The sequence below is a fragment of the Streptomyces sp. ICC4 genome (assembly GCF_003287915.1).
Classification (GTDB): Bacteria; Actinomycetota; Actinomycetes; order Streptomycetales; family Streptomycetaceae; genus Streptomyces; species Streptomyces tritrimontium.
Genome location: NZ_CP030286.1, coordinates 1,992,337 through 2,216,045, shown reverse-complemented (window position 1 = coordinate 2,216,045; position 223,709 = coordinate 1,992,337). Strand labels below are relative to the sequence as shown.

Below are 223,709 nucleotides of genomic sequence, written 5' to 3'. Positions count from 1 at the left end.
GAGGAAGAGGTAGGCCGCCAGCAGCACGAGGTGCACGCCGCCCTGGAGCAGCGTGGCGCGGCCGGGCACGATGGTGAGCGCGCTGACGACGACGGTCAGCGCGAGCAGCACCATGTGGACCGGGGCGAGGCCGAGCATCAGCGGCCCCGAGAGCCAGACCGAGGCGAGCGCGATGGCCGGGATGGTCAGGCCGATGCTGGCGATGGCGGAGCCGTAGGCCAGGTTGAGGCTGGTCTGCACGCGGTCGCGGCGGGCGGCGCGGACGGCGGCCAGGGTCTCGGGCGCCAGGACCAGCAGGGCGATGATCACACCGACGACGGCGTAGGGCAGGCCGAGGTCCGCGACACCCCGTTCGATGGTCGGGGAGACCGCCTTCGCGTTGCCGACGACCGCGACGAGCGCGACGAACAGCAGGCCGACGCTGATCAGGGCGGCGCGGGCGGTGGGCGGTTCGGCGTGCTCGTCATCCTCGCCGGCCGCCGCCGCGGCCGCGGCCTGCGCCGCCTCCTTGCGGATCCGCTTCGTGTCCACGGGCAGGAAGTAGTCGCGGTGGCGGACGGTCTGGACGGCGATGAAGAGGCCGTAGAGGGCGAGGGAGGCGCAGGCCGCGAAGGCCAGCTGGGCGGTGGAGAACTCGGGGCCGGGCTTGCTGGTGGTGAAGGTGGGCAGGACGAGGCTGAGTACGGCGAGCGTCGCGACGGTGGCGAGGGCCGCGCCCGAACCCTCGGCGTTGAAGACGGCGACGCTGTTGCGCAGGGCCCCGACGAGCAGGGACAGGCCCACGATGCCGTTGCACGTGATCATGACGGCGGCGAAGACGGTGTCGCGGGCGAGGGAGGAGGTCTTGTCCCCGCCGTCGGCCAGCAGGGTGACGATGAGGGCCACTTCGATGACGGTGACGGCGACGGCGAGGACGAGGGAGCCGAAGGGTTCGCCGACCCGGTGCGCGACGACCTCGGCGTGGTGGACCGCCGCCAGCACGGCGCCGGCCAGGCAGAGCGCCACCAGGGCCACGGCGAGCGAGGGCAGATCGCGTCCCCAGCTGAAGGCGAGCGCGACGAGCGCCACCACGGGGACCACGACGGTCCAGTCGGTCAGGGGGGATCTGTGCGTTGCCGTACTCATATCAGCCAACTTGCCAGAACTGTTCCCCTTGTGCGTCACGACGACCGCTCACACGCCTCTGACGTGGCACTTCTCACGAAGCTCCGGGCGTGGCGGGACCGGCCGCCGGCGGGACCGGCCCCGGGGGGTCGGCCCCGGGAGGCCGGCCCGGCGCGAAGGCCGGCCCCGGCGCTCACATCGCGCGCTCGTGCCCCTCCCAGTACGGCTCGCGCAGCCGGCGCTTGTACAGCTTGCCGTTGGGGTCGCGCGGCATCGTCTCGATGAAGTCCACGGTCTTGGGCCGCTTGTACCCGGCCAGTTGGCGCTCGCAGTGGTTCAGGATCTCCGCCGCCAGCGCGTCGCTCGCCGCGAAGCCCTCGGCGGGCTCGATGACCGCCTTGACCTCCTCGCCCCAGGTGGGGTGCGGGATGCCGAAGGCGGCGGCGTCGGCGACCGCCGGATGGGTGAGGAGGGCCGATTCGATCTCGGCCGGGTAGATGTTCACCCCGCCCGAGATGATCATGTCGATCTTGCGGTCGCGGAGGAAGAGGTAGCCCTCCTCGTCCATCAGGCCGAGGTCGCCGACGGTGAAGAAGTCGCCGATGCGGTTCTTCTTCGTCTTCCCCTCGTCCTTGTGGTAGCTGAAGCCGCCGGTGTTCATCTTGATGTAGACGGTGCCGAGTTCGCCGGCGGGCAGCCGCTCGCCGTCGTCGTCGAAGATGGCCAGTTCACTGATCGGCCAGGCCTTGCCCACGGTTCCCGGCCTCTTCAGCCAGTCCTCGGCCGTCGCGAAGGCCCCGCCGCCCTCGCTCGCCGCGTAGTACTCCTCCACGCACCCGCCCCACCAGTCGATCATCGCCCGCTTGACGTGGTCCGGGCAGGGCGCGGCGCCGTGGATGGCATGCCGCATCGAGGAGACGTCGTACGAGTCCTTCGTGTCCTGCGGGAGCGCGAGGAGCCGGTGGAACTGCGTCGGGACCATGTGGGTGTGCGTGCACGCGTGCTCGTCGATCAGGCGGAGCATCTCCTCGGCGGTCCACTTGTCCATCAGGACCAGCGGGTGCCCGATGTGCAGGGCGGCGGCCGCGAACTGCAGGACGGCCGTGTGGTAGAGCGGCGAGCAGACGAGGTGGACGTTGTCGTCGAAGGCGCGGATCCCGAAGATGCCGAGGAAGCCCCCGAGGTACGTCTCCTCCGGGAGCTTGCCCGGCAGCGGGCGGCGGATGCCGCGCGGCCGGCCGGTGGTGCCGGAGGTGTAGTTCATGACCCAGCCGAGCGTGCGGTCCCCGGGGGCGGTGACCGGCTGCCCGTCGAGCAGCTCGCCGTACGAACGGAAGCCCGCGACGGCTCCGACCGCGTAGCGGTGGCTCGCGGGCAGGCCCGCCTCGTCGGCCGCGGCGGTGGCGGCGTCGGCGAACCGCTCGTGGGCGATGAGGACCTTGGCTCCGGAGTCGGAGACGATCCAGGCGATCTCGGGGCCGACGAGGTGGTGGTTGACCGGGACGAGGTAGAACCCGGCCTGGGACGCGGCGAGGTAGGCGGTGAGGAACTCGACGCTGTTGGGGAGGACGACCGCGAAGACGTCCCCCTTCTCCAGGCCCGCGGCGCGCAGTCCGTGGACGAGCCGGTTGACGTCGGCGTGCAGCCGGTCCGCGGTCCACTCCTCGCCCTCGGGGGTGACCAGGACGGTGCGGTCGGGGTCGGCGGCGGCCTGCGCCCAGAAGCCGTTGGGCGGCTGCGCGGTGGCCGCCGTGGCCGCGGCGGGCGCGGTCGGCGCGGGCTGCTTGTTCGGTGAGTCGGTCATGTCGCTGCTCACGCCTCTCAGGCTCGGCCGGCGATGCGGGTGATGCGGTCGATGGCGCGCTCGAATCCGCTGGTGAGGTCGTCGAAGACGGCCTGGACGCTGCGCTCGCTGTTCATCCGGCCGACGATCTGGCCGACGGGCGTGCCGAGCAGCGGCTGGATCTCGTACTTCTGGATGCGGGACACGGCCTCGGCGACGAGCAGGCCCTGCAGCGGCATCGGGAGCGCGCCGGGGCCCTCCGGGTCGTCCCAGGCGTCGGTCCACTCGGTGCGCAGCTGGCGGGCGGGCTTGCCGGTGAGGGCGCGGGAGCGGACGGTGTCGCCGGAGCCGGCGGCGAGGAGCTTCTCCGTCAGGGCGCGCGAGTGCATGTCGGCCTCGGTGGTGGTCAACCAGAGGGAGCCGAGCCAGGCGCCCTGGGCGCCGAGGGCGAGGCCGGCGGCGATCTGCTCCCCGCTGCCGATGCCGCCGGCGGCGAGGACCGGAATCGGGCCGACTGCCTCCACCACCTCGGGTACCAGCACCATGGTGGCGATGTCGCCGGTGTGGCCGCCGGCCTCGTAGCCCTGGGCGACGACGATGTCGATGCCGGCCTCGGCGTGGCGGCGGGCGTGCTTGGCGCTGCCGGCGAGGGCGGCGACGAGGACGCCGTGCGCGTGGGCGCGCGCGATGACGTCGGCGGGCGGGGAACCGAGGGCGTTCGCGAGGAGTTTGATGGGGTAGTCGAAGGCGACGTCGAGCTGGTTGCGGGCGACCTGCTCCATCCAGCCGGTGATGCGCCACCCGGAGGCCTCGCCCTCGGCGAGCTCGGGCACGTGGTGCTTGGCGAGGGTGTCGCGGACGTACTCGCGGTGCGCGGCCGGGATCATCGCCTCGATGTCGGCCTCGCTGACGCCGTCGACGGCCTTCTTGGCGGGCATGACGACGTCGAGGCCGTAGGGCTTGCCGTCGGTGTGCTCCTGCATCCAGTCGAGGTCGCGCTTGAGGTCGTCGGGGGCGGTGTAGCGCACCGCCCCGAGGACCCCGAACCCGCCCGCGCGGGTGATCGCAGCGGCGACCGCCGGGAAGGGCGTGAAGCCGAAGATGGCGTGCTCGACTCCCAGTTTCTTGCTCAGCTCCGTCTCCATGGGCGGCAGGATGCCGCAGCCGGGCCGCCGAGGGAAGAGATTTTCTGATGCAGCGTCAGATTCTTTGCGGGCCGGTCGTGGCGGGAGGTGCGCGGCGGACGGGCAGATACTTCGGGAGGGCGCGACGGTGGACGGGAGGACCGGTCATGGAGGAACGCAAGGCCGCCGGCAACGACGGTGACACGGAAGGCCCCGGCGACGGGCACGGCATGCCGAACCCAAGCCGCACGAGCGGCCGGAACCACGAACGCGACGGGCCGGCCGGCGCGGGCGTGCACGATGGGGCCGGCGGGAACGACGGTGACACCGAGGGCTCCGGCGACGGGCCCGCTGGGGCGGCCTGGCCTGTCGGGCCCGACGGGGCGGGTGGGCCCAGTCGCGCCGACGAGCCCGGCGGGGACGTCGAAGGCGATGGCCTGCACGGCAGCGGCCACGGCGCCGGAACCCACGAGCGGAACGCCGAAGTCGTCGGCGGCAGCGACGGGGACACCGGCGTCCACCGCCGGGACGGCAGCTGCGACCCCCACCGCCGAAAGGCCGGCGACCCGGGGCCGGGTAGCGGGACCGCCAACACCACCGGCCCGGAGGCCAGGAACACCGGCCACCCAGGGCCGGACGGCGACACCGGCGACCACCACCGCCAGGAGGCCGGTGGCATCGCCCGCCACCGCGAGGCCGACAGCCCGGGGCCGGGTGGCGGGACCGCCAACACCCCCGGCCCAGAGGCCAGGAGCACCGGCGACCAGCGCGGCCCGGTCCCCGGGAGGGGCGACGGGGGCAGTGACGGGCGGGGGCTCAGTCGGCGGCGGCTCGGCGCGCGGCTGCTCGCGCTGGGCGGCGTGCTCGCGCTCCAGGCCGCGCTGCCCTGGCCGGCGGGCGCCGCCGGGGGGCCCGCCGAGCGGCGCGCGCTCCAGGGACTGCGGCTGCGCTACGGCTCCGCCCGCCAGGCCGGGCTGTTGGAGAGGCACCTCGAAGGGGTCGCGGACGAGGCGCGGCGGTTCCTCGGCCCCTCCCCCGAACGCCCGTACTACGCCGGGGCCGTGGTCCTCGCCGGCCGGGGCCGCACCGTGGCCCTGCACCGGGCGATGGGCGAAGCCGTCCGGTACGCCGACTACGACGGCCGCACCGACCGGGTGCGGGAGTTCCCGGCAGCCGAGCGCATCGCGATGACGGAGGACACGGTCTTCGACCTGGCCTCGCTGTCGAAGCTGTTCACCTCGCTGCTCGCCGTGCAGCAGATGGAGCGCGGGCGACTGGAGCTGGAGGCGCCGGTGAACCGGTACCTGCCCGAGTTCACCGGCGGGGGCAAAGAGGCGATCACCGTCCGCCAGCTCCTCACGCACACCTCGGGGCTGCGGTCCTGGGCCCCCTTCTACCAGGAGCCCACCCGGGCGGGCCAGTTGCGACTGCTGTGGTCGGTGAGGCCGCAAGAGACCCCCGGGACGGTCTACCGCTACTCGGACCTCAACCTCATCGCCCTCCAACTGCTCCTGGAACGGATCACCGGTCACACTCTGGATCTCCTGCTCCAAGACGAGATCACCGCTCCACTCGGGATGCACCGCACTCGTTACAATCCACCGCTCTCCTGGCGCCGTGTCACGGCCGCCACCGAAGTGCAGCGACCGCCCTGGTCCGGGCTGGACCGCGGGCTCGTCTGGGGCGAGGTCCACGACGAGAACGCGCACGCGCTGGGCGGCGTCGCCGGCCACGCCGGCGTCTTCGGCACCGCCTGGGACCTGGCCATCCTCGCCCGCACCCTGCTCGACGGCGGGGTCTACGCCGGCAGGCGCATCCTGCGCCCCGCCTCCGTGGAACTGCTCTTCACCGACTACAACACCGCCTTCCCCGGCGACGACCACGGCCTCGGCTTCGAGCTCTACCAGCCCTGGTACATGGGTGCCATGGCCACCCCGCACTCCGCCGGCCACACCGGCTTCACCGGAACCTCCCTGGTCCTGGACCCCTCCACCGATTCCTTCCTCATCCTGCTGGGCAACTCCGTCCACCCCGTGCGGACCTGGCGCGCGGGCAGCGCCCCCCGCGTCGCCACCGGCAACCGCTTCGCCCGCGCCGTCCCGGTCCGCACGAAGCACGGCGGCCCGGCCTGGTTCTCCGGCATGGAGACCGGGGGCTCCGGCACCCTCACCCTGCCGCCGCTCACCCCGTCCACCGGCTCCGCCCGGCTGCGCTGCGCGCTGTGGTGGGACACCGTGCCCGGCGAGGGAGCCCTGCACGTGGAGGCCTCCGCCGACGGGCTGACCTGGGAGCCGCTGCCCTTCAGCACCGTACGCACCACCGGCGGAGCCGCCGAGCAGTGGCCGCGCGGCTCCGTAACGGGCTGGTCGGGCCGCATCTGGCACCGTCTCGAAGCCCCGCTCCCCGCGTGGGCGGGCCGCGAGGTCCGGCTCCGCTTCCGCCACACCGCGCAGGGCCGCTACGTGGGCCGCGGCGTCTACGTCGACGTCCTGCGCGTGGCGGAGCCCGCCCGCCTCCTCTTCGCCGAGGACCGCCCCGCGGACGCCTCCCGCATCGAGGCGACCGGCTGGTCCCGCTCGGCGGACTAGCGGACCAGCGGGCTAGCGGACCAGGGGGGGTTCTTTCGGCCCGAACGGCTGCCATCGGGTATCGCATCCGTGCCCCGGAGCGTTGTCATTCGTTGGTGTGGGTTGTTGACCGTTGAACACGAAGTCATTGACGACCTCGACGACACGACGAAGGCGGGCAGAGCGCCATGAGCGACATCGACTGGGACCACCCGATCGACCCCAAGCCGGGCTGGACCCTGGACCACGTCAAGCTGTACGTCGGCTCCGGCGGCACCGAGGGGCAGTACTGGAACAACACCCAGACCCTGCTGCTGACCACCGTCGGCCGCAAATCCGGCAAGCCGGTGCGCACGCCGCTCATCTACGGCGAGGACGACGGCCGCTACCTCATCGTCGCGTCCAAGGGCGGCGACCCCGCCGACCCGCTCTGGTACCGGAACCTCAGCGAGCACCCCGAGGTCCGGGTCCAGGTGGGCCCCAAGGTCGTCCAGGGCGTCGCGCGGACCGCGAACTCCGAGGAGCGTGCCGCCTTCTGGCCGCTGATGGTCAAGCACTGGCCTTCGTACGACGAGTACCAGACCAAGACCACCCGGGAGATCCCGATCGTGGTGATCGACCCCGTCGCCTGAACCGGCCCGCCGCCTGAACCGGGCCCGCCGCCGGGCCCGTCCGGCCCCGGGCCCGCCCGACGTGACCGCGCGGCCTCAGTGCCCGAGCACCGCCATCGCCGCGTTGTGGCCGGGGACCCCGCTGACTCCGCCGCCCCGGACCGCCCCCGCACCGCACAGCAGGACGCCCGGGCGGCCCGTCTCCACTCCCCACCGGCCGCCCGCGCCGTCCGGCTCCGCGTAGGGCCAGGACAGGTCCCGGTGGAAGATGTGGCCGCCCGGCAGCCGCAGTTCGCGCTCGAGGTCGAGCGGGGTCTTCGCCTCGATGCACGGGCGGCCGTCGGCATCGAAGGCGAGGCAGTCGGTGAGCGGTTCGGCCAGGTGCGCGTCGAGCTGGGCGAGGGTGGCGGTGAGCAGCACCTCCCTCGCCCCCCGGTTGTCGTGTCCGAACAGCCGCGCCGGGGTGTGCAGTCCGAAGAGGGTCAGGGTCTGGTAGCCCTGCGCCGCGAGCTCGGGTCCCAGGATCGACGGGTCCGTCAGCGAGTGGCAGTAGATCTCCGAGGGCGGTACGGAGGGCAGTTCGCCGGCCCGGGCCTCCGCGTGCGCCCGGGCGAGCTGCTCGTACCCCTCCGCGATGTGGAAGGTCCCGCCGAATGCCTCGCGCGGGTCCACGGAGGTGTCGCGCAGCCGGGGCAGCCTCCGCAGCAGCATGTTGACCTTGAGCTGGGCCCCCTCGGGGGCCGGCCCCTCGGGCTCCTCGCCGAGCAGCTCGGCCAGCGCCCTGGGCGAGGCGTTGACGATGACCACGCGCGCGGCCACGCTTCCCTCTCCCGTCGCCGTCCGGAAGGTCACCTCGGCCGGCGCGGTCGTCCCGTCCGTGTCGATGCGCAGCACCTCGTGCCCGGTGGCGATCTCCGCCCCGGCCGCCAGCGCGGCCCCCGCGAGGGCGTCGGTGAGCGCGCCCATGCCGCCGACCGGCACGTCCCAGTCACCGGTGCCGCCGCCGATCACGTGGTAGAGGAAGCAGCGGTTCTGGGCGAGCGACGGGTCGTGGGCGTCGGCGAACGTGCCGATCAGGGCGTCCGTGAGGACGACCCCGCGCACCAGGTCGTCGGCGAACTCCCGTTCCACCGACTGCCCGACGGGCTCCTCGAACAGCATCCGCCAGGCCGCCTCGTCGTCGAGCCGGGCCCGCAGCTCCGTACGCGTGGGCAGCGGTTCGGTCAGCGTCGGGAAGAGCCGTTCGGCGGCCCGCCCTGTCGTCCCGTAGAAGGCGCGCCAGCTCTCGTACTCCCGGTCCGAGCCGGTCAGCCGTGCGAAGGACTCCCGGGTGCGGGCCTCTCCGCCGCCGACCAGCAGGCCGCCGGGCCGGCCGCCCCGCTCGACGGGGGTGTACGAGGAAACCGCCCGCTTGCGGACTTCGAAGCTCAGCCCCAGCTCGCGCACGATCTTCGCCGGGAGCAGCGAGACGAGGTAGGAGTACCGGGACAGTCTGGCGTCGACCCCGGCGAACGGCCGGGTGGACACGGCCGCGCCGCCGGTGTGCCCGAGCCGCTCCAGGACCAGCACCGAGCGGCCGGCCCGCGCCAGGTAGGCGGCGGCGACCAGCCCGTTGTGGCCGCCTCCCACGATCACCGCGTCGTACACGTCCGAACCGAAGCCCCGCGAGGTCGTCATGGCTCTTGGTAACACACCTGCCCGAGCCGCTCCAGACAGTGCGCCTCGTCGGCGTGGGCGGCGACGGTGTCGGGGTGGTCGTCGCCCAGCGACCGTTCGCGGATGCCCGACAGTTCCCGGTACAGCGGCAGCGCCTCGTCCCAGCGGCCCAGCCGGCCGAGCCCGACGGCGAGTTCCCGGCGGCTGACCAGGGTGTCGGGGTGTTCGGCGCCGAGCGCCCGGGCCCGCGCCTCGCCCACCTGCCGGGCCTCGGCCACCGCTTCCTCCCACCGTTCGAGGCGCCCGAGGTTGACCCCGAGGACGTGGCGGGCGCGCAGCGTCTCCGGGTCGGCGGCCCCGTAGGCGCGGGTGCGGTCGCGGACCAGGTCCCGGAACAGCTCCAGGGCCTCGGCGCAGCGGCCGGTCCGGCCGAGCGCGATGCCGGCCTCGTACCGCGCGGCCAGGGTGTCGGGGTGGTCGCGGCCCAGGACCCGCTCCCGGACGGCGGCGATGTGCCGGAAACCGTCCAGGGCCTCCTCCCAGCGCTCCAGGCGGCCGAGCGCGTACGCCGCCTCGTACCGGGTCAGCAGCGTGTCCGCGTGCTCCGCGCCCAGGGCGGCCGCCCGGTCGGCGGCGACCTCGGCGGCGACGGCGTGGGCCTCGGCGAAGCGGCCGAGGGCGCCCAGCGCGCAGGCCAGGTTGTGCCGGCAGCGCAGGGTGTCGGGATGGTCGGCGCCCATCGTCCGCTCGCGGCCGGCGAGCACCGCGCGGTAGCCCTCGTAGGCCTCCTGGTGGCGGCCGAGCAGGCCCGTCTCGTACGCCGCCTCCTGGCGCGCGGCGAGGGTGTCTGCGTGGTCCGGGCCGAGCACCCGGGCCCGGCCCTCGGCGACGGCCGTGTACCCGGCGAGGGCTTCCTCGGTACGGCCGGCCCGGCTGAGGGCGAAGGCCCGGGCGTGGCCGGCGGCGAGCGCGTCACGGCCGGTGGGGTCCGCGCCGGGGGCGCGCTGGACCCCGTACGCGGCGGTGAGCCGCGGGTCCTCGGCCGGGCGCGGGCGTACGACGGACAGCCCGCCCGGGCGGGCTGCGGGCGCCTGCGACTGCCCCTGCGACTGGCCCTGCCCCTGCCCCTGCGCCTGCGCCGGGGTCCCGGCGGGCCGCCCGGCGGGGCCGTCCGCGCGGGCGGCTGCGCCGGGCACGGGCGGCTCGGCGCCCGGGCGGGTGGCCGTCCAGGATCCGGTCAGGACGGCCCATGCCCCGCTCGCGGGCCGGGCTTCGAGGCCGGCCTTGCGCCCGGCGGTCATCCCGTCGGCCCATTCGGGCAGCGGCGGGTGCGCGCCCGGCGCCGTGCCGGGGCCGAGCCGGGCCTCGACGAGCCGCCGGTGCAGGTGGCGGGCGTCGCCCGGGCGGTCCTCGGGGCGCTTGGCGAGCAGGTCGAGCACGAGCCGCTCGAAGTAGTCGGGCAGCTCGGGGCGGTGCTCGCGCAGCGGCACGGGCTCGGTGTCGCGGTGGCCGACCAGGACGGACCAGGAGTCGCCGAGGTCGAAGGGCGGGGCGCCGGTGGCGATCTCGTACAGGACGCAGCCGAGCGAGTAGAGGTCGCTGCGGTGGTCGACCTCACCGCCCGCGATCTGCTCGGGCGACATGTAGTGCGGGGTTCCCATGGCCACGCCGCCGCCGGTGAGCTTCGCGGTGAAGCCGATGTCGGCGGCGATCCGGGCGATGCCGAAGTCGCAGATCTTCACCGTGCCGTCGGTGAGCCGCATGATGTTCGCGGGCTTCAGGTCCCGGTGCACGACGCCCTGGTCGTGGGTGTAGCCGAGGGCGGCGGCCATCTGCTCGGCGATGTCGACGACCACGTCCACGGGGAGCGGGCGCGCTTCGTTGTCGTCCAGGAGCTGGCTGAGATTGCGGCCTTCGAGGAGTTCCATGACGAGGTAGAGGGGGCCGCCGGCGGCGCTGTCGTCGCCGAAGTCGTGGACGACGGTGACGCCCCGGTGCTGGAGGGACGCGGCGACGCGCGCCTCGCGGCGGAAGCGCTCGCGCAGCACCTGGGTGAAGTGGGCGTCCTGCTCGGGCCCTATGGGCTTGAGGCATTTGACGGCGACGTGCCGGCCCAGCGACTCGTCGCGGGCCCGCCACACCTCGCCCATGCCGCCTCGGCCGATCAGGTCGAGCGACCGGTACCTGCCTTGGATCAGTCTGGACTCCGCCATGTCTTGAAGTCGCCCCCGTGTGTCGTGCTACGCCCTCCCCGGCCGGTCCAGTATGGCCGCTGATGTACGCAGTGTGTACGGCGCGGGGCGGCTCCCGGGGCCCATGCGGCGCATCGCTTTCAAGATGTGACCTGGGGGCAGCTGCCAGCGCAGACCTGCGGGAATGCTGCGCAGCAGGCTACCGGTGAGACGCAGGCGGCGGGTGACGCTGCGCGGGGCCGGTGCGGGGCGGCCGTACAGCTGGTGCGCGTATCCGGGGAGGGATCCGTAGGCGAGGGCGGCGAGCGGGCGCCACACCAGATTCCGGCCAGGGACGAGGAGGGGATGGACGGGCGGCGCGCACAGGAAGGCGTCCACTGCGTGCGCGTCGGGGCCGGCGGCGAGCTCGGGGCGGATCCGCTCGAAGTAGGCGGCCAGCTGGACGGTGTCGGCGGGTACACCGGAGGCGTCGAGCCCGACGAGGCGGGCGTTCACGAGGTTCTCGGCGACGTAGCGGTCGGCCTGGCCGGGGCTGAGCGGGACCCCTGAGCGCCGCAGGACGTGCAGGAAGCTGTCGATCTGGGCGCAGTGGATCCACAGGAGCAGCTCGGGGTCGTCGACGGGGAAGCGCTCGCCGGTGGCGGGGTCGGTGGCGGACAGCGTGCTGTGGATCTTCCGGACGCGGGCGCCGGCCCGCTCGGCGGCCTCGGTGGTGCCGTAGGTGACGGTGCCGACGAAGTCGGCGGTGCGCAGCAGCCGGCCCCAGGCGTCGCCCGGGCCCTTCGCGCCGCTGAACGCGGAGCTGTTCTCCATCACCCCGCGGACGGCGCGCGGGTGCAGGGCCTGGAGGTAGAGCGCGCGGACTCCGGCGATCCACATCACCGGGTCGCCGTGGCACTGCCAGGTGACGGATCGCGGGCCGTAGAGCCCGGGATCGGGTCCGCCGCTCTCACCCATGGCCGTCGCTCCCCCGCTCGCCGCGTGTTCCCGTGTTCCTGTCCTTCCAGCATTCCACCCGGCGGGCGCCCGTACGCGCCACTAGGATGTCCGGTCGGCGGACCGCACCCGCCTCCCCCGGAGCGAGGAGGCACGGTCATGAGCACAGAACACGCGGCACACACGGCACACGTGGGACGCGCGGGGCAGCTCGACGGGCAGGTCGCGGTGATCACGGGCGGGTCGGCGGGCATCGGCCTGGCGACGGCCCACCGCTTCGTGCAGGAGGGCGCCCGGGTCTTCATCACCGGCAGGCGGCCGGCGGAACTCGCCTCGGCGGCCCGGGAGCTGGGCGGGAGCGCCGTCGCCGTGCCCGGTGACGCGTCCCGCGTCGAGGACCTGGACCGGCTGTACGCGGCCGTCGCCGCCGGGGGCCGTCCGATCGACGTCCTGGTGGCCAACGCGGGCGGCGGACCGGCGGGCGGCTTCGCCGAGTTCACCGAGGAGCAGTTCGACGCGACCTCGGACCTGAACTTCCGGGGCACCTACTTCACCGTCCAGCGGGCCCTGCCGCTGCTGCGGGACGGCGCCTCGGTGGTCCTGCTGGGATCGGCGGCCGGGTCCTCGGCGTCCACCCGGTTCGGCGTGTACGCCGCCACGAAGGCGGCCGTACGGTCCCTCGCGCGCAGCCTGGCCCTGGAGCTCGCGGGGCGCGGGATCCGGGTCAACACCCTCAGTCCGGGCCCGGTCGACACCCCGGCGCTGGCCCAGGCGCCGGCCGGGGTACGCGAACGGGCGACCGCCGGGGTCCCGCTCGGCCGGGCCGGACACCCCGAGGAGGTGGCCGCGGCGGCCCTGTTCCTCGCTTCGCGGGAGAGCAGCTTCATCACCGGCATCGAACTCTTCGTGGACGGCGGCGCCGGCCAGATCTGAGCCCCGGGGGCGCAGCGGTCGGACGGGCCTGCCTGCCTGCCCGAGGAGCGGACGTCCACCGCGCGGCTGCCCGGGCTTCAGCCGGCGGCCGGCGTGAACTCCACGAGCAGGGAGGAGGGTCCGCGGGTGAAGACGCCCTGCTCGGCCGGGTCGTACCCGTCGGCGGGCCGGATGCCGGGCATCGCGTCGAGGAGCTGGTTGGTGGCGATCTCCACCTCGGCCTTGGCCAGGAGCGCGCCGACGCAGAAGTGCCGTCCGAGCGCGAACGCCAGGTGGTCGGCGGCCGCGGAGAAGGCGGTGGTCGCCGTCAGGTCGTCGCGGAAGATGTCGAACCGCTCCGGGTCCTTGTACCGCCCGGGGTCGCGGTTGGCCGCTCCGATCAGGCAGGTGACGGTCGCCCCGGCGGGGATGGTGCCACCGCTCACGGACACGTCGACGGCGGCCTGCCGCATGATCATGTGGACCGGCGGGGTGTAGCGCAGGGTCTCCGCGAAGGCCCGGTCGATGAGTCCGCGGTCCCGCTGCACGGCCGCGAGCTGTTCGGGGTGGGCCAGGAGGTTCGAGAAGAGCCCGGCGATGGCCTTGTCGGTGGTCTCGGCGCCCGCCGTGAGGAGCAGGCTGCAGAACGCCTTGATGTCCTCGTCGCTCATGCTCACCCCGTCGACCTCGGCGGCGCAGAGCGCGGACAGCAGGTCGTCCCCGAGGTGCTCGCGCCGGTTCCTGATGACCGGCAGCATGTACGCGGCGAACTCGGCCTGGGCGCGCGCGCCGGCCGCCGCCTGCTCCGGGTCTCCGGACAGGTTGGCGATGAACGCCACGAAGGCCCGGTACCAGTGGCCGAGGGCCTCCTGCCCGGACCGGTCCAGTCCGAACATGTCGGCGATGACCGAGATGGGGAAGTGGGAGGCGAAGCCGCTCACCAGGTCGACCGAGCCGGTGTCGCGGAACCCGTCGATCAGCTCGCGGGCGTTGCGCTCGATGACGGGGACGACCTTGTCGCGGAGCTCGTTGCCGCGGAAGGCCGGGGCCACCAGGGCGCGCCGCGTGGCGTGTTCGCGCCCGCTCATCTGGAGCAGGGTCTTGCCGTGCACGGGCTCGGCCTGCCACGCGTAGTTGTCCGTGGTGAAGAGCGAGTCCTTGTCCTTGAACGCCCGCGCGACGTCCTCGTAGCGCGAGATGAGGTAACTGCGCGTGGGCTCGTGCCAGCTGAGCGGCGCGCTCTCGCGCAGGGCCCGGTACGTCGGGTAGGGGTTCTCGGCGAACTCCCGCGACAGGATGTCCGGGACGTCGGGCGCGGCGGTCATGGAGTTCCCCCATCAGCTTGGCCTGCCGGCTGTCCTGAGGTGCCTCGGGCGATCGTCACCACGATGCCCGGTCGTGCCGCGTCGTGCTGTGTGGTGCGCCACAACGCCGTCTGCGAGCACTTTCAAGGAAACCGCAAGCCGTCCGCCGCCGCCAGGGCTTCGACACCGGCGCACGGGCACACGGGGGCGCGTACGCCGGCGGGACTGCCCGCGCGCCCCCGTGTGCCCGTAGGCCCGTACGCCCGTACGCCCGTACGGGCTCCGCTCAGCGGCGGACGCGCGGCATGCCGAGGCCGATCCAGGAGATGATCTCGCGCTGGATCTCGTTGTTGCCGCCGCCGAAGGTGAAGATGACCGCGCTGCGGTAGCCGCGCTCCAGCTCCCCGTGCAGGACCGCGCCCGCCGAGCCGTCCTTGAGGGAGCCGGCCGCGCCGACCACCTCCATCAGCCAGGCGTACGCGTCCCTGCGCGCCTCGGAGCCGTAGACCTTGACGGCGGAGGCGTCCTGCGGGGTGAGGGTGCCGTCCTGGACGGCGTTGACCATCTGCCAGTTGAGCAGCTTCATCGCGTCGAGGCGGGCGTGGGTGCGGGCGAGGCGGCCGCGGACCCAGTTGAGGTCGATGACGCGACGACCGTCGGCGATCTTGGTCTCGGCGGCCCAGCGCTGGACGTCGTGCAGGGCTCGGATGGCCATGGTGCCGTGGGCGGCCAGGGTGACCCGCTCGTGGTTGAGCTGGTTGGTGATCAGCCGCCAGCCCTTGTTCTCCTGGCCGACGCGGCGGCTCGCGGGGACGCGGATGTCCTCGTAGTAGCTGGCGGTGGTGTCGTGCGAGGCGAGGGTGTTGATGAGGGTGCAGGAGTAGCCGGGGTCGGCGGTCGGCACGAGGAGCATGGTGATGCCCTTGTGCGCGGGGGCTTCGGGGTCGGTGCGGACGGCGAGCCAGACCCAGTCGGCGGTGTCGCCGTTGGTGGTCCAGATCTTCTGGCCGTTGACCACGTAGGTGCCGGTCTCCTCGTCGCCCTCGCGCACGGCCTTGCACTTGAGGGCGGCGAGGTCGGTGCCCGCGTCCGGCTCGCTGTAGCCGATGGCGAAGTCGATCTCACCGGCGAGGATCTTGGGGAGGAAGTAGGCCTTCTGCTCGTCGGTGCCGAACTGCATGATCGTCGGCCCGACGGTGTTGAGCGCCATCAGCGGCAGCGGCACCACGGCCTGCGCGGCCTCGTCGAAGAAGATGAACTGGTCCATGGGCGACATCCCGCGCCCGCCGTACTCCTTCGGCCAGCCGACCCCGAGCCAGCCGTCGGACCCGAGCCGGCGGATGGTCTCCCGGTAGAAGCGCTTCTGCTCGGCCGGGTCCTCGTACCGGGCGTAGACGTCCTCGGGGATCAGCTCGGCGAAGTACGCGCGCAGCTCGGTGCGCAACTGCTGCTGCTCAGGCGTGTATTCGAGGTGCACGGCCCCTCCGGGTCTCTCGTGGCTCAAGGTCGCGCGGCCGTCCACCGCCGCCGCGGGGGCAGACTAGAACCTGTTCCAGCAATCCGGAAGGGTCAGCGGGGCACCACCGCGTTTCCCGCGAGCCCCGGGCGGATCAGGACCTTGACGTGCTCCTCGGGGCGGCGCAGGGAGGCGAAGGCCGCGTCCGGCCCGGCGAAGCGCCGGGTCTCCTCCAGGGCGAACCACTCGGTGGCGGCCGTGACCGTCTCCCCGCGCAGCAGCCGGACGATCGCGTCGAGGGAGTCGGCCGTCATCTCCCGGGAGCGCAGCGGGTCGACGCCCATCATGAAGGCGTCGGACGGCAGCTGTCCGGGGCCGACGCCGAGCAAGGCGCGGCCCCGGGACTGCTGGTCGAGCCGGCAGATCCGGTCGGCGAGGATCAGCGGCTGGTGGTACGGGAGGGAGTTGACGCCGGTCCCGAGCCTGATCCGGGAGGTCCGCTCGGCGGCGGCCGCGAGGAACAGCTCGGGCGAGGCGACGATCTCGTACCCGGCGAAATGGTGCTCCCCCACCCAGACCTCGTCGGCGCCTGCTCCGGCGTCCGACGAAACACCGCTCCCGCCGCGGCTTCAACAGCCGCGCCGCCGTCCTCCCACCGAGTGGGACGGCTCCTGCGGACCGCGGCTCAGGTGTAGAGGAAGACGTAGTCGAAGTACACGAGGTCGCGGATGCCGTCGAAGCAGAACGAGCCCGACGGGATCACGTCCAGGCCTTCCTGCAGGGCGCCCTTGTCGTACGTCCCGCTCTGCCGCCAGGCCGCGGCGGAGGGAACGTACGGCTTGAGCTCCACGGGCAGGGTCGTCAGCGCCGTGGCCTCAAACTGGTGTGCGGGATCGCGCAGGATGCGGTTCGCGGTGCCCGGCTTGAGGTGGGCCATCCCGACGAGGCGGATGCGGGAGTCCGGGCTCGGTATCATGCGGTCGCCGTCGGTCTCGTCGATGTCGTAGCCCAGCCAGTGTGCGTCGGACACGTCGCCCAGCGCGGTCCAGAAGCGGCGGTTGAGCGGCTCCAGGTCGGTGCGCACCTTCTGGCGGGCCTCCTCCTCGGGCCACCGCGCGTAGCCGATCCCGCCTCCGATGAGGAGCAGCGGGACCCCCGCTCCCAGAAGGAACCGCCGTCTGCTGTGGCCCCGCTGCGTGTCCATCAAGCCCCCCGGTACCCGTTCCGTCAGTTCAGGGCGCTGATCATAGCGGCGGCCGTCACCGTCATCGCCTCCCTTGCGGCGGCCAAATACGGGCGGGGGTCCGCCGGGGTCAGGTGGGTGCGGATGGCCTCGGTCATCGCCACGTTGAGGGCGGTGCCGATGTTGACCTTCCGGATGCCGCCGGCGACGGCCGCGGCGAGCTCCGCGTCCGGCAGGCCGGAGGATCCGTGCAGGACCAGGGGCACGTCGACGGTCTTGGCGAGCCGGGCGAGCAGCGCGTGGTCCAGGGCCGCGGTCCGGCTGGTCATCGCGTGGCTGCTGCCGATCGCGACGGCCAGCGCGTCCACGCCGGAGTCGGCGACGAACCGGCGCGCCTCGTCGGGGTCGGTACGGGCGCCCGGCGCGTGCGGGTCCAGCGGCGCGGCCCCGTTCTTCCCGCCGACCTCGCCGAGCTCGGCTTCGATCCAGAGCCCGTTGACGTGCGCCCAGTCGGCGGCGGAGCGGGTGGATTCCAGGTTCTCGGCGTAGGACAGGTGCGCCGCGTCGTACATGACCGAGCTGAACCCCGCGTCCACGGCCTGGCGCAGCAGTTCGGAGCTCTTGACGTGGTCGAGGTGGAGGCCGACGGGAACCCCGGCGGCCTCGGCGACGGCGACGGCCGCGCGGGCGATCGGCAGCAGCTGCCCGCCCCGGAACTTGACGGCGTTCTCGCTGAGCTGGAGGACGACGGGCAGGCCGGCCGACTCGGCGCCCGCGACGACCGCTTCGGCGTGCTCCAGCGTGATGATGTTGAAGGCGGCGACGGCGCGGCCCTGTGCGGCGGCCTCCAGGACGAGCGTGCCGGCGGAGACGAGGCTCATCGGACCGCCTCCTCGCCCGTGGTGAGGATGACCGAGCGGGTCAGGTTGCGCGGTGCGTCCGGGTCCAGCCCCTGGTGGGCGGCGACGGCGACGGCCAGGCAGTGCACGCGGACCAGCTCGGCGAGCGGGTCGAGGTGTCCGGCCACCCACTGGGCCCCGGTGCCCCGGACCTGTTCGGCCAGGCCCTCGGGGGCGTCGCCGAGCGACCAGGTGGCGGTGCCGGGCGCGGAGACGCTGATGGGCCCGTGCCGGTACTCCATGGCCGGGTAGGACTCGGCCCAGGCCAGGGCGGCCTCGCGCATCTTCAGCGCGGCCTCGTTGGCGAGTCCGACGCTCCAGCCCCGCCCGAGGAAGGTGAACTGCCCCCGGGTCTCGAGCTCCGCGGGGAGGGGGTCGGCGAGCGCGGTGCGCCCGTCGGCGACGACGGAGGGGCTGTGCAGGCCGACGTGGGCGCGCAGCAGGGTGAGGGCGGTGGTGGCGAACCGGGTCTGGACGACGGACCGCTCGTCGGCGAAGTCCAGTACGACGAGCTCGTCGGCGAGGGTGATGACGGGGGTGTCCGGGTCCCCGATGACGGCGGTGGTGGGGACGCCCGCGTCCCGCAGTCCGGCCAGCAGGTCGAGCACCTCGGTGGTGGTCCCGGACCTGGTCAGCGCGATCACCCGGTCGTAGCGCCGGTGGCGGGGGAACTCGGACGCGGGGAAGGCGTCGGTCTCGCCCGCCCCGGCCTCTTCCCGCAGTACGGCGGCGGCCTGGGCCATGTAGTACGAGGTCCCGCAGCCGACGATCGCGGTGCGCTCACCCGGGCGCGGCAGCACCGCCCGGCGCTCGGGTGCCAGTGCGGCGGCCCGCTCCCAGCACGCGGGCTGCGTGCCCAACTCGTACGCGACATGGCTCATGGCGGCTCCCTGGCGTGGTGCGTGGACCTGAATGCGTGTTCTTGCAAGATAGTGCGGACTTTCACGCAACTTCAAGCATTTCAAGGATGATCTCCTGCGTTAATGTCGACGCATAGGCCAAGAGAGACCATCGACGCCGAACAGTGAAGCGAAGACCGAAGCCGAGACCGAAGGGGTGGCCGATGACCCGCAAGGAACGCTGGCAGACACTGCTGGACCTGCTGGTGGAGCGGGGCGAGCTCGAGGTGGAGCCCGCCGCCGAGGCCCTCGGGGTGTCCGCCGCCACCATCCGCCGCGACCTCGACCAGCTCGCCGAACAGCAGCTGCTGGTGCGCACGCGCGGCGGAGCCGTCCTGCAAGGGGTCTCGTACGAACTCCCCCTGCGCTACCGCACCTCGCGCCGGGCCGCCGAGAAGGGCAGGATCAGCGCGGCGGTCGCGGCGCTGATCGTCCCCGGCGAGGTGATCGGCCTGACCGGCGGCACGACGACCACCGAGGTGGCCCGCACCCTGGCCGGCCGGCCCGACCTCGCCACCGGGTCCCCCGCCCTCACCGTCGTCACCAACGCCCTGAACATCGCGAGCGAGCTGGTCATCAGACCCCAGTTCAAGATCGTGCTGACGGGCGGCGTGGCCCGCCCCCAGTCCTACGAGCTCACCGGCCCGCTGGCCATGGAGGTGCTCGGGCAGCTCACCGTGGACACCGCCGTCGTGGGCGTGGACGCCTTCGACCCGGCCGACGGCGCCGCCACCCGCCACGAGGACGAGGCGGCCATGAACCGGCTGCTGTGCGAGCGCGCCCGGCGCGTGGTGATCGCGGCCGACTCCAGCAAGCTGGGCGTCCGCGCCTTCGCCCGGATCGTCGCGACCGACGCCGTGGACGTCCTGGTGACGGACACCGGCCTGGCACCGTCGGTCGCCGTGGCGTTCGAGGCGGCGGGCGTGGAGGTCATCCGCGTCTGAGCCCCACCCGACCCGCGCACCGCACGCCCGCACGGCCGGTCCCGACCACTGGTGGGCGAACAACGGCACGGACCCCGCGACCCGGCAAACCTTCCCGGCCACAGCCCTAGACTCCACCGGATGGCCGACGATCTTCTGCGACTCACCGTGCTGGGCAGCGCCACGCCCTACCCCGCCGCCGACAACCCCTGCTCCGGCTACCTCGTCGAAGGCGGTGGCGCCCGCGTCTGGGCGGACGCCGGGAGCGGAACCCTGGGGGCTCTGCAACAGCACGTCGGGCTGGGCGAGTTGGACGCGATATGGATCTCCCACCTGCACGCCGACCACACGGCCGACCTGCTCACCGCCTCCTACGGACTGCTCTACGCGGACGTGCGGCGGGCTTCGCCGCTCCCCCTCTACGGGCCGCCCGGCCTCGCCGACCGGCTGGCCGGGTTCCTCACCAACGGGCCTGACCGCAGCCCGGTCGAGGCCGCCTTCGCGGTCCACGAGCTGTCCGACGGCCACCACGTGGAGATCGGCGGACTGGGCCTCACCAGCCGGGCCGTGTCCCACGGCATGCCGGCCTTCGCCCTGCGCGCCGAGTCCGGGGGCGCGTCGCTGGTGTACTCCGGCGATACGGCGCCCTGCCCGGCCCTGACCCGACTCGCCGAGGACTGCTCCCTCCTGCTCTGCGAGGCCGACAGCGCGGCGCACCCGGCCGGGGTCGAGCCCGTGCACCACACCCCCGAGGAGGCCGGCGACACCGCGCGCGCCGCCCGCGCCCGGCGGCTCGTCGTCACCCATGTCGGCCGGGACCTGGAACCGGCCGAGGCCGTGGCCCGCGCCGCCGCCCGCTACGGCGGACGCGTCGACCACGCCGCACCCGGCGGCGTCTTCTCGATCGGATAGGACCCGGTCGCGGCGCCGGTCAGTGGGCGGGGAGCCGGCCCGCCTCACGGGCCAGGGCCGCGAGGACCGGGGCGATCAGCGGATGCGTCTCGGCGCCGCGACGGGTGGCGGCGAAGACGCGGCGGGTCGCCGCCGGGCCGGCCACCGGGCGGACCTGAACCTCCTTGAGGTCCATCCCGCGTAGTGCCGAGCGCGGCACCAGGGCGACGCCCGCGCCCGCGCCGACCAGTGCGACCACGGCCCGGAAGTCGTCGGAGGAGTGCACCAACCGGGGCTGGAAGCCCGCCAGTTCGCAGGCCAGCTGCATGACGTCGTGGCAGGGGTTGCCGGGGTACTGGCCCACCCATTCCGCGTCCGAGAGATCGGCGAGCGGCACCTCAGGCAGGTCGGCGAGCGGGTGGCCGGCGGGGAGGACCGCGTCGAAGGGCTCCGCGTAGAGCGGGAGCACGGACAGCCGGCCGTCGCCGGCGCCCGGGGCGCCCCGGTACTCGACGGCCAGCGCGAGGTCCGCCTCACCATCGAGCAGCAGCAGCAGGCTCTGGTCGCCCTCCGCGTCGCGTACGCGCAGCCGGATGCCGGGATGGTCCAGGGCGAGCCGCGAGATGGCCGGGGCCAGGACTTCGGCGATGCCGGTGGCGAAGGCCGCGACGGTGACCTCGCCCGCCGAGCCGCCCGCGTAGGCGGCGAGTTCGGCCTCGGCGCGCTCTAGCTGGGCCAGCACCTCGTGGGCGTGCCCGAGGAGGATCTCACCGGCCGCGGTGAGCCGTACGCCCCGGCCGCTGCGGGTCAGCAGCGCGTGGCCCGTCTCCTGCTCCAGCGCCGCGAGCTGCTGGGAGACGGCGGAGGGGGTCAGGTACAGGGCTGCGGCCGCGGCGGTCACCGTACGGTGGTCCGCCACGGCCCGCAGGATGCGCAGCCGGCGGGGGTCGATCACCCGACCATTCTCGCAGGCCGCGGGGGTATGCCGGGCCGACCGATCGTGCGGGCGGCCACGTCCGCCGCGCAGCCGAAAGCCCACCGGAACCCGGGCCCCGGCCCGGGCCGCAGACCGGGCCCGGCCGGGGTCAGGCCTCGGCGCCCGTCAGGGACGTCAGCGCCGAGCGGGCGTCGATGAACGCCGCCACCGCGCGCTCCACGTCGGCCGTGGAGTGGGCGGCCGAGAGCTGGACGCGGATCCGCGCCGCGCCCATCGGGACCACCGGGTAGGAGAAGCCGATCACGTAGACCCCGCGCTCCAGCAGGAGCTCCGCCATCTTGGCGGCCTCCGCCGCGTCGCCGATCATCACCGGGGCGATGGCGTGGTCGCCGGGCAGGACCTCGAAGCCGGCCTCGGTCATCTTCGTGCGGAACAGCGCGGTGTTCGCGGCGAGCTGCTCGCGCAGGTCGCCCGCCGACTCCAGCAGGTCGAGGACCTTCAGCGAGGCGGCCGCGATGACCGGGGCGAGGGAGTTGGAGAACAGGTACGGGCGCGAGCGCTGGCGCAGCAGCTCGACGATCTCGGTGCGCGCGGCGACGTAGCCGCCGGAGGCGCCGCCCAGCGCCTTGCCGAGGGTGCCGGTGATGATGTCGACCCGGTCCATGACCCCGTGCAGTTCGGGGGTGCCGCGCCCGCCGGGGCCGACGAAGCCGACGGCGTGCGAGTCGTCGACCATGACCATGGCGTCGTAGCGGTCCGCGAGGTCGCAGATCTCGGCCAGCGGGGCGACGTACCCGTCCATGGAGAACACGCCGTCGGTGACGATGAGCCGGCGGCGGGCGTCCTGCGACTCCTTGAGCCGGGTCTCGAGCTCGGCCAGGTCGCGGTTGGCGTAGCGCAGCCGGCGGGCCTTGGAGAGGCGGATTCCGTCGATGATCGAGGCGTGGTTGAGGGCGTCGGAGATGACCGCGTCCTCGGGGCCCAGCAGCGTCTCGAAGACTCCGCCGTTGGCGTCGAAGCAGGAGGAGTAGAGGATCGTGTCCTCCTGGCCGAGGAAGGCGGAGAGCCGCGCCTCCAGCTCCTTGTGCACCTCCTGCGTACCGCAGATGAAGCGGACGGAGGCCATGCCGTAGCCCCAGCGGTCCAGCGCCTCCTTGGCCGCGGTGACGACCTCGGGGTGGTCGGCGAGGCCGAGGTAGTTGTTGGCACAGAAGTTGAGGACCTCACCCGCCGCGCAGCCCGAGGTCACGGCGACGGCGGCGTTCTGCGGGGTGCCGATGACGCGCTCGGACTTGTGCAGGCCCGCGGCGCGGATCTCGTCGAGGGTGGTGCGGATGTCGGCGCGAACGGTCTCGAACATGCGGTGCTCTCTTTCTCCTGGTGCGGCGTGCGGAGGAGGGGGGCCGGGCCCCGCGGTCTCGTGGGCTCGGAGATGTGTATAGGAGCCAGGGTAGGGGGGGGCCGGACGGGGGAGGGGGGTGACCGGGTAGCGTGGGCCGACGGTTCCGTAGTTCGGACAGGTCGGAGAGGGAGTCCCGGTGACGGAGAGCGGACAGGGCGGCAGCCCCCAGGCAGGCGCGCCGTGGGGCCCGCCGATGCCGGCGCAGCCGCCGACGCAGCCGCCCGCGCAGCAAGACGCGCAGCCGGAGCACCCGCAGGGCCCGCCGTCCTACGGGTACCCGGCGCCCGGCGGCCCCGCCTACGGCTACCCGCAGGGCCACGTCCTCGGCCCCGGCTACGAGGGCCCCGGCGAGCCCCACGGCTACGGCTACCCGCCGCTCCCCGAGGCGGTCACCCAGTACATCCCGCCGGTTCCCGCGGCTCCCGTGCCCGGTGAGCCCGGCGCCCGCCACCGCGCCCCGGGCGCGCAGGACCACCAGAACGAGCACGGGCACCAGCAGGGCCACCAGGAGGACGCGACGCAGTACATCGCGCCGGTCCCCGCCGCCCCCTCTTACGGCGGGGCCACCGGCCAGTACGGGACCCCGGGCGGGCCCGCGCACGAGGAGGACGCGACGCAGTACATCGCGCCGGTCCCCGCCGCCCCCTCCTACGGCGGGGCCACCGGCCAGTACGGGACCCCGGGCGGGCCCGCGCACGAAGAGGCCGCGACGCAGTACATCGCGCCGGTCCCGGCCGCCGCCCCGCAGGGGGAGCCCGCCGGCCGGTACGGCACCCCGGGCGTCCCCTCGCACGAGGAGGCGGCGACCCAGTACATCGCGCCGGTTCCCGCGGCCCCCGCGGACCCGGCCGCCGGGTTCGACGGGCTGTTCCGCGGTGACACCCAGCACTTGCCGCCCGTGCAGGAGCCGGTGCTCCGGCAGCCGCCGCCGCGCCCCTACCCCCAGCAGCAGCGCGCGCAGCAGCCGCACCCGCAGCCGCATCAGCAGCCGCATCAGCAGCACCCGCACGCGCAACCGCCCCACCCCCAGCAGCAGTTCCAGCAGTACCCGCAGGCGCAGCAGCAACATCCGCAGCAGCAGTTCCAGCAGCAAGGGCCGGCGCCCCGCAGGGTCTCGCCCGCGATCATCGCCGCCGTCGTCGTCGGCCTGGCCGTCGTCGGCCTCGGTGTCGGCGCGGTGCTCAGCGACGACAAGGCGCAGAACACCGACCCCGGCGCCGTGGTGTCCGCGCCCTCCGGCAGCGGCTCAGCGGCCCCCGGCGGCGAGGCGCCGCTGGATCCGGCGCAGCCGCAGGCGGTCCAGCTGGACAAGCTCCTCGCGGACAGCAACGACAGCCGGGCCTCGGTGATCAAGGCCGTCGACGACATCAAGGGCTGCCGCAACCTCGACCAGGCCGCCACCGACCTGCGCGACGCGGCCCGCCAGCGCGAGGAGCTGGTGACCCGGCTCCAGGAGCTCAAGGTGGACCAGCTCCCGGACCACGCGAAGCTGACCGCGTCCCTGACCAAGGCCTGGAAGTCCTCCGCCGAAGCCGACAACAGCTACGCGGCGTGGGCCGACGACATGAAGGCCGACGGCGAGAAGTGCAAGGACGGCAAGGCCAAGTCGACGGACAACGCCTCGGACGGCAACAAGTCGAGCGGTGACGCCACCAAGGCGAAGGAGTCGGCGGCGGGCATGTGGAACTCCATCGCCGGCAAGTACAACCTCACCAAGCGGGACAAGAGCCAGCTCTGACCCTCACCCGCCCGGCAGCGTGCGGCGCAGCACCAGGGTGACGAAGCCGAGCGTGCCCCGGTAGCCGTGCAGCCAGGCGTCGCGGTGCTCGGCCGCCGCCTTCAGGGCCGCGCCGCTGTCGGGGTGCCCGGGGTGGTCCAGGGCCCAGCGGGAGAGCGTTCCGGTCCAGGACCACTCGTAGTCGTCCCATTCCCGCAGGGTGCTGACGTGTCCGTGCACGGGGGTCCAGCCCTCGGCCGTGACGCGGTCGACGGTCGTGGCGAGGTCGTCGTAGTCGGTGGCGGCGAAGCCGTGGTCGAGGGTCTTCAGGCCGGGTTCGCGCTCCCAGAAGCAGTCGCCGACGAGTACGGAGCCCCCCGGGGCCAGGTGCCCGCGGGCGGCCTCCAAGGTGGGCAGCAGGCCGCCGAACGCGTGGGCGGCGCCGATGCTGAGGACGGCGTCGTAGCGGTGCGGGGACGTGAACCGCGCGGCGTCCCGGGCATGGAAGGCGATCTGGTCGCCGAGCCCGGCGTCGGTGACGGTCCGCCGGGCGGCGGCGATGGTCTCGGCGTCGTCGTCGACGCCGTCGGCGCGCAGGCCCGGGCGGGCGGCGTGGGCGCGCACCATCCAGGTTCCGCCGCCGCATCCGAGGTCGAGGAGGCGCGGGGCGCCCCCGGGAAGGGCGCGCTCGAGGAGCGCGCGTACCGAGTCGTCGCCCAGCGGGGCGGCGATGGGGCGCTCGGCGTGGGCTGTTGCGCTGATCTGTCGACGGTCCATGACGGCATCCTGCCCGCTGCCCGCGCCGTGGTCGCACCAGTTTTCAGGCGGCAGGCGGCAGACGGCCGGCGGCAGGCGGCCGGCGGCCGCGGCAGGCGGCCGCGGCAGGCCGCCTGCCGGTACGGGCGGTCCCGCGCGGGATCAGCTCGTGCGCGGGGCCTGTTCCAGGGTCTTGGTCATGTCCGTGGTGTGCTCGCCCGGTTGGGCCACGAGGCGGCCCTGCTGGACGATCTGGAAGGTGACCCGGCCGTTCACGATGCGGGGGAGGCCGGCGACGGCGCGCATGTCCTGGTAGCGCCAGCTGAGGTCGGGGGTCAGGCCGCCCGTCGCGACCGGATCGGACTGGTTGAGCTTGCGCGCCAGTGTGCGCCCCGTGACCTCCTCGCCGCCCTTGAAGCGCTTCAGGGCCTCGCCGAGCACCGTGTACGCGATCCAGGTGGTCTGCGCGCCGCTGTCGTCGGGGTCCACGGTGTCGTCGCCGAAGGCGTGGTCGGCGATGACCCGGCGCATCGGCTCCCAGACCGGGTCGGAGGAGACCGGGTACCAGCTGGTGACGTAGGCGCCCTCGAAGGGGCTCTCCTTGCCGCCGGTGCGGTCCACCAGGGCCTGGCTGACCGAGCCGAGCACCGAGGAGATCTGCGGTTTGCGGTTCTGGGTTTCGGAGGCACGGCGGAAGGCGTCGAAGAAGGTCTCGGTGCGCGAGCCGAGCACGGCGGCCACGCAGCCCTTGTCCTTGGCGTCCTTGGCCGCCCCGTCCTTCGCCGCCCCCTCCTTCGAGGTGGTGCCGTTCTTCGCCGTGGTGGTGTCGGTCAGCGCCTCGCGGGCCTGCGCGGAGAAGTCCGTGGAGTCCTCGGCGGCCCGGATGTCGCTGGCCTCGGCCGTCTGGTTGGCCTTGAGGCCGGCGTTGAGCTGGACGGGCAGGGAGTCCGCCGCGAGGGTGTCGGGGCGGACGAGCGCGACCTTCTCGCAGGCCCGGCCCAGCTGGTGGCCGGCCCCGGCGAGGAGGACGGGCTGGCCGCCGTTGACGGGGTAGGACAGCGGGGACTGGAACTCCTCCGAGGAGACCCCGTACCCGCCGATGAACGGGATGCCCTCGGCCTCCAGCGGGGCCATGAAGGCGCGCCCGTGCTGGCTGTACGAGCCGACGACGGCGACGGCCTTCTCGGCGATCGCCTTGCGGGCGCAGTCCGCGGCGCCACCGGCCGTGTTGCGCTCGTTGCAGGTCAGGACGCGGATCTTGCGGCCGTTGATGCCGCCCTTGGAGTTGACCCAGCGCTCGTAGGCCTTGGCCATGCCCGGCATGCCGGGCATGTTGGTCGCCTTGGAGTCCTGCGGTGCGAAGGTCATGACCGTGAGGGTGCCGTCGGTGTCCCCGGAGCCCCCCGAGCCCCCGGGGAGCACCCCGCACCCGGCGAGGAGACACGCGCCCGTCACCGTGGCCGCGGCCTTGGCCTTGGCCAGGAGGGTGCGGGAAACAACTGCTGCGCGTTGCCGGGTGGTCATGTTCATGCACCATTCCGCGTCCGGGTAACCGAAGAGTGAGGTGTACACAACATCCGGTGACGCCCAGGTGAATTGCGGGTGGCGGGCGTGCGGGGGTGCGCAAGGGCGCTTCAAGATCGCGCAAGACGGGAACGTACGATCGAAAGCGTGACATTCGCCCAAGGTTCGAAGAACTCTTCCCGCCGCGGCGGCCGCTCCTCCACCATGGGCGGCATGCCCCTCAACGACATGCCGTGGTGGCGCTGGCGCAGCAACGTGCGCTCGGCGCTGCACATGCTCTCCGATCCCGTCTTCCAGGAAGACACCTGGCTGGCCGGCGCCGAAGGCTACGGGGACGTGACCGACGCCGTGTACCGGCTCGTCGAGGACACCTGGCTCGACAGCTGGTCCGCGGAGAAGTACGTCGGCACGATCTTCCGCGACTCGCAGGAGGCGGCCCTGGTCGACCTCGCCGTGCTGCGGGTGCTCAGGATCATGCACCAGATCGGCCCCGACGCCCCCGTCTCCGGATACCTGGAGCACCATGCCTGGCCGGAGGCCGTACGGGCCGCGCGCGAGGCCCACGTACGCCTGGCGACGGCGGACGCGGACGACCCGGACGCGCGCCCGCGATCACTGGATGTCTTGAGGATCCTTACCCGCGCGGCCTGAGTCCGATGTGGAAGGCTGTCGGGTCATGAGCGACGACCCGCAGCCACAGGCTTCCCAGCAGTACGTACTGACCCTCTCCTGCCCGGACAAGCAGGGCATCGTGCACGCAGTGTCCAGCTACCTGTTCATGACCGGGTGCAACATCGAGGACAGTCAGCAGTTCGGCGACCGCGACACCGGCCTCTTCTTCATGCGGGTCCACTTCGCGGCCGACGAGCCGGTGACGGTGGACAAGCTGCGGGCCAGCTTCGCCGCGATCGGCGACTCCTTCCGGATGGACTGGCAGATCCACCGCTCCGACGAGCGCATGCGGATCGTGCTGATGGTCTCGAAGTTCGGGCACTGCCTGAACGACCTGCTGTTCCGCTTCCGCATCGGCGCGCTGCACGTCGACATCGCGGCCGTGGTCTCCAACCACACCGACTTCGAGGAACTGGTCGGCTCGTACGGCGTCCCGTTCGTGCACATCCCGGTGACGAGGGACACGAAGGCGGCGGCCGAGGCCGAGCTGCTGGAGCTGGTCCGTGCCGAGGACGTCGAGCTCGTCGTCCTCGCCCGCTACATGCAGGTGCTGTCGGACAACCTGTGCAAGGAGCTGAGCGGGCGGATCATCAACATCCACCACTCGTTCCTGCCGAGCTTCAAGGGCGCCAAGCCCTACCACCAGGCGCACGCGCGGGGCGTGAAGCTGATCGGCGCGACCGCCCACTACGTGACGGCGGACCTCGACGAGGGCCCGATCATCGAGCAGGAGGTCGAGCGGGTCGGCCACGAGGTCACCCCGGACCAGCTCGTCGCGATCGGCCGCGACGTCGAATGCCAGGCGCTGGCGCGCGCGGTGAAGTGGCACAGCGAGCACCGCGTGCTCCTGAACGGCACCCGCACGGTCGTCTTCGCGTAGCGGTCCCGGCAGAGCCGCAGTCGGCCCCGCGCACGTCAGCCCCGCCGCGCCGCCGGCGGGGCCGGACCGGCCTGGCCCGGACCGGCCTGGCCCGGACCGGGTGGCTACAGCCGGCTCAGGGAGGCGGCCGCGAAGAGGACGTCGCGGATGGCCTCGCGGTCGCCGTTCTGGCCGATCGCCGCGTCCTCCGGGAAGATGTGCCCCGCCGCCAGCTGGCAGAACTCGAAGCCGTCCAGGGCGATCCGGGCCACCGTGTGCTCCGGCGACGGTTTCGCCGCCGGGGAGTCCAGCGCGATGTCCCAGCCGCCACCGCCCGCGCCCTCGATCTCCAGGTGCAGGGTCCGGCCCGGTGCCCCGGCCGCGACCAGCCCGCGCGGCGGAGCCGCCAGCCCGGCCCGCCGGCGCCCGGCCAGCGCCTCGGGCAGCAGGCGGGCCGCCAGGTCGATCATGCGGTGCAGGTGGGGAGCGGACGGCGGCTCGTACGGATAGTCCACCGCCTCCGCGATGTCCACGGCGTGGACCCAGCACTCGAAGGCCCGCTCCAGGAAGGCGTCGCCGAGGGGCAGCGCGAAGGCCCCGTAGTCGACGGCCAGTTCGGCCACGCCGCGGCCCGCGAAGGACACCGTCCGCACCAGCGTGTGGCCCTGTTCGCGCCACGGCTCGCGGACCCGCCGCGTCGTCGGGTACGGGGAGTCCTCCCAGAACTGCTCCGTACGGCCCGCCGGGGTCGCCGACCGCACGTCGGGGCCGAGCGGGTCGTCGAGGCCCAGCGCCGCCGCGACCAGCCCGTCCACCGACAGCAGGTGTCCGATGACCCCGGCCACCGTGGTCCGGCGCGACTGCCGCTGCTCGTCCTCGAACCACTTCAGCCGGACCGGGGTGTGCCACTCCGAGTCACCGAAGTCCCGCAGCAGCGCGTCGAGCCGCGCCGTCTCGGTGTCGTACGGGTTCGCCCACACCGGTACGGGGATGCGCGCCGGGCGCTTGCCGAGGCAGTCCTCCAGCACGCGCGAGCGCAGCAGCGGCTTGAGGTCGAGGCTCTCCTCCGGGTGCAGCAGCCCCACGGCGTCGCGCAGCCGCAGCGCCTCCTCGGCGCAGGGCGCGCACGTGGTGAGGTGGTCTTCGACGGCCAGCGTCTCGTCCGCGGAGCAGGCCGCCAGGGCCCACGCGCCGAGCAGGGACTTCAGGACGGCATGGGTGGGCGGCGGCGCGGGCGCGGGCGGGGCCGGTGTTTCCGGGGGCCCGGGCTGGTCGCCGGAGCGCGGGTACCCCGTGAACTCGAGGCCGTCGGCCGCTTCGCGCGGGCCCGGTATGCGGGCCGGACCGCCGCCGCGCGGCCGTTCGTACTCTTCGCCGTCTTCGGCGGCGCCGTCGGAGGGGATGGTCATCGCGGTGTTCCGTATCCCGAGGTGCCGTGTCCGGGCGGAACGGTGTCGTCCCGCGGGACGGCGTTGGCCGTCGAGAGCAACTGGAGGCCCAGGCGCAGCCTGCGCCTCGCCTCGTCCTCGCTGATCTGCAGGTCGGCCGCGGCCTGGCGGTAGTCGCGTCGTTTGAAGTAGGCGAGTTCGAGCGCGGCCCGCAGCGGCGCCGGCATCGAGGTGACGATGAAGTCGGCGCGGGCGGCCGCGTTGGCGCTGCGCACCTTCTGCTCCAGCTCCTCGCGGGAGCCGCGCCCCAGTTCGGCCTGGCGCAGCCGGGCGACGGCCTGGCCCTGGGTGATGCGGGCGACCCAGGAGCGCATGGAGCCCTGCTTCGGGTCGTAGGCGTCCGGGTTCTCCCAGATGTAGCCGAACACCTCGCGCGTGATCCGGTCGGCGGCCTTCTCGTCGCCCAGGACCCGGTGGGCCAGGCTGTGCACGAGCGAGGCGAAGCGGTCGTAGAGCTCGCCGAGGGCGGCGGCCTCACCGCGCGCCAGGCGTTGCTGCATGCGTCGGTCCCAGCGCGGTGGTACGTCCTTCGCCATCGTGCCCCCAGCCCGATTTCCGGATGCGCAGCCGTGTGTCGACGACTCGAATGTAGTGGGCACCCAGCGATGTGCGCCCGTTTTGGGAGAAGCTCGCCCCGGAAGTGCGCCCTGCGTGATAGAGGCGTAGCGCGCTGTGAACGGCGAGGCGCGGCTTGGTACATGGGCACAGGCGTACGCGCCCCGTCGCGCTCCTCGTGCGCTGGTTCGATGCGGCCACCTGCTTGACCGCTTCGCTTAACGCGCAGGCCACGTAGGCCGTACGCTCCTGCCTGTCTTGAACTGCACCCCACCGCACATGTGAAGGCGGAACGCCGAATATGGACAGCGCAGAGTACGAGCGCAAGATCGCCTCCCGATTCGCCACCTTCGACCAGGACGGGAACGGCTATATCGACCGGGAGGACTTCAGCGCGGCGGCCAAGGCGGTACTGGCCGAATTCGCCGTGGCGGCCCGCTCCGACAGGGGCCAGGACGTGTTCGCCGGCGCGGAGGCCTTCTGGCAGGGCATGGCCGGGATCGCGGACGTGGACGGGGACCAGCGGGTGTCCCGCGAGGAGTTCATCACGGGCGCCGCGAAGCGGCTGCGCGACAACCCGCGGCGGTTCGCGGAGATCGCCCGTCCGTTCCTGCGCGCGGTGATCGCGGTGGCGGGCGACGACGGCGGCGGCTCGACCACGGCGGCGACGGCGCGCGTGCTGCGCGTCCTCGGCACCCCGCAGGAGCTGGCCGGCCAGGTGGCCGCGGCCCTGGACGCGGACGGCGACGGCCGCATCTCGGAGGACGAGATCCTGGCGGGCTTCGCGGGCTACTGCGGCGTGGCGGCCCCGGACGCGTAGGCCTGGAGCGTGCGGGACCCGGAGCGCGCGGAACCCGCAGCGCGCGGGAGCCGGAAACGACGACGCGGTGCGGGGCCCGGGTGCCGGCCGAGGGCCGGTCCTGAGGGCCGCGCACCGCGCGGGACGTCTGCGTGCCGCCCCGAGGGGCGGCGGGTGTTCGAGCGGGCCGGCCCACCGGCCCGCCGGCCCGGTGGTCTACCTGGCCGCCGTGCCCGCGGCCGCGAGGTCCGGCTCGGCGGCCGGGCGGCTCTGCGGTTCCCCGCCGGCCTGCGGGCCCCGCGGGCCCCGCGGGGTGCGCCGGGGGAAGCGGGCGTCCTTCAGCTTCAGGGCGGGGCGCTCCACCAGGTGCCACGAGAGCACCGCCAGGGCCAGGGTGCCGCCCAGGGCGAGCGCGAGGTACGCGGGGAACCCCCAGCGGGCGCCGCCGAGCGCGGAGAGGGCCTGCTCGACGACGAAGCCGTAGATGTAGATGCCGTACGAGTAGTCGTTCTTGCGGCCCACCGCCCGGAAGGGCTTGGGCAGCCGGATCGCGAGCCACACCAGCAGGTAGGCGAAGGCCGGGATGCCGACGGCGAAGAAGAACCCGTAGCGCAGCGTGGCGAGCGTGACCAGGGCGGAGAGGACGGCCAGCGGGGTGCTGACCGGGATCCGGTCCTTGTAGACCTCGATGAGCGAGCCGATGGCGAAGGCGTACCCGAGGAAGAAGGCCCACTTGACGATGAAGCCGCCGACGATCGGCGAGACGATCCGCTCGGCGTGGATCTGGAGGCTGAACGCGTCCATGAAGTGGTTGTCGAGCGAGTTCGTCAGCACGTAGCCGCCGAGGAGCACGGCGATCACCAGGATGGCGCGCCGCGCCTGCGTCAGCCCCCCGGCCCGCGCCCCGGCGAGGACGAGCAGTCCGACGCCCAGGTAGCACAGGACCTCGTACTGCAGGGACCACAGCGCACCGTTGATGCCGGGGTCGAAGGCCATCCACTTGCCCTGGGCCGTCTCCATGATCCCGGAGATGCCCGGCTGGTGGGTGCGGACCCACCAGTTCGCCTGGAGGAACTCGAAGGGGCCGTCCGGCCGGTGCCAGAAGTTCTCCAGCGTGTGGTGCTGGCGCCAGAACAGGAACGGGGCCACCACCAGGGCGGTGACGCACAGGCACACCCACAGGCCCGGCAGCAGCCGCAGGGCCCGGTTCCACAGGAAGCGTCCGATGGGGAGCCGGTTGCCGCTGCGCGTGATGAGCAGGCCGGACAGGATGAAGAAGCCGAACACCGATATCTTCCCCAGGTCCGTCTGACCGTGGGTGAAGGTGTGCCCGTACTCCCTGATCCCGAAGCCGAGTATGCGCGCGTGCGCGACGACGACGGCGGTCGCCAGCAGCAGGCGGAGCAGGCCGAGGCTGTTGTCGCGGCCGGAGAACAGCTCGGCGACGGTGCCGTGGGACCAGCGGGTGCTGACCGGCGAGGTGTTGCGGACTCCCATGATGCCTCTCGTGGACGGTTCCCGGAGGGGGAGCCTTCTGATGCTGTGTTTTCGCTGTCGATGCTGTGCGCACACTGTGCGACGGACAACTGTGACACGAGGGGCGCGGGCCCGCCGAAGAGGCCCCGACAAATGAGACGTGTGCCACTGTCCGGGGCTGGATCATGGGAATGAGGCGGACCCGCCGCTTCCGGTACGGGGCCGCCTCCGCGGGACCTTCGGCGCCGGTACGGGCCGGCGCGCCGCCGGCCGGTACGGGCCGGCGGGGCTACGCGAAGCGCTCCCGGAGCTTGTACTTCAGGACTTTGCGCAGGGCGTCGTTGCGGGGCAGCGCGTCCACGATCTCCAGCTGTTCGGGAAGCTTGTGGGTCGAGAGTCCCTCGGCGCGCAAGTACGCCGTCACCTCGGGCAGGGTCAGGGGTCCCGTGCCCGGAGGCTGTTCGACGACGGCGCAGACGCGTTCGCCGCGCTCGGGGTCCGGGAGGCCGATGACCGCCACGTCGGCGACCGCCGGGAGCCGGTGGAGCAGGTCCTCTATCTCCTTGGCGGAGATGTTCTCGCCCTTGCGGATGATGACGTCCTTGCTGCGGCCCGTCAGGACCAGGTATCCGTCCGCGGTGAGGTGGCCGAGGTCGCCCGTGACCAGGTAGCCGTCCGGGTCGAAAGCCCCGTCGGCCCCGTCGGCCCCGGCGGACCGGGCCCGGCCGAGGTAGCCCTGGCAGACGGCCTCGCCGCGCAGCCGGACCTCCCCGTCGGTGCCGGCGGGGAGCGGGGTGCCGTCGGGGGCGGTGACGCGGATCGACATGCCGGCCGGGGGGCGGCCCTCGGTGGTGGCCAGGTGCTCCGCCGTGTCGTCCGGGGCGCCCATCGTGATCATCGGGACCTCGGTCATGCCGTAGCCGTGGGTGAGCTGGCAGCCCAGCTCGCGGACGACCGCGTGGTAGATCTCCGGGGGCTTGGGGGCCCCGCCGCCGGCCAGCAGCCGCAGGGACGGGATGAGCTTGGTGCCCGGGTCCTTGCGCTGTTCGGTGAGGAACATCGAGTAGAAGGCCGTGGAGCCGCCGGCGACGGTGACCCCGTGGCGGCGGTAGCCGTCCAGGGCGTCGGGCATCGCGAACTTCTCGAAGAGGACGGCCGGGAACCCGTAGAGGAGCAGCATCACCGTGTAGTCGGGCCCGGCGATGTGGGCGAAGGGGAAGGCCATCGAGCCGACGTCGTCCGGCGAGAGGTGCAGGGCGTGGGCCAGGCAGGAGCCGCCCGCGATGAGGGAGCGGTCCGTGTGCAGGACGCCCTTGGGGTCCGAGGTGGTGCCCGAGGTCCAGTAGATCCACCGGACCGAGGTGCCCTCCCGCGGGGGCGGGGGGAGTGTCGCCGGGTCCCCGGTGGGGAGGGAGGCGTAGGCCTCGAAGACCCCGCGCGCGCCGAGGCGCTCCGCCATGGCGGTGTGGTCGAAGCCGCGCCAGACGCCGGGGACGGCGAAGAACTCCGCCTTGGACTCGCGCAGGGCGAAGCCGACCTCGCGGTCCCGGTAGAAGGGGATGACGGGCGTCTGGACGGCGCCGATCCGGGCGAGGGCGATCGAGAGCAGGACGGTCTCGATGCGGGTGGGCAGCTGCCAGGCGACCACCGTGCCGGGGCGCACGCCCATGCCGTACAGGCCGGCCGCGACCTCTTCGGAGCGCTCGCGCAGCTCCCCGAAGGTCAGCCGGCGGTCGGTGGCACGGTCGGCGGAGCCGCCTTCGGCGGCCTCGATGAGGACGGGTGCGTCCGGGGTCATGGCGGCCCGGCGGGCGATCAGGTCCCACAGGGTCCGGGACCGGCTGAGTTCGACTGCGGTGCTGTCCGTCATCCCGGACCGACCTCCCCTGGCCGACGACACCTGACGGATAGTCAGATCAAGCGCAGAGCGTAGAGCGCGGACGCTTGTCGGTCCAGGGGTGGGGGGCTAGCTTGGTTCCAGATTTCTGACGCACCATCAGATTTGGCGTGTCGGATCAGGTCCAACGGATTCAGCGAGGGGACACCATGGAACTGCCTCGGATCATCAGCGTGGACGACCACGTCATCGAGCCCGCCCACCTCTTCGACGTGTGGCTGCCGGCCAAGTACCGCGACCGCGGCCCCAAGGCCCTCACCGCCGGCATCGGCGAGCTCGCCTACACCGGCGGCAAGTACGTCATCACCATGGACCCCGACGGCCCGCCGACCGACTGGTGGATCTACGAGGACCTGAAGTTCCCGTACAAGCGCAACATCGCCGCCGTCGGCTTCGACCGCGACGACATGACCCTGGAGGGCATCACCCGCGAGGAGATGCGGCGCGGCTGCTGGGACCCCAAGGCCCGCCTGCTCGACATGGACCTCAACCACGTCGAGGCCTCCCTGTGCTTCCCGACCTTCCCGCGCTTCTGCGGGCAGACCTTCGCCGAGGCGCACGACAAGGAGGTCGCCCTGGCCTGCGTGCGCGCCTACAACGACTGGATGGTCGAGGAGTGGTGCGGCGACAGCGGCGGCCGCCTCATCCCGCTGTGCATCATCCCGCTCTGGGACATCGACCTGGCCGTCGTGGAGATCCGCCGCAACGCCGCCCGCGGGGTCCGCGCCGTGACCTTCTCCGAGATCCCCACCCACCTGGGCCTGCCGTCCATCCACTCCGGCTACTGGGACCCCTTCTTCGCCGTCTGCCAGGAGACCGGCACCGTCGTCAACATGCACATCGGCTCCAGCTCCCAGATGCCCGCCGCCTCCCCCGACGCACCGCCCGCCGTCCAGGCCGCCCTCAGCTTCAACAACGCCATGGCCTCGATGATGGACTTCCTCTTCAGCGGCGTCCTGGTCAAGTTCCCCACGCTGAAACTGGCCTACAGCGAGGGCCAGATGGGCTGGATCCCGTACGCCCTGGAGCGCGCCGACGACGTCTGGCAGGAGCACCGCGCCTGGGGCGGCGTCAAGGACCTGATCCCCGAGCCGCCCTCCACCTACTACTACCGGCAGATGTTCTGCTGCTTCTTCCGCGACAAGCACGGCATCGCCTCGCTCGACGTCGTCGGACGCGACAACGCCACCTTCGAGACCGACTACCCGCACGTCGACTCGACCTTCCCGCACACCAAGGAGGTCGCCCTCGACCACGTCAAGGGACTGGACGAGGAGACCGTCTACAAGCTGATGCGCGGCAACGCCATCCGCATGCTCGGCCTCGATTTCGACAAGGACCGGCGGACGGGCAGGTAGGCGCGGTGGACCTCACCCACACCGAGGAGGAGCAGGAATTCAGGGCCCGGCTGCGCGCCTGGCTCGCCGAGGTGCTCCCCCAGCTGCCGCCCCGGCCCTCGCCCGACGACTGGCCCGGCCGGCGCACCTACGACGCGGGCTGGCAGCGCCTGCTGTACGACGCGGGGTACGCCGGCCTGCACTGGCCGGTCGACGCGGGCGGCCGCGGGGCCACCCCCACCCAGCACCTGATCTTCCTGGAGGAGACGGAGCGCGCGGGAGCCCCGTACGTCGGCGCGAACTTCGTCGGGCTGTTGCACGCGGGCCCGACCGTCGCCGCCGAGGGCACCGCCGAGCAGCGGGCGCGCTGGCTGCCGCCCGTACTGCGCGGCGACGAGATGTGGTGCCAGGGCTTCAGCGAGCCGGACGCCGGCTCCGACCTGGCCTCGCTGCGCACCCGCGCCGTCCGCGACGGCGACGAGTACGTGATCACCGGGTCGAAGATCTGGACCTCGCACGCGGAGGTCGCGGACTGGTGCGAGCTGCTGGTGCGCACACGGCCCGTCAGCGAGGACGTCCCCAAGCACCGGGGGATCTCCTGGCTCGCCATGCCCATGGACGCGCCGGGGGTGACCGTGCGGCCGCTGCGCACGCTCGCCGGGTCCACCGAGTTCGCCGAGATGTTCCTCGACGAGGTGCGGGTCCCGGTCGCCAACCGGGTCGGCGCGGAGAACGACGGCTGGCGGGTCACGATGGTGACCCTGTCCTTCGAGCGCGGCACCGCCTTCGTGGGCGAGGTCGTCGCCTGCCGGCGCACCCTGGGCGAACTGGCGCGCACCGCCAAGGCGAACGGCCGCTGGGACGACCCGGTCCTGCGCCGCCGGCTGGGTCGGCTGTACGGGGAGTTCGGCGCCCTGTGGCGGCTCACGCAGTGGAACGTCAGCGAGTCCGAGCGCTCCGGAGGGGTCCCCGGCATCGGCGGCAGCGTCTTCAAGCTGGCGTACTCGCACGCGCGCCAGGAGCTGTACGACACCGCCGCCGAGGTGCTGGGGGCCGAGTCCCTGTCCCTGGAGGAGGAATGGACCCTGGACCGCCTCTCCTCGCTCTCGTACACCATCGCGGCGGGCACCTCGCAGATCCAGCAGAACATCGTCGCCGAGCGGATCCTCGGCCTTCCGAAGGGCAGGTGAGCGTTCCGTGGACTTCCAGCCGACGCAGGACCAGCGGGACCTGCGGGCAGGCGTACGGGACCTCCTGGAGGGGCGGTACGGGCGCGAGGAACTGCGCGCCTCGGTGGACCGGGCGGCGCGGACCGGCCGGTCCGTGGACCGGTCGCTGTGGCGGGAGCTCGGCGCGGCCGGGTTCTTCGCGCTGCGCCTCCCGGAGAAGGAGGGCGGGGTCGGACTCGGTCTGCCGGAGGCGGTCCTCGTCTTCGAGGAGGCCGGGCGGGCGCTCCTGCCGGGACCGCTGGTCGCCACCCACCTGGCCGCCGGGGCCGTCGCCGGGGCCGCGGAGGGCGAGGCGGTGGTGACGGCCCTCGACCTGGACGGGGCGCTGGTGGCCCACCTCGGCGAGTCGGACGCGGTGCTCGGGCTCCCCGGCCTCCCGGCCGGGGAGCCGGTCCGCTCGGCGGATCCGCTGACACCGCTGGCACGGGTCAGCCTGCCGCGGGACCCACGGGCGGACGCCGCCCGCGCCGGCTTCCGCGACGAGGGGGCCCTGCTGACGGCGGCCCTCCAACTCGGCAGCGCGCTGCGCACGGTGGAGCTGGCGGTCCGGTACGCGGGCGAGCGCGAGCAGTTCGGGCAGCCGATCGGGGGGTTCCAGGCGGTCAAGCACCTGTGCGCGCAGATGCTGGTGCGGGCCGAGGTGGCCCGTACGGCGGTCTACGCGGCCGCGGTGACGGGCGACGCGGGCGAGGCGGCCGCGGCCAAGCTGCTGGCCGACGCGGCGGCCGTGCGCAACGCGCGGGACTGCCTGCAGGTGCACGGCGGGATGGGCTTCACCTGGGAGGCGGACGTACACCTGCACCTGAAGCGGGCGTGGGTGCGGGCGGAGCAGTGGCGCACGGCGGCGCAGGCGGAGGAGGTGCTGGCGGCGGAGCTGCTCGCGGAGGCACTGCTCGCGGAGGCGACGCCGGGGTAGCCCGGTGGGGAAGCCGGGCGGGGAAGCCCGGCGGGGAAGCCGGCGCGTAAGGGCTCGTCCGTGCGCTCGCTCGCTGTGACGGATGGGCACGGGAGGGACGGCGCGGGACGCGTGTCCGATTACGGAGAGTTGATATCGGTTTGTGTCCTTCGCCCGACCCTTTGCGGCCCGGAGACGGGGGACCGCTCCGGTACGCTCCCGGGAATGCAGGCGGTTGAGCGGCGCGGGCGCCGCACAGTATGCACCACGCTTACTCCTTCACGCTGGAATATGCCCGAAGCGCTTGTTGTGGTGACTGTATGTCAACCATGCTGCTCCCCAAGGGGGTCACGCTCGGTGACCCCGTCCTGTCGCGAGGCGAAGTGTCCGCCGGTTCGGATGGTGTGAGCGGTGCAGGTGCTTCAGGTGCAGCTGGAGGTAGGTCCGGACCCCGCCGAGGTCGGCCGGGCCCGGCGGTGGGCCCGCTCGCGGCTGGCCTGGTCCGGCATAGAGGATGACGAGCCGCTCGCCGAGACGCTGATCCTGCTGATCTCCGAGCTGGTCACCAACGCCGTGGTGCACACCGGCTGTCCGGCCGTACTGCGCATGCTGTTCGGGGAGCCCGGGGTCCGCGTCGAGGTCGCCGACGCGAGCGGCCGGGCGCCGGCCCGGCGCCAGGCCGCCGGGGACGACACGGGCGGCCGCGGCCTGGAGCTGGTGGACGGGCTGGCGGACCGCTGGGGCTGGCAGCCCGAGGGCGCCGGGAAGCGGATCTGGTGCGAGGTCGACCGCGCGGAGAAGGCGGCGGCGGACCTGGCGTCCCAGGGGCCGCGGGACCGGACCCCGGCCGAGGCCCCGGACCGGGCTCCGGCGCACACCCCGGCGGGGCTCCCGACCCGCCCCCCGATGCACGCCGCGAACCACGACCCGATCCACAACTCGATCCGGGAACCGCACGTGTACCTCTAACGAGGTGTTGACGGTTCGTCAATGAGTGATCACCCTTGTCCTGAGCGATTCGTCGCGAGGGGACGCCAAGGGTCCTGCCTTGACGAGTGCGGGTCGTGGGGTGGCGGCTGCCGTGCCGCGCTCGGGGCGTGCATGCGCGCACGCCGCCACCCGCAGAACTTCTCCTTCTGACGCGCCTCTCGCACGGCTCTGCCCTGGCGGGCCTCCCCGGCTTCGCGTCGCTGCGTCGGACTCCGTCCGCCGATGCCTGTAGCCGCCGCCTCAGGGCCGCTCAGCCCGCTAACCTGCCGAGCACGTCCTTTGCCCGGAAGCCAGTTCCAGGGGGTACACCATGGCCGCAACTTCCGTCCGGCCCGAGTGGGCGTCCCTTCCCCCCGAGGCACGTGCCTATGTGGAATTCCGGTTGGGCTCCACCGTAGGCGGGTCCATTTCGTGCACCGGCGGGTTCACCCCAGGCGTGGCGTCCCGGCTGCTCCTGGACGACGGACGGCGTGTGTTCCTCAAAGGGATGCACGGTGAACACCCGTTCGCCCCGCAGTACGCGGACGAGATCGCCGTGACCTCGGTCCTCCCGGACGGTGTGGGACCGCGTGTTCTTTGGTGGGCCACGCCGGCCGACAGTGCGGGATGGTGGTGGTTGTGCCTTGAGGACATCCCCGGAAGAGTGCCGGTGCTGTCCCCGGATTCGGCGGACACGGGGATGGCGCTGGCCGCCGTCGAGCAGGCTGGGAAGCTCCTCACTCCTTCGCCGCTGGACGCCGCACGCCCCATCACAGAGCTGGTCGGCCGGTGGCTCACCGGTTGGTCAACCCTGGCCTCGGAAACCCCGGATGATCTGGACCCGTGGGCGGCCGAGCACCTCAATGCCCTTGCCGGGATCGAGGAGAACTGGCAGCAGGCCGCAACGGGGAGCACGCTCCTGCATTGGGATCTGCGACCGGACAACATGCTGCGGCGTGAAGGCGGGTCGGTCGTCATCGTCGACTGGTCCTATCCGAACCAGGGTGCGGCCTGGCTCGACCCGGCGGTTCTGGTGCCTTACCTGATCATGGACGGCCACTCGCCCACTGAGGCCGAGGCCGCGGTGATCCATCTTCCGCAGCCTGACGATCCCGATGTGCTCACCGCGTTCGCCGCCGGGATCGGCGGGTACTGGGAGAAGTCCTCGCGTCGGCCGAATCCGCCAGGTGTTCCGTTCCTTCGTGCCCACCAAGTCCGGGCCGCCGAGGCGGCACGCACGTGGTTGCGGCACCGGACCGGGTGGGCGTGACCGGTTCAGCCGTAGGGACCCTTCCCGTGCCGGCCGAGGAGCCGGGCGAGCCGGGCGGGGGCCCCTTCAAGGAGGCCGGCTGGAAGCCGGTAGTCGGGGAAGGGGTAGAAGCGCTGGCTGATGAACCGTCGACCGTATGCCGTGGTCAGCAGGTACCGGGTGCGGTCGGACCGGTTCGGTGCCCCGCGGTGCCAGGTCTGGCTGTTGACCAGGTAGGCGTCGCCGGCGCGAGCGAACAGTGACGTAGGCGTTCCTGGAAGGCTGGGGCTGTAGGGCGGGCGCTGGCCGGACAGGTGACTCCCGGCGATCACCTGTGTCGGTCCGTGCAGGTCGGTCTCGATGTCGGTGAGCGCGACCATGACGTTCAGGGTGAAACAGGGGATGCTGGCGCCGGCTGCACCGGTCGGGATGTCATCGAGGAAAGGGAAGAATAGGACGTCGTCGACGTGCCAGTTGATGATTCCCTTGCCGGGCGGGATGCGCAGTGCGTTCTGGGCGATCATGTGGCAGTCCGGGCCGAGGATCATTTCGACCAGGTCGGCGACGGGTTCCAGCTCGATCACGTCGCGGAACGCCCGGTTGAACTCGAACACGCGCATCAGGCTCACGTCGCCGCGTACGAGGTCGAGCTCGGGTGGGGCGGCATGCACCCGTGGATCCTGGTAGCGCTGCTCTGTCATGATCCGCAGGTGGTCGGCGGCATTCGCGGTGATGAAGGACGGCAGGACAGCGAATCCGTCCCTGTGGAACATGGCAGCGATGTCCTTGAGGTCGTGCGACCCGTTCACGGCTACGGGTTGTTGACCGCAGGGATGTCGGCGTAGTCCTCCTCCAGGACCACCGGGGCCATGTGCTCGGCGCCCACCCAGACACGCCGGCCGAAGTCCTCGTACTGCTCGGTGTTGAGGATGAACGAGTGCCAGACCATGTCGACGGGGCCGGAGGGCGCGTCGTGGTCCTTCGGGTAGAGCATCGTCAGCGCGACGTACTGGCGGAACTCCTCGATCAGCGGGATGGCGTACTTCGTGAAGAAGTAATCGCGGAACTCGATGGCTTTCTCGTCCGCGACGCCTTCGAATTCACCCCTGGAGCGGTTGAACACGAGCCACTGCTTTATGACCTCAGCCGCCCAGTGACGACAGTGATTGTCCCACTGGCCGAACCACAGCAGCAGCGGGAGAACCTGCTCGTTGTCGAATAGGCGGCCGTCACGGAGGAGCCTGCGCGGGCTCATGCCCAGCAACAGGAACCCCATGTCGTACTCCTCCAGCATGCGCAGTCGCTTCCGGAGGTCATCGTCCATTCCCGGGCAAGCCGCGAGGCATTTGTTGAGGAGGGCCCCCGGTTCGGCCACGAGCTTGATCTTGTCCACGTGCCACCTGCTTTCCTCAGAGATCGGGCGGCGTGAGACACCCGGTCTCAGCTCGACTTGTGACGTGAGGTTCTTGCTACGCGGCGGACCCGACCGGCGGCGTGACGCTGTAGCAGTCGGAGCAGGTCTCCTCGCCGGAGGGCCAGTGCTTGTCGCTGCGGGCCCCGAAAACGTCGGCCATGCGCTGCTTGGTCTGGTGGTAGATCGGCGCGTAGCCCTCGGCGGTGATTTCGTTGGAAGGGACGTGACCTCGCATGCTTCGACTCCTGTCGGGTCGTCTTTCGTGGCAGCTGCTGAGTCCCTGGCGATCCCCCCGGGTTGTGACGAGCCTTGAGGAGGGGGCGAGGCGCGAACTCTGCCAAACCGGCTTCAAAATGGGCAGAGCTGTGTTACTGCCTGCGTGATCCGGCGGACCACTTCACTTTTGGTGACGTACAGCGACGTTGGCGTTACATCGTCGGCCGTCGCAATGGTGTGACGTCCCAAAGTTGTACCGACATATGCCGAACGCCCCTCACCGGGGAGATGAGGGGCGCCTGAGGGTCTGTGGGGTATCAGATCAGGTGGTCGAACTCGCCTGCCTTGACTCCGAGGATGAACGCGCGCAATTTCTCCACCGTCGTGGTGACGATCACGTCCGGGGCGTCGCTCTCCCGCATCTTGATCGCGCCTGCGACAGGCGCCAGCTCGACGCAGCTTTGATTGTCGTCCGGCCCCGAGAATGAGGACTTCTGCCACTTGATTCCGTCGGTCATGCGCCTTGACTCACACTTCCTGAGCGATGCGGTGAATGTGTTCTCTCGACTCATCCGTTCCGAGTGAGATCGAATCGATGGACTCGAGCAATCCTCGGTACTTGGCGAGCTGAGCCTCTGCGTCCAGGAAGCCGCTGTCGAAAGCGCTGTCGATCTGGACGGTGTCGAGTGCCGGGATGGCGCCCCCTGCGTAGAGCACGGAATGCACCGAGCCCGTGATCTGCCGGTCGAAGGGGATGATGCGGACGGTGACCGAGGGCCAGTGCGACACCTCGGTCAGGAACTTGAGCTGCTCCCGCATGGTTTCCGCGTCGCAGTACCTCATTCGAAGCGCTGCCTCGTGGATGAAGGCCTCGAAAGGGGTAGGACGGGGGCGGTCGAAGATGATCCGGCGCCTCGTGCGGTGCTCGACGCGCGTGTTCAGCTCCGCTGCCGGGAGATCGGACATGCCGCTACGGATCAGACTCCGGGCGTAGGAGTCGGTTTGGAGCTGGCCGGGAACGTAAAGCATCTGGATCACGCGGATGTACGTGGCGTGGAATTCGAGCTCGGCCACGTCGAGGAATCCTGGCGAGAGAACGCCCCGGTACTCGTCCCACCAGCCCTTGCCGCGCTCCTCCGCCATGCTCGCGAGCGCGTTGACGAGGTGCTTGTCCGTTGCTGAGTAATGGGCGGCGAGGCGGCGGACTCGTTCGTCGCTGACTCCGTAACGGCCCGATTCGATGTGGCTGATCTGGGCGCGCTCGCCACCCAAGTATGCGGCTGCGGTGGCGCCGTTCATGCCGGCCCTCTCGCGCAGCTTGCGCAGCTCCGCACCCAAGCGCCTCTGACGGGCGGTCGGATAGCTCCTCGGCGGCATGACCCCTCCCTCTCTTCCGGGTACGAGTGTGCCGCCCGGCCTGGCCCGGGTCCACTCGTTCGGATGTTCCGACCGTCCCACTGTTGCGCCGTCCCAATGTTGCGCCCTACGTTTCGACCGGCCTGAAGTGCAGCCGCCTGAACCGTCGTTGATCGTGACGATGGCGGCCAGGGACACGGGCTTGGGTCTGTGCCGCATCGTCTGCGTTGGGAGATCATCGCGATGAATACGAGTGCCTTAGCCTCCGAGGGGCGAACGCCCGAGTCGGGGCTCACCTACCGGATGCTCGCGCCGAGCCGGGCGGACACGCCCAGGATTGTCCGCGACTGGGTGGTTTCGATCCTGTGTAGCGCCGGGCGTCCGCAGCTTGCGGAGCGGGCGCGGCTGTGCGCGTCGGAGGTCGTGACCAATGCGCATCGGCATACGGATACGCAGGAGATTGTCGTCGAGGTGGCGTTGCTCGGTGAGCGAGTAACGGTCTACGTATACGACAACGAGCCCGAGCGTCGGCCGCCTGGCGGCAACGCTGGAACGATGGACACATGCGGGCGTGGGCTCATGCTCGTTGGGGCCTATGCCGATGACCGGGCGGTGACGGCGCAGGGGGAGTGCTCGAAGGCTGTGTGGTTCAGCTTCGTCGGCTGACTGTCCTCCGGGAACGGCACGTGGACCTCGATCGATGCGTTGACGGTTCGACAAGCAGTGATCACCCTTGTCGTGAGCGATTTGGCGCCGGACGCCAAGGATCGCGGGTTCTGCGGGCGCCTGCGTGTGCGCACGGCCCACCGGGGGTGGCGGGTTCACGGGGTGACGGGGTGGGGATGACGGGCTTGTCGACAGACGCGCTGGATGCGCTGGACGCGGTGGCGTGGGGACGGTTCGAGTCGCCGTCCGAGGAGTACCCGGTCAGCAAGGTTCCCCGCGCGCTGCGGCGGCTCGCGCGGGCGGACGCGAGCGCGAGTGCGAGGGACGCCGACCGGTTCGTGCTGGACAACTGCCTCGCCCTGTGGAGCGGCGAGGTGACTCCCGCGGCGACCGCCGCGCTGCCGTTCGTGATGGCGCTCGCCGGGGATCCGGGCGTGGGGGAGCGGGTCGCTCTCCTGGAGATGCTGGTGATCCTGGTCGGGACGGCGGCGCGGGCCGAGCCGGCCCGGGTCGCCGGGGAGTGGCCCGAGGCGTGGCTGCGCCACCGGGGAGCGGTCCGGGCGCTGCTCGCGGACACGGACCCCGAGGTGCGGCGGGAGGCCCTTCCCCTGGCGGACGGGATCGAGCTCCTGCTGGAGCGGTGGACGGCCGAGACGGACCCGGCGGTACGCCTCCCGGTGCTGCTCGCGCTGGGCGAGGCGGCGGCGGCCGAGGCCTTGGCGACCGCGGCGGCGGCCGGGGCGGCTGCGCCCGGCGGCGGCGCCGGGGACACCACCGGGGCGGCCGGGCACGGCACCGGGTCCGCGGAGGGCGTCACCGGGGCCGCGGGAGCCGGGCTCCGGGCCGTGGAGCGGGTGCGGGCGGTGCTGGCCGGCGTACTGCGGGACGGCAGCCCGGTCATGAAGGTCGCGGCCGTGTGGTCCTGGGCGCACCTGGACCCGGATGTGCCGCTCCACCACTCGGAGCTGCTGCTGGAGATCCTCTCCGACCCCGCCACGGGGCCGGAGTTCGAGGCGGCCTGGCGGGTGCCGGGCGTCGAGTTCGCCCACTCCCGCGAGGACATCGTCCGCCAAGTGGCAGACCTGTTCGGCCACGCCCCCGGAGCGGCCGCTTCGTTCGCGGCCCGGCTGGCGGCCGGCGCGGGCCGCAGCGGGGACGCCGCGCTGTGCCGGGCCGCGCTGCACGCGGCGTGGCGGCTGCTGGTGCTCCGGCCGTCGGTGGCGCCCGTGCTGCTGCCCGTGGCGGGCGGGCTGTTGGGGGATCCGGACGACGCGGTGCGGCTCAAGGCGGCGCACCTCCTCGCGGTGCTCGGTCCGCCGGCGGCCCCGTACGCCGACCGGCTCGCCGCACTCGTGGACGACCGGGGCGAGGACACCGTCGACTACATCGAGGGGACCGTCGGCGTCTACGCCCGCTGGGCGCTGGCCCGGATCGGCGACCCGCGCGCGCTCCCGGGGCTCGTCGCGCGGCTCCACGAGCCCTATCGGGAGGAGTACGGCCGCGGCTGGTTCGGGGGCGATCCCCGGCTCCCGGACATCGACGAGGTACTGACGCCGCTGCGGGCGTACGCGGACGTCCTGCTGCCCTCCCTCCGGGAGTCGATGCGCTACGAGGCCGGGCGCGGCAGCGGCGCGGTGGCGGGCATGCTCCTGCGGGTCCTGGAGGCGTGGGGGCCGGACGCGCTGCCGGCGCTGCCGGAGGTCGTGGCGCTGCTGGAGGGCGAGGGCCACTCCGCCACGGCCGCCGACGTGATCGCGGCGATGGGGCCGTCCGCCGCGTCCGCCGCGGACGCCTTGCGCGCGGCGGCGGTCCACGCCAACCCGATGAAGCGCCGGAACGTGGCAATGGCCCTGTGGCGCACGGGGGGCGACAGCGCGCCGGCGCTGCGGCTGATCGGCGACGAGGTACTGGCCGGCGCGGCCCCGTACTTCGGGCCGGTCCACCTGCTGGCCGGCTTCGGCCCCGCGGCCGCGCCGTACGCCGACCGGGTCCGATGCGCCCTGGAGAACGGCCCGGACTGGTGCCGGATCCAGGCCGCGGTCACCCTGTGGGCGATCACGGGCGAGCCCGAGCCGAGCGCGTCGGTCCTGGAGGAGTACGTCCTGCCGATGGCCGACGGCGGCGACGGCTACGGCTCCCTCGTCCACGCGCTGCGCGGACTGGCCCGCATCGGCACGCTCAGCCCGCCGGCGCGCGCCGCGTTGCGGCAGGTGGAGGGGGCCGACCGGCGCCTGTCGACGTACGGGGACCAGCGGGCGTTCCTCGAGGACGAGGCGCTCCGCGCCCTCATCGGGGAGGTGCTCGCCCTCCCCGATGAGGGGTGAGCTCCTGCGCGAGAGCGGCGCGCAGGAGCCGGTGGAAACGGTATCGGTGCAGGTGGGAGGGTGTGACGCCCGGTCAGAGGAGGGCGTCGGGGGCGGCGTCGGAGGTGGTGTCAGAGGATGGCGACCGGGGCCACCGGGGTGCCCACCGCGCCGACGAAGGGCTCCGGCATGGCGGAGAGCAGGAAGGCGTAGCGGTTTTCCTCTGCACAGGCTGTGGACAACTTTTCGAGGTTCCAGTTCTGGCCCTGGTGCATGCCCATGTCGACCAGGTCCAGCGCGTGCACCGGCAGCCACAGGTTGTCGATCTCCGGCGGGAAGATCTCGAAGGTCAGGGTGTCGTTGGCGACGGCCGCTACGTCCCGGGCGTGGAACCACTCGGGGGTGCGGACGGACAGGCCGGGTGACGGGTAGCCGTAGCCGTGCTTGTCGCCCGCCAGGTAGACCTGGACCTGTCCGGTGCGCACGAGCACGATGTCGCCCGCGCGGACGGTGACGCCCCCGAACTCCTCCGCCTCCTGCAGGTCCCCCGGGGTCACCGCGTGGCCGCCGGGGAGCCGGTCCAGGCCCTTGGCGCGGGCCACGTCCAGCAGGACGCCGCGCGAGACGATGTGCCCGGCCTTGTCGATGCCGCTGAACTCGGCGCGGCCGTGCGCCGTGATGGTGCCGGCCGGGCGGCCGTTGTAGATCTTCCCCGAGTGCGAGACGTGGGTGAGCGCGTCCCAGTGGGTTCCGGCCTGGAGGCCGAAGGTCACCGCGTCGTCGCTGCAGGCCACCGTGCCGGGGCCGAAGATCTCCTGGTTGATCTGCACCATCGTGTGCAGCGGGTTGATCCGGCCGGGGATCATGCCGGCCTGTACGCCGTCCTCCTTCAGCGGCAGGGCGAGCGGGATGCGGCGTCCGGTGCGGATCTCCGCGGCGGCGGCCCGCACGACCTCGTCGGTGATGAGGTTCAGGGTGCCGATCTCGTCATCGGCGCCCCAGCGGCCCCAGTTGTTGACGCGCTTGGCGATGTCGTGGAACTCGGCGGGCAGGCCCATGGATCTCATCAGCTCCTCGTGGCGGAAACGAACTGGGGCTTGTGCTGGCACATCTGACTGCCCATAGAATCTAACGGTCCGTCAGAAATCGCGGGAAGGGGCCGGGCATGGGGAACTTCTTGGCAGGCAAAGTCGTCGCCGTCACGGGCGCCGGCCGGGGCATCGGACGGGCCGTGGCACTCGCCGCGGCCGCCGAGGGCGCCAAGGTCGTCGTCAACGACTACGGCGTGGGGATGGAGGGCAACGAGCCCACCAGCGAGATCGCCGAATCGGTCGTGAAGGAGATCATCGCGGCGGGCGGCGAAGCCGTCGCCGTCGCCGACGACATCTCGACCATGGCGGGAGGTCAGCGCATCATCGACACCGCGCTCGCCCAGTACGGGCGCATCGACGGAGTCGTCTGCGTCGCCGGCATCCTGCGCGAGCGGATGCTGTTCAACATGTCCGAGGAGGAGTGGGACCCGGTGATCGCCACCCACCTCAAGGGCACCTTCACCGTCTTCCGCGCCGCCTCCGCCGTCATGCGCCGGCAGGGCACGGGCACGCTCATCGGCTTCACCAGCGGCAACCACCAGGGCTCGGTGGCCCAGGCCAACTACAGCGCGGCCAAGGGCGGGATCATCTCCCTCGTCCGCTCCGCCGCCCTGGGCCTGGCCAAGTACGGCGTGACCTCCAACGCGATCGCGCCCGTGGCGCGCACCCGGATGTCGGCCAACGTGCCGATGGAGCTCAAGGAGATCGGCGAGCCCGAGGACGTGGCGGCGCTGGTCACCTACCTGCTCTCCGACTGGGCCGTCGCCGTCGGCGGCGAGAAGATCACCGGGCAGGTCTACACGATCGCCGGCCCGAAGATCGCCGTCTGGGCCCAGCCCCGCGAACTGCGCGCAGGCTACGCCGAGGGCTCCTGGACCCCCGAGAAGATCGCCGACTTCCTGCCCGGCACGGTCGGCACCGACCCGATGCCGATGCTCGCGCAGCTCGAAGCCATGGCCAAGGCGGCCGCCGCCAAGGACCGCCCCAACGCGTAGGCCCGGTCCGGGCGATCCGCCCGGCACGGCGCGCGGGCATGCAGGCATGCAGGCGTGCAGGCGTGCAGGCGCGCGGGACCGGCCCGACGGCCGGACCCGGACACAGGACAGCACCCAAGGGGGGCACCGACATGGACTTCGGCTTCGGCGAGGAGGACGAGGAGCTGCGCGGCCGCGCCCGGGCGTGGCTCGCCGAGCACCTCACGGGACCGTACGCGCAGGCCATCGGCCTCGGCGGTCCCGGCAGCGAGCACGAGGGCGTCGAGCTCCGCCGCGCCTGGGAGCGCGAGCTGGGGCGCGGCGGCTGGATCGGCCAGGGCTGGCAGGCGGCCGACGGCGGGGCCGGCCCGGACCGTGCGGCCGGCCCGGACCGTGGGCCCGGGCCGGCCGGCGGCGCGTACGGCAACCGGCGGCTCTCCCTGACCGGACAGGTGGTGTGGGCCGAGGAGTACGCGGCCGCACGCGCCCCCGCCCGGGTCGGCCACATCGGCGAGAACCTCCTCGCGCCGACGCTCATCGCCTACGGCTCCCCGGAGCAGCGGGCCCGCTTCCTCCCCGCGATCGCGCTGGGCGAGGAGCTGTGGTGCCAGGGCTACTCCGAACCGGACGCCGGCTCCGACCTCGCGGGAATCCGTACGGCCGCAGTACGGGAACCCGGCCGGGGCGCGTCCGGGCGCCACCGCGTCACCGGGCAGAAGATCTGGACCTCGCTGGCCCAGGACGCCGACTGGTGCTTCGTCCTGGCCCGCACGGAGCCCGGCTCCAAGCGGCACCGGGGGCTGTCCTTCCTCCTCGTACGGATGGACCAGCCGGGCAAGGTCGACGTCCGGCCGATCCGGCAGATGTCGGGGACCTCCGAGTTCAACGAGGTGTTCTTCGACGGCGCGGTCGCCGAAGAGGTCGTCGGCGGCGAGGGCAACGGCTGGTCCGTGGCCATGGGACTGCTCGCCCTGGAACGGGGAGTGTCCACCCTCGTCCAGCAGATCGGCTTCGCGGCGGAGCTGGAGCGCGTGGTCGGGGCGTACGTGGCCGCCGGCGCGGGCGACCCCGTCCTGCGCGAACGCCTCGTACGCCAGTGGGCCGAACTGCGCACCATGCGGTGGAACGCGCTGCGGACGCTGGGCTCCGCGGACGGGGACCCGGGCGCGCCGAGCGTGGCCAAGCTGCTGTGGGGCGGCTGGCACCGGCGCCTGGGCGAACTGGCCGTCGCCGTCCGGGGCGCGGTGGCCAGCGCCGGGCCGGCGGACTGGGTGCGGGAGGTCCCGTACGAACTCGGACTCGACGAGGAGCAGCGGCTGTTCCTGTTCACCCGCGCCGACACCATCTACGGCGGCTCGGACGAGATCCAGCGCAACATCATCGCCGAGCGCGTGCTCGGCCTGCCTAAGGAGTCCAGGTGAGAGGCGTCGTATTCGACGGCAAGCAGGCCCAGGTGGTCGACGATCTGGAGATCCGAGACCCGGGGCCGGGGGAGGTGCTGGTCGCGATAGCGGCGGCCGGACTGTGCCACAGCGACCTCTCGGTGATCGACGGGACGATCCCGTTCCCGCCGCCGGTGGTCCTCGGCCACGAGGGCGCGGGCGTGGTGGAGGCGGTCGGTTCCGGGGTGACGCACGTCGTGCCCGGAGACCACGTCGCGCTGTCCACGCTCGCCAACTGCGGGGCGTGCGCCGACTGCGACCGGGGCCGGCCGACCATGTGCCGCAAGGCGATCGGGATGCCGGGGCAGCCGTTCTCGCGGGCCGGGCAGCCGCTCTACCAGTTCGCCTCCAACTCCGCCTTCGCGGAGCGGACCATCGTCAAGGCCGTCCAGGCGGTGAAGATCCCCGAGGACATTCCGCTGACCTCGGCCGCGCTGATCGGCTGCGGGGTCCTGACGGGTGTGGGCGCCGTACTGAACCGGGCGAAGGTGGACCGGGGCGAGACGGTCGTGGTCATCGGCACGGGCGGCATCGGGCTCAACGTCCTGCAGGGCGCGCGGATCGCGGGCGCCACGACCATCGTCGCGGTGGACGCGAACCCGGCGAAGGAGGCGGTGGCCCTGCAGTTCGGCGCCACGCACTTCATCGACGCCTCGGCGGTCCCGGACTCCTCGGCGGCCGTCCGCGACATCCTGCCGTCCGGCGCGGACCACGCCTTCGAATGCGTGGGCAACGTCAGGCTGATCCGCCAGGCGATCGACCTCCTCGACCGGCACGGGCAGGCCGTCCTGCTCGGCGTGCCCGGCTTCAAGGAGGAGGCGTCCTTCCAGGTCTCGTCCATGTACCTGGACAAGACGATCATGGGCTGCCGGTACGGCTCCTCGCGCCCGCAGCGCGACATCGCGCTCTACGCCGAGCTCTACCGGCAGGGCAAGCTGCTGCTGGACGAGCTGGTGACCGAGCTCTACCCGATCGAGGACTTCGCCAAGGCCGCGGACGACGCCCACCACGGGCGGGTGGCGCGCGGCGTGCTCACGTTCTGAACCGGGCCGTACGCCCCGCAACCGTGGCCGGCCCCCGCGCACCTGGCGCGGGGGCCGGCCACGGGTCCGTGTCAGCGGTTCCTGACGATCCAGCCGAGGGCCGCCACCGGAGCCGGGCACGCCAGGGAGTCGGGCACGCCAGGGAGTCGGGCACGCCAAGGAGTCGGGCACGCCGGGGAGCCGGGCATGCCAAGGAGCCGGGCACCCGGCTGAGGCCGGCGGGTCGCCGTCCACGGTCTGTCCGGCGGGCCCGGCCGCGCCCGGTACGAGGCCGCGACCCGGCAGCGGGGGGTCAGTCGGCGAAGCGGCCGAAGCGGCCCTTGTGGAAGAGGAGCGGGTCCCCTTCGCCGGCCGCGCCCATGGCCTCGACCTTGCCGACGACGATGAGGTGGTCCCCGCCGGTGTGCACGGCGTGGATCCGGCAGTCGATCCAGGCGGGCACCGCGTTCAGCTGGGGCGACCCGGTGGCGGGGGTGGGTGTGTGGTCCACCCCGGCGAACTTGTCCGCGCCGCTGACCGCGAACGCCCGGCACAGCGCGCCCTGGTCGGCGCCGAGGATGTTGACGCAGAACACCCCGGCGCGCGCGATGCGGGGCCAGGTGGTCGACGTACGGGCCACCATGAAGGTGACCAGCGGCGGGTCGAGGGAGAGCGAGGCGAAGGACTGGCAGGCGAAGCCGGCCGGGCCCTCCCCGTCCGTGCCGGGGGGCGCGGTGATGATCGTGACCCCGCTGGCGAAGTTTCCCAGTACGGCCCGGAATTCGGCGGGGCTGACGGGCGCGCGCTCGTCCTCGCCGACGGCCCGCAGATCGGGGCGCGGCAGGGGGTACCCCCGGACGGAGTGTGGGGGAGCGTCGACGGGCTCGGCCCCGGGCTCCGCCGCGGCGGAGGTGGGGGAGCCGACTGACCTGAGGTATCGGACGACGGTGGCCGCCATCCCTGCGTGTCCCATCACAGGACCGATTGAACCTGACGGTGCGTCAGATGGGAAGGGCGGTGTAGGGTTCACATCAATTGAACGTGTTCAATATGCGTCCAGGGGGGCGTTCGTCATGTGGAACCACGTGGTCACGGCGCAGCAGCCGCAGAAGCCGGCCTGGAGCGGCATCGCGCCCGGCGCGGAGACCGTGGGAGGAGCGCAGCTCTACTGCGCGGTGCTGTACTGGCAGCTCACCGGCATGTCCGAGGAGCCCTACGGCCGGGGCTTCGGACACGGCATCGCCGTCCTCTTCTGGCTGGCCGTCATGGTCGTGGGCAGCCCCCTCGTCGTGGTCCTGCTGGGAAACCTGCACAGCATCCTGTTCACCACACCGGTGATGGAGCTCTCGAACGCCGCGGGCGTCCGCAGCAAGTACCCCGCACCCTGGTGGGCCCTGCCGGTCCTGGGCGCGCTCGCGGCCGTGTACGCGGCACCGGTCGCCCTCCTCAACGATTCCTCGTACGCCGCCACCTGGCTCTGGCTCGCGGCCTACGGGCTGCTGCCCGTGGGGGTGGCGGTGTTCGCGCGGATGCGGCAGGTGCCGAGGGCCAAGGTGCGCAAGTGGGCGGTGCTGCCGGCCGTGGCCGGAGCGATCGCCGCCTTCTACCTCGGAGCCGTCGCCCCGGCCTACCAGCCGCCGGTCCTGGAGCGCGCCGACTACATCGGCGAATGGGCGGGCGACGGCATCCGCCTCGAACTGGGCGCACAGGGCGAGGTGGTCGCGAAGAGGCTGCCGGTGAGTACCTGGACGCCGGGCGAGGGCACGGAGGTGGTGACCGTCTGCTCGGGGAACGGGACCTGGACGCCCCAAGAGGAGGATCGCCTCCAGCGGGCGGGTGTGGTCCTGGAGATGCCCGACTGCACGGCCCGGGGCACGGAGCTGAGGTGGGACGTGGCGGGGACGGCGCGCGAGCCGGAGCTGTTCGTCCTGATCGGAGACCCGGACGCGGGCGACCTGCGCGTACTGCACAAGAAGTAGGCGGGGCGGGTGGCGGCGGCGCCACGGGGGGCAGGAGTCCCCTTACGCCGTACGGGTGAACCCGGGGAACCGCCGGGCCCCGTGGCCCGCAGGTCCCGTACCGGCTGGGCATCGTGTCGGGGACCGCGTAGGGACTGCGCCACGGACCACAGGAGGACCTCATGCTCGGCACCGATTTCCGCAAGGGATCGCCCAACTGGCTCGACCTCGGAAGCCCCGACACCGACGCCGCCATCTCCTTCTACACCGGAGTCTTCGGCTGGGACTTCGTCTCCCTCGGACCCGAGGCGGGCGGCTACGGCTTCTTCCAGGTCGACGGCAAGACCGTCGCCGCGCTCGGGCCGCTCACCGAGAAGGGCGCCAAGTCCGCCTGGATGCTGCACTTCCACACCCCCGACATCCAGGCCACCGTGGACGGGGTCAGGGCCGGCGGCGGAGTGGTGCGCACGGAGCCCATGGACGTCATGGGGGAGGGCTGGCTGGCCCAGGTCACCGACCCGCAGGGCGCGGAGTTCGCGCTGTGGCAGCCCGGGAAGACCGCGGGGCTGGGGCTGGCCTCTGCCGAGAACACCCTGGTCTGGGCGGAGCTGCACGTGCCGGACCCGGTCGCGGACATCGCCTTCTACGCCGGTCTGTTCGGCTGGCGCTCCGCCGACATGGAGGCGCCCGGCATGACGTACCGGGTGCTGAGCATCGCCGACGGGGACCAGGAGGACGGCTCCTTCGGCGGAGTCGCCCCCTCCGAGGGCGACGGGCCCAAGGGCTGGGTGCCGTACTTCAACGTCGCGGACGTCGACGCCACCGCCGCCGCGACCACGGCGGGCGGCGGCTCGGTGCTGATGCCGGCGGCGGACGTGCCGGACGTCGGCCGGATCGCCTTCCTCGCGGACCCGGCGGGAGCGATGTTCGCGCTCCTGAAGCCGGACCCCCGGATGTGACCCGCGCGGGCCGGGCGCACCCGGCCCGGCCCGGCCCGGCCCGGCCCGGTCCGTGCCGTGCTGTGCTGTCTTAGCGGCCGAGGTACTTGGGCGTACGGCGCTCCACGAAGCTCGCCACTCCCTCGTTGGCGTCGGCGGTGGTCATGTTCAGCTCCTGGGCGGTGGCCTCGGCGGCGAGGGCGGTCGCCCGGTCGCTGTCCAGGGAGGCGTTGACCAGCTGCTTCGTCATCGCGAGGGCGCGGGTGGGGCCCTGCGCGAGGCGCTCGGCCCACGCCCGGGCGGTCTCCTCCAGCTCCTCGGCCGCGACCACCTTGTTGACCAGGCCCAGGCGCTCGGCCTCGACGGCCGGGACGGCGTCGCCGAAGAACATCAGCTCCTTCGCCTTCTGCGGGCCGACCAGGCGGGGCAGCAGGTACGCGCCGGCGCCGTCCGGGACCAGCCCGCGCCGTACGAACACCTCGATGAAACGGGCCGGTTCGGCGGCGATGACCAGATCGCAGGCGAGCGCGAGGTGCGCGCCGATCCCGGCGGCGGTGCCGTTGACGGCGGCGATGACCGGCTTCTCGCAGTCGAGCACGGCGGTGATCAGGCGCTGCGCGCCGAGCCGGATCATGCGGGCGACGTCGCCGGCGACCCTCTCGCCGGTGGCGGGCGCGCCGCGCAGGTCGGCGCCCGCGCAGAAGCCCTTGCCGGTGGCGGTGATCACGACGGCCCGCACGGCGGGGTCGGCGGAGGCCTCGGCGAGCAGGGCGATGACGCGCTCGCGCTGGTCCCAGGTGACGGCGTTCATCGCCTCGGGCCGGTTGAGGGTGATCCACGAGACGCCGTTGTCGATGCGGTGGAGGACTTCGTCCTCGGCGGCTGCTGCTGCCATGCCTGAACTCCCGTTCGGGGGTGAGTGGTGGTGGTGGGTGCGGATCCAGCCCCGCCGGCGATTGAGGCGGTCTGTTCAGCCGCGGGGGCGGGGCGGCTCGGGGTGGTGCAGCCGGACAGGCTACGGGCGGCCCTGGAGTTTGGCCGAGCTCGTGCGGGTCGGGGGGAGTGCGCCGTAGAGGAGGCGGCCCGGGCATTCCGTGGCGAAGCCGTCGCGGTGGCCCGAGATGACGTTCAGGCGGACGTTGCTGCCCTTCGCGTAGAGGTTGCCGCCGCCCGAGCGGAGCGTGGTCTTCGCGCGGGGGTCCGCCCCGAAGAGGCCCAGCTTCCAGGCCGTGAGGCGGGCCACCGCGTCGACCGCCGGCTTCGGCGGGGCCGTCGAGGAGAAGGTGCCGATCACCGCCACTCCCATGCTGTCCGTGTTGAAGCCCATGGTGTGCGCGCCGAGCACCGGCTTGGCGACACCGCCCGCCCGGCCCTCGTACACCGTGCCGCACTTGTCGACGGCGAAGTTGTAGCCGATGTCCCGCCAGCCGCTGCTGACCACGTGGTAGCGGTACAGGCTGCGCAGCACCGCCGGGGCGTCCTTGCAGGCGTAGTTGTTGCCGGAGGCGGTGTGGTGGACGAAGGCCGCCTTGACCGTGTTCGTGTAGACGAACGCCTTCTCGCGCAGGCTCTCGTCGGCGCCCCAGCCCTTGCGGGTGACGATCCGCGGGCGCGGGCCGATGTACGGGCTGGCGGCGGCGAGGGTGTCGTCGGCGAGGATCGCGTCGGCGGTGGAGTCGGCCTTGTCGAGCGGGGCGATCTCGTTGGCTCCCAGGGGTGCCATCGGGACGTTGGCGGAGGAGGACTCCGTCATCTCCATCGTCATGCCGGGCAGCAGGGCCGCCTCGCCCTTGTCGTCGGCCGGCTCGGACGTGCCGTTCTTGCCGTCCGCCGCGGCCTGGCCGGAGTCGCCGGGGTCGACGAGTTCGATCCGCAGGCCCTTGGGGAGTCGGCCGCCGCCCGTGCGGCCGCCCTTGTCGCCCTGGTCCGCCTGGTCGGCCTGGACGCGGACCTCGACGCCGTCGGACTCGCCGACCCACAGCGGGGCGGTGCTGCCGCGGACGCGGCCGGAGCCGCGTTCGCTCGTGCCGGGGTCGGCGGCGTGTTCGCCGTTGTGGGTTTCGACGTCCTGCCAGTCGGACCAGGTCGCCGTGGACGCGGAGCGGGTGCGGACCTGGACCCGGCCCTGGAGCTGGGCGCCGGCGTCGTCCCAGACGACGCCGACGAGCGAGAACGTCTCGACCTCGCGCGCGGCCAGGCCCCGGGCCTCGGGAAGCCGGGGCGAGGCACTCATGCCGGGGACGCCCGGGGAGCGGTCCGCCGCGGGTCCCACGGGGACCAGCGGCAGCGACTGGGTGGACCCGGCGGGGGTCACGGGGGCGGCCTCCGCCGTGAGCACGGACGGAGTGGCCAGGGCCGTAGTGGGGAGCGCGAGCGGCAGGGCCAGTGCGGCAGCCGTCGCGACGCCGATCGAGGAAGCAAGGAATGCACGCATGGAAAGGATGCTGGGGAATCCCGGAACCCGGCGCCATCCGAGAACTGACGTGCCGTCCGGTCCGGGGCCGATACCCCTCCCCCGTACGGGGGACCGCGCTGCCGCCGTACGGACGAGGGGCCCGCGTAGGCTCGGGTCCGTGAACGCCACTGACCGCACCCCTGCCGACCTGCTGCGATCCGCGCTCGCCGGCGATCCCGGCCGCCCGCTCGTCACCTTCTACGACGACGCCACGGGCGAGCGCGTCGAATTGTCCGTCGCCACCTTCGCCAATTGGGTGGCCAAGACCGCCAATCTGCTCCAGGGCGACCTGGGCGCCGAGCCCGGCGACCGGCTCGCGCTGCTGCTCCCCGCGCACTGGCAGAGCGCCGTGTGGCTGCTGGCCTGCGCCTCGGTCGGAGTCGTCGCCGAGGTGGGCGGGGACCCGGCCGGCGCCGACCTGGTGGTGAGCGGGCCCGACACCCTGGAGGAGGCCGCGGCGTGCTCCGGCGAGCGGGTCGCGCTCGCGCTGCGGCCGCTGGGCGGGCGCTTCCCGCAGCCGCCGGCCGGGTTCGCGGACTACGCCGTGGAGGTCCCGGGGCAGGGCGACCGGTTCGCGCCCTTCCAGCCCGTGGACGCGGACGGCCCGGGCCTGGCGGTCGGCGGCGAGGAGCTGTCGTACGCCGGGGTCGTGGAGCGGGCCCGCGAGGACGCGGTGAAGCGCGGTCTCGGCGAGGGCTCCCGCACGCTGTCCCGGCTCGGCTACGACGGCTGGGAGGGGCTCTCGGCCGGGCTGTACGCGGCCCTGGCGACCGGCGGCTCCGTGGTGCTGTGCCGCAATGCGGAGGGCCTCTCGGAGCAGGCGCTGGCGCAGCGGATCGAGAGCGAGCGCGTCACCCACACCGCCTGACTCCGCCGTCACCCACACCGCCCCATGCCGGATATAGGCTATTTGTCACCCACATGGCCCTATACAGAGTCGTGCCCCCGGGCCGTCGGGGGCACCCGGGGGCAGGATCGGCAGAGGCCGTACTCACCCGTACGGCCGCCGGTACGGGTGAGGGGACGGAACACGAGTGAGGGACAGCGCGGGCATACCGGGCGGCACCGAAGCGGCCGGAGGCACCCAGAAGCCTCCGAAGGGCCGTCGGCGCCGCCTGCTGCGCTGGATCGGCCTCGGGCTGGTCCTGCTGGTCCTCGCGGGAGCGGGGGCCGGCTGGTGGGTCTACTCCAAGCTCGAGGGGAACATCAGCGAGGACACCTCGGCCGCCGCCGAGCTGCGGCGCTACGACAAGGAGCGCCCGGTCCACCTGGCGGGCGGGGCGCAGAACATCCTGCTGATCGGCTCGGACTCCCGCTCCGGCGCGGGCAACGCCCGCTACGGGCAGGACGAGGGCACGCAGCGCTCGGACACCACGATCCTGCTGCACCTGCCGGCGGACCTCAAGAGTGCGACGGCGGTGTCGATACCCCGGGACCTGATGGCGGAGATACCCGCCTGCCTGCAGCAGGACGGCAGCCGCACCAGGGAGCAGTTCGCCCAGTTCAACTGGGCGTTCGCATGGGGCGGGGCCGCCTGCACGATCCGTACGGTCGAGGCGCTGACCGGGATCCGGGTGGACCACCACATGGTGGTGGACTTCAGCGGCTTCACGAAGATGGTGGACGCCATCGGCGGGGTGGAGGTCTGCCTCAGGCGGCCGGTGGACGACGCGGAGGCCAAGCTGAAGCTGCCGGCCGGCCGGCAGACGCTCCAGGGCGAGCAGGCGCTGGGCTTCGTACGGGCCCGCCACAGCCTGGGCAACGGCAGCGACACCGAGCGGATGGAGCGCCAGCAGGCCTTCCTCGGGTCGCTCGTGAAGAAGGTGCAGAGCAACGGGGTGCTGCTCAATCCGGGGCGGCTGTATCCGCTGCTGGACGCGGCGACCTCCTCGGTGACCACGGACCCGGGGCTGGCCTCCCTGCGGGGGCTGTACGAGCTCGCGCGGAGCGTGCGCGACATCCCGACCGACCAGGTCAAATTCCTCACGGTGCCGCGCCGGCCGTACGCCGCCAACCGGAACCGGGACGAGCTGCGGCAGCCGGACGCGGACCAGCTGTTCCGGCGGCTGCGGGCGGACGAGCCGCTGACGATAGCGCCGCCCGCACCGACGCCCGAGCCCACCCCGCAGAGCGAGCAGGCGGCGCCGGGCGCCGCCGACGACGGAGCGGACGGCGCGCGGCCCCGGGGAACCGCGGACGGCCCCACACCCGTCCCCACCTTTACGGGCACCACGGCGGGCGTGGCCGACTGCCGGTAAAGCAATCCCAAAAGCCGGTGACCGACCCGAGCTTGTTGAGGCGATTGCCCCGTTGTAAGGGCGTGGAATTCATCACCAGCATGGTTTGCGACGAAGCTGTCCGGATAAGGTGAGCGATCCGGCGCCCGGCCAGCACAGAGGCCGCGCGCCAGCAGCCGGATCGTTGACCGTGCGCCCGGGGGAGGCGCGTCGCGAAGCACCGACGGAGGATTCGAGCAAACCGTGGATGCGCAAAGCCGTGGACGGGCCGAGGAAATCGACCCCGCAGACCAGTGGGTGCTCAACCCCCGCACCGGCAACTACGAACTGCGACTGGATCATTCCGTTGCGCAAGCACCGGCGCAGCGTGCCGCGCCCCGTGCCGTGCCGCGCAGGGCTCCGGCCGCTCCGGGATCTCCCGCCGCTCCGGCCCCGGCCGTTCCCGGCCCGCGCCGCGGCGAGGGGCCTCCCGGCGGCCGCCGGGGCGGGCGCTCGCGCAAGGGCGGCGGCGGACGCCGCAAGAAGATCCTGGTCGTGACCGGTGGAACCCTGGCGTTCCTGCTGGTCGGCGGCTCGGTGGCGGCGTACCTCTACTACGACCACCTGAACGGCAACCTCACGGTCACCGATGTCGGCGACGCCGGTACGAGCGGCGGCTTCAAGAAGGACCAGGCGATCAACATCCTGGTCATCGGCACCGACAAGCGCAGCGGCGCCGGCAACGAGGGGTACGGGGACGCGGGCAGCGTCGGCCACGCCGACACCACGATCCTCTTCCACGTCTCGAAGGACCGCTCCAACGCCACGGCGCTGTCCATCCCGCGCGACCTGATCACCAACGTGCCGGCCTGCCCGACCAAGCAGCCGGACGGTTCGACGAAGAACATCGCCGGCGAGCGCGGGGCCCGCTTCAACACCAGCCTCGGACAGGCGGGCCGCGACCCGGGCTGCACGATGCGCACGGTCAAGGAGCTCACCGGGGTCCAGGTCGACCACTTCATGATGGCCGACTTCAACGCGGTGAAGAACCTGAGCACGGCGGTCGGCGGCGTGCCGGTCTGCGTGGAGAAGGCCGTCGACGACAAGGACTCCAAGCTCAAGCTGTCGGCGGGCCAGCACCGGCTGGAGGGCGAGCAGGCGCTGGCCTTCGTCCGGACCCGGCACGCCTTCGGGCAGCGCAGCGACCTCGACCGCATCAAGACCCAGCAGCAGTTCCTGAGTTCGATGATGCGCGAGATGAAGTCGAAGCAGACGCTGACCAGTCCGCAGAAGTTCTTCTCCCTCGCCGAGGCGGCCACCAAGTCGCTGGGCGTGGACTCCGGCATAGGGTCGATCGACAAACTCACCGAGCTCGCGGGCGAGTTGAAGGACATCGACCTCAAGAACATCACCTTCACCACGCTTCCGGTGCTCGACAATCCGGCGGAGCCGGCCAACGAGAAGGCCACCGTGGTGGTCAACCAGACGCAGGCCGAGCCACTGCTGCAGATGATCCGGGGGGACGTCTCCCTCACGGAGGTCGAGCAGAAGGAGCAGGCCGCGAAGGACGCGGCCGACGCCGATGCGAAGGCCAAGCTGGACGCGCTGACGCAGGGCAACCGCGCGGCGGCCAAGGACGTCCGGGTGGACGTCTACAACGGCGGCGGCCCGGCGGGTTCGGCGTCCGGCACCCTGAACTGGCTGCAGAACACCAAGGGCGTGGGGAAGTCCAGCAACCTGGGCAACGCGCCCGCCAAGGTGGAGACCACGCAGCTGGAGTACGCGCCCAACCAGGCCGACCAGGCGCGGGCGCTGATGGACATGATGGGGCTGCCGGCGACGGCGCTGAAGATGGGGACGGCCGACGCCGCGCCGAAGACGCCGATGAAGCTGACGCTCGGCGCGGACTTCAAGGGGGCGGGGGTGTCGCTGACGGCCCCGCAGAAGACGCCCGAGGGCGTGCAGCGGGTCGAGGCGGACAAGGAAGTCTGCGCCAAGTGACGCGCGGGGCCGCCGACCAGGCGCCCACGGTCGCGCGATGGCGTCACGGATCGCGCCCGACCGGCACCATGGGGGACACGAAGTGATCTTGAGGGGGGTACGTGTGAGGCACAGCAGCGTGCAAGGGGAGGGAACGCCGGTCCGGTCCGGCGAGGCGATACCCGGCGACCGCCAGGGCGCGGGAGCCGTCGTGCCCCCGCAGCGGTCGGGCGGCCGCCGGCGCCGCCGCGGCGGTACGAGGCGGCCGGTACGGAGCAGGCGGCGGCGCGTACTGCGCTGGGCCGCCCTCATAGTGGCGCTGCTCATACTCGGGACGGCGGCGGCCGGCTACCTCTACTACCGCCACCTCAACGCCAACATCCGCAGCGGCCAGCGCCTGAGCGGCGACACCGGGGTGGCCAAGACCGAGGCCGACTCCGCCGGCCGACGGCCCATCAACATCCTGATGCTCGGCTCCGACGTCCGCGACGAGGCGAACGCCAAACTCGGCGGGGGCTGGGACAACATAGGCGACCCCGCGCGGGCCGACGTGCAGATGCTGATCCACATATCCGCCGACCGGAAGAACGCCTCGGTCACCTCCGTGCCGCGCGACACCATCGTGGACATCCCGGAGTGCACCGATCCCGAGACGGGCAAGAAGTACAAAGCCACCAAGACGATGATCAACGAGAGCCTCGCGAACGGGGGGCCCGGCTGCACCCTGGCCACCTGGGAGAAGCTGACCAACGTCTACATCGACCACTGGATGATGATCGACTTCGCCGGTGTCGTGAGCATGGCCGACGCGATCGGCGGCGTCGACGTCTGCGTCAACCAGAACGTCTTCGACCAGTCGAAGCCAGGGTCGGGGACGGGCGGTTCCGGCCTCAAGCTGAAGGCGGGCACCACCCGGGTCCAGGGCGAGCAGGCGCTCCAGTGGCTGCGCACCCGGCACGCCTTCGGCAGCGACATGGGCCGGGCCAAGGCGCAGCACATGTACATGAACTCGATGATGCGCGGGCTCAAGGGCCAGAACGCCTTCACCGACATCCCCCGCCTCACGGGCCTGGCGGAGGCGGCGACGAAGGCGCTGAAGGTGTCGGAGGAGATCGGGTCGGTCAAGAAGCTCCTCGACCTCGGCCTCGCGCTCAAGGACGTACCGATCAACCGCATCACGATGGCCACGATCCCAGTGCTGGAAGCCCCCGGGGACAAGGACCGGCTGGTCGTGAACCCCAAGGACTCCGAGAAGATGTGGACGATGCTCCGCAAGGACGTCGCCATGGACTCCAACGGCGATCCGGCCGCCCCGGCCGAGAGCGGCCAGCCCGCCACGGGCGGTTCCCCCTCGGCGCCGGTCCCCGAGCCCTCCAAGGCCCCGGCCGCCGACCCGGCGAAGATCGCCGTACAGGTGGTCAACGGCACGGGCGCCGGGACGGCTCCGGTGCCCAAGCGGGCCACGGCCATCACGGGCCAGCTGGTCTCCAAGGGGTTCGCGCTGGCCAAGGCGGACAGCACGCTCACCCCGGAGAAGAGCACGGTCGTCCGCTACGCCACGGACGCCCAGGCGGCCGACGCGCAGAGCGTGGCGGCGGCCCTCGGGATTCCGGCCGGCTCGGTGCAGAAGGCCGCCGGCGCCGCCAAGATCACCCTCGTGGTCGGCGCGGACTGGCGCGAGGGCAACGCCTACCCGCAGCAGGCGGCGCCCGAAGCGGGCGCGGTCCCGGAGTCGGCCGACGTCCTCAACGGCACGGACACCGGCTGCATGGACATCTACTCGGTCTACCGCTGGTGATCTGAGACCGACGGCGCGGTGCACGTCATGCGAAAGGGGTGACCCGGTCCGCCCGGACCGGGTCACCCCTTTCGCGTACGCGGGGCCGCGCGCCCGGAGCTCAGAGCTCGGCGGGGTCCCGGCGGGCCGACGGACGCCGGCTCGCGATCACCTTGGCGGCGAGCGAGCGCGGACTGGTCAGGAAGCCGAAGCCCCAGCACACGTGCATGGTGGCCAGGGCGACGGGGATCCGCAGCCGGGCCTTCAGCGACAGGCCCTTGCCCGCCGGGACGGATCCTGCGGTGATCGCCACGAGGTAGCCGGCCGGCAGGACGAAGGCCCACGGGGTGACGGCCGCGCCGACGACCACGCCGGCGGCGATCGCGCAGACGGCCGTCGGCGCCGCGAGGTAGCGCAGGTTGATGGAGCCCGAGTGGTAGCGGGCCACCACGTGGCGCCAGCGCCCGTAGTCCTTGTACTGCTTGGCGAGCGCCCGTACGGAGGGCCTCGGGCGGTACTGGACCTTCAGCTCGGGCGAGAACCAGATGAGCCCGCCGGCCTCGCGGATGCGGAAGTTCAGCTCCCAGTCCTGGGCGCGGATGAACTCCACGTTGTAGCCGCCGGCCTTCTCCAGCGCCTCGCGGCGGAACACCCCGAGGTACACGGTGTCGGCGGGGCCGGCCTTGCCGCCGGTGTGGAAGGCGGCGTTGCCGACGCCGATCCGCGAGGTCATCGCGGCCGCGACGGCGTCCTCCCAGGGGTTCTCGCCCTCGGCGTGCATGATGCCGCCGACGTTCTGGGCCCCGGTCTCCTCCAGGAGGCGGACCGCGGTGGCGATGTAGTTCGGGGAGAGCATGCCGTGGCCGTCCACGCGCACCACGATCGGGTGGCGGGAGGCTTCGATGGCCGCGTTGAGGGCGGCGGGCGTGCGGCCGGTGGGATTGGGCACGGTGTGGACCCGGGCGCGGTCGGAGGCTGTCTCGCGGACCAGCTCGGCGGCGATCTCGTCGGTACGGTCCGTGGACGGCCCGAGCGCGATCACCACCTCCATCTCACCCCCGTACTCCTGTCCGAGGATGTGGCGGACCGAGTCGCGCAGATGGCGCTCCTCGTTGAGTACCGGCATGATCACCGAGACTGCGGGCTGCTGGGCGGGCATGTGGTCCTTCAAGGTCGGGTATCGGTGTCACGTTACCGCGTACGGGGGAAACGGGTGCGCGGCGGATGAGCGGTACGGACAGAGGCTGATCGTATGGACCTACTGTTCTGACGAATCAGCCGAATGTGCAATGTCCCCCGACCCGCAGTCCCGCTGCCCCCGCGGAGGTGTCCCCCGTGCCCCAGCCGCACCGTCCGACCGGGGCCGACCGGGGGACGGGTGCGGGCCGACGACCCGGCCCGCAGCGCCCCAGGGGGCCCCGCACCCGCTGTCAGAGGGGTGGGCTAGTTTCCTGCCATGGATCTGCCCTACCGCACCAGGCCCTCCGTCGGGGACATCATCGCGGCCGTGCCCGGTCTCGCACCGTACGCGCGGCCGGCCGTGGTGCTGGCCCCCGAACGGGGGGAGCCGACGGTCCACCAGAGTTCCGTGGGCGGACCGTTGCTCTGGCCGGCCGACGAGCCCTGGCCACACTGCGGCCTCCCCGACGAGAAGTCCGGCTCCGGGACGCCGGCGACCGCCATGGTGGCGGTGGTGCAGGTGCACCAGCGGGACGCACCGGGCGACTGGTGGCCCGAGGGCAAGGACGTGTTCCAGCTCCTGTGGTGCCCCAACGTGCACTGGGATCCGCCGGCTCCGCACGCCGACGTCAGCCCGGTCGCCGAGATCCGCTGGCGGAACAGCACCGATGTCACGAGCACGCTGGGGTCGCCGCCGCCGCCCGTACGGCAGGAGGACCCGGACTACGGCTTCACCCCGGTCGGGTGCACGCTCGCCCCGGTCGCCCTAGTTGACTTCCCTTACCCGATGGCGTTGCCGGACGGTGAACTCCCCACCTCCGTACGGGAGTACGTGAAGTCGATCGGGGGTGAGGGCGATGTCATCACCCGGGTGGCCGGGATCAAGTTCGGCGGGTGGCCCACCTGGCACCTCACCGACCCCTACGACGTCCCGTGTCACACCTGCGGGGCCCCGTGCGGGCTCCTGTTCACCGTGGCCAGTGACGCGACCACCGGGATCACGGTGGGAAGGTGGGGCGACTTCCGCGTCTTCGCCTGTCCGGCCGGCGAGGCGCACGGCTACGTTTTCGACCAGCACTGATCCACCCGACCGGCTCCTGGAACCGGCTGGAAGCGGAGAGTCATCGCGTGATCGCGATGAGTGAGAATTCGGGTGTGCCGGGACTCCTGGTGGGCACAACACAGGCATGATCTCGGACACGCTCGAACGGCTGCGGAACCTGGTCCGACCGCGCCGCGCCCCCGTCTTCACCGCCGACTTCGCCTCTTCCGCCCAGTGGGTCGCCGGCCGCTCGTGGGCGTATCCCGACGGCGGCCCGGTCAACCCGGGCGACAACAAGCTGGACCACCTCGTCGCCGACCCCGCCTACAGCCGCGGAGGGGTCTTCCGCGCGACGCCGCGGCCCGACGGCCACTGGGACAGCGGGCTGCTCACCACCGAGGGCAGCGACGGGGACTTCACGGTGCGCACCGGCGACGTGCTGGAGGCGCGGGTGAAGCTGCCGGTGCGGCGGGGCGCGTGGCCCGCCATCTGGACCTGGCGCGACGGCGGCCAGGAGATCGACGTCTTCGAGTACCACCCCGACAACCCGGACCTGCTGGAACTCTCCAACCACGTTCGGGAGGCGCACCGCTACCACCGCGACCCCGCGATCCGGCCCGGAGCGTGGATCGACCTGAAGGTCGAGTTCGGGAGGGGTTCGGTCGTCTGGTGGGTCAACGGCGACCGGGTCTTCAGTGACGGCCGGGGCGTGGGCCGCGGCTGGTCCGCCTACCTCATCGTCAACCTCTCGGTCTCCGCGGGCAGGTACCACCCGGCGCCCGAGCCTGGGGTCGAGGAACTGTCCTACGAGGTCTCGCAGTTGCGGGTCTACCGCACGCGCTGAGGCCCGCCCCGCGGCGGTAGCGCGGTCCGGAGCCCGCGACGCCGGGGGCCCGAGACGCACCCGCCGGAAGCCGAGCCGAGCCGAGCCGAGTCGAGTCGAGTCCGCAGGTCACTCGGGATGTGCCACTGCGTCCCTCTGTAGTTGTACGGCCGCCAGCAGGCTCAGCTTCGGCTTCCCCCGGCGGAGCGCCTTCACCGCGGCGACGGAGTCGACGGCACCCGTGAAACCGGCGGCGGCCAGCCGGGAGCGGACCCAGCGGGCGCGCAACTGGGTCTCGGTGGCGGCGGCGGTGGACTCGACGAGTGCCGCGGCGCGTTCCAGGCCCGGCCGCTCCTCGGGGGAGGCCTCGGCCAGGGCCTGGCGCAGGGCGTCCGCGACGACGTCCGCATCCCGGACGAGCAGTACGACATCGTGCGCGGTGTTCCGTCCCGGAAATCGGGTCATGAATCCAGTCATGCCGATCATCGTGGCGGGCGTGTCCGGCGTACGGCAAGGGACTTGAGGAGGCGCAGAGGTTCGGTCGGCAGGCCGTACTGAGTCCGGGGGCCCGCCCTGACGCCTTGCCAGGCGATGGATAACGCTGTTACTTTTTTAGTACGTTGTTTTGACAGGGTGGCAATGGGGGGGGTGGGAATGGACGTCACGATTCTGGACGGCGACCGGGAGACGGTCGTCGCCGCACAGGCTGGCCCGGCGGGCCGGATCCTGCTCACGCCGGAGGCGGCCGAGCGTGCTCTCGGCTGGGTCCGCAAACCGCACGGCTGGTGCCGTGACGAGCTGTGCGTGCCGGCGTCCGCCGCGGCCGGGGCCGAACACGGGGGCCTGCTCGACCCGGTGGCGTTCGCCGAGATCCTCGACCGCCCGGTCGCGACCGGCACCGGGGTCGTGGCCATCGGCATCTCGGCGCAGGAGCGCTCACGGGCGCTCACCGGGACCGCCGCCCCGGACTTCGCCCTGCCCGACGCGGACGGAGTCCGGCATGCGCTGAGCGATCTGCGCGGCCGCAAGGTCGCGCTGGTCTTCTGGGGCTCGTGGTGCGGCTGCCGCTACGACCTCCCCGCATGGGAGCGCCGCCACGCCGCTCTGGCCGGACACGGTTTCAGCGTCCTCAGTGTCGCCGTGGACCGCCGGACGGCCGACGCGGCCCCGTGGATCGCCGAAGCCGCCGTCACCCACCCCGCGCTCATCGACACCGACGGCTCCGTGGCCGACCTCTACGACGTGCTGAACGTCCCCACGGTCCTGTGGATCGACGAGGAGGGCCGTATCGTCCGCCCCCACGACACGCAGTTCGCGACCGACCTGTTCCGCGAACTGTCGGGCCTGGACTCCGCGGCGGCGCTGGCCGCACTCGACCGCTGGGTCCTCACCGGCGACAGCGGACTGTCCGAAGAGGCCGTGGCCCTGCACACCCGCCGGGCCACGGCCGACCGGCAGGCGGCCCGCACGGAAGCGGCTCTCGGCCTCTGGCTGCACCGCAACGGCCGCCAGGCGGAAGCCGGGCCGCACTTCGCGCGAGCCGAGCGGCTCGCACCGGAGGACCTGACCATCTGGCGCGGCACGATGCCACTGCGCGGCCTGGACCCGATGGGCGACGGGTACTTCGCCAAGCGCACCGCGCTCACCGAGGCCGGAATCCCGATCTACCGCCCCCTCGGCGACTGGCAGCCGGCATGAGCGGCGACCTCTTCACCCGTACCCAGGCGCTGGGCCAGGAAGCACTGCGAGCCGCCCTCCTGGACCTCGCGGCCCAACTCCTCGCCGCGGAAGGCTCGGCCGGGCTCACCATGCGCCGCATCGCCACCGCGGCCGGCTGCTCGACCACGGTCCTCTACCGCCACTTCGGAGCGAAGGACGGCATCGCCGAAGCCCTGTACCGGGAGGGCTTCGAACGCCTCCGCCACCGCCTGGAGGGCGTCCCGCCCCACGACGATCCGCCCGCACACCTGGCGGCCCTGGGCCGCGCCTACCGCGACAACGCCCTGGCCGAACGCAATCTCTACCAGGTCATGTTCGCCGGACTGATCCCGGGCTTCACCCCCACCGCCCAGGCCCGCTCGACCGCCGCGGCGAGCCTCGACGTCCTGCGCGAAGCCGTACGCACCTGCGCGGCGGCCGGGGCCTTCCGCCCGGACGTCGACGTCGACGAGGTGACGGACACCATCTGGGCGGCCGCCCACGGCTCGATCAGCCTGGAGCTGGCCGGCCACTTCGCCGCCGATACCGCGGAGCACCGCTATCGGACCCTCACGGGGGCCGCGGTAGCCGCGTTCCTGCGTCGATGAGGCGCGTGGCCACGTACACGTAGCCGTGCGGGCCCCGGAACCCGTCGGGGGAGACCCGGCTCCGTGTGGCCTGATCTCGACTGCGGTGAGTGAACGGGCGGCTACTTCTTGGTAACTTGCGTGAGTTGATCAAGGTCGGTGCCATGGCCGACCGTGCTTGCGGCCAGAGCCGCCCTCAGTCAAGGAACCACATTGGCCCGCACCTCCCGTACGAAGGCCGTCGTCCGCGCATCGGCCCTCGCGCTCGGCTTCTCCCTCCTCGGAGCCACCACCACCGCGTTCGCTGCGGACGCACCCACACCGCACCTGGACTCGATCGAGCAGACCCTGCGCCAGGTCTCGCCGGGCCTGGAGGGCTCGGTCTGGGAGCGCACCTCCGGCAACCGGCTCGGCTCGTCCGTGCCCGGTGGCGCCGACTGGCTGCTCCAGACACCCGGTTGCTGGGGCGACGCGGCGTGCGCCGACCGGCCCGGATCGCGCCGCCTCCTGGAGAAGATGCGCCAGGACATCGCGGGCGCCCGGCAGACGGTGGACATATCCACGCTGGCGCCCTTCCCCAACGGCGGCTACCAGGAGGCGATCGTCGCGGGCCTCAGGGAGTCCGCCCAGAAGGGCAACCGGCTGAAGGTGCGCATCTTGGTGGGCGCCGCACCCCTCTACCACTCCACGGTGATCCCGTCGTCCTACCGGGACGAGCTGATCGCGAAGCTGGGCCCGGCCGCCGCGGGCAACATCACCCTCAACGTGGCTTCGATGACCACCTCGAAGACCGCCTTCTCCTGGAACCACTCCAAGCTGGTCGTGGTGGACGGCGGTTCGGTGATCACCGGCGGCATCAACAGCTGGAAGGACGACTACCTGGAGACCTCCCACCCGGTGAGCGACGTCGATCTCGCGCTGTCCGGACCCGCGGCGGGCTCCGCGGGCCGCTACCTTGACTCCCTGTGGGACTGGACCTGCCGCAACAAGAGCAGCTGGAGCTCGGTCTGGTTCGCCGCCTCGCCCGGCGCGGACTGCATGCCCTCCCTGCCCCGGCCCGCCTCCCCGGAAGGCGGGGGGAACATCCCCGCGCTCGCCGTCGGCGGCCTCGGCGTGGGCATCCGGCAGAACGACCCCGCCTCGGCCTTCCGCCCGGTCCTGCCCACGGCCGGCGACACCAAGTGCGGGATCGGGATACACGACAACACCAACGCCGACCGGGACTACGACACCGTCAACCCGGAGGAGAGCGCCCTGCGCGCCCTGGTCTCCAGCGCGAACTCGCACATCGAGATCTCCCAGCAGGACGTGCACGCCACCTGCCCGCCGCTGCCCCGCTACGACGTGCGCCTCTACGACGCCCTGGCCGCGAAGCTCGTCTCGGGTGTGAAGGTCCGCATCGTCGTGAGCGACCCGGCGAACCGCGGCACGATCGGCAGCGGAGGCTACTCGCAGATCAAGTCGCTGTCCGAGGTGAGCGACGCCCTGCGCGGCCGGGTGACGGCCCTGACCGGCGACGGCGGCCGGGCGCGGACGGCCCTGTGCGAGAACCTCCAACTGGCCACGTTCCGCGCCTCCGACCAGCCGACCTGGGCGGACGGCAAGCCGTACGCCCAGCACCACAAGCTGGTCTCGGTCGACGGATCGGCCTTCTACATCGGCTCCAAGAACCTGTACCCGTCCTGGCTGCAGGACTTCGGGTACGTCGTCGAGAGCCCGGCCGCGGCCGCACAGCTGAAGAGCGACCTGCTGGACCCGCAGTGGCGGTACTCCCAGGCCACCGCGACGTACGACTACGCCCGCGGCCTCTGCCGGGGCTGACGATCGACGCCTGCTGACGCCGCGCCCTCCGGCGAGCGGCGGTCCGGCTCCCGCCCGCATGCGGCGGGAGCCGGACGCACGTCCCTGCCCGCGCGCGGCGGTGGGTGATCAAATTTCATGCCACCGTCATACCCGTCCCTTGTCACCGTCCGGTCCGCTCGCCGATGATCTGCGCCATGCCGGCAGATCCCCGTGCCGACCGTGCACCGAGCGGCTCCTCACGGAGTTCGTGGGGTCGGTGTTCCGCGTCTGATCTCCGCCGGCCGAGCGCCGCCGGCCGGCGGAGGTGCCCCTACGGGAGCGGGGTGCCGCCCCTGCCCACGTAGACGGAGTCGCCGAGGGTGCGCTCGGCCCACTGGAGCACTCCGTCCTGAAGGACGGTGTCCGTGCGGCCGGTCTGGCGGACGCCGTGGGTCACCATGGTGGTGGAGCCGCCGCCGTCGAGGTTCATGGCGTCGACGGCGCCCCAGTGCGCGAGGATGTCGCGCACCTCCCACATGAAGGCGCCGTCCGCGGTCTTGTCCGCGGCCGCTTCAGTGGCGGGGGGAGCCGCGTCGCGCGGTCCGGTGATCGTGATGAGCAGGGTGCGTCCCTGCTCGTCGACGCCGATGGACGTACGCGAGTCCCGGCAGAAGTCGGTGTCGAGGCGGGGCCGGTTCGCCACCTTGCCCACGGAGTTGTTGTCCTTGTCGTACAGCCGCTTGCAGGTCTTGAGGTCTTCGTTGGTCCTGGGCACCCCGTCGCTGATGAGCCCGTGGGTGCTGCTGACGATGTCGGTGGACTCGTCCATGGCGATGGGCCGTGGTGCTTCCACGGTCGGTGATTGCGTCGACTTGAGCGGCGGAGCCCCGACGTCGATGACCTTCTGGACCACCCGCAGGTAGCGTCCCGCCGTGGCGTTCGCCTTGAGCCAGGTCTCCGAGCCCGTGCCGATGGCCTGCAGCGCGTAGCCGCCGGCCGCCACGTTCTCTCCGCCCCGGGCAGCCTTGGGGGCTGCGATCCGGCCCGTCTGGTCGATGACGATCTCGGTTCCCTCGGCGTCGTCCCCGGTCACGGCGGGGTCCGTGTCGAGGTTCTTCGGCGGCGTGGCCACGCCGTAGTTCCCGTTGAACACGATGAGCTCGTCAGGGTCCTGGAAGACGGTCGTCGCCGTCGTGGTCCCGAGGTACGTGACGGCCTTCTGGTGGTTGACGTCGTCCAGGTCCCGGGCGCAGCCCATGGCGCGTCCGGGCGTCCGGTTCACGTCGTCGAGGACGTGTGTCGCCAGCACCGGCCCGTTCGCCTCGGCCATGACCTCGACGGTCAGCTCGGATTTCAGGCGGGAGATGTAGGGGAATCCGTACTGGAGGACGGTCGCCTGCATCCCTTCCGTGACACTGCCGTACTTCCCGTTCGCGTCCACGGGGCCGAAGGCGCTGACACAGCTGGACCCGTTGATGACGCCGTCACGGGCGGAGAGCCCGTTGAACATCATCGACGCCACACCGTCGCCGCGCCTGTCGTAGGACGCGAAGCTGGCGTTGGTGCCGGCCAGCGGCGGGGTGGCCGTGGCCAGCTGGTCCCGGACGGTTTCGGCGACCCCGGCCTTCTTGCCGAAGGAGGTCTCCAGGCGCACCGCACCCGCGACGGGGTCCATTCGTACGATGTTCAGCTCGCGCGGGGCCGTCCGGCCGGCCAGCAGTGCCGGATCCTCGGTGTACCTGAAGTGGTTGGCCCCCGGGGCGAGCCTGGAGCTGTCCTCGTGGTAGATCCACCGGGTCATCGGGTTCGGGGCCGGTTCGGCGCCGAAGGCCTGGGGAGAGGTGAGCAGGAGCATGGCGCCGACGCTAGCGGCCGTCGCGATCAGCTTGCGCGGGGTGTGGTTCACGGCTTGCAGTCCTCGTTCGAGTCGCTGTTCGCGTCGAGCTTGTGGGAGCTGATGGAGTCGGCGAACGGAGCTGTCAGGTTGGTGGTGTCACCGCGGAGCACGGTGTACGCCGTGTACGTGGCGTTGGGCGCGGTGGTCGTCCACTGGCCGCTCTGCGCGGCGTCGGGGTAGAAGCACGCGATCGACTGGGTGCGGTTGCGGACGGACTCGACCTGGTTGTCCCAGGCGGCCGAGTAGGCGTTGTCGTCGCGCTTCAGCGCGGTCATCTCGCCGCGGCCGTTCTTCTCCTTGAACAGGCACAGGGAGTCTTCCGGGCAGCGCTCGTGGCCGGTGGAGCACAGGGCCATGCTCGGGGCGAACTTGTGCGAGCTGACGCCGGCGCCCTGCGCCTTCAGCTCGGCGCTGAGGGTGGGAACCTTGGCCCCCGGTGCCACGGCCTGCACGCTGCCGCCCCACTTGGTCTCCGTGTAGAGGCAGGCCCAGTACCCGGTCTTGTTCCACGCCGACTTCGTCTCGTTGTCGAATTCGGAGTAGGTCTGGGGGGTGATGTGGCTCTCGTAGTTGCGGGGCTTGCGGGTGTCGCCCGCGGCGGTCGTTCCGCCTTCGGCGGTATAGAGGCAGAGCCGGTTGTCGAGGCAGTCGTCGAAGGCCGCGGCGCTGGCCGGGAGGGCGAAGAGCACTGAGCCGAACAGCGCCAGCACCCCGGCGAGCAGGGAGCCGCGCAAGATGTTGATCTTCATAGAGGTGAACCTGAATCCGTCCAAGTGAAAGCGAGTGGGTGTCCCCACGGCACGTCTGGGGCGCGCGTGGGCAACGGCGGCGTCGGCCGCGGTCCGTCTCAGGTGGTGACGGTGACGGTGCCGGTGAGGATGCGGTGGTCGGAGCAGGCGCTGACGCCCGTGCACTCGGTGGAGATGGCGAGGGAGTCGGCGCTGTAGGGGCCGGCCAGGTCGCTCTCGCGGACGAAGATCAGATCGATCTTCGCTTCGGTGCCGCACGGGGGCGGGGTGGTGGCGGACGTCTCCGTGGTCCGCTCGCCGTAGCCGGCGCAGTGCGCGGCGTCGTTGTCGTCGAGTTCACGGAACGCGCCGGTGTTGTTCGGGTTGTTGACGGTGTTCGCGCTGGGTGCGTAGAAGGAGTTCAGGCGCCCGTAGTTGGGCTGCGCGTTGAAGTCTCCGGCGATCAGGACGGTGTCACCGGCCGTGTGGTAGCCGTCCAGCTTGCCGCGCACGTAGTCCAGCTGGCTCGCGGAGAAGTCGGTCTTCGTGGTGATGTGGGTGGTGCAGAACCGGGTCCGGGAGCCATCGGTGAGCGGGGCGCAGAGCAGGTTGCGGTCTTCCGTGGTTCCGTCGGAAGGCAGCGTCAGCCGGTCGGCGGAGCCGAGGGGCTTCTTGCTGAAGACGGCGTTCCCGAAGGCGTTGCCCTGGCAGACGGCGGGGTTTCCGGCGGCGCGGCTGGGGGCGAAGCGCGCGAAGTTCTGCGGGTCCTCGGGCCACCCGTCGGCGCGCAGCTGCTTGACGATCTCGTCGTACTGGTTCTGGCAGAGCTCGTTGAAGCCCGCGAAGTCGGCCTTGCGGTACTCGATGGACGCGGTGGCCTCGGTGACGAGCTTGTCGGTGGTCGACCCGTCGTGAATGCTGTCGCCCGCGACGTTCCACTGCCACACGTTGTAGGTCTTCGCGCTCGGCGTGTCGGCATGGGCCGCGGCGGCCGGCAGGAGGGCCGAGCAGAGCGCTCCGGTCAGGGCGAGTGTCGTGCGCAGACGCATGGTGATGGTTCCTCAGATCCGGGTGGCTGGCGGGCACTCGGAAGTCTGCCCCCGTGACCTGCGCGCCCGGATGCTCCGAAGGCAGGTGTAGGGGTGGCTGCGGCTCCCTTCAGGGGGGAGGCCCGTCCCACTACGGGTCACCAGGCCGAGCGCATCGCTCATGCCCCGGGAGGAAGCCGGTGGAGGGCGGCCGCCGCCAAGGACGGCCGGCCCCCGCGGTCGGTCAGGCACGTCCGTCACCTCGAGCTGCGTGCCCGGTGTGAGGATGTACTCCTCCTCCCTGGTGAAGGCGGAGAAGTTGCTGATCCCGACGGCCCGGGCGGGCGTCACCTCGAAGAGGGTCCGCTTGACGCGGCTGCCCAGGAAGGACCGGGCCACCTTCGGCTCGGAGGCCTGCGCGACACCCCGAACGTAACCGCCGCCACTGACAACGGCGCCCCCGTGAAACGCTGATGACCAGCGGTCATACCGGTGCCCGGGGTGCGTGGCGTGGGCGCGAACTGGAGTGGATCTCAGTGGCGCCCGGAGGGGAAGTCGGGAAAGCTGGGCACATGGTTTCAGTAGTGCAGAACGTGGCGATCGACTGTGCGGATGCCTACGGGCTGGCCCGGTTCTGGAGCGGTGTGACGGGCCGTCCGATGGATCCGGATGCCAGACCGGGGGACCGGGAGACCCAGGTGCTGCTGGCGGAGGGGCCGGCGCTCTACTTCAACGAGGTGCCCGAGACCAAGACGGTCAAGAACCGGATCCATCTGTGTCTGCGCCCCGAGACCTCGCGCGATCAGGAGGTGGACCGGCTGCTGGGACTCGGTGCCGCATTCGTCGGTGATCACAGGAATCCCGACGGTTCAGGCTGGGCGGTCCTGGCCGATCCCGAGGGCAACGAGTTCTGCGTTCTGCGCAGTGGGTCCGACCGGGCCGCCACGAACTCCTGACGGTGGCGGTGGTGGTGACGCTGACGGTACGGCCGGTGCGATCACCTTCCGGCCAGGGCCGCTGACACGACTTCGGCGGTTCGGGCGATCAGGAGGTTGTCGGCCGGGGCGTCGCGGTGGGACCTGGTCGTCAGGACGGCGATGACGAGCGGCGGGCGGCCGGGGGGCCACGCGACGGCCACGTCGTTGTTGGTGCCGTACGCACCTCCCCCGGTCTTGTCGGCGACCGCCCAGGCCGGCGGCAGACCGGCCCGCAGCCGCTCGCCGCCCGTGGTGTTGCCCAGCAGCCAGTCGGTGAGCCGCCGTCGGTCCGCCGGCGCGAGCGTGGTGCCGAGGGTGAGGCGCTCGTAGGTCCGCCCGATGGCGTGCGGGGTGGTGGTGTCGGTGATCCGCCAGGGTTCGGCGGTGTTCAGCTCCGGCTCCCACCGGTCCAGACGCGTCGTGGCGTCCCCGATCGACCGGGCGAAGCGGGTGACGGCGGTCGGGCCGCCCAGCTCGCGCAGGAGGAGGTTGGCGGCGGCGTTGTCGCTGAAGCGGATCGCGGCGTCGCTCAGCTCCCCGACCGTCATGCCGTCGGCGAGGTTCTCCGGCTTGCCGGTGATCGGGGTGTGGCCGGCGCCGGTGACCTCCTGCCCGGTGTAGCGGATGCGCTTGGCCAGGAACTCCCCGTCCCGGTCGAGGTCGCGCAGTACGGCGGCCACGGCCAGGGTCTTGAAGACCGAGCAGAGGGGGAACCGCTCCCGGGCCCGGTACCCCACGGTGCGGCCGGTGGCGGTGTCATGGGCGTGGACGCCCAGCCGGGCGGAGTGCGCCCGTTCCAGTTCCGCCAGCCGCTGCGCGACGGCGGTCGAGGTCGCGGCGGAGGCGGAGGCGCTCCCGCCCGCCGACAGGGAGGCTGTCAGTGCCGCTCCGGCCCCCCACGCGAGCAGGGTGCGTCGGGACGGGGTCTGTCCTGTGGTGTCCACGGTCGTCCTCTTCCCCTCCGTACCAAGATCTCAACCGTTCCACGCCCGCCCCGCCCCGCCCCGCCTTGCCGGGACCTAGGCCAAGGCGAAACAAGATGGCCGACGGTTCGGGCCCGTGGCAGAGTCGTCCCATGTCAAACGGCACTTCGTATCCTGTTCTCCGCACCCCTGACCTCGCGGCAGCTTTGAAAGCCGCCCGCCAGGCGGTCGCCATCGGCGTCTCCGCGCAGTCGAAGGTCACGGTGGAAGCCTGCGTGCCCAGCCTGGCAGAGGTCTTGCGCCTGCGCGACGCGCTGCCGGAGTCCGTGTTCATGTGCTGGAACATCGACGCGCCCGGTGAGCCGTTGCCCGGCGTGCCGGATCTGACGTACCCGGTCGGAGCCCGTGACCTGCCCGACGGCCTGGCGGGAGCGGAAGCGTACTTGCCGCTCACGGTCTCGATGGAGGACCGACCGCTGGGAACCGTCGAGGACGGCTTCTCCGAAGTGATCGGCCCGCACCCGGCGGAGATCTCCTGGCGGCACCTCGAGTGGCCGGAGGCGCCGGGTCGGGACGTGTACTGGGAGGGCACGCACGCCGCGGTGGCGCTCGTGCTCAACTGCGACTCCCGCGACCTGGAGGTGGCGGCCGGTACCCATACCGTCTTCGTCGTCGTCCGCCGCAACGACCACGGGGAGCGCCAAGCGCGTTGGATCGCCGAGCAGATCGGGCAGCAGGTCATCGGCCCTCGCGATGACGGCTGACCCCGTACGAGGCGTTCGACGCCCCCGGTGTCCGCCGGCCCGCCGGTCCGCCCGTCCGCCGGACCCCGTCCTCCTGCTCCTCGTACCGGTGAGACCGGCGCGAGGTGCAGGAGCGGGGAGGTCGCACTACGCGACGGCGGTTCCCTCGAGCTCGACCAGCTGGCCGGGGATCGCCAGGCGCGTCACTCCGAGCATCGTCGAGGCCGGCGCCACCCCGGCGGCCCCCAGCCGCGCCGCCAGCACGCCGTAGTGCCGGAACAGCAGGTCGACGTCCGTCGTGTAGACGTTGAGCCGGACGAGGTCCGCCAGGGACATGCCGGCCTCGCCGAGCACGGCTTCCAGGTTGTCGATGCTCAGCGCCAACTGCGCCGCCATGTCACCGTCGTGCTGGGGCTTTCCGTCGCCGCTCATCGCGGTCTGCCCCGAGATGTACAGGGTCCGGGTGTGCCCGGAGACGACCTCGCCCTGGTTGAACCCCAGGTCCTGCGACCACGTCACCGGGTTGATCGCCGTTCGTTCCACTGCCACTTCAGCTCCATTCGATTCGCGGGAAGTACCTGCCGCGCCCGCCCGCCGGCTCGGTAGCCGTCGGCTTCGACGTCGTGTCACCGAGCCTCGCAACAAATCACGACATCCTTCGTCATGTATTTCGATAGAGTTCTCATATGCGCGCCGACCGGTTGGTCTCACTGGTCCTCCTGCTGCGCCGGCGCGGCCGGATGACAGCGGACACGCTGGCCCGGGAGCTGGAGGTGTCCACCCGCACCGTGCTGCGCGACATCGAGGCGCTGTCCGCGGCCGGCGTCCCGGTCTACGCCGAGCGCGGCAGGCACGGCGGTTTCGCACTGCTTCCCGGCTTCCAGACCGAGCTCACCGGGCTGAACCACGACGAGGCCCTCGCCCTGCTGACCGCCGGCTCGGGGCGCGGAGAGCTGGTGTTCGGCCTCAGCTCGGCGCTCGCTTCGGCCATGCGCAAGGTGGTCGACGCCCTGCCCGAAAGCCACCGGGCCACCGCGAACGACGGGGCCCAGCGGCTCCTCGTCGACCCGGAGACCGACCTGCTCTCGCGCCGGCTGGTCATGGAGCGGGTACCCGACACCACGATGATCGAGGTCAGGCGCGCGGTGCTCGCCGGACACAAGCTGCGCATCCACTACGCGGCCACGGGCCAGGAGCCGCAGTGGCGCACGGTGGACCCGATCGGCCTGGTCACCGTACGCGAGCGGGGCTACCTGCTGGCTTCGAGAGCCGGCGCGGACCGCACGTACCGGCTGTCACGGATGTTGGCCGCCGAGGAACTCCCCGAACCGGCACAGCGGCCGAACCAGGTCGATCTGGACCGGATCTGGCGGGAGCGCTCCGCACGGTTCCTCTCCGACGGCGACCACCTCACCGTGCGGCTGCGGGTGAACCCGGCGCGGCGGGAGGAACTGCTGGACACCGCGCTGGCCGTCCGGGCGGAAGAACCAGACGCGGACGGCTGGTTGCGGCTGGAGGTGACCCTCCAGGATTCCCGGCACGCCGTATGGGCGCTGTGGCAGCTCGGCACGGACGCGGAAGCCCTGGCCCCGGAGTCGTTGCGCGCCTCCCTGCGCGAGCGGGCCGCCGCGATGGCCGCCCGCTACGGCGAACCGTCCTGAAAGAGCCGGGGCTTGGCGGTCGGGGGTGCCGGCGGCGGAGCCGTGCCGGCGTCGGATGATCCAGGATTCGCCGTACCCCCGCCCGCCGGGCGGCCTACCGTACGGAGAGCGAGGTATGCCGCCGACACCGAGGAGGACTCCCATGCCATCGTCCTGCGATCCGCAGTACGCTCCGGCCGGCGATGTGGGCGCGGCGCTCATGGTGATCGACTCCCGCCTCAAAGCGATCTACGACGAGAAGGCCGAGACCAGCTCCGAACAGCGCCTGCTCACCGACCGGTTCATCGCATCGTTGGGACCCGACGAAGCCCATGACCTGCTCGACGGTGCGTGCACGCTCATCTACATGTTCATGACGTGGCTGCGCAAAGCGTACGAGGAACACGACAAGGACGTCATCGAGTACGTGGTCCCCAACCTGGTGGCCACCATGCGCACGATGACCCGGAGCGTGCGCCCCGAGGCCATCCCCACCATGGCCGGCATGGTCATCGCGGCAGGCACCGGCCTGAGCCCCAGCCTCTGGCGCAAGCAGTACGGGGACTGGACCGAGGAGGAGATGAACCCCCTGGAAGCCACCGCGCTCCTCCTCGCGGAGCACATCAACCGGCTCACGGACGACCGAGACCACGCCACACGCCTGATCGTCAACGCCCTTGGCAGTGCGGACGGGGACTGACCGTCGACCGGCTGCACGAGGAAGGACGCCGTCAGGCCGCCCCGAACGACCAGAAGACGCCCACCTCAGGCGGGGCGCGCGGGGCGCTGGGCCATGATGACCAGACCCGGCCCGGTGTGCTCGTCCGCGGGGAGCCGGAGTTCGGCGACCGGGCGCAGGCCGGCCTGCTCGATCAGGTCCACGAGCTGTTCCGGCCGCCACTTGTGTGTCGTCCAACGGACGGGCACGCCTCCGTATGCCTCGGTGCGCTTCGCGTCCTCGTCGCCGACGTGCGTTGCGGTGATGAAGTGCCCGCCCGGTTTCAGGGCGCGCGCGAACAGGGCGAGAACCTGGGGGAGGACGTCCCGGGGGAGGTTGAACAGCGACCACCACCCGAGCACACCGCCGAGGGAGGCCTCACCCAGGTCGAGGTCGGTGGCGGAAGCGACGCTGAAGCGGCATTGCGGATGGAGCCGGCGCGCGTTCTCGATCATGCGGGGAGAGAGGTCGACGCCGGACACGTCGAGTCCGCGTTCAGCGAGGTAGGCGGTCACCGTGCCGGGTCCGCAGCCGACGTCGAGGACGGGCCCGAGCCCGCCCACGGTGTCGGCGAAGACATCGATCGACGCCTTGAGCCACGGATGGGTACGGATGTCGCCGATTCCCGTCGTCACCACCATGTGGGCGTAGTTGTCGGCCACCCGGTCATAGGATTCGCGGACCACGTCGAGGTCGGCCGGGCGGTCGATACGGTGTCGGGGCATCGGCCAACCATACGGCGAACGGATCTCACGGCGTCGGCGCGGGGGTTGGGAACGCATGACCCCGAGGGTTCACCGGGGCGGGAGCGGAAGGCTGCGGGTGGACTGGTCGACAGGGCTGCTCGGGTTCGCGGCGGGGCTGCTGATCGCGGTGGTGACGGCGCCGGTCGGCGTGTCGGGAGCGGTGTTCCTGCTGCCGATCCAGCTCAGCGTCCTGGCCGTGCCGAATCCGGCCGTGACCCCGACGAACCTCCTCTACAACGTGGTCGCCGGTCCCGGCGCCCTGCTCCGCTACCACCGCGACGGCCGCTTGCGCGGCCGGCTGACCCGGCTCCTGCTCGCCGGGACGCTCCCCGGGGTCGTCCTCGGCGCGGTCATCCGCGTCTTCGCAGTGCCGGGCCCCACCGTCTTCCGGGCCTTGGTCGCGATCCTGCTGTTGCCGCTGGGCCTGTGGCTCATCGCCCGCACGCTCCGGGCGACCGCCGACACCGCTCACACCGCCGGATCCGGCGGCACCGGCGGGCAGGGCCTGCGGCCCCGGTCGACCGTCGTCCTGTCGGTGGCGGTCGGCACGGTCGGCGGGATCTACGGCATCGGCGGCGGCTCGATCCTCGGCCCGGTCCTCGTCGGCCGCGGGATGCCCGTGGCGCAGGTCGCACCGGCCGCGCTCGCCTCCACCTTCTGCACCTCCCTGGCCGGCGCCGCCACTTACGGCCTGCTGTCGTTGACCGCCACCGGCTCCATCGCCCCCGACTGGCCCCTCGGTCTCGCCTGCGGCCTCGGCGGGCTGATCGGCGGCTACCTCGGCGCCCGCCTGCAGCCCCGGCTGCCCGAGCGCTTCCTGCGCTTCCTCCTCGGCGCCTTGGCGGCCGGCGTCGGCACCTTCTACGCCGTCGACATCCTGGCCTGACCAGGCAGGACAAGCCCCCCGGCGAGCCGTCAGCCCGTCGGGGTCGGCTCCGCCCCTCCGCCTGCGCCCATTCGGGCGAAAACTCGCCGAGAAGCTGCTCCGCGTACCCGTGGGCGCGCGATGGTCTCTCCGACAGGACGGGCTCAAAGAAGGAACGGAACATTGCACTTGAGGCGTACCGGAACGATCCTGGGCGCAGTCGCGCTGACCATGCTGACACTTCCGGCCGACGCGCACGCCGCGGCCATCGCCTGCGGAGGGGGTACGTCGACCGGCCGTGTGGCCGTCAACGGCTGCATCAGTGCCCAGAGGGGATCCGCCGGCAGGTTCCCGACACGGGAGATCACGGCGTACATCAAGGCGCGCAACACGGGGACGAGGGGACTGAACGTCTCGTACGAGGCGTTCTTCCGCGTCGTCGACGGCGGGCACTGGGAGAAGGTGGGCAGCGGTCGCACCTACGTCCCGGCCGGCGCGGCCCTCGACCCCCTCGCCGTGGGAAGCACGACCAGGGTGTGCGGCCCCGTGAAGGTCGAGATCCGGGTCCACGCCAAGGCCGACGGCGCCGCGTGGAGCGGGTGGTCTCCAGCGGTCACGAAGCAGTGCCAGACCTGACCTTGGCCTGACCTTGGCCATGACCACGACCTGACCATGACCATGACCATGACCATGACCATGACCATGACCTGATCTCCTGAACGTTCTGAGCGGCGGGCCGGGGCAAGCCGATGGGCGCCCCGGCCCGACGGTCTGGAGCGAGAGTGCCTTGATGCGGCCAGGGGGAGTTCAGCTTTCGCACACCTTCCGTTCTGATGCCATGTGAAATATCACATGGCATCAGCACGGACCAAGAACCCTTGGACGGCGCTCCATTACACGGAGGACGAACCCCGATGAACCGCTTAGCTCTGCTCGCGGCCGGTGCCGCAGGTCTGGCCCTCTTCTCGATCACCCCCGCGAACGCCGCCCCCGTCCTGCCGGCCGACACGGGCGGGACCGTCACCACCTCCTGCGGAAGCTCGGGCCTCCAGGCGGGCCTGGCCACGCGGGTGTGCGCCGAGGTCACAGGCGCCACCGTCGAGTTCTACGGGACGGTCGGGCTGGCCGGCCCGCCCTCCCCGGGCAGCCCGGCGCCCGCCGCGAAGGAACTGCTCACCACCTTGTCCACGGAGGTCGTCGGGTCCGCTCCGCCCCAAACACAGGTCAAGCGGATCATCTTCACCTCCGCGAACCTTCAGGTGCGCGGTCCGGTCACCACCGTCCCGTGCGGCTCGACCGTCCGCGGCACCTTCGGCGTGACCTCGTTCCCCCGTCCGGCCCAGCCGGTGGTCCACGAGGTCACCATCACCTGCTGAGCCCCCCGCGTGCGCAGGCCGATCCTGATCCGGTGCGGCGCCTGACTACCGCTGTCGGGCCATGAACAGCGCGAGCACCCCGCAGAGCATGATCAGGATCGGCAGCACCCAGGCGGTGGTCAGCACGAACGCCGCCACCCCGAGCGCGAGAGTGAGTACGGCCAGCACCATGCTCTGCACGTCGATGCCCGTGGTCGTCCCGTCGGTCATGTCGTACTCTCCCTCAGCCGCTGGTGGGTTCGGCGCCGCAGAGCGCGCGGATCGAGCCGGTGGCGCGATCAATATCGGCCCGGTCGAGCCACTTCAGGCCCGAGCCGTCCAGGAGGTCGTCGCCGATCCGGTCGGCGTCGGCCCGGACCGCGTCCTGATCCGTGCCGCGGTAGTCCTCGGCGGCGTCCTTCAGATCGCCGATCTCGTCCTCGATCGAACCGCTCGCCGACCGCAACGCGCCGAGCTTGCCGCACACTTCGGCCTTGTCCGTCGGCCAGTCCACGAAGGCGGCGATGACGAAGAACACCACCGCGAGCACGAAGAGGAACCGGACGGTGGTCCGGTCCTCCCGGAGGGCCTCCCGGGGATCTCCCCAAGGCCGGGGCGACGAAGAGTCCTGTGGGTCCGTCACGGAACGCCTCCCCTCAGCCCTGGGCCTTGAAGCGCTGGCATACGCTGAGGAACAGGTTCGCGTTGGCGATGTTCTGCAGCGGCACGCTGTCCACGGTCATCTTGCGGAGCTTCTTGTTGAACATCAGGGTGCCGTCGTACGCGGAGATGTCGACGATCTCCGACCAGGCGGCCGCGTGCTTCCGGCCCGCCACCCCCCGCCGGTCGACCTTGTACGGCCCGAAGTCCACCGTCTCACCACGCTCGATCCGCCCGAGCACGCCGGGCAGTTGCACCCGCACCACACACTCCTCGATGTACTCCCCCCACGACCTCGGCCAGACGAACATCGTGCCCTCGACCACCGAGGTGATCCCGAGAGCCTGCTTGTCCTCCTTGAGGAAGACCCGGGTCCCGGGGCCGATGTTCAGCGCGACGCCGCCCGTGTCGAGCAGGGTGTACCGGGCGTCCCCCCGGGTGCTGAAGTACCGCAGGACCCGCAGCGTCCCCCAGTCGTACGCGGCCTCGAAGAGGTCGTCCCCCCGGGATATCCGCGCGGTCCGCACGACCACCCCGCCGTCGTACAGATAGAGCCGCGACTCGTTGTGCTTCTTGGCCACCCAGCTCGGCTTGCGCCGAAACGTCCGGCGCCACTCCCCGAGCCCGCGCTGGGCGGCGAGCGCCGCGGCTTCCGGCGTGGGGTGCTCGTACGTGTCCTTCTCTTCCATGTGGACCTCTGCTCAGGTGAGTTGACAAGGAATCAAGTTAGCCATGTTGCCATGGCGGCGGGGCGGCGACATCGTCGGGCACGCACTGTGTTCCTGGGGGGCGGGCCCTTCGACCGGAGGAACTTCGCCACCGTCGCGACGCTGAACCGCGACGGCGGGCCGCAGACATCGGTGGTCTGGATCGCCAGGGAGGGGGACACGGTGCTGTTCTCCACGACGGCCGGGCGCCAGAAGGCGCGGAATCTCGCACGGGATCCACGGGTCAGCCTCACGGTCTTCGACACCGCGAACCCGTACCGGTCCGTCGACATCCGCGGCACGGTCGAGCTGCTCGACGACCCTGAGAGGTCGCTGCCGCGCACGCTCTCGCAGAAGTACCTGGGCGAGGACCCGCCGGCCGAGCCGGAGGAGGTGCTCCGGCTGATCGTCCGGGTGACCCCGCGGAAGGTCACGGGCTTCTCCGTCTGAGCATCGCGGACGCCCGGGTGTCCGCCGCACCGAGCGCGGCGGACACCCGGGCGCAACCGGGCGCACCCGGGACGGGTTCGGCACGGCGACTGATCGCTCCAACTGGAGCGCCGGGCCTACCGCCGTCGGCCTGTCGTGGGCCCGGCCAGTCGGCGATCGTCCGCTCGCCGGGGCCCGCCCATGTGCCGCCGAGCGAGGTGCGAGCAGTGATCGGGCCGCTGGGCCTGGACCGCCCAGGCCAGGGCCGATCCGGTCCCCAGCACAGTGACCTCACGGACCCGGGCGACGGGCAGCCCGCGCACCGTGATCTGCTCGTAGGGGCGCATGGTGAGGTGCAGGTGAGGCGGCTGCCGCCGTCCGGCAGCCGTCGCACGGTCGAGGGACCGTGGAACTGCCACAGCTTCAGCCCGGCCCGCGTCCCGTGGACGCTCTCGCCGTGCCGCTCCATCCAGCTCGCCAGCGCGTCGAGCCGCTCCACCGCCTGCGGCGGGAACTCGCCCTCGCCCGTCGGCCCCACGTTGAGCAGCAGGTTGCCGCCCATCGAAGCCGCCTCGACCAGGGTGTGCAGGATGGCCCGGGGGGACTTCCAGGTGTCGTCCGACGGAACGTGTCCCCAGGTCTGGTTCATGGTCATGCAGGATTCCCACAGGCCGGCGGGCGCGACGACCGGCAGCTGCTGCTCGGGGGTGGTGAAGTCACCGTGCCCCTTGCACCGGTCGTTGACCAGGGCGTGCGGCTGCCGCTCGCGGATCAGCTCGCGCAGTTCCCCGTAGCGCCACTCGTCCTCGGTGTGCTCGAACTCCCCGTCCAGCCAGACGATGTCGAGATCGCCGTACGAGGTGAGCAGCTCGTCGAGCTGTCCCTGTCGGAGTGGGACCAGGTCATCGCCGACTTCAAAGCCAAGGGCGGAGCCAAGGCGGCCGAATCGCTCGCCAAGGAATACGAGGCCGCCCGGTAGCCCTCCACGGAAGCCCGCCGGGCCCGGTGTACGTAGCCTTCGGGGTGGCGGGAGTGGTCGGGGCGGCGGAGGGAACGGGTCGTGGCTGAGGGGCAGGGCTGGGAGCGGCGCAACGAGGCGGCGTACGGGATGGCCGCGTGGCGGCGTGCCGTGATGACCTGCGGTGCGCTGGTGGTGTGGCACACCGGCTACGACAACCGGTCCGTGCCCGGCCCGTCGGGACCGCGGCCGGGCCGCCCGGACGCGCCCGACGGCGCGCAGTTCACGTCGCGGTGGATGCCCGTCGTCGCGTTGCTGGCGCTCGCGGTGTGCCGTGCCGCCCGCGAGGCGGACGTCCTGGTGGACGACGTCGAGCTGCCCGAGCTGTTCGGCTGGGTCGACGGCGTCCACACCGGCCGGCTCCACCAAGGAGCCCTGGACACCGGCGAGGCGCGGGCGCGGACCGAGGAGGGCTGGCTCCGGCTGGTCGGGGATGCGAAGCGTCAGCGCCGGGCCCGCCAGGTCCTCGAGGATCACGTCGTGGCGCACGGCGAGAACGACCGGGACCGGGACCTGGACCTGGACCTGGAGGGGACCGGGGGTGCGAGCCCGCCGCCCCCGCTGCTGCTGCTCGGTGACCGTGCGCGCGCGGTGAGGGCGGCCGGGATCCCGGACCTGGAGCCGGAATGGAAGGGCGGTGTGGATCACGCCCGTGCGCAGATCGGCAGGCTCGAGCTCGCCCTGGAAGGAGGGGCCTGGACGCCTGCGCGCGAGCACCGCCGGTACGCGGAGCTCGTGCACCGCACGCTGGTCGCCGCCCCGGACTTCCCGAGGCTGCCCCGGGGGGTGCCGGGTCCGGCCTGGGTGCAGCGGGTGCTGCGGATGCCCCACATCACCTCCACCGTCCTCACCCTCGGAGAGGTCCCCGAGTTCGCGCCGTTCGGCCCGCGGGGATCGGCCGGTGACCCGCTGGGCGGCGCCGTCGGCTCCGTCGCGCACGACGCGGCGGGATCACTGGCCCATGCGGCAGCCGACCTCGAACGACTGTGGGCGGCCCGCCCCGCGGACCAGCCGATGGCCCTGTGGGAGCGGGCGCACCTGCCCGAACCGGTCCGCACCCAGGTCCTGGAAGTCGAGAGGGTGACCGACGAGCTGGCCGTGGTCCTCTTCGGCATCGCCCACCCCGGCGCCGGGCGGTGACAGCGGCCGGCGCCGGACACGCGCGCTCACGCTCCACCGCCGGGCGGCCACGCTCGCTCGTCGGCGCCTTTCAGAACACGCAGCTCTCGGAGACCGGCGTACCGGCGCGCCGCGCGTCCATCCAGGCGACCGCATCGTCCAGCGGGCCGTCGCTGAGGGTGTGCCCCTGGTCGGGGTAGTGCTTGAAGTCCAGGTTCACGCCCTTGTCGCACAGCTGCCGGGCGAGCCCCTGGTTGAGACTGCTCAGTACGTCGTTGCCCCCCTGCGGGAGCAGCACCGGGACCTTGGTGGTGACTTCGCCGGCGGCGCTGGCCTTGAGGGCGGCGTTGAGCGGTCCCAGATCGGCGCCGGGCCGCAGGATGTTCTCGGCGGGCGGGATCACGGTGTCCCCGGAGATGCAGGTTTCCGTCCACATGTGGTCCGCGGCGGCCAGCGCGTCGGGGGTGAGGAGTTCGGCGGGCTTGACCGCAGGGTCGGCCGCCGAGGCCCCGTTGACGAGCAGCAGCAGCATCCCGGCGTAGGGAGTGGCGATCGAACTCTGCTGGGCGAACAGGTCGGGCATCCACTCGAACCCGACCGCCGGCGCGTTGGCGACCACGCCCTTGAGGTCGACGTCGGGAGCGTACTCGGCGGCGTGGTGCGCGCTCCACAGCGCCGCGTGCCCGCCCTGCGATCCGCCGTAGACGAGGCTCGTCGCGCCCGTACCCGGGTCGATCCCGCGAGCGGCGCGAAGGATGTCGAGAGTGGCGTACGCGGCGGACTTGCCGTTGAGGTACGGGTGCCTGACCCCGGTCACCCCCACTCCGATGTAGTCGGGCTGCGCGACGACGAATCCGCGCGCGAGGAGTTTCGCGACCGGGCTGGAGTCCTCCAGCCCGGCGAAGGCGGGCATGCGGGACGGGCCGCACAGCGAGCCGATGCCCATCGTGCCGTGGTCCACCGCGGCGACAGGCCGTCCCCCGGCGGGCGCGGGGCCGTCCGGTACGGTCACCAGCCCGCTCGCGGCCACCGGCTTGCCGTTGGTCCCGGTGCTCAGGTACATGACCAGAAAGGTGTGCGACGCCAGCGTCAGCGTCGACTCCGGTGGAGCGAAGGGGCGTTGGCGGATCACCGTGCCGGGCTTGCCCGGGGGCAGCGGATTCGGAGGGTCGTAGAACGCGTCGCCCTCGGGTACGGGCGTGGTCGCGGCCGGCCCGTCGGGGATCCGGTCGTCGCCGGCCCGGGTGCAGCCTGACAGGGCCAGCGCGGCGACGGTCGCACAGGCGAGGGCCCAGCGCGAAGCCCGGACCCACGCCGCCGGCTTCCTGCCGCGTCCGCTCCGGGGGTCCGGCCGTGTGCTCTGTCCGTGCGTCAAGGACGATCTCCTTCGCTTGCGCGGCTGCCGTTCGGCGCCGCGAGAGGGAGGCCCCGACCGGGCGGGCGCCCCGCGGAGGGTGCGAGGGCCGACGAAGAGCAGCCGCGCCACGGCTTCTTCGGCGACCCCCCGCACCCCGGTCGGTGTTCCGTCGGCGTGGATCAGTAGGCGACGGATCCCGTGGAGTGGCGGTCGAAGGCCAGGTAGAACTTGGTTCCGTCCTTCACGTCGGTCGCGGCAAGCCCCCAGGACCCGCCGTTGATCCAGCGCCAGCCGTTGCAGTACCAGCCGCCGCTGGAGGGGACGAAGCAGGTGCGCACGTAAGTACCCGAGCCGGGTTTGACGTTGATGTCGCTGCAGTTCGACGTCGAGACCGCGAGGGCGTCTCCGTGCGGCCAGTAATTGCCCTCGTCGCTCGCGTAGCTCCGGCCGGAGCCGTAACAGGACTGGGCGGCCGCCTGGGCCGTGCCGGCGGATCCGACGAACAGGCTGGCCAAGGTGAGGATCAGGGTTCCCAGGGCGGCGGCGGTCTTGTGTCTGCGCATCGTCTTCTCCATCGGTCAGCGAGTGGATGGGGGTGTCTGGCGTGTGCACGTCATGCTTGCGGTCCCGGGGTTGACCGGCAAGACGTCGATGCGACCGACTGGCCACGGCGCCGCGGAGGTCCCCGCATCCTCTGTGCGCCGTAGAGGAGTTCGTCGTGAAGGACCTCTGGACGGCCAGACGACCAGACGACCAGACGAGCAGGCGGCGTCAGCGGCAGGTCAGCTCGAGCGTTCGACGCGCGTGAGCCACTCGAGGAGGAGGGCGCGCAGGAGTTCCGGTCGCTCGTGGGGAAGCGCGTGTCCCGTGTCGTCGACCACGGCGAGCGAGGCGTGTGGGTAGTGGTCGACGAGGTCGGCGGCGGCGGCGTACCCGACCGTCGAATCCAGCCGGCCCGCCACGATCACGGTCGGACCCGCGTACGCCGCCGCGTGAACGGGGGCGAGCGTCCACCGTTCGCCGATCCGCTCAAGCGCCGCCTGGTCGACGAGCGCCGCGGCCGGGGCGACGTAACGCTCGTACCGGTCGAGCATCTCCGGGGTCTGGATCACGAAGTAGCTCCGGAAGACGTCGTCGCCGATCTCACCCGATCCGGCGACCGCGCGGTGCTCCGGTACGTCGCGCAGTCCGGGCAGCAGCGGACAGACGAGCGCGAGACCGGCGACCTCCGCCGGGCGCCTCGCGGCCATCGCCTGCGCGAAGTACGCGCCCGCCGAGTGCCCGATGAGGAGGTACGGGGCGCCGTCCGCGGCCTCGTCCGCGAAGGCGAGCAGCGTGTCGAGGACGTCGTCGGCGCTGCGCAGCGTTTCGGGAGCGACGGTCTGGCCCATTCCGGGGAGGTCGGGATAGATCCGCCGCAGACCCGCGACGCCGTCGAGAACCACTTCGAAGCAGGCTTCGGTCTCGCGGTGGTCGACTCCGGCGCCGTGGAGCACCAGCACGGGTCGCCCGGTCCCGTGCTCCACGTAGTGGAGCGCCACCTGGCCCACATGGATCTCCATGCCCGCATGCTAAGCGCGCGGGCGCTGGGACGGCGCGAAACCCACCGGCGGGCGTCAGGCCTCGTCCGCCACTCCGTCGTTGTCGTCGGGGCCCCGCGGCTCGCCCCAGCCCCGGATGACCTCGGCCAGTACCCAGTAGAGGAAGACCGCGAGAGGGCTCCACGCCAGGACGGTGATGATGATGCTCATGGGTGGGGAGTTCCCGGTCGGGTGCCCCGGAACACTCTGCTCCGGGGTTGGCCGGCGTCGCCCTGGCGGGCCGCCCGGGGGAACAGCTCGAAGTCGCCGGAGGCGGGGTCTGGGTCTGGGCAGTACTGCAGTACAACCGTGCGAAGGGTGGAAGGCGAACTGCCTTGCCGCGGGGGGTGAGGAAACGATCGGCCCCGCCGGGCGGAGCCCTACCGTGGGCGGGATGAAGCGCATGTCCGCGGCCTTGTCGGCGGCCGCCGCCCTGCTCCTGCTCGCCCCGCCCCCGGCGGCAGCCGTCGCCGCCGCGCCGTGCGTCAAGGGCGAGTCAACGACCTGGAGTTCGTGGACTACGACGACCCGAAGGACATCGCCGCCGCCAAGTGGAACCACCGGGGAGGTCCCGGCCAGACCGATTACATCCGGTTCAACACGGCGGCGATGAAGAACGCCGGCCGGACCAAGCGCCGGCAGATCGCGGCGCACGAGCTGGGCCACGCCCTGGGGCTGTGCCACAAGTCCGACGCGGGCGGGCCGGGCTATGTGCGGTCCCTGATGTGGCCCGCCGCCCACGAATACTTCGACCTCCCCCAGGACGTCGACAAGGCCAACTACTCGAAGCTGTGGGGCTGATCATGAGCGTGAAGACGTGGGCGATTGCCGGGACGGCGGCCACCGTGCTCCTCGGGGGCGGCGGTTGGTACGCCTGGGAGAGCGCCGGGGATGCGCGTACCGAGAGCAGCGAGAGCAGCGAGAGCACCGAGAGCCTGTGCGGGACGCCGTCCGGCGGCACGGACACCGAGGTGGCGACCGGTGCGCAGGGCATCGCCGTGGTGGAGGCCACCGGCGAGGCCGTGCACGACCCCGAGGCCGTCGGCGCCGAGAATCCTCAGCTCGTCACGACGCCGGTACGGGTCGTGGAGGTGATGAAGGGGAAGTTCGCCCCGGTCATCGGGGTGTCGCAGCGGGTGGAGCCGGGCGGGGCGCCCGGCTCGTTCACGGTGGACACCTCGAACCGCGAGGTGGTGATGGAGCCGGGGCAGCGGTACGTGGTCGCGATCGGCCCCGGCGACCTGGAAGCGCGGCCGGGGACGACGGCGTTCTCCACCTTGATCCAGCCCGCACGCCGGGGCGCGGCCCAGGAGGCCGACTACTGGCGGGGCGTGATCGCGAAGGCGCCGCCGAAGCCGGTGTGCGAGGACATCGTCACCCAGTAGGCCCCGTTGTTCGCTCCCCCTACACTTCACGAGCTGCGAAAACGCGACAGGGGGAGCAGAGACATGGGTGGACATGGATAGCGGTGCGAGGAGTGCGGCGGACAGCGGTCCTCCCCTCATCTCCGCGGTGCGGGCCGGAGACACCGCCCTGGTGAAGAGCCTGCTTCGGCGGTACGTCGACCCCGACATGCTGGACGCGGCGTTCTGCCTGGCCGTCCGAACGCACTCGGGAGCCATCGCCCAACGGCTGCTCGACCACGGCGCCGACCCCGGGCAGTGCGGACCGGACGAGCTGCCACCACTGCGCGAAGCGGTGGATTCGGGCTCGCCCGCGCTCGTCGAGGTGCTCCTGGACGAGCGGGTGCGGGGCAGGTACGGCGAGTCCGAGCTGCTGGAGATGCGGGATCTCGCGCGCCGCCGGCACGAGACGGGGGTCGAAGCCGAACTGCGGCGCCTCACGGGCTCCCGGGACGCCCTTGTCCGTACCCGGGTTCAGGACGACGACTACCACAGCGTCGACGCGTACTCCCTCGGGGGAATGACCGTTCGCGACGGGCACGCGGCGATCCTCACGCGCCTGGAGGAACTGCTCGGCATCCGCACTTCCTTCGAGGAGCTGATGGCACGCGCGTTGGGCCACGCCCAGGACCACTCAGATTGGGGCGATGTCACCATCCTGCTGGCCAACCGTCGCGACCAGGAGACCTGGACGGCTGCCGCGGCGCTGCGCACCCATCCGGAGCCGTCCCACCGGTTGTTCGGCGCCGAGGTGCTTCGGCTGACCCACCTCTTCGACAACAGCGACGAGGACGCGTTCGCCGGTCCCGCCCTGGACTTCTTCACCGACTGGTCGACCGGGGAAGAGGACCTCGCCGTGCTCATCGAGGTGCTGGTCGCGCTCGGCGAGCTCACCGATCCGCGCGCTCTTGCGGCCCTCGTGCCCTACGCCGGCCACCGCGACCCCGGGGTACGGTGCGCGGTGGCGCGCAGGGTCGGCACATGGCCCGAGGCGCCGGCCTTCCCCGATGATGTCCGTGAGGCACTGCTGGTGCTGATGACGGACGTGGACACGGTCGTACGCCGGGCCGCCTGTCTCACGGTTGCCGAGGGAGGGGACCGCGGTCCCGTCTTCACCGATGCCATGGCCGCCCTGCTGGACGACGCGGACCGCCGAGTCCAGGTCACCGCCGTGTACGGGCTCGCGCTGCACCACGACGAGCGCTGCGTGGAAGCGGCGCGCCGCCTTCCCCCGGCGCCGCCCGGCACCCCGCACGAGGACGAACTCGATGCGGTGTGGCGCTACGAGTGGCGCCGCGACGGCCGCTGACGGGGCTCATTGCCGTGGACCGGGTACCTCGGCCGCGCCGCCGGCCCGGACGGCGTCGACGACGCGTTCGTGGAAGGCGGCAAGGGTTTCCGGCGGGAGCGGGGCCGGGCTGCCCGTGAGGGTGTACCACTCGTCCGCGCCCGTGTACTGGATGCGGACCCGGGCGGTGCCGTCCGGGCCGGCCTCGCTCGTCAGGGTGACGTCGCCGGTGATGACGCCGACCTCGTCGGTCATGGCCCCGCCGGGCCCCGCCTTCACGTGGGAGGTCAGCGGAACCGATCCGCCCGGAACGGCGCCGTGTTCGGGAACCGGGATGTCGTCCTGCTGGGGGCTGGTCATGAGGGTCACGTCTCCAGCTTCTCGGTGAGTTCGGTCTTCTCCGCCTGGGTCAGGGCCGGGGTGCCTGCAGGCCCTGGAAGAGCAGGTCGATCAGTCGGCGGGGGTCGTAGCGCGGGTCGCTGTCGCGCCCGACGCAGAGATTGCCGATGCCGCGCATCAGCTCGTAGGCCTGCACGCCGGGCCTGATCTCGCCGGAGCCGGTCGCGGCGTCGAGCAGTTGGGTGCCGACGGGCAGCAGGCGGTCGAGGAAGTACGTGTGCAGGGTGGCGAAGCGGTCGCTGTCGGACTGCAGGGCGTCGGCGAGCCCGTGTTTGGTGACCAGGAAGTCGACGAAGAGGTCGATCCACTGGCGCAGCGCGGCGAGCGGGGTCCCGGCAGTGGCCAGCAGGTGGGGGCCGGCCTCGGCGCACGCCTCGATCTGGTGCCGGTACACGGCGGTGACGAGGTCCGCCCGCGTGGGGAAGTGGCGGTAGATCGTGGCCATCCCGACGCCCGCGCGGGCCGAGATCTGGCGGATCGGCGCGTCGACGCCGGAACCGAGGAACACCTCGGCGGCCGCGGTGAGGATGACCTGCTGGTTGCGCTGTGCGTCGGTCCGCTTGCTCCGGGCCGACACCTGCCCGGTGGGGCTCTCGGTGGGCATCTCGGGCATCTCGCGTTCCTTCCGACACCGTTGACAAAGCGGAGCAGCGCTCCACATAGTAAATGGAGCGACGCTCCGTTTCAGGCTACCCGAATGGGGCACTCCTGGCCTGCCTGCCTGCCTGCCTGCCTGCTGCCCGGCGCCCGTCGCGCGCCGCGGGGCACAGAAAGGAACCACCCCTCATGAACACACCCACCGAGACCACCCTTGCCGACACGTTCGGCCCGCCCGTCCCGGTCGTGTCCTACGGCCCGCTGGTGCTGTCCGTACCCGGCCGTCCCGCGGACCTCCAGGTGCGGGTCTCCGCACCCGCCACCGGAACCGGCCTTCCCGTCATCCTCCTCTCCCACGGCCACGGCGGCTCGAACCACCTCTCCTCGCTGAACGGCTACGCGCCGATCGCCGGCTTGTGGGCGGGGGCCGGGTTCGTCGTCATCCAGCCGACCCACCTCAGCTCCCGGACCCTGGCCGGCCGCCTTGCCGATGCCCCTGGAGCCCCCTTCTTCTGGCGCTCGCGCGGCGAGGACATGACGCACATCCTCGACCGGCTGGACGTGATCGAGAACGCGGTGCCGCAGCTCGCGGGGCGCGTCGACCGCAGCAAGGTCGGCGTCGCCGGACACTCCTTCGGAGGTTTCACCGCGAGCCTCCTGCTGGGCGCCCAGGTCACCGAACCGGACAGCGGGGAGGTCGTGAGCCTTCTGGAACCGCGGATCAAGGCCGGTGTCGTGCTCGCCGCACCGGGCCGGGGCGAAGTCATCCACGCGTCCATGGGCGAGCGGCTGCCCTTCTTCCGGACCCTCGACTTCTCCACGATGGCCACACCCGCGCTGGTCGTCACCGGCGACAAGGACGACTCCCGGCACTTCACGGACATGGGGCCGGACTGGCACGCCGACCCCTATGCCCTCGCCCCCGGCCCCAAGACCCTGCTCACCCTGTTCGACGCGGAGCACGGACTCGGCGGCATCGCCGGATACGACGCCGCCGAGACCACGGACGAGAACCCCGGGCGGGTCTCCGCCCTCGCGCGTCTCACCTCGGCCTACCTCCGCACCGAGCTCGGCCTCGACGCCAACGCCTGGCGAACGGCCTGTGACGCGCTGACCGCCGACCCCGACCCGGTCGGACGGATCGAATCCAAGTAGCCGGGCGCGTCCCCGTACGACCGACCCGGTCAAGGCGGTCATGCCTAGTACTCCAGCTGTAGATCGTGATCTTGCTGGTGGGGCCTGCAAGGGAACGGGCGCGGCCGCCGTTGATCATCGTCGGTGTGGACTGACGACGAGACGGTGGCCACTCCACAGCGTAGATCCTGCACGTTCACTGTCGGCCGGCATGCCGGAAGTTGATGCGTTCACGGATGACGGGGAAGCCAGCCTTGGCGAAGTTCGCGGCCATGGGGAAGTTGGCCTGGTCCGTCGCTCCGCTGACGAACTCCGCGCCTTGCTCGACGAGGAGGTGGGTGCACTCCGCGAGGAGGTCGTAGGCGTAGCCGCGACCGCGCTGTTCCGGGACGACTCCGATGAAGCCGATCGTCGGGCCGGAGGGGTTGTGGGCCGGGATGTGGATGCCGGCCAGGTCGCCCTCCGGCGTGTGTGCGATCTGCCACCATTCCCGTGGGGAGGGGCACCAGTGGAAGAAGTCGAGTTCCTCCTGGGCGGCCTGGTCGAGGCCGCCCTCCTCGATGGCCCTGAGCGCGTGGGCGTCCAGGGTGGCGGAGTGGATGCGGCGCAACGCGTCGAAGAACACGGTGTCGTCGGGTTCGGCGCTGAAGCGCAGGCGTCCGGGCCGCTCGGGCAGACCTCGCTCGGGGGTCCAGCGGTACAGGAAGCGTTCCACCAGGAGTTCGTACCCTGCGGCTCGTGCGGCGGCGAAGCGCGCCTCGGCTCCGGCGCGCAGGTAGGTCTTTTCCCGCCAGCCGCCGGGCAGGTTGATCTCGAGTTCGACCTGCCAGGGAGCGGAGCGCAGGAGTTCGGCCCCGGCCTCCTCCTCGCCCTCGGCCACGTCGAACCAGTTGATGTTGACGGGCTCCGAGTCGTCGGGGCCGCCCCACCACGCACCGCGTGCGACGACCTCGCCGTCGCGCAGGGCGACGCGCTTCCAGTCGGGGCGGAACCGGGTACGCCGGTGGCCTTCACCGGCGCCGAGCGGGTCGGGGTGTGCGTCGAAAAGATGTGCGTCGCTCGCGGAGAGCGCGCGGATGACCGTATCGGTCATGGATTCCTCCGGGATACAGGCTGCTTGGAGCGCTCCCGGTCAGAACTGACGAACTACGCCGGGATAGCGGAAGAGGGAGCGCTGGAAAGGTGTGAACTGCACGGCACTCGCCTCCTTCCATCCATCTCAGGGCGTGAAGCCACACGGTACGTGATCTTCCGCGGGTCCGTCCACGGATTTCCGCGCCCCTTGAAGGAGGGGTTCGCGGGACGATGCAGAGCGCTCTCAAAGGCCCGCGGGGCCGTAAGCGGACTGTAGTGCTCCAGCTGTGTGGATTGTGATCTTGCTGGTGGGGCCGTTACGGGAACAGATGCGGCAGCCGTTGATCATCGTGGGTGTGTGGACTGACGGCGAGACGGTGGCCACTGGTCGCAGCATAAATCCCGCACGTTGGCGGGAGGCGTTTGAGGTGGCCATGGGGCGCATAGCGGGCCGGTTCGCCCGCTGTGAACCTCGCCTACGGGCCGGGCGGCTGGTGCTGGGCCTGCTGTCGGACCTGCCGCGCAAGAACTGCTGGACGATCGCGGAGTGGGCCGGCGAGGCAACCCGGCACGGCATGCAGCACCTGCTGTGCCGGGCGTCCTGGAACGCCGATGCCGTCCGCGACGACGTCTGCGAATACGTCGTCGAGCACCTCCACGACGATGCAGCGGTGCTGGTCGTCGACGAGACCGGCGACGTGAAGAAGGGCACCCACACCGCCGGGGTCCAACGCCAGTACACAGGCACCGCGGGACGGATCGAGAACTCCCAGGTCGCCGTCTACCTCGTCTACGCCGGCGCCCGGGGACACGCGGCGGTGGACCGGGAGCTGTACGTCCCGCGCTCCTGGACGGGCGACCCGGACCGCTGCCGGGCGCCAGGGCTCGGCGAGGAAACCGTCTTCGCGACCAAGCCGGAGCTGGCCCGCACGATGATCGAACGGTTCATGGATGCCGGACACCGCGTGGACCGGGTCACCGGTGACGAGGTCCATGGCGGCAACCCGAAACTGCGATCCGCCCTGGAGGAACGCCGCATGGGCTATGTCCTCGCGGTGGCCTGCTCGGCCGAAGTGACCACCGGTGCGGGCACGTTCCGCGCCGATGCCCTGGCCCGGAAGGTGCCGAAGCGGGCCTGGCAGAAGCTCTCGGCCGGACGCGGCGCGAAGGGACAGCGGTTCTACGACCTTGCGATGCTCGCCCACGCCTTCCTCGCGGTGGTCCGTGCGAACGAACACGCCCGACAGTCCATCTCTGACGACCTGGTCCCGCTGTCCTGCAACGAGGTCCAGCGCTTGTCCATCACCCTCGCCATCCGGCCTCTCCGCGATGCGGCCCACCGGGTCGGTTGGTCCGACTGGCGACGCCGCCATCAAAAGCGATCACGCACCAGCCATTACCAGCGACAAGCCGCATCCCAGACATGAAGATCACGATCTACAGCTGGAGTACTAGGGGGAGCCGACGGGTAGGGCCAGGCGCGATGCAAGGCGGAAGCGCATCTCTCCGGCGGCCCGACGTACTTCCTCGGAGCGGGTTTCGTCCTCGAGCGCGACGAGGAGCATCATGACCGCCCGGGCTTCGTCGCCGGTGAGCAGCTTGAGGCGGGTCTCGGTGACGGCGTCCACCAGCACGCCGAGGAAGTCTTCGTCGTCGGTATCCATGCCCGGGACAACGCCGACCCGCCACCTGCGGTCACTCCGGCCGATGGCGACGCCCCCGCGCGCGGCGTGTCCGTGATCACACAGTGGTGGTGGGAACGATCCGCTTTCGTTGATCGTTCAAGGTGTGTGGGTGCGGGACACCCTTTGACTCCCCGGCCGGCCTCCCCCGGCCGCCGGGGCCCGCTCCGACCGGCCCCACCCCCCCGGGCCGGTCGGGGCTCTTCTGCCCCGGGCGTCGAGGATTCGACGGCGCTGCCCATGGTGGTCGCCGGGGCCGCTTGGCTATCCGGCCTGGATCGCGTCTGCCGCGATCTCGAACACGATCACCAGGCCGTCGTGCTGGTTTCCCTGTTCGCCGACGGGCGTGAAGCCGAAGCCGGCGAGGGTGGCCAGGGAGGCGCTGTTGTCGGACTTGACCCTGGCCCGCACGGTCTTGACCCCGGGTTCGGCGGCGGCTCTGGCGAGCAGCGCGTTCAGCATGGCGCGTGCGTAGCCCTGGCGTCGGTGTGCGGGCACGACGGTGAAGCCGACCTCGATCATGCCGGCCTCGTCCGGCGGTCCGTGGAAGCCGGCGTCGCCGATGACGACGCCGTCCGGTACGGAGACCGCGGCCCGCGTGGTCCAGGGCGCGGCGGAGGGGTCTTCGGCGAGCTGGTTGGCGCGGTAGTCGAAGATCCAGCGGGCTCGGTCGCTGACGAAGTGTTCGTCAAGGGCGATCCCGGCTTCGGCGCTGCCGCCGGCGAGGTCGCCGTCGGCCAGAGCCCGTAGTGCCTTCGCGTTGAGCTCGACGAAGCGGACGCTTTTACAGGTGGCGAGAGGTGTGTTGTCCATCGCGGAGATGATCACCCGGCGCCCCAGGGCTGTCCACTGCTTTACGTCCTCGCCCGCCAGGCGGATTGACCGCGCCCCCGCGGGGCCGGGGCGCGGCGGGGGGCGCTATCCGGCTGCCGTGTCGGTGCCGCGCTCTCCGCAGTGCGGGCATCGCTCACGGCCGTCCCACGCGGACCAGCCGAAGTCGGCGGGACGGAGGGCGCGGCCCTCCAGCTCGTCGTGGACGGCTTGCCGGTAGGCCCACACGGCGTCCAGGTAGGGGTGGTAGATGTCGTGGAACGCGGGAGCCGAGATGCCGGCGCCCGCGGCGACCGCCTTCCGCGGGGCGCGGAGGCGTTCGAACATGGTCTGACCTGGCTCTCGAGCCAATCAGCCCTGTTTGGCAGGGCTTTCGTCCCCAACGGGAGTTCGCTCCAAGCCGGCGGCGCCGGTCGCGGACCCGGTCCACCACGGAAGCCGACGGCGCCGCCGCGTGAGACCGCGGCGCGGAGCGGGCCCGGCCGCGGCCGAAGCGTCCTCGCCCGCGGCTATGCGGTGAGCTTCGCCAGTTCCGCGTTGGCGCGCTCGGTGACCAGCGCGAGTACGCGGCCGGCGGTGGCGAGGTCCTCGGTGGGGATCGAGCCCCAGACGCGGGCGGTTACGGGTGCGGTGTCCGCGCCGATGGCGGCGAACAGCGCGCGCCCCGCGTCCGTGGGGAGCAGGTGCGGGCCGTCGGTGACGAGCAGTTCCCCGGCGAGCAGTTCGTCGAGGGTGGAGCGGATGTCGGCGGGTCCGGTCTTGAGGGAGCCCTGGACCTGGGCGATGAGTTCGTCCGGAGTCTGCGGAATGTCGGTGGTGACGGCGGCCCGCAGGGCGATCTGCTGCTGGAAGGTGACGCCGTGCCGGGCCAGAACGTGTTCGAGCACGCCGCGGGCGGCGTAGTGGGCCAGGCCCAGGGCGCGGGCGTCGGTGGGTGCGGCGGCAGGCGTGGCGGCGGCGTCGGTGCTGGTGCTGGTGTTGCTCATGGTGTTGTCCCCTCGATGTGGTCGTCGTCCGGTGCGGATGGAGCGAGCGGTGGGGCGAGCAGGGTCCGCAGTTCGTTGGTGAACGCCCGTGTCCGCGGGGTGTCGGGGCCGCCGAGCGGCTCCAGCAACTGCTGGTGCAGGTCCTGGACGATCGCGATGGCCTGCCGTGTGACGACCAGCCCGCGGTCGGTGAGCGCCAGTTGTACGGCGCGCGGGTCGCGGGGATCGCGGGTCCGCTCGATCAGGTCGGCCGACTCCAGAGCACGCGCCAGCTTCGACACGTACAGCGCTTCCAGGCCCGTGTGGTCGGCGAGCCGGCGCTGACTGGGCCGCTCGCCCGCCTGCTGCATCCCGTACAGCGACGCGACCAGCGAGTACTTCGCGTGGGTGAGGTCCAGCGGGGCCACTGCGCGATCGACTGCGACGCGCCACTTGTTGGCGAGCCGCCAGACCAGGAAGCCGGGCGTCGGACCGGGTGAACTCATGCTCATGCCAGATACAGTACATAGCTATTATGTCCATGGCTAGTATGTCTCGGACCGATCCGGACCCGGTCGAAATTCCGTGGTGCCAGGGGGTGTGGTTGTGACCCAAATGTGGTGTAGACCATACGCCCAGTAGTCATGTGACGAGAGGTGGATCAAGACGTGCAGCGCGCTTTCCTGAGCCTGACGGCGGCCGGTGCCGCCATGTGCCTGGTCTCCCTCACCCTGACCGCCTGCGGAAGCGGAACCGCCTCGGGCGGTGTCACCCTGCGGGTCGTGGCGGCCGAGTACGGCGACAACCCGTTGAATTCCAGCAAGCCGTACTGGGACAGCCTCGCCTTCGAGTTCGAGAGGGCCAACCCCGGGGTCGAGGTCGACGTGGAAGTGGTGTCCTGGTCGGAGGTGGACGCCAAGGTCGCGGCGATGGTGAAGGACGGCAACGCGCCCGACATCGCGCAGATCGGCGCCTACGCCGACTATGGGGAGGCCGGCAAGCTCTACCCCGCCGACGAACTGCTCTCCATCAGGACCGAAGCCGACTTCCTCGCCCCGCTGGCCGACGCCGGAAAGATCAGGGGGAAGCAGTACGGCATGCCGTTCGTCGCGAGCACCCGGCTGCTCTTCTACAACCAGGCGTTGCTCGCCGACGCCGGCGTCATCCCGCGGGACCCCTCCGCGCAGTGGCAGCCCCGGACCTGGGCCGATCTGGTGACCGCGGCGAAGAAGCTGAAGGCGGCGGGGGTGGCCACCCCCTTCGCGCTGCCCCTGGGGCCCGAGGAGGCGCAGGCCGAGTCGATGATGTGGATGCTGTCCGGTGGCGGCGGCTACACCAACGACTCGGACGCGTACGCGATCGACTCGGCGGAGAACGTGAAGACCTTCGAGTTCCTGAGGGACAAGCTGGTCGGACAGGGACTCACCGGGCCCGTCGAACCGGGCAGGCTCGATCGCCAGGGAGCCTTCGACGCCTTCACCCGGGGAGAGGTCGGCATCCTCAACGGACACCCGACACTGATCAAGCAGGCGCAGGAGAAGGGGATCAGGATCGGCACGGTCGCGCTGCCCACGCAGGACGGTTCCGAGCCCACGGCCATGGGCGTCGCGGATTGGGCGATGGCCTTCAAGAACGGCCACGCCAAGGAGGCCGGCGACTTCCTGGACCATCTGTACGAGGCGAAGAACGTGTCCGCGTTCACGAGCAAGTACGGCCTGTTGCCGGTCACCACCAGTGGCTACCAGGCCATGGTGAGATCCCCCGACCCCACGGCGACATCGCTCCGGGTCTTCCTCGAAGCGCTCCCCGCCTCCAGGCTCTACCCCGTCGGAAAGAAGTCCTGGGCCGGGGTGAGCCAGGACATGAAACAGAACATAGGCAAGGCCGTTGAGCCCGGAGGCCGACCCGCCACCGTCCTGTCGGACGTGGCCACCGCCGCACGCGACGCGGAGAAATAGCCGACGGGACATCGGCGGGAGGCGGGCAAATGCGGGTGCCCCTCCGGCGGCCTTCAGCGATGATCAGAGGATGAACCAGGAACCCGAACTCATCGCTGCTGTGACCTTGTTGTCGAAGGAGCACGGGCCCGTCCCGTTCCCGCAGGGGCTCGCGGGTGCGGACCGGGCGGGTTTCGACCTTGTCATGGTCGACGCGGACATCTCCGGGTGCGTGGACACCTGGTTGCGCAATGCGGGCACGTTGGACGACTGGCGTTTCCGCATGATGCATTGGCACATGGCCCAACTCGGCGAGATCCTCCCCGTACTGGGTGAGGGGGACAGCCCGTCCTATTGGCAGCGGCTGTTCCGCATGGGGGAACTCGTGGCAGCCACGGATGCCACACCACGGGACGGCGTGGCAGCCACGGACCCCAGGCCGGGCGAACCCCCGCTCACCTGAACCCCGGCCCGGCCCCCTGAGCGCTGGTGAGCCGCGTACCGTCGCCGGCAGGGCGATGACGGGTGCCTCGTCTTCGAGGCCTCGCTCGCCTGTCCGCCGCACGCGCGGACGCAGAGCCAGGGAAGGTCGTCAAGAATCGGCTGCACCTCGACGTGCGGGTTGGCACCGGGCTCGTGGGGGAAGAGCGCCTGGCCGCGCTCGAGGCCGAATGCGCACGACTGATCCCACTCGGCGCCGCACGCGTGCGACTGCTGCTCGCCGATGACGACAACGGGTCCTGCCTCGTGATGCAGGACGTCGAGGGCAACGAGTTCTGTCTCGACTGAGAGGCCGCTGAGAGGCCGCGAGTGGCGGTCCTTGCCATCCGGATCGGATGGCAAGGACCGCCGTCACGCTCAGGCCCGGGCGGACCTGCCTACTTGGACTGCGTGGAGACGCTCACGCCGCTGAAGTCCTGCGCGGCCGCGAGGCTGAAGTAGACCCAGCCGGACGGCGGGTTGTCGATCGTCAGGGTCTCGCCGTTGCCGGCGTTGGCGGACTTCGCCTGGTGGCTGCCGGTGGTGGCCCAGGTGCTGCCGCCGTAGTACAGGTCGGCGTTGCCGGTGCCGCCGCTGCTGGTGATGGTCAGCTGCTTGACGCCGGCCGGCAGGAACACGAAGTGGTAGCTGTAGTTGCCGGCGGCGGCCGCGAGGTTGTCCCGGCGGCAGTTCTTGTCGAACTGACGGGGGTCGCTGAGGGTGCACACCGGGGTGGACGGGGCCTCCGGCAGGGGGCCGCAGTCGTTGGTCGCGCACGTGGTCGTCAGCCAGGTGGCGAAGCCGGCGTCGTAGCTGGTCCCGATGGTCTGCTTGAGGAAGGCGCGGGCCCCGTTCCAGTCGCCGGTGCGGTACTTGCCGAGGACGGTCTCGACGTCGGCGGGGTGGGCCTGGAGCATGTAGCGGACCGCGAGGAAGCCCCACCGGTAGACCCGGTTCGAGTTGACCTCGGGGTCCGCGTCCTGGCCGTAGACGGTGTCGAACAGGTCGCTGAGCTTGTAGGTCTTCTTGCCCGCCTCGGCGATCGCGTCGGCGTTGCGCTCGCCCCGGTAGCCGAACGAGACGTTCTCGGCGATGCCCTCGACCCACCAGATGGTCGGCGTGGTCAGGCTGGCCTCGAAGTCGCCGGCCATGTTGTAGCGGCCGTCGAGGTAGTGGGTGTACTCGTGGTTGAGGTTCCAGATCTGGAAGGCCGGGCGCAGCCAGTGGGCCTCGTGGGCGATGAAGCGGGCCTGGTTGCCGGCGGCGGCCGGGTTGCCCTCCTCGTACATGCCGCCGTTGTCGACGTCGATGTTGTAGATGGCCCAGGCGTACAGCGAGTACTGGGTGTAGTCGTCGAAGACGACGACCTCGAGGTTGGTGTTCACGTCACCGGGGATCGCCCCCTTGTCGCCGATGACCCGGTGGAAGTACGCGTCCTGGTTGACCAGGCTGGTGCAGGTGCCCGCCAGCTGCCCGGGGGACATGTCCTGGGCACGGATCTTCAGGTCCGGGGTGCAGGTGTGCTGGATCGGCAGGATCGCCGGGAGCACGCGGTCGCCCAGGTCGCAGATGGAGTAGGCCGCGCAGTTGTTCTTGTCGTACTGGCGCGTGTACCAGCCCAGGTTCATGGTGATCGGCGCGGTGGGGCCGACGTTCGGGTAGCGGTTGATCAGGTCCTTCAGCAGCGGCCGGACCCGGTCCTTGAGCTCGGGGACGTCGAGCGCGAAGCCGAGGTAGCGGCCGACGTTGCTGACCACGTCCAAGCGGTTCAGCTGCGCGCTGTTGCGGGTGATGAAGCCGGCCCAGGTGTTGAGGACGGAGGGGTCGGCCTTGAGGGCGGCCCGCCAGCCGCGGTCGTCGTTCTTGGCCTTGAAGCCGTTCTCGACGACCCACTCGACGTGCTCCATGGCGAGGTTCATCTGGCCGGGCCAGGTGCCGTCGTAGCTGCCGAGCATCCACTTGACGACGCCGGCGTACCGGCCGGCCGCGTGGGTGCTGTCGATGAGCGTGACGACCTCGTTGAAGATCTCGCCGTTGGCGTCGGTGATGTCCTTGCTCCGCGGGGAGGCGAAGAAGGCGTCCAGCGCGCCGAGCGCCGCGCCGTCCAGCGCCGTGCCGTAGTCGCCGACGACGTCCGCGTTGTTGTCCTGTACGTAGTAGCCGGCGCGCAGGAACAGCACCAGCTGCCCGATCGCCGTGCTGTTGTTGCCCGAGTAGGTGGCGGAGGCGTCGCGCAGGGCGTTGGCGACGGTCACCATCTGGGCTTCGCGGAAGGCCTTGCGCGCGTTCTCACCGGTGAGGTTGAACAGCGGGTACGTACAGGTGATCCGGGGGAGGGCCTTGAGCTGCTGGACCAGCGCGCTGCCCGTGGCGTTGATCACGCCGGAGAGGTCGCCGCACTCGTCCCCGGCGGCTGCCGAGGACTGCTTGCCGGACTTGACGTTCGGGGCGGGCTTGACGGTCGGGGCGGGCGAAGGTGCGGGTGCCGGTGCGGATTCCTCGGCACTGTCCTGCGAGGAGATCCGCAAGCGGGAGCCGTTGCTCATCGCATCGGGCGACTTGGGGACCGGGATCGAGCGGGGAGCTGAGCCCGCGGCTCGACTCGCGTGCGCACCGGCCGGGGCGGTGGCGCCGACGGAGACGGCCTGGCTCGGCGGCGCGAACAGGCCGAGCAGGATGAAGACGGCAGCGCCGAGCGCGGGAAGTCTGCGCGCGTTGGTCTTCGATATCCGGAAGGGATGCATCTGCGGGGGCCTCCGGGGCCGCTGTGGCCGCGTGCTGGGGACACGGGCAATTGATGTGTGACATGTAAAATTTCACATGTCGCATCACGCCGGAAGGTTTTGGCCAGATTCACCGGCCACCGAAACTGAAACGTTGTCAACTTCGACCGCTGACCGGAGCTTGCGTTGAAGTGCGCTCCAGCACATAGCGTCGTGCGCACGACCTGCCTGAAGGGGGAGAACGTGCGGTACACACTGTTCGGCAAGACCGGTCTGCGCGTGAGCGAGCTGAGCCTCGGCACGATGACCATCGGCGACGACTTGGGCTGGGGGGCCGACCGGGAGACCAGCGCCCGAATCGTCGACGCCTACGCGGACGCGGGCGGCAACTTCATCGACACGGCGAACATCTACACCGACGGCAGTTCGGAGCGGATCCTCGGCGAACTGCTCCAAGGGCGGCGCGACGAGTTCGTCCTCGCCACCAAATACACCTGCGGGACCCGTGCCGGCGACGTCAACGCCGCGGGCAACCACCGCAAGAACCTCGTGCGATCGGTGGAGGCCAGCCTGGAGCGGCTGCGGACCGATCACCTCGACATCCTCTGGGTGCACGCCCGCGACAACTTCACTCCGGTCGAGGAGGTCGTGCGCGCGCTGGACGACCTCGTGCGCACCGGAAAGGTCCTGTACATAGGCGTTTCGGACTGGCCGGCCTGGGAGATCGCGCAGGCGGGCACCCTCGCCGAGCTGCGGGGCTGGACCGCGTTCGCCGGTTCACAGCTGCGCTACAACCTGCTGGAGCGGACCCCGGAACGCGAACTCCTGCCCCAGGCCAGAGCATTCGACCTCGCCGTGCTGGCCTGGGCCCCGCTGGCCGCCGGAAAGCTCACCGGCAAGTACCGCCGGGGCGAGGGCGGGCGGCTGGATGCCTGGGGCGTCAAGGTGTCCCCGCAGGAGGAGGAGGTCATCAACGTCGTCCTGGAGGTAGCCGAGCAGGGCGGCTGGACCCCGGCCCAGGTGGCACTGGCCTGGCTCCTCGGCCGCCCCGGCAACATCGTTCCGATCATCGCGGCCACCAAGGAGAGCCAGCTCGCGGACAATCTCGGCTGCCTCGACGTCCGCCTCGACGCCGAGGCCGTCGCCCGCCTCGACGAGGTGAGCGCCGTGCCGCTCGGGTTCCCGCACGACTTCCTGCGGGAGCCGTCCGTCGTCAAGACCGTCTACGGCGACCGCTGGCACGAGATCGAGGACCGGCGCACCACCTACCGCCGCACGGCAACCGAGGTGCGCTGACGCGGTGACGCAGATCCTGGTCTACGTCGTCCTGGCCGCCTTCGTCGCCTGGGGGCGCTTCGGCCCCGAGTCGTTCGTCTGACCGGGTGCCGCGCCGGGCGGCTCCGGGTGGCTCATGTGCCCGTGGACGCGCGGTCCAGCAAGCGGGCCAGGTCGCCCCGCGACCGAACGCCCAGGAGGGCGAAGACGTTCCGCAGATGGTGGTCGACGGTACGCGGGCTGAGCGAGAGCCTGCTCGCCACCTCCCGGTTCGTCGCACCTTGCGCCACGCAGCGGGCGATGCGCTGCTGTTGCGGAGTCAGCAGGACCAGCGGCCCGGTGTCGCCGCCCGCCGGCACCGCCTCGCCGGCGGCCCGCAGTTCCCCCGCGGTCCGCTCGGCCCAGACGCGGGCGCCGCAGCGTTCGAATGCGACCAGGGCGTCGCGCAAGGGCCCCCGTGCCTCCCGGGTCCTGCGCTGCCTGCGCAGCCACTGCCCGTACAACAACCGGGTACGGGCCCCTTCGAAGCCGCCGCCCGAGCCGGCGTGATGGGCGAGTGCCTCCTGGTACCGGGCGGCCGCCTCCTCGGCGGGAGCCAGCAACGCCCGGCAGCGGGCCAGCTGCGCCGGAGCCTGTGGGTCGGCGGTCGTCGCGGTCCACACCGCGAACTCCTCGACCGCCACTGCCACCGCCACCGCCGTGGCCGCGTCCGCGGGCCGGGCCCCGCGACCCGCGAGTGCCGCGGCCTCCACGAAACAGGGCACCAGCAGCATCCGGGCCGCGAAGTGACCGCGCAGGGGTCCGGGACCGACCAACGGCAAGAGCCGTGCGGCGGCATCGGCGGATCTCCCCTCGGCCAGGTCCGCGCGCGCGAGCGCCCACGTGGCGAGGGTGGCGGCCTGGGCGAGGCCGTGCGGACCGGCGACCGATGCAGCGGCCTCGGCATGGCCGGCACACGCGGCCGCCCCGCCTTCCACGGAGGCGGCGAGGGCCAACACGGCGTGCAGATGGGCCGCCTTGTTGCGCTGGCCGAGTCGGTCGGCGGTAGCCAGCCCCTCCTCGGCATGGGTACGGGCGCGTGCGTGCCGGCCCGCCCGCAGTTCCGCGTACGCGAGGTGCTCCAGCGCCTGCGGCAGCAGCGACAGCGGTCCGTGGACGCGGACGGCGGCCAGCGCCCTGGCTCCGGTCCGGCACGCCGCGTCGATCTCGCCGAGCACGAGCGCGGCTCCTGCCGTACGCAGCAGCGTGTCCGGGTCGCAGACGGCCTCGGAGCCGGGGCCGCCGCGCAACAGGTCCCGGCCCTCCCTCCGCAGCCCCTCGGCGAACACCGCGCACAGGCCCGCCCGGTACCGTTCCAGGGCCGGGTCGGGCTGCGGCGCCGGTATCCGGCGCAGCACATCGAGGCAGGCGGCCGCGTCCCCCATGGCCCAGGCGGCCTCCGTCGCGCCGAGCAGCGCCCGCACGGCCCGCTCCGCGTCGTACGGGGCGAGCAGCGCCGATGCGGTGAGCAGCGCCTCCCGGGCATCGGCCACCGGCCCGTCGCGCAGGGCGAGTAGCCCGCGTACGTAGTGGGCGCGGCCGGGCGCCGGTACGGCACGCACCTGGGCCAGGAGTTCGCGGGCCCGCCCCGGGTCCCCGCCGAGCATGGCCTGCTCGGCCGCAGCGGCCAGCCGGGCGCCGCGCAGGTCCTCGTCGGGGGAGAGCAGCGCGGAGCGTGCCAGCGCCACGGCCCGCTCCGCGTACGGCCGGGGAGCGACGGCGGCCCGTACCAGCGCCCGCGCGAGCGCCGGATCGTGGCCGTCCGCCGCGCAGGCCTGCTGGACGAGACGCGGCAGAGCCCGGTGGGGGCCGTCGAGCAGCGCGGCCAGCAGAAGGTGTACGGCGCGGCGGCGGGCGACCGGCACGCGGCGCAGCAGCGCGGTGCGCAGCAGGGGATGGGTGAAGTGGACCCGTACGCCGTCGTCGTGCACCGCGCCCGCCCGCTCGGCAGGTTCCAGCCGGCCGGGGTCGAGCCCTGCCGCCTGCCAGGCCCGGGTCAACAGCACCGAATCCGCGCCCGTGTCATGGGGTTCGTGCTCCTGCGCGGCGGCGGCGAACAGCAGGAGCAGGCGGGTGTCCGCAGGCAGCGAGTCGAGGAGGGCGGCGTACGCGTCCAGTACGCGCTCGGTCCCCGGCCGGGGCCTCAATAAACAGGGTAGACCGGCGGAAGCGTCCGATGTGTATAAGAGCCAGGGGTCAGGCCGAGACGAGGACCTTCTCCTCGGCAGGGGTCTCCGCCGGGGCCGGCTCGTCCAGCGGGGAGGAGGAGGCGGTCGCGTAGGCGACCTTGTCCAGGATTCCCTCGCGGGCCGCGACGATCACCGGGACCAGAGCCTGCCCGGCCACGTTCGTGGCCGTCCTCATCATGTCCAGGATCGGGTCGATCGCCATCAGCAGGCCCACGCCCTCCAGCGGGAGGCCCAGCGTGGAGAGGGTCAGGGTCAGCATGACCGTGGCGCCCGTCAGACCGGCCGTGGCGGCCGAGCCGACGACGGAGACGAAGGCGATGAGCAGGTAGTCGGTGATGCCGAGCTGCACGTCGAAGATCTGCGCGATGAAGATCGCGGCGAGCGCCGGGTAGATCGCGGCGCAGCCGTCCATCTTCGTCGTCGCGCCGAACGGGACGGCGAAGGAGGCGTACTCCTTCGGGACGCCGAGGCGCTCGGTGACCTTCTGGGTGAGCGGCATGGTGCCGACCGACGAGCGGGAGACGAAGGCCAGCTGGATGGCCGGCCAGGCGCCCTTGAAGAACTGGAGCGGGTTGACCTTGGCGACGGTCCAGAGCAGCAGCGGGTAGACGCCGAACATCACGAGCGCGGAGCCGACGTACACGTCGATGGTGAAGGTCGCGTACTTGCCGAGCAGGTCCCAGCCGTACGTGGCGATCGCGGTGCCGATGAGGCCGACGGTGCCGAGCGGGGCGAGGCGGATGACCCACCACAGGGCCTTCTGGAGCAGCTCCAGCACGGACTCGGCGAGGTTCAGCACCGGCTGCGCCTTGCTGCCGAGCTGGAGGGCGGCGATGCCGGCGACGGCGGCGAGGAAGACGATCTGCAGGACGTTCAGCTCGGTGAACGGCGTGATGATGTCCTTCGGCACGATGCCGGTCAGGAAGTCCAGCCAGGACCCGTGGCGCTTCGGCAGCTTGCCGTCCTGCGGGGTGAGGCCGGTGCCGGAGCCCGGGTTGGTCAGCAGGCCGATGCCGAGGCCGATGCCCACCGCGATCAGCGACGTGATCATGAACCAGAGCAGCGTGCGCGAGGCGAGCCGCGCGGCGTTGTTCACCTTCCGCAGGTTGGTGATCGACACCAGGATGGCGAAGAAGACGAGCGGGGCGACGGCCAGCTTCAGCAGCTGGACGAAGATGTCGCCGATCTGCTCGAGGGTGGTGCCGAGCCAGCTGATCTCCTGGCTGCGGGAGAGCCAGCCGAGGAGCACACCGAGCACGAGGCCGGTGACTATCTGGGCCCAGAAGGGGAACTTGAACGAGGGCTTCGCCTTGGCGGGGGCCTGGGCGGCAGGGCTCTGCGGTGACGCGGACACGGACACTCTCCGGGTGGTTCTGCGGTTCTGCGGTGGGGTGGTGGTGCGGTGCGGCAGCACCCGGAAAAGAAGAGCCGGGCGGGCGGGACCGCTGCTGTGCCAGGGCTGGTCGCGGGACTCAGCGACAACAGCAACAGGCCGCGGACGCGCGGCGGCAGAGGTCGACGTGCAAGCGCGCCACGAGCGGAACGCTCGTGGTCATCCGGGGCGCGGCTGCGGTCAACATGTTGAACACGCTAACACTTCTCCTTTGGGAATCCCAAAGGAGAACTTTGGGTCGAGGCGGCGGCCCCGGAAACGCCGAAAGCCCCGGCACCACGGGCGGTTGACCCGGTGCTGGGGCGATTCGATGCGTTTCGGCGCGCTTGGGGATGTGATGCACCCCACGCGGGGCGGCCGCGCCGCTACTGGCCGGCGCGCGCGGCGTCGTCGACGCCGTCCTCCTGGTTGCGGTTCGCGGCGAGCTTCTGCTTCGCACCCGCGACGCGTCCGGAGATGGTCGCGGACATCTCGTCGCGCTGCTTGCGCAGCAGGACGAAGGAGAGCGGGGCGGAGAGCACGAGGGCGAGCAGCACGACCCAGGCGAAGTTGGCGTCGCCGAGGCCCGAGGGCACCCAGCGCAGCCGGACCAGGACGGCGACGAGGACGAGGCACCCGACGAAGATCCCCAGTCGCATCGCGGTGTATCGGATCGTCGCGCTCGGCTTGAGGGACACGGTGACCCCTGCTCTCTTCTCGTCCGTTCGCCGCTCGTACGTCGGCTCGTGCCCGTCCAGTGAAGCACGTCCGCCCCGGGCTCCGGCCCCTCGGGGTCGCGCCCCCGGCAGCCGCGCAGGTCAGTGCAGCGGCAGGAGGAGGGTGATGTCGTCGCGGTCGTCGCCGGGGGCCACCCGGATGGCGTCGGGGACCCGGCCGACCTCCTTGTAGCCGCAGGCCGCGTAGAAGTGCTCCAGTCCGTGGCCGCCGCGGCAGCCCAGGCGCAGGGCGTCGATGCCGGGGAGGGAGCGGGCGGCGGCCTCGACCGCGGCCATCAGCTCCCGGCCGCGGCCCGCGCCTTGGTGCCGGGGGTGGACCATCACCGTGTATACCCACAGCCAATGCCGCTGGAGGTGGTGGGCGTTGTGGGAGAGGAAGGCCGTGGCGGCGACCCGGCCCTCCCCGTCGTGGCCGACGAGCAGGCGCATCTCGCCGGTCGCCACCTTCGCGAGCTGCCCCGCCAGCGCGGGACGGATGTCGCCGGCGGTGACGGGCGGCACGAAGCCCACCGCCCCGCCGGCGTTGGTGACGTCCGTCCACAGCTCCAGGATCCCGTCGCTGAGGGCGGGGTCGACGGCGGCGGCGCTCGGTTCGAAGGTGTAAGTAATGGGCACTCTTGAAGATTAACCATTACGCACGGGGTGCGCAAAAGAGGCCCGCCCGGACCCGGGTACGGCGCCGCCCCGGCCCCCGCCACGAGGGCGGGAACCGGGGCGGCGCTGCGGAGCGGAGCCGGGGGCGGGCCGGGGTCAGACCCGCATCGCCTGCGGGGTCTCGCGCAGGCCCGCGTCCGGGCCGGGGTACTCGCGGATGATCTCGTAGCGCGTGTTGCGCTCGACCGGGCGGAAGCCCGCGTCGCGGATCAGCTCCAGCAGGTCCTCGCGGCCCAGCTTGTTCGGGGTGCCGTAGTTGTCCGCATCGTGCGTGATCTTGTACTCGACGACCGAGCCGTCCATGTCGTCCGCGCCGTGCTGCAGCGCCAGCTGGGCGGTCTGCACGCCGTGCATGACCCAGAAGACCTTCACGTGCGGCACGTTGTCGAAGAGGAGCCGGGAGACCGCGAAGGTCTTCAGCGCCTCGGCGCCCGTCGCCATCGTCGTGCGCGCCTGGAGCTTGTTGCGGACCTTGCCGTCCTTCATGTCCACGAAGTCGTGCTGGTAGCGCAGCGGGATGAAGACCTGGAAGCCGCCGGTCTCGTCCTGCAGCTCGCGCAGCCGGAGCACGTGGTCCACGCGGTGGCGCGGCTCCTCGATGTGCCCGTAGAGCATGGTCGACGGGGTCTTGAGGCCCTTCGAGTGCGCGAGGCGGTGGATGCGCGACCAGTCTTCCCAGTGGGTGCGGTGGTCCACGATGTGCTGGCGGACCTCCCAGTCGAAGATCTCCGCGCCGCCGCCGGTGAGGGACTCCAGGCCGGCTTCGATCAGCTCGTCCAGGATGTCGGAGGCCGACATGCCGGAGATCGTCTCGAAGTGGTGGATCTCGGTGGCGGTGAACGCCTTCAGCGAGACGTTCGGCAGCGCCTTCTTCAGCTCGGAGAGCGAGCGCGGGTAGTACCGCCACGGCAGGCTGGGGTGCAGGCCGTTGACGATGTGCAGCTCGGTGAGGTTCTCGTTCTCCATGGCCTTGGCCAGGCGCACGGCCTCCTCGATGCGCATCGTGTACGCGTCCTTCTCCCCCGGCTTGCGCTGGAAGGAGCAGTAGGCGCACGACGCGGTGCACACGTTCGTCATGTTGAGGTGACGGTTGACGTTGAAGTGGACGACGTCGCCGTTCTTGCGCGTGCGCACCTCGTGGGCGAGGCCGCCGAGCCAGGCCAGGTCATCCGACCCGTAGAGGGCGATGCCGTCCTCACGGGTCAGCCGCTCGCCGGAGCGAACCTTGTCCTCCAGCTCACGCTTGAGCCCAGCGTCCATGCCCGGTCCTCTCCTCTGTCCTCATGTGTGCGCGCGTCCCGCGGGCACCCGCGTCCCCTTGGTGCAGGCGCCCCGCGACCGTCCCAACCGTACTCTCAGGCTTCCTCGGGCAGACCCCCGACCCGGTTCTCCCACTTGGTGGAGAGCACGATCGTGGTGCGCGTGCGCGAGCAGCCCTTGGTGCCCGAGAGCCTGCGGATGATCTTCTCCAGCCCGTCCACGTCGTTGGCGCGCACCTTCAGCATGAAGGAATCGTCGCCGGCGATGAACCAGCAGTCCTCGATCTCCGAGAGGTCGCGCAGCCGGCGGGCCACGTCCTCGTGGTCCGCGGCGTCGGAGAGGGAGATGCCGATCAGCGCCGTGACGCCGAGGCCGAGCGAGGCCGCGTCGACGGTCGCGCGGTAGCCGGTGATGACTCCGGCCGTCTCCAGCCGGTTGATCCGGTCGGTGACGCTGGGGCCGGAGAGGCCCACGAGCCGGCCCAGCTCCGCGTACGAGGCACGTCCGTTCTCACGAAGTGCCTGGATGAGCTGCCTGTCCACCGCGTCCATATACCTGGAGCCTTCCATTATTCGGCGATCCCTCAAGTTTACGTATAGAATCAAAGGCACACAGGGTCGACACCCTGTGAATCTTTCAACAGATCAACGATGATCTGACAATCTTCAGGAGTGGTTCACCGTGTACACGATCGAGATGGCCTACGCGCACATGCGACAGCTCCAGGAGCTGGCCAACCGATCCCGCACCGACCAGCCCGCCGCCGCACACCGCGTCGACAAGACCCGCAAGCCGGGGCGCGCCAAGAAGCGCTAGCCACCGCTCGCCTCCCGGGGACGGGAGCCTCCGAGCTCCCCCTCCCACCGGCGGTACAGCCCGTGCGGCACCCCTGCCGCGTCGAGCACCCGCCCCGCGACGAAATCCACCAGATCCTGGATGTGCGTCGCACCCGCGTAGAACGCCGGAGAGGCGGGCAGCACCACTGCGCCCGCCTCGTCCAGCGCCACCAGCTGCTTCAGCGTCTGCCCGCTCAGCGGGGTCTCCCGTACCGCGACCACCAGCCGGCGCCGTTCCTTGAGCGTCACGCTCGCCACCCGCTGGAGCAGGTCCTTCGACAGCCCGAGCGCCACGCCGGCCACACAGGCGGTGGAGGCGGGCACGATCAGCATCCCCTTGACCGGGTACGAGCCGCTGCTCGGCCCGGCCGCCAGGTCGCCGGCGCCCCAGTGGCGGACCCCGCCCAGCTCCGGCCGCGCATACGCGGCGGGCTTGCCGTCGGCCCCCCGCTGCAGCCACTCCGCCAGGTCGTCGCGCCAGTGCGCGTCGCGGAAGGCGATCCCCGTCTCGTCCAGCAGCGTCAGCCTCGATGCCCGGCTCACCACCAGGTCCACGCTCTCGCCCGCCGCCAGCAGCCCGCGGATCACCGCCGCCGCGTACGGCGTCCCGGACGCCCCGGAAACCCCGACCACCCACGGGGTGCGCTTGCCCTCAGTCATACCTCCGAGACTATCCGGCCACCGCTCATGGGCACTGGCTAAGGTGTCCGCACGTTCAAGGGGTGGACACGGCAGAGCGGGGCGGAGACGGCATGAGCGGGATCGGGAGCGCCGGCGGGCACGGGGCGAGCGGCGGCGGGATGCGCGGGAGCGGGGTGAGCGCGGGCCGGTGGAGCCGGACGGGCCGGGCCGCCGCGGCGGCGAAGCTGATGCTGGGCTGGGTGGCCCTGCTGTGGCTGATCGAGGTGTACGACCACGCCACGGGCCACTCGCTCGACGCGTACGGGATCACCGCGCGGGAGGCCGAGGGCCTGACCGCGATACCCCTGGCGCCGTTCCTGCACTTCGGCTTCGACCACGTGGCGTCCAACACCGTCCCGCTGCTGGTGCTCGGCTTCGTGACCGCGCTGAGCGGGATCGGCCGCTTCCTGGCCGTCTGCGCGGCCATCACCGTCGCCGACGGGTTCGCGGTCTGGCTGATGTCCCCGTCGCACAGCATCACGGTGGGCGCCTCGGGCCTGATCTTCGGCCTCTTCGGCTACCTGCTGGTCCGCGGCTTCGTGGAGCGCAACCCGCTGGGCATCGCGGTCGCCGCGGTCATCGCGGCGGTCTGGGGCACGACCTTCCTGGCCGGAGCCCTCCCGACGGACTCCATGGTCAGCTGGCAGGCCCACCTCTTCGGCCTCCTGGCGGGCGCGGCCACGGCCCTGCTGGCCCGGCCCCGGCCCGAGGTGGCGGCGGTCTAGTGCTGTGCTGCGACCGGGTTACAGCGACAGGCCCCGGACCACCAGGTCGAGCAGGGCGCAGACGAACAGGGCCATGCCGATGAAGCCGTTCACCGTGAAGAAGGCGCGGTTCAGGCGGGACAGGTCGTGCGGCGTGACGATGCTGTGCTCGTAGAGGAAGGCCGCCACGACGACCAGCAGGCCGAACCAGAACAGCGGGCCGGCGTCCGTCGCGACGGCGTACCAGGCCAGCAGGGCCGTGGTCACGACGTGCGCGCCGCGGGCGCCCCACAGGGCGGCCGGGATGCCGAAGCGGGCCGGGACGGACTTGACGCCCTCGGCGCGGTCGGCGGCCACGTCCTGGCAGGCGAAGATCAGGTCGAAGCCGCCGATCCACACGCCCACCGCGAGCCCGAGGATCACCGCGTCCCACGACCACTCGCCGGTGACCGCGAGCCAGGCCCCGATCGGCCCGATGGCCTGGGCGAGGCCGAGGATGGCGTGCGGGAAGTTCGTGAACCGCTTCCCGTACGGGTAGAGCACCATCGGGACGACGGCGACCGGCGCCAGCATCAGACAGAGCGGGTTCAGCAGCGCCGCGGACGCGAGGAAGACGACGAGCGCGAGCCCGGCCCCGGTCCACGCGGACCGCACGGACACGGCGCCGGTGACCAGCTCCCGCCCGGCGGTGCGCGGGTTGCGGGCGTCGATCTCCCGGTCGATGATCCGGTTCGCGGCCATGGCGAAGGTCCGCAGCCCCACCATGCAGACGGTGACGAGCAGCAGCTCGCCCCAGTGCATCCGCCCGTCGAGCGTGAACATGGCGGTGAGCGCGGCGGTGTAGGCGAAGGGCAGCGCGAAGACCGAGTGCTCGATCATCACGAGCCGCAGGAAGGCCTTGACCTTGCCGGCGGCCTGAGGCGCGGGACCGGAGCCGAGTACGTCCTCAGCGGCGGATGTCATACGAGGTCCCTCCGGAAAGCTTCGAGGTCGGCCCGCAGCCCGTCGAACGGGACCGGCCCGATCTCCATGTCGAGGTGATTGGTCGTGTCGTGCCCGAGCGGGGTGAGCCGGGCCACGAACGCGAGGTCGCCGTCGCCCGCGGGTATCGCGGCCAGCCGCAGCGGGTTCGCGCGGCTCTCGCTGACCTCGTCCCAGAAGGCCTCGGGTTCGGCGGCGCGAAGGCGGGCCAGCAGGCGCTCCGCGAAGGCGGTGACCTCCTCGGCCTCCACGTACGCCTCGAAGTCTGCGGTGAGCTCACCGCCCCAGTCGGCCGTGACGCGCCAGCCGTCGCCCGCCCGCTCGGGAGCCGTCAGCGCGACCCAGACCTCGTCACTGCCGATCCGGAGTCTCGGGGTCACGCAAGGCTCCGGCGGAAGTCTTCGAGGTCGGCGAGGAGCTCCGCCGCGGGGAGTGCGCCGAGGTCCAGGGTCTGGGGGGCGGCGCCGTCCTCGTGGCCCTCCGGCGGGGTGACCAGGGCGGAGAGCAGCCAGGCGTCGCCGGACGGGCGGGCGTCCAGGCGCAGGAAGTTGCCGGCCTCGGCGGTGAAGGGCTCGGCCGCCGCCAGGGCCTGCTGGAGCTGCTGCGCGAAGTCGTCCGCCTCGATGTCCCGCGCGCCGGGCAGCTCGAAGCCGCCGCCCTCGCCGTCCTCGTCGAGCATCAGCGCCCAGACGTTGCCGGGGCCCGCGAACTCCTCGGGGGAGACGCCCGCCTCCTCGGCGGCCAGCCGGACGCCGGGGTCCGCGGGGTCGAGCTCCGGGCGCACCAGGGCCACGTAGACCGTGTCGGTGCCGATGAAGAGGGCGGGCCCGCCCATCTCGATCTCGCTCACAGTCCGTATTCCTTCCAGCGCTGGTCCACCAGGGCGGCCGTGGCCGGGTCGGACTCGACCATGTCGGGCCAGCCGCCGTCCCGGGTGTAGCCCTCCGTCGGCAGCTTCTTCGTCGCGTCGATGCCCGCCTTGCCGCCCCAGAACTGCTGGTACGAGGCGTGGTCCAGGTGGTCGACCGGGCCCTCCACGACGGTGAGGTCGCGGGAGTAGTCGGTGTTGCCGAGCGCCCGCCACGAGACCTCGTGGAGGTCGTGGACGTCGCAGTCCTTGTCCACCACGATGATCAGCTTGGTCAGCGACATCATGTGCGCGCCCCAGATGGCGTGCATGACCTTCTGCGCGTGCTTCGGGTACTTCTTGTCGATCGAGACGATCGCGCAGTTGTGGAAGCCGCCCGACTCGGGGAGGTGGTAGTCCACGATGTCCGGGACGATGATCTTGAGGAGCGGCAGGAAGAAACGCTCCGTCGCACGCCCCAGCGGCCCGTCCTCCGTGGGCGGCCGGCCGACCACGATCGACTGGATCAGCGGACGCTTGCGCATCGTCACGCAGTCGATCGTCAGCGCGGGGAACGGCTCCTGCGGGGTGTAGAAGCCGGTGTGGTCGCCGAAGGGCCCCTCCGGCAGCGTCTCCCCCGGCTCCAGCCAGCCCTCGATGACGACCTCGGCGTGGGCCGGGACCTGGAGCGGGACCGTCTTGCAGTCCACCATCTCGATCCGCTTGCCCGCCACGAACCCGGCGAAGAGGTACTCGTCGATGTCGCCCGGCAGCGGCGCGGTCGACGCGTACGTCACGGCCGGCGGGCAGCCGAAGGCGATCGCGACCGGCAGCCGCTCGCCCCGCGCCGCGGCGACGGCGTAGTGGTTGCGGCTGTCCTTGTGGATCTGCCAGTGCATGCCGATGGTGCGCTTGTCGTGGCGCTGGAGGCGGTACAGGCCGAGGTTGCGCACGCCCGTCTCGGGGTGCTTGGTGTGCGTCAGGCCGAGGTTGAAGAAGGACCCGCCGTCCTTGGGCCAGGTGAAGAGGGCCGGCAGCTGGTCGAGGTCCACGTCGTCGCCGGTGAGGACGACCTCCTGGACGGGCGCGGAGTCGCCCTTCACTTTCTTCGGCGGCACGTGCACCATCGAGCCGAGCTTGCCGAAGGCCTCGCGGACGCCGATGAAGCCCTGCGGCAGCTCCGGCTTCAGCAGGCCGCCGATCTTCTCGCTGATCTCGGCGTACGACTTGAGCCCGAGGGCCTTGAGCAGCCGCCGGTCGGTCCCGAAGACGTTCATGGCCAGCGGCATCGCCGAGCCCTTGACGTTCTCGAAGAGCAGCGCGGGTCCGCCCGCCTTGTTCACTCTGTCGACGATCTCCCCGACCTCTAGGTACGGGTCGACTTCGGCCTTGATGCGCTTGAGGTCGCCCTCTCGCTCCAGAGCCCGGAGCAGCGAGCGGAGATCGTCGTAAGCCATAGGGTTCAGTATCGGTCACCGGCTACGCTGGGCGTATCACCGGGGCCGTCGAATCGAGCCCCGCCATTGCTTCCAGGGGGCTGTTCCGCATGATCCGGGCGCTGATGTTCATCCTGCCGCTGGCGCTGACGATCTACGCGTTCATCGACTGCCTCAACACCCCCGAGGACGAGGCCAAGCACCTGCCCAAGGTCGTCTGGGTCATCATCATCCTGCTCTTCTGGATCGTCGGCCCGATCGTCTGGTTCGCCGCGGGCAAGGTGCGCCGCGCCCCGGCCGGCGGCCGTACGCCCTCCGAGTGGCACCGCAACCACCGCCACGAGTGGGTCGCCCCCGACGACAACCCGGAGTTCCTCACGTCCCTCCGCGAGGAGAACAAGAAGGACGAGGGCGTCCTCAAGGGCTGGGAGGCGGACCTGCGCCGCCGCGAGGAAGAACTGAAGCGGCGCGAGCAGGACACGGACAAGGACAAGGGCACCAGCTGAGTCCTACGCGGCCCCGCCCGGCGGCGCCGGGCGGCGCACCGCCGCCCGCTGCACCGCCTGCGCGAAGGCCCGTACGGGGGCGGTGAGGTCGGCCGCGCGCCAGACGAGGCCGAAGGCGGCGGGCTCCGCGTCCGCCACGGGGACGTAGGCGACGCCGGGGCGGGCGTGGTAGGTCGCGGTGTGGGCCGAGGTCAGCAGGGCGCCCTCGTCGGCCGCGACCAGCATCAGCGCCTCCTGCAGGTTCGTCACCTCCGGGCCGCGCCGGATCGGCCGCCCGCCCGGGGTGCGCGCCGGAGCGTGGTGTTCGCGCAGGTACGCGGGCAGGTCCCCGGCGACGGACAGCAGCGCGACCCCTGCCAGCTCCTCCCGCGTCACGGAGTCCCGCGCGGCCAGCGGATGCCCGGCGGCCACGGCCAGCACCCGCTCCTCGGTGAACAGCGCCGGCCCCTCCCCCAGATCTGCCTCGCGCACCGGGAACTCGGCGAGCGCGAGGTCGAAGCCGCCGCCGCGCAGCTGCCCGTACGGGTCGGAGAGCGGCACCTCGCACACCTCGACGGCGATGCCCGGGTGCGTGGTGCGCAGGGCCCGCGCGGCGCGCAGGACGAGCTCTCCCGCGGGCGGGGTGGTGAAGCCGACGTGCAGCACCCCGTCAGCGGCGCGGGCGGTCGCCGCGGCCCGGTCCAGGGCGGCGGCGATGCCGCGGTGGTGGGGTTCCAGATCGGCGTGCAGCTGCGCGCCGAGGGCGGTGAGGGCGACGCTGCGGCTGGTGCGCAGGAACAGCCGGGCGCCGACGCGCCGTTCGAGGCGCTGCACGAGCTGGCTGACGCGGGCCCTGGAGAGCAGCATGCGCTCGGCGGTGCGGCCGAAGTGCAGTTCCTCGGCCAGGATCAGGAAGCAGTCCAGCTCGTCGCGATCGGTAAGCATGGCTGAACGAACGTTGAGTTCTTCGGCGTTGTTCCCCGGCGGGCGGCGGGCGAGGGTGGTTGAGCCGGCAACTTCCTGCTCCTTCCCTCCTCCGTCCTGCGAGGTCCGTCCATGCGTACCGACCGAGATTCCGCCCGAGGTTCGGCCCGAGACTCCGCCCGGGATTCCGCCCCGAACTCCATCCGGGGGCGCCGGCTCGGCGTCCTGCTCGTCCTGTGCGGCGCGATCTTCCTCGAAGGCATCGACGTCGCGATGCTGAACGTCGCCCTGCCCTCGATCCGCGCCGACCTCGGCCTGGAGACGGGCACGCTCCAGTGGGTGATGAGCGCCTACGTGCTCGGCTACGGCGGCTTCATGCTGCTCGGCGGCCGCGCGGCCGACCTCTTCGGGCGCCGCCGGATGTTCGTCGGCTGGCTGACGGTCTTCCTGCTCTTCTCCGGGCTCGGCGGGCTCGCCACCGAGGGCTGGCAGCTGATCGCCGCGCGCTTCGTGACCGGGGTCGCCGCCGCGTTCATGACCCCGGCGGGCCTGTCGATCATCACCACCGGCTTCGACGAGGGGCCGCAGCGGGAACGGGCGCTGCTCGTGTACTCGGGCACGGCGGCCGGCGGGTTCTCCGTCGGGCTGGTCGCGGGCGGGCTGCTCACGTCCTTCGGGTGGCGGTGGGTGTTCTTCGCTCCCGTCGTGCTGGCCGCGCTGGTCCTGGCGGGCGCGCTGGCCTTCGTACCGAAGCCCGAGCACTCCAAGCGGCCCGCGCGGGCGGACCGGGGCCGGATCGACGTGTGGGGCGGGGTGCTCGTCACCGCGGGCGTCGTCCTGCTCGTCCTCGGCATCGAGGAGGCTTCGGTGCCCGCGGCGGTCGCGGGGCTGGCGCTGCTCGGGGCGTTCGTCCTCGTCGAGCGGCGCGCTGCCGAGCCGCTGGTCCGGCTCGGGATCCTGCGCTCCCCGGGTCTGCTGCGGGCCAACGCGGTGGCGCTGCTGTTCTCGGCCGCGTTCTTCGGCTTCCAGTTCCTGGTGGTGCTCTACCTCCAGGAACTGCGGGGCTGGTCCACCCTGCAGACCAGTTTCGCGATGCTGGTGATCGGCGTCGACGCGGTGCTGTCGCCGACCGTGGTCCCCCGGCTCGTCGGGCGGTACGGGAACGGCCGGCTGATCTTCGGCGGCTTGCTGCTGGCGGCGCTGGCGTACGGGCTGTTCCTGCCGCTGGGCGCGGACTGGACGTACCTGGCGATGCTGCCGGGCCTGGTCCTGCTGGGGCTGGCGTTCGCGCTGGTCTACGGGCCGCTGACGATCGTCGCGACCGAGGGGGTCGAGGAGTCGGAGCAGGGGCTGGCGGGCGGGCTGCTGTACACGGCGTTCCAGTTCGGCGCGGCGCTCGGGCTGGCCGGCGTGACGGGGGTGGCGGCGGGCGCCGCCGACCCCCTGGACGGCTACCGGGCGGCGCTGCTCGTCCCCTTCGCGGCGGTGCTGGTGGCGGCGGCGGTCTCCCTGCCGGGGCTCCGGCGGGGCTCACACCGCCCACGGCAGGGGGCGGGTGCCCTCGGTGCCGGGGACGGAGACGAGGCCGTCGGCGCGCATGACGACGTGGACCTCGGTGTCCGCGAGGGCGTGGACGTGGCGCAGGACGTCCGGGGGTAGGACGGCGGCCTGGCCCGCGGCGACCTTCTCGGTCCGGCCGCCACAGGTGATCTCCAGTGCGCCGGCGGTGACCGTCCACACCTGTTCGCGGCTGAGGGAGTGCTCGGGGCCGGTGATCCCGGCGGGGATGGCGGCGTGCCAGGTACTCAGCTCGCTGCTTCCCCGGCTGGGGGAGGCGAAGCCGGTCATGGTGGCGTTCGGGGTGGTGATGACGTGCTCGGGGGCCGTGGTGATCACGTGCATGGCGGGTCCTTCGCTTCCTCGGGTCCGGCGGGTCCAGCCGGTAAGTCAAGCTGCTTTACTCATTCGAGTAAAGCAGCTTGACCTACCTGTGTCACCATGTTTCCGTGACCGACCAACAAAGCGACGAGGGCGGCGACGGCGGCACCGAGCTGGTCTTCCTCCTCGGCCTCGGCTTCCAGCTGCTGCTCGGCGAGTTCACCCGCCGCCTCGGGGAGGCCGGCCACGCCGACGGCCTGCGCCCGCTGCACGGCATGGTCTTCCAGGCCCTGGGAGGCCGGGGTGCCACCGCGACCGAGCTCGCCGAGCGGCTCGGGGTGACCAAGCAGGCCGCCGGGCAGATCGTCGACGACCTGGAGCGGCGCGGATACGTCCGGCGCGAGCCGCACCCCGGGGGCGGCCGCCGCAAGCTGGTCGTGCTGACCGACGCGGCCAACGCCCACCTCCACGCAGCCGGTCGGGTCCTGCACGAGCTGGAGGCCGAGCTCGGCCGCGACAGCGTCGACCTCGCCGCCCTGCGCGCCGAGCTGGGCCGACTGGTCGGCGCCCTGAACGGCGACGGACCGCTGCCGGCGCTGCGCCCCGTCTGGTGACGCCCCGCCACGGCCCGCACCACCGGCACGGCCGGAGTGGCCGGAGTGGCCGATGGGGCTGCCGTGACCGATGAGGCCTGCGCGGCTGTTACGACCGACGCCACAATTCGTCGGCACCTGGCGCTGCGTCGAGGGCACCGAGGTCGTCTTCCGCGCCGACGGGACCGCCTCCGTCACCCTGCTGGACGGCCAGGAGCGCGACTACGACAGCGGCTGGCGCGTCTCCGGCCCCGCCACCTGGACGCTGCCGGCGGCCCAGCCCGCCGGCTGGAACGAGCGGCGGGGCCTGGAGCTGTACTTCTACGGGGACCCGGGGGCGCGCAGCCCGTACGTGCTGGAGCGCGACCCCTGACCGCCGGGGGTCGAGAGGGCCCGAGGACCCGCCGGCCGGGCCCCGGGAACGCCGAAGGGGCCGGGCCGCCTTCCGGCCGGCCCGGCCCCTTCGCCCCGCCCCGCGGTGTGCGGTGTGCGGTGTGCGGTCAGACTCCCGCGTAGGAGTGCTTGCCGCTCAGCAGGATGTTGACGCCGTAGTAGTTCCAGATCCAGCAGGCGAAGGCGAAGAGCGCGAGGTACGCGGCCTTGCGGCCCTTCCAGCCGGCGGTGGCGCGGGCGTGCAGGTAGCAGGCGTAGGCGACCCAGGTCACGAAGGACCAGACCTCCTTGGGGTCCCAGCCCCAGTAGCGGCCCCACGCGTCGCCGGCCCAGATCGCGCCCGCGATGATCGTGAAGGTCCACAGCGGGAAGACGGCCGCGTTGATGCGGTAGGAGAACTTGTCGAGCGAGGCCGCCGACGGGAAGCGCTCCCAGACCGAGGTGGCGAACCTGCCCGGCTTGTCGCCGCGCGCGAGCTTCGCCTCGTAGGAGTCGCGGAAGAGGTACATGACCGCGCCGGCCGCGCCGATGTAGAAGACCGCGCCGCAGAAGATCGCGGTGGAGACGTGGATCCACAGCCAGTACGAGTGCAGGGCCGGGACCAGCTGGTCGCTGTCGGTGTAGAGCACGGTGGTGGCGATGCCCAGGTCCAGCAGGACCGTGGTGACCAGGAACAGGCCGAGCCAGCGGACGTTCTTCTTCAGCGCGAGGAGCGCCAGGTACGCACCGACGGCCACCGTGGAGAAGGTGATCGAGAACTCGTACATGTTGCCCCAGGGGGCCCGCTGCACCGACATGGCGCGGGCCACGACCCCGCCCGCCGCGAGGAGGAAGCCCAGGGCGGTCAGCGAGACCGCGATCCGCCCGTACAGGTCGCCCTGGACGGTGCCGCCGGCGGCGCCGGGGCCGTCCGGGACGTCGCGGGTGCCGGCGGCGCTGCGCGTGACGACCTTCGGCTTGTCGAGGACGGCGGTGCCCCCGGTTTCACCGGCTCCACCGGAGCTTCGCGCCCCCTTCTGCCGCACCTGCACGGCGGGGGCGTCGGCCGACGCCCCGGACGAGGTGAGCGCGGCGGCCGTACGGGCCACCTTGCTGCGGCTGCCGAAGATCCACTCGGTGATGTGGGCGAAGAAGGCGAGCGTGTAGACCGCCATCGACGCGTAGATCAGGTTGTTGCTGAGGTGAGCCAGACTCTCGTTGGCTGCGGCCGCGAGCTGCATCAGGCGCGCTCCCCTTCGACTTCGTCTTGGGCAGGTGGGGTGGGGGCCGGCGCCGCCGTGGGCGCCTGCTGGTGGAGCGCGCCGGCCAGCGCCGACAGCTCCTCGGGCAGCTTGGCGGACTCGCTGCGGCCGAGGCCCGCCATCTCGACGACGGTGACGCCGTCCTTCCCGGCGACCGCCCGGATCCAGATCCGGCGGCGCTGGATGAACAGGGAGCCGGCGAGGCCCGCGATGGCCGCGATCGCGCCCGCGAGCGCGAGGCCGCTGCCCGGCTGGTGGGTGACCGAGAAGGTCGCCCAGCGTTCGATGCCCTCGAACTTCACGGTGCCCTGGCCGCCGGGCAGCTCCATGCTCTCGCCGGGGAGCATCCGCTTCGCGAACGGCGTGCCGTCCTCGGTCTTGAACTGCTCCATCTTCCTGGTGTCCAGCTGGTACACGTTCTGCGGCAGGCCCGAGTCGACTCCGAGGCTGCCGTGCCACGCGTTGAGCGCGAGCGCCGGGAAGTCCAGCTCCGGGAACTGCGAGAACATCGTGCCCTGGCCGGCTCCCGCGAAGGTGGGCACGAAGACCGCGGTGAAGCCGAGCTGCGTGGCCTTCCCGTCCTTGTCCTTGTAGCCGTCGGTGACCTTGACCGCGCCGGCGGAGGTGAGGTTGCCGTCCTGCGGCAGCATCGGCACCGCGTCCTTGTAGATCACCTTGCCGGTGGAGTCGGTCACCGAGATGACCGGCGCGTAGCCGTGGCCGAGCAGGTAGACCTTGGAGCCGTCCACCTCCATCGGCTTGTTGACCTGGATCTCGCGCTTCTCCGGCTTGCCGTGCGCGCCGTCGGTGAAGGTGACGTACGCCTTGAAGTCGCGCGGGGTGCCCTTCTGCGGGCCGGTGCGCTCGTACGTGGCGTCGAACTTGTCCAGCGTGAAGGAGAAGGGGGGCAGGTCGTCGGGGTCGAAGAAGCCGCCCGACTTGAAGTCGTCGTACTGGGTGAGCGTGTTCGAGAAGCCCTTGCCGCGCAGGACGAGCTTGCCGCCCTCGGACTTGAAGTTCTGGCCCCAGGCGAAGGCGATCAGCATCACGATCAGCGCGACGTGGAAGCTCAGGTTGCCGGCCTCGCGCAGGTAGCCCTTCTCCGCGGAGACCGAGCCCTCGCCCGCCTCCGTGCGGAAGCGGCGGCGCCCGAGCAGGTCACGGCCGCGGGAGAGCACCTCGTCCGGGGACCTGTCGGTGCGCCACGTCGTGTACGCGGGCATCCGGTCCAGCCGCCTGGGGGCGGCCGGCGGGCGGCCGGTGAGCTGGCCGACGAACTGCCAGGTGCGGGGCAGGATGCAGCCGATCAGCGAGATGAACAGCAGCAGGTAGATCGCGGAGAACCACACCGAGCTGTAGACGTCGAAGAGCTGGAGCCTCTCCGCGAGGGTCACCCAGGAGGCGTGCTCCTTCTTCCAGGCGGCGACCTTCATCAGGTCGACCTGGTTCTGCGGGACCAGCGAGCCCGGGATGGACGCCAGGGACAGCAAGAAGAGCAGGAGCAGCGCCACCCGCATGGAGGTGAGCTGCCGCCAGAACCAGCGGGCCCAGCCGAGCACGCCGATGCCCACGGGGCCGCCGGGGGCGTCCTCCAGGGGGGCGGTGGACAGCTGTGCGCCGGCGGCCGCCTCGGCGGTGGCTTCGGCACTGGCCGTCGCCTCGGCCTCGGTTGTGGCCCCGGCCGCGGAATCGTTCGGCGCCTCGGAGGGCGCCTTGTCGGTCGTACTCATGTCCGTGTAGTCCTCAGATCCCCACCGTGAAGCCTTGGGTCCAGCTCTGCATGTCGCTGACGATGCTGCTCCACAATCCTGTGACGAGCAGCAGACCGGTCACGATCAGCATGCCGCCGCCGATGCGCATCACCCACGCGTAGTGCTCCTTCACCCAGCCGAACGCGCCGAGCGCCTTGCGGAAGGCGAGGGCCGTGGCGATGAAGGGCAGCCCCAGTCCCACACAGAAGACCACGGTCAGCAGCGCGCCGCGGCCCGCGGTCGCCTGGTCGATGGACAGGGTGCCGACGGCGGCGAGGGTCGGGCCCATGCAGGGGGTCCAGCCGAGGCCGAAGAGCACGCCGAGCACGGGCGCGCCGACGAGGCCGACCGCGGGCTTCTTGTGGAAGCGGAACTCGCGCATCGTCAGGCCGGGGATCGCCCCCATGAAGAACAGGCCGAGCAGGATCACCAGGCCGCCCAGCACCCGGGAGATGACTTCCTTGTGCGCGTCGAGGGTCTGCCCGAAGTAGCCGAACAGCGCGCCCGTCGAGACGAACACGGCGGTGAAGCCGAGGACGAACAGGCTCGCGCCGGCGAGCATCCGGCCGCGCCGGGCCTCGGCGAGGTCGGCTCCGCCGACGCCGGTCACGTAGGAGAGGTAGCCGGGGACGAGCGGCAGCACGCAGGGGGAGAAGAAGGAGACCAGCCCGGCGAACAGCGAGATCGGCAGGGCCAGCAGCAGGGCGCCGTTGAGGACGGTCGTGTTCACGCCGGTCGACTCGGCGGCCAGGACGGCCTCGGAGAGTGCGGTGACCACGAGGTCACTGCTCCGCGAGGACGGGGTCGATCATCGAGCGCAGCTTCTCGGCGTTGACCGCCGCCAGCGTGCGGGCGGCGATCTTGCCGTCCTTGTCGAGGATGATCGTGGACGGGATGGCCTTCGGGTTGAGCGAGCCCTCGGGGAAGCGGAGCATCAGCTTGCCGATCGGGTCGAAGAGGCTCGGGTAGGTGATCCCGTAGGTCTCTTCGAAGGCGGCGGCGTTCTCCTTGGTGTTGTCCCGGGTGTTGATGCCGACGAAGGCGACGGGCTGCCCGGCGGCCTCCAGTTCCTTGGAGACCTGCGCGAAGTACGGGGCCTCCCCCCGGCACGGCGGGCACCAGGAGCCCCAGACGTTGAGGACGACGACCTTGCCCTTGAGCTCGGTGGTGTCCAGCGTCTTGCCGTCGACGGTCTCGCCGTCGAGCTTGGGTGCCTCGATGCGGTCGGCCTTGGCCGCGGTGGAGATGCCGTTGGAGCCCGTCACGTAGTTGCCGCCGGCGGAGCCGGCGGACTTGGCCCCGCCCGCATCGCACGCCGCGAGGGTCAGGGTGCCCGCGAGGGCCGCCGCGGTCAGCAGGATGGCGCGGCCACCGGTCGAGCGGCGGCTTCTTCGACTGACACGCGCGCGGCTAAGGCTCATGTGAAAAGTTTCGCATGAGCGATTTGCGGATCTTGCGCGCCCCCCGAGGCCGTGCTGAGCCGCTGGTCAGGCGGCGACCCGCGGCCGAACCCCGGCCCGTCAGCCGGCCGCGAGATGCGTGGCCCAGCCACCGGTCGGCGATTCGCCCGGTCCCAGGGTGCGCAGTCTGGCCAGGACCTTGGGGTCCTGCACGTCGAGCCAGTCGGCGAACTGCCGGAAGGACACCAGCCTTACGTCCCTTTTGTCTGCCATGCCCTTGAGGGCCTCCTCGACGGCGTCCATGTAGATGCCGCCGTTCCACTCCTCGAAGTGGTTGCCGATGAACAGGGGTGCGCGGTTGGTCTCGTAGGCCCGCTTGAAGCCGCCGAGGTAGGCGGCGGTGGCCTGGGTGCGCCAGGCCGGGTAGTGGGACGGGACGCCCTTCGTCGTGTTCTTGGACTGGTTCGCGAGGATGTTGTAGTCCATCGACAACACCTCGAAGGAGTGCCCGGGGAAGGGCAGGGACTGCAGCGGCAGGTCCCACAGGCCCCCGCGCTTGACCGGCCACTGCTGGAGTCCGCCCGGCGAGCTGGAGTCGTAGCGCCAGCCCATCCGCTGGGCCGTCGTCAGCAGGTTGTCCTGGCCGAGCAGACAGGGAGTGCGGGCCCCGACCAGCTCCTTGCGGTAGTCGAAGGGCAGCGGTTCGAGGTCGGTGAAGCCGGTGTTGCTCCGCCAGTTGGTGACGAAGGACACGGCCTGGTCGATCTCGCTCTGCCAGTCCTCGGGGGTCCACCTGCCGACCGAGCCCGGGCCGCCGCAGAAGTGCCCGTTGAAGTGGGTCCCTATCTCGTGGCCGTCGAGCCACGCCTCGCGCACGTACGTGAGGGTGTTGCGGACGTTCTCGTCCTTGAGGTAGCCGATGTCGGAGGCGCCGACGGGGTTGTTCGGCGGCCGGTAGAGGTGCTTCTTGGACTCGGGCAGGAGGTAGATCCCCGAGAGGAAGAAGGTCATCGCCGCGCCGTGGTCCTTGGCGAGCTTGAGGAAGCGGGGGAAGAGGCCGTTGCCGATCTCGCCCGCGCCGTCCCAGCTGAACACCACGAACTGGGGCGGGGTCTCGCCCGGCTGGAGGGGTACGGGGGCGGCCGGCTGGTGGGGCTGCGGGCCGGTGTCGGCGGTGGAACCGTCCCCGATGGGCTTGACGGCCGGGCCCGCCGGTCCGCTGGGCCCGGGACCGCCCGGCGGGTCGGCCTGGCCGGCGGCGCCCGTACCGGACGGACCGCCGATGCCGCAGCCGGCGAGGCCGGCCGCCGCCGCGGCGCCAAGTCCGAGTCCGAGCACTCCCCTTCGACTGAAGACGCTCATGTCGCTCATGTCGCTCATGAAATGTCATACAAACGGACAATTCGGCGAAGCCGGAGGGCGACACGGCCGAGCGGAGCAACTTATATGAAATTAGGCAGAGTATTGACCAAACGGACACGGACACGGGCCCGGGGCCGCGGCCCCCAGGGGCCGAGCCCGGGCCCGCCCCCTGGGGCCGGGCCCGGCAACCCGTACCGCCCGGACGGGGCCTACGCGCCGAACGCCTTCGACTTCCCCTTCACCGGCTTCGCCCCCGCGAGGAGGTGCGCCGGGACCAGGTCCCGGGCCGGCTCGCTGTAGCCCACCGACACCAGCTTGTCGCCCTGGTAGGTGAACGAGGTCAGCGAGGCCAGCGTGCACTGGCGGCGGCGCGGGTCGTGCCACAGCCGCCGCTTCTCCGCGAAGCTCCGTACGATCCAGATCGGCAGCTGGTGGCTGACCGCCACGGCCTCGTGGCCGCGGGCCGCGTCGCGCGCCGTCTCGATCGCGCTCATCATCCGCACGACCTGCTCGACGTACGGCTCGCCCCAGGACGGCTTGAACGGGTTCGTCAGGTGCTTCCAGTTCTCCGGCCTGCGCAGCGCGCCGTCGCCGACGCCGAAGGTCTTGCCCTCGAAGACGTTGCCCGCCTCGATGAGGCGGCCGTCGGTCGCCAGGTCCAGCCCGTGCGCCTTCGCGATCGGCGCCGCCGTCTCCTGGGCGCGCTCCAGCGGGGAGGCCACGACGTGCGTCACGTCCCGGCTCTCCAGGTGCTCGGCCACCCGGTCCGCCATCTGGCGGCCGAGCTCGGAGAGGTGGTAGCCGCCGCGGCGGCCGTAGAGGACGCCCTCCGGGTTGTGCACCTCGCCGTGGCGCACCACGTGGACGACGGTGATCTCGGAACCGCTCCCGGTCCCGTCGGTGCTCGCGCCGCTCATGCGGTGGCCTCCGCGGCGGCTCGGGCGGCGGCCGGCAGCGCGGCCGCGATGCGCTCGATCGCCTTCTCGTCGTGGGCGGTGGACACGAACCACGACTCGAACGCCGACGGGGGCAGGTACACGCCCTGCGACAGCATCGAGTGGAAGAAGCCGTTGAAGCGGAAGGACTCCTGCTTCTTGGCGTCGTCGTAGTTGCGGACCTCGTCCTCGGTGAAGAAGACGGAGAACATGTTGGAGGCCGTCTGCAGCCGGTGCGCGACGCCCTCCTTGGAGAGCGCGCCCGTCACCAGCGACTGGATCTCCTTGGACACCGCGTCGACCTTGACGTACGCCGCGTCGTCCAGCAGCCGCAGCTGCGCGAGGCCGGCCGCCGTCGCGATCGGGTTCCCGGAGAGCGTGCCCGCCTGGTAGACCGGGCCGACCGGAGCCAGGTGGCCCATCACGTCGGCCCGGCCGCCGAACGCGGCCGCCGGGAAACCGCCGCCCATGACCTTGCCGAAGGTCATCAGGTCGGGCTCGACCCCGTCCACGCCGAACCAGCCGGCGCGGGAGGTGCGGAATCCCGTCATGACCTCGTCGGAGATGTACAGCGCGCCGTTCGCGCGGCACAGGTCGGCGAGCCCCTGGTTGAAGCCCTCGCCCGGGGTCACGACGCCCATGTTGCCGGGCGCCGCCTCGGTGATCACACAGGCGATCTCGCCGGGGTGCGCGGCGAAGGCCGCGCGGACCGACTCCAGATCGTTGTAGGGGAGCACGATCGTGTCCCCGGCCTGCGCGCCCGTCACACCCGGGGTGTCCGGCAGCGCGAAGGTCGCCAGGCCCGAGCCGGCGGCGGCCAGCAGCGCGTCCACGTGCCCGTGGTAGCAGCCGGCGAACTTCACGATCTTGGCGCGGCCGGTGAACCCGCGGGCGAGGCGGATCGCGGACATGGTCGCCTCGGTGCCCGAGGACACCAGGCGGACCTGCTCCACGGGCGCGATCCGCGCCACGATCTCCTCGGCGAGCGCGACTTCCCCCTCACCGGGGGTGCCGAACGACGTGCCGCGGACGACGGCGGCCTGGATGGCCTCCACCACGGCCGGGTGGGCATGGCCGAGAATCATCGGCCCCCACGAGCAGACCAGGTCGACGTACTCGCGCCCGTCGGCATCGGTCAGGTACGGACCAGTACCGGACACCATGAACCTGGGCGTTCCGCCCACGGCGCGGAAGGCGCGCACAGGGGAGTTCACGCCGCCAGGCGTCACGAGGGACGCGCGGTCAAAGAGAGTCTGCGAGACTTTGGCTTCATACGGGTACGGGTAGCTCACACCAGCCATGGTCTCAGAGGCCGCGACTGACTTGCGGACGGGCGTTTCACCGCGCCGCCCCGGGGGAGGTCACTGCCATGATGATCAGGCTGCGTGGCGGGGGCCGCGGGGCCGGGGCAGGCAAGACCAGTCGGGTGGATATATGCAACGCGGTGGTGGACCGGGCGAGGGCACGGACGACCTCGATCCGCAGCGCGCCCGCGAACGTCGCCGCGGCAAGCACCGCCGCCGCGCCACGGACGCGGCCGAGCACGTTCCGGGCCCGGCCCAGGACCCCGACAGCCTGCCCAGAGGGCGCGGAATGGGCGTGACGTACAAGTACTTCGGCGCGCCCGACGGGGCCACGGCCGCGCGCGTCCCGGTGACGATGCGGCCGGAGCAGCTGGGCGGCGACGAGCTCGGCATGGGCGGCATGTTCAGCAAGATCAAGCCGGAAACGGTCGCCGCGATGGTCCTGACCGGCATCGAGGGCATACCCCTGCACAAGGTGCCCCCGCTGGAACTGGTCGTCCTCCACCCCGACTACGCCGTCGTCAAGCTCCCGATGACGGTCGTCGACCCGCTGCGCGACATCGGCGAGGAGTCGGTGGGCGCCGCCGCCTTCATCTGGTCCACGGTCCCCGACCGCGGCGGCCCGCGCGACGCGTTCAACGTCTACCAGCTGCTCCACGAGTGGCAGGACTTCTCCCACCGCCTCCACGAGGCGGGCCACCAGCCGTACTGCCTGGTCTGGCCGTAGCCGCTCGGCGCGGCCCGGCAGCCGCCGGACTCCGCTCGGCCCCGCAGCCACCGGAATCCCCTCGGCCCGGCAGCCGCCCGCCCCGGCAGCGGCCCGGCCCGGCCCGGTGTCAGGCCACCCTCAGGACGATGCGGCCGCGAAGGCCGCCGTCCGCGAGGCGGGCGTGCGCCTTGGGGGCCTCCGCCAGGGGAAAGGTTTCCGCCACCCGCAGCGTCAGCTCCCCCGCGTCGACCAGCGACACCAGGCGGGCCAGGTGCGCGCCGTCCGCCGCGACCTCCTGTTCCACCACCCGGACGCCCCGCTCCGCCGCCGGCGCCGCGCCGGGGATCAGGCCGACGTAGGCACCGCCGTCGCGGACGAAGGCCAGGGCCGGCCCGCCGAGGACCGCCGTGTCCACGACGCCGTCCACCGCGGCGGCCGGAGCCGAGCCGCGGGGGACGAAGGCGGCCGCGCCCAGCGAGCGTACGAGCTCCTCGTCCTCGGGACCCGCCAGGGCCGTCACCACGTAGCCGGCCCGCACGGCCAGCTGCACCGCGAGCCCGCCGACCACCCCCGCCGCGCCCGTGACCAGGACCGAAGCCCCCGGGGCCAGCTCCAGCAGGTCCACCGCCCGGGCCGCAGCCAGCCCGCTCAGGGGCAGCGCGGCGGCGGCCTCCGACGAGACCGAGGCCGGGGCCGCCGCCACCGCCGAGGCGTCCAGGACCACGTACTCCGCGTGCGTGCCCAGCGGCTTGACCGGCCCGTAGTGCAGGCCCACCACCCGGTCGGCCACCGCCCAGCCGTCCACGCCCGCGCCGAGCGCGTCCAGCTCGCCCGCCACGTCCCACCCGAAGCCGAGCCGCTGGCCCGCGCCGCCGAAGACCCCGGCCCGCACCGCGCCGTCGACCGGGTTCAGACCGGCCGCCCGGACCCGTACCCGGACCTGTCCCGCACCCGGCTGCGGGACCGGGACCCGGACGACCTCGATCCGCTCGGGTCCGCCGAAGGCATCCGCCACCACGGCCCGCATCGTCGCCGCTGTCGCCGTCTTCTGGTTCTCGCTCATGATCGTCACTCCCGTTGTGGCTGGTTCCGGCTTCCCGGTGCTCACTAACGTAGGGAGAGCTACTGTCGATCGGTAAGTACGCACTCCGGAGTGCGTACCCGACCCGGAAGTGGGGTACCCATGGCCACCCGTACCGCCGCGGACCGCCGCGAGGAAGCGCGGTCCGCCTACGAGGACTTCCTCAAGGACTGCCCCACCAGCCAGCTCATGGCCCGCATCAGCGACAAATGGGTCGGCCTCATCGTCAGCGCCCTCGACCGGGCCGAGGACCGGACCCTGCGCTACAGCGACCTCGGCCGCGAGATCCCCGGCGTCAGCCAGAAGATGCTCACCCAGACCCTGCGCTCCCTGGAGCGCGACGGCCTCGTCACCCGCACCGTCACCCCCACCGTCCCGGCCCGCGTCGACTACCGGCTCACCGCACTCGGCGCCAACCTCAGCTGCCTGCTCGGCTCCGTGAGGCAATGGGCCGAGAACCACTTCGCCGAGGTCAACGCCCACCGCGAGCTCCACGACAAGTCGACGGCGGCGGCCCCGTAAATCCCCGCCGGCTCCCGGGCGGCAGTGGCATGCTGACCCCGTGAACGGACCCGGCATTCAGCTCACCCTCGCCCCCGAACTGCACGTCTTCGCCTCGCCCGCCCGGCGCGGCGCACGCGTACCGACGACGACCGACGGCGTCTCCAGCCTCGGCCACGTCGTCGAATCGGCCGGCATCCCGCTCACCGAGGTCGGCCGGATCCTCGTGGACGGCACCGAGACGCCCGTCTCCCACGTGCCGCTGGCCGGGGAATCGGTCGAGGTCTTCGGCGTCGACCGCCCCCAGCAGGTCCCCGGCGTCCCCGACACCGCCCCGCTGCGCTTCCTCCTCGACGTCCACCTCGGCACCCTCGCCCGCCGCCTGCGCCTGCTCGGCGTGGACGCCGCGTACGAGAGCGAGGACATCGGCGACCCGGCCCTCGCCACCCGCTCCGCCGCCGAGCGGCGCGTCCTGCTCTCCCGCGACCGCGGACTGCTGCGCCGCCGCGAGCTCTTCGCCGGCGCGTACGTCTACAGCGACAACCCCGAGGAGCAGGTCCGCGACATCCTGGGCCGCTTCGCCCCCGCCCTCACACCGTGGACCCGCTGCACCGCGTGCAACGGCGACCTCCGCGCGGCCGACAAGGACAGCGTCGGCGACCGCCTGGAGAACGGCACGCAGCGCTCGTACGACGTCTTCGCCCAGTGCGCCGGCTGCGAGCGCGTCTACTGGCGCGGCGCCCACCACGCCCGCCTGGAGAAGATCGTCGACGAGGCCCTCGCCGAGTTCGGCCCCGCCGCGCAGGAGCAGCGGTCTCAGAAGGCGTAGCTGTCGCCCGTGTCCAGGGCCAGCACCGCGTGCTCGTTGTTGGCGTGGTTCCGGTCGGTCGCCCCGCCGTTCCACAGGGTGTCGACCCGCAGCACCACCTCCGCCACCGGCTCCTTCAGCTCCAGCACCAGCCCGATGTGCCGGCCCCGCCCGTGCAGCGGCAGCTCCCCGGTCTCGCAGACCACCTCGCGCACTCCGGCCCGCGCGCAGCCCCCGGCCAGCTCCTGGCGGTCCGCGAGGTCGGCGGACAGCCGCAGCCGTACGGTGGCGTTCGCCAGCGCGGCCGGGCCCTCGTTCTCCGGGACCAGCAGGATCCGCAGCCGGCCCCGCGCCAGGGCGAGTCGCCCGTGGTACGCCACGTCGGCCTCCGGGCCGCTCCGGGCGGAGGCCGCGTGGGCACTCCCGGCGCCGCCGATGCCCGCGACACCGCCCACGCCCATGCCCCCGACGCTTCCCGTCCCGCCGAGCAGCACCAGCAGCCCGGCCACCACCACACTCCGTACGGCACCTCGGCGCACCGCCACCACCTCCTCGCGCGGACGCTAGCCACCCCGTCCGCCCGCCGGTCGGACCATCACACGAATGAGGGCGATTCCTCCCCCCATCTGCGCGCGCGGGCTTCCGGCCATGCCCGCCCGACGGCCGGTGGGCACCGACCCGACCCGCATATGCTGGCGGGTAATCACCCGTACGAACGCACGAGGAGCCAGCTCATGAGCACGGCCACGGCCCCGGCCGCCATCCGAACCGCCGTCGTCACCGGCGCGAGCAGCGGCATCGGCGCGGCCACCGCCCGCCAGCTCGCCGCCGCCGGCTACCACGTCGTCCTCACCGCCCGCCGCAAGGACCGCATCGAGGCCCTCGCCGCCGAGATCACGGCCGCCGGCCACCAGGCCACCGCCCACGCCCTCGACATCACCGACCGCACCGCCGTCGACGCCCTCGCCGCCTCGCTCCAGCGCTGCGACGTGCTCGTCAACAACGCCGGCGGCGCCATCGGAGCCGAGCCCGTCGCCACCGGCGACCCCGCCGACTGGCGCACGATGTACGAGGTCAACGTCATCGGCACGCTCAACGTCACCCAGGCGCTGCTCCCGGCCCTGACCGCCTCCGGCGACGGCACCGTGGTCGTCCTGTCCTCCACCGCCGGCCACTCCGCGTACGAGGGCGGCGCCGGCTACGTCGCCGCCAAGAACGGCGCCCGCGTCCTGGCCGAGACCCTCCGCCTGGAGATCGTCGGACAGCCCGTCCGCGTCATCGAGATCGCCCCGGGCATGGTCAAGACCGAGGAGTTCGCCAAGACCCGCTTCCGCGGCGACGCCGACAAGGCGGAGAAGGTCTACGCCGGCGTGGCCGAGCCCCTCTCCGCCGACGACGTGGCCGACACCATCACCTGGGCGGTGACCCGCCCCAGCCACGTCAACATCGACCTGCTCGTGGTCCGCCCCCGCGCCCAGGCCTCGAACACGAAGGTCCACCGCGAGCTGTAGCCGTACCGGCCCCCAGGGCCCTACGGGACCAGCCCGGCACTCTTCAGGTGCGGCATCAGGGCCGCCGGCTTCAGCCCGGCGGCCTTCGCCGCGTCCAGGGCCCGCTGCAGGTCCGCGCCGAGCGTCGGCGTGAAGTGCAGCAGCACGATGTCACCGGCGCGCAGCTGTGGCGTCGCGGGCGTCTCGCCCCACGTGGTGAAGTCGTGCGTCCACGTGATCAGCGCCTTGACCCCGCACGCCTTGGCCGCCAGCCGCACGTCGTCGTTCACGGCCCCGAACGGCGGCCGCAGCAGCTTCGGCTCCTTCCCGAAGGTCGCGGCCAGCTGCTCCCCGGCGCCGCACACCTCCGCGTCCTTGCCGGCGGCGTCGAGCGCGGTCAGGTCGGGGTGGTTGACCGTGTGGTTCTCCACGCTCACCCGCCCCTGCCCGGCGAGGTTCGTGAAGTACTGGGTGTCGTACGAGGTCGCGCCCGGCAGCAGGAACAGCGAGACGGGGATCCGCCGGTCGAGGAGGGTCTGCGCGACGGCCGGGTCGTGCACCCACCCGTCGTCGATGGTGATGAACACGACCTTCTCGTCGGTCGGCACGTGCGACACGACGGGCGGCAGCCCGGCCTTCCGCGGGGCCGCGGCGACGGCGGCCCCGGCGGCCGGAGCAGGCTCCCCGGACCCCACGGCACCGGCGGTCCCGACGACCCCGAGGGCGAGCGACAACGACGCGAGCGCGGCAAGAAGCGCGCGAGATCTCCACATGCGGCACACCTTGGTCTAGACCAACTCCCCCCGTCAATCCCCTTGCGCGGGACTTTTCCACCCCGAAATCACCTTCCACTGAGGGGAGTTGAGGCAAAGAGGCCGCCACACCTCCCGCGGCACATCCGCCCGACGGCCCGGATGGCCCCGTACGGGTGAAGTCGTGCGGAATGTCGGCTCCAATGAGCTACCGGCCCGACGTCTTCCGCATGATCCTTGAGGTCACTTCCTCGAACTGGGCGGACGACACCGGCACCAAGGTGGACGCTTACGCTCGGGCGGACGTTCCCGTCTACGTCATCGCCGATCGGCACCACGACGAAGTCGTGATCTACACGGACCCTCGCGCCGCGCGCTACCGCCTGCGCAGGACCTTCAAGCGCGGCACGACACTCCCGCTGCCCGACCACCTCGGGGTGAACATCGAGCTGTCGGTGGACATGCTGCTCGACTGACCGCTACACGCGGAGGAGCCCGGACCGTCACCGGTCCGGGCTCCTCCACTCCCCCGACATCCGCGCCCGGGCCTCAGCCCTTGACGCAGACGACGGCCTTGAGCTTGGCCACGACCTCCACCAGGTCGGTCTGCTGGTCGATGACCTGCTCGATCGACTTGTACGCGCCCGGGATCTCGTCCACGACGCCCGAGTCCTTGCGACACTCCACGCCCTTGGTCTGTTCCGCGAGGTCGCGCACCGAGAACTTCCGCTTCGCAGCCGTACGACTCATCTTCCGGCCCGCGCCGTGCGAGGCCGAGTTGAAGGACTTCTCGTTGCCGAGGCCCTTCACGATGTACGAGCCGGTGCCCATCGAGCCGGGGATGATCCCGTAGTCCCCACTGCCGGCGCGGATCGCGCCCTTGCGCGTGACCAGCAGGTCCATGCCGTCGTACCGCTCCTCCGCCACATAGTTGTGGTGACAGCTGATCTCCTGCCCGAAGGAGACCTTCGCCTTGCGGAACTGCTTGCGAATGACCTCCTTGAACAGGCTCATCATCACGGCACGGTTGTACTTGGCGTACTCCTGCGCCCAGAAGAGGTCGTTGCGGTACTCCTGCATCTCCGGGGTCGCCGCGAGGAACACCGCGAGATCCCGGTCGATCAGCCCCTGGTTGTGCGAAAGCCCCCGGGCCACGTTGATGTGGAAGTCCGCCAACTCGTTGCCGATGTTCCGAGACCCCGAGTGCAGCATGAGCCAAACCGCCCCGGACATGTCTGTTGAAACCTCAATGAAGTGGTTTCCCGTCCCAAGTGTCCCGATTTGCCGCATGGCCCGGTCCCGCCTGAACTTCACCGCATCCGCGACGTAGTCGAAGCGCTCCCACAGATCCCCGAACCCGTTCTCCGAGAACCCGTACAGCCGCCCCGGATCCACCGGATCCCGGTGCATCCCCGCCCCCACCGGGATCGCCCGCTCGATCTGCGAGCGCAGTCCCGACAGGTCCCCCGGCAGGTCGTTCGCCGTCAGCGAGGTCTTCACCGCCGACATGCCGCAGCCGATGTCGACGCCCACCGCCGCCGGACAGACCGCGTCCTTCATGGCGATGACCGAGCCCACCGTCGCGCCCTTGCCGTAGTGGACGTCCGGCATGACGGCCAGACCCTTGATCCACGGCAGGCCGGCGGTGTTCTGCAGCTGGCGCATCGCGCTGTCCTCGACCGACGCCGGATCGGTCCACATCCGGATGGGGACCTTCGCCCCCGGCACTTCTACGTATGACATTTTTGTCCCAACACCCCGTTAACCGCAGAAAAGTCTGAATACGCAAAAAGCCTCGCTCTTGGTCCCAAATACGACAGGAGACCGGCGCCAGCACCAGCGTGTGCGATAGACATTGTGTCCATCCGCGCCCGAGCCGCGGCAACGCATTTTCCCGAAGGGAGCCGGTGGAACGTGCAGCGCAAGTCGGTACGTGCAGCCCTGCCAGGCATCGCGGTGCTCACCGCCCTCACCGTCGGCCTCACCGCGTGCACCGACAGCGGCAGATCCGGGACCACCAGCGACGCGAAGGCGGGCGGGAACTCCGGCACGGTCGCGCAGCCCGGCAAGTACCGCAATCTGCCGATGCCCTGCAAGGCCGCCGATCCGAAGAAGGTCAAGGCGATGCTCCCCGTCGCCGAAGCCCTCACCCCCGAAGCCCGCGAAGCGCTCTACGCCGGCGTCGCGGACGCCTCGTACGACGCCGACCGGCGCGTCGGCTGCCGCTGGACCGCGCAGACGCCGACCGAGACCAGGCTGCTGTCGGTGGGCTTCGAGCGCGTGGTCTCGTACGACCGGGCCACCGTCAGCGACGACGACAAGGCGCGCCAGGTCTTCATCCGCCAGCTCACCGACGCCCACCTGCCCGTCCCCGGCCCGCTCACCACCCCGTCGCCCACCCCGTCGGCGGGGGCGTCCTCGCCCACTCCGGCTACGGGCGCGGGCGCGGGCGGCAGCGCGAGCCCGGGTGCCGGTACGAGCACCAGCCCGTCGGCCTCCGCCTCAGCGTCCGCCTCGGCGCCGGTCGAGCTCGGCTCCCGCGTCCTCGAAGGGCTCGGCAACGAGTCCTTCATCGAGGACAAGCTCAGCGCCGCCGGCGCCACGGCCGCCCAGGCACGCACCGTCCGCATTGTGTTCCGTACCTCGAATGTCATCGTCACCGTCGAGTACAGCGTCCAGCCCGCGCTCCCCGGAACCGTCCCGCCGAGCGGCGAAACCCAGGACAGGGCACGGCAGTTGGCGCAGGCCCTCGTCGACCGGTTCAACGAGTAGCCGGGCCCGCCCGAAGGGGGCGCGAGGGCCCGGGGTGACGGCGCGCACAGCAGCCGGGCGCCGGGTCGGGCTACCGTTGCCCGGGTCCCGCGCCCGCCACGGGCCGGTGAGCCGGCCCGCACGAAGACCCACAACGTCTGAAGGAATCATGCACCGATCAGCCTCGCGTCTCACCCGCGTCCTCGCCTGCGCAGCCGTTCCGGTGATCCTCACGGTCGCCGGCTGCTCGTCCGACTCGGGCAAGGACTCGGGCTCCGACAGCGGCAAGAAGGCCGACGCTTCCTCGTCCGCCAAGCCGAACTCCAAGGAGTCCAAGGCGCCGGAGAAGGCCGTCTACGCCACGCTGCCGGAGCCCTGCAAGACGGTCGCCGCGAAGACCATCGAGACCATCGTCCCGAAGGCGAAGGACGCCAACGGCACGGCCGCCAAGTCGAACGACCTGGCCACCCGCGCCAGCTGCTCCTGGAACGGCCTGGAAGAGGCCGGCCTGAAGGGCTCGCAGTACCGCTGGCTCTCGATCTCCCTCGTCCGCTACGACTCCCTCGCGTCGGTCGGGACCGGCAGCAAGCGCGCCGAGGAGGAGTACACCAAGCAGATCGAGAAGGCGAAGGTCGTCGAGGGCGCGGAGAACATGAAGCCGGAGGCGGCGGGCGGCATCGGCGACCAGGCCACGTCCTTCACCTTCACCACCAAGAAGGACGGCGACTTCTCCAACACCACGATCATCGCCCGCACCCACAACGTGATCATCACCCTCGACTACAACGGCGCGGCCTACGAGGGCGCGGACGCTCCGGACCAGGCGAAGCTGCTCCAGGACGCCATCGCGGCGGCGAAGGAGACCGTGGCCTCGGTCGAGACCGCCAACCAGCAGAAGCAGCCGGAGCAGTCGCCCTCGCCGACGAACGCCTAGTGCTGCGGCCGGTCCGGCGGTCCTCGTCCGGACGCTACCGAACGGTGACCGGACCGCTGACGTCCGGTCACTCGTACGCGCGTACGCTGTGCCTGCCGTAGCTCGACATGGGTACATGGGCACATGGGGCATGGGGACAAGGGGAGGGGATCGCGGGTGGCCGCGATGCAGCTGACTCGTACGCACCGGATATTGATCGGTGTCGTGGTCGCCGGAGCCGTCGTCATCGCCGCGATCGGCTTCGCGGGCTCGTACTCCGCCGTACGCGCCCTCGCCCTGCAGAAGGGCTTCGGCAGCTTCTCGCTGGTCTTCCCGATCGGCATCGACGCCGGCATCTGCGTGCTGCTGGCGCTGGACCTGCTGCTGACGTGGATCCGGATCCCGTTCCCGCTGCTGCGCCAGACGGCGTGGCTGCTGACGATCGCGACCATCGCGTTCAACGGCGCGGCGGCCTGGCCCGACCCGCTCGGGGTCGGCATGCACGCGGTGATCCCGATCCTGTTCGTGGTCACCGTCGAGGCCGCCCGGCACGCGGTGGGGCGGATCGCGGACATCACCGCGGACCGCCACATGGAGGGCGTGCGCATCACGCGCTGGCTCCTGTCCCCGATCCCCACCTTCAAGCTGTGGCGCCGGATGAAGCTGTGGGAGCTGCGCTCCTACGAGCAGGCCGTCGGCATGGAGCAGGACCGCCTGATCTACCAGGCCCGCCTCCAGGCCCGCTACGGCCGCTTCTGGCGCCGCAAGGCCCCGGTCGGCGCCCTGATGCCGCTGCGCCTGGCCCGCATCGGCGTCCCCCTGTCCCAGACGGCCCCGGAGGGCCTGGCGGCGGCGGGCATCGACCCGCTGCTCCTGCCTCCGGCGGCGGCGCAGGTGGCGACGGTGGCGGCCACCCACCCGGCCCTCCTGGCCGGCTCCGCCGCGGCCACGGAGACCCCCGTCCCGGTGGACGCGGCCCCGGGCGCCACGGGCCCGGACGGCCCCGACGTGGCCGCCCAGTCCCAGGCGCAGGCCCATGCGCTGGCGCAGGAGCACGCACTGGCCCAGGCGCAGGCCCAGGCCTACGCGCTGGCGCAAGCACAGGCGCAGGCCCACCCGGCCGCCGCCCCCTTCGCGGTGGACCCGACGGCCATGCCCGCCGCGCACAACAGCGCCTGGTTCGCGGGACCCCGCGCCCCGCAGGCGGCGTACGAGGGCGGCTACAGCCCCCAGCCGGCGGAGGGCCCGGAGCCCGCCCCGGCGACGTACCCGGCGGGTCCGGCGGGTCCGGCGGGTCCGGCCCCCGAGCAGCAGGAGCTGCCGATCCCGGCTCCCCGCCAGGAGGAGCGGCGGGAGGAGCCGGCGGACGCGGCGGATCCGGCGGACCCGGAGTTCGACGAGGTCAAGTTCGCCGAGGCGGCGTACGAGGTCTTCCGCGGGTACATCGAGGAGAACAACCAGGTGCCCACCCCCGAGCAGGTGGACATATACCTCTCGGACCGGCACGGGATCGTGCACCCGCGCAGCGCCACGATGATCCGCCGCATGATGCCTGACCTGAAGCAGCGCTACCAGCAGGACCTGCAGAACGAGCACATCGCGTAGCCCGTACGCCCCCACGCGCGGAAAGGGCCCGCACCCCCGAGAACCGGGGGTGCGGGCCCTTCCTCACATCCGTGCGGAACCTACGCGGCGAGCAGCTTGCGCACCCGGTCCGCTCCCACCGCCAGCAGCAGCGTGGGCAGGCGCGGTCCGGTCTCCCGGGTCACGAGCAGGCGGTAGAGCAGGGCGAAGAACGTCCGCTGCGCGACCTTGAGCTCCGGCGTCGGCTTGGCGTCGGGTTCGAGGCCCGCCATCACCTTCGGCACGCCGTAGACGAGCGTGGTCAGGCCGTCGAGCGACCAGTGCGAGTCGAGCCCGTCCACGAGCCGGCGCAGCGACTCGCGGCCCTCCTCGTCCAGGGACGACAGGAGTTCCGCGTCGGCCTCCTCGCGGACCAGGGTCCGCTGGTCGGCGGGGACCTGGGTGGTGATCCAGTTCTCGGCGCGGTCCAGGCGCGGGCGCACCTCGTCGAGCGAGGCCAGGGGCCGCTCGGGCTCCAGGTCGCTGAGGATGCGCAGGGTCTGCTCGTCGTGCCCGGCGGTGATGTCGACGACGGACGCGAGCGTCCGGTAGGCCATCGCGCGCGGGGTGCGGGGCAACTCGTGCGAGGCGACGCGGACGGCGCGGGCGTGGGCCGCCGCGTCGGCCGGCAGGACGGAGCCGTCGGCGACCTTGGCCTCGAGCTTGTCCCACTCGTCGTAGAGCCGCTGGATCTCCTGGTCGAAGGCGATCTTGAAGGACTGGTTGGGGCGGCGGCGGGCGTAGAGCCAGCGCAACAGCTGCGGCTCCATGATCTTCAGCGCGTCGGCCGGGGTGGGGACCCCGCCCTTGCTGGAGGACATCTTGGCCATGCCGCTGATGCCGACGAAGGCGTACATCGGTCCGATCGGCTGCTCGCCGCCGAAGATGCCCACGATCTGGCCGCCGACCTGGAAGGAGGAGCCGGGCGAGGAGTGGTCGACGCCCGAGGGCTCGAAGATCACGCCCTCGTAGGCCCAGCGCATCGGCCAGTCGACCTTCCAGACGAGCTTGCCGCGGTTGAACTCGCTGAGCTTGACCGTCTCGGTGTACTCGTCCTCGGTGCAGACGTAGGTCATCTCGGTCGTCTCGTCGTCGTACGAGGTGACCTTGGTGAAGTCCTTGCCGCACTGGCCGCAGTACGGCTTGTACGGGAAGTACCCGCCCTCGCCGACGGTGCCGTCGTCCTCGGCGGCCGCGCCGGAGCCCTCTGCGGCCTCCAGCTCGGCCTCGTCGGCCGGCTTCTGCTGCGGCTTCTTGCCCGCGCCCGGCTTGGCCTTCGTCCGGTACTGGTCGAGGATCGCGTCGATGTCGCCGCGGTGCTTCATCGCGAACAGGACCTGCTCGCGGTAGGTGCCCGCGGTGTACTGCTCCGTCTGGCTGATGGGGTCGTACTCGACACCGAGCTCGGCGAGCGCCTCGACCATGGCGGCCTTGAAGTGCTCGGCCCAGTTCGGGTACGCGGAGCCCTCGGGCGCGGGCACGGCGGTCAGCGGGCGGCCGATGTGCTGGGCGTGCGATTCCTCGGAGACGCCGGGGATGCCCTTGGGGACCTTGCGGTACCGGTCGTAGTCGTCCCAGGAGATCAGGTGGCGGACCTCGATGCCCCGGCGGCGGATCTCGTCGGCGACCAGGTGCGGGGTCATGACCTCGCGGAGGTTGCCCAGGTGGATCGGGCCGGAGGGGGAGAGTCCGGAGGCGACGACGACGACTTTGCCCGGGGCTCGGCGCTCCGCCTCGGCGATGACCTCGTCCGCGAAACGGGAGACCCAATCGGTCTCGGTGCTGCTCTGCGCGCTCTGAGCCACGACACGTCCTTCTATCTCGAATGCTGGCTGTGGGCCATTCTCCCAGACGGAGGGGAGCACTCCGGGGTTGCTTCCACCCACTGGAACCACCCGGATATCCCGCGAAGCGTCCGGCCCCCGCGTGGGATACTCGGCACTTGTCTGAACACCCAAGTGCACCCTCAGGCACGACCTCACAGGAACGGCAGCTCATGGCCTCGGTCCCTTCCCTCGCTTCCTCCGTCAACCAGCGCGTCGCCGACGCACTCGCCTCCGCCCTGCCGGAGTCCGGTGCGGCCGACCCCCTGCTGCGACGAAGCGACCGGGCCGACTTCCAGGCCAACGGCATCCTGGCGCTCGCGAAGAAGGCCAAGGCCAACCCGCGCGAGCTGGCGACGACCGTGGTCGAGGGCCTCGACTCCGGTGACCTGATCAAGGAGATCGAGGTCTCCGGGCCCGGCTTCCTCAACATCACCGTCACCGACCGGGCGATCGTCGAGACCCTGGCCGCGCGTGCCGCCGACGACCGGCTCGGCGTGCCGCTCGCCGCGAAGCCGGGTACGACGGTGATCGACTACGCGCAGCCGAACGTCGCCAAGGAGATGCACGTCGGCCACCTGCGGTCGGCGGTCATCGGCGCGGCGATGGTGGAGATCCTGGAGTTCACCGGCGAGAAGGTGGTCCGTCGCCACCACATCGGCGACTGGGGCACCCAGTTCGGCATGCTCATCCAGTACCTGCTGGAGCACCCGCACGAGCTGGACCACAAGGGCGCCGGGGACGGTGACGACGCAGTGGAGGTCTCCGGCGAGGAGGCCATGTCCAACCTGAACCGCCTGTACAAGGCCTCGCGCACGCTCTTCGACTCCGACGAGGAGTTCAAGACGCGGGCCAGGGCCCGGGTGGTGGACCTCCAGGCCGGCGAGCCGGAGACCCTCGCCCTGTGGCAGCGGTTCGTGGACGAGTCGAAGATCTACTTCTACTCCGTCTTCGACAAGCTGGACATGGACATCCAGGACCCCGACGTGGTCGGCGAGTCCGGCTACAACGACATGCTCGTCGAGACGTGCAAGCTGCTGGAGGAGTCGGGCGTCGCCGTCCGCTCCAACGGCGCGCTCTGCGTGTTCTTCGACGACGTCAAGGGCCCGGACGGCAACCCGACCCCGCTGATCGTCCAGAAGTCCGACGGCGGCTTCGGCTACGCGGCGACCGACCTCTCGGCGATCCGCGACCGGGTGGGCAACCTGGGCGCGACCGAGCTGATCTACGTGGTCGACGCGCGGCAGTCCCTGCACTTCAAGATGGTCTTCGAAACGGCGCGCCGGGCGGGCTGGCTGAACGAGGACACCAAGGCCGTGCAGCTGGCCTTCGGCACCGTGCTGGGCAAGGACGGCAAGCCGTTCAAGACCCGTGAGGGCGAGACGGTCCGGCTGGTGGACCTGCTGGACGAGGCGGTGGACCGGGCGACGGCCGTCGTGCGCGAGAAGGCGGAGAAGATCGGCCTGAGCGAGGCGGAGATCCTCGAGAACGGCCGGTACGTGGGCATCGGCGCGGTGAAGTACGCGGACCTGTCCACCTCCGCCGCGCGCGACTACAAGTTCGACCTGGACCAGATGGTCTCGCTGACCGGCGACACGTCCGTGTACCTCCAGTACGCGTACGCCCGGATCAAGTCCATCCTGCGCAAGGCGGGCGAGGCGGGCGACCGGAAGCCGGTCGCGCACCCGGAGCTGGAGCTGGCCCCGGCCGAGCGCGCGCTGGGCCTGCACCTGGACCACTTCGGCGAGCTCATCGCCGAGGCGGCCGCGGACCACGCCCCGCACAAGGTGGCCGCGTACCTCTACCAGCTGTCCTCGCTGTTCGCGACGTTCTACGAGCAGTGCCCGGTCGTGAAGCCCGAGCCCGAGCTCGTCGTCGGCGAGAACCGCCTGTTCCTGTGCGAGCTGACCGCCCGCACCCTCTCCAAGGGCATGTCCCTGCTGGGCATCCGCACCCCCGAGAAGCTCTGACGCACGAGCCGAGGCCCCCGTCCCCCACCCGCGGGGGACGGAGGCCTCGGCATTTCCCCCTGTCCCGTGAACCACCGCGCCACGTTGCTCGCATGAGCATGGACGCGGCGCTGCGCGCGCGACTGAAAGCACATACCGACGCGATGGGGAGCGACGTCTCGACGTACGTCACGGCGGCTGTGCTGCGTCAGATCGACGACGACTCCACGGCGACCGAGGTCATGCCGTCGGCCCGGGGCGACGAGTGAAGCATCACCCGCATCAGTTCATGCCGCGCCGAAGACCTCGACCTTGCAGCGCGGGCTGCCGGATCGGGCGATCCGTGCGTCGCACGTGACGAGCGGCACCTGGAGCCCCTCGGCCAGTGCGACGTAGGTGGCATCGCATGCGGAGAGGTTCGCGTACAGCTCCCGCACCCGGGGCAACACCGGGAGGTGCTCCATCCGCCTGACCGGCAGGAGCCCGAAGTCGTCCCAAGCCGAGTCCAGTTGGCGATCGGAGAGCTTGCCTCCCCGATGGCGGCCGAGCAACGCCTGGGTGACTTCCACATCGAGCAGGTAGGGGGCGGCGAGCCGTTCACCCCTCACCCGATCGCGTAAGGCCTCGCCCACCGGGCCCGCGTCGGCGACCAGCATGACGACCGCGCTCGCGTCGATCACGATCATTCGCGCCGCCGCCCGGCATCGAGGTCGCCGAGAACCTCGTCCACGCTCAGCTCGGCCGAGACCCGGGAGCGGATGCGCTCGACGACGTCCTCGACGGACGGTGTCGCGGCCTCTTCCTCCAGGAGGGTCCGGGCGTACGCCTGCAGTGACTGACGGCTACGCGCGGCTCTTATCTTGAGCTCTGCGAGCGCTTCGTCGGACAAGTCGCGGACGTACAAGGTGGCCATGCAGCCAGAATAGTCGCAGTGCAAGCATTCCGCTAGCACGGTATTCGAGCTCGGCGCACAGGCGTGCGCAGGGGCCGCGGGGCACACGCTCAGCGTGGTTCCCGCGACCCCGTCCAGGTGCCGGTCACCGCACTAAGCGGTCTTGAGTAAGTGCGTTGCGGTTGTGGTACATGCTCCGCAGCGGTGATGTCCTCGTGACGCCGGCCGGGATTGCTTATCAAACGGGTCGACCCGTATCGTAAATCGGTATGAGTTCCTTTCCGTCCTCCAGGGGACGTCCCAGGGATCCCCGCTCGCACGAGGCGATCGTCAGCGCGACCACAGAGCTGGTGATCGAGGTTGGCTACGCCGCGACATCGATCGGGGCGGTGGCTGCCCGTGCCGGTGTCGGCAAGGACACGGTCTACCGGCGGTGGCGGGGCAAGCCGGAGTTGGTCTTCGAGGCCGTGTTCACGACCACCGACCATGCTCCGGCCCCAGACACCGGAACGCTGGCCGGGGACCTGACCGCACTGCTGCGGGGCCTGGTCGACGAGTTCCACGCACCGGCCGCCGCAGCGGCGCTCCCGGGGCTGCTCTCTGACTTCGCCGCCGATCCGGTGCTGAAGGCGCGCATCCGCAGCGACTTCCTGGCCCCCTCGAAGGAGCGGCTGCTGATCGTCTTCGAGCGTGCCGTGGAGCGCGGGGAGATCGCGGCCGACACACCCGTGGATCTGGTCCTGGACACGCTGGCAGGAGCCGTGTTCTTCCACATCGGCCTGGTCGGGGAACACCCCGACCCTCAGCTGGCCGGCCGGCTGGCTGCTGTCATAGCCAAAGGAATCGAGATCCGATGAACGGCTGGCTTCTCGCAGCGGGCATCACCGCGTCCGGTGTGGCCGCAGCGCACATCGTCGGCGGGCACCGGGATGTGGTGCGCCCGCTGCTGTCCTGCGGACTCGCAGACGAACCCAAGCGCGTCCTTCATGCCGTGTGGCACATGGTGAGCGTCGACCTGGTGCTCTCCGCAGCCGCCTTGGTCTACCTCGCGCTGGCGGACGATACGTCAGCAACCGGCCTGGTGGCGTGGTTCGTGGCTGCGCACTTCGTCGCGTACGCACTCGCTTTCCTGGTCGTCACGCTGTCGGTCGGCTGGCCGAAGCCACTGCTCCGGCTGCCGCAGTGGATTCTGCTCCTGCCGGTCGCGGTCCTGACAGCGGCGGGCGCCGCGTAGCGACAGCCCCGGAGAGATACAGCCCCGGTGCCCGCGGGGCTGATCCGAGCCGCCAGCAGCCTCCCCGCGCACAAGCTGAGCGGTCTCGGTGATGCGGGCTGCGGTTCGGGTATGAGGCAGGGCAGGGAGGGGCTGCCCATGCCGAAAATCTTGCGTGTGGAATTGACGTCTGATCAGGAACGCGAGGTGTGTGAGCGTCTGCGGGCACGCGATCTCGCGCCGGGTACCAGACTGCGTCTGGACTACGTACGGCTGATGGGTCGGGGCCTGACCGTGCCCGAAGTGGCTGACCTTCCTCGACGAGAGCGGGTTCGCCCCGACCATGCCCACCGGATACACCTGGTCAAGGGTAGGACAGCGGGCCGTCGTGCCGCGCGAGGACAAGAAGGGCCGACGTGTGAACGTCCTCGGGGCCCTGACGGTGGGACAGCATGCCGATCTGGTCTGGGAGAGGACCTGCGGCAAGATCGACGCGGTCATGCTGCCGGAGTTCGTGTGCGTGAGGCTGGCCCGCCTGCCCGGCGGGGCCGCCGCACGGGACAAACCTCCCGCGGGCTTCACACGGGCACGGCCGTGCACCGTCGTCCTGGACAACGCCTCCGCACACGTGGCCCGTGTCTTCAAAGGGCGCCGCGAGGAGCTCGCCGCCATCGGCGTCGAACTCTTCTACCTCCCGCCCCGCAGTCCCGAGCTGAACGACATCGAGCGGGTGTGGCGCTCGGCGAAGTACGAGGACTACCCCGAGCGCGTCCACACCACCAACGGAGCGGTCGGCACCGCAGTCGACCAAGCCCTGAACAGACAACGCGCACGCATCAATGGATCAGCAGCGAACTTCACCAAAGCCGCTCAGCTGATCGCGCGGATGGTGTTCCAGCTGCTCTGGCCGACCGTGGTGCGGGTGCCGTCCACCGGGTCGCCCGCGCCGTTGGTCTCGCCGGCGTAGAACATCAGCGTGCCGGTGCCCTCGTTCGTGGTCGCCCACAGGTCCGCGACCCCGTTGCCGTCCGCGTCGCCGGCGCCCGCCAGCAGCGGCCGGTTGCCGGTCCCGTACCCGTGCCCGTACTCGGTGCGCTCGCCGAAGGTGCCGTCGCCGCGGCCCCGGTAGAGCCACAGCTTCTCGTCGTTCGCGTCGCGCGCGAACAGGTCGACGCGGCCGTCGTGGTCGGCGTCGCCCGCCGCGCTCAGGCTCATCGGGGACCAGCCCCGCGTGCCGATCTGCACCCCGGACCTCACGCCGGGTCGGGCGGCCGGGTCGCCCGCGTACAGCCACAGGGTGTCGCCGAGGGTGGCGATCACGTCCGGGTGGCCGTCACCGGTGGCGTCGCCGACGCTGACCACCTTGGAGTCGGCGGGGAAGCCGGTGCCGATCCGCACCGGGGAGGCCAGCGTGCCGTCGCCGCGGTTCGGGTAGACGCGCAGCTCGGTGCCGACGCGGGCGACGACGTCCTCGGTGCCGTTGCCGGTCCAGTCCCCGCGGTGGGAGACGGAGGCGCCGGCCCAGCCGCCGCTGCCGATCACGGCGGGGCTGCCGGTGACGGCGCCGTCGCCCCGTCCGGCGTAGAGGCGGAGCTTGCCCTCGTCGTCCACGGCGACCAGGTCGGACCTGCCGTCACCGTCCATGTCCCCGGCCGTCGGAGCGCCGCGCAGCACGGCGGTGACGGGGGCGTGGTCGGAGACCCCGCTCGGGGGGCCGCTGTCCGGCTCGTTCGGGGTGGTGTCCATCCGCGCCGAGTCGATGGCGCAGGAGGCGAAGCGGTTCGCGCCGACGGCCTTCGTCGTGAAGAGGTGGTCGAGCTCGTTCCAGGAGTGCCCGCCCGTGCCGACCGTGTCCCAGCCGTGGTACGTGAACCCGTCGATGCAGTGGTCGTACGCGCCGGTCAGCGGCGCCATCTCGGCCGCGCCCGCGTTGCGGTTGAAGTCGCCGCCCAGGACGGTGCCGCCGGGAGCGTGCGCGTCGACGAACGCCTTGACGTTCCTGATCTGCGCGGCGGCGCGGCTCGCCTGGCCGGGGATGACGTGGGTGGTGCAGGGCGTGGTGCTCCAGCCCTCCACCGCCACGCACAGCGCCGCGAGGGTCTGCTTGTCGTCCGCGGAGGCGGGCAGCGTGTTCTCGGACCAGGAGCCGGTGACGGTGCCCTTCACGGCCAGCAGGATGCCGAGCTCGCCGGTCAGGCCCGCCCGGCAGTCGGTCCGGCCGTCGGGGCGCGCGCCCTTGGCGTGCCGGATGGACCATGCGGGGCCGAGCCGCTCCTGGAGCAGCGCCATGTGGCTGCCGGCGGCGCCGCCGCAGACCTCCTGCAGCATCACCACGTTGGCGCGCCGCTCGTCCACGACCTTCTGGACCTCGTCCATCTTCACCGCGGGCTGGTCCCGGTACGCGCAGTAGCCCGCGTCCCCCCGGTTGCCGCCGGCCTCGCCGCAGATGTTCCAGGACACGACCCTGATCTCGTTCTGCGCCGGGCCCGCGGCCAGGGCGGTCTGGGTGGCCTGGGTGGCCTGGGCGGCCTGGGCGGCCTGGGCGGCCGGGGCCGAGGACGCGACGGCCGGCGAGGTGCCGAGCGCAGCCCCCAAGGCCGTGAAGGCCGCCGCCGCGGACATGAGCATCCGTACCGATCTCATCAATTCCCCACCCGTTCCCGCGTGATGAGCGACGGATGCCCCGCCGGCCACGCCCATGCTCGCCCACACCGCACCCGTCCGGCGTCGGAGCCGGGGCGGAGCAGGGGGGTGGGACGGCCAGTCAGGGGTTACCGCACGGGCTTCACCCGTACGGCCCGCTTCGGGCCCCGTCCCCCGGGTAGGGGACGGGCCGTCCTTCCCCGATCCATCCCCCGATCCATCCCCCGGAGCGCCCGTGCCCGACATGAACGGCCCCTACAAGCCCGGCACCCCCTGCTGGATCGACCTGATGGTCCCCGACCAGCAGGCCGCCATCGACTTCTACAGCGACCTGTTCGGCTGGCAGGGCGAGATCGGCCCGCCCGAGACCGGCGGGTACGCCGTCTGCACCCTCAAGGGCAAGCCGGTCGCCGGGATCATGAAGGCGATGAACCCGGACGGCAGCGTCCCCGACCCGATGCCGCCGACCGTGTGGACCACGTACCTGGCCACCGACGGCCTCGACGGCACCCTCAAGTCCGTCACCGATGCCCACGGCAAGGTCGTCCTGGGCGCCATGGACGTCATGGACCTCGGCCGGATGGCCGTCGTCGCCGACCCGACCGGCGCCGTCGTCGGCCTGTGGCAGGCCGGCACCTTCGACGGCGCGGGCATCGTCAACGAGCACGGCGCCCTCATCTGGAACGAGCTGAGCACGAGCGACGTCCCCGCCGCGGCCGCGTTCTACACCTCCGTCCTGCCGGTCTCCACGACCGCGTCCAAGATGCCGGGAGCCGAGGGGTACACGGAGTTCCTCGTCGGAGGCCGCGCCGTGGGCGGGATGATGGACCTGGCGAACCTGCCCCCGGGCACCCCGCCGCACTGGCTCGCCTACTTCCACGCGGACGACGTGGACGAGGTCCAGGCAGCCGCGGTCCGCGCCGGCGGAGCGGTCCTGAAGCCGTCCTTCGACATGCCGGCCGGCCGCATGGCCGTCCTGGCCGACCCCCAGGGCGCCCCCTTCGCGGTCATCACGGCCAGCCCGGAAATCATCGACTGACAGCCCCCGGCCGGCCGGCATCCCCTCGGCCGCCTCCAGAGCCCGCTCCGCGTAGGCGGGCAGCTCTTCTCTCATTCGGCCAATGGTTCCGCACGGGACGGGCACGGGTGTGGAAGCCCGGGTTCCGTACCGGCTCGCACCCTGATGCCCCGGTCGGCCGCCGGTCCGTGCCGCCATCTTCCGGGCGGTGACGCGTGATACGTGATCAAAAAGAGACGGCAGTGACGGGAAGGGAGCAGGGTGAGAGGGGCTGAGCCGCCCGGGGCGCCCCGTTCGCCCGGCGGAGCCACACCGCGCGGACGGCCTCGGCCACGAGCATCGCCAGGGTCAGGTAGAGCAGGACGGCCAGCCAGAGGTAGCCCGGCCAGGAGACCGCGCGCTGGAGCCAGAAGGGCGCGCCCGCGCGGCCCGCGACCAGGGCGGCCAGGGCCAGGACCGGGAGGGCGAAGGCCAGGGCCGTGCCCGTACGGCGGGCGCGGCCGCCCGGGGCGGTGGTGTCGCGGACCAGCCGGATCCAGAGCCAGCGGTGGACCAGCCCCAGGAGGGCCAGTACGAGCAGGACGGCGGCCACTGCCAGTGCGATCGTCACGCGCCCTGCTCCTCACGTGATGCGCGCCGCAGCGCCCGTACCCCGCGCAACCCGATCACTCCTACGGCCGTCCCCAGGAGAAAGGACGTCACTGCCAGGAGAAGGTGGACCCAGAAGTAGCCGGTCGGGCTTCCCGCATCGTCGAACGCCAGGCCGCTGCCGTCCTTCCACAGGTTCCGAGTGAAAGAAACCCAGATGAACCAGCTCCACGCGCCGAAGGCGAGCAGGAACCAGGAAGTGGCGCGGCTGAGTCTCATGACCTCAGTATCGGCTCCGCCCCCGGGACGGACGCGCGGGGGTGGGCTGTCCCGGCGGTGGTTGCGGCGGGTTGGCCGGTCCGTGCCGCTGATCACAGGATCTGGATGTACTTTCACCTGCGTGTCTGCCAAGAAGACCGCACTGACGGTCCTTTCCGCCGCACTGCCCGCACTGCTGGTCCCGGCGCTGCTGGTGTCGCCCGCGCACGCCGCGCCGACGCCCACGCCGCCCGCCGACGGGAAGGGCCAGCCGCCCAAGGCGCCCGCGCCGCCCGCCTCGATGTCCACGGTCGGCGGCGCGTCGCTGGGGCAGCCCGGCACCCAGGTCAACCCGATGCCGGGCGCGCCCGCGCTGCCGGCGAACCTGACGGGCCGTTCGTGGATCGTGGCCGACGCCGAGACGGGCGAGGTCCTGGCGGCGCACAACGCGCACTGGCGGCTCCCCCCGGCCTCCACGATGAAGATGCTCTTCGCCGACACCGTGCTGCCGGGCCTGCCCAAGGAGCAGGTCCACAAGGTCACCGACCAGGAGCTGGACGGGGTCGGTGCCGGCTCCAGCCTGGTGGGCATCAAGGAGGACACCGAGTACACGGTCCACGATCTGTGGCTCGGGGTGTTCCTGCGCTCCGGCAACGACGCCGTGCACGTGCTTTCGGCCATGAACGGCGGCGTCGAGAAGACCGTCAAGGACATGCAGGCCCACGCCGAGGAGCTCCAGGCCCTGGACACGCACGTGGTGTCCCCGGACGGCTACGACGCTCCGGGCCAGGTCTCCAGCGCCTACGACCTCACCCTCATCGCCCGCTCCGGACTGCAGAAGCAGGACTTCCGGGAGTACTGCGGCACGGCCAGCGCGAAGTTCCCCGGCAGGCAGGAGGCCGGCAAGCCGCGCGACACGTTCGAGATCCAGAACACCAACCGGCTGATGACCGGCGCCGGCGGCCTCCCCCCCTACAAGGGCATCGCCGGGGTGAAGAACGGCAACACCACGATGGCCGGCTCCACCTTCACCGGCGCGGCCCAGCGCGGTGACAAGAAGCTGCTGGTCACGGTCATGAACCCGGGTACGGGCGGGGCCAACTCCGTGTACGAGGAGACCGCCGACCTCCTCGACTGGGGCTTCGCGGCGGCCGGCAAGGTCAAGCCGGTGGGCGAGCTGGTGCCGCCGAAGAGCGCGGACACCTCCTCGCACGGCTCCCCGGCCCAGTCCCACGAGAACAACCCGTCGGCGTCCGGTGACGGCGCGGGCGGCGGGGTCGGGACGGCCCTGGGCGTCACGGGCGGGGTGCTGGCCGTCGTGGCCGGCGGGGCGTACGCGGTCAACCGGCGCTGGCCGCGGGGGCGCGGCCGCCGGGCTCGCGGCCGGGCGTAACGGGACCGGGGGCCCCGTCCGCGGACCCGCCGGAGGAACCGTCCGCGGACCCGCCGGCGGAGCCGCCGGAGGCCCCGTCCGCCGTGGCGCCCGCCCGGTCGGCGCCCGGCTCCGGGTCCTCCACCCCGTCCCCGTCCGCATCGTCGCGGCTGGCCGTCCAGGCGGCGCAGAACAGCAGCAGCTTCGCCGTGAGGTTGATCCAGACCAGCAGCGCGATGGGCACGCCGAAGGCCCCGTACATGCTCTTCGTGGCGACTTCCCGCATGTAGCCGCTGAGCAGCAGCTTCAGCAGCTCGAAGCCGGCCGCGCCGATCAGTCCCGCCTCGATCAGGCGGCGGCGCGGCGGTTCGACGCCGGGGAGCAGGGTCAGGACGTAGAGCAGGATCAGGAAGGCGGCCACGACTCCGACGAGGAAGGCCCCGCCGCGCAGCAGCCCGCCGCCGGCGCCCTCGCGCGGCACGCCCAGCCAGTCGCCGGCCTTCCCGACCGCGCTGGAGCCGAAGATCGAGGCCGCGGCCGAGCACAGGCCGACGCCGCCGAGGCCGATGAGGACCAGCGCGTCCTTGCCCTTGCGGACGAAGGGGTTGCCCTCGTCCTCGTCGTCCTTCTCCCAGACGGCGCGCAGGCAGCCCCGCATCGAGCCGATCCAGCCGATCCCGGTGAACAGGAGGATGCCGGCGGCGACCAGGCCGACGGTGCCGGCGTTCGCGACGAGGGCGTTGATGTCGAGCTGGTCGGAGATCCCGGGGACCTGCTCGGCGAGGTTCTTCTGGAGCCGGTCGAGCTGCTCCTGGCTCAGCAGTCCCGCGCCGACCGCGGCGGCCACGGTGATCAGCGGGAAGAGCGCGAGGAAGCTGATGAAGGTGATGGCGGCGGCGAGCCGGCTCCAGTGCACGCGGTCGAGCCGCTGGTACGAACGCCACAGGTGGGTCCGCATCAGCGCGGACACGAGGGGCCCGATCAGCGGGAGTTTCGTCAGCCAATCCATACGGTCACCGTAAATGAGCTGTCGCAAATAGCCGGTATTGCCGGTTTTGGGGACTACGGTCGTCGATTGTGACTTTTCGCCCGACGGTTCGTCCGTTCCATGCCCTGGTCCTGCGAAGGATCAGCTTCCGCTTCCGGTTCCTGCGTCAGGAACGGCGTACGGTCGCCTCTCCTGCGGCACTGGCCGCAATGTCCGTGGCCGACCCCGGCTGCGCCGGGACGCCGGCCGCGCCGCTGCCGAACGGATACTCCCGCAGCTTGCGCCAGACCCCGTCCGAGCCCTGCTCGTAGAGCGCGAAGCCGGAGCAGGTCCACTCGGCCGCGTAGTCCGCGAGCTCGCTGAACGCCCGGTCCATCGCCTCCTCGGAGATCCCGTGGGCGACCGTGACGTGCGGGTGGTACGGGAAGGCCAGCTCCCGGCTGAGCGGCCCTTCCGGGTCGCGGACCCGGCCCTGGAGCCAGGTGCAGCCGGGGCCGCCTTCGACGACCTGGACGAAGACGACCGGCGAAAGGGGGCGGAAGGTTCCCGTACCGGCCAGCCGCATCGCGAAGGGAAGGCCGGTGGCCGCGACCTGGGCCAGGTGGGCCCGGATCTCCGGAAGCCGGTCCGCGGCCACCTCCGTCGGCGGTACGAGGGTGACGTGCGTGGGAATGCCATGCGCGGCGGCGTCCCCGAAGCCGGCGCGCAGCTCCTGGAGGCTGCTGCCGTACGGCTCCGGGACCGCGATCGAAACGCCGAGCGTTACGGTCCCCACGTATCTCTCCTCCGCCTGTCGTCCTGCGCGTCGCCCGTGTGCGGCCTGTGCGCCGCGTGTGTGCTGCCGCACCAGTGTGGCGGCAGCACCCCCCAGATCGCCAGGGCCCTCTTTCCCCCGCGTGCCCGTCAGTGCTTCGCGGGCAGGAAACCGAGGTGGTCGTAGGCCTGCGCCAGGGTCTCCGCGGCGACCGCCCTGGCCTTCTCCGCGCCCTTGGCCAGCAGGGAATCCAGGGTCTCCGGATCGTCCAGGTACTCCTGGGTGCGCTGCTTGAAGGGTGTGACGAAATCGACCATCACGCCGGCCAGGTCCGTCTTGAGCGCGCCGTAGCCCTTGCCCTCGTACGCGGCCTCGAGCGCGGGGATCGACTCGCCCGTGAGGGTGGAGTAGATCGTGAGCAGGTTGCTGACGCCGGGCTTCTTCTCGGCGTCGAAGCGGACCTCCGCCTCGGTGTCCGTGACCGCGCTCTTGATCTTCTTCTCGGTGGCCTTGGGCTCGTCGAGGAGGTTGATCAGGCCCTTGGGGGACGAGGCCGACTTCGACATCTTGATCGCCGGGTCCTGGAGGTCGTAGATCTTCGCGACCTCCTTGACGATGTGCGCGGCGGGGAGGGTGAAGGTCTTCCCGAAGCGCTGGTTGAAGCGCTCGGCCAGGTCGCGGGTCAGCTCGATGTGCTGGCGCTGGTCCTCGCCGACGGGGACGGCGTTGGCCTGGTAGAGCAGGATGTCCGCGACCTGCAGGATCGGGTACGTGAACAGGCCGACGGTGGCGTTGTTGGCGCCGCCCTTGGCGGACTTGTCCTTGAACTGGGTCATCCGGCTGGCCTCGCCGAAACCGGTGATGCAGTTCATGACCCAGCCGAGCTGCGCGTGCTCGGGCACGTGGCTCTGGATGAAGAGCGTGCAGCGCTCGGGGTCCAGGCCGGCGGCGAGCAGCTGCGCGGCGGAGAGGCGGGTGTTCGCGCGGAGGTCCTTCGGATCCTGCGGCATGGTGATCGCGTGCAGGTCGACGACCATGTAGAAGGCGTCGTGCGTCTCCTGCAGGGCGACGTACTGCCGGATGGCTCCGAGGTAGTTCCCGAGGTGGAACGAACCGGAGGTGGGCTGGATGCCGGAGAGCGCGCGAGGACGATCAGAAGCCATGGCGCCATTCTCTCAGGTGCGATGGCGAGCTCGGGCCCGCCGCTGGCCGGAACCGGGCGGGTCGCTCCGCCGGCGCCCCGGCCCCGTACGGGTACCCGGCGGTAGCGGCCCGTCCGGATCTTGCCTCGGCCGAGCGACCGCTTTCTGCGCGGGTCCGGCGGGGCCGGACTGCCCTCGGGGCAGGTCCGGCCCCGTCAGGGGGCTACGCCAGCGGGAGCCCGGGGGCCGGGAAGGCGGCCATCAGGTCGCAGACCTCGGCGCGGACGGCGGCCAGGGTCGCTTCGTCCCCCATCGCGGCGGCGTCGACGGCCCGCGCGATCCAGTCCGCCACCACCGGCATGTGCTCGACCGCCAGACCGCGCGAGGTCAGCGACGGCGTGCCGATGCGGATGCCCGACGGGTCGAACGGCTTGCGCGGGTCGAACGGCACCGTGTTGTAGTTCACGACGATGCCCGCCCGGTCCAGCGCCTTCGCCGCGATCTTGCCGGAGACGGCCTTGCCCGTGAGGTCGATCAGGATCAGGTGGTTGTCCGTACCGCCCGAGACCAGGTCGAAGCCCCGCTCCAGCAGCGCCGCGGCCAGCGCCTTGGCGTTCGCGACGACCGCGTGGGCGTACGACACGAAGGACGGCTGCGCCGCCTCGTGGAGCGCCACCGCGATGCCGGCCGTCGTCTGGTTGTGCGGGCCGCCCTGGAGCCCCGGGAAGACGGCCTTGTCGATGGCCTTCGCGTGCTCCTCGCGGCACATCAGCATCGCGCCGCGCGGGCCGCGCAGGGTCTTGTGCGTGGTCGTCGAGATCACGTCCACGTGACCCGCCGGGGACGGGTGCGCCCCGCCCGCGATCAGGCCCGCGATGTGGGCGACGTCCGCGACGAGGACCGAGCCCGCCTCCTTCGCGATCGAGGCGAAGGCCTCGAAGTCGATCGTGCGCGGCAGCGCCGTACCGCCGCAGAAGATCAGCTTGGGGCGCTCCGCGAGCGCGAGGTCCCGTACCGCGTCGTAGTCGATGAGGCCGGTCTCCGCCTGGACCCCGTACTGCACGCCGCGGAACCAGGAGCCCGTCGCCGAGACGCCCCAGCCGTGCGTCAGGTGCCCGCCCATCGGCAGGGCCATGCCCATCACGGTGTCGCCGGGCTTGGCGAAGGCCAGGTAGACGGCGAGGTTCGCCGGCGAGCCGGAGTACGGCTGCACGTTGGCGTGGTCCACGCCGAACAGGCCCTTCGCCCGCTCGATCGCCAGCGCCTCGACGCGGTCGATGTTCTGCTGGCCCTCGTAGTAGCGGCGGCCCGGGTAGCCCTCGCTGTACTTGTTCTGCAGCACCGTGCCGGAAGCCTCCAGCACGGCCGCGGACACGTAGTTCTCGCTGGGGATCAGGCGCAGGGTCTCCGCCTGCAGCGTCTCCTCGGCGGCGATGAAGGACGCCAGCTCGGGGTCGGTGGCGAGCAGGGCGGGGTGACGGTGGTTCGCGCTCATGGCGGCTCCTCCGGGGTCGATGTCAGATCTCGTCCCCGCGAGGCCCAGGCGAGCGGCCCTGTATGCGGTCGTGCCCGCACGACTCCCCCGGAGTTCGTTCTCCGTACGCCAGTCGCCGTGCGTGCCGCCCACCTTAGCGGCCGCGCCACGGATGAGGTTTCTCTGTCCGGCATACGAGCGAGGATGCAGATTGAGACCTCCCCTTGAACGAAAGGGATTCCTACCTCACGCTGCCTGGCGGACCGGCGGTCCGTCAGGTCTTCCGCGATCAACGGCAGCCGGGATGAAACCAGCCCGGACGAGCATGACGCGCGCGGAGTTCTTGTCTCCGGGAGAGACGGCTCCGCACGCGGTGCATGTGTAGGTGCGTTCCGACAGCGGGAGTGCGTGCTTGGTTCTCGCTCCGCAGTGTCCGCAGTGTCCGCAGTCCATGGTGGTGTGCGCGGGGTGCACGAGCCGCAGGTCGCGGCCGTGCTTGCGCGCCATGTTGATCAGCTCGCGCTTCGTAGTGGAGATGGCCGCGTCTGCGGCCTTGCGGGCCATCGTGGACTTGGCGAGGAACTTCGGCCGGAAGTCCTCCGCCGCGATCCGCCCGAAATCCGTCACCACGCGCTTGGCCCACTTGCGGGCGGTGTCCTGGCGCTGGCGGGCGATCTTCTTGTGTACCTTCGCGGCTTGCCTCTTCGCCCGGCGGTAGCCCTCCGATGCGGCCCGGCCGCGATTCGGTTTACGGCGGGCCATCATCCGCTGATAGCCCGCCAGCTTCCCGGCCGCCTTCCTGCCGTGCCCGGCATGCGGAAGATCGTGATCGTCGCTGGTGGTGGTCGCGGTCTCCTTCACGCCCCAGTCGACACCGATCGCCGCGCCCGTCACCGGCAGTGGCTGCGCCTCGGCCTGAATGACGAAGGAGGCGTACCAGTGGCCGAGGCCGTCGCGGTAGACGCGGACACTGGACGGGTCGGAGGGAAGCTCCCGCGACCACACCACTGTCAGAGATATGCCGCCCGCCAGGTGAAGGAGGCCGTCCTTCAGCCGGAACCCGCGACGGGTGTAGTTGAGGGTGGGGTCTGCCAGTTCCTTCTTCTTGAGCCTGGGCATCCCCGCCCTCTGCCGCACCGGCAGCCGCGCCTTGATGTCCTTCAAGGTTTTGGCACGGGAGGCGGCGAAGTCCCGGATGATCTGCTGCTGAGGCACCGACGCTCCCGCCCGCGACACCCCACCCGAACGAGTGACCGACCACCCGACGATGCCTCAACGTGGGGAATCTCCATCGGTTCAAGGTCTTCCCCCGGCGCTGCCATGGCGAACGCCGATCCGCTCGTGGGAGGATCTGCTCCCTTGTCCCGCTACGCGGGGAGCCGGATTCATCCCCGGCCGGAAGGCCAGGACTTCCTCCGGTTCCCCGGTGACGCCACCCCCGTCACAGGCCTGGACGGACGATCGGAGACCCCGTGTCGACAACTGCTGATGCCATCCGCTCCGCCGACGCGCACAGCGCGCACAACTACCACCCCCTGCCCGTCGTCGTCGCCACGGCGGAGGGCGCGTGGATGACCGACGTGGAGGGACGCCGCTACCTCGACATGCTCGCCGGCTACTCGGCCCTCAACTTCGGCCACGGCAACCGCCGTCTGCTCGACGCCGCCCGCGCCCAGCTGGAGCGGGTCACCCTCACCTCCCGCGCCTTCCACCACGACCGGTTCGCGGACTTCTGTACCGAGCTCGCAGCGCTGTGCGGCAAGGAGGCGGTGCTGCCCATGAACACGGGCGCCGAGGCCGTGGAGACCGCGGTGAAGACCGCCCGCAAGTGGGGCTACGAGGTCAAGGGCGTGCCGGACGGGCACGCCAAGATCGTGGTCGCGGCCGACAACTTCCACGGCCGCACCACGACGATCGTGTCCTTCTCCACGGACCACGAGGCCCGCGACCACTTCGGCCCCTACACGCCGGGCTTCGAGATCGTCCCGTACGGGGACCTCACCGCCCTCGCCGCCGCCGTCACCTCCAACACCGTCGCCGTGCTGCTGGAGCCGATCCAGGGCGAGGCGGGCGTCCTCGTACCGCCCGCCGGATACCTGCGGGGCGTACGGGAGCTGACGCGCGAGCGGAACGTCCTGTTCATGGCGGACGAGATCCAGTCGGGACTGGGCCGGACCGGCAAGACCTTCGCGTGCGAGCACGAGGAGGTCGTCCCGGACGTCTACATCCTCGGCAAGGCGCTCGGCGGCGGCGTCGTGCCCGTCTCGGCGGTGGTCGCCGACCTGGACGTGCTCGGCGTGTTCAAGCCCGGCGAGCACGGCTCCACCTTCGGCGGGAACCCGCTGGCCTGCGCCGTCGCACTGGAGGTCGTCGCCATGCTCCGCACCGGCGAGTACCAGCAGCGGGCCGCCGAGCTCGGCGACCACCTGCACCGGGAGCTCAACCTGCTGGTCGGCGGCGGCGCGGTGACCGCCGTACGGGGCCGCGGGCTCTGGGCGGGCGTCGACATCGACCCGGCCCGCGGCACGGGCCGGGAGATCTCCGAGAAGCTGATGGAGCTCGGGGTCCTGGTGAAGGACACCCACGGGTCGACGATCCGGATCGCGCCGCCGCTGGTGATCAGCAAGGAGGACCTGGACTGGGGGCTGGACCAGCTCAGGTCGGTCCTCGCCGAGTAGGCGCGCCGCGACCCGGCGGGCTCACCCGGTCACCGCACTAGAGGATCAGAGGATCACGTGGGGCAGGAAGCGGGCGTACTCGTCCGTGACCGGCCCCTCCGATTCGCGGATGCCGAGGCCCGCCGCCTCGTCCTCGACGACCCACGCGCCGAGCACCACCCGGTTGCCGTCGAAGTCGGGCAGCGGGGCGAGTCCCTGGAAGACGTACGTCTCGTCCGGTTCCGGGGCGAAGGGCTCGCCGTCCACGGGGTGCAGGGTGACCCCGGCCCCCTCGCGCCCCAGCAGCGGCTTCGCGACGTAGCCGGTGGTCCGCGCGAGCTCGCGCGGGCCGTCGAGGTAGGCGGGCAGCAGGTTCGGGTGCTCGGGGAAGAGCTCCCACAGGATTGCCAGCAGCGCCTTGTTGGAGAGCAGCATCTTCCACAGCGGTTCGATCCAGGCCGTCGTCCCGCTGCCGCCGCCGTGGTCGTAGGTGCCCAGCACCTGCGGTCCGAAGGCGTCGGTGGCCAGCCACTCCCACGGGTAGAGCTTGAAGCAGGCGCGGATGAAGCCGAGCTTCTCGTCGACGAACCGGCCGGACAGGCTGTCCCAGCCGATCTGCTCCACGGACAGCTCCCGCGCGTCGATGCCGGCCTGCTCGGCGGTCTCCTGGAGGTAGGCGACCGTCATCAGGTCCTCGCCGAGCTCGTCGGTCTCGGAGTGCGCGAAGTGCACCGGGCCGGGCGGCAGCAGCTCCGCCTGGCGGCGCCAGGCCTCGACGAGCCGCTCGTGGAGGGAGTTCCACTGGTCGGCGCCGGGGAACCGTTCCTCCATCCAGAACCACTGCGGGCTCGCCGCCTCCACGAGGGAGGTGGGGGTGTCCGCGTTGTACTCCAGCATCTTGGCGGGGCCGCCGGCGCCGTCATAGCGCAGGTCGAAGCGGCCGTAGAGCGAGGGCTGTTCGGCGCGCCGCCGCCAGGACTCGGCGATGAGCGCGGCGAGCTTCGGGTCGGTGATGCCGAGGTCCGCGAAGCGGTCCCGGTCGACGATGTGCTCCGCCGCCGCCAGGCACATTGCGTGCAGTTCCTCGACGACGTTCTCCAGCGCCTCGACCTCGGGCAGCGAGAAGGAGTAGTACGCGCTCTCGTCCCAGTAGGGGCGCAGCGAGTCGTCGGGGTAGCGGGTGAGGGGGTAGATCAGCCCCTGCGCCTCGACCGTCTTCTGCCAGTCCGGGCGGGGCTCGATGGTGTGGCGCTGCACGCTGGATCAGCCGCCCGAGGAACTCTTGTGGCTGCCGCCGATGCCGCCGCGGGTGACGGCGGACTTGTCGAAGCTGCCGCCGCTGACCTTGTTCTTCGCGACGGTGCCGCCGTAGTAGTAGGCGCCGCGGCCCCCGCTCTTGCACTCCTTGGTGTTCAGCTTGTCCAGGGTGGCGCGGTCCGCGCAGCGCTTGTCGGGCTCGTTGCTGCTGCCGCAGGCCACCAGGGCGGCGGCGAGCAGGCCCATGCCGCCGAGCGCCACGGCGCCGGAACGCATTCGGCGTGTGGTGCGCTTGTTGTCGGTGCTGCTACCGCTGCTGCTACCGCTGCTGTCCATGTGTGGTTCGCTCCCCCTGGGTGGCCGGCTGCCGACAGACTAGAACGGGTCGCGGGGCCGAAGGAATCCGGCCGCCGTGAGTTCGGTGACCTAGAGTCGGTTCGTGCTCATTGGGATGATTTGCGCGCTCGGTGCGGCGGTCTGCTTCGGCACGGCGTCGGTTCTTCAGGCCGTCGCGGCGCGGGCGGCGGAACCGGGAACGGGCTCGGGAGTCGACACCGCCCTCCTGCTGCGGGCCCTGCGCCAGTGGCGCTACCTCGCCGGTCTCGGCCTGGACGGGGCCGGTTTCGTCCTCCAGATCATCGCCTTGCGGCACATCCCGATCTACGCGGTGGGCGCGGCGCTCGCCGCCAGCCTCGCGGTCACGGCGGTGGTCGCGGCGCGGCTGCTGCGGGTGCGGCTGAGCGGTACGGAGTGGGCCGCGGTGGCGGTGGTGTGCGCGGGGCTGGTGATGCTGGGGCTGGCTTCCGGCGAGGAGGGCTCGGGGACCGGTTCGCTCGCGCTCAAGCTGGGGCTGCTGGCGGTGGCGGGGCTGGTGCTCGTCACCGGGGCCGTGGCGGGCGGGCTGCCGGACCGCAGCAGGGCCCTGACCCTGGGTCTGGCGGCCGGGACGGGCTTCGGGGTGGTGGAGGTGGCGGTCCGGCTCATCGACGACATCTCGCTGTCCGCGCTGTCGAACCCGGCCCTGTACGCGCTCCTGCTGGGCGGGGGCGCCGCCTTCCTCCTGCTCACCTCGGCGCTGCAGCGGGGCTCGGTGACCACCGCCACGGCCGGGATGGTGCTGGGCGAGACGATCGGGCCGGCCGTGGTGGGCGTGGCCTGGCTGGGCGACCGGACCCGCGAGGGCCTGGCCTGGCTCGCGGTCGCCGGCTTCGTGGTGGCCGTCGCCGGAGCCCTGGCACTGGCCCGCTTCGGCGAACCCCCGGCGCAGGCGGGCCCGGATCAGCCGGACCCCGATCGGCCGGACCCGGTACGCCCCGACCCCGCATAGCCGGGACCCGCGGACCCGTGTAGCCGGGTCCCCCGGACCCGTGTAGCCGGGTCCCCCGGACCCGCGGACCGTCACGGGAGCGTCGCGACCAGGGCCGCCAGGGTCGCGGACCAGGCGCTCTGGGGCGGCGTACCGAAGCCGACGACCAGCGCCTCGCGCGCCGGCGCCGCGGAGTCCGGGTGGCGGAAGGACGACAGCGGCTGCAGGCCCAGGTCCTGCCAGGCGGCCGCGCGCAGGGCCGCCCGTTCGCCGCCCGGCGCCAGGTCCAGCACCGCGTGCAGGCCCGCCGCGATGCCGGAGACCGCGGCGCGGTCGCCGACGGCCGCCACCAGCTCGTCGCGCCGCCGCCGGTAGCGCAGCCGCATCTCGCGCACGTGCCGGTCGTACGCCCCGGACCGGATGAACTCCGCCAGCGTGAGCTGTTCGAGGGCGCTGGAACTCCAGTCCGCCCGGCTCTTCACCGCGAGCACCTCGTCCATCAGCGGCCCCGGCACGACCATCCAGCCCATGCGCAGCCCCGGCGCCAGGGACTTGCTGGCCGTCCCGAGGTAGACCACCCGGTCCGGGTCCAGTCCCTGCAGGGCGCCCACCGGCTGGCGGTCGTAGCGGAACTCCCCGTCGTAGTCGTCCTCCAGGACCAGCCCGCCCGTGGACCTGGCCCAGTCCACCGCCGCCGACCGCCGCTCGGGCGTCAGCGCGGCGCCCGTCGGGAACTGGTGCGCCGGGGTGAGCAGGACCGCGCCGACCCCCGAGTCCGCCAGCGCGCGCGTGCACGCTCCCGCCGCGTCCACCTCCAGCACCCGCGTGCGCAGCCCCTCCCCGGTCAGCAGGTCCCGGTGCACATCCAGCCCGTACCCCTCCACCGCCACCTCCCGGACCCGGCGCGCCCGCAGCAGCCTCGCCAGCAGCACCAGCCCCTGCGCGAACCCCGCGCACAGCACGATCCGTTCCGGGTCCGCGTGCACCCCGCGTGCCCGCGCCAGGTACCCCGCCAGCGCCTCGCGCAGCTCGGGCCGCCCGCGCGGATCCGCGTACCCGAAGGCCTCGTTCGGGGCCTCGGACAGGGCCCGCCGGGCCGCCGAGAGCCAGCCGGCGCGCGGGAAGCCCCCCAGGTCCGGGGAGCCGGGCATCAGGCTGTACGAGGTCTTCGCGCGCACGGCCCGCCGTACGGGCGCCGCCGGCGCGGGACGCCGCGCCCGGGCCCGCTCCGCGACCCGGGTCCCGGAGCCCTGCCGGGCCGTCAGCCAGCCCTCGGCGACGAGCTCCGCATACGCCTCGGCGACCGTGTTGCGGGCGATCCCGAGATCGGCGGCGAGCGAGCGCGAGGAGGGCAGCCGCAGCCCCGGGGCGAGCCGTCCGCTGCGCGCGGCCTCGCGCAGCGCCTCGGTGAGCCCGGCCCGCAGGCCCCGCCCCGCGGAGAGCTCCAGATGCAGGTCGGCGCCGAAAGTGGCCCAGGATTCCGTCATGGATCTGGACCATACCGGTGGGCCGCCTGCCTCGTACGGTGGGAGCATGAACACCACGGACCGCACGAAGAACGCACCCGAGCACACCCCCCGCATGCAGCTGGCGAAGCTCGCCCCGGACTTCTACAAGGCCGCCGTCGCCCTGGACGCCGCCGCGGCCAAGGGGCTCGACCCGGCGCTGGTCGAGCTCGTGAAGCTCCGCGCCTCGCAGATCAACCACTGCGCCTTCTGCATCGACATGCACTCCAAGGACGCTCTGGCGGCGGGCGAGGACGTGGAGCGGCTCCTGCTCCTCGGCGCCTGGGAGGAATCGCGGCACTTCTACACGGAGAAGGAGCTCGCGGCGATCGAGCTGACGGAGGCCGTGACCGTCCTGACCGACGGTTTCGTTCCCGACGAGGTCTACGCGAGGGTCGCCGCGCACTTCGAGGAGAAGGAACTGGCCCAGGTGATCGCCCTGATCGCCGCGATCAACGTCTGGAACCGCATCGGCGTCACCACCCGCCTGACCCCGGGCCACTACACCCCGGGCATGTACAAGTAGGTCCGCCCCGCCCCTTCAGCCGCCCGGGCGGAAGGCGGACAGGGCGGCCGCGTGGTGCGCCGCCCCAGCGGCGGTGAACGCGGACAACGTTCAGGTCCCGGCCCTGCGGGATGTCCACGGACATCACGGTGCGGAACCGGCCCTTGAAGTCCGGGGCGCCCGCCCGGCCGTCCCAGCAGTTCTTCCACGCCTGGAAGTACGCCTTGAGTACCGCCTGCGCGGCCTGCGCGGGAAGGACGGCCAAAAAGTCGATGTCGCGAACAGGACCACGTGCACCTGCTCGTGCGCTACCAGCCGAAGGTCCAGCTCTCCAAGCTGGCCAACCCCCTCAAGGGCGTCAGCTCCCGGCGGCTACGATCCGCACGGAAGGCTGCGATCCGCCCGTACCCGTACCGCTTCCCTCAGTTGCCACCGCTGGTCCCCCCGCCCTTGCTGTTGGTGTTGTTGCTGCCGCCGACGCTGAAGTCGCTGCCGTGCACCGACTGGATGAACACGCCGCCCTCGGCCACGTTGACGGCGCGGCGCGCGAACTCCTCGGTGTGCCAGCCCGCTTCGTGCAGCGCGACGGTCACTCCCCCGACGACCCGGTCCTGAATGGTCTTCAGGAAGCGGTCGAGGTCCATGAGGTGGAACAGCGAGCCGTCGTCCCGGGAGGCCAGGTCCCGCACCGAGACGCGGGGCCCTTCGGGCCGGGCGCCGCCGTGGCCGGCGGTGGCGATCCGCCACCAGCTCGCCACGCTCCGGCCCAGGGTGGTGACGGAGGCCGCCAGCGAGCCGGGGGTCTTGCGCAGGGCCCACACGGCCTTGCCGAAGCCGCTGTTGTTCCGGTGCCGCTGGGCGTCGGCATCCGCGTTGCGGAAGGCGGTCCGGACGGGCAGCAGCACGTGCGGAGCCACCTCCAGCATCAGCATCCCGCCCTGCGTGTGGACGCGTACGAAGACGGTGACGACGAGGTTCTCGTCCCAGCCGCCGACCCTGACGCGCAGGAAGTGCCGGCGGCGCTCGCCGCCCTCCTCGATGGCGGCGGCCCGCTGGCCGGCGTACTGCCCGTGGACGACCTGGGCGGTGTCCCGGTGCGGCAGGCCGCCCGCGGGCAGGAACACGCACTCGTCGACGACCAGTTCGCGCATCCGGTCCCCGACGGCGGCCTCGGCCTCCGGGGAGCCGTGCGGCGAGGGCACCCGCAGGCGCTCCAGCAGCGGCACGATCCGCCCCACGATGTGGGCGTTGGTGACCGGGGCCGGCTTGCGGTCGGGGCCGAGGTCCTCGCGCGGGCGCAGTTCGACGGACAGCTGCCAGGGCCGGTAGGGATCACCCGCGCCGCAGAACGGGTCGTTGACGTCGTACATGATCATCGGTGCGTGCTGCTCGGCCCGGATGCGCTGGCGGATGCGCTGGAAGCGGGCGCCGTCGAAGGACTCGGCCGGATCGCCCGCGTGGTCGGCGTAGCGGCCCTCGGCGAGGTCGGTGGCGATGGTCCGCAAGACGTGTCCGCGCTGGAACCCCACGACGGTCACCACCGCGGCGAAGACCACCGGCAGCCACCAGAGGGCGGCGGCGCCGGTGACGCCCCCGCCGCCCGGGGAGAACGGCGTGAGCGCCGATCCGCCGAGGTCGTCCAGGAGGCCCGGCAGCGCGAACCCGCCGAAGCCGAGCACCGCCAGGACGGTGGCCAGCACCCACCACACGTAGATCCGCAGGACCACGGACAGCACGCGCAGCACCGGGACGTTCCGGGCGCGCAGCCAGTCGGCCAGGCTCAGCAGCAGGAAGGGGACGACGAGCACGGCGAGGGCTCCGCCGGTGAGCAGGGAGCCGACGAACCAGGCGCCGAGGACGCCGGCCGCCCAGCCGAGCTCGGCGCGGCGGGCGCGGAGCGCGTGGGCGAGCACGCGCGAGGCGTCGTAGCCGTAGGAGGGGGCGACGATCCGCTCCTCGTGGACGTACAGCTCGTCGATGACCCGGTCGCGGTATCCGGCGTCGAGGTAGGTGCCCGCGCACAGGAAGCGGCCGGCCTCGCTGAGGGAGGGGTGCACCGGCGAGCGGCCCGCCCGGCCCGGTGAGGTCGACGCAGGACCCCAGCCGCCGCCGGCGGGCTGGTCGGGAATCGGGATCTCGGTCACCGACCGACCCTAGGAGTCCCCTACTTGGAGCGACAGCAAGAATCACGCCAAAGCGCCCCGGCCTGGTTTGGCCGGGGCGCTTCGATGTTCGCACTGCTTCGTACGGGTCCTACGGGCTCTGCGGGCCGGGAGTCAGGCGCCCGGTCCGTGCGGAGCCGCTCAGATCAGGCCGAGCTCGCGCACCGCGTCGCGCTCCTCGACGAGCTCCGCCACGGACGCGTCGATGCGCGCACGGGAGAACTCGTTGATGTCCAGGCCCTGGACGATCTCGTAGCGGCCGTCCTTGGTGGTGACGGGGAAGGAGGAGATGATGCCCTCCGGGACGCCGTAGGAGCCGTCCGACGGGATGCCCATCGAGGTCCAGTCGCCCGCCGCGGTGCCGTTGACCCACGTGTGCACGTGGTCGATGGCGGCGTTGGCGGCCGAGGCGGCCGAGGACGCGCCGCGGGCCTCGATGATCGCCGCGCCGCGCTTGGCGACGGTCGGGATGAAGTCGTCGGCCAGCCAGGCCTGGTCGTTGACCAGCTCGGCGGCGTTCTTGCCGGCGATCTCCGCGTGGAAGATGTCCGGGTACTGGGTCGCCGAGTGGTTGCCCCAGATGGTCAGGCGCTTGATGTCGGAGACGGCGGCGCCGGTCTTGGCGGCCAGCTGCGAGATCGCGCGGTTGTGGTCCAGGCGGGTCATCGCGGTGAAGCGCTCGGCCGGTACGTCCGGGGCGGCGGCCTGCGCGATGAGCGCGTTGGTGTTGGCCGGGTTGCCCACGACCAGGACCTTGATGTCGTCCGCGGCGTTCGCGTTGATCGCGGCGCCCTGCGGCTTGAAGATGCCGCCGTTGGCGGAGAGCAGGTCACCGCGCTCCATGCCCTTGGTGCGCGGGCGGGCGCCGACCAGCAGCGCGACGTTGGCACCCTCGAAGCCCTTGTTCGGGTCGTCGAAGATGTCGATGCCGGCGAGCAGCGGGAAGGCGCAGTCGTCGAGCTCCATGGCGGTGCCCTCGGCGGCCTTCATGCCCTGAGGGATCTCCAGAAGACGGAGCTTGACCGGCACGTCCGCGCCGAGCAGGTGGCCGGAGGCGATGCGGAAGAGCAGCGCGTAGCCGATCTGGCCGGCGGCGCCGGTGACGGTGACATTCACGGGAGTGCGGGTCATGGCCTTCTCCGTTAGACAGCTGGCGGTGGGGCGTCCCTGCCCCATGTGCTGGGAGGACGCCGCTCCCCGGCCCAGTGAATCTTGACGTGAAGAGACATCCGCCGTCAGGCTATCCGACCTTGGAGCACCCCAATCCCCCGCCCCCTGTGGTGCACGGCACACGGAGCGGCTCCCGGGCGGCCCCCACCAGCGCCCGCGCGGCCCGCGGCGCCCGGGAGAACTCCCCCGTCCGGCGGCCCCCCGCGTACCCGGACTTGACGCCGGGGACCGCGGCGGGCGGCACACCAGCCGCCGCGTGCCGCCCGCCGCACCGCTCAGCGGACCGTGAAGCGGACCGCGCTCTCCAGGAACGGGATGTCCAGCCACGGCTTCGGCTCCATGACCAGCGCGAGCAGCGTGATGGCCACGCCCAGCAGGCCGTACGTGACCATGTCCGTGAATCGGGAGCGCACCGCGAGCATGCCCACGGAGGGCAGCACGCGGCGCAGGACCGCCGCCGCGATCAAGGCGATGCCGATCATCAGGCAGCCGGCGCGCGGGTGGCCCGCGGCGGTGGAGAGCAGGCCGGCCGCCGTCGCGGCGAGGACGGCCAGCATCGGCCACTGGCGGGCCGGCGCGGGGGCGTCGCCGGGCGCGGTGCGGCCGCCGCCCTCGGGCCGGGCGGTGTCCCGGGTGATGGAGGGGAAGCGGCGGGACCTGCCCCCGGCGGCGTCCGCGTCCCCGCCGGCGCCTCCGGGCCCCGCGGAACCGGCGGAGTCGCCCCGCTCAGCCCGCACTGGGGTCGATCCGCTCGGCCGCCTCGACGACGTTGACGAGCAGCTGGGCCCGCGTCATCGGGCCGACGCCGCCCGGGTTCGGGGAGATCCAGCCGGCCACTTCGGCCACACCGGGGTGCACGTCCCCGACGATCTTGCCGTTCTCGTCGCGGCTGACGCCGACGTCGAGCACGGCCGCGCCCGGCTTCACGTCCTCCGGCTTGACCAGGTGCGGGACGCCGGCCGCCGCGACGACGATGTCCGCCTGGCGCAGCAGCCCGGAGAGGTCGCGCGTGCCGGTGTGGCACAGGGTCACGGTCGCGTTCTCCGACTTGCGGGTCAGCAGCAGGCCGATGGACCGGCCGACGGTGATGCCCCGGCCGAGGACCACGACGTGCGCGCCGTTGATCTCCACGCCGTGGTGGCGCAGCAGCTCGACGATCCCGTACGGGGTGCAGGGCAGCGGGCCCGGCTCGTTCAGGACCAGCCTGCCGAGTGACATCGGGTGCAGGCCGTCGGCGTCCTTGGCCGGGTCCATCAGCTCCAGGACGCGGTTGGTGTCGATGCCCTTGGGGAGCGGGAGTTGGACGATGTAACCGGTGCACTCCGGGTTGGCGTTGAGCTCGCGCACGACCTCCTCGATGTCCTCCTGGGAGGCCGTCGCGGGCAGTTCGCGCTGGAGGGAGGCGATGCCCACCTCGGCGCAGTCCTTGTGCTTGCCGTTGACGTACCAGCGGCTGCCCGGGTCGTCGCCGACCAGCAGGGTGCCGAGCCCCGGGGTGATGCCCCGGGCCTTGAGCGCCGCCACGCGGGCGGTCAGTGCGGACTTGATCGCGGCTGCGGTGGCCTTGCCGTCGAGAATCTGGGCGGTCATGGGCCCATCCTCCCGGATGGAGCGGTCGCGGTTCCAGTCGCATCCACCGCACGGCCGGTTCGACTTCGTTGCACTTGCACAACAAGTGACCGCCCGGCCACGTAGCGGCTGGACAAGTCGGCCCCGGCCGGACGACGATGCGAGGAACAGAGTGCCGCGGGCAGTGCCGGGGGGCGGGCCGCACTACTTGCAGCGATCCCTCCGGGCGTGCCGTGCGTCCCCGCACTTCCACGGAGGAACACCCCAGATGAGCTTCGGCGACCCGAACAACCCGTACGCCCAGCAGCAGCCCCAGGGCGGACAGCCCGGCTACGGCTACCCGCAGCAGGCGCCCCAGGGCGGCTACGCCTATCCGCAGCAGGCGCCCCAGGGCTACCCGGGCGTCCCCGGCTACCCGGGCGCTCCGATGCCGATGCCGGGCGGGGTGAAGGGCGCGCGGGTCATCCTCTACATACTCGGCATCCTCCAGGCCCTCGGCGGCGCGGTCGTCATCGTCCTCGGTGCGGTGTTCGCCTCCGAGTTCACGGGCTCCAGCTCCTCGTCGAGCGACGCGGCCGCCGCCGTGAGCGTCGTCTTCGTCATCATCGGCGTCGGCCTCCTCGCCTTCTCGCTGTGGCCGATCCTGACCGCCGCCAAGCTGGCCAAGGGCCGCGGCGGAGTCCGGGTCTCCGGCATCATCTTCGGATCGCTCCAGACCCTCTTCGCCGTGCTGAGCGTGATCGTCAACCTCGTCGCGCTCAGCGACTCACACGCTGCCGCCGGCTCCGCGGTCTCCGTGATCCCGGCCCTGGTGTCGCTCGGCCTGGGCCTGTGGATCCTCATCGGCCTGGCCAACTCGGCCGCGGGCGTCTACTTCAAGCGCCCGCTGTACTAGCACCACCGCCGGTACGAGCGCTCGTACCGGCACCGCGCACGGCGAAGGCCGCGTACCGCACCTGCTGCGGGACGCGGCCTTCGCCGTCTGCGGTACTGCGGGGACTCAGTGGAAGAAGTGCCGGGTCCCGGTGAGGTACATCGTCACGCCCGCCGCCTTCGCGGCCTCGATGACCAGCTCGTCGCGCATCGAACCGCCCGGCTGGACCACGGCCTTGATGCCGGCGGCCGTCAGGATCTCCAGCCCGTCCGCGAAGGGGAAGAAGGCGTCGGACGCGGCGTACGAGCCCTGCGCGCGCTCGGCGCCCGCCCGCTCGACGGCCAGCTTCGCGGAGTCGACGCGGTTGACCTGGCCCATGCCGACGCCGACCGAGGCGCCGTCCTTGGCGAGCAGGATCGCGTTGGACTTGACGGCGCGGCAGGCCTTCCACGCGAAGGCTAGGTCGGCGAGCTCGTCGGCGGACAGGGCCTCGCCGGTGGCCAGGGTCCAGTTCGCCGGGTCGTCGCCCTCGGCCTGGAAGGCATCGGACTGCTGGAGCAGCACGCCGCCGGAGATGGGCTTGAGGTCGCCCGGCTGGTGCGGGTGGCCCTCCACCTTCAGGACGCGGATGTTCTTCTTCTTGGCCAGGACCTCGACGGCGCCCGGCTCGAAGCCGGGGGCGACGATGACCTCGGTGAAGATCTCGGCGACCTGCTCGGCGAGCTCGACGCTCACCGGGCGGTTGACGGCGATGACGCCGCCGAAGGCGGAGGCCGTGTCGCAGGCGTGCGCCTTGCGGTGGGCCTCGGCGACGTCCTTGCCGACCGCGATGCCGCACGGGTTGGCGTGCTTGATGATCGCGACGCAGGGCTCTTCGTGGTCGTAGGCGGCGCGGCGGGCCGCGTCGGTGTCCACGTAGTTGTTGTAGGACATCTCCTTGCCGTGCAGCTGCTCGGCGTTGGCGAGCCCGCCCGGCTGTCCGTCCGTGTACAGCGCGGCGGCCTGGTGCGGGTTCTCGCCGTAGCGCAGGGTCGACTTGCGCTCCCAGGCGCCGGCCAGGAACTCGGGCAGCACGGCCGTGTCCTCGGGGGCTTCCGGGGCGTACGCGTTCGTGAACCAGGAGGCCACGGCGACGTCGTACGCGGCGGTGTGCTGGAAGGCCTCGGCGGCGAGTCGCTTGCGGGCGGTCAGGTCGAAACCGCCGGCGCCGGCGGCCGCGAGGACGGCGCCGTAGCGCGCCGGGCTGGTGACGACCGCCACCGAGGGGTGGTTCTTGGCGGCGGCGCGGACCATCGAGGGGCCGCCGATGTCGATCTGCTCCACGCACTCGTCCGGGGTCGCGCCCGACTGGACGGTCTCGAGGAAGGGGTAGAGGTTGACGACCACGAGGTCGAAGGGCTCGACGCCCAGCTCGGCGAGCTGGTTGCGGTGGTCCTCCAGGCGCAGGTCGGCGAGGATGCCGGCGTGCACGCGCGGGTGCAGGGTCTTGACCCGGCCGTCCAGGCACTCGGGGAAGCCGGTCAGCTCCTCGACCTTGGTGACGGGCACCCCGGCGGCGGCGATCTTCGAGGCGGTGGAGCCGGTCGAGACGAGCGCGACACCCGCCTCGTGCAGACCGCGGGCCAGCTCTTCCAGTCCCGTCTTGTCGTAGACGCTGATGAGCGCGCGCCGGATCGGGCGCTTCGACGCGGTGAGGTCGTCGCTCTCTACGGTCACGATCTCTGCGGTCCCTGCGGTCCCTGCGGCCTCTGCGGCGGTCACTGGATTGTTACCTTTCGTCCCTCGATGCGGTAGCCGTGCCGGGCCAGGCGCCCCACGACGTCGACGAGCAGCTCGCGCTCGACTTCCTTGATCCGCTCGTGCAGAGCGGCTTCGTCCTCTTCGTCCCTGACCTCGACGACACCCTGGGCGATGATCGGACCGGTGTCCACGCCCGCGTCCACGAAGTGGACGGTGCAGCCGGTGACCTTCGCGCCGTAGGCGAGTGCGTCCCGGACGCCGTGGGCGCCCGGGAAGGCCGGGAGGAGGGCGGGGTGGGTGTTGACGAACCGGCCGCCGAAACGGCCGATGAACTCCGGCCCCACGATCTTCATGAACCCCGCCGAGATCACGAGGTCCGGCGCGTGGGCGGCGGTGGCCCCGGTCAGGGCCTCGTCCCAGTCCGCTCGGCTCGGGTAGGCCTTGACCGGGCACACGAAGGTGGGGATCCCGGCCTTCTCCGCGCGCTCCAGGCCCGCGATGTCCTCGCGGTCGGCCCCCACGGCGACGACTTCGGCGCCGAAGCCCTCGGCTCCGCCGGGGTGGGCGTCGATGGCGTCGAGCAGGGCCTGGAGGTTGGTGCCGGAACCGGAGACCAGCACGACCAGGCGGGAGGCGGCCATGGGAGGCCCTTTCTCGAGCGGGGGCGCCTCCCGGCGTGAACTGGGGGCGCGTCGTTCGTCTTGTGTGATCGCATGAAACTTCGGGTCGCCGAAATACGGGGGACCATACGAAGCCACCGAACGCCTGCAACGATACCGGCACACCGGACGGCCCCCGAGGGACGGGGGCGCGGGCGGGCGGTAGCGTCTGGCATACATGCCGCAAACAGGCCTCCGACGTCCCAGTGACGTCCACGACACAGGGGATGAAACACACCCGATGCCGGATCGCCGCCAGCCCGACCCCTCCACCGACGACAACCCCTTCGCGGCGCCCCCGGAAGGCCGGCCCGACCAGCACTGGGAGCCGCGCTCGAGCGGTGACGGCGGCGGCCCCGGCCAGGGGCCGACCGAGGACCCCGGGTCCGGGCCGGCGCGCTGGGATCCGAAGGACCCGATCCAGCGGCGGGCCCGGTACGCGCTGCTCGCCGGCATGTGGGGCTTCTTCTTCGGGGTCTTCGGCATCCCGTCGGTGGGACTGCTGCTGGGCGCGCTCGCCCTGTACTGGGGGATCAGCGCGCTGCGCGGGGCTCCGGCGGAGCCGTCCGCCGGGGCCGGGCGCGAGGGCGCTGACGGCCCGGCGGCCGCCCCCGCCGCCGCCCAGGGCGGACTGGCGGCCCTGGGGGCCGCCGCCCGGCCCCAGCGGACGGCGGCGGTGAGCGGGCTGGTCACGGCGACGCTGGCGGTGCTGCTCGCGGTGTCCTCGTACGCGGTGCAGATCGCGTACAAGGACTTCTACGTCTGCACGCAGGACGCCTTGACGAAGTCGGCGGAGCTGCAGTGCAACGACATGCTGCCGGACAACTTCATCGGCAAGATGCTCCAGGTCCAGCGCTAGACCGGCTCTTTCGGTCTTGTCGCCCGGCAAGATCCGAAAGAGACGGCCTAGACCGGCTGCGGGTCTTCCTCGACAGGGGCGGGCTCCGGCGCGGGTTTGCGGCGGGCCAGTACGCGGGCGCCGGCCACGGGCGGGACCAGCGGGGCCGAGGGTGCCGCTACGGGCGCCCCGGCCGGCGGCGGCGGTGAGGGCGGCTCGGCGGGCAGCGCGGGGAGCGGGATCGGGGTCAGGTCCAGCTTGAGGCCGGGCATCACCAGCACGGGCCGCTTCGGCGGCGCGGACGCGGGCGCCGCCGGCTCCGGGACCGGACCCGCCGGCGGACCCGGCACGGGCCCCGGCATCGGACCCGGCGGGGCCGTCAGAGGCCAGGGGGAACCCTTCGGAACCGCGGGCGGGGCCTGCTCCGGGGGCTGGGCCGGCGTGGAGGAGAAGTCCGGGATCAGGGTCCCGGCCGCCCGGCGCAGGGCCGCCCAGCGGACCTCCCGTACGCCGCTGTCGTGCCAGCGGTCCTCGCCCCCGGCGCCGGCCGCCCGGGCCAGGGCCCGCGCGGGGCGGTTGCGCCACCCGTGCAGGGCCACCGCCAGCGGGACCGCGAGCGCGAGCGTCCAGGCCAGGGCGGCTCCGCCCGCCTGCCACCACACGGGGCCGAAGGCGGCCAGTTCCCGGGAGCCCAGCGGCCCCGCCGAGGCCGCGGCGAGCCCGGCCGCGGCCAGGGCGCACACCACCGACCCCAGGGCCGCCGTGAGCGCGGTCTCCCCGTACGAGACCTCGCGCGCCCGGCGCACCGTGAACCAGCCCACCGTCAGCCCGGCCGCCACCGGAACCACGGCGACGGCCCAGGTCAGCGGCGTGCCGGGGCCGTCCGGGGGCAGGGCCGCGAGCAGCGGGAAACGCGGCAGCGCGGGCGAGCCGCCGAAGCCGAGCGGGGTCGCGGTGGCCCCGGTGCCCAGCGCGAAGCCGGGACCGAGGGTGTAGGCGGCGCCCCAGACGACCGCGTTCGGAACCAGCGTGAGGGCGAGCAGCAGCACCGCGAAGCGGCCCGACCAGCCGCCGGTCAGCGCCACGAAGGAGCCCTGCACCTCCGCCCCGTGCCAGGCCAGGGAGGCGCTGACGACCAGGGCCCCGCCGCCGAGGAGGACCAGCACCCCGGCGGCGCCGGCGCGCAGCGCGAGCGCGTAGCGGGGGCGGGTGAGCCGGCCGGGCAACTGCCCCAGCGGGCGGCCCCGGGCCTCCCAGACCCCGCCCGCGGCGGCGAGGGCGGCGACCAGCGGCAGGTGCCAGGCCGCGCTGAGCGGGTCGGCGGGCATCGGCCCGGAGGCCGCGTACACGGTGGCCAGCGCGCCGACGCCGAGGTAGCCGCAGAGCACGGCGGAGAACACGACGCCGGCCGGCAGCGGCTCCGCGGCGCGCGGATCCTCCTCGATGGTGCTGCCGAGCCGGGCGGCGCGCCGGATGAGCAGCGCGGGCAGGGCGATGAGCAGCAGCGGGATCACGCCGACGGGTGCGGGCACCCCGGAGAGGGTCTCGTAGCGGACCAGCTCGGTGCCGTGGGCGAGCAGCCAGAGGCCCGCGGCGAGGTGCAGGGCGCCGCCGGGGCCGCTGTCCGGGTAGGGGGAGCTGATCCACAGCACGATGACGAGCACGGCGAGGAAGCCGAGCCCCAGTCCTGCCGCGACGGCTCCTCCCGCGACGCAGGCGGCGGCCGCCGGCGAGCGGCGCCGGGCGGGGGCCCTTGGGGCCGTTGGCAACGGGGTCCCGCGTTCGGTCACTTGGGTCACCCCGCCATGGTGCCAACGACACGCGCTATGGGCGGGTAACAGGCGAATGACCGTGGTGTCGCTCAATATACGTTTATGTACTTTTTCGCTCAGGGCGTCCGGGTCGCGGGGAGTGTGGCATGACACAAAGCGTCACGGAGCTGGGCCTCCCCACCCCGAAGGAACGCCGGCGCCTGCGCGAAGCGGCCGAGCTGACCCACGACGAGGTCGCGGCGGCGGTGGGCGTCACACCGACCACGGTGCGCTCCTGGGAGACGGGCCGCACCGACCCCCGGGGCCGCAAGCGCGAGGCCTACGCGAAGCTGCTGGCCCGCCTCTCGGCTGCCGCCGGCCCGGAAGGGGGCGCGGACCCGGCGGACGGGGAAGCCGAAGCGGCAACCGGCCCGGACGGGGCGGTGGCAGACGCGGTGTCAGCCACCGGCACCCGGCCCGGACGGGACGGGGCGGCCGGATCGGCCGGATCTGACGGATCGGCCGGATCGGCCGAAGGCGCGTCGGTCGGCGGGGCCGGGGCCGCAACCGGCGCGCCCGGCCGGGTCCCAGACGTGACGTCAGAGCGGAGCGCCCCGTCCGGCACGGACACCGCCCTGGAGCCGGCCGACGCGGACACGGATGCCGAACCCGACGCCGATGAGGTCGAGGCGGCCGGCGCGAACGAGGGCCGGTTCGGGCTGCGCCTGCGCGGTCTCGCGCGGCCCGTCGGGGCGCAGACCCGGCCCAAGCCCGCCGCCAAGCGCGCCGCGAAGCCCCCCGTCGGGGTCCTCCGCCACGAGGCCAAGGCCACGGTCATGGCCGCCGCGGGCAGCGGTGGCGGCCTCACCGCCCTCCGCCCCGGCGGTTCGATGCCCCCGGGCACGGACGCGGGTCCGGACACCGGCGCGGCGGGCACGGGCGCGGACGCGGCCCCGGGCCCGGACACCGGCGCGGGCCCGGACACCGGGACGGGCCCGGACACCGGCACGGGCACGGGCCCGGACACCGGGACGGGCCCGGACACCGGCACGGGCGCGGGGCCGGACCCCGGCACGGGCACGGCCGAGGGCCCCGCCGCGGAGACCGATCCCGGTGCGGGGCCCGCCGGAAGCACCGGCATCGCCGCCGTCACCACCGCCGCCGGCGAGGGGCCGGAGGCCGGGGCCGGGCCGGACGGCACCGCGCCGGGCGCGGACGCCCGTACCGCCCCGCAGGACGGCGCGGTCGAGGCCTTCGACGCCCTCTACGCCCGCACCGCCCCCGCGCTGGCCCGCCAGGCCTACCTCCTCACGGGCCGCCGCGCCCTCGCCGAGGAGGCCGTCGAGCACGCCTTCCAGCAGGCCTGGGAGCGCTGGCCCGAGGTCGCCACCGACCCGGATCCGGTCGGCTGGGTGCGCGCGGCGGCGTACGAGTACGCGCTCTCCCCCTGGCACCGGTTCAGACGCGCCCACCGGCACGCCGACAAGCCCCCGGCCGACCCCGCCGATCGCGTCCTCCTGGACGCGATGCTCACGCTGCCTCCGGCCCACCGCCGCACGGTGCTCCTCTACGATGGCGTCGGCCTGGACCTCCCCGACACCGCCGCCGAGACCGAGGCCTCGACGCCCACCGCCGGCGGCCGGCTGGTCAACGCGCACGCCGACCTCGCCGACCGGATCCCCGAGCTGGCCGACGTCGCGCCCGAGAAGCAGTCCGCGCTGCTGCGCGAGCGGCTGGGCGGCCTGCAACCGCCCGGACGGCTGGAGCCGCGCGCGGCAGCCGTCGTACGGGCGGCCGGGGAGAACCGCAACCGGCTGTGGACCCGGGCGGTCATGGGGGTGACGGCGGTCATCGCCGCCGCCACGGCCTATACGGCGGTGACCGCGCCGACCGAGTACGAGCCCCCGCGCGCGCCCGGCGCGAACGTGTCGGGCGTACCCCCGCACAGCGGACCGCAGCAGCTCAGCGACGAGGGCCGGCAGCTGCACGACAAGCTCGCCTCCGACCCCGCGGCCGGACCCGCCCGGGTCTCGCCCAAGCCGGAGTGAGCGGGCACTGAGAACGGGCGTGGCCCGCACCCCTTCGCAGGGTGCGGGCCACGCCCGTTCTCGCGTACGCCGTACGCCGTACGCCGTGGCGCACGAGGCGACTACTGCGCGGCGCTGAGGATCTCGCGCGCCAGCTTCGCCGTCTCGGTCGGCGTCTTGCCGACCTTCACGCCCGCGGCCTCGAGGGCTTCCTTCTTGGCCTGTGCGGTGCCGGAAGAACCGGAGACGATGGCGCCTGCGTGGCCCATGGTCTTGCCCTCGGGGGCGGTGAAGCCCGCGACGTAGCCGACGACCGGCTTGGTGACGTGCTTGGCGATGTAGTCCGCCGCACGCTCCTCGGCGTCGCCGCCGATCTCGCCGATCATGACGATCAGGTCGGTGTCGGGGTCCGCCTCGAACGCCTCGAGGGCGTCGATGTGCGTGGTGCCGATGACCGGGTCGCCACCGATGCCGACGGCGGAGGAGAAGCCGATGTCACGGAGCTCGTACATCATCTGGTAGGTCAGCGTGCCCGACTTGGACACGAGACCGATGCGGCCGGGCTTGGTGATGTCGCCCGGGATGATGCCGGCGTTGGACTGGCCGGGGGTGATCAGACCCGGGCAGTTCGGGCCGATGATCCGCGTCTTGTTGCCCTTGGAGGTCGCGTACGACCAGAAGGCGGCGGAGTCGTGCACCGCGATGCCCTCGGTGATGACGACGGCCAGCGGGATCTCGGCGTCGATGGCCTCGACGACCGCGGACTTGGCGAACGCCGGCGGGACGAAGAGGACGGAGACGTTGGCGCCCGTCTTCTCGATCGCCTCGGCGACGGAGCCGAAGACCGGGACCTCGGTGCCGTCGAAGTCGACGCTGGTGCCGGCCTTGCGCGGGTTCACGCCGCCGACGATGTTGGTGCCGTCAGCCAGCATCAGCTTGGTGTGCTTCATGCCCGTGGCACCGGTCATGCCCTGGACGATGACCTTGCTGTCCTTGTTGAGGAAGATAGCCATGTGAGTCTGTGACCTCTGCCCTTACTTCGCAGCCGCGAGCTCGGCGGCCTTGTCGGCCGCGCCGTCCATGGTGTCCACGCGCTGGACCAGCGGGTGGTTGGCGTCCGAGAGGATCTTGCGACCCAGCTCGGCGTTGTTGCCGTCGAGGCGGACGACGAGCGGCTTGGTGACCGCCTCGCCCTTGTCCTCGAGCAGCTGCAGCGCCTGGACGATGCCGTTGGCGACCTCGTCGCACGCGGTGATGCCGCCGAAGACGTTGACGAAGACGGACTTGACGTCCGGGTCGCCGAGGATGATCTCGAGACCGTTGGCCATGACGGCGGCGGAGGCGCCACCGCCGATGTCCAGGAAGTTGGCGGGCTTGACGCCGCCGTGGTTCTCGCCGGCGTACGCGACGACGTCGAGGGTGCTCATGACGAGACCCGCGCCGTTGCCGATGATGCCGACCTCGCCGTCGAGCTTCACGTAGTTGAGGTTCTTCGCCTTGGCGGCGGCCTCGAGCGGGTTCGCGGCCGCGTGGTCCACGAACGCCTCGTGGCCCGGCTGGCGGAACTCGGCGTTCTCGTCGAGCGAGACCTTGCCGTCGAGCGCGATGACGTCGCCGTTGGCGACCTTCGCGAGCGGGTTGACCTCGACGAGGAGCGCGTCCTCGGCGATGAAGGTCGCCCACAGGGTCACGAGGACCTCGGCGACCTTCTCGGCGACCTCGGCCGGGAACTGCGCCAGCGCGACGATCTCGCGGGCCTTCTCGATGGTCACGCCCTCGTTGGCGTTCACCGGGACCTTGGCGAGCTTCTCCGGGGTCTCCTCCGCGACCTGCTCGATGTCCATGCCGCCCGCGACCGAGGCCATGGCCAGGAAGGTGCGGTTGGTGCGGTCGAGGAGGTACGAGACGTAGTACTCCTCCAGGATCTCCGGAGCGGTCTCGGCGATCATCACCTTGTGGACCGTGTGGCCCTTGATGTCCATCCCGAGGATGTCCGTCGCACGGGCGACGGCCTCGTCCGGGGTGGCGGCGAGCTTGACGCCACCGGCCTTGCCGCGGCCTCCGACCTTCACCTGCGCCTTGACGACCGACTTGCCACCCATGCGCTCGGTGGCCTCGCGGGCTGCCTCAGGCGTGTCGATGACTTCACCGGCCAGCACCGGTACACCGTGCTTGGCGAAGAGGTCCCTCGCCTGGTACTCGAACAGGTCCACGCGCGTCCGTCCCTTGTCTTTTTTAAAGATTCGCAGTGATTCGCGGTTGTCTGCTATCTGCGTGGGCGTGCCGCGGAGGGCAACGTGACGGCGCTGTCACAAGGAAGGCGCACACGGTGACCGTGGACGCGGCATGTCCGTCCCGCAGGTTATCCCCGTGGGACGTAGGTCCCTAAATCGCAGATCACACCTGAGCGGTGATACCTGTCACAGATCGCCTCACGGTTGAACTGCATCTTCGTGCGATCTGCCGATGGGCAGGCGCTCGTACGGGTCCCCGCGCGGCCGCCCGGGAGCGGGCTGCCGGGGCGGCCGGTCCGGTCACGGGACGGGCAGCGGGCGCTTCTCCAGCGCCGCGGCCATGACCTCCGGGAACAGGTCGGGGGTGCACGCGAAGGCGGGGGCGCCGAGCGCGGCGAGGGCGGCGGCGTGTTCGCGGTCGTAAGCGGGGGCTCCCTCGTCGGACAGGGCGAGGAGGGTCACGAACTCCACCCCCGCGGCCTTCATCGCCGCGACCCGCTTCAGCATCTCGTCGCGTATGCCGCCCTCATAGAGATCGCTGATGAGGACCACGACGGTGTCCGCGGGACGGGTGATCTTCGACTGGCAGTAGGCGAGCGCGCGGTTGATGTCCGTGCCGCCGCCGAGCTGGGTGCCGAAGAGCACGTCGACGGGGTCGTCGAGCTGGTCGGTCAGGTCCACGACGGCGGTGTCGAAGACGACCAGCCGGGTGGCGATCGACCGCATCGAGGCGAGCACCGCCCCGAAGACGGAGGCGTAGACGACGGAGGCGGCCATCGAGCCCGACTGGTCGATGCACAGCACGACCTCCTTCTTCACCGACCGGGCGGCGCGGCCGTAGCCGATCAGCCGCTCGGGGACGACGGTGCGGTACTCGGGGAGGTAGTTCTTCAGGTTGGCCCGGATGGTGCGGTCCCAGTCGATGTCCGCGTGCCGGGGCCGGCTGATCCGCGCGGACCGGTCGAGCGCGCCGGTGAGGGTGGCCCGCGTCTTGGCCGCGAGTCGCTTCTCCAACTGCTCGACCACCTTGCGGACCACCGCGCGGGCCGTCTCCCGGGTCGTCTCGGGCATCGCCTTGTTGAGCGAGAGCAGGGTGCCGACGAGGTGCACGTCCGGCTCGACGGCCTCCAGCATCTCCGGTTCCAGCAGCAGCGCGGACAGCCCCAGGCGCTGGATCGCGTCCCGCTGCATGACCTGCACCACGGAGGTGGGGAAGTACGTCCGGATGTCCCCGAGCCAGCGCGCCACGTTCGGCGCGGAGCCGCCGAGCCCGGCCGACCGCTCCCCCTTCCGCTTGCGTCCGGCGCCGCCGTTGCCCCCGTACAGCGCCCCGAGCGCGGCGTCCATCCCGGCGTCCGCACCGGTCAGCGTGTACCCGGTCCCGTCCGCCTCGCCCCCGCCGAGCACCATCCGCCACCGCCGCAACCGCTCCTCGCCTACCACTGCCGCGCTCCCCGTCCCAGCCATCTGCCCGTCCCCTTCTCTCGTTCTCTCGTTCTTTCGTTCTCCCGTCACGACCACCACGCCGGCCCGCCCTGCCCCGGTCAGGCCGGAGCCGCCGCCAGGAGGAGCCGGACCAGGTCCACCACCGCGTCCGCGCGGACCGGGTCCAGATCGGGAGCGAAGCCCGCCGGAGCCGAACCGCCGCCCGCCCCGGCGGGGCCCGCCGCCGGGCCGCGCCGGACCAGCTCGCCCAGGGTCCGCTTCACGCCCGCCTCGTACGCCCCGAACGTGCGCCGCAGCAGCGGCAGTACGTCGACGAACGCCCGCTCCGGCACCGACACCAGCCAGGTGTCGATCAGCCCCAGCAGCCGGTCGTCGTGCACCAGCAGCGTGCCGCCGCCCGAGCCGCCGCCCGCGAAGCCCTCGATCCAGCCCGCCGCGTCGGCCGGGGCGGACGCCGGGGACAGCGACAGCCCCATCAGCCGGGCCGTCTCCTCGGGCGGCAGCCGCCCGTCGTCGAGCAGCAGCCGCGCCGCCCGGCCGCGGATCAGCCCGGGGACGGTGTCCCGTCCGGCCAGCGTCCGCAGGACCGCCGACCAGCGCTCCCGCAGGCCGCCCGGCTCCTCCTCCGAGCACAGGAGCCCGATGGCACCGTGCACCCCGTCCACCTGCCCCCGCAGCTCCGCCGCCGCGTCGGCGTCCAGCCCGGCCGCGCAGGCGGGCGGCAGCGCCACGCATATTCGCTCCGCGAGCCCGGCCGCGACCGTCCCCAGCGCCGCCGCGTCGGTGCCGCGCACGTCCCCGTACCGCAGCGAACGGGCCAGCGCGGGCAGGGCCTTCGCCAGGCCCGCCACGTCCGTGTCCAGGGCGGCCCGGTCGGCGAGGGCCCGCAGGACGGCCGGCAGGGCCTCGGAGAGCCCGGCCAGCAGGCAGTGCTCGGCCAGGGCGGTGATCTCGCCCAGCTCCCCGGCGGCCGCCGCGTCGGCCTCGGCCTTGGCGGTGGCCGCCCCGAGGACGGTGGTCCCCCAGATGCCGGCCTCGGCCACCCGCACCGCGAGCTCCGGCTCCCAGCGCAGGCGCCAGGTCTCCCGGAAGGTGCCCGTGCTCCCCCGCGAGGCCACCGGGACGCCCCAGCCGATGCCGAGCAGCCGCAGCCGGTGCAGCAGCAGGGACTTGGCCGTGTCGGTGTCCTTGCGCAGGTCGAGCTCGAGCTCGCGGTCCTGCGCTTCGGCCTTGAGGCGCAGCGAGCGCTGCAGGCGGTTCAGGTCGCGCTGGAGCGGTACGACGGGCGCCGCGTCCGGGACTTCGCCGAGCACGTCGCCGACGACGAGCCGGTCCTCGATGAGGGCGAGCGGTATGTCGGAGCCGTCGCACATCACCGCCCGGACCGCTTCGAGGGTTTCCGTCAGGCCCGCCACGGGCCGGCCCCGCATCGCGGCCAGGGTGTCGGCGAGCCGGACCGCTTCGATGACGTGCGCCGGGGAGACCTGCCGGTCCTCCTCGCGCAGCAGGCCCGCGACCTTGGTCAGCCACCGCTCCACGGGCCGGTCCGGGGCGGTGAAGAGGTGCGCGTACCAGCCGGGTGAGGTGATGCCCGCGCCGTACCCGCCGGCCCGGGCCAGGCGCCGGTGGGTCCAGGGGACCCAGGTGGTCTCCACCTTGACCTTGGGCAGTCCGGTCAGCAGCGCCTTGTCCGCGGCGGCGGTGGTCTTCGCCCGCAGGGCCGGGACGTGCCAGGCCCCGCAGACGACGGCGTACGCCTCGCCGAACTCGCGGCGCGCGGCCCGCATCCGCTGCCGCATGTACGCCTCGCGAACCAGGTCCCGGTGGTGGCCGCCGTCCCCGTACTCCTCTCGCAGGGCGCCCATGGCCTCCCCGAGGGCCTCGAACACGCCCAGCGGGTCGGCGTCGGGACCGGCCGTGCCCCGGTGCTCCACGACGTCTTCCCACCAGCGCTCGGGGTCGTCGTACCCGGCGGTCTCGGCGAGCACCGCGAGGGGGTCCAGCCGGACGGGGTCGGACGCGCCGCCGTCCCCCTCCCCGTCCGCCGGCGCGGCCAGCGAGTGCGCGGCGGGGAGGTCGATGAACCGGACCGGCACGTCCCGCTCCTGCGCCCACCGGATGGCCGCCCACTCCGGGGAGAAGCCGGCCAACGGCCAGAAGGCGGCCCGGCCGGGATCGTCCGCGGCGTGCGCGAGCAGGGCGACGGGCGGCCGCATCCCGGGGGCGGCGGCCAGCGGCAGCAGGGCGTCCCCCTCGGGCGGCCCCTCGATGAGCACCGCCGCCGGCCGGCCCGCCTCGAGGGCGGCGCGCACCGCGCGGGCCGACCCCGGGCCGTGGTGCCGTACGCCCAGGAGCAGCGGCCCCCGCACCGCGGACCGCGGCGGGTCCTCGGCCTCCCGGGGGCCCTTCACGGTCGGCGTGCTCACGCGGTCACCTCCCGGCAGGCGCGGTAGAAGTCCTTCCAGCCGTCGCGCTCGCGGACCACCGCTTCCAGGTACTCCTGCCAGACGACCTTGTCGGCGACCGGATCGCGCAGGACGGCCCCGAGGATCCCGGCGGCCACGTCGGAGGAGCGCAGCACGCCGTCCCCGAAGTGGGCGGCCAGGGCGAGGCCCCCCGTGACGACCGAGATGGCCTCGGCGGTGGACAGGGTGCCGCTGGGCGACTTGACCTTCGTGCGGCCGTCGTCGGTGACACCGCCGCGCAGCTCCCGGAAGACGGTGACGACCCGGCGGATCTCCTCCAGGCCCTCGGGCGCGGCGGGCAGGTCGAGGGCGCGGCCCATCTGGTCGACGCGGCGGGCGACGATGTCGACTTCGGCGTCGGCGGTGGCGGGCAGCGGCAGGACGACGGTGTTGAAGCGGCGGCGCAGGGCGCTGGAGAGCTCGTTGACGCCGCGGTCGCGGTCGTTGGCGGTGGCGATGAGGTTGAAGCCGCGCACGGCCTGCACCTCCTGGCCGAGCTCCGGTATCGGGAGCGTCTTCTCGGACAGGACGGTGATGAGGGTGTCCTGGACGTCGGCGGGGATGCGGGTGAGCTCCTCGACGCGGGCGGTCATGCCCTCGGCCATGGCCCGCATGACGGGGCTCGGTACGAGGGCTTCGCGGCTGGGGCCGTGGGCGAGGAGCCGGGCGTAGTTCCAGCCGTAGCGGATGGCTTCCTCGGGGGTTCCGGCGGTGCCCTGGACGAGGAGGGTGGAGTCGCCGCTGACCGCGGCCGCGAGATGCTCGGACACCCAGGTCTTGGCGGTGCCGGGGACTCCGAGGAGCAGCAGCGCGCGGTCGGTGGCGAGGGTGGTGACGGCGACTTCGACGATGCGGCGCGGTCCCACGTACTTGGGCGTGATGACGGTTCCGTCGGCGAGCGTGCCCCCCTGCAGGTACGTCGCCACGGCCCACGGGGAGAGCTTCCAGCGGGCCGGGCGGGTCCGGTCGTCGGCCGCGGCCAGGGCTTTCAGTTCGTGTGCGAAGGCGTCTTCGGCGTGCGGTCGCAGTGCCTCTGCGGTGGTCTCGTTCCCGGTCGTGTCCATGGTCCCCCTCCAATGCTCCGCAGCCGCTTCCGGCTGCTGTGAACACGATGCACCCGACCACTGACAACGGGCCTCGGGAGATGGGTTGTTGCAGGTCAGAGCGATTGTCAGTGGGGGTCCTTACGGTGGAACACATGACTGAGCAGGGGGTTCGCTGGACAGCGGAACAGGTACTGGGTCTGGCTCCTGACGACGCGTCGCGCAAGGCGGGGGCCAGACTCGGCGGAGGGGGGCCGTGGTCTCAGACCGGAGGTTCCGCTTCCGGTGCGGTGTGGGGGTTGTGCAAGGGCAGCGGCAGCAAGCCGTACCGGACCGTCGTCGATCTGGCCGGTCCCGCCTACAAGTGCTCCTGCCCGAGCCGGAAGTTCCCGTGCAAGCACGCGCTGGGGCTGCTGCTGCTCTGGGCGGCGGAGGGTTTCGGCGATCCGGCCGGGGCTCCGGACTGGGCGGCCGAATGGCTCACGGAGCGGGCGGCGAAGGCCGCCCGGCCCGCGGCCGGGCGGTCCGCCGAGGGGCCCGCGGACGCGGAGGCCGCCCGCCGGCGTGCGGAGCGGCGGGCGGCCCGGATCGGCGCGGGCGTCACCGAGCTGGAGCAGCGGCTCGCGGATCTGGTGCGCGGCGGGCTGGCCGGCCAGGAGCAGGCGGGATACGCCGCCTGGGAGGAGACGGCCGCCCGGATGGTCGACGCGCAGGCGCCCGGACTGGCCGGGCGGGTGCGGGAGTTGGGGACGATACCCAGTTGCGGGTCCGGCTGGCCCGCACGGATGCTGGAGGAGGCCGCGCTGCTGCACCTGCTGGACCGGGCCTGGCTGGGGGTGTCCGGACTGCCGGAGCCGCTGGCCGCGACGGTCCGCAGCAGGGTGGGGCTGCAGAACGGGGCGGAGGGCGAGGCCGTACGGGACCGCTGGCTCGTGCTGTCCCAGTACGACACGGCGTCTCCCGACGGCCGGCTCACCACCCGCCGGATATGGCTGCGCGGGCTGGCGAGCGGGCGGTCGGCCCTGGTCATGGACTTCGGCCCGCCCGGGCGACCGCCCGGGCTGGCGCTGCCCGTCGGGCTGGTGCTGGATGCGGAAGTCCGCTTCCGGCCCGGCTCGGCGGGGCTTCGGGCGGACCTCGGAGAGCGGTTCGCCGCGGCCGAGCCGTGCGGGGCCGTGCCGCAGGGCATGGGCACGGGCGCGGCGCTCGAGGCGTACGGCGCGGCGCTGCGCGAGGACCCCTGGCTGGATTCCTGGCCGGTGGTGCTCGAAGCGGTGGTTCCGATACCGGGGGGACAAGGGGGAGGAAGAGCGGGGGAAACAGCCTGGCAACTGGCGGACGCGGAGGGGACGTCCGCCCTGCCCGTGCCCCTGACCGGGGCCGGGAGCCGGCCCCTGGCGGGGCTTTGGCAGCTGGCCGCGCTGTCCGGGGGCGGGCCGGTGACGGTGTTCGGCGAGTGCGGACACCGCGGATTCACCCCGCTGACGGCCTGGCAGCCGGACTCTCCGGAGCCGGTGGCGCTGGCCTGAGCGGGTGCGGGGGGAAGAAGCGACGGCGCGGGGGCGCCGGCGTGCTCGAACTACGAGGCCGGGGGGCTTTTGTGGACGACAACCACGCCAGTTGAGAGCTGCACGACCGCGGCCGCACGACCAGCGGCCTCGGGGGAAACGCGAGCTGCTCCGGTCCCGCGGAGGGGGCGGGACCGGAGCACGGACACGAAGAGCAGAAGCACGAAGAGCAGAAGAGCGGAAGAGCACGACGAGGGAGAGGGAGGGGACGCGATGAACACGGCGACGAAGACGGATCGGACCTCGGCGGATCGGACCTCGGCCGACGAGGCCCTCGGGGACTGGGAGGAGCTGGTCGCGGCGGCGCTGCTGGGCACCGACCGGCGCCAGGGCAGCCCCGAGGCGCTGCTCGGGGCCGCCGCCGTGCAGACGGTGCGGCGCCGGGCGGGACTGCGGCCGGCCGAGGCGGGCCCGCGGCCCGAGCCCGCGCCGCGGGACCCGCGCCCGGCTCCGCCGGAGGCGGCCCGGCAGCGGCTCGCGCAACTGCTGGCCGGGCGGACGAGCGCCGGCGGCTCCGGGCGGCGCGGAGCGGCCCCGGATCTGACGGAGCTGCTGCCCCAGTGGCTGGCCGCCGCCGGGCATCACGGCTACCGGGCTCCGGCCGCGCTGGTCCCCGCGCTGCTGGACGCCGCGCGGGCCCGTAGCGACCTCCGGCCGCAGGCGCTGTCCCTGGCCGGGACGCGCGGACTGTGGCTGGCCCGGCTCAATCCGGACTGGCGGTTCGCGCTGCGGGGCGGCTCCGGTGCCGCCGGCGAGCTGCCCGACGCCACGGATGCGGCAGGGGTGGACCGGCTCTGGCAGGAGGGGCTGTTCGCGGAGCGGGTGGCCCTGCTCGGGGTCGTCCGGGCCCACGAGGCGGCTGCCGCGCCACGGCTGCTGGCGACGACCTGGGCCACCGAGCGGGCCGAGGACCGGCTGATGTTCCTCGATTCGCTGCGGGCGGGACTGTCCGCCGGCGACGAGCCGTTCCTGGAGGCGGCGCTGGACGACCGCAGCCGGGGTGTCCGGGCGACCGCCGCCGAGCTGCTGTCCTCGCTGCCGGCATCGGCGCTGGCCGGGCGGATGGCGGAGCGGGCCCTGGCCTGTGTGGGCCCGGAGGGGGTGAAGCCGCCGGCCGAGTGCGACGCGGGGATGCTGCGCGACGGCGTGGTCGAGCGGCCGCCCGCCGGCCGGGGGGAACGGGCCTGGTGGCTGGCGCAGTTGGTGGAGTCCGCGCCGCTCCTGTGCTGGCGCGAGCGGTTCGGGGGGCTCGATCCGGCGGGGATCGTGGCGCTGCCGATGGGCGAGGACTGGGTGGAGGAACTGCACGCGGCGTGGTGCCGCGCAGCCGTGCGCCAGCGCGACCCCGCCTGGTCGAAGGCCCTGCTCGGCTCGGCGTCGGAGCCGCCCGCGGCCGGCCCGGCGACGGCGTCGCTGGCGGAGCGGGCGAAGCTCCTGTCGATCCTGGGCGAGGAGGAGCGGGCGGCCTGGGTCGCGGAGTTCATACGGGCCCACGGCCTGTCGGAGGCGTTCCAGCTGCTCGGGGTGTGCGTGGTGCCGTGGGCGGGGGCGCTGGGGCGGGCCGTGGTCGAGGCCCTCGACTCCGCGCGGGAGGCCGGCGGTTACCCGTGGAGCTTCAGCGGGGTGATGGGCCTGGCGGAGCGCTGCCTGGACCCGGCGGAGGCGGGCCGGCTGGAGTCGGCGGCGGCGGAGCCGGTGGAGGAGGGGGGCGCGGCGGCGTACTGGGCGGAGGCGTTCCAGCGCATGGTGGCCACCCTGCGCCTGCGCGCGGCGATGCACGCGGAACTGGCACCGCCCGGTCCCTGACCCGGACCCCGCGCCGCGATCGCCGGTGGGGCCGGATGATCCGGCCCCACCGGCGGTCGCGACCGGTTAAGCCGGCTGGCGGACGTGGGCGCGGACCCAGTCGACGATCGCCGTCGTGGTCGCGCCCGGGGTGAAGATCTCCGCGACGCCCTTGGCCTTGAGCGGAGCGATGTCCGCCTCCGGGATGATGCCGCCGCCGAACACCTTGATGTCCGCCGCGTCGCGCTCCGCGAGGAGCTCCAGCACGCGCGCGAACAGTGTGTTGTGCGCGCCCGAGAGGATCGACAGGCCGATCGCGTCGGCGTCCTCCTGGATCGCGGTGTCGACGATCTGTTCGGGGGTCTGGTGGAGGCCCGTGTAGATGACCTCCATGCCCGCGTCCCGCAGGGCCCGCGCGATCACCTTGGCACCCCGGTCGTGGCCGTCGAGACCAGGCTTGGCCACCACCACACGGATCGGACCGGTCACACCCATCGCACTGCCTCCCGAGTGAACGAACGTTAAGTACAGCATCGCGCACGCCCCCGTTTCGTGGTCAACCTGGAGGGGGAAATCACACGTGGGATGACGCGCCGCCACTCCGTGCCGACAGCCGCACGGCACGGCGTGGCCGGCCGCCACGGTCCCGAGATGCTGAGGGGGGCGTCCATGGGGCTGACCATGTCCGGGGCCGCGCTGCGGGCCGGTGTGCTGGAAGCGCTCGTGCTCGGCGGGCACCTCCTGATGTATCCCACCGGAGTGTTGCAGGAACGGCCGCCCGCCGGTACCTCCGCCGCCCGCGAACGCCCGCCCGCGCTCCTGCTGCACGGGTTCACCGACAACCGGTCCGTCTTCGTGCTGCTGCGCCGCACCCTCGGGGCGGGCGGCCTGCGGCAGGTGGAGACGTACAACTACTCCCCCTTCACCCTCGATCTGCGCGTCACCGCCGGCCACCTCGCCCGCCGCGTCGAGGAGCTGTGCGAGCGCACCGGGCAGGAGCGGGTGGACCTGGTGGGCCACAGCCTGGGCGGACTGGTCGGGCGGTACTACGTCCAGCGGCTCGGCGGCGACGCCCGCGTGCGCACGCTCGTCACGCTCGGCACCCCGCATTCCGGCACCCGCGTCGCGCCCTTCATGGACGCGCACCCGCTGGTCCGGCAGATGCGGCCGGATTCCGAGGTGCTGGCCGCACTGCGCGCGCCCGCGCCCGGCTGCCGGACCCGGCACGTGGCCTTCTGGAGCGAATTCGACGAGCTGATGGACCCCACCGAGACGGCCCGCATCGAGCATCCGGACCTGATCGCCGAGAACGTGCAGGTCACCGGCATCGGGCACCTTGCCCTGCCCGCGCATCCCACCGTCATCGCGGCGGTCCGGCGCGCGCTCGACGGGCCCGCCCCGATCGCCCTCTCCAGCCCCGGGACCGCTTCCGTCGCCTGACTGAAATTCGGATCAAAACCCACCAGCACTCGAACAGATTTCGAACTCAAGGCCAAGGGTGGGTCTTTGGGCGACCGAAAGGCGGCCGAATGCCCGGTTCCAGCGAGCCGGAGGCCCTTCGAAGATTGTCGTTGCCAGTAACCGCCGGGTACAGTCACGCCACTGCTCTCCTCCGAGGACCTCATCACCCTCGGCCACCCAGGCCCCCCGCTGCCGAGGCGAAAGAGAAGTTGGTGAACGACCGCCCCTTGTCGGGCCAGTACCCCGATATCGGGTACGACGGCCTTTCCACCACCACTTTCGCTGGTGATTCTCCGTACGCGTCCTATGAATCACAGGGTCAGGGCTACAACTACGCCGCTGCGTACGGCTCCTACGACACGGGGTCCCACGACACCGGCGCCTACGACGCCACGGCCTGGAACGCTCCGCAGAGCAGCTACCCCCAGCAGCCCGCCGACGGCTACGACGGCTATCTGTCGACGGTTCCGCCGCAGGGCGGCGCCTCCACGGACTACCAGCCCACCGGCTTCGGCTACGACGCCTCGGCCGAGCAGACCGGCCAGTGGGCGGCCCCGGGCTACGGCACCGAGACCGGCGCCTACGACGCCACCGCCTGGAACACCTCCTCCGAGCAGACCTACGCCTACACCGGCTACGAGCAGCAGTCCCAGGCCCAGCCTCAGGCCCAGGAGCAGCAGTACACGTACGAGTACGGCTCCGAGTACGGGTCCGCGTACGAGCCGTACGCGGAGGCCGGGGACCCGGCTCCGGCCTACACCGAGACCGCGGTCTTCGAGGCCGTGACCCCCGACGACGCCGGTCACGCCGACCACACCGGCGACGACGCGCCGGTGCACGACCTGCCCACCCAGGCCATGCCCATCACCGCCCCCGCGCCCGCCGAGCCGCGTCCTTCGCGCCGGGCCGGCGCGAAGCCCGCGGGCGGCAAGGCGACCGCCGCCAGGTCCGCCGGCGCCAACAGCCGCCGCCGCACCCCGGCCAAGCGCTCCGCGCTGCTGACCGTGGCCGTGCCCTCCGCCTGCGTGATGGGCATCGCGGGTGTCGCCGCGGCCTCCGTCGGCGGGCTCACCGGGGCGGACCAGCCGTCCGAGGAGACCACCACGCTGGCCGCCCCCGACCCGGCGTCCATCAAGCCGGTCGCGGCGAACAGCAAGCTCGACACGCAGCTCACCGCCCTCAGCGCCGACGCCGGCGACTTCGCGGACCGCGCGAGCCGCACGCAGGAGCGCATCGACCTGCGCCTGCGCCAGGACGAGGAGAAGAAGAAGAAGGCGGAGGAGGAGGCGGCCAAGGAAGCGGCCCGCCCCAAGTTCGCCGTCCCCGTCGCGCGGCACGGCCTCAGCGCCGGCTTCGGCCAGGCGGGCGTCAACTGGATGTCCGTGCACACCGGCATCGACTTCCCGGTGTCCTACGGGACTTCGGTCATGGCGGCCACCGACGGCACCGTACGCAGCCAGTGGAACAGCGCCTACGGCAACATGGTGATACTCACCGCGCCCGACGGCACCGAGACCTGGTACTGCCACCTCAGCAGCGCCAAGATCCGGTCCGGCAAGGTCAAGGCCGGCGACGTGATCGCGTACTCCGGCAACTCGGGCAACTCCACCGGACCGCACCTCCACTTCGAGGTGCGGCCGGGCGGCGGCTCTCCGGTCGACCCCCAGGCCTGGCTGCGCAGCCACGACCTGGACCCGAACTGAGCGACCGCCCGCCCTCCGTCAGAGCTTCTGCACCGGCGCGTACCGCAGCAGCAGCCGCTTCGGCTTCTCGTCCCCGAAGTCGATGGTGGCCTGCGCGTCCGCGCCCGCTCCCCTGACCTCCATGACCGTGCCCAGCCCGAACTGGTCGTGCGTGACCCGGTCCCCGACCACCAGCGCGATGACCGGCTTGTCGCTCGCCCGCCGCGTCGCGAACCCGGACGGACCCGACTTCGCACGGGACGAGGACAGGAACGACTCCGGCGAGGTCCCGAACGAGGTCTTGGACCCGCCCCCGGCCCCACCCGAGCCTGATGCCCCGTACCCCGAGCTGCGCATCGGGCCCGCCGGCTTCTGCGCCGCGCCCGTCCGCTTCCACTGCAGGTACTCGGCCGGGATCTCCTCGAGGAACCGCGACGGCGGGTTGTACGAGGGGGTGCCCCACGCGCTGCGCATCGAGGAGCGCGTCAGGTACAGCCGCTCGCGCGCCCGCGTGATGCCGACGTAGGCCAGGCGGCGCTCCTCCTCGAGCTCCTTGGTCTGGCCCAGCGCGCGCATGTGCGGGAAGACCCCGTCCTCCATGCCGGTCAGGAAGACCACCGGGAACTCGAGGCCCTTGGCGGTGTGCAGGGTCATCAGGGTGATGACCCCGTTGCCGTCGGTGTCCTCGTCCGGGATCTGGTCGGAGTCGGCGACGAGCGCGACCTGCTCCAGGAACTCCGAGAGGGTGCCGGGGCCCACCGGCGGGGTGCCATTCTCGGCGGCCTCGGCCGCCGCCGCCTCCCGCGCCTGCTCGAACTCGAGCGCCACGGCGGCCAGCTCCTGCAGGTTCTCGATCCGCGTCTCGTCCTGCGGGTCGGTCGACGCCTGGAGCTCGGCGAGGTAGCCCGTACGCTCCAGGACCGCCTCCAGCACCACCGCCGGGCCCGCGCCCGAATCGACGATCGTGCGGAGCTCCTCCATCAGCACGTTGAAGCGCTTGACGGCGTTGGTCGAGCGGGCGGCCATGCCGAAGGCCTCGTCGACCCGGCGCAGCGCCTGCGGGAAGGTGATCTTCTCGCGCATGCCCAGCGCGTCGATCATCGCCTCGGCGCGCTCGCCGATGCCGCGCTTGGGCACGTTGAGAATTCGCCTCAGCGGAACGTTGTCCTCGGGATTCGACAGGACGCGCAGGTACGCGAGGACGTCGCGGACCTCCTTGCGCTCGTAGAACCGGACGCCGCCGACGACCTTGTAGGGCAGTCCGACGCGGATGAAGATCTCCTCGAACACGCGGGACTGCGCGTTGGTCCGGTAGAAGATCGCGACGTCGCCGGCCTTGGCGTCGCCCGCGTCCGTCAGCCGGTCGATCTCGTCGGCGATGAACTGCGCCTCGTCGTGCTCGGTGTCCGCGACGTAGCCGGTGATCACGGAGCCGCTGCCGGCGTCGGTCCACAGGTTCTTCGCGCGGCGGTTCTCGTTGCGCTCGATGACCGCGTTGGCGGCGGACAGGATCGTCTGCGTGGAGCGGTAGTTCTGCTCCAGCAGGATCGTGGTGGCGTCCGCGTAGTCCTCTTCGAACTGGAGGATGTTGCGGATGGTCGCGCCGCGGAAGGCGTAGATCGACTGGTCGGCGTCGCCCACGACGCACAGCTCGGCGGGCGCCAGGTCCGGATAGCCCGTGCCGACCAGCTCGCGCACGAGCGTGTACTGGGCGTGGTTGGTGTCCTGGTACTCGTCGACCAACACGTGCCGGAAGCGGCGCCGGTAGTGCTCGGCGACCTCCGGGAAGGCCTGGAGCAGGTGGACCGTGGTCATGATGATGTCGTCGAAGTCGAGCGCGTTGGCCTCGCGCAGCCGCCCCTGGTACATCGCGTACGCCTGGGCGAGGGTCTTCTCGAAGCCGTCCACGGCCTGTCCGGCGAAGGCGTCCTCGTCGATGAGCTCGTTCTTCAGGTTCGAGATCTTGGCGCTGAAGGCCTTCGGCGGGAACTTCTTCGGGTCCAGGTCCAGGTCGCGGCAGACGAGCGCCATCAGGCGCTTCGAGTCGGCCGCGTCGTAGATCGAGAACGACGAGGTGAAACCGAGCCGCTTGGACTCGCGGCGCAGGATGCGGACGCACGCGCTGTGGAAGGTGGAGACCCACATGGCGTTCGCGCGCGGGCCGACCAGGCCCTCGACGCGCTCCTTCATCTCGCCGGCGGCCTTGTTGGTGAAGGTGATCGCCAGGATCTGGCCGGGGTGGACCCCGCGCGCGCCCAGCAGGTGCCCGATGCGGTGCGTCAGCACGCGGGTCTTGCCGGATCCGGCGCCGGCCACGATGAGCAGCGGTGATCCCGCGTGCACGACGGCCGCGCGCTGCTCCGTGTTCAGCCCGTCCAGGAGCGCGGCCGGGTCGATGACGGGCCGGGGGGCCCCGTCCCGGTAGTACGCGTCCCCGCGCCCCCCACTGCCGTCGGCCATGTCGAACCGGCCCCCGAAGAGATCGTCCGCGCCCGGCTCGGGGGCGGCGTGATCCTCGGGCGGCGGCGGGACCTCGTCGGAGGGGGAGAGGTCGGCCAGGAAGCTGTCGTCAAAGAGGCTGCTCATCGCCTTCCGAGTTTAGGGGGCCGGACCGACAGCCGGTCCCGGCCCCGGAAAATTGGTCGGCATATGCCCAGCGAACCGTGCGCGGGCCCTTCCGAGCCCCTCCCTCCGCCGCTAGCGTGCTCCGCCAACCGGAAGGAGGTGCCGGCCCGTGTACCCGTACGGATTCCCCTCGTCCCACCCGTCCTCCCCCCGCTCGATGGTCTCGGCGGTCTCACAGCGGGGGTCGTCGGCAGCGTCAGATGTGTAGAAGAGGCAGGGGTTTCCCCGCGGGGCAGCTGTCAGGTCAGGCCGGCCAGGAGGGTGCGGGCCGCGGCCAGGGTTTCGGCCAGGGTTCCGTGGACCGGGAGGTCCGGGCGGGCCAGGGCGAGCTGGGTGACGACGTCCGCTCGACGCGGGTAGCCCGGGTCGGCGCCCACGACCAGGCGGCGCCCCGGCACGGCCGCGGCGAAGCCGAGTTCGTACAAGGTGATCGGCTGGACCGTCAGCGACGGATCGCACTCCGGGAACCAGAACAGCGTCACGTCGGCCCGCCGCAGATGCGCGTACTCCCACGCGATCTGCACGTCCGTCTGCGACGGGTCTGACACGTCGAACTCCGCCCGGCGGGGGTTGAGGACGACGAAGTCGGCCAGCGCCCGCGCCGCCGCCGCCTGCCACGGCGGGCAGTGCGTGATCCCGCCCGCCAGGAACACCGACGGCGCGTCGCCCGGCGCGGGCCGGTAGTCCGCCGGTGCCTCGACGTACCTCACTGCGCCTGCGCGGCCGCGGCCTCCGCCGCCAGCTCCGCGGTGATGTCCGCGGGCCGCCGCCAGCCGCGCTCGCCGCGGGCCAGCAGCCAGGCCGTGGCCTCCTGCGGGGGCATCGCGGCGGCGACCAGCCAGCCCTGGACGGCGTCGCAGCCCAGATCGCGCAGCCGCTCCCACGTCTCGTCGTCCTCGACGCCCTCCGCGACGACCAGCAGGCCCAGCGAGTGCGCGAGGTCCACCGTGCAGCGGACGATCTCCGCGTCCTGCGGGTCCACCGCGAGCCGGGCCACGAACGACCGGTCGATCTTGAGTTCGCTGACCGGCAGCCTGCGCAGGTGGACGAGGGAGGAGTAGCCCGTGCCGAAGTCGTCCAGGGACATCTTCACGCCGTGGCCGGTCAGACCGGCCATCGTGTCGGCGGCCCGCTGCGGGTCCTCCAGCAGGACGTGTTCCGTTATCTCCAGTTGGAGACCGCTCGCCGGGACCCCGTGCCGGGCGAGCCGCGCGGCCACCGCGCCGGCGAAGCCGGGGGTGTGGACGTCGCGCGGCGAGACGTTGACGGCGACCGGGACCTTGAGGCCCTGGGCCCGCCACCGGGCGACCTGCGCGAGCGCGGTCTCCAGTACGTACTCCGTCAGGTGCGGCATCAGCCCGGAGGTCTCGGCGATGGCGATGAACTCGTCCGGGGAGACCCGCCCGCGCTCCGGGTGCACCCAGCGCACCAGCGCCTCGAGGCCGGCCACGTGTCCGTCGAAGCGGACCTTCGGCTGGTAGTGCAGCTCCACCTCGCCGGCGTCGAGCGCCCTGCGCAGGTCGCCCAGCAGGCCGAGCCGGTCGGGGGTGTTGCTGTCGCGCTTGGACTCGTAGACCTCCACGCCCGTCCGGTCCCGCTTCGCCTGGTACATGGCGACGTCGGCGCGGCGCAGCAGCCCCTCCGCGTCCAGCGCGTGGTCGGGGAAGACGGCGAGGCCGGCGCTGGCCTCCAGGACCAGGGTCAGGCCGTCGAGGTCGAGGGGTGAGCTGAGCTCGGCGACCAGGTTGCGGGCTACCCGCTGGGCGCTGGTGGTGGAATCGGCGATGGGCAGCAGGACGGCGAACTCGTCGCCGCCGAGCCGGGCCGCCTCGGCGTCCTCGGGCAGGGCCTGGCGGAGCCGGTCCGCGATCTGCAGGAGCAGGCGGTCGCCGGCGAGGTGGCCGAGGGTGTCGTTGACGGCGCGGAAGCGGTCCAGGTCGATCAGGACCAGCGCGGAGCGGGTGCCCAAACGTTCAGCCTGGTCGAGCGCGCTCCATGTCCGCTCCAGCAGCCACTGCCGGTTCGGCAGCCCGGTCAGCGGGTCCCGCAGTTGCTCCTCGGCCCGCGCGCGGGCGATCCACAGCGTGGAGTCCAGGGCGATCAGCGGTACGGCGAACAGCGGCAGCAGCACGGGCTGTGCTTCGGCGACCACGCAGATCAGCGGTGCGATGCCCAGGAGGGCGACGGCCACCAGCGCTTGGCGCACGAGCGCGGTGCGGGCGACGGTGGGCAGTCCCCCGCCGCGCGGGGCGAGCGAGAACCACAGCAGGACGCGGGTGACGAGCAGGTACGCAACGGCCACCAGGATGACTTCGGGGATCGCGTCGGCGCCCCAGCCGGCGGGCGTCCACGGGTGTTCGACGGACGGGGACTCGCCGAAGGCGGCGAGCACCAGGGCGCCCGCGCCGATGCCGAGGATGTCGGTGGAGCCGTGCAGCAGGCCCTGGCGCCAGCGGTGCCGGCGGGCGGCGCCGACGAGGGAGACCACGGCCAGCGAGACCAGTCCCGCCGAGACCCATCCGTAGAGGATGAGGACGCCGAGGGTCAGGGCCGCGCCCGATCCGGTGCCGCCCCACCACCGGTCGCGGCCGAGGGCGACGAGGTGGCCGACGATGATGCCGGTGAGCAGCGCGAGCGCCCAGCCCACCGAGCCGCCGGGGAACAGGGCGTGACGGCTGGTCAGTGCGGTGACGACGCCGGCCGCGAGCACCGCGACGGCGAGACCCACGACGGCGAAGGGCAGCACGAGGTGCCGCCGGTCCGCTCCGCCCGCTCCGGTGTCGAGCGGTCGGGATTCCGGTGTCCTGGATCCCAGGACACCGAGCCGGCCCGTTCGCGGGGACCGGATCTCCCCGCCGAAATCTCGTGACGGGTCGGCGCTTTCGGTGGGTTTCATGCCCGTCCCTCTCACAGCCGGCGATGCCGATGCCACGCGATGGCCCCGATGTCATGCCATCACGACTGGAGGCGCATCAAGCAGCCGTGCACGACAGGCGCACCCCTCAACAGTAGGACGCGGAAGGCACCCAGGGGCAGCGGTCGGCGGCGGTTGCCCGAATACGACCCAGCCATCCTCATCAGTACGGTATCCGCCGAACGGGTGAGTTTGAACCAGGCCCCTCCCGTCACCCATCTGATGATCCGACAGGTCAGGGCCTGCGACCAGCCATGTACCGGCCTCGGATCAGCCCTGTACCGGCCGTTCGGTTCCGGATGCCACCACCGCCCGCGCCTGGCGTGCGCCCGCTCTCACGGCCGCACGCCACGCATCCGTTCGCCTTCGCCATTCCCCGGAACCCCGCGATTCATTCCGCTTCGGTGGCGCCGTCCACCGGGAGCGCGGCCTCGCGGGCCGCCTCCGGGCCCTCTGCCAACAGGACGGCGAACCCGGCGTCGTCGAGGACGTGGAGCTTCAGCTGCATGGCTTTGTCGTACTTGGAACCGGGGTTGTCGCCGACCACGACGAAGGAGGTCTTCTTCGACACGGAGCCGGTGACCTTGGCGCCGAGGCTCTGCAGGGCCTCCTTCGCCCCGTCGCGGGTGTGGCTCTGCAAAGTGCCGGTGACGACGACGGTCAGCCCCTCCAGCGGGCGCGGGCCCTCCTCCTCGCCGGAACCCTCCTCCTCCATCCGGACACCGGCCGCCCGCCACTTGCGCAGGATCTCCTGGTGCCATTCCTCGGCGAACCACTCCTTGACCGAGGTCGCGATGATCGCGCCGACCCCGTCGGTGGCGGCCAGCTCCTCCTCGGTCGCCTGCTCGATCCGCTCGATGGAGCGGAACGCGCGGGCCAGCGCCGCGGCCGCGACCGGGCCGACGTGCCGGATCGACAGGCCGTTGATGATGCGGGCCAGCGGCTGGGTCTTGGCCGCCTCGATGTTCGCCAGCATGGCCACCGTGTTGGCCTTGGGCTCGCCCTCCTTGTTGGCGAAGAAGGTGACGATCTTCGGCTCGCCGGTCTTCGGGTCGATCTTGGGCAGACCCGAGTCCTGGTCCCGCACGTAGGAGGTGATGGGGAGCAGCTGCTCCAGGGTGAGGCCGAAGAGGTCGCCCTCGTTCGCCATCGGGGGGACCGAGGGCTCCAGCGGCTGGGTGAGCGCCGCCGAGGCGACGTACCCGAAGTTCTTGATGTCCAGGCAGGCGCGGCCGACCAGGTAGAACAGCCGCTCGCGCAACTGGGCGGGACACGTCCGCGCGTTGGGGCAGCGCAGGTCGATGTCGCCTTCCTTCATCGGCCGCAGCGCGGTCCCGCACTCGGGGCAGTCGGCGGGCATGACGAACTCCCGCTCGCTGCCGTCCCGCAGGTCCGCGACCGGGCCGAGGATCTCGGGGATGACATCGCCCGCCTTGCGCAGGACGACGGTGTCCCCGATGAGCACGCCCTTGGCCTTGACGACCTCCTGGTTGTGCAGCGTCGCGAACTCGACCTCCGAGCCCGCCACCGTCACCGGCTCCACCTGCGCGTACGGGGTCACGCGCCCGGTGCGGCCGACGCCGACCTTGATGTCGATCAGCTTGGAGTTGACCTCTTCGGGCGCGTACTTCCAGGCGATCGCCCAGCGCGGGGCGCGCGCGGTGGACCCGAGCCGGCCCTGGAGGGCGATCTCGTCGAGCTTGACGACGACGCCGTCGATCTCGTGCTCCACCGAGTGCCGGTTCGCGCCGAACTCCGCGATGAACTCCCGGACCTCGGCGAGCGTGGAGACCACCTTGTTGTGCTGCGCGGTCGGCAGCCCCCACTCGTGCAGCAGCTCGTACGCCTGCGACTGGCGCTCGATCTCGAAGCCCTCGCGGGCGCCGATGCCGTGGACCACCATGTGCAGCGGGCGGCTCGCGGTGACCTTCGGGTCCTTCTGGCGCAGCGAACCGGCCGCCGCGTTGCGCGGGTTGGCGAAGGGCTTGGCCTCCGCCTCGACCAGCCGGGCGTTGAGCTCCTCGAACTTCTCCATCGGGAAGAAGACCTCGCCGCGGATCTCGACCAGCGCCGGGATCCGGTCGCCCTTCAGCCGGTCGGGGATCTCCGCGATGGTGCGGACGTTGGGCGTGATGTCCTCGCCGGTGCGGCCGTCGCCGCGGGTGGCGGCGCGGGTCAGGCGGCCGTTCTCGTACGTGATGTTGACGGCGAGGCCGTCCACCTTCAGCTCGCAGAGGTAGTGGTAGTCGGAGGTGTTGGCGTCCCGGGCCACGCGCTCCGCCCAGGCCGCCAGTTCCTCGTCGTCGAAGGCGTTGTCGAGGGAGAGCATCCGCTCGCGGTGCTCGACGGAGGCGAAGTCCGTCTCGTACGCCCCGGCCACCTTCTGGGTGGGCGAATCGGGCGTGCGCAGCTCCGTGTACTGCTCCTCCAGCGCCTCCAGGGAGCGCAGCAGCTTGTCGAACTCGGCGTCGCTGACGACCGGCTGGTCGTTCACGTAGTACCGGAAGCGGTGCTCCTCGACCTGCTCGGCGAGCAGCGCGTGCTGCTCGCGCACCGCCGCCGGTACGGCCGTGTCGCTGCCCTGCTTCTGTTCGGCTGCCATGCCGTGTCCTCCCGTGGCCCGTCTTGATCCATCACTCAGGGTTGTCGGCGAGCGACCTCGCCGCCCTGACGCAGTGCGCCTGAACGGCGCGCGCGTAGGCGGGCGAAGCGCCCGCCAGCCCGCACGAGGGAGTGACCACGACGGACTCCGCCAGAGTCCCCGGGGTCAGCCCCAGCCTGCGCCAAAGCTTCCTGACACCCATGACGCTACCGCCCGGGTCCGACAACGGGCCGTCGGTGCCGGGCACCACTCCGGCGAAGAGTTTCGTGCCCGCTTCGACGGCTTCGCCGATGGCGTCGTCCTCGCGCTCGGTGAGCAAGGAGAAATCGAACGACACGCCCGAGACGCCGGCCCGCCGCAACAGGCCGAAGGGGACCTCGGGCGCGCAGGAGTGCACGATGACCTCGCCGTCGTGGACGGCGAACAGCTCGCGCAGCGTCCCCTCGACGACCTGCCGGTCGACGGCGCGGTACGTGCGGTAGCCGCTGGCGGACCGCACCCGGCCGAGCAGGACCGCCGTCAGCGAGGGCTCGTCGTACTGGAGGACGATCTCGGCGCCGGGGATGCGTTTGCGCACATCCGCCAGGTGCTCGCGCACGCCTTCGGCGAGGGAGCCGGCCAGGTCCCGGCAGGCGCCCTGGTCCTGGAGCACGGCCTCTCCGCCGTGCAGTTCCAGGGCCGCGGCCAGCGTCCACGGCCCGACGGCCTGGACCTTGAGCCTGCCCTCGTACCCCTGGGTGAACTCCTCCAGGGCGTCGAGGTCCTCGCCGAGCCAGGAGCGCGCGCGCTTGCTGTCGCGCCCGGGGCGGTCGCTGATGCGCCAGCCGCTCGGCTCCACGTGCGCGTACATGTCGACGAGCAGTCCGAGTGAGCGGCCGATCATGTCCGAGCCGGGGCCGCGGGCGGGCAGCTCGGCGAGGTACGGGAACTCCTCGAAGGAGCCGGTGACGGTCTTGGCGGCTTCGCGGGCGTCGCCGCCGGGGAGCGAGCCGATGCCGGTGGCTCCGCCGGTCGCGGTCATCGGCCGGGCCTGACGCTGAGGTCGGCGACCACGGCGTCGCGGGGCAGGTCCACGGCCATCAGGATCGTCGTCGCGACGGACTCGGGGTCGATCCAGTCGGCGGCGTCGTAGGACTCGCCCTCCTGGGAGCGGACCTTGGCCTGCATGGGGGTGGCGGTGCGGCCGGGGTAGACGGAGGTGACGCGGACGCCGTGCTCCTTCTCCTCCTCCCGCAGCGAGTCGGCGAGGGCCTTGAGGCCGTGCTTGGAGGCGGCGTAGGCGCTCCAGTCCGCGTGGGCGGTGAGGCCGGCGCCGGAGTTCACGAAGACGACGGTCGCGTGCGAGACCCGCAGGTTGGGGAGCAGCAGGCGGGTCACCTCGGCGGGGGCGATCAGGTTGACGTTGAGCTGCTGGTGCCAGGTCTTGGGGCGCAGTTCGCCGACGGGGCCGAGGTCGACGACGCCCGCGATGTGCAGGAGGGAGTCGATGCGCTCGGGGACGGCCTGCTTGGAGAAGGCCCAGGAGAGGCGGTCGGGGTCGGCGAGGTCCCCGACGAGCGCGCGGGACCCGGGGTACCGGTCGGTGAGCTGCTTGCCGCGGGCGGCGTCGCGGGCGAGCAGGACGAGGTCGTCGCCGCGGGCGTGGAGGCGGGCGGCGACGGCGGCGCCGATGCCGGAGCCGGCGCCGGTGATGAGGTGAGTGGCCATGCGCCCCATGCTCGCAGGTGCCCCGCCCCGCCCCGGGCCCCGACCGACCCGGTCCGGGCGGGACCGGTCAGAGGCCCGCCGCTTCGCGCAGGGCGGCCGCCGTCCGCGAGGCGTCGTAGTCGGCCGCGACGCCTTCGACCAGGATGACGTCCCCCGCGATGTGGTCCGCGCGCAGCGGGATCAGCGCCTGGTAGGCGGGCGAGGCGTACCAGGCGCGGGCGCCCTCGATGTCCGGGAAGGCGATCACGACGATCGTGCCGGGCCAGGCGCCCTCCATGACCTCGACCTGGCGGCCGTGGACGAGGAAGCGGCCCTCGAAGGGGTCCAGGGTGGCCTGGATCTCCTCGATGTAGCGCAGGATGTCCTCGTTCATCGTCTCGGGGCGTATGTGGGCGATGCCGTAGGCGGTCATGTCGGGCCTCGTCTTCCTTGCGGGATCGGCTTGTTGGTCCGATCCTGCCCGCCGATGACCCCGGAGGCGATTACCTCCGGGGTCATCGTCGCGCGGGCGTCAGCGCGCCAGGTAGGCCCGGATGACCGTCACCTCCGCCTTGTTGCCCGCCCCGTCGGCGACGGTGCCCCGCAGGGAGACCGACCCGCCCTTCGCCGGGGTGCGCACCGCGGCCTCGCCGTCGTGCACGCGCACCGGCCGCCACGTGCGGCCCTCGTCGTACGAGACCTCGACCCGCGGCCGGGCCGGGGCCGCGGCCGCCGGGCCCTGCACGGTCACCGGGAACCTCACCGTCCGTCCGGCCGGCAGGGTGCCGTCCAGCGCCGGGTGGGCGCCGAAGCGGACGACGGAGGCGGGGAGCGCGGTCCGCCCGGACGTCTCCTTCGAGCGGAACCACCAGGTCGCCGTGACCGTGGAGGAGGTCCCGGAGAGCTCGGGGCGCAGCCGTGCGGTCGTGGTCAGCTCGTACGCCGCCTCACCCGCCTCGACCGCGAACGGATCGCTCGCCGCCAGCGGGGCCTCGCTGCGGGCCACGACGACGCCCTCGCGGCGCAGGACGGTGCTGCCGGTGGCGTCGTGGAAGTCGCCGACGTGGTGCGCGCCGTCCGCCAGCAGCGGCACGGAGCCCGTGATCGTGTTGCCCTCGCGGAAGACCCCGTGGGCGGCGTCCGCGCGGGGCCCGAAGACCGCCGTGTTGAACCGCTCGCGGTAGGTGCGGCCGCCCGTGAACGTGCGCCCGCTCTCCGCGGAGTACGTCGCCTCCTCCAGCGGGAAGCCGTTCCCGTCCCGGCCCGCGCTCTGGGTGAAGGAGAGGTCCCAGGTCACCTTGTCGAGGGTCGACAGGTACACCGTGGCCGTGGTCGGCAGCGGCCGCGGGATCGACATCGAGGAGGAGGAGCGGGCCTCCGGGAGGTTGCCCATCGCCAGGAGCGAGCCCTGCTTGCCCGGCGCCGAGGCGCCCTGCCCGACCTCGACGGCCGCCAGGTCGCGGGCCTTCAGGTGCCGGGCGTAGCCGGTCGCGAGGCTCCGTACCGGACCGCCCAGCACGGCGTGGTACTCGGCCGACGCCCCGTCCGCCCAGTGCACGTCCCACTGCTGGCGCAGCGTGCCGGGCGCGGGGGACGGGCCCAGCTGCCGGGTGCGGAACCCGGTGAGCGCGTCGAGCCAGAAGCCGAAGCCGTACTCCGCGCCGCCCTCGCGCAGGGTGTACGACGGCATGACGAACTGGGCCCGCGCCGACTTCGACGGGACGGTGATGTCCACCGGCCTGGTGGTGCGCGCGTCGAACGTCACCGTGGTGTCGCCGGCGATGTCGAGCGCGGGCTGGACGATCCAGTCGGCGCCCTTGGTGAGGTCCAGCGGGTCGACGACGAGGGAGGCGTCGAGCAGGTAGCCGCCCTTGGGGACGCGCAGGGTGACGGTGCCGGAGTCGTCGTACGCCTCGAAGCGCCGGGCCGCGGCGCCGCCCCTGGTGCCCTGGACGGTGGTGCCGTACTCCTTGGTGGGTTTCCCGTCGCGGCCGATGTGCCGGAGCGTGAGGTCGTAGGACTCGATCTCGCGTTCGGCGACGGCGGCCGTGCGCACGCGCTGACCGCCGCCGGCCGCCGTGGCGGTCGCGTACGCGCTGTACGTGCCGTCGACCGTCCCGCCGGGGCGGGTGTCCACGGTCAGCTCGGTCTCGGCGGTGCCGCCCGCGGGGACGGTGAGCTGGCGGGCGCCGAGGGTGAAGAAGCCCTCGGGCGCGGGCTTGCCGTCGGGTCCGCTGCCGGCGACGGCGAGGTCGAGGGTGACGGGCGCGGTGCCGAGGTTCCGGTAGGTGATCTTCCGCGACTGCGGGGTGTCGTCCGTGTGCGGCCAGCGCTGCGCGTCGAAGGTCAGCGCGCCCTGCTGGGCGACGACGCTCTGCTCCAGCGCGCCGTCGACGGCGATCCGGCCGGTGCCCTGCTGGTACGGGGTGTGGGCCGCGCCCGTGGCGGAGGCGGTCAGCGCGCCCTTGAGCTCGGGGCCCTTCCAGTGCGGGTGCCGCTGCTTGAGCAGGGCGGCGGCCCCGGCGACGTGCGGGGTGGCCATGGAGGTGCCGGAGATCGTCAGGTAGCCGGCCGGGCCCTGGCCGGTCTCCCGGTCGATGACGCTGCCGGGGGCGGCGGCCGCGGTGATGTCGACGCCGGGGGCGGTGACGTCGGGCTTGACCCCGCCGTCGCCGACGCGCGGGCCGGTGCTGGAGAAGGGGGCGAGGACGTCGGCGTCGTCGACGGCGCCGACGGTGAGCGCGCCGTCCGCGCTGCCCGGGGACTGGACGGAGCCGGGGCCGCGGCGGCCGCTGTTCCCGGCGGCGACGGCGAACAGCACGCCCGTCTCGGCGCTGAGCTTGTCGACGGCGGCTTCGACGGGGTCGAGCTGGGGCGTGTCGGGGGCGCCGAGGCTGAGGTTGACGATGTCGGCGCCCTGCGCGACGGCCCACTCCATCCCGGCGAGGATCCCGGAGTCGTTGCCGGAGCCGCGGTCGTCCAGGACCTTGCCGTTCAGCAGCTTCGCGCCGGGCGCGACGCCCTTGAGGGCGCCGGCCGAGCGGGCGCCCGTACCGGCGGCGATGGAGGCGACGTGCGTGCCGTGGCCGACGCGGTCCACGGCGTCCGCGGACCGGGAGAAGTTCTGTTCGGCGACGACCTGGCCCGCGAGGTCGGCGTGGGTGGCGTCGATGCCGGTGTCGAGAACGGCGATCTTGACGCCGGCGCCGTCGTACCCGGCGGCCCAGGCCTTGTCGGCGCCGATCTGCCGGGTGCTCTTGTCGAGGGTGGCGGTGCGGACGGCGTCGAGCCAGACGGTGGCGATGCCGGGGGCCGCCGCGCGCCGGCCGGCGTCCCGCCCGGGGTCGGTGACCGCCTCCCAGAGGGCGGCGGCGGCCGCGGGGGCCGCGCTGACGGCCTCGGCGTCCAGGACGGTGTACGTCCGGGTGACCTCGAGGCCGCCCGCGGCCCGCAGGGTCGAGCGGGCCGCGGGGGCGGAGCCGCCCTCGTAGCCGATGATCAGCTGGAGCCGGCCGGAGCGGGCGTCCTGGTACTCGGGGCGGCTCAGCTCGGTGACGTCGAAGAGGCGGGCGTCGAGCTTCCCCGCGCGGATCAGCGGCTGGGCGTCGTACGGCAGGACGCTGGTGTGGCCGTTCTCGCGGCGCAGCGAGAACGGTATGTGCTCGCGGCCCTCGGCGCGTTCGAGGCCGACGGGCTCGCCGCCGGCGCCGAGGACGACGCGGTCGCCGGTGATCAGGGTGACGCGGGTGGTCCGGGCCGCGGCGGCCGCGGACCTCGCCGGCGCCGTCGATGTCGCGGACGTCGCGGATGCCGCGGATGTTGCCGACGTCCCGCCCGGTAAGCCCGGCCCGGCCGCGGCCGCGGCCGGGGTGGTCAGCCCCGCCGTGAGCGCGAGAGCGGCGGCCGCGGCGGCCGAAGCCGCCGCCCCCGCCCTGCCGTGGTGGTTGCGCACGTGGTTCCCCCTGAGAGAAGAGTGCAGGAACCAGGCAGTATGCCGAGGGGGTGACGGACCATCAATGGTGCGTGGGTAGAACTGAGTTGGGCTGGAAGGTGCGGCGGTAGGCGATCGGGGAGACACCGAGGGACGCCCGCATGTGCTGGCGCAGGGAGTTGGCTGAGCCGAATCCCGACCGGTGGGCGACCAGGTCCACGGGAAGATCGCTGGACTCCAGCAAGTGGCGGGCGACTTCGAGGCGTTGGACGGTGAGCCACTGGACCGGGGTCATGCCCACCTCGTCGCGGAACCGCCGGGTGAAGGTGCGCAGGCTCATCCGGGCGTGGGCGGCCAGTTCGGCGAGCGCGACGGGCTCGGCAAGGCGTTCCAGGGCCCAGGCGCGGGTGGCGGTGGTGGTGGCGAGGGTGGGTTCCGGGACGGGCCGGTCGATGTACTGCGCCTGGCCGCCGTCGCGCCACGGCGGTACGACGCACAGGCGCGCCGCGCGGTTGGCCACGGCCGTGCCGTGGTCCTGGCGGACCATGTAGAGGCAGAGGTCCACGCCGGCGGCGACCCCGGCGGAGGTCAGGATGTCCCCGTCGTCGACGAAGAGCACGTCCTCGTCGAGCTTGACGCGCGGGAAGGCCCGCTGAAAGGCGGGCGCCTTGATCCAGTGCGTGGTGGCGGGCCGGCCGTCGAGCAGGCCGGCGGCGGCGAGCACGTAGGAGCCGGTGCAGATCGACACCAGCCGGGTGCCGGGGCGGATCGCGGCGAGGGCGTCCGCGAGCGGCCGGGGCAGGGGTACGCCCTGCTCCAGCGCCATCATGACGTTGGTCGGCGGGATGATCACCGTATCGGCGGCCGCGAGGGCCTCGGGCCCCGCCGAGACCCCGACCGTGAAGCCCGCGTCGCTGGTCACGGGCTGCCCGTCGACGGTGCAGACGGTCACCTCGTAGAGCGGCTTCCAGGAGTCGTCGACGGCGTTGCCGAACACCCGGGAGGGCATCCCGAGCTCGAACGGAGGGACGCCTTCGAGGGCGAGTACGGCGATCCGGTGCATGGCCAGATCCTGTCACAGGGTGGCCTTACGGCCAATACCGCGGCCTTGCTCCGCAGCCGAAGCTGGTCCGGCAGCAGCACCGGACAGACCGCGCCGGACACCAGCACCTGACACACCCGAGGAGAAACACATGCGCGCCATCGTCGTCAGCCAGTGGGGCGGACCCGAGGTACTCACCGAGACCGAGCTGGACCGGCCGGAGCCGGGCCCGGGCGAGATCCTGGTACGGGTCCACGCGGCCGGGGTGAACCCGGTGGACTGGAAGGTCCGGGCCGGCGGCACCTTCGTCCCCTGGGAGCCGGCGCTCGTCCTGGGCTGGGACGTGTCCGGCACGGTCGAGGCCGCCGGCCCCGGCGTGACCCTCTTCCAGCCGGGCGACGAGGTCTTCGGCATGCCCCGCTTCCCGCTCCCGGCGGGCGGCTACGCCGAGTACGTCACGGCCACGGCCCGGCACTTCACCCGCAAGCCGGCCGCGATCGACCACGTCCAGGCGGCCGCGCTCCCGCTGGCCGCGCTGACCGCCTGGCAGGCGCTCACCGACACCGCCGGCGTGCGGCCGGGGCAGCGGGTCCTGGTACACGCGGCGGCGGGCGGCGTGGGGCACTTCGCCGTGCAGATCGCCAAGGCGCTCGGGGCGTACGTGATCGGCACCGCCAGCGCCGCCAAGCACGAGGTGCTCCGCTCGCTCGGGGCCGACGAACTGATCGACTACCGGACCACGGTGTTCGAGGACGCGGTGTCGGAGGTCGACGTCGTGATCGACGCCATCGGCGGGGACTACGCGGCGCGCTCCCTGAAGGTGCTGCGCCCCGGCGGGCACCTGATCACCCTGAACAGCCCGGACGACGTACCGGCCGGCGCGGAGGGCTTCCGCACCGGCTGGACCCTCGTGGAGCCGGACCACGCGGGCCTGAGGGCCATCGCGGCCCTCGTGGAGGAGGGGAAGCTGCGGCCGATCGTCGAGACGGTGCTGCCCCTGGCCGAGGCCGCGAAGGCGCACGAGATCGGCGAGCGCGGGCGCACCACCGGCAAGATCGTGCTGACGGTGGCCTGACCCGGCGCCCTTGGCCCCGGTCAGGGCCCTGGCCCGTCCCTGGCCTGTCCCTAGACCGTCCCTGGCCAGGGACGGTCTAGACGGCCGCCGTGGCCCTGGTCGTCGCGGCGATCGTGGCGGAGCCGACCACGCGGGTGCCGTCGTAGAGGACGATCGCCTGGCCGGGGGCCACGCCGCGGACCGGCTCGGTGAAGGAGACGCGCAGCTCGCCGTCCACGAGCTCGGCGAAGACCTCGGTCTCGCCGCCGTGGGCGCGCAGCTGCGCGGTGTACGTACCGGGGGCGGCGGGGCTGGAGCCGCACCAGCGGGGGCGGATCGCGGTGAGGGCGGTGACGTCGAGGGCCTCGACGGGGCCGACGGTGACGGTGTTGTTCACCGGGGAGATGTCGAGGACGTAGCGCGGCTTGCCGTCGGGGGCCGGGTGGCCGATCCGCAGGCCCTTGCGCTGGCCGATGGTGAAGCCGAAGGCGCCCTCGTGGGTGCCGACCTTCTCGCCGGTGGCCTCGTCGACGATGTCGCCCTCGGCCTTGCCGAGGCGGCCGGCGAGGAAGCCCTGGGTGTCGCCGTCGGCGATGAAGCAGATGTCGTGGCTGTCGGGCTTCTTCGCGACGGCCAGGCCCCGCTCCTCGGCCTCGGCGCGGATCTCGTCCTTGGTGGTGAGGGTGTCGCCGAGCGGGAAGAGCGCGTGGGCGAGCTGCTTCTCGTCGAGGACGCCGAGGACGTACGACTGGTCCTTGGCCATGTCGGAGGCGCGGTGCAGCTCGCGCGTGCCGTCCCCGTTCAGGACGACGGTGGCGTAGTGGCCGGTGCAGACGGCGTCGAAGCCGAGGGCGAGGGCCTTGTCGAGCAGCGCCGCGAATTTGATCTTCTCGTTGCAGCGCAGGCAGGGGTTCGGGGTGCGCCCGGCCTCGTACTCGGCGATGAAGTCCTCGACCACGTCCTCGCGGAAGCGCTCGGCGAGGTCCCAGACGTAGAAGGGGATGCCGATGACGTCGGCCGCGCGGCGGGCGTCGCGGGAGTCCTCGATCGTGCAGCAGCCGCGGGCACCGGTCCGGAAGGACTGCGGGTTCGCGGAGAGCGCGAGGTGGACGCCGGTCACGTCGTGCCCGGCTTCGACGGCGCGTGCGGCGGCGACGGCGGAGTCCACTCCGCCGGACATGGCGGCCAGGACGCGGAGGGGGCGGGGGCTGCTCGGCAGGTTCTCAGTCATAGCACCGTCCAGGGTACGGGGGAACCGGGCGGGGTCACAGCGCGTTATCGGTGACAGGGGGTGGATCACCATGGGCGGCAAGGGCGACAAGGGCGGTACGGGCAACAAAGGGCGGCCCGGGCGGACCCGCAGGGCGGTGCTGTTCGGCGGGCTCGGGGTGCTGACGGCCGCGGCGGTCGCCGGGCGCGACGAGATCGGGCGGGCCTGGTGGCTGGTGCCCGGGGTGTCCAAGCCGCGGAAGGACGGCGAGCTGGACCACGCGGGGGCTTCCTGGACGGCGGCCTCTCCGGCGAACTGGCGGCTCGCGGACCGGCCCGCGGACTACCGGGTGGACCGGATCGTGGTGCATGTCACGCAGGGCGGCTTCGCGTCCTCGGTGGACGCGTTCAAGAATCCGTTCCACCGGGCTTCGGCGCACTACATAGTCGACCAGGACGGCCACATAGAGCAGATGGTGCGCGAGCTCGATGTCGCCTTCCACTCGGGCAACCGCTCCATGAACGAGCGCAGCGTCGGCATCGAGCACGTCGGGTTCGTGGACCGGCCGAAGGACTTCACGGACGCGATGTACGGGGCTTCGGCGCGGCTCGCCGCCGACATCTGCAAGCGGTACGGGATACCCGCCGACCGCAAGCATTTCCTCGGGCACTCCGAGGTGCCGGGAGCCGACCACACGGACCCCGGCCGCCACTGGGACTGGGACCGCTACCTCCGCATGGTCAACGAGGCCGGCGCGGCGGGCGCCTAGTGCTGTGACCGGAAAGGTCCACCGGGTCACAGCACTAGACGGCCTAGCTGAGGCCCGCCGTGCGGGCGCGGGTCACGGCCGGGCCGATGGCGGCGGCCACCGCGTCGACGTCGGCCTTGGTGGAGGTGTGGCCCAGCGAGAACCGCAGGGTGCCGCGGGCCAGCTGCGGGTCGGTGCCGGTGGCCAGCAGGACGTGGCTGGGCTGTGCCACGCCCGCCGTGCAGGCGGAGCCGGTGGAGCACTCGATGCCCTGGGCGTCGAGCAGGAGCAGCAGGGAGTCGCCCTCGCAGCCGGGGAAGCTGAAGTGGGCGTTGGCGGGGAGCCGGCCGGCCGGGTCGCCGCCCAGGACCGCGTCGGGGACCTCCCGGAGCACGGCGGCGACGAGCTCGTCCCGCAGCGCGCCGATCTCGGCGGCGAACCGTTCGCGCCGCTCGGCGGCGAGCACGGCCGCGACGGCGAAGGCGGCGATCGCCGGGACGTCGAGGGTCCCGGAGCGGACGTGCCGCTCCTGGCCGCCGCCGTGCAGGACCGGTACGGGGCTCTGGTCGCGCCCGAGCAGCAGCGCGCCGATCCCGTACGGTCCGCCGACCTTGTGACCGCTGACGGTCATGGCGGCGAGGCCGCTGTCACCGAAGCGGACGTCGAGCTGACCGAAGGCCTGGACGGCGTCGGAGTGCAGGGGGATTGCGAACTCGGCCGCCACGGCGGACAGTTCGGCGATCGGCATGACGGTGCCGATCTCGTTGTTGGCCCACATGACGGTGGCGAGGGCGACATCGTCGGGGTTGCGCTCGATCGCCTCGCGGAAGGCTTCCGGGTGCACGCGGCCGTAGCGGTCGACCGGGAGGTACTCGACGCGTGCCCCCTCGTGCTCGGCGAGCCAGTGCACGGCGTCGAGGACGGCGTGGTGCTCGACGGGGCTGGCGAGGACGCGGGTCCGGGCGGGGTCGGCGTCGCGGCGGGCCCAGTAGAGCCCCTTGACGGCGAGGTTGTCGGCCTCCGTGCCGCCGGCGGTGAAGACCACCTCGCTCGGACGGGCCCCGAGTGCCTCGGCGAGGGCCTCACGGGCCTCCTCGACGGTGCGGCGGGCGCGGCGGCCGGCGGCATGCAGGGAGGACGCGTTGCCCGTGACGGCGAACTGCGCGGTCATCGCCGCAGCGGCCTCCGGAAGCATCGGAGTGGTGGCGGCGTGGTCGAGGTAGGCCATGATCCCCCGATTCTACGAGCCCCCCGCGACCCGGATTCCCCCGCGGGGCGCGGCCGGTGGTCCGGGACCCCTGCCGACGGGCGGCCGGCGGGCCGCCGGCGGGCGGCCGGCGGGCGGCCGGAGTGCTCCGCGGAGCGCTCCGGCCGACGCGTCAGGAAGGGATGCGGGGCGCGCGGGCGAGCTGGCGGGACTGGGCCACCAGGCGGTCCGCCGAGTCCCAGACCTCCGCGTCCTCCTCCAGGAAGCCGCCCGAGAGGTTGCGCGTGGTGATGGCGACGCGCAGCGGACCGGGGGCCGGGCGGTGGCGGACGTGGGTGGTGAGTTCCACCGTCGGGGTCCAGCCGACCAGGCCGAGGTCGAAGGAGGTCGGCGGGAGCGCGTCGACGGCCAGGAGCAGGGAGAACGGGTCCGCGTCGCGCCCGTCGGCCAGCTCGAACCAGGATCGCATCTCGCCCTTGCCCGAGGGCTGTCCGACCGCCCAGCCGGCCGTCGCCGGGTCCAGGCGCAGCCGGAGCCGGTCCACGATGGCGGAGCTGCCGGGGATCGGGGCCGGGCCGGCCTCGGGGCCGAGGCAGTCCTCGTACGCGGGGATGACGGGCGGCAGGGCCGTGGTGTGGACGGCGTCCGGGAGCGTCGCGAGGTCCCCGTAGGAGGCCAGGACGCGGATCCGCTCGACCTCGGCGCCGCTCTCGTCGTACTGGAAGAGGGAGGCCTGGCCGGTGGAGAGCGTGCGGCCGATCCGTACGACCTCGGTGCGGATCACGGCGGGGCCGGGCACGGACGAGGTCAGGTAGTGCGCGGAGACCGTGAAGGGGTCCGGGTGCGGCAGGGCCGCGGACAGGGCGCGGCCCACGAGGGCCAGCAGGTAGCCGCCGTTGACGGCGGTGATGATCGTCCACCCGGCGGAGAGGTCCGCGTCGTACACCCCGGGCTCGCCCGCGCGGGCGGTGACGGCGGTGTCGCGGTCGAACTCGCTGTCGCCGATGGAGGCCTTGGCAGCTGCGTGTGACATGGAACGAAAGTACACCGGGAACCTACTAAGCGGTAGCTTTGTTTGATTGCGGGCTCGTTACGGCTCCTCCGCCACCGCCGAGCGGCGGTTCCACGCGAGCGGCGCCCGCCAGTGGTAGCGGATGGCCAGCAGCCGCAGCACGAAGGTGGTGACGATCGCGAGGCCGGTCGTGATCCCGTTCAGGGCGTCGAAGCTGATGAACAGGGCCACCATCGAGGCGCCGATGACGGCCGGCACGGCGTACATCTCCCGGTCGCGCAGCAGCGACGGCACCTCGTTGACGAGTACGTCCCGCAGCACGCCCCCGCCGACGGCCGTGGCCACGCCGAGCGCGGCGGACGCGGTGAGGCCGAGGCCGAACTCGTAGGCCTTCGTCGTGCCCGTCACGCAGAACAGCCCGAGGCCGGCCGCGTCGAAGACGTTGATGGCGCGGTTGATCCGCTGGACCTCGGGATGCAGGAAGAAGACCAACGCGGCGGCGATCAGCGGGGTGACGAAGAAGCCGAGGTCGCCGAAGGCGGCGGCGGGCGTGGCACCGATGACGATGTCGCGGAACAGGCCGCCGCCGAGGGCCGTGACGAGCGCGAGGACGACGATGCCGAAGACGTCGAAGTTCTTGCGTACGGCGAGCAGGGCGCCGGCCGTGGCGAAGACGAAGATGCCCGCGAGGTCCAGGCCGTGCTGGATTCCGGGCGGGAAGAGATCGTGGAGCACGGGCCCATTGTGCCGGTCGCCTGGCGGCGTGCCCGAACGGTGGGTCCCGGGCCGCGGGCGGCCCGGGGCCCCGACCCGCCTCGGGGGCGGCCGTCGTCGGGTGCGGCGCCGCTGGATCGGCCGGACTCGCCGGCGGGGCTGGATTGGGCGGGCTTGCCGGCGGGGCTGGATTGCCCCGCCGGGGGGTGGGTCAGACCGTGGGGGTGGAGACGGCTTCCGTCGCGCCCGGGAGGGCGGGGTCGTTCGGGGACTGGTCCGGGGCGTTCTCCGGGTGGTGGCAGGCCACCTGGTGGCCGGTCTTCAGCGCGACCAGCGGCGGCTCCTGCGTCGTGCAGACCTGCGTCGCCTTCCAGCACCGCGTGTGGAAGCGGCAGCCGGAGGGAGGGGAGATCGGCGAAGGGACGTCGCCCTTGAGCAGGATGCGGCCGCTCTTCGCGCCGCGCCGCCTCGGGTCCGGCACCGGCACGGCCGACATCAGCGCGGTCGTGTACGGGTGCATGGGCGCCTCGTACAGGGACTTGCGGTCCGCGAGCTCGACGATCTTGCCGAGGTACATGACCGCGATCCGGTCCGAGACGTGCCGGATGACCGACAGGTCGTGCGCGATGATCACGTACGTGAGGCCGAGCTCCTCCTGGAGGTCGTCCAGCAGGTTGACCACCTGGGCCTGGATGGAGACGTCCAGCGCCGAGACGGGCTCGTCCGCGACGACCAGTTTCGGCTTGAGCGCGAGCGCCCGCGCGATGCCGATGCGCTGGCGCTGACCGCCGGAGAACTCGTGCGGGTAGCGGTTGTAGTGCTCCGGGTTGAGGCCGACCAGTGCCAGCAGCCGCTGCACCTCCGCCTTGAGGCCGCCCTCGGGCGAGACGCCCTGGAGCTTGAAGGGCGCGCTCACGATGGTGCCGACCGTGTGCCGCGGGTTCAGCGATCCGTACGGGTCCTGGAAGATCATCTGCACATCGCGGCGCAGCGGGCGCATGCCGGCCACGCTCAGGTGCGTGATGTCCTTGCCCTCGAACTCGACCTTGCCGCCCGTCGGTTCGAGCAGCCGCGTGATCAGCCGGCCCATGGTCGACTTGCCGCAGCCGGACTCGCCGACGATGCCGAGGGTCTCACCGCGCCGGACGTCGAAGTCGATGCCGTCGACGGCCTTCACGGCCCCGACCTGGCGGCGCAGCAGCCCCTTGGTGATGGGGAAGTGCTTGACCAGGCCGGTCACCTTCAGCAGCGGCTCCGGGGAGTCCGCCGCCTGGGCGGGGACCGCGGCCGCGCCCGTACCCGTCTTCTTCATATCGGTCACAGCTTCGGCGCAATCTCTTCGGTCCAGATCCGGTTCCGCTGCTCCGGGGAGAGGTGGCAGGCGGCCCAGTGCCGGCCGTCACCGTCCGCCGATCCCTCGACCAGCGCCAGTTCGGGCCGCTGGGTACGGGTGATGCCGCCCTTGGGGAGGTCGGCGTACGGGCAGCGGGGGTGGAAGGCACAGCCGCTCGGGATGTTTATGAGGCTGGGCGGCGAGCCCTTGACCGGGATGAGGCGCTCGGTCTGGTCGCGGTCGATGCGGGGCATCGAGCCGAGCAGGCCCCAGGTGTAGGGGTGCCGGGGCTCGTAGAAGATCTTCTCGGCGCTGCCGCGCTCGACGCACCGGCCGCCGTACATCACGAGGATGTCGTCGGCCATCTCGGCGACCACGCCGAGGTCGTGCGTGATCATGATGACCGCGGAGCCGAACTCCTTCTGCAGATCGCGGATGAGGTCCAGGATCTGCGCCTGGACGGTGACGTCCAGGGCGGTCGTGGGCTCGTCGGCGATGAGCAGTTCGGGGTTGTTGACCAGCGACATCGCGATCATCGCGCGCTGGCGCATGCCGCCGGAGAACTCGTGCGGGTACGAGTCCACGCGCTGCTGCGGCTCCGGGATGCCGACGCGGTCGAGCATCTCGACCGCCCGCTTGCGCGCGGTCTTCTTGTCGACGTCGTGGTGGGTCCGGTAGGCCTCGATGATCTGCTTGCCGACCGAGTAGTACGGGTGCATCGCGGAGAGCGGGTCCTGGAAGACCATCGCCATCTTGCGCCCGCGCAGGGTGCGGACGTGGTCCGCGTCGGCCTGGATCAGGTCCTCGCCGTCGAGCACGACCTCGCCGGAGATCTCCGGCCGGTTGCGGACGTGGCCGGTGCGGTGCAGGCCCATGATGGCCAGCGAGGTGACCGACTTGCCGGAGCCGGACTCGCCGACGATGCCGAGGGTCTTGCCGCGCTCCAGGTCGAAGGAGAGCCCGTCGACGGACTTGACCAGGCCGTCGTCGGTCGGGAAGTGCACCTTGAGGTCGCGCACCGAGAGGAAGGCCCGGTCCCGCGCCGCGCCCTGCTCGGGCACGAAGGCGGGGCCGGACGCGGGCGCGGACGCCGATGTGGACGCGGACACCGCGGCGGACTCGGATGCGGCGTCGGTGGTGTGGTTCTCGGTCACGTCAGCCTCACGCGCGGGTCGATGACGGCGTACAGCAGGTCCACGATCAGGTTGGCCAGCACCACGAAGAGCGCGGAGAGCAGCGTGACGCCCATGATCACCGGAAGGTCGCCCGCTCCGATCGCGCCGACGGCGGCCGTTCCCAGGCCCTGGAAGTTGAAGGTCGTCTCGGTGAGCACCGCGCCGCCGAGGAGGCCGCCGAGGTCGAGGCCGAACATCGTGACGATCGGGGTGAGGGTGGAGCGCAGGGCGTGCTTGCGGATGACCACGCCCTCCTTGAGCCCCTTGGCCCGGGCGGTGCGGATGTAGTCCTCGCCGAGCACCTCCAGCATCGTGGCGCGGGTGATGCGGGCGTAGGTGGCGGCGAAGAGGAAGGCCAGGGTCACCCAGGGCAGGATCAGGGAGTTGAGCCAGGCCAGCGGATCCTCGGTGAGCGGTCTGTAGTTGGAGACGTCCAGCCAGCCGAGGCTGTAGACGAAGACCGCGGGGGCCACCATGCCGGTGAAGAAGATCGGCAGCGAGACTCCGGCGAGCGCACCGATCATGACGGTGCGGTCGACCATGGTGCGGCGTCTGAGCGCCGAGATCACACCGGTGGCCACGCCCGCGATCACCCAGATGACGGCCGCCCCGAGGGCGAGCGAGAGGGTGACCGGCATGCGGTCGACCATGGTGTCCCAGACGGGGACCTCGGTCTTGAAGGAGTAGCCGAAGCACGGTGCCGCACAGTGCGTGATCTCCGTGCCGCCGTCGTAGTCCCGGCCGGCGAAGATCCCCTTCATGAAGATCAGGTACTGCTCGGAGATGGGCTTGTCGAAGCCCATCTTCACCCGGATGCCCGCCAGGGCGGTCGCGTTGGTCTCGCGTCCGGCGTACATGAGCGCCGGGTCGCTGCCGGTCAGCTTCGGGACCGCGAAGAAGATGCCGAAGGTGACCGCGGAGACCACCAAGAGCGTTGCGGCGACGTTGAAAAGTCGCCGTATGAGGTAGACGAGCACTGCAGTCGGCCGCTCGGGCCGGCGCCCGCCGCCCCTTGTGGGGACGGCAGCCGCCGCCTGCGGCCTTCACCTGCCCTTCGGACTAGCGCATGTGCGGTGAAGGCGAACCAGCTGTGTCTGACGGGTCTGGAGCCCGGGGCCGCCCGGCCGGGCCGGGCGGCCCGGGCTCCTGGAGCGTCCCGGCTACTTCACGACGCCGATGGTGGCAAGGTCGATCTTGCCCATCGAGTCGTTGAAGTAGACGTTGGTCAGGCGCGGGTTGTGGTAGACGAAGGCCTTGTCGAAGTTGATCGGCAGGTAGAGGGCCTTCTCCATGATCTTCTGGTTGATCTGGGTGTAGAACGGCGCGGCGGCGTCCGGGGTGGCGGCCGAGGCGGCGGTCTTGAACAGCCCGTTGATCTCAGGGTCGTTGATCATGCTGAAGTTGTTGTTGGCGTTCGGCAGGATGAACGAGCCGTCGACCAGCGGCTGCAGGTAGCCCGAGCCGGAGTTGTAGTCGGCGCCCCAGCCCATCACGATGATGCCGTAGCCCTTGGCCTTCACGTTCTCGGGCGAGCCGATGACGGAAGAGGAGAGCTTGCCGTCGTACTGGTCGATCGTGACCTTGATGCCGACCTTGTCGAGCGCCGCCTGCAGCGACTCCGCGGTCTTCACCTCGGGGGCGCGGTTGTTGCGGACCGCGATCGTGGTCTGGAAGCCGTCCGGCTTGCCACAGGCCTTGAGGGCCTCCTTGGCCTTCTCCAGCTGCGGCTCGCCCTTGGTCAGGTTGTACGGGTCGTACTTCTTGTCCGAGCCGGGGATGCCGGGCGGCAGCATGTTCGCGCCGAGGTCACCGCTGGTCGGGCCGCCGCGGGCGGTCTGCAGGGACTTGGGGTCGGCCGCGTAGATGACGGCCTTGCGGCACTCGACGTTGTCCAGCGGCGCGACGGTCGTCGGGAAGACGAAGTAGCGGATGTAGCCCGTGAACGGGTTGTCCGCGTTGGCCTTGAGCGCCTCGTCCTTGAGGACCTTGTTCTTGCCGGCGGCCTGCATGCCCGTGCCGTCGACCGCGAGGTCGATGTCACCGGAGAGCAGGCGCGCGTCCATGTCGTCCGGGTTGGTGGTCACCGTCATGGAGATCTTGTCCGGCAGACCCGTGCGGATGGTGTCCGTCTTCGGGTCCCAGTTCTCGTTGCGGACGAGGGTCGCGCCCTTGTTCGCCGTGAACTCCGAGATCTTGTACGGGCCGCTGGAGACCGGCTTGTTGGTGTACGTGGCGCCCGTGTCCTTGGCCGCCGGGACCGGCGAGGAGGACGGCATGGCCAGCAGGTACTTGAAGTCGGAGTTGGCGCTCGCCAGGTTGAAGACGATCGTCTTGTCGTCCGGCGTCTGGACGGACTTCAGACCCATCTTGTCCGGGTCGGTGTCCTTGTACGGGCCGGGGTACTTCTGGCCCTGGTCGAGGATGTCGATCAGGTAGGTGGGACCGCCGGACAGCACGTCCTGCGCGAAGACGCGCTCGATGCCGTACTTGAAGTCCTTCGAGGTGATCGGCGTGCCGTCCTCGAACTTCACGCCGTCCTTGATCTTGACGGTGTACGTCTTGCCGTCGTTGCTCAGGACCGGGTCGGCCGCGGCGAGGTCCGGGACCAGCTTGGTGCCCGCCTCGCCCGGCTTGCTGTCGTACGCGAACAGCTGGCGGATGTAGAGCCGCTGCATGTTCCAGACCCAGCCGTAGTAGGCGCGGGCCGGGTCGAGGTAGTCGACGTCCTGCGGGGTCCAGAGCTTGAGCTCGCCGCCCTTGGTCGTCGACGGGTTCACGACGGCCGTGGTCGCCGCGTTGAAACCGCTGGCGGCGGCCGGCTTGCCCTCCGAGGGCTTCTTGTCCTCCGCGCTGTCACACGCCACAGCCGACAGCGACAGGGCAGCGACCACGGCGGTGGCCGCGAGTGCCTGCTTTCTGCGAATCACGTTGGTCCAACCTCCATTGGTGGGTGAATCGTTGATGCGGTTCAGCTGCCCTTGGGGTCGAGTGCGTCGCGCAGCCCGTCCCCGAAGAGGTTGAACGCCAGGACGGTGATGAAGATCGTCATACCGGGGACCACCATGTACATGGGGTCGTCCTGGTAGATGGGGACGGCGTCGGACAGCATCTTTCCCCAGGAGGCGGTGGGCGGCTTGACGCCGGCGCCGAGGAAGCTGAGGGCCGCCTCCGTCAGGATGTTGGTCGGGATGATCAGCGTCGTGTAGACGAGGATCGGCGCGACCAGGTTCGGCAGCAGCTCCTTGATCAGGATGTAGCCGCGGCCCGCCCCCAGGCTGCGCGCGGCCTCGACGTACTCCCGCTCGCGCAGCGAGATCGTCTGGCCCCGGACGATGCGGCCGATGTACGGCCACCCGAAGAAGCCGATGACGACGATGAGCACACCCATCCGGACGCCCGAACCCGTGAATCCCCACAGGGAGTTGGGAACGACGGAGACCAGCGAGATGGTGAACAGCAGCTGCGGGAAGGCCAGCAGCAGGTCCATGGTGCGGCTGATGATGCCGTCGACCCAGCCGCCGAGGAAGCCGGCCAGGGCGCCCAGCAGGCTGCCGAGGATGACGGAGACGAAGGCCGCGAGGAAGGCGACGACCAGGGAGATGCGGGCGCCGTAGACGATCCGGCTGAACACGTCGCGGCCGTTGGTCGGCTCCACGCCCAGCAGGTAGTCGGGGCTGATGCCGCCGAACGATCCGAGCGGCGTGCCGAATTCCGGGTCGAGCAGATCCTCGTGGAACTCGTTGGGCGGGTGGCCCAGCAGGCTCACGATCAGCGGGGCGAAGACCGCCACCAGGATCAGGAGGATCACGACCACGCCGCCCGTCAGCGCGACCTTGTCGCGCTTGAGCCGCATCCAGGCGATGCGTCCGGGCGAGCGGCCTTCGATGGCCTTGGCTGGGACGTCGGCTACGGACACGGGAGCGGGAGTCTCCGCGCTCGTGTCATGCAGTGGTGCCGTCATCGTGGTGGGGACCCCTCTCGGCCGACGGGTGAGCCGGCCCATGCCCGCCGCTGTGGCGGCGTTGGTGCGGAGTGGCGCTCGGAGTGCGAGGTGCGGAGGTGCAGAGGTGCGGGATGCAGAGGTGCGTTGCAGTGCGGGTACAGGCGGTACTGGCAGTGCTGGTGGTGCACGTGGTGCTGTACGAAACGACGAGCGAATTTCCCGTGGCGAACCGGTCCTCGGAGGACTGACCCGCTCTTGGGTGGGGAGTCTTCATCGGGCCGTCGATCAGCCGCCAGACCCGCAGGTGAATGGATGCGCAACCGTGATCTGAGGGTCGAGTTCCCGTTATCCGGACTTCGCTGCCGCCTCAGCGGAGCAAGACCGTCCGTTCGGTGCCGAATCGGACATGGCACCCAACTCGGGTTACTAGCATGCCTATTGGGCGTACATCAGCGTCGAAATCAGGACAACGCAAAGGCCGCACGGAACGACTGTTCCGTGCGGCCTCGGGTGGCTTGGCCACGATGTCTCAGTAGGCGGGCGCCTGGCCCTCGCGGTCATAGAAGGGACGGGTTTGCGCGCGCAGCCACATCGCCACCGGGTCGTGCTCGTCGGCGAGCGCGACCGTGCAGACCGGCACTCCCTCGGGCACCGCGCCGACCGACTGGCGCATCATCTCCCGCACGGATTCCAGCGCGTGCGCCGAGGCCTCGTACAGGTCGAGCCCGACGGCGAGGTACGGGGAGCCCAGCGCGGGCTGCACCCAGGCGCGGCGCAGCGAGCGCACGGCGGGCGTGCGGTGCGCGTGCTGCGTGAGCAGCCCGTAGAACTGCGGGAGCTCGATGGCGGGCTCGGACAGTCGCAGGGGGCCCGCCGGCATCCGGTCCAGGCCGGTGGAGATCCGGCGCAGGTCGGCCCAGGGAATGCCGACACCGCCGCCCTGGGCGTGGGGGTTGAGCCACAGCCCCCAGCGGTCGGGGTAGAGGGCACGGGCGATGTCCCGGCCCGTGACCACCTCGTACCCCCGGTTCCAGCCGCTGGCGGCCAGCTCCTGCGGGGAGGTCACGCAGGGCGCGTAACCGAGGCTCTCGACCTCCATGCCGCCGTACTGCGCGTCCGGGGAACCGGACCGCCCCTGCCACAGCAGCATCCACAGCCGCCCCTCGGCCAGGGCGTGCAGGAGCGCCTCGTAGCTCTCGTAGCGCCCGGGAGTCACCTGGCGCAGCATGTGCTCGACCTGCCCGACCGCGGCCGTGCCTGACGCACTCACCCGGTACCCCTCTTCGTCTCTTCGTCCGCCCGTCGCCCACACGTGTCCGTCACCAGCTTAAGCGTGCCTACGGCAGGTAGAAGGGGCGTACGCGCGTAAGGATGAAGTCGACGACCGGGTCCTCGGCGGCGTCGAGGAGGATCAACTGCACAGGCCAGGGCGCCGGTACGCGGGCCAGCGCCCGGCCCAGGGCCTCCATCGGGGCGTTCCGCATGTCGGGCTCCCATCCCAGCAGCTGGACACCGACGTACAGCTCCGGCGCCCCGGCCTCGACGCTTGCGAGGCACCGGTAGGCCGCCGCGACGACTCCGGTGGCACGGAACTCCTCCCCGGCGGCGGTCAGGAAGTCGACGGGATCCTCCTGCCAGTCCGGCTCGTAGAGCCGGACCCGGCCCCCGGTGGCGGGCCCGTCGAGCGGGCTGCGGCCCGCCCGGCAGAGCTCGGCGACGGCGGGCGGCGGCAGCGGGACCCCGACGGCCCCCTCGGGGTTGACCGCGATGCCGAGCTGCGGGGGCAGGCCGCGGGCGAAGTCCACGGCGGGCGCGACGGCGAAGTCCATGGCGGGGCCGGCGCAGGCGCGGAACTGCTCCTCGGAGCTGTAGACGGGCACGTAGGCCGCGCCGTCGATCTCCATCGTGGGCAGGCTCAGGCTGTTCACCCCGCCCGGCAGCGGGATCCACAGCGGGCTGCGCCCGAGCACCTCGAGGATCCGCCCGCCGGCGTCCGCCTGCCCCAGTGCCGCCCCGAGCACCTGTTCCAGCTCGTTACCCGGCCACATGTACGCCTCCGCTAGCTCGCCCTCGTCTCGCCCAGAGGTTAACGGGCCCCCGCGGCCCGCCCGCCCGCTCCCCCGGGCCGGGGTCCGGCAGAGACGCCTAGTGCTGTGGCCGGAAGGGTTTGCCGGGTCGCGGTGTCCGGTGCGGTGCATCTCCCCCAGCTACCGCCGGGAGGGGCCCCCGGACGGAGGACCACGCCTCGTACTGGACGTACCGGTGTGGTCCGACAACGCGGCGAGGTGCCGTGCCGGGCGCCGCGCCCCGGTGAACCCTTCCGGTCACAGCACTAGCGGAAGCCGATCACCGTCAGCCGTGAGGCCGCCGGCCGGTCCAGCAGGGTCACCGACGCGCAGCCGGCCGGCGGCCGGCCCGCCTCGGCCTCGCGCAGCAGCCGGGCCACCGCGCCGCGGTGCCGGGCGAAGGCGTACGCCGACACCCCCCGGCCCCGCGCCGCCTGCCCGGCCCGGGCCTCCTCGGGGGTGGTGTCGAGCAGCACCAGGTGCAGTGCGCGGCCGCGCCGCCGGGCGGCCCGGGCGAGCAGGGCCCGGACCCAGCTCTGCGTACCGCAGTCGTGGACGACGGCCGAGGCCCCGGAGCGCAGCACCCGCCACAGCCCCCAGTAGTGCGCGATCCGGACCGCCGGGCGGTACACGGCGTACGGCAGGGCGGCCGGCATCCGGCGCTCCCAGCGCTCGCGCGCGTCCTGGGAGTCGATGCCGCCGCCCTCCGCGGCCCGCTTGATCAGGGTGCTCTTGCCGCCGCCGGGCAGTCCGGACACCACCACGATGTCCCCCTCGGCGAAGTACAGCCGCCCCGGACTCGCGGCCCCGCGCACGTCGCGCACGGGCGCCGCCGCCTGCGCCGGCGCCCTCGTGGCGCCGCGCTGCGACGGCACCGCGGACACGGCCCCCGCGGCCGCCCCCGCGGCCGTGCTCGTCGTCGTCAGTACTCCGAATCTCCGCACAGTGATCGCCTCCCCCGCATCGGGTCACCGGGACCCTTCCCCCTGAGTGTAAAGAGACGGTAATCCGGGACCTCCGGTTCCGCTCCGCTTCGGGACCCCCTCCCCCATTCGGCCGCACGGCGTGCAATGATGTGCGCCATCTGGACACCAACTGCATACCGGCCGCTTGAATCCGCGCGGGAGAGTCCCGGCACGCCGCGAGGCGGTGCCCGGGCGCCGAAGGAGCAAGTACCTCCCTTGAATCTCTCAGGCCCCGTACCGCGTGGATGAGGCAGATCTGAAAAGCGAGCCGCGCCACCGCCCGTGAGGGTGTCGGCGACGGCTCCACCCAAGGTGCAAGTCGAAGACCTTCCCCTGGAAGCGGGGAACTCTCGGCGAACCTCTCAGGTTCCGATGACAGATGGGGAGGAACTCCTCCTCGTCATGTCATGCCCTGGGACCCGGGAGCCACACCCATGAGCACTGCCCCCCGCCTGACCGCCCTCGATGCGCTGCACCGTTCCCTCGGTGCGACCATGACCGACTTCGCGGGCTGGGACATGCCCCTGCGGTACGGCAGCGAGCGCGACGAGCACAACGCCGTGCGCACCAAGGCCGGCCTGTTCGACCTGTCCCACATGGGCGAGATCACCCTGACCGGCCCCGAGGCCGTCAAGGTTCTGGACCACGCCCTGGTCGGCAACATCTCCACCGTCGGCGTCGGCCGCGCCCGGTACACGCACATCTGCCAGGAGGACGGCGGGATCCTGGACGACCTGATCGTCTACCGCCTGGGCGAGGACGAGTTCATGGTCGTCGCGAACGCCTCCAACGCCCAGGTCGTCCTCGACGCGATCACCGAGCGCGCCGCCGGCTTCGACGCCGAGGTCCGCGACGACCGCGAGGCGTACGCACTGCTCGCGGTGCAGGGTCCGGAGTCCCCGGGCATCCTCGCCTCCCTCACCGACGCCGACCTGGACGGGCTGAAGTACTACGCCGGTCTGCCCGGCACGGTCGCCGGGGTGCCCGCGCTGATCGCACGTACGGGCTACACCGGTGAGGACGGCTTCGAGCTGTTCGTCGCCCCCGAGCACGCCGTGGAGCTGTGGCAGGCGCTGACCAAGGCGGGCGAGGGCGTCGGCCTGGTCCCGGCCGGCCTGTCCTGCCGCGACACGCTGCGCCTGGAAGCGGGCATGCCGCTGTACGGGCACGAGCTCACCACCGCCCTCACCCCGTTCGACGCGGGTCTGGGCCGGGTCGTGAAGTTCGAGAAGGAGGGCGACTTCGTGGGCCGCGCCGCCCTCGAGGCCGCCGCCGAGCGCGCCGCCACCAACCCGCCGCGCAAGCTCGTCGGCCTGATCGCCGAGGGCCGCCGCGTCCCGCGCGCCGGCTTCTCCGTGACCTTCGACGGCCAGGTCGTCGGCGAGGTCACCTCGGGCGCCCCGTCCCCGACGCTGGGCAAGCCGATCGCGATGGCCTATGTCGACGCGGCGCACGCCGCGCCCGGCACCTCCGGCGTCGGCGTGGACATTCGCGGTACGCATGAGGCGTACGAGGTCGTGGCTCTGCCGTTCTACAAGCGGCAGAAGTAATCCTTTCCGCTGTGCACGGAGGCCCCCGGTCCGCCCGGACCTCCCGCACGGCCACTCCCCCGCGCCCCGTCTCGGTACGCGAGACCACCGTTCGTATCCACTCCCCCGCATCCAGGAGAATCAGGTCATGAGCAACCCCCAGCAGCTGCGTTACAGCAAGGAGCACGAGTGGCTGTCGGTCGCCGAGGACGGCGTCTCGACGGTCGGCATCACGGAGTTCGCGGCCAACGCGCTCGGTGACGTCGTCTACGCCCAGCTCCCCGAGGTCGGTGACACGGTGACCGCGGGCGAGACCTGCGGCGAGCTGGAGTCGACCAAGTCGGTCAGCGACCTGTACTCCCCCGTCACCGGCGAGGTCGTCGAGTTCAACCAGGACGTCGTGGACGACCCGTCCCTGGTGAACTCCGCCCCGTTCGAAGGTGGCTGGCTCTTCAAGGTGCGCGTCACGGGCGAGCAGGACGACCTGCTCTCCGTCGACGAGTACGCCAAGCTCACCTCCGGCAACTGACCCCAGGGGATCGAAGATGTCCGTACTGAACACCCCGCTCCACGAGCTCGACCCGGCCGTCGCCGCCGCCGTCGACGCGGAACTCGTGCGCCAGCAGTCGACCCTGGAAATGATCGCGTCGGAGAACTTCGCCCCGGTCGCCGTCATGGAGGCCCAGGGCTCGGTCCTGACCAACAAGTACGCGGAGGGCTACCCGGGCCGCCGCTACTACGGCGGCTGCGAGCACGTCGACGTCGTCGAGCAGATCGCGATCGACCGCATCAAGGCGCTGTTCGGCGCCGAGGCCGCGAACGTGCAGCCCCACTCGGGCGCGCAGGCCAACGCGGCCGCGATGTTCGCGCTGATCAAGCCGGGCGACACGATCATGGGCCTGAACCTGGCCCACGGCGGTCACCTGACCCACGGCATGAAGATCAACTTCTCCGGCAAGCTCTACAACGTGGTCCCGTACCACGTCGACGAGACCGGCGAGGTCGACATGGCCGAGGTCGAGCGCCTCGCCAAGGAGTCCAAGCCGCAGCTGATCGTCGCGGGCTGGTCCGCCTACCCGCGCCAGCTGGACTTCGCCGCCTTCCGCCGCATCGCGGACGAGGTCGGCGCGTACCTGATGGTCGACATGGCACACTTCGCCGGCCTGGTCGCCGCGGGTCTGCACCCGAACCCGGTGCCGCACGCCCACGTCGTGACCACCACCACGCACAAGACCCTCGGCGGTCCGCGCGGCGGTGTCATCCTGTCGACGCAGGAGCTGGCCAAGAAGATCAACTCCGCGGTCTTCCCGGGTCAGCAGGGCGGCCCGCTGGAGCACGTGATCGCGGCCAAGGCGGTCTCCTTCCTGGTCGCGGCCTCGCCCGAGTTCAAGGAGCGCCAGGAGCGCACCCTCGAGGGCGCGAAGATCCTCGCCGCCCGCCTGGTCCAGGACGACGTCAAGGCCGTGGGCGTGGACGTCCTCACCGGCGGCACCGACGTGCACCTGGTCCTGGTCGACCTGCGCAACTCCGAGCTGGACGGCCAGCAGGCCGAGGACCGCCTCCACGAGGTCGGCATCACGGTCAACCGCAACGCCATCCCGAACGACCCGCGGCCGCCGATGGTCACCTCGGGTCTGCGGATCGGCACGCCGGCCCTGGCCACCCGCGGTTTCGACGCCGAGGCCTTCACCGAGGTCGCCGAGATCATCGCGCAGGCGCTGAAGCCCGCCTACGACGCGGACGACCTGAAGGCGCGCGTCTCGGCGCTCGCCGCGAAGTTCCCGCTGTACCCGACGCTCTGACGTCACCGAGAGGGGCCCGGCGCCCGCCTGTCTGTCCACAGGCGCCGGGCCCCCCTCATGACCAATGGCCTGGTGGAACCTGCCGATCGCCACTGATTTGTTTAATTTCATGGCAAATAGGCTGCAGATAAAGGAGTGACCGGACCCGACGGTCTCCCCGGCAGGACGGACAGCACACCTCATGGACATGAGCGCAGCCAACAGGAAGGGACTCAGTCTCTTCGCGCTGATCATGATCGGTCTCGGCTCGATCTTCGGCTCGGGGTGGCTCTTCGGGGCCGGCCAGGCCGCCGCGGTCGCGGGGCCGGCGGCCATCGTCGCCTGGATCATCGGCGCCGTCTTCATCGGCATGATCGCCATGTCCTACGCGGAGGTGGGCGCCGCCTACCCGCTGCCCGGCTCGATGGCCCGCTTCGGCACCATCTCGCACGGGCCCGTGCTGGGCTTCATGACCGGCTGGGCGGTCTGGATCGCCATCGCCGCGCTGATCCCGATCGAGTCCATCGCCGGTACGCAGTACATGTCCTCCTGGAACTTCGGCTGGGCCAAGGGGCTGGTCGAGAACGGCGGCCTGACGACCTCCGGCATGGCGATGGCGCTGTTCCTCACCGTCGCGCTGTGGCTGGCCTGCTATTGGTCGGTCGCGCTGCTCGCCAAGGCGAACAACCTGCTCACCCTGGTCAAGTTCGCCATCCCGGTGCTCGCCGTGATCGCCCTGATCGCCTCCGGCTTCCACACGGGGAACTTCACCGACCACGGCGGCTTCGCACCCAACGGCTGGCCCGCGGTCATGACCGCCGTCACCACCTCCGGCGTGGTCTTCGCCTTCAACGGCTTCCAGGCCGTCGTCAACCTCGGCGGCGCCGCGAAGAACCCCGGCCGCGCCATTCCGCTGGCCCTGGTCGGCGCGCTCTCCCTCGGCCTGGTCATCTACCTGGCCCTGCAGATCGCCTTCATCGGCGGTGTCCCGCCGGAGAAGCTGGCCGAGGCCGGCGGCTGGAGCGGCATCAACTTCTCCTCGCCGTTCGCCGACCTGGCCAAGATGCTGATGCTGCACTGGGTCGTCACGATGCTCCAGTTCGGTGCCTTCATCTCGCCCTCCGGCGCCAACATCGGCAACGTCGCCTCGGCCTCGTACATGGCGCAGAACCTCGCGGAGACCGGCTTCTTCCCGAAGAAGATCCGCGAGGTCCACCCCAAGTACGGCACCGCCCGTCCCGCGATGTGGCTGAACCTCGGCTTCTCGATCCTGCTCCTGGTCACCGTCGGCCACAGCTGGGAGGCCCTGGCCAGCGTCGTCTCCGCCGCGATGGTGGTCTCGTACCTGATCGGCCCGATCGCGGTCGGCGTCTTCCGCAAGACCAAGCCCGAGCTGCCGCGCCCCTTCCGCCTCCCGGCCGCCAAGATCCTCTGCCCGATCACCTTCGCCTTCGCCGCCTGCGCCCTGTACTGGTCGAAGTGGCCGGACACCGGCAAGGTCGTCCTGCTCACCCTGGTCGCCGCCCCGATCGCGGCCGTCGTGCTCAAGCGCAAGGGCGAGAAGAGCCTGCTCAAGCAGTTCGCCCCGGCCTGGTGGATGATCGCCTTCCTGCTGTGGCTGGGCACGCTCTCCGCGCTCGGCAGCAAGGAATTCGGCGGCAACGGGCTCATCCCGGGCGGCCTGGACATCGCCATCGTGGCCGTCTCGGCCCTGGGCTTCTACTTCTGGGCCGTACGCTCCGGCGTCAAGGCCCACCACGCGGGCCTGCCGGGCCCGGACCCGATCCTGGACGGCGACGGCGACGGCGCCGTCGAGGCGTCCGCGGCGGCCGGCGCACCGGAGCGCGAACTGACCCACGCCTGATCCCCGCCTTCCCGACCCGTCCGGCAGCCGAGCTGTTCACCTCACCGCGTTAAGCTCGTCTGCCGGACAAAATCCGCAGATCCACCCCTCCTGCCCCGCTTCCCACCCACGAGCAGACATAGGAGTCCGCAACCGTGGCCATCTCCGTCTTCGATCTCTTCTCGATCGGCATCGGTCCCTCTTCCTCCCACACCGTCGGACCGATGCGCGCCGCGCGCATGTTCGTGACCCGGCTCAAGAAGGACGGCGTCCTCGCCCAGACGGCCGCGGTCCGGGCCGAGCTCTTCGGCTCGCTGGGCGCCACCGGCCACGGCCACGGCACCCCCAAGGCGGTCCTGCTGGGCCTGGAGGGCCACTCCCCCCGCACCGTGAACGTGGAGACCGCCGACGCCGAGGTCGAGCGCATCCGCACCACCGGCCGCCTGCGCCTGCTGGGCACCGAGATAGGCGATGGCCACGAGATCCCCTTCGACGAGCCGAACCAGCTGATCCTGCACCGCCG

General features: G+C 72.1%; 207 protein-coding genes, 8 pseudogenes and 2 riboswitches (2 of these 217 only partly in view). Of the genes and pseudogenes, 89 read left to right on the top strand and 126 right to left on the bottom strand.

What is annotated here, in order from left to right:
- The 3 genes from DRB89_RS10235 to DRB89_RS10225 form a co-directional block, all read right to left on the bottom strand.
- On the bottom strand, nt 1–1,125 hold the 5' portion of the coding sequence (locus tag DRB89_RS10235) for an ionic transporter y4hA (RefSeq protein ID WP_112447951.1). It extends 15 nt beyond the left edge of the window; the window shows 1,125 of its 1,140 coding nt (coding positions 1–1,125); its start codon is at nt 1,123–1,125; the stop codon falls past the left edge of the window.
- 172 nt (nt 1,126–1,297) lie between these two features.
- Nucleotides 1,298–2,920 carry an acyl-CoA synthetase gene (locus DRB89_RS10230; protein ID WP_239516073.1) on the bottom strand — a complete coding sequence of 541 codons (1,623 nt, stop codon included), beginning with the start codon at nt 2,918–2,920 and terminating at the stop codon, nt 1,298–1,300.
- Nucleotides 2,921–2,925: 5 nt separating this feature from the next.
- Nucleotides 2,926–4,032, bottom strand: a complete 1,107-nt coding sequence (locus tag DRB89_RS10225) for a nitronate monooxygenase family protein (protein ID WP_112447952.1) — start codon at nt 4,030–4,032, stop codon at nt 2,926–2,928.
- A gap of 821 nt (nt 4,033–4,853) precedes the next feature.
- On the opposite strand from DRB89_RS10225, the gene DRB89_RS10220 reads away from it, so the two are divergent.
- Nucleotides 4,854–6,599 carry a serine hydrolase domain-containing protein gene (locus DRB89_RS10220; RefSeq protein WP_204358006.1) on the top strand — a complete coding sequence of 582 codons (1,746 nt, stop codon included), beginning with the start codon at nt 4,854–4,856 and terminating at the stop codon, nt 6,597–6,599.
- A gap of 167 nt (nt 6,600–6,766) precedes the next feature.
- Nucleotides 6,767–7,210, top strand: a complete 444-nt coding sequence (locus tag DRB89_RS10215; RefSeq protein WP_112447953.1) for a nitroreductase family deazaflavin-dependent oxidoreductase — start codon at nt 6,767–6,769, stop codon at nt 7,208–7,210.
- Between the two features lie 75 nt (nt 7,211–7,285).
- Here the strand turns inward: DRB89_RS10215 and DRB89_RS10210 are convergent, their stop codons facing one another.
- Genes DRB89_RS10210 through DRB89_RS10200 form a run of 3 tightly spaced genes read right to left on the bottom strand, consistent with a single transcriptional unit; the run spans nt 7,286 to nt 11,994 of the window.
- Complete coding sequence (locus tag DRB89_RS10210; RefSeq protein WP_112447954.1) at nt 7,286–8,866, bottom strand: NAD(P)/FAD-dependent oxidoreductase; 1,581 nt, start codon at nt 8,864–8,866, stop codon at nt 7,286–7,288.
- Nucleotides 8,863–11,058: a serine/threonine-protein kinase gene (locus DRB89_RS10205; protein ID WP_112447955.1), complete on the bottom strand. Its 2,196-nt coding sequence runs from the start codon at nt 11,056–11,058 to the stop codon at nt 8,863–8,865. Before DRB89_RS10205 ends, DRB89_RS10210 begins: the two co-directional genes overlap by 4 nt.
- A gap of 27 nt (nt 11,059–11,085) precedes the next feature.
- Nucleotides 11,086–11,994: an oxygenase MpaB family protein gene (locus DRB89_RS10200; protein WP_112447956.1), complete on the bottom strand. Its 909-nt coding sequence runs from the start codon at nt 11,992–11,994 to the stop codon at nt 11,086–11,088.
- Nucleotides 11,995–12,132: 138 nt separating this feature from the next.
- On the opposite strand from DRB89_RS10200, the gene DRB89_RS10195 reads away from it, so the two are divergent.
- A complete protein-coding gene (locus DRB89_RS10195; protein ID WP_112447957.1) occupies nt 12,133–12,906 on the top strand; it encodes a glucose 1-dehydrogenase in 774 nt (257 codons plus the stop codon).
- A 77-nt stretch (nt 12,907–12,983) separates the two neighbouring features.
- On the opposite strand, the gene DRB89_RS10190 is transcribed toward DRB89_RS10195, so the two are convergent.
- The 6 genes and pseudogenes from DRB89_RS10190 to DRB89_RS10165 form a co-directional block, all read right to left on the bottom strand.
- Complete coding sequence (locus DRB89_RS10190) at nt 12,984–14,210, bottom strand: cytochrome P450 (protein WP_112447958.1); 1,227 nt, start codon at nt 14,208–14,210, stop codon at nt 12,984–12,986.
- Between the two features lie 265 nt (nt 14,211–14,475).
- Nucleotides 14,476–15,666 (bottom strand): acyl-CoA dehydrogenase family protein, encoded by a 1,191-nt coding sequence (locus DRB89_RS10185; protein ID WP_112447959.1) that lies wholly within the window; start codon nt 15,664–15,666, stop codon nt 14,476–14,478.
- A gap of 92 nt (nt 15,667–15,758) precedes the next feature.
- Nucleotides 15,759–16,226: pseudogene (locus tag DRB89_RS10180) on the bottom strand (LLM class flavin-dependent oxidoreductase); the annotation flags it as partial.
- 104 nt (nt 16,227–16,330) lie between these two features.
- Nucleotides 16,331–16,849 carry a hypothetical protein gene (locus DRB89_RS10175; RefSeq protein ID WP_112447961.1) on the bottom strand — a complete coding sequence of 173 codons (519 nt, stop codon included), beginning with the start codon at nt 16,847–16,849 and terminating at the stop codon, nt 16,331–16,333.
- Nucleotides 16,850–16,872: 23 nt separating this feature from the next.
- Nucleotides 16,873–17,709 carry a class II fructose-bisphosphate aldolase gene (locus DRB89_RS10170; RefSeq protein WP_112447962.1) on the bottom strand — a complete coding sequence of 279 codons (837 nt, stop codon included), beginning with the start codon at nt 17,707–17,709 and terminating at the stop codon, nt 16,873–16,875.
- Complete coding sequence (locus DRB89_RS10165) at nt 17,706–18,608, bottom strand: SIS domain-containing protein (RefSeq protein ID WP_112447963.1); 903 nt, start codon at nt 18,606–18,608, stop codon at nt 17,706–17,708. The genes DRB89_RS10170 and DRB89_RS10165 overlap by 4 nt, the downstream gene beginning before the upstream one ends.
- Before the next feature lie 182 nt (nt 18,609–18,790).
- Between DRB89_RS10165 and DRB89_RS10160 the strand changes: the two genes are divergently transcribed.
- Both DRB89_RS10160 and DRB89_RS10155 read left to right on the top strand, forming a co-directional pair.
- Entirely contained in the window at nt 18,791–19,570 is a 780-nt protein-coding gene (locus DRB89_RS10160; RefSeq protein ID WP_112447964.1) for a DeoR/GlpR family DNA-binding transcription regulator, read from the top strand.
- A gap of 120 nt (nt 19,571–19,690) precedes the next feature.
- Nucleotides 19,691–20,461: an MBL fold metallo-hydrolase gene (locus tag DRB89_RS10155; RefSeq protein ID WP_112447965.1), complete on the top strand. Its 771-nt coding sequence runs from the start codon at nt 19,691–19,693 to the stop codon at nt 20,459–20,461.
- Between the two features lie 19 nt (nt 20,462–20,480).
- On the opposite strand, the gene DRB89_RS10150 is transcribed toward DRB89_RS10155, so the two are convergent.
- Together DRB89_RS10150 and DRB89_RS10145 are read right to left on the bottom strand one after the other, a co-directional pair.
- Entirely contained in the window at nt 20,481–21,395 is a 915-nt protein-coding gene (locus tag DRB89_RS10150) for a LysR family transcriptional regulator (protein ID WP_112447966.1), read from the bottom strand.
- Between the two features lie 130 nt (nt 21,396–21,525).
- Nucleotides 21,526–22,737: a glycine C-acetyltransferase gene (locus tag DRB89_RS10145; protein ID WP_112447967.1), complete on the bottom strand. Its 1,212-nt coding sequence runs from the start codon at nt 22,735–22,737 to the stop codon at nt 21,526–21,528.
- Between the two features lie 178 nt (nt 22,738–22,915).
- On the opposite strand from DRB89_RS10145, the gene DRB89_RS10140 reads away from it, so the two are divergent.
- On the top strand, nt 22,916–24,517 hold the full coding sequence (locus DRB89_RS10140) for a hypothetical protein (protein WP_204357726.1): 1,602 nt from the start codon (nt 22,916–22,918) through the stop codon (nt 24,515–24,517).
- A 3-nt stretch (nt 24,518–24,520) separates the two neighbouring features.
- Here DRB89_RS10140 and DRB89_RS10135 read toward each other — a convergent pair whose 3' ends face one another.
- Together DRB89_RS10135 and DRB89_RS10130 are read right to left on the bottom strand one after the other, a co-directional pair.
- Nucleotides 24,521–25,273, bottom strand: coding sequence for a class I SAM-dependent methyltransferase (locus tag DRB89_RS10135; protein ID WP_112448917.1), 753 nt, complete (start codon nt 25,271–25,273; stop codon nt 24,521–24,523).
- A gap of 141 nt (nt 25,274–25,414) precedes the next feature.
- Nucleotides 25,415–26,776, bottom strand: coding sequence for an ABC transporter substrate-binding protein (locus DRB89_RS10130; protein WP_112453425.1), 1,362 nt, complete (start codon nt 26,774–26,776; stop codon nt 25,415–25,417).
- 204 nt (nt 26,777–26,980) lie between these two features.
- On the opposite strand from DRB89_RS10130, the gene DRB89_RS10125 reads away from it, so the two are divergent.
- Together DRB89_RS10125 and purU are read left to right on the top strand one after the other, a co-directional pair.
- On the top strand, nt 26,981–27,427 hold the full coding sequence (locus DRB89_RS10125; RefSeq protein WP_112448916.1) for a hypothetical protein: 447 nt from the start codon (nt 26,981–26,983) through the stop codon (nt 27,425–27,427).
- Nucleotides 27,428–27,452: 25 nt separating this feature from the next.
- Nucleotides 27,453–28,328, top strand: coding sequence for a formyltetrahydrofolate deformylase (gene purU / locus DRB89_RS10120; protein WP_112448915.1), 876 nt, complete (start codon nt 27,453–27,455; stop codon nt 28,326–28,328).
- 104 nt (nt 28,329–28,432) lie between these two features.
- Here the strand turns inward: purU and DRB89_RS10115 are convergent, their stop codons facing one another.
- Together DRB89_RS10115 and DRB89_RS10110 are read right to left on the bottom strand one after the other, a co-directional pair.
- Nucleotides 28,433–29,716, bottom strand: a complete 1,284-nt coding sequence (locus DRB89_RS10115; RefSeq protein ID WP_112448914.1) for a maleylpyruvate isomerase N-terminal domain-containing protein — start codon at nt 29,714–29,716, stop codon at nt 28,433–28,435.
- Nucleotides 29,713–30,291 (bottom strand): sigma-70 family RNA polymerase sigma factor, encoded by a 579-nt coding sequence (locus DRB89_RS10110; protein ID WP_112448913.1) that lies wholly within the window; start codon nt 30,289–30,291, stop codon nt 29,713–29,715. The genes DRB89_RS10115 and DRB89_RS10110 overlap by 4 nt, the downstream gene beginning before the upstream one ends.
- Before the next feature lie 320 nt (nt 30,292–30,611).
- On the opposite strand from DRB89_RS10110, the gene DRB89_RS10105 reads away from it, so the two are divergent.
- Nucleotides 30,612–31,130 (top strand): EF-hand domain-containing protein, encoded by a 519-nt coding sequence (locus DRB89_RS10105; RefSeq protein WP_112448912.1) that lies wholly within the window; start codon nt 30,612–30,614, stop codon nt 31,128–31,130.
- A 195-nt stretch (nt 31,131–31,325) separates the two neighbouring features.
- Here the strand turns inward: DRB89_RS10105 and DRB89_RS10100 are convergent, their stop codons facing one another.
- Both DRB89_RS10100 and DRB89_RS10095 read right to left on the bottom strand, forming a co-directional pair.
- Complete coding sequence (locus DRB89_RS10100; protein ID WP_112448911.1) at nt 31,326–32,606, bottom strand: acyltransferase; 1,281 nt, start codon at nt 32,604–32,606, stop codon at nt 31,326–31,328.
- 268 nt (nt 32,607–32,874) lie between these two features.
- A complete protein-coding gene (locus tag DRB89_RS10095; protein WP_112448910.1) occupies nt 32,875–34,455 on the bottom strand; it encodes an AMP-binding protein in 1,581 nt (526 codons plus the stop codon).
- Nucleotides 34,456–34,631: 176 nt separating this feature from the next.
- Between DRB89_RS10095 and DRB89_RS10090 the strand changes: the two genes are divergently transcribed.
- The 5 genes from DRB89_RS10090 (at nt 34,632) to DRB89_RS10070 (ending at nt 40,182) form a co-directional block, all read left to right on the top strand.
- Nucleotides 34,632–35,840, top strand: coding sequence for an amidohydrolase family protein (locus DRB89_RS10090; protein WP_112448909.1), 1,209 nt, complete (start codon nt 34,632–34,634; stop codon nt 35,838–35,840).
- A gap of 5 nt (nt 35,841–35,845) precedes the next feature.
- Nucleotides 35,846–37,009: an acyl-CoA dehydrogenase gene (locus tag DRB89_RS10085; protein ID WP_112448908.1), complete on the top strand. Its 1,164-nt coding sequence runs from the start codon at nt 35,846–35,848 to the stop codon at nt 37,007–37,009.
- 7 nt (nt 37,010–37,016) lie between these two features.
- Complete coding sequence (locus tag DRB89_RS10080; RefSeq protein ID WP_112448907.1) at nt 37,017–37,964, top strand: acyl-CoA dehydrogenase family protein; 948 nt, start codon at nt 37,017–37,019, stop codon at nt 37,962–37,964.
- Nucleotides 37,965–38,354: 390 nt separating this feature from the next.
- Complete coding sequence (locus tag DRB89_RS10075) at nt 38,355–38,912, top strand: ATP-binding protein (protein WP_239516072.1); 558 nt, start codon at nt 38,355–38,357, stop codon at nt 38,910–38,912.
- A gap of 331 nt (nt 38,913–39,243) precedes the next feature.
- Nucleotides 39,244–40,182, top strand: a complete 939-nt coding sequence (locus DRB89_RS10070; protein WP_112448906.1) for a phosphotransferase — start codon at nt 39,244–39,246, stop codon at nt 40,180–40,182.
- A 5-nt stretch (nt 40,183–40,187) separates the two neighbouring features.
- Here DRB89_RS10070 and DRB89_RS10065 read toward each other — a convergent pair whose 3' ends face one another.
- The 5 genes from DRB89_RS10065 to DRB89_RS10045 form a co-directional block, all read right to left on the bottom strand.
- Nucleotides 40,188–40,970 (bottom strand): phytanoyl-CoA dioxygenase family protein, encoded by a 783-nt coding sequence (locus DRB89_RS10065; RefSeq protein WP_112448905.1) that lies wholly within the window; start codon nt 40,968–40,970, stop codon nt 40,188–40,190.
- 2 nt (nt 40,971–40,972) lie between these two features.
- Nucleotides 40,973–41,554: a hypothetical protein gene (locus DRB89_RS10060; protein ID WP_112448904.1), complete on the bottom strand. Its 582-nt coding sequence runs from the start codon at nt 41,552–41,554 to the stop codon at nt 40,973–40,975.
- 76 nt (nt 41,555–41,630) lie between these two features.
- Nucleotides 41,631–41,810, bottom strand: coding sequence for a hypothetical protein (locus DRB89_RS10055; RefSeq protein ID WP_112448903.1), 180 nt, complete (start codon nt 41,808–41,810; stop codon nt 41,631–41,633).
- Between the two features lie 298 nt (nt 41,811–42,108).
- Complete coding sequence (locus DRB89_RS10050; protein ID WP_112448902.1) at nt 42,109–42,309, bottom strand: DUF397 domain-containing protein; 201 nt, start codon at nt 42,307–42,309, stop codon at nt 42,109–42,111.
- A gap of 10 nt (nt 42,310–42,319) precedes the next feature.
- Nucleotides 42,320–43,168, bottom strand: coding sequence for a helix-turn-helix transcriptional regulator (locus tag DRB89_RS10045; protein ID WP_112448901.1), 849 nt, complete (start codon nt 43,166–43,168; stop codon nt 42,320–42,322).
- A gap of 189 nt (nt 43,169–43,357) precedes the next feature.
- On the opposite strand from DRB89_RS10045, the gene DRB89_RS10040 reads away from it, so the two are divergent.
- On the top strand, nt 43,358–43,813 hold the full coding sequence (locus DRB89_RS10040) for an ATP-binding protein (RefSeq protein WP_112448900.1): 456 nt from the start codon (nt 43,358–43,360) through the stop codon (nt 43,811–43,813).
- 185 nt (nt 43,814–43,998) lie between these two features.
- On the top strand, nt 43,999–46,137 hold the full coding sequence (locus tag DRB89_RS45930) for a hypothetical protein (protein ID WP_112448899.1): 2,139 nt from the start codon (nt 43,999–44,001) through the stop codon (nt 46,135–46,137).
- A 110-nt stretch (nt 46,138–46,247) separates the two neighbouring features.
- Here the strand turns inward: DRB89_RS45930 and DRB89_RS10030 are convergent, their stop codons facing one another.
- On the bottom strand, nt 46,248–47,174 hold the full coding sequence (locus DRB89_RS10030; protein ID WP_112448898.1) for a cyclase family protein: 927 nt from the start codon (nt 47,172–47,174) through the stop codon (nt 46,248–46,250).
- A gap of 107 nt (nt 47,175–47,281) precedes the next feature.
- On the opposite strand from DRB89_RS10030, the gene DRB89_RS10025 reads away from it, so the two are divergent.
- The 3 genes from DRB89_RS10025 to DRB89_RS10015 all read left to right on the top strand — a co-directional run bounded on the left by DRB89_RS10025 (nt 47,282) and on the right by DRB89_RS10015 (nt 50,666).
- On the top strand, nt 47,282–48,202 hold the full coding sequence (locus DRB89_RS10025; RefSeq protein WP_112448897.1) for an SDR family oxidoreductase: 921 nt from the start codon (nt 47,282–47,284) through the stop codon (nt 48,200–48,202).
- A 131-nt stretch (nt 48,203–48,333) separates the two neighbouring features.
- Entirely contained in the window at nt 48,334–49,602 is a 1,269-nt protein-coding gene (locus DRB89_RS10020; protein ID WP_112448896.1) for an acyl-CoA dehydrogenase family protein, read from the top strand.
- Complete coding sequence (locus DRB89_RS10015) at nt 49,599–50,666, top strand: Zn-dependent alcohol dehydrogenase (protein WP_112448895.1); 1,068 nt, start codon at nt 49,599–49,601, stop codon at nt 50,664–50,666. The genes DRB89_RS10020 and DRB89_RS10015 overlap by 4 nt, the downstream gene beginning before the upstream one ends.
- Before the next feature lie 292 nt (nt 50,667–50,958).
- Here the strand turns inward: DRB89_RS10015 and DRB89_RS10010 are convergent, their stop codons facing one another.
- Entirely contained in the window at nt 50,959–51,603 is a 645-nt protein-coding gene (locus tag DRB89_RS10010; RefSeq protein WP_112448894.1) for a flavin reductase family protein, read from the bottom strand.
- A 115-nt stretch (nt 51,604–51,718) separates the two neighbouring features.
- Here DRB89_RS10010 and DRB89_RS10005 point away from each other — a divergent pair, with 115 nt between their 5' ends.
- Nucleotides 51,719–52,624 carry a hypothetical protein gene (locus DRB89_RS10005; protein WP_112448893.1) on the top strand — a complete coding sequence of 302 codons (906 nt, stop codon included), beginning with the start codon at nt 51,719–51,721 and terminating at the stop codon, nt 52,622–52,624.
- A gap of 161 nt (nt 52,625–52,785) precedes the next feature.
- Nucleotides 52,786–53,562 carry a VOC family protein gene (locus tag DRB89_RS10000; protein WP_112448892.1) on the top strand — a complete coding sequence of 259 codons (777 nt, stop codon included), beginning with the start codon at nt 52,786–52,788 and terminating at the stop codon, nt 53,560–53,562.
- A 70-nt stretch (nt 53,563–53,632) separates the two neighbouring features.
- Here the strand turns inward: DRB89_RS10000 and DRB89_RS09995 are convergent, their stop codons facing one another.
- Together DRB89_RS09995 and DRB89_RS09990 are read right to left on the bottom strand one after the other, a co-directional pair.
- The gene (locus tag DRB89_RS09995) at nt 53,633–54,436 is read right to left on the bottom strand and encodes an enoyl-CoA hydratase-related protein (RefSeq protein ID WP_112448891.1); all 804 of its coding nucleotides are present in this window, start codon (nt 54,434–54,436) and stop codon (nt 53,633–53,635) included.
- Nucleotides 54,437–54,556: 120 nt separating this feature from the next.
- Nucleotides 54,557–55,975 carry a peptidoglycan recognition protein gene (locus DRB89_RS09990; protein ID WP_112452031.1) on the bottom strand — a complete coding sequence of 473 codons (1,419 nt, stop codon included), beginning with the start codon at nt 55,973–55,975 and terminating at the stop codon, nt 54,557–54,559.
- A gap of 139 nt (nt 55,976–56,114) precedes the next feature.
- Here DRB89_RS09990 and DRB89_RS09985 point away from each other — a divergent pair, with 139 nt between their 5' ends.
- From DRB89_RS09985 to DRB89_RS09970, 4 genes are all read left to right on the top strand, one after another.
- The gene (locus DRB89_RS09985; RefSeq protein ID WP_112452032.1) at nt 56,115–56,864 is read left to right on the top strand and encodes a TIGR03089 family protein; all 750 of its coding nucleotides are present in this window, start codon (nt 56,115–56,117) and stop codon (nt 56,862–56,864) included.
- Nucleotides 56,865–57,030: 166 nt separating this feature from the next.
- Nucleotides 57,031–58,254 carry an LCP family protein gene (locus DRB89_RS09980; protein ID WP_112452033.1) on the top strand — a complete coding sequence of 408 codons (1,224 nt, stop codon included), beginning with the start codon at nt 57,031–57,033 and terminating at the stop codon, nt 58,252–58,254.
- A 222-nt stretch (nt 58,255–58,476) separates the two neighbouring features.
- Nucleotides 58,477–60,213 carry an LCP family protein gene (locus tag DRB89_RS09975; protein ID WP_112452034.1) on the top strand — a complete coding sequence of 579 codons (1,737 nt, stop codon included), beginning with the start codon at nt 58,477–58,479 and terminating at the stop codon, nt 60,211–60,213.
- 103 nt (nt 60,214–60,316) lie between these two features.
- Nucleotides 60,317–61,990, top strand: coding sequence for an LCP family protein (locus DRB89_RS09970; protein WP_343234654.1), 1,674 nt, complete (start codon nt 60,317–60,319; stop codon nt 61,988–61,990).
- A gap of 100 nt (nt 61,991–62,090) precedes the next feature.
- Here the strand turns inward: DRB89_RS09970 and DRB89_RS09965 are convergent, their stop codons facing one another.
- Nucleotides 62,091–63,128 carry a glycosyltransferase family 2 protein gene (locus tag DRB89_RS09965; RefSeq protein WP_112452036.1) on the bottom strand — a complete coding sequence of 346 codons (1,038 nt, stop codon included), beginning with the start codon at nt 63,126–63,128 and terminating at the stop codon, nt 62,091–62,093.
- A gap of 297 nt (nt 63,129–63,425) precedes the next feature.
- Here DRB89_RS09965 and DRB89_RS09960 point away from each other — a divergent pair, with 297 nt between their 5' ends.
- Complete coding sequence (locus DRB89_RS09960; protein ID WP_239516071.1) at nt 63,426–64,229, top strand: hypothetical protein; 804 nt, start codon at nt 63,426–63,428, stop codon at nt 64,227–64,229.
- Between the two features lie 106 nt (nt 64,230–64,335).
- Nucleotides 64,336–65,034: a beta-glucanase gene (locus tag DRB89_RS09955; RefSeq protein ID WP_112448790.1), complete on the top strand. Its 699-nt coding sequence runs from the start codon at nt 64,336–64,338 to the stop codon at nt 65,032–65,034.
- 108 nt (nt 65,035–65,142) lie between these two features.
- On the opposite strand, the gene DRB89_RS42785 is transcribed toward DRB89_RS09955, so the two are convergent.
- On the bottom strand, nt 65,143–65,490 hold the full coding sequence (locus DRB89_RS42785; protein WP_162688529.1) for a hypothetical protein: 348 nt from the start codon (nt 65,488–65,490) through the stop codon (nt 65,143–65,145).
- A 177-nt stretch (nt 65,491–65,667) separates the two neighbouring features.
- Between DRB89_RS42785 and DRB89_RS09950 the strand changes: the two genes are divergently transcribed.
- The 3 genes from DRB89_RS09950 to DRB89_RS09940 all read left to right on the top strand — a co-directional run bounded on the left by DRB89_RS09950 (nt 65,668) and on the right by DRB89_RS09940 (nt 69,119).
- Nucleotides 65,668–66,711: a TlpA disulfide reductase family protein gene (locus DRB89_RS09950; protein WP_162688528.1), complete on the top strand. Its 1,044-nt coding sequence runs from the start codon at nt 65,668–65,670 to the stop codon at nt 66,709–66,711.
- Nucleotides 66,708–67,319, top strand: a complete 612-nt coding sequence (locus tag DRB89_RS09945; RefSeq protein WP_112448792.1) for a TetR/AcrR family transcriptional regulator — start codon at nt 66,708–66,710, stop codon at nt 67,317–67,319. The genes DRB89_RS09950 and DRB89_RS09945 overlap by 4 nt, the downstream gene beginning before the upstream one ends.
- Nucleotides 67,320–67,511: 192 nt before the next feature.
- A complete protein-coding gene (locus tag DRB89_RS09940; RefSeq protein WP_112448793.1) occupies nt 67,512–69,119 on the top strand; it encodes a phospholipase D-like domain-containing protein in 1,608 nt (535 codons plus the stop codon).
- Nucleotides 69,120–69,411: 292 nt separating this feature from the next.
- Here DRB89_RS09940 and DRB89_RS09935 read toward each other — a convergent pair whose 3' ends face one another.
- From DRB89_RS09935 to DRB89_RS09925, 3 genes are all read right to left on the bottom strand, one after another.
- Nucleotides 69,412–70,986, bottom strand: a complete 1,575-nt coding sequence (locus tag DRB89_RS09935) for a phosphodiester glycosidase family protein (RefSeq protein WP_112448794.1) — start codon at nt 70,984–70,986, stop codon at nt 69,412–69,414.
- On the bottom strand, nt 70,983–71,726 hold the full coding sequence (locus DRB89_RS09930) for a peptidase inhibitor family I36 protein (RefSeq protein WP_112448795.1): 744 nt from the start codon (nt 71,724–71,726) through the stop codon (nt 70,983–70,985). The genes DRB89_RS09935 and DRB89_RS09930 overlap by 4 nt, the downstream gene beginning before the upstream one ends.
- Before the next feature lie 98 nt (nt 71,727–71,824).
- Nucleotides 71,825–72,754: an endonuclease/exonuclease/phosphatase family protein gene (locus DRB89_RS09925; RefSeq protein WP_112448796.1), complete on the bottom strand. Its 930-nt coding sequence runs from the start codon at nt 72,752–72,754 to the stop codon at nt 71,825–71,827.
- Nucleotides 72,755–73,305: 551 nt separating this feature from the next.
- Here DRB89_RS09925 and DRB89_RS42780 point away from each other — a divergent pair.
- Nucleotides 73,306–73,689, top strand: coding sequence for a VOC family protein (locus tag DRB89_RS42780; RefSeq protein WP_162688527.1), 384 nt, complete (start codon nt 73,306–73,308; stop codon nt 73,687–73,689).
- A gap of 41 nt (nt 73,690–73,730) precedes the next feature.
- Here DRB89_RS42780 and bla read toward each other — a convergent pair whose 3' ends face one another.
- Nucleotides 73,731–74,654: a class A beta-lactamase gene (gene bla, locus DRB89_RS09905; RefSeq protein WP_204357720.1), complete on the bottom strand. Its 924-nt coding sequence runs from the start codon at nt 74,652–74,654 to the stop codon at nt 73,731–73,733.
- Nucleotides 74,655–74,785: 131 nt separating this feature from the next.
- Here bla and DRB89_RS09900 point away from each other — a divergent pair, with 131 nt between their 5' ends.
- Nucleotides 74,786–75,397, top strand: a complete 612-nt coding sequence (locus tag DRB89_RS09900; RefSeq protein WP_162688526.1) for a hypothetical protein — start codon at nt 74,786–74,788, stop codon at nt 75,395–75,397.
- Between the two features lie 126 nt (nt 75,398–75,523).
- Here the strand turns inward: DRB89_RS09900 and DRB89_RS09895 are convergent, their stop codons facing one another.
- Nucleotides 75,524–75,919: a RidA family protein gene (locus tag DRB89_RS09895; protein WP_112448800.1), complete on the bottom strand. Its 396-nt coding sequence runs from the start codon at nt 75,917–75,919 to the stop codon at nt 75,524–75,526.
- A gap of 143 nt (nt 75,920–76,062) precedes the next feature.
- Between DRB89_RS09895 and DRB89_RS09890 the strand changes: the two genes are divergently transcribed.
- Entirely contained in the window at nt 76,063–77,037 is a 975-nt protein-coding gene (locus tag DRB89_RS09890) for a WYL domain-containing protein (RefSeq protein WP_112448801.1), read from the top strand.
- Nucleotides 77,038–77,179: 142 nt separating this feature from the next.
- Nucleotides 77,180–77,716 (top strand): hypothetical protein, encoded by a 537-nt coding sequence (locus DRB89_RS09885; protein ID WP_112448802.1) that lies wholly within the window; start codon nt 77,180–77,182, stop codon nt 77,714–77,716.
- A gap of 65 nt (nt 77,717–77,781) precedes the next feature.
- Here DRB89_RS09885 and DRB89_RS09880 read toward each other — a convergent pair whose 3' ends face one another.
- Nucleotides 77,782–78,459 (bottom strand): class I SAM-dependent methyltransferase, encoded by a 678-nt coding sequence (locus tag DRB89_RS09880; RefSeq protein WP_112448803.1) that lies wholly within the window; start codon nt 78,457–78,459, stop codon nt 77,782–77,784.
- A 97-nt stretch (nt 78,460–78,556) separates the two neighbouring features.
- On the opposite strand from DRB89_RS09880, the gene DRB89_RS09875 reads away from it, so the two are divergent.
- The 3 genes from DRB89_RS09875 (at nt 78,557) to DRB89_RS09865 (ending at nt 80,721) form a co-directional block, all read left to right on the top strand.
- Nucleotides 78,557–79,366, top strand: a complete 810-nt coding sequence (locus DRB89_RS09875) for a sulfite exporter TauE/SafE family protein (protein WP_112448804.1) — start codon at nt 78,557–78,559, stop codon at nt 79,364–79,366.
- Between the two features lie 168 nt (nt 79,367–79,534).
- Nucleotides 79,535–79,981, top strand: coding sequence for a hypothetical protein (locus DRB89_RS09870; protein WP_112448805.1), 447 nt, complete (start codon nt 79,535–79,537; stop codon nt 79,979–79,981).
- A gap of 278 nt (nt 79,982–80,259) precedes the next feature.
- Nucleotides 80,260–80,721 (top strand): hypothetical protein, encoded by a 462-nt coding sequence (locus DRB89_RS09865; RefSeq protein WP_112463253.1) that lies wholly within the window; start codon nt 80,260–80,262, stop codon nt 80,719–80,721.
- A gap of 45 nt (nt 80,722–80,766) precedes the next feature.
- On the opposite strand, the gene DRB89_RS42775 is transcribed toward DRB89_RS09865, so the two are convergent.
- From DRB89_RS42775 to DRB89_RS09855, 3 genes are all read right to left on the bottom strand, one after another.
- Entirely contained in the window at nt 80,767–80,931 is a 165-nt protein-coding gene (locus DRB89_RS42775) for a hypothetical protein (RefSeq protein ID WP_162688525.1), read from the bottom strand.
- Nucleotides 80,932–80,944: 13 nt separating this feature from the next.
- Nucleotides 80,945–81,250 carry a hypothetical protein gene (locus tag DRB89_RS09860; RefSeq protein ID WP_162688524.1) on the bottom strand — a complete coding sequence of 102 codons (306 nt, stop codon included), beginning with the start codon at nt 81,248–81,250 and terminating at the stop codon, nt 80,945–80,947.
- A 106-nt stretch (nt 81,251–81,356) separates the two neighbouring features.
- Complete coding sequence (locus tag DRB89_RS09855) at nt 81,357–82,049, bottom strand: DUF6585 family protein (RefSeq protein WP_112448808.1); 693 nt, start codon at nt 82,047–82,049, stop codon at nt 81,357–81,359.
- A gap of 87 nt (nt 82,050–82,136) precedes the next feature.
- On the opposite strand from DRB89_RS09855, the gene DRB89_RS09850 reads away from it, so the two are divergent.
- The 3 genes from DRB89_RS09850 to DRB89_RS09840 all read left to right on the top strand — a co-directional run bounded on the left by DRB89_RS09850 (nt 82,137) and on the right by DRB89_RS09840 (nt 84,654).
- Nucleotides 82,137–82,517: a PPOX class F420-dependent oxidoreductase gene (locus DRB89_RS09850; protein ID WP_239516070.1), complete on the top strand. Its 381-nt coding sequence runs from the start codon at nt 82,137–82,139 to the stop codon at nt 82,515–82,517.
- Between the two features lie 700 nt (nt 82,518–83,217).
- Nucleotides 83,218–83,475: a hypothetical protein gene (locus DRB89_RS44390; RefSeq protein ID WP_239516069.1), complete on the top strand. Its 258-nt coding sequence runs from the start codon at nt 83,218–83,220 to the stop codon at nt 83,473–83,475.
- A gap of 81 nt (nt 83,476–83,556) precedes the next feature.
- The gene (locus DRB89_RS09840) at nt 83,557–84,654 is read left to right on the top strand and encodes a hypothetical protein (protein WP_162688396.1); all 1,098 of its coding nucleotides are present in this window, start codon (nt 83,557–83,559) and stop codon (nt 84,652–84,654) included.
- A 70-nt stretch (nt 84,655–84,724) separates the two neighbouring features.
- Here DRB89_RS09840 and DRB89_RS09835 read toward each other — a convergent pair whose 3' ends face one another.
- The 4 genes from DRB89_RS09835 to DRB89_RS45925 form a co-directional block, all read right to left on the bottom strand.
- Complete coding sequence (locus DRB89_RS09835; RefSeq protein WP_112448812.1) at nt 84,725–86,008, bottom strand: lipase family protein; 1,284 nt, start codon at nt 86,006–86,008, stop codon at nt 84,725–84,727.
- A 161-nt stretch (nt 86,009–86,169) separates the two neighbouring features.
- Entirely contained in the window at nt 86,170–86,553 is a 384-nt protein-coding gene (locus DRB89_RS09830) for a hypothetical protein (protein ID WP_112448813.1), read from the bottom strand.
- Nucleotides 86,554–86,772: 219 nt separating this feature from the next.
- Nucleotides 86,773–87,552, bottom strand: a complete 780-nt coding sequence (locus DRB89_RS09825) for an alpha/beta hydrolase (RefSeq protein WP_112448814.1) — start codon at nt 87,550–87,552, stop codon at nt 86,773–86,775.
- A gap of 54 nt (nt 87,553–87,606) precedes the next feature.
- Nucleotides 87,607–87,741, bottom strand: a complete 135-nt coding sequence (locus DRB89_RS45925) for a hypothetical protein (RefSeq protein ID WP_275431893.1) — start codon at nt 87,739–87,741, stop codon at nt 87,607–87,609.
- Between the two features lie 309 nt (nt 87,742–88,050).
- Here DRB89_RS45925 and DRB89_RS09820 point away from each other — a divergent pair, with 309 nt between their 5' ends.
- From DRB89_RS09820 to DRB89_RS09810, 3 genes are all read left to right on the top strand, one after another.
- Nucleotides 88,051–88,371, top strand: a complete 321-nt coding sequence (locus DRB89_RS09820) for a matrixin family metalloprotease (RefSeq protein WP_112448815.1) — start codon at nt 88,051–88,053, stop codon at nt 88,369–88,371.
- 2 nt (nt 88,372–88,373) lie between these two features.
- Nucleotides 88,374–88,955 carry a hypothetical protein gene (locus DRB89_RS09815; RefSeq protein ID WP_162688522.1) on the top strand — a complete coding sequence of 194 codons (582 nt, stop codon included), beginning with the start codon at nt 88,374–88,376 and terminating at the stop codon, nt 88,953–88,955.
- A 151-nt stretch (nt 88,956–89,106) separates the two neighbouring features.
- Nucleotides 89,107–90,282: a HEAT repeat domain-containing protein gene (locus DRB89_RS09810; protein WP_162688521.1), complete on the top strand. Its 1,176-nt coding sequence runs from the start codon at nt 89,107–89,109 to the stop codon at nt 90,280–90,282.
- Nucleotides 90,283–90,288: 6 nt separating this feature from the next.
- Here DRB89_RS09810 and DRB89_RS09805 read toward each other — a convergent pair whose 3' ends face one another.
- Together DRB89_RS09805 and DRB89_RS09800 are read right to left on the bottom strand one after the other, a co-directional pair.
- On the bottom strand, nt 90,289–90,621 hold the full coding sequence (locus DRB89_RS09805; protein WP_112453413.1) for a hypothetical protein: 333 nt from the start codon (nt 90,619–90,621) through the stop codon (nt 90,289–90,291).
- A gap of 49 nt (nt 90,622–90,670) precedes the next feature.
- Nucleotides 90,671–91,264, bottom strand: coding sequence for a TetR/AcrR family transcriptional regulator (locus DRB89_RS09800; protein WP_112453414.1), 594 nt, complete (start codon nt 91,262–91,264; stop codon nt 90,671–90,673).
- A gap of 182 nt (nt 91,265–91,446) precedes the next feature.
- Here DRB89_RS09800 and DRB89_RS09795 point away from each other — a divergent pair, with 182 nt between their 5' ends.
- A complete protein-coding gene (locus DRB89_RS09795) occupies nt 91,447–92,412 on the top strand; it encodes a chlorophyllase (protein WP_112448818.1) in 966 nt (321 codons plus the stop codon).
- A gap of 175 nt (nt 92,413–92,587) precedes the next feature.
- Here the strand turns inward: DRB89_RS09795 and DRB89_RS09790 are convergent, their stop codons facing one another.
- Nucleotides 92,588–93,484, bottom strand: a complete 897-nt coding sequence (locus tag DRB89_RS09790) for a GNAT family N-acetyltransferase (protein ID WP_112448819.1) — start codon at nt 93,482–93,484, stop codon at nt 92,588–92,590.
- A gap of 415 nt (nt 93,485–93,899) precedes the next feature.
- On the opposite strand from DRB89_RS09790, the gene DRB89_RS09785 reads away from it, so the two are divergent.
- The gene (locus DRB89_RS09785; RefSeq protein WP_112448820.1) at nt 93,900–94,892 is read left to right on the top strand and encodes an IS701 family transposase; all 993 of its coding nucleotides are present in this window, start codon (nt 93,900–93,902) and stop codon (nt 94,890–94,892) included.
- A gap of 24 nt (nt 94,893–94,916) precedes the next feature.
- On the opposite strand, the gene DRB89_RS09780 is transcribed toward DRB89_RS09785, so the two are convergent.
- From DRB89_RS09780 to DRB89_RS09760, 5 genes are all read right to left on the bottom strand, one after another.
- Complete coding sequence (locus DRB89_RS09780) at nt 94,917–95,129, bottom strand: hypothetical protein (protein ID WP_112448821.1); 213 nt, start codon at nt 95,127–95,129, stop codon at nt 94,917–94,919.
- Nucleotides 95,130–95,411: 282 nt separating this feature from the next.
- Nucleotides 95,412–95,960, bottom strand: coding sequence for a GNAT family N-acetyltransferase (locus DRB89_RS09775; protein ID WP_112454044.1), 549 nt, complete (start codon nt 95,958–95,960; stop codon nt 95,412–95,414).
- 105 nt (nt 95,961–96,065) lie between these two features.
- On the bottom strand, nt 96,066–96,305 hold the full coding sequence (locus DRB89_RS09770) for a hypothetical protein (protein WP_204357879.1): 240 nt from the start codon (nt 96,303–96,305) through the stop codon (nt 96,066–96,068).
- 182 nt (nt 96,306–96,487) lie between these two features.
- Nucleotides 96,488–96,964, bottom strand: a complete 477-nt coding sequence (locus DRB89_RS09765; protein ID WP_112451878.1) for a MarR family transcriptional regulator — start codon at nt 96,962–96,964, stop codon at nt 96,488–96,490.
- Nucleotides 96,961–97,455: a MarR family transcriptional regulator gene (locus DRB89_RS09760; RefSeq protein WP_112451879.1), complete on the bottom strand. Its 495-nt coding sequence runs from the start codon at nt 97,453–97,455 to the stop codon at nt 96,961–96,963. The genes DRB89_RS09765 and DRB89_RS09760 overlap by 4 nt, the downstream gene beginning before the upstream one ends.
- Before the next feature lie 198 nt (nt 97,456–97,653).
- Here DRB89_RS09760 and DRB89_RS09755 point away from each other — a divergent pair, with 198 nt between their 5' ends.
- The 3 genes and pseudogenes from DRB89_RS09755 to DRB89_RS09745 all read left to right on the top strand — a co-directional run.
- On the top strand, nt 97,654–98,901 hold the full coding sequence (locus tag DRB89_RS09755; RefSeq protein WP_112454046.1) for an extracellular solute-binding protein: 1,248 nt from the start codon (nt 97,654–97,656) through the stop codon (nt 98,899–98,901).
- A gap of 70 nt (nt 98,902–98,971) precedes the next feature.
- Nucleotides 98,972–99,343, top strand: a complete 372-nt coding sequence (locus DRB89_RS09750; protein WP_112451880.1) for a hypothetical protein — start codon at nt 98,972–98,974, stop codon at nt 99,341–99,343.
- 119 nt (nt 99,344–99,462) lie between these two features.
- Nucleotides 99,463–99,669 (top strand): annotated as a pseudogene (locus DRB89_RS09745) (VOC family protein); the annotation flags it as partial.
- A gap of 89 nt (nt 99,670–99,758) precedes the next feature.
- Here the strand turns inward: DRB89_RS09745 and DRB89_RS09740 are convergent.
- Entirely contained in the window at nt 99,759–102,104 is a 2,346-nt protein-coding gene (locus DRB89_RS09740) for a M9 family metallopeptidase (RefSeq protein ID WP_112451881.1), read from the bottom strand.
- Nucleotides 102,105–102,326: 222 nt separating this feature from the next.
- On the opposite strand from DRB89_RS09740, the gene DRB89_RS09735 reads away from it, so the two are divergent.
- Nucleotides 102,327–103,379, top strand: coding sequence for an aldo/keto reductase (locus DRB89_RS09735; protein WP_112454048.1), 1,053 nt, complete (start codon nt 102,327–102,329; stop codon nt 103,377–103,379).
- Nucleotides 103,380–103,492: 113 nt separating this feature from the next.
- Here DRB89_RS09735 and DRB89_RS09730 read toward each other — a convergent pair.
- The 6 genes and pseudogenes from DRB89_RS09730 to DRB89_RS09705 all read right to left on the bottom strand — a co-directional run.
- Nucleotides 103,493–105,538: pseudogene (locus tag DRB89_RS09730) on the bottom strand (helix-turn-helix transcriptional regulator); the annotation flags it as partial.
- A gap of 55 nt (nt 105,539–105,593) precedes the next feature.
- Nucleotides 105,594–106,940, bottom strand: coding sequence for a dicarboxylate/amino acid:cation symporter (locus tag DRB89_RS09725; RefSeq protein WP_162688520.1), 1,347 nt, complete (start codon nt 106,938–106,940; stop codon nt 105,594–105,596).
- A gap of 404 nt (nt 106,941–107,344) precedes the next feature.
- The gene (locus tag DRB89_RS09720; RefSeq protein WP_112447505.1) at nt 107,345–107,656 is read right to left on the bottom strand and encodes a DUF4229 domain-containing protein; all 312 of its coding nucleotides are present in this window, start codon (nt 107,654–107,656) and stop codon (nt 107,345–107,347) included.
- A gap of 120 nt (nt 107,657–107,776) precedes the next feature.
- Nucleotides 107,777–108,310: a GNAT family N-acetyltransferase gene (locus tag DRB89_RS09715; protein ID WP_112447507.1), complete on the bottom strand. Its 534-nt coding sequence runs from the start codon at nt 108,308–108,310 to the stop codon at nt 107,777–107,779.
- 135 nt (nt 108,311–108,445) lie between these two features.
- Nucleotides 108,446–109,609 carry an aminofutalosine synthase MqnE gene (gene mqnE, locus DRB89_RS09710; protein ID WP_112447509.1) on the bottom strand — a complete coding sequence of 388 codons (1,164 nt, stop codon included), beginning with the start codon at nt 109,607–109,609 and terminating at the stop codon, nt 108,446–108,448.
- A gap of 95 nt (nt 109,610–109,704) precedes the next feature.
- Nucleotides 109,705–110,160 carry an Lrp/AsnC family transcriptional regulator gene (locus tag DRB89_RS09705; protein WP_112447511.1) on the bottom strand — a complete coding sequence of 152 codons (456 nt, stop codon included), beginning with the start codon at nt 110,158–110,160 and terminating at the stop codon, nt 109,705–109,707.
- 130 nt (nt 110,161–110,290) lie between these two features.
- Here DRB89_RS09705 and DRB89_RS45920 point away from each other — a divergent pair, with 130 nt between their 5' ends.
- Nucleotides 110,291–110,425 (top strand): hypothetical protein, encoded by a 135-nt coding sequence (locus tag DRB89_RS45920; RefSeq protein WP_275431884.1) that lies wholly within the window; start codon nt 110,291–110,293, stop codon nt 110,423–110,425.
- On the opposite strand, the gene DRB89_RS09700 is transcribed toward DRB89_RS45920, so the two are convergent.
- The gene (locus tag DRB89_RS09700; RefSeq protein ID WP_112447513.1) at nt 110,422–111,105 is read right to left on the bottom strand and encodes a UbiX family flavin prenyltransferase; all 684 of its coding nucleotides are present in this window, start codon (nt 111,103–111,105) and stop codon (nt 110,422–110,424) included. The genes DRB89_RS45920 and DRB89_RS09700 overlap by 4 nt on opposite strands.
- Nucleotides 111,106–111,245: 140 nt before the next feature.
- Here DRB89_RS09700 and DRB89_RS09695 point away from each other — a divergent pair, with 140 nt between their 5' ends.
- Entirely contained in the window at nt 111,246–111,851 is a 606-nt protein-coding gene (locus DRB89_RS09695; RefSeq protein ID WP_112453250.1) for a rhomboid family intramembrane serine protease, read from the top strand.
- Between the two features lie 18 nt (nt 111,852–111,869).
- Here the strand turns inward: DRB89_RS09695 and mqnP are convergent, their stop codons facing one another.
- From mqnP to DRB89_RS09675, 4 genes are read right to left on the bottom strand one after another with little or no spacing between them, the layout of a single operon-like run.
- Nucleotides 111,870–112,793: a menaquinone biosynthesis prenyltransferase MqnP gene (gene mqnP, locus DRB89_RS09690; protein WP_112447514.1), complete on the bottom strand. Its 924-nt coding sequence runs from the start codon at nt 112,791–112,793 to the stop codon at nt 111,870–111,872.
- Entirely contained in the window at nt 112,790–113,191 is a 402-nt protein-coding gene (locus DRB89_RS09685) for a hypothetical protein (protein WP_112447517.1), read from the bottom strand. Before DRB89_RS09685 ends, mqnP begins: the two co-directional genes overlap by 4 nt.
- A complete protein-coding gene (locus DRB89_RS09680) occupies nt 113,188–113,661 on the bottom strand; it encodes a hypothetical protein (protein ID WP_112447518.1) in 474 nt (157 codons plus the stop codon). The genes DRB89_RS09685 and DRB89_RS09680 overlap by 4 nt, the downstream gene beginning before the upstream one ends.
- Complete coding sequence (locus DRB89_RS09675; protein WP_112447520.1) at nt 113,658–115,115, bottom strand: menaquinone biosynthesis decarboxylase; 1,458 nt, start codon at nt 115,113–115,115, stop codon at nt 113,658–113,660. The genes DRB89_RS09680 and DRB89_RS09675 overlap by 4 nt, the downstream gene beginning before the upstream one ends.
- An 89-nt stretch (nt 115,116–115,204) precedes the next feature.
- On the opposite strand from DRB89_RS09675, the gene DRB89_RS09670 reads away from it, so the two are divergent.
- On the top strand, nt 115,205–115,600 hold the full coding sequence (locus DRB89_RS09670; protein ID WP_112447522.1) for a PLD nuclease N-terminal domain-containing protein: 396 nt from the start codon (nt 115,205–115,207) through the stop codon (nt 115,598–115,600).
- 3 nt (nt 115,601–115,603) lie between these two features.
- On the opposite strand, the gene DRB89_RS09665 is transcribed toward DRB89_RS09670, so the two are convergent.
- On the bottom strand, nt 115,604–116,524 hold the full coding sequence (locus DRB89_RS09665) for a LysR family transcriptional regulator (RefSeq protein WP_112447529.1): 921 nt from the start codon (nt 116,522–116,524) through the stop codon (nt 115,604–115,606).
- A gap of 180 nt (nt 116,525–116,704) precedes the next feature.
- Here DRB89_RS09665 and DRB89_RS09660 point away from each other — a divergent pair, with 180 nt between their 5' ends.
- Nucleotides 116,705–118,162, top strand: a complete 1,458-nt coding sequence (locus tag DRB89_RS09660; RefSeq protein WP_239516763.1) for an MFS transporter — start codon at nt 116,705–116,707, stop codon at nt 118,160–118,162.
- Here the strand turns inward: DRB89_RS09660 and DRB89_RS44385 are convergent.
- Nucleotides 118,163–118,351 (bottom strand): annotated as a pseudogene (locus DRB89_RS44385) (cupin); the annotation flags it as partial. It lies immediately after the preceding gene.
- A gap of 158 nt (nt 118,352–118,509) precedes the next feature.
- Here DRB89_RS44385 and DRB89_RS09650 point away from each other — a divergent pair.
- Together DRB89_RS09650 and DRB89_RS09645 are read left to right on the top strand one after the other, a co-directional pair.
- Entirely contained in the window at nt 118,510–118,995 is a 486-nt protein-coding gene (locus DRB89_RS09650) for a MarR family transcriptional regulator (protein ID WP_112447535.1), read from the top strand.
- 70 nt (nt 118,996–119,065) lie between these two features.
- A complete protein-coding gene (locus DRB89_RS09645) occupies nt 119,066–119,347 on the top strand; it encodes a hypothetical protein (RefSeq protein WP_112447537.1) in 282 nt (93 codons plus the stop codon).
- A gap of 127 nt (nt 119,348–119,474) precedes the next feature.
- Here DRB89_RS09645 and ccsB read toward each other — a convergent pair whose 3' ends face one another.
- The 7 genes from ccsB to hemL all read right to left on the bottom strand — a co-directional run bounded on the left by ccsB (nt 119,475) and on the right by hemL (nt 127,357).
- Nucleotides 119,475–120,587, bottom strand: coding sequence for a c-type cytochrome biogenesis protein CcsB (ccsB, locus tag DRB89_RS09640; RefSeq protein WP_112447539.1), 1,113 nt, complete (start codon nt 120,585–120,587; stop codon nt 119,475–119,477).
- Nucleotides 120,587–122,338, bottom strand: a complete 1,752-nt coding sequence (locus tag DRB89_RS09635) for a cytochrome c biogenesis protein ResB (RefSeq protein ID WP_112447541.1) — start codon at nt 122,336–122,338, stop codon at nt 120,587–120,589. The genes ccsB and DRB89_RS09635 overlap by 1 nt, the downstream gene beginning before the upstream one ends.
- 13 nt (nt 122,339–122,351) lie before the next feature.
- A complete protein-coding gene (locus DRB89_RS09630; RefSeq protein ID WP_112447543.1) occupies nt 122,352–123,137 on the bottom strand; it encodes a cytochrome c biogenesis protein CcdA in 786 nt (261 codons plus the stop codon).
- 4 nt (nt 123,138–123,141) lie between these two features.
- Nucleotides 123,142–123,780 carry a TlpA disulfide reductase family protein gene (locus tag DRB89_RS09625; protein ID WP_112447545.1) on the bottom strand — a complete coding sequence of 213 codons (639 nt, stop codon included), beginning with the start codon at nt 123,778–123,780 and terminating at the stop codon, nt 123,142–123,144.
- Between the two features lie 99 nt (nt 123,781–123,879).
- A complete protein-coding gene (locus DRB89_RS09620; RefSeq protein WP_112453251.1) occupies nt 123,880–125,121 on the bottom strand; it encodes a hypothetical protein in 1,242 nt (413 codons plus the stop codon).
- Nucleotides 125,122–125,330: 209 nt separating this feature from the next.
- The gene (locus DRB89_RS09615) at nt 125,331–126,038 is read right to left on the bottom strand and encodes a histidine phosphatase family protein (protein ID WP_112447547.1); all 708 of its coding nucleotides are present in this window, start codon (nt 126,036–126,038) and stop codon (nt 125,331–125,333) included.
- The gene (hemL, locus tag DRB89_RS09610; protein ID WP_112447550.1) at nt 126,035–127,357 is read right to left on the bottom strand and encodes a glutamate-1-semialdehyde 2,1-aminomutase; all 1,323 of its coding nucleotides are present in this window, start codon (nt 127,355–127,357) and stop codon (nt 126,035–126,037) included. The genes DRB89_RS09615 and hemL overlap by 4 nt, the downstream gene beginning before the upstream one ends.
- A gap of 133 nt (nt 127,358–127,490) precedes the next feature.
- On the opposite strand from hemL, the gene DRB89_RS09605 reads away from it, so the two are divergent.
- Entirely contained in the window at nt 127,491–128,087 is a 597-nt protein-coding gene (locus tag DRB89_RS09605; RefSeq protein ID WP_162688519.1) for a hypothetical protein, read from the top strand.
- A 109-nt stretch (nt 128,088–128,196) separates the two neighbouring features.
- Here the strand turns inward: DRB89_RS09605 and DRB89_RS09600 are convergent, their stop codons facing one another.
- Nucleotides 128,197–129,096 (bottom strand): NADP-dependent oxidoreductase, encoded by a 900-nt coding sequence (locus tag DRB89_RS09600; RefSeq protein WP_112453252.1) that lies wholly within the window; start codon nt 129,094–129,096, stop codon nt 128,197–128,199.
- A gap of 156 nt (nt 129,097–129,252) precedes the next feature.
- On the opposite strand from DRB89_RS09600, the gene DRB89_RS09595 reads away from it, so the two are divergent.
- Together DRB89_RS09595 and DRB89_RS09590 are read left to right on the top strand one after the other, a co-directional pair.
- Nucleotides 129,253–129,672: a helix-turn-helix domain-containing protein gene (locus tag DRB89_RS09595; RefSeq protein WP_112447557.1), complete on the top strand. Its 420-nt coding sequence runs from the start codon at nt 129,253–129,255 to the stop codon at nt 129,670–129,672.
- 40 nt (nt 129,673–129,712) lie between these two features.
- Nucleotides 129,713–130,480: a Mut7-C RNAse domain-containing protein gene (locus DRB89_RS09590; protein WP_112447559.1), complete on the top strand. Its 768-nt coding sequence runs from the start codon at nt 129,713–129,715 to the stop codon at nt 130,478–130,480.
- Here the strand turns inward: DRB89_RS09590 and DRB89_RS09585 are convergent.
- Nucleotides 130,468–130,998 (bottom strand): hypothetical protein, encoded by a 531-nt coding sequence (locus DRB89_RS09585; RefSeq protein WP_343234508.1) that lies wholly within the window; start codon nt 130,996–130,998, stop codon nt 130,468–130,470. The two genes, DRB89_RS09590 and DRB89_RS09585, sit on opposite strands and share 13 nt — an antisense overlap.
- Nucleotides 130,999–131,193: 195 nt before the next feature.
- Between DRB89_RS09585 and DRB89_RS09580 the strand changes: the two genes are divergently transcribed.
- A complete protein-coding gene (locus tag DRB89_RS09580) occupies nt 131,194–131,970 on the top strand; it encodes an SDR family oxidoreductase (protein WP_112447561.1) in 777 nt (258 codons plus the stop codon).
- A gap of 20 nt (nt 131,971–131,990) precedes the next feature.
- Here DRB89_RS09580 and DRB89_RS09575 read toward each other — a convergent pair whose 3' ends face one another.
- Complete coding sequence (locus DRB89_RS09575; RefSeq protein ID WP_112447562.1) at nt 131,991–132,722, bottom strand: polysaccharide deacetylase family protein; 732 nt, start codon at nt 132,720–132,722, stop codon at nt 131,991–131,993.
- A 182-nt stretch (nt 132,723–132,904) separates the two neighbouring features.
- Here DRB89_RS09575 and DRB89_RS09570 point away from each other — a divergent pair, with 182 nt between their 5' ends.
- Nucleotides 132,905–133,177: a Uma2 family endonuclease gene (locus DRB89_RS09570; RefSeq protein WP_239516068.1), complete on the top strand. Its 273-nt coding sequence runs from the start codon at nt 132,905–132,907 to the stop codon at nt 133,175–133,177.
- A gap of 73 nt (nt 133,178–133,250) precedes the next feature.
- Here DRB89_RS09570 and DRB89_RS09565 read toward each other — a convergent pair whose 3' ends face one another.
- Nucleotides 133,251–134,444 (bottom strand): RtcB family protein, encoded by a 1,194-nt coding sequence (locus DRB89_RS09565; protein ID WP_112447564.1) that lies wholly within the window; start codon nt 134,442–134,444, stop codon nt 133,251–133,253.
- Nucleotides 134,445–134,615: 171 nt separating this feature from the next.
- Between DRB89_RS09565 and DRB89_RS09560 the strand changes: the two genes are divergently transcribed.
- The 3 genes from DRB89_RS09560 to DRB89_RS09550 all read left to right on the top strand — a co-directional run bounded on the left by DRB89_RS09560 (nt 134,616) and on the right by DRB89_RS09550 (nt 137,970).
- The gene (locus DRB89_RS09560) at nt 134,616–135,473 is read left to right on the top strand and encodes a DUF3558 domain-containing protein (protein WP_204357657.1); all 858 of its coding nucleotides are present in this window, start codon (nt 134,616–134,618) and stop codon (nt 135,471–135,473) included.
- Nucleotides 135,474–135,621: 148 nt separating this feature from the next.
- Complete coding sequence (locus DRB89_RS09555) at nt 135,622–136,386, top strand: DUF3558 domain-containing protein (protein ID WP_239516067.1); 765 nt, start codon at nt 135,622–135,624, stop codon at nt 136,384–136,386.
- 156 nt (nt 136,387–136,542) lie between these two features.
- On the top strand, nt 136,543–137,970 hold the full coding sequence (locus DRB89_RS09550; protein ID WP_112447566.1) for a DUF2637 domain-containing protein: 1,428 nt from the start codon (nt 136,543–136,545) through the stop codon (nt 137,968–137,970).
- An 80-nt stretch (nt 137,971–138,050) separates the two neighbouring features.
- Here DRB89_RS09550 and lysS read toward each other — a convergent pair whose 3' ends face one another.
- Nucleotides 138,051–139,793, bottom strand: a complete 1,743-nt coding sequence (gene lysS / locus DRB89_RS09545; protein WP_112447567.1) for a lysine--tRNA ligase — start codon at nt 139,791–139,793, stop codon at nt 138,051–138,053.
- Nucleotides 139,794–139,984: 191 nt separating this feature from the next.
- On the opposite strand from lysS, the gene argS reads away from it, so the two are divergent.
- Nucleotides 139,985–141,781, top strand: a complete 1,797-nt coding sequence (gene argS, locus DRB89_RS09540) for an arginine--tRNA ligase (RefSeq protein ID WP_112447568.1) — start codon at nt 139,985–139,987, stop codon at nt 141,779–141,781.
- Nucleotides 141,782–141,873: 92 nt separating this feature from the next.
- On the top strand, nt 141,874–142,029 hold the full coding sequence (locus DRB89_RS42770; RefSeq protein ID WP_162688518.1) for a hypothetical protein: 156 nt from the start codon (nt 141,874–141,876) through the stop codon (nt 142,027–142,029).
- Nucleotides 142,030–142,047: 18 nt separating this feature from the next.
- Here the strand turns inward: DRB89_RS42770 and DRB89_RS09535 are convergent, their stop codons facing one another.
- Together DRB89_RS09535 and DRB89_RS09530 are read right to left on the bottom strand one after the other, a co-directional pair.
- On the bottom strand, nt 142,048–142,446 hold the full coding sequence (locus tag DRB89_RS09535) for a type II toxin-antitoxin system VapC family toxin (RefSeq protein WP_112447569.1): 399 nt from the start codon (nt 142,444–142,446) through the stop codon (nt 142,048–142,050).
- A complete protein-coding gene (locus DRB89_RS09530; RefSeq protein ID WP_112447570.1) occupies nt 142,443–142,673 on the bottom strand; it encodes an antitoxin in 231 nt (76 codons plus the stop codon). The genes DRB89_RS09535 and DRB89_RS09530 overlap by 4 nt, the downstream gene beginning before the upstream one ends.
- 248 nt (nt 142,674–142,921) lie before the next feature.
- Between DRB89_RS09530 and DRB89_RS09525 the strand changes: the two genes are divergently transcribed.
- From DRB89_RS09525 to DRB89_RS09515, 3 genes are all read left to right on the top strand, one after another.
- Nucleotides 142,922–143,509, top strand: a complete 588-nt coding sequence (locus DRB89_RS09525; RefSeq protein ID WP_112447571.1) for a TetR/AcrR family transcriptional regulator — start codon at nt 142,922–142,924, stop codon at nt 143,507–143,509.
- The gene (locus DRB89_RS09520; protein WP_112447572.1) at nt 143,506–143,886 is read left to right on the top strand and encodes a hypothetical protein; all 381 of its coding nucleotides are present in this window, start codon (nt 143,506–143,508) and stop codon (nt 143,884–143,886) included. The genes DRB89_RS09525 and DRB89_RS09520 overlap by 4 nt, the downstream gene beginning before the upstream one ends.
- A gap of 286 nt (nt 143,887–144,172) precedes the next feature.
- Nucleotides 144,173–144,832, top strand: a complete 660-nt coding sequence (locus tag DRB89_RS09515) for a transposase (protein ID WP_275432067.1) — start codon at nt 144,173–144,175, stop codon at nt 144,830–144,832.
- Here the strand turns inward: DRB89_RS09515 and DRB89_RS45915 are convergent.
- The gene (locus DRB89_RS45915; protein ID WP_275431885.1) at nt 144,736–146,508 is read right to left on the bottom strand and encodes an FG-GAP-like repeat-containing protein; all 1,773 of its coding nucleotides are present in this window, start codon (nt 146,506–146,508) and stop codon (nt 144,736–144,738) included. The genes DRB89_RS09515 and DRB89_RS45915 overlap by 97 nt on opposite strands.
- Before the next feature lie 244 nt (nt 146,509–146,752).
- Here DRB89_RS45915 and DRB89_RS09500 point away from each other — a divergent pair, with 244 nt between their 5' ends.
- On the top strand, nt 146,753–147,547 hold the full coding sequence (locus tag DRB89_RS09500; RefSeq protein ID WP_112453255.1) for a VOC family protein: 795 nt from the start codon (nt 146,753–146,755) through the stop codon (nt 147,545–147,547).
- A gap of 205 nt (nt 147,548–147,752) precedes the next feature.
- Here DRB89_RS09500 and DRB89_RS09495 read toward each other — a convergent pair whose 3' ends face one another.
- Nucleotides 147,753–148,136 carry a hypothetical protein gene (locus DRB89_RS09495; RefSeq protein WP_112463247.1) on the bottom strand — a complete coding sequence of 128 codons (384 nt, stop codon included), beginning with the start codon at nt 148,134–148,136 and terminating at the stop codon, nt 147,753–147,755.
- Nucleotides 148,133–148,393, bottom strand: coding sequence for a hypothetical protein (locus DRB89_RS09490; protein ID WP_112453159.1), 261 nt, complete (start codon nt 148,391–148,393; stop codon nt 148,133–148,135). Before DRB89_RS09490 ends, DRB89_RS09495 begins: the two co-directional genes overlap by 4 nt.
- A gap of 121 nt (nt 148,394–148,514) precedes the next feature.
- Between DRB89_RS09490 and DRB89_RS09485 the strand changes: the two genes are divergently transcribed.
- Nucleotides 148,515–149,765 carry a D-alanyl-D-alanine carboxypeptidase gene (locus DRB89_RS09485; protein WP_239516066.1) on the top strand — a complete coding sequence of 417 codons (1,251 nt, stop codon included), beginning with the start codon at nt 148,515–148,517 and terminating at the stop codon, nt 149,763–149,765.
- Here DRB89_RS09485 and DRB89_RS09480 read toward each other — a convergent pair.
- The 5 genes from DRB89_RS09480 to DRB89_RS09460 all read right to left on the bottom strand — a co-directional run bounded on the left by DRB89_RS09480 (nt 149,713) and on the right by DRB89_RS09460 (nt 155,371).
- Nucleotides 149,713–150,753, bottom strand: coding sequence for a YihY/virulence factor BrkB family protein (locus tag DRB89_RS09480; protein WP_112446522.1), 1,041 nt, complete (start codon nt 150,751–150,753; stop codon nt 149,713–149,715). The two genes, DRB89_RS09485 and DRB89_RS09480, sit on opposite strands and share 53 nt — an antisense overlap.
- Before the next feature lie 145 nt (nt 150,754–150,898).
- On the bottom strand, nt 150,899–151,507 hold the full coding sequence (locus DRB89_RS09475; protein ID WP_112446523.1) for a 2'-5' RNA ligase family protein: 609 nt from the start codon (nt 151,505–151,507) through the stop codon (nt 150,899–150,901).
- 128 nt (nt 151,508–151,635) lie between these two features.
- The gene (gene trpS / locus DRB89_RS09470) at nt 151,636–152,649 is read right to left on the bottom strand and encodes a tryptophan--tRNA ligase (protein WP_112446524.1); all 1,014 of its coding nucleotides are present in this window, start codon (nt 152,647–152,649) and stop codon (nt 151,636–151,638) included.
- 202 nt (nt 152,650–152,851) lie between these two features.
- Nucleotides 152,852–154,123: a serine hydroxymethyltransferase gene (gene glyA, locus DRB89_RS09465; RefSeq protein WP_112446525.1), complete on the bottom strand. Its 1,272-nt coding sequence runs from the start codon at nt 154,121–154,123 to the stop codon at nt 152,852–152,854.
- A 35-nt stretch (nt 154,124–154,158) separates the two neighbouring features.
- Nucleotides 154,159–154,249: riboswitch (ZMP/ZTP riboswitch) on the bottom strand.
- A gap of 99 nt (nt 154,250–154,348) precedes the next feature.
- The gene (locus tag DRB89_RS09460) at nt 154,349–155,371 is read right to left on the bottom strand and encodes a transposase (RefSeq protein WP_239516761.1); all 1,023 of its coding nucleotides are present in this window, start codon (nt 155,369–155,371) and stop codon (nt 154,349–154,351) included.
- Between the two features lie 203 nt (nt 155,372–155,574).
- On the opposite strand from DRB89_RS09460, the gene rocD reads away from it, so the two are divergent.
- Nucleotides 155,575–156,780, top strand: coding sequence for an ornithine--oxo-acid transaminase (rocD, locus tag DRB89_RS09455; RefSeq protein ID WP_112446527.1), 1,206 nt, complete (start codon nt 155,575–155,577; stop codon nt 156,778–156,780).
- Nucleotides 156,781–156,825: 45 nt separating this feature from the next.
- Here rocD and DRB89_RS09450 read toward each other — a convergent pair whose 3' ends face one another.
- On the bottom strand, nt 156,826–158,016 hold the full coding sequence (locus tag DRB89_RS09450) for a glutathionylspermidine synthase family protein (protein ID WP_112446528.1): 1,191 nt from the start codon (nt 158,014–158,016) through the stop codon (nt 156,826–156,828).
- Between the two features lie 6 nt (nt 158,017–158,022).
- The gene (locus DRB89_RS09445) at nt 158,023–158,352 is read right to left on the bottom strand and encodes a hypothetical protein (protein WP_112446529.1); all 330 of its coding nucleotides are present in this window, start codon (nt 158,350–158,352) and stop codon (nt 158,023–158,025) included.
- Nucleotides 158,353–158,467: 115 nt separating this feature from the next.
- Between DRB89_RS09445 and DRB89_RS09440 the strand changes: the two genes are divergently transcribed.
- Nucleotides 158,468–159,343, top strand: a complete 876-nt coding sequence (locus tag DRB89_RS09440) for a hypothetical protein (RefSeq protein ID WP_112446530.1) — start codon at nt 158,468–158,470, stop codon at nt 159,341–159,343.
- 71 nt (nt 159,344–159,414) lie between these two features.
- Here the strand turns inward: DRB89_RS09440 and DRB89_RS09435 are convergent, their stop codons facing one another.
- Nucleotides 159,415–160,809, bottom strand: a complete 1,395-nt coding sequence (locus tag DRB89_RS09435) for a PLP-dependent aminotransferase family protein (RefSeq protein ID WP_112446531.1) — start codon at nt 160,807–160,809, stop codon at nt 159,415–159,417.
- Between the two features lie 46 nt (nt 160,810–160,855).
- On the opposite strand from DRB89_RS09435, the gene DRB89_RS09430 reads away from it, so the two are divergent.
- Nucleotides 160,856–161,353, top strand: coding sequence for a carboxymuconolactone decarboxylase family protein (locus DRB89_RS09430; protein WP_112446532.1), 498 nt, complete (start codon nt 160,856–160,858; stop codon nt 161,351–161,353).
- A 61-nt stretch (nt 161,354–161,414) separates the two neighbouring features.
- On the opposite strand, the pseudogene DRB89_RS44365 reads toward DRB89_RS09430, so the two are convergent.
- Nucleotides 161,415–161,612 (bottom strand): annotated as a pseudogene (locus DRB89_RS44365) (RNA-guided endonuclease TnpB family protein); the annotation flags it as partial.
- Here DRB89_RS44365 and DRB89_RS09420 point away from each other — a divergent pair.
- Nucleotides 161,612–161,713, top strand: a pseudogene (locus tag DRB89_RS09420) (transposase); the annotation flags it as partial. The pseudogenes DRB89_RS44365 and DRB89_RS09420 sit on opposite strands and share 1 nt — an antisense overlap.
- A 41-nt stretch (nt 161,714–161,754) precedes the next feature.
- Here the strand turns inward: DRB89_RS09420 and DRB89_RS09415 are convergent.
- The 4 genes from DRB89_RS09415 to DRB89_RS09400 all read right to left on the bottom strand — a co-directional run bounded on the left by DRB89_RS09415 (nt 161,755) and on the right by DRB89_RS09400 (nt 166,254).
- Nucleotides 161,755–163,476: a hypothetical protein gene (locus DRB89_RS09415; RefSeq protein ID WP_112446533.1), complete on the bottom strand. Its 1,722-nt coding sequence runs from the start codon at nt 163,474–163,476 to the stop codon at nt 161,755–161,757.
- 159 nt (nt 163,477–163,635) lie between these two features.
- Nucleotides 163,636–164,625, bottom strand: coding sequence for a malate dehydrogenase (locus tag DRB89_RS09410; RefSeq protein WP_112446534.1), 990 nt, complete (start codon nt 164,623–164,625; stop codon nt 163,636–163,638).
- Between the two features lie 314 nt (nt 164,626–164,939).
- Nucleotides 164,940–165,401 (bottom strand): DUF3017 domain-containing protein, encoded by a 462-nt coding sequence (locus DRB89_RS09405; RefSeq protein ID WP_112446535.1) that lies wholly within the window; start codon nt 165,399–165,401, stop codon nt 164,940–164,942.
- Nucleotides 165,391–166,254, bottom strand: a complete 864-nt coding sequence (locus DRB89_RS09400; RefSeq protein WP_112446536.1) for a bifunctional methylenetetrahydrofolate dehydrogenase/methenyltetrahydrofolate cyclohydrolase — start codon at nt 166,252–166,254, stop codon at nt 165,391–165,393. The genes DRB89_RS09405 and DRB89_RS09400 overlap by 11 nt, the downstream gene beginning before the upstream one ends.
- Nucleotides 166,255–166,501: 247 nt before the next feature.
- On the opposite strand from DRB89_RS09400, the gene DRB89_RS09395 reads away from it, so the two are divergent.
- Nucleotides 166,502–167,128: a hypothetical protein gene (locus DRB89_RS09395; RefSeq protein ID WP_112446537.1), complete on the top strand. Its 627-nt coding sequence runs from the start codon at nt 166,502–166,504 to the stop codon at nt 167,126–167,128.
- A 105-nt stretch (nt 167,129–167,233) separates the two neighbouring features.
- Here the strand turns inward: DRB89_RS09395 and purH are convergent, their stop codons facing one another.
- Together purH and purN are read right to left on the bottom strand one after the other, a co-directional pair.
- Nucleotides 167,234–168,823, bottom strand: a complete 1,590-nt coding sequence (gene purH / locus DRB89_RS09390; protein ID WP_112453160.1) for a bifunctional phosphoribosylaminoimidazolecarboxamide formyltransferase/IMP cyclohydrolase — start codon at nt 168,821–168,823, stop codon at nt 167,234–167,236.
- A gap of 41 nt (nt 168,824–168,864) precedes the next feature.
- Nucleotides 168,865–169,488, bottom strand: a complete 624-nt coding sequence (gene purN / locus DRB89_RS09385; RefSeq protein WP_112446538.1) for a phosphoribosylglycinamide formyltransferase — start codon at nt 169,486–169,488, stop codon at nt 168,865–168,867.
- Nucleotides 169,489–169,747: 259 nt separating this feature from the next.
- Here purN and DRB89_RS09380 point away from each other — a divergent pair, with 259 nt between their 5' ends.
- Nucleotides 169,748–170,365 (top strand): hypothetical protein, encoded by a 618-nt coding sequence (locus tag DRB89_RS09380; protein ID WP_204357616.1) that lies wholly within the window; start codon nt 169,748–169,750, stop codon nt 170,363–170,365.
- Nucleotides 170,366–170,412: 47 nt separating this feature from the next.
- Here the strand turns inward: DRB89_RS09380 and DRB89_RS09375 are convergent, their stop codons facing one another.
- Nucleotides 170,413–172,143 (bottom strand): DUF6350 family protein, encoded by a 1,731-nt coding sequence (locus DRB89_RS09375; RefSeq protein WP_162688517.1) that lies wholly within the window; start codon nt 172,141–172,143, stop codon nt 170,413–170,415.
- A 119-nt stretch (nt 172,144–172,262) separates the two neighbouring features.
- On the opposite strand from DRB89_RS09375, the pseudogene DRB89_RS09370 reads away from it, so the two are divergent.
- Together DRB89_RS09370 and DRB89_RS45910 are read left to right on the top strand one after the other, a co-directional pair.
- A pseudogene (locus tag DRB89_RS09370) lies at nt 172,263–172,454 on the top strand (helix-turn-helix transcriptional regulator); the annotation flags it as partial.
- An 888-nt stretch (nt 172,455–173,342) separates the two neighbouring features.
- A pseudogene (locus DRB89_RS45910) lies at nt 173,343–174,143 on the top strand (DNA-directed RNA polymerase sigma-70 factor); the annotation flags it as partial.
- 101 nt (nt 174,144–174,244) lie between these two features.
- Here the strand turns inward: DRB89_RS45910 and sucD are convergent.
- The 5 genes from sucD to DRB89_RS09340 all read right to left on the bottom strand — a co-directional run bounded on the left by sucD (nt 174,245) and on the right by DRB89_RS09340 (nt 181,331).
- Complete coding sequence (gene sucD / locus DRB89_RS09360) at nt 174,245–175,135, bottom strand: succinate--CoA ligase subunit alpha (protein WP_112446541.1); 891 nt, start codon at nt 175,133–175,135, stop codon at nt 174,245–174,247.
- A 21-nt stretch (nt 175,136–175,156) separates the two neighbouring features.
- Nucleotides 175,157–176,335, bottom strand: a complete 1,179-nt coding sequence (gene sucC, locus DRB89_RS09355) for an ADP-forming succinate--CoA ligase subunit beta (protein WP_112446542.1) — start codon at nt 176,333–176,335, stop codon at nt 175,157–175,159.
- A gap of 321 nt (nt 176,336–176,656) precedes the next feature.
- Entirely contained in the window at nt 176,657–177,823 is a 1,167-nt protein-coding gene (locus DRB89_RS09350; protein WP_112446543.1) for a VWA domain-containing protein, read from the bottom strand.
- Nucleotides 177,824–177,900: 77 nt separating this feature from the next.
- The gene (locus DRB89_RS09345; protein ID WP_204357978.1) at nt 177,901–180,213 is read right to left on the bottom strand and encodes a DUF5682 family protein; all 2,313 of its coding nucleotides are present in this window, start codon (nt 180,211–180,213) and stop codon (nt 177,901–177,903) included.
- 11 nt (nt 180,214–180,224) lie between these two features.
- The gene (locus tag DRB89_RS09340; RefSeq protein ID WP_112446544.1) at nt 180,225–181,331 is read right to left on the bottom strand and encodes an AAA family ATPase; all 1,107 of its coding nucleotides are present in this window, start codon (nt 181,329–181,331) and stop codon (nt 180,225–180,227) included.
- A 134-nt stretch (nt 181,332–181,465) separates the two neighbouring features.
- Here DRB89_RS09340 and DRB89_RS09335 point away from each other — a divergent pair, with 134 nt between their 5' ends.
- Both DRB89_RS09335 and DRB89_RS09330 read left to right on the top strand, forming a co-directional pair.
- On the top strand, nt 181,466–182,839 hold the full coding sequence (locus DRB89_RS09335) for an SWIM zinc finger family protein (protein ID WP_112446545.1): 1,374 nt from the start codon (nt 181,466–181,468) through the stop codon (nt 182,837–182,839).
- Nucleotides 182,840–183,091: 252 nt separating this feature from the next.
- Nucleotides 183,092–184,684, top strand: a complete 1,593-nt coding sequence (locus DRB89_RS09330) for a DUF5691 domain-containing protein (RefSeq protein WP_112446546.1) — start codon at nt 183,092–183,094, stop codon at nt 184,682–184,684.
- Nucleotides 184,685–184,750: 66 nt separating this feature from the next.
- Here the strand turns inward: DRB89_RS09330 and DRB89_RS09325 are convergent, their stop codons facing one another.
- The gene (locus tag DRB89_RS09325) at nt 184,751–185,158 is read right to left on the bottom strand and encodes a cobalamin B12-binding domain-containing protein (protein WP_112446547.1); all 408 of its coding nucleotides are present in this window, start codon (nt 185,156–185,158) and stop codon (nt 184,751–184,753) included.
- Between the two features lie 174 nt (nt 185,159–185,332).
- Here DRB89_RS09325 and DRB89_RS09320 point away from each other — a divergent pair, with 174 nt between their 5' ends.
- Both DRB89_RS09320 and DRB89_RS09315 read left to right on the top strand, forming a co-directional pair.
- Entirely contained in the window at nt 185,333–186,103 is a 771-nt protein-coding gene (locus DRB89_RS09320; protein ID WP_239516065.1) for an alpha/beta fold hydrolase, read from the top strand.
- An 89-nt stretch (nt 186,104–186,192) separates the two neighbouring features.
- The gene (locus tag DRB89_RS09315; RefSeq protein ID WP_112446548.1) at nt 186,193–187,827 is read left to right on the top strand and encodes a M23 family metallopeptidase; all 1,635 of its coding nucleotides are present in this window, start codon (nt 186,193–186,195) and stop codon (nt 187,825–187,827) included.
- Between the two features lie 18 nt (nt 187,828–187,845).
- Here DRB89_RS09315 and pcrA read toward each other — a convergent pair whose 3' ends face one another.
- The 9 genes from pcrA to DRB89_RS09270 form a co-directional block, all read right to left on the bottom strand.
- Nucleotides 187,846–190,392 carry a DNA helicase PcrA gene (pcrA, locus tag DRB89_RS09310; RefSeq protein WP_112446549.1) on the bottom strand — a complete coding sequence of 849 codons (2,547 nt, stop codon included), beginning with the start codon at nt 190,390–190,392 and terminating at the stop codon, nt 187,846–187,848.
- 278 nt (nt 190,393–190,670) lie between these two features.
- Complete coding sequence (locus tag DRB89_RS09305; RefSeq protein WP_162688516.1) at nt 190,671–191,141, bottom strand: nucleoside 2-deoxyribosyltransferase domain-containing protein; 471 nt, start codon at nt 191,139–191,141, stop codon at nt 190,671–190,673.
- Nucleotides 191,138–193,177 (bottom strand): bifunctional diguanylate cyclase/phosphodiesterase, encoded by a 2,040-nt coding sequence (locus tag DRB89_RS09300; RefSeq protein ID WP_343234705.1) that lies wholly within the window; start codon nt 193,175–193,177, stop codon nt 191,138–191,140. The genes DRB89_RS09305 and DRB89_RS09300 overlap by 4 nt, the downstream gene beginning before the upstream one ends.
- Before the next feature lie 559 nt (nt 193,178–193,736).
- Nucleotides 193,737–195,947, bottom strand: coding sequence for an NAD-dependent DNA ligase LigA (gene ligA, locus DRB89_RS09295; protein WP_112450646.1), 2,211 nt, complete (start codon nt 195,945–195,947; stop codon nt 193,737–193,739).
- Between the two features lie 31 nt (nt 195,948–195,978).
- The gene (locus tag DRB89_RS09290; RefSeq protein WP_112450645.1) at nt 195,979–196,968 is read right to left on the bottom strand and encodes a methionine synthase; all 990 of its coding nucleotides are present in this window, start codon (nt 196,966–196,968) and stop codon (nt 195,979–195,981) included.
- Entirely contained in the window at nt 196,965–197,654 is a 690-nt protein-coding gene (locus tag DRB89_RS09285; RefSeq protein ID WP_112450644.1) for an SDR family oxidoreductase, read from the bottom strand. Before DRB89_RS09285 ends, DRB89_RS09290 begins: the two co-directional genes overlap by 4 nt.
- Before the next feature lie 67 nt (nt 197,655–197,721).
- Nucleotides 197,722–198,066 carry a DUF1330 domain-containing protein gene (locus tag DRB89_RS09280; protein ID WP_112450643.1) on the bottom strand — a complete coding sequence of 115 codons (345 nt, stop codon included), beginning with the start codon at nt 198,064–198,066 and terminating at the stop codon, nt 197,722–197,724.
- Nucleotides 198,067–198,165: 99 nt separating this feature from the next.
- Nucleotides 198,166–201,585, bottom strand: coding sequence for a S8 family serine peptidase (locus DRB89_RS09275; protein ID WP_204357818.1), 3,420 nt, complete (start codon nt 201,583–201,585; stop codon nt 198,166–198,168).
- A gap of 61 nt (nt 201,586–201,646) precedes the next feature.
- Nucleotides 201,647–202,627, bottom strand: coding sequence for a helix-turn-helix domain-containing protein (locus DRB89_RS09270; RefSeq protein ID WP_112450642.1), 981 nt, complete (start codon nt 202,625–202,627; stop codon nt 201,647–201,649).
- Between the two features lie 130 nt (nt 202,628–202,757).
- On the opposite strand from DRB89_RS09270, the gene DRB89_RS09265 reads away from it, so the two are divergent.
- Nucleotides 202,758–203,681 (top strand): NADP-dependent oxidoreductase, encoded by a 924-nt coding sequence (locus tag DRB89_RS09265; protein WP_112450641.1) that lies wholly within the window; start codon nt 202,758–202,760, stop codon nt 203,679–203,681.
- A gap of 76 nt (nt 203,682–203,757) precedes the next feature.
- Here DRB89_RS09265 and mnmA read toward each other — a convergent pair whose 3' ends face one another.
- Nucleotides 203,758–204,891, bottom strand: a complete 1,134-nt coding sequence (gene mnmA / locus DRB89_RS09260) for a tRNA 2-thiouridine(34) synthase MnmA (protein WP_112450640.1) — start codon at nt 204,889–204,891, stop codon at nt 203,758–203,760.
- Nucleotides 204,892–204,961: 70 nt separating this feature from the next.
- Here mnmA and DRB89_RS09255 point away from each other — a divergent pair, with 70 nt between their 5' ends.
- Nucleotides 204,962–205,639, top strand: a complete 678-nt coding sequence (locus DRB89_RS09255; protein ID WP_112450639.1) for a peptidoglycan recognition family protein — start codon at nt 204,962–204,964, stop codon at nt 205,637–205,639.
- A gap of 43 nt (nt 205,640–205,682) precedes the next feature.
- Here DRB89_RS09255 and DRB89_RS09250 read toward each other — a convergent pair whose 3' ends face one another.
- From DRB89_RS09250 to DRB89_RS09200, 11 genes are all read right to left on the bottom strand, one after another.
- Nucleotides 205,683–206,846, bottom strand: coding sequence for a cysteine desulfurase family protein (locus tag DRB89_RS09250; RefSeq protein WP_112450638.1), 1,164 nt, complete (start codon nt 206,844–206,846; stop codon nt 205,683–205,685).
- Between the two features lie 151 nt (nt 206,847–206,997).
- Nucleotides 206,998–207,858: a thioesterase family protein gene (locus DRB89_RS09245; protein WP_112450637.1), complete on the bottom strand. Its 861-nt coding sequence runs from the start codon at nt 207,856–207,858 to the stop codon at nt 206,998–207,000.
- A gap of 57 nt (nt 207,859–207,915) precedes the next feature.
- Nucleotides 207,916–208,572, bottom strand: a complete 657-nt coding sequence (locus tag DRB89_RS09240) for a trimeric intracellular cation channel family protein (RefSeq protein ID WP_112450636.1) — start codon at nt 208,570–208,572, stop codon at nt 207,916–207,918.
- 190 nt (nt 208,573–208,762) lie between these two features.
- On the bottom strand, nt 208,763–209,863 hold the full coding sequence (locus DRB89_RS09235) for a dipeptide ABC transporter ATP-binding protein (protein ID WP_112452114.1): 1,101 nt from the start codon (nt 209,861–209,863) through the stop codon (nt 208,763–208,765).
- 5 nt (nt 209,864–209,868) lie between these two features.
- The gene (locus tag DRB89_RS09230) at nt 209,869–210,945 is read right to left on the bottom strand and encodes an ABC transporter ATP-binding protein (RefSeq protein ID WP_204358108.1); all 1,077 of its coding nucleotides are present in this window, start codon (nt 210,943–210,945) and stop codon (nt 209,869–209,871) included.
- An 89-nt stretch (nt 210,946–211,034) separates the two neighbouring features.
- Nucleotides 211,035–212,036, bottom strand: a complete 1,002-nt coding sequence (locus tag DRB89_RS09225; RefSeq protein WP_112452115.1) for an ABC transporter permease — start codon at nt 212,034–212,036, stop codon at nt 211,035–211,037.
- A 183-nt stretch (nt 212,037–212,219) separates the two neighbouring features.
- Nucleotides 212,220–213,986, bottom strand: a complete 1,767-nt coding sequence (locus tag DRB89_RS09220; protein ID WP_112452116.1) for an ABC transporter substrate-binding protein — start codon at nt 213,984–213,986, stop codon at nt 212,220–212,222.
- Nucleotides 213,987–214,027: 41 nt separating this feature from the next.
- Entirely contained in the window at nt 214,028–215,020 is a 993-nt protein-coding gene (locus DRB89_RS09215; protein ID WP_112452117.1) for an ABC transporter permease, read from the bottom strand.
- A gap of 511 nt (nt 215,021–215,531) precedes the next feature.
- A complete protein-coding gene (locus tag DRB89_RS09210) occupies nt 215,532–216,272 on the bottom strand; it encodes an enhanced serine sensitivity protein SseB C-terminal domain-containing protein (protein WP_112452118.1) in 741 nt (246 codons plus the stop codon).
- 67 nt (nt 216,273–216,339) lie between these two features.
- Nucleotides 216,340–217,050 (bottom strand): enhanced serine sensitivity protein SseB, encoded by a 711-nt coding sequence (locus DRB89_RS09205; RefSeq protein WP_112452119.1) that lies wholly within the window; start codon nt 217,048–217,050, stop codon nt 216,340–216,342.
- Nucleotides 217,051–217,334: 284 nt separating this feature from the next.
- Nucleotides 217,335–217,952: an AAA family ATPase gene (locus DRB89_RS09200; RefSeq protein ID WP_112452141.1), complete on the bottom strand. Its 618-nt coding sequence runs from the start codon at nt 217,950–217,952 to the stop codon at nt 217,335–217,337.
- A gap of 227 nt (nt 217,953–218,179) precedes the next feature.
- A riboswitch (glycine riboswitch) is annotated at nt 218,180–218,283 on the top strand.
- Nucleotides 218,284–218,467: 184 nt separating this feature from the next.
- On the opposite strand from DRB89_RS09200, the gene gcvT reads away from it, so the two are divergent.
- The 5 genes from gcvT to DRB89_RS09175 all read left to right on the top strand — a co-directional run.
- Nucleotides 218,468–219,583: a glycine cleavage system aminomethyltransferase GcvT gene (gene gcvT, locus DRB89_RS09195; RefSeq protein WP_112452142.1), complete on the top strand. Its 1,116-nt coding sequence runs from the start codon at nt 218,468–218,470 to the stop codon at nt 219,581–219,583.
- Nucleotides 219,584–219,710: 127 nt separating this feature from the next.
- On the top strand, nt 219,711–220,091 hold the full coding sequence (gene gcvH, locus DRB89_RS09190; RefSeq protein ID WP_112452143.1) for a glycine cleavage system protein GcvH: 381 nt from the start codon (nt 219,711–219,713) through the stop codon (nt 220,089–220,091).
- Nucleotides 220,092–220,107: 16 nt separating this feature from the next.
- Complete coding sequence (gene glyA / locus DRB89_RS09185) at nt 220,108–221,364, top strand: serine hydroxymethyltransferase (protein ID WP_112452144.1); 1,257 nt, start codon at nt 220,108–220,110, stop codon at nt 221,362–221,364.
- Between the two features lie 181 nt (nt 221,365–221,545).
- On the top strand, nt 221,546–223,207 hold the full coding sequence (locus DRB89_RS09180) for an APC family permease (RefSeq protein WP_112452145.1): 1,662 nt from the start codon (nt 221,546–221,548) through the stop codon (nt 223,205–223,207).
- Nucleotides 223,208–223,341: 134 nt separating this feature from the next.
- Nucleotides 223,342–223,709 carry the start of an L-serine ammonia-lyase gene (locus tag DRB89_RS09175; protein WP_112452146.1) on the top strand. It continues 1,015 nt past the right edge of the window, so the window shows 368 of its 1,383 coding nt (coding positions 1–368); its start codon is at nt 223,342–223,344; the stop codon falls past the right edge of the window.

What these genes read in the sequence shown, in the direction of transcription:
- DRB89_RS10225 (WP_112447952.1), bottom strand. Translation starts at nt 4,032, where the DNA reads ATGGAGACGGAGCTGAGCAAGAAACTGGGAGTCGAGCACGCCATCTTC.
- DRB89_RS10215 (WP_112447953.1), top strand. Translation starts at nt 6,767, where the DNA reads ATGAGCGACATCGACTGGGACCACCCGATCGACCCCAAGCCGGGCTGG.
- DRB89_RS10210 (WP_112447954.1), bottom strand. Translation starts at nt 8,866, where the DNA reads ATGACGACCTCGCGGGGCTTCGGTTCGGACGTGTACGACGCGGTGATC.
- DRB89_RS10205 (WP_112447955.1), bottom strand. Translation starts at nt 11,058, where the DNA reads ATGGCGGAGTCCAGACTGATCCAAGGCAGGTACCGGTCGCTCGACCTG.
- DRB89_RS10200 (WP_112447956.1), bottom strand. Translation starts at nt 11,994, where the DNA reads ATGGGTGAGAGCGGCGGACCCGATCCCGGGCTCTACGGCCCGCGATCC.
- DRB89_RS10195 (WP_112447957.1), top strand. Translation starts at nt 12,133, where the DNA reads ATGAGCACAGAACACGCGGCACACACGGCACACGTGGGACGCGCGGGG.
- DRB89_RS10190 (WP_112447958.1), bottom strand. Translation starts at nt 14,210, where the DNA reads ATGACCGCCGCGCCCGACGTCCCGGACATCCTGTCGCGGGAGTTCGCC.
- DRB89_RS10175 (WP_112447961.1), bottom strand. Translation starts at nt 16,849, where the DNA reads ATGGACACGCAGCGGGGCCACAGCAGACGGCGGTTCCTTCTGGGAGCG.
- DRB89_RS10170 (WP_112447962.1), bottom strand. Translation starts at nt 17,709, where the DNA reads ATGAGCCTCGTCTCCGCCGGCACGCTCGTCCTGGAGGCCGCCGCACAG.
- DRB89_RS10165 (WP_112447963.1), bottom strand. Translation starts at nt 18,608, where the DNA reads ATGAGCCATGTCGCGTACGAGTTGGGCACGCAGCCCGCGTGCTGGGAG.
- DRB89_RS10160 (WP_112447964.1), top strand. Translation starts at nt 18,791, where the DNA reads ATGACCCGCAAGGAACGCTGGCAGACACTGCTGGACCTGCTGGTGGAG.
- DRB89_RS10155 (WP_112447965.1), top strand. Translation starts at nt 19,691, where the DNA reads ATGGCCGACGATCTTCTGCGACTCACCGTGCTGGGCAGCGCCACGCCC.
- DRB89_RS10145 (WP_112447967.1), bottom strand. Translation starts at nt 22,737, where the DNA reads ATGTTCGAGACCGTTCGCGCCGACATCCGCACCACCCTCGACGAGATC.
- DRB89_RS10135 (WP_112448917.1), bottom strand. Translation starts at nt 25,273, where the DNA reads ATGGACCGTCGACAGATCAGCGCAACAGCCCACGCCGAGCGCCCCATC.
- DRB89_RS10130 (WP_112453425.1), bottom strand. Translation starts at nt 26,776, where the DNA reads ATGACCACCCGGCAACGCGCAGCAGTTGTTTCCCGCACCCTCCTGGCC.
- DRB89_RS10125 (WP_112448916.1), top strand. Translation starts at nt 26,981, where the DNA reads ATGGGCGGCATGCCCCTCAACGACATGCCGTGGTGGCGCTGGCGCAGC.
- purU (WP_112448915.1), top strand. Translation starts at nt 27,453, where the DNA reads ATGAGCGACGACCCGCAGCCACAGGCTTCCCAGCAGTACGTACTGACC.
- DRB89_RS10115 (WP_112448914.1), bottom strand. Translation starts at nt 29,716, where the DNA reads ATGACCATCCCCTCCGACGGCGCCGCCGAAGACGGCGAAGAGTACGAA.
- DRB89_RS10110 (WP_112448913.1), bottom strand. Translation starts at nt 30,291, where the DNA reads ATGGCGAAGGACGTACCACCGCGCTGGGACCGACGCATGCAGCAACGC.
- DRB89_RS10105 (WP_112448912.1), top strand. Translation starts at nt 30,612, where the DNA reads ATGGACAGCGCAGAGTACGAGCGCAAGATCGCCTCCCGATTCGCCACC.
- DRB89_RS10100 (WP_112448911.1), bottom strand. Translation starts at nt 32,606, where the DNA reads ATGGGAGTCCGCAACACCTCGCCGGTCAGCACCCGCTGGTCCCACGGC.
- DRB89_RS10095 (WP_112448910.1), bottom strand. Translation starts at nt 34,455, where the DNA reads ATGACGGACAGCACCGCAGTCGAACTCAGCCGGTCCCGGACCCTGTGG.
- DRB89_RS10090 (WP_112448909.1), top strand. Translation starts at nt 34,632, where the DNA reads ATGGAACTGCCTCGGATCATCAGCGTGGACGACCACGTCATCGAGCCC.
- DRB89_RS10070 (WP_112448906.1), top strand. Translation starts at nt 39,244, where the DNA reads ATGGCCGCAACTTCCGTCCGGCCCGAGTGGGCGTCCCTTCCCCCCGAG.
- DRB89_RS10055 (WP_112448903.1), bottom strand. Translation starts at nt 41,810, where the DNA reads ATGCGAGGTCACGTCCCTTCCAACGAAATCACCGCCGAGGGCTACGCG.
- DRB89_RS10050 (WP_112448902.1), bottom strand. Translation starts at nt 42,309, where the DNA reads ATGACCGACGGAATCAAGTGGCAGAAGTCCTCATTCTCGGGGCCGGAC.
- DRB89_RS10045 (WP_112448901.1), bottom strand. Translation starts at nt 43,168, where the DNA reads ATGCCGCCGAGGAGCTATCCGACCGCCCGTCAGAGGCGCTTGGGTGCG.
- DRB89_RS10030 (WP_112448898.1), bottom strand. Translation starts at nt 47,174, where the DNA reads ATGGGCCTGCCCGCCGAGTTCCACGACATCGCCAAGCGCGTCAACAAC.
- DRB89_RS10025 (WP_112448897.1), top strand. Translation starts at nt 47,282, where the DNA reads ATGGGGAACTTCTTGGCAGGCAAAGTCGTCGCCGTCACGGGCGCCGGC.
- DRB89_RS10020 (WP_112448896.1), top strand. Translation starts at nt 48,334, where the DNA reads ATGGACTTCGGCTTCGGCGAGGAGGACGAGGAGCTGCGCGGCCGCGCC.
- DRB89_RS10010 (WP_112448894.1), bottom strand. Translation starts at nt 51,603, where the DNA reads ATGGCGGCCACCGTCGTCCGATACCTCAGGTCAGTCGGCTCCCCCACC.
- DRB89_RS10005 (WP_112448893.1), top strand. Translation starts at nt 51,719, where the DNA reads ATGTGGAACCACGTGGTCACGGCGCAGCAGCCGCAGAAGCCGGCCTGG.
- DRB89_RS10000 (WP_112448892.1), top strand. Translation starts at nt 52,786, where the DNA reads ATGCTCGGCACCGATTTCCGCAAGGGATCGCCCAACTGGCTCGACCTC.
- DRB89_RS09995 (WP_112448891.1), bottom strand. Translation starts at nt 54,436, where the DNA reads ATGGCAGCAGCAGCCGCCGAGGACGAAGTCCTCCACCGCATCGACAAC.
- DRB89_RS09990 (WP_112452031.1), bottom strand. Translation starts at nt 55,975, where the DNA reads ATGCGTGCATTCCTTGCTTCCTCGATCGGCGTCGCGACGGCTGCCGCA.
- DRB89_RS09965 (WP_112452036.1), bottom strand. Translation starts at nt 63,128, where the DNA reads ATGCCCGCCCAGCAGCCCGCAGTCTCGGTGATCATGCCGGTACTCAAC.
- DRB89_RS09960 (WP_239516071.1), top strand. Translation starts at nt 63,426, where the DNA reads ATGGATCTGCCCTACCGCACCAGGCCCTCCGTCGGGGACATCATCGCG.
- DRB89_RS09955 (WP_112448790.1), top strand. Translation starts at nt 64,336, where the DNA reads ATGATCTCGGACACGCTCGAACGGCTGCGGAACCTGGTCCGACCGCGC.
- DRB89_RS42785 (WP_162688529.1), bottom strand. Translation starts at nt 65,490, where the DNA reads ATGACTGGATTCATGACCCGATTTCCGGGACGGAACACCGCGCACGAT.
- DRB89_RS09950 (WP_162688528.1), top strand. Translation starts at nt 65,668, where the DNA reads ATGGACGTCACGATTCTGGACGGCGACCGGGAGACGGTCGTCGCCGCA.
- DRB89_RS09945 (WP_112448792.1), top strand. Translation starts at nt 66,708, where the DNA reads ATGAGCGGCGACCTCTTCACCCGTACCCAGGCGCTGGGCCAGGAAGCA.
- DRB89_RS09930 (WP_112448795.1), bottom strand. Translation starts at nt 71,726, where the DNA reads ATGAAGATCAACATCTTGCGCGGCTCCCTGCTCGCCGGGGTGCTGGCG.
- DRB89_RS09925 (WP_112448796.1), bottom strand. Translation starts at nt 72,754, where the DNA reads ATGCGTCTGCGCACGACACTCGCCCTGACCGGAGCGCTCTGCTCGGCC.
- DRB89_RS42780 (WP_162688527.1), top strand. Translation starts at nt 73,306, where the DNA reads ATGGTTTCAGTAGTGCAGAACGTGGCGATCGACTGTGCGGATGCCTAC.
- DRB89_RS09900 (WP_162688526.1), top strand. Translation starts at nt 74,786, where the DNA reads ATGTCAAACGGCACTTCGTATCCTGTTCTCCGCACCCCTGACCTCGCG.
- DRB89_RS09890 (WP_112448801.1), top strand. Translation starts at nt 76,063, where the DNA reads ATGCGCGCCGACCGGTTGGTCTCACTGGTCCTCCTGCTGCGCCGGCGC.
- DRB89_RS09885 (WP_112448802.1), top strand. Translation starts at nt 77,180, where the DNA reads ATGCCATCGTCCTGCGATCCGCAGTACGCTCCGGCCGGCGATGTGGGC.
- DRB89_RS09880 (WP_112448803.1), bottom strand. Translation starts at nt 78,459, where the DNA reads ATGCCCCGACACCGTATCGACCGCCCGGCCGACCTCGACGTGGTCCGC.
- DRB89_RS09865 (WP_112463253.1), top strand. Translation starts at nt 80,260, where the DNA reads ATGAACCGCTTAGCTCTGCTCGCGGCCGGTGCCGCAGGTCTGGCCCTC.
- DRB89_RS42775 (WP_162688525.1), bottom strand. Translation starts at nt 80,931, where the DNA reads ATGACCGACGGGACGACCACGGGCATCGACGTGCAGAGCATGGTGCTG.
- DRB89_RS09855 (WP_112448808.1), bottom strand. Translation starts at nt 82,049, where the DNA reads ATGGAAGAGAAGGACACGTACGAGCACCCCACGCCGGAAGCCGCGGCG.
- DRB89_RS09830 (WP_112448813.1), bottom strand. Translation starts at nt 86,553, where the DNA reads ATGCGCAGACACAAGACCGCCGCCGCCCTGGGAACCCTGATCCTCACC.
- DRB89_RS09825 (WP_112448814.1), bottom strand. Translation starts at nt 87,552, where the DNA reads ATGGAGATCCATGTGGGCCAGGTGGCGCTCCACTACGTGGAGCACGGG.
- DRB89_RS45925 (WP_275431893.1), bottom strand. Translation starts at nt 87,741, where the DNA reads ATGAGCATCATCATCACCGTCCTGGCGTGGAGCCCTCTCGCGGTCTTC.
- DRB89_RS09815 (WP_162688522.1), top strand. Translation starts at nt 88,374, where the DNA reads ATGAGCGTGAAGACGTGGGCGATTGCCGGGACGGCGGCCACCGTGCTC.
- DRB89_RS09805 (WP_112453413.1), bottom strand. Translation starts at nt 90,621, where the DNA reads ATGACCAGCCCCCAGCAGGACGACATCCCGGTTCCCGAACACGGCGCC.
- DRB89_RS09800 (WP_112453414.1), bottom strand. Translation starts at nt 91,264, where the DNA reads ATGCCCACCGAGAGCCCCACCGGGCAGGTGTCGGCCCGGAGCAAGCGG.
- DRB89_RS09795 (WP_112448818.1), top strand. Translation starts at nt 91,447, where the DNA reads ATGAACACACCCACCGAGACCACCCTTGCCGACACGTTCGGCCCGCCC.
- DRB89_RS09790 (WP_112448819.1), bottom strand. Translation starts at nt 93,484, where the DNA reads ATGACCGATACGGTCATCCGCGCGCTCTCCGCGAGCGACGCACATCTT.
- DRB89_RS09785 (WP_112448820.1), top strand. Translation starts at nt 93,900, where the DNA reads ATGGGGCGCATAGCGGGCCGGTTCGCCCGCTGTGAACCTCGCCTACGG.
- DRB89_RS09780 (WP_112448821.1), bottom strand. Translation starts at nt 95,129, where the DNA reads ATGGATACCGACGACGAAGACTTCCTCGGCGTGCTGGTGGACGCCGTC.
- DRB89_RS09775 (WP_112454044.1), bottom strand. Translation starts at nt 95,960, where the DNA reads ATGGACAACACACCTCTCGCCACCTGTAAAAGCGTCCGCTTCGTCGAG.
- DRB89_RS09770 (WP_204357879.1), bottom strand. Translation starts at nt 96,305, where the DNA reads ATGTTCGAACGCCTCCGCGCCCCGCGGAAGGCGGTCGCCGCGGGCGCC.
- DRB89_RS09765 (WP_112451878.1), bottom strand. Translation starts at nt 96,964, where the DNA reads ATGAGCAACACCAGCACCAGCACCGACGCCGCCGCCACGCCTGCCGCC.
- DRB89_RS09760 (WP_112451879.1), bottom strand. Translation starts at nt 97,455, where the DNA reads ATGAGCATGAGTTCACCCGGTCCGACGCCCGGCTTCCTGGTCTGGCGG.
- DRB89_RS09755 (WP_112454046.1), top strand. Translation starts at nt 97,654, where the DNA reads ATGTGCCTGGTCTCCCTCACCCTGACCGCCTGCGGAAGCGGAACCGCC.
- DRB89_RS09750 (WP_112451880.1), top strand. Translation starts at nt 98,972, where the DNA reads ATGAACCAGGAACCCGAACTCATCGCTGCTGTGACCTTGTTGTCGAAG.
- DRB89_RS09740 (WP_112451881.1), bottom strand. Translation starts at nt 102,104, where the DNA reads ATGCATCCCTTCCGGATATCGAAGACCAACGCGCGCAGACTTCCCGCG.
- mqnE (WP_112447509.1), bottom strand. Translation starts at nt 109,609, where the DNA reads ATGGACGCTGGGCTCAAGCGTGAGCTGGAGGACAAGGTTCGCTCCGGC.
- DRB89_RS09705 (WP_112447511.1), bottom strand. Translation starts at nt 110,160, where the DNA reads ATGGACGCGGTGGACAGGCAGCTCATCCAGGCACTTCGTGAGAACGGA.
- DRB89_RS09700 (WP_112447513.1), bottom strand. Translation starts at nt 111,105, where the DNA reads ATGACTGAGGGCAAGCGCACCCCGTGGGTGGTCGGGGTTTCCGGGGCG.
- DRB89_RS09695 (WP_112453250.1), top strand. Translation starts at nt 111,246, where the DNA reads ATGCGCGGGAGCGGGGTGAGCGCGGGCCGGTGGAGCCGGACGGGCCGG.
- mqnP (WP_112447514.1), bottom strand. Translation starts at nt 112,793, where the DNA reads ATGACATCCGCCGCTGAGGACGTACTCGGCTCCGGTCCCGCGCCTCAG.
- DRB89_RS09675 (WP_112447520.1), bottom strand. Translation starts at nt 115,115, where the DNA reads ATGGCTTACGACGATCTCCGCTCGCTGCTCCGGGCTCTGGAGCGAGAG.
- DRB89_RS09670 (WP_112447522.1), top strand. Translation starts at nt 115,205, where the DNA reads ATGATCCGGGCGCTGATGTTCATCCTGCCGCTGGCGCTGACGATCTAC.
- DRB89_RS09665 (WP_112447529.1), bottom strand. Translation starts at nt 116,524, where the DNA reads ATGCTTACCGATCGCGACGAGCTGGACTGCTTCCTGATCCTGGCCGAG.
- DRB89_RS09645 (WP_112447537.1), top strand. Translation starts at nt 119,066, where the DNA reads ATGAGGCCTGCGCGGCTGTTACGACCGACGCCACAATTCGTCGGCACC.
- ccsB (WP_112447539.1), bottom strand. Translation starts at nt 120,587, where the DNA reads ATGCAGCTCGCGGCCGCAGCCAACGAGAGTCTGGCTCACCTCAGCAAC.
- DRB89_RS09635 (WP_112447541.1), bottom strand. Translation starts at nt 122,338, where the DNA reads ATGAGTACGACCGACAAGGCGCCCTCCGAGGCGCCGAACGATTCCGCG.
- DRB89_RS09625 (WP_112447545.1), bottom strand. Translation starts at nt 123,780, where the DNA reads ATGAGCCTTAGCCGCGCGCGTGTCAGTCGAAGAAGCCGCCGCTCGACC.
- DRB89_RS09620 (WP_112453251.1), bottom strand. Translation starts at nt 125,121, where the DNA reads ATGAGCGTCTTCAGTCGAAGGGGAGTGCTCGGACTCGGACTTGGCGCC.
- DRB89_RS09615 (WP_112447547.1), bottom strand. Translation starts at nt 126,038, where the DNA reads ATGAGCGGCGCGAGCACCGACGGGACCGGGAGCGGTTCCGAGATCACC.
- hemL (WP_112447550.1), bottom strand. Translation starts at nt 127,357, where the DNA reads ATGGCTGGTGTGAGCTACCCGTACCCGTATGAAGCCAAAGTCTCGCAG.
- DRB89_RS09605 (WP_162688519.1), top strand. Translation starts at nt 127,491, where the DNA reads ATGCAACGCGGTGGTGGACCGGGCGAGGGCACGGACGACCTCGATCCG.
- DRB89_RS09600 (WP_112453252.1), bottom strand. Translation starts at nt 129,096, where the DNA reads ATGCGGGCCGTGGTGGCGGATGCCTTCGGCGGACCCGAGCGGATCGAG.
- DRB89_RS09595 (WP_112447557.1), top strand. Translation starts at nt 129,253, where the DNA reads ATGGCCACCCGTACCGCCGCGGACCGCCGCGAGGAAGCGCGGTCCGCC.
- DRB89_RS09580 (WP_112447561.1), top strand. Translation starts at nt 131,194, where the DNA reads ATGAGCACGGCCACGGCCCCGGCCGCCATCCGAACCGCCGTCGTCACC.
- DRB89_RS09575 (WP_112447562.1), bottom strand. Translation starts at nt 132,722, where the DNA reads ATGTGGAGATCTCGCGCGCTTCTTGCCGCGCTCGCGTCGTTGTCGCTC.
- DRB89_RS09570 (WP_239516068.1), top strand. Translation starts at nt 132,905, where the DNA reads ATGAGCTACCGGCCCGACGTCTTCCGCATGATCCTTGAGGTCACTTCC.
- DRB89_RS09565 (WP_112447564.1), bottom strand. Translation starts at nt 134,444, where the DNA reads ATGTCATACGTAGAAGTGCCGGGGGCGAAGGTCCCCATCCGGATGTGG.
- DRB89_RS09555 (WP_239516067.1), top strand. Translation starts at nt 135,622, where the DNA reads ATGCACCGATCAGCCTCGCGTCTCACCCGCGTCCTCGCCTGCGCAGCC.
- argS (WP_112447568.1), top strand. Translation starts at nt 139,985, where the DNA reads ATGGCCTCGGTCCCTTCCCTCGCTTCCTCCGTCAACCAGCGCGTCGCC.
- DRB89_RS42770 (WP_162688518.1), top strand. Translation starts at nt 141,874, where the DNA reads ATGAGCATGGACGCGGCGCTGCGCGCGCGACTGAAAGCACATACCGAC.
- DRB89_RS09535 (WP_112447569.1), bottom strand. Translation starts at nt 142,446, where the DNA reads ATGATCGTGATCGACGCGAGCGCGGTCGTCATGCTGGTCGCCGACGCG.
- DRB89_RS09530 (WP_112447570.1), bottom strand. Translation starts at nt 142,673, where the DNA reads ATGGCCACCTTGTACGTCCGCGACTTGTCCGACGAAGCGCTCGCAGAG.
- DRB89_RS09525 (WP_112447571.1), top strand. Translation starts at nt 142,922, where the DNA reads ATGAGTTCCTTTCCGTCCTCCAGGGGACGTCCCAGGGATCCCCGCTCG.
- DRB89_RS09520 (WP_112447572.1), top strand. Translation starts at nt 143,506, where the DNA reads ATGAACGGCTGGCTTCTCGCAGCGGGCATCACCGCGTCCGGTGTGGCC.
- DRB89_RS45915 (WP_275431885.1), bottom strand. Translation starts at nt 146,508, where the DNA reads ATGAGATCGGTACGGATGCTCATGTCCGCGGCGGCGGCCTTCACGGCC.
- DRB89_RS09500 (WP_112453255.1), top strand. Translation starts at nt 146,753, where the DNA reads ATGAACGGCCCCTACAAGCCCGGCACCCCCTGCTGGATCGACCTGATG.
- DRB89_RS09490 (WP_112453159.1), bottom strand. Translation starts at nt 148,393, where the DNA reads ATGAGACTCAGCCGCGCCACTTCCTGGTTCCTGCTCGCCTTCGGCGCG.
- DRB89_RS09480 (WP_112446522.1), bottom strand. Translation starts at nt 150,753, where the DNA reads ATGGATTGGCTGACGAAACTCCCGCTGATCGGGCCCCTCGTGTCCGCG.
- trpS (WP_112446524.1), bottom strand. Translation starts at nt 152,649, where the DNA reads ATGGCTTCTGATCGTCCTCGCGCGCTCTCCGGCATCCAGCCCACCTCC.
- glyA (WP_112446525.1), bottom strand. Translation starts at nt 154,123, where the DNA reads ATGAGCGCGAACCACCGTCACCCCGCCCTGCTCGCCACCGACCCCGAG.
- DRB89_RS09445 (WP_112446529.1), bottom strand. Translation starts at nt 158,352, where the DNA reads ATGGACAGCAGCGGTAGCAGCAGCGGTAGCAGCACCGACAACAAGCGC.
- DRB89_RS09440 (WP_112446530.1), top strand. Translation starts at nt 158,468, where the DNA reads ATGATTTGCGCGCTCGGTGCGGCGGTCTGCTTCGGCACGGCGTCGGTT.
- DRB89_RS09435 (WP_112446531.1), bottom strand. Translation starts at nt 160,809, where the DNA reads ATGACGGAATCCTGGGCCACTTTCGGCGCCGACCTGCATCTGGAGCTC.
- DRB89_RS09430 (WP_112446532.1), top strand. Translation starts at nt 160,856, where the DNA reads ATGAACACCACGGACCGCACGAAGAACGCACCCGAGCACACCCCCCGC.
- DRB89_RS09410 (WP_112446534.1), bottom strand. Translation starts at nt 164,625, where the DNA reads ATGACCCGCACTCCCGTGAATGTCACCGTCACCGGCGCCGCCGGCCAG.
- DRB89_RS09400 (WP_112446536.1), bottom strand. Translation starts at nt 166,254, where the DNA reads ATGACCGCCCAGATTCTCGACGGCAAGGCCACCGCAGCCGCGATCAAG.
- DRB89_RS09395 (WP_112446537.1), top strand. Translation starts at nt 166,502, where the DNA reads ATGAGCTTCGGCGACCCGAACAACCCGTACGCCCAGCAGCAGCCCCAG.
- purN (WP_112446538.1), bottom strand. Translation starts at nt 169,488, where the DNA reads ATGGCCGCCTCCCGCCTGGTCGTGCTGGTCTCCGGTTCCGGCACCAAC.
- DRB89_RS09380 (WP_204357616.1), top strand. Translation starts at nt 169,748, where the DNA reads ATGCCGGATCGCCGCCAGCCCGACCCCTCCACCGACGACAACCCCTTC.
- sucD (WP_112446541.1), bottom strand. Translation starts at nt 175,135, where the DNA reads ATGGCTATCTTCCTCAACAAGGACAGCAAGGTCATCGTCCAGGGCATG.
- DRB89_RS09350 (WP_112446543.1), bottom strand. Translation starts at nt 177,823, where the DNA reads ATGGCTGGGACGGGGAGCGCGGCAGTGGTAGGCGAGGAGCGGTTGCGG.
- DRB89_RS09340 (WP_112446544.1), bottom strand. Translation starts at nt 181,331, where the DNA reads ATGGACACGACCGGGAACGAGACCACCGCAGAGGCACTGCGACCGCAC.
- DRB89_RS09335 (WP_112446545.1), top strand. Translation starts at nt 181,466, where the DNA reads ATGACTGAGCAGGGGGTTCGCTGGACAGCGGAACAGGTACTGGGTCTG.
- DRB89_RS09330 (WP_112446546.1), top strand. Translation starts at nt 183,092, where the DNA reads ATGAACACGGCGACGAAGACGGATCGGACCTCGGCGGATCGGACCTCG.
- DRB89_RS09325 (WP_112446547.1), bottom strand. Translation starts at nt 185,158, where the DNA reads ATGGGTGTGACCGGTCCGATCCGTGTGGTGGTGGCCAAGCCTGGTCTC.
- DRB89_RS09320 (WP_239516065.1), top strand. Translation starts at nt 185,333, where the DNA reads ATGGGGCTGACCATGTCCGGGGCCGCGCTGCGGGCCGGTGTGCTGGAA.
- DRB89_RS09315 (WP_112446548.1), top strand. Translation starts at nt 186,193, where the DNA reads ATGCCCGGTTCCAGCGAGCCGGAGGCCCTTCGAAGATTGTCGTTGCCA.
- pcrA (WP_112446549.1), bottom strand. Translation starts at nt 190,392, where the DNA reads ATGAGCAGCCTCTTTGACGACAGCTTCCTGGCCGACCTCTCCCCCTCC.
- ligA (WP_112450646.1), bottom strand. Translation starts at nt 195,947, where the DNA reads ATGGCAGCCGAACAGAAGCAGGGCAGCGACACGGCCGTACCGGCGGCG.
- DRB89_RS09290 (WP_112450645.1), bottom strand. Translation starts at nt 196,968, where the DNA reads ATGACCGCGACCGGCGGAGCCACCGGCATCGGCTCGCTCCCCGGCGGC.
- DRB89_RS09285 (WP_112450644.1), bottom strand. Translation starts at nt 197,654, where the DNA reads ATGGCCACTCACCTCATCACCGGCGCCGGCTCCGGCATCGGCGCCGCC.
- DRB89_RS09280 (WP_112450643.1), bottom strand. Translation starts at nt 198,066, where the DNA reads ATGACCGCCTACGGCATCGCCCACATACGCCCCGAGACGATGAACGAG.
- DRB89_RS09270 (WP_112450642.1), bottom strand. Translation starts at nt 202,627, where the DNA reads ATGCACCGGATCGCCGTACTCGCCCTCGAAGGCGTCCCTCCGTTCGAG.
- DRB89_RS09265 (WP_112450641.1), top strand. Translation starts at nt 202,758, where the DNA reads ATGCGCGCCATCGTCGTCAGCCAGTGGGGCGGACCCGAGGTACTCACC.
- mnmA (WP_112450640.1), bottom strand. Translation starts at nt 204,891, where the DNA reads ATGACTGAGAACCTGCCGAGCAGCCCCCGCCCCCTCCGCGTCCTGGCC.
- DRB89_RS09255 (WP_112450639.1), top strand. Translation starts at nt 204,962, where the DNA reads ATGGGCGGCAAGGGCGACAAGGGCGGTACGGGCAACAAAGGGCGGCCC.
- DRB89_RS09250 (WP_112450638.1), bottom strand. Translation starts at nt 206,846, where the DNA reads ATGGCCTACCTCGACCACGCCGCCACCACTCCGATGCTTCCGGAGGCC.
- DRB89_RS09245 (WP_112450637.1), bottom strand. Translation starts at nt 207,858, where the DNA reads ATGTCACACGCAGCTGCCAAGGCCTCCATCGGCGACAGCGAGTTCGAC.
- DRB89_RS09235 (WP_112452114.1), bottom strand. Translation starts at nt 209,863, where the DNA reads ATGAAGAAGACGGGTACGGGCGCGGCCGCGGTCCCCGCCCAGGCGGCG.
- DRB89_RS09215 (WP_112452117.1), bottom strand. Translation starts at nt 215,020, where the DNA reads ATGACGGCACCACTGCATGACACGAGCGCGGAGACTCCCGCTCCCGTG.
- DRB89_RS09205 (WP_112452119.1), bottom strand. Translation starts at nt 217,050, where the DNA reads ATGTGGCCGGGTAACGAGCTGGAACAGGTGCTCGGGGCGGCACTGGGG.
- gcvT (WP_112452142.1), top strand. Translation starts at nt 218,468, where the DNA reads ATGAGCACTGCCCCCCGCCTGACCGCCCTCGATGCGCTGCACCGTTCC.
- gcvH (WP_112452143.1), top strand. Translation starts at nt 219,711, where the DNA reads ATGAGCAACCCCCAGCAGCTGCGTTACAGCAAGGAGCACGAGTGGCTG.
- glyA (WP_112452144.1), top strand. Translation starts at nt 220,108, where the DNA reads ATGTCCGTACTGAACACCCCGCTCCACGAGCTCGACCCGGCCGTCGCC.
- DRB89_RS09180 (WP_112452145.1), top strand. Translation starts at nt 221,546, where the DNA reads ATGGACATGAGCGCAGCCAACAGGAAGGGACTCAGTCTCTTCGCGCTG.